We start from the raw sequence: 227,691 nt of genomic DNA, 5'->3' as shown, positions 1-227,691 counted from the left end.
GTGCTGGTGAATAGCCCCCCCACCTGCGCCTCGCCGCCCGCGAAGCTCAACTTGGTCGGTGCCAGCCGCCAGCCCGCTCCGTCGCGCGTGAACACGGCCGGAGTCAGCAATTTGAGCGGGCGGCGGTCGAGTGTCCCCTGCGCCGACACGCTATAGCTGTCCGGGGTCACTTCGGTGACCGACTGGATGTCGAACGCCCGGCCGCGCGAGCCGGCGATCGACGCGGTGATCTTGCCCACGCCGCCCCGCAACGTGGCATTGCCGGCAAACCGCCCGATCGTCAGCCCACCGCGCCTCAGCCCCGCGCCGGTCGCTGTCGCCTCGATCGAGGTGCCGGCCGGATCGAGCAAGGCGACCATATCAAGCTGCCCACGCCGCAGCGTCACCGCGTCGAGCCGCGCATTGGCCAACGCCAGATGCGCCTCGATGCGTTGCACGTCGCCGACCGGGCGGAACAGCAATTCGCCGGTCAGCCCGCCGCCGGCGACGGCCAGCTGCCCGCTAAACCCGCCGTCCACCACATCCAGTGCACCCGTGGCGCTGGTACCGCTGACATCCAGCCGCGCGATATCGATCGTCGCCGCGCCACCGCGCGGCAACAGGATCTGTCCGTTGCCGCTGAACGGCCCGAGCCGCGAGCCGCCCTGCGCGGTAAAGGCGAAGCCGGCGGCGTTGGGATCGAGATGCGCGATCACGTTGCGCAATCCCATGGTCTCATTGGGCCGCGCGAACACCAGATCGAGCGTTGGCCGATCGATCTTGCCGTCCAGCTTCAGCGTCAGCGGCCCATATCTTGCCTGCTGCCCGCTACCCTCGAAGTGGAACGTGCCATCGCGCCGGCGATAGCCGTTGCCGGTGATGCGAATATCGCGCGCGGTCAGCACCAGACCCTTCAGATGCAATATGCCGTCCGGAGTTCGCTCCAGCCCGGTAACGATGCGCGGCAAGCCGCCAGCCAGCGAGCGGAAAAAGGCGTTGTCGAGCCGCACCATCTGCGCGACGCCGGTGCCGACGACGCGGGTGCCCTTGCCGTTCGGCCCTGGCACGACCTGCAACTTGGTCGTGACATCGACGATGCCGAGCCCCGGGATCAGGTACCGCCCCAGCGCGCCGTTGAGCCCGACCTCGTAGCGCCCGGTTTTCAGATCCAGGATCAGGTTGATCCGCCCGGTGAGCTTATCCGAGCGCAACCGCAGATCGTTCCCGATCAGCGTTTGGGCGGTCACCTTGAGCACGCCCTCCACGCTCAGGTTGCGCAGGATACCGCCGGCGACATCGCCGACCCCGGTGACGCGCGCCGCGACGAGCCTGATCGGCACGCTGACGGGCGCCGTGGAAAAACGTCCCTTGCCGCCCGCGCGCACCGCCTCGAACCCGGTATCGTCGAACGCGGCGCGCTGCGCGGTCAGCCGATAATCGAACGCGGCCGTGGCGAACGCCCCGTCGAGGATCGCGCGCAACTCGACCCCTCGCCCGGTCATGTTCGGAAACAGCGCCGCCGGCTTCAGCAAGCGCGCCAGGATGCGCACGTTGCGGAAGGCATTCTGCCCCAGATCGATCACGCCGGTCGTGTCGACGGCCAACGCCGCCGAGCGTAGCTTGAGCACCCCGTCCAGCCGCCGATTGGCAAACGACGCGCTGCCATCGACCAGCACCCGCGGCGACGTCAGCCGCATGACCTTGCCCTTGGTCAACGGCGCCGGCACCAAGGTGCCGTTCAGCGTATAGGCGCCACTCTTATTGCCCAGCTGCAGATCGAGCGCCCGGACACCGCCGATTTCGGCCTGCGCAGCGCCACTCCACGCGCTCCACCGTCCAGTGCCGGTGACGTCCAGCGCAATCGGCCGCCTTAATCCGGAAAGCGCCGCCATCACCCCGTCGGCCGTCCCGCGCGCGCGGACCATCGCCTCGAAACGATCGCGATCCGGCGCGACATCCAGCTTCACGGCCAGCGTGTCGCTGCCCTGCACCACCGCCGCGAGATCGATCATCGCCCGGCCCGAACGGATATCGGCGCGCCCGCGCAGCCGCGCGGTGCGCACCTTGCCCGTCGTCCCGATGGTCAGCCGATCGACGCGCAATTCGCCGATGGCGATGTCGAAATCCGGCAGGATCGGCGTCTTGCGCCCGGTCCTGATCGTCTCGGGCGAGCGCAAGAACGTCGCCTGCGGGATAATCAGCCGCTTGATGTCGAGCTTATTGTGGATCCACGCGAACGGGTTCCAGCCCAGTTCCGCGCGCGGCGCGGCAAACACCAGCCCACGCGGATCGCGCACGCGCACATCGATCAGCACCGCATCCGAATAGACCGATCCGTCGATCCGCCCGACGCTGTAGCGCAAGCCGTTGGACGGGCGCTGCGCGGCGATCTGGTTGGCGATCCAGCGATGCCCGATGCTCGTGTCGAGCACGAACAGCACCGCCGCCAGCGCCGCGACGATGCCCACCAGCCCCAGCACCAGCCAGCGCCACCACGGACGCCGCCGCACGACCGGAGCCGGCTCGTCGCTCAAAACGCCTGCCCCAGCGACACGTACACCGCGATCCGCGCATCGCCGGCCTGCGGGTTGATCGGCGTGCCGACATCGACGCGGATCGGGCCGAAGTTCGAATAATAGCGCACACCAAGCCCGGTGCCGAAGCGGAACTGGCTAAATTTGGGCAGCGGCGAGGTGTAGATATTGCCGCCATCGAGGAACGGCACGATGCCGAAATTGCCGAACGCCTTGATCCGCGCCTCGAACGCGAACTCGGTCAGGCTGCGCCCGCCGATCGGATCGTTATTGGGATCGCGAGGCCCGATCTCCTGATAGCCATAGCCACGCACCGACGCGCCACCGCCGGCGTAGAAGCGCCGCGACGGCGCCACCGCATCGCGCGGCGCGCCGGCGATCGTCCCCAGCCGCACGCGCCCGGCCAGCACCACGTTGTCGCCGATCGACTGATATTTGCTGCCATCGAGCTGGACGCGGGCATAACCGAATGCGCTGCCCTGCAGCGACAGTTCCGGCGACAGCCGTCCGCTCAGCCGGAAGCCGCGCGTCGGGTTGAGCAGATCGTCGGACCCGTCATAACTCAGGCTGGTCGGCAGCGCGCCGATGAAGAAGGTGCGGCGCCGGGGCGCGCCGGTTGAAACGATCACGTCGCGCTCGTCCGACGCGGTCAGCTCCGCCCCCAACGACCAGGTCCAGGTCTTCTGGAAGAAGATGTTGGTCTGCCGCTCTAGCGAGCCCTGCAGCGAGAAGGTCGTCGCTTGATAGGCTTCGCGGTCGAGGTTCGACGCCACGGCCTGCACGGTGAGCACGCGATCGCGCGCATGAAAATTGTTGCGCCGGAACACCAGGCTGGCGAGCTGCTCGCGCGTGCCCAGCACGCCGCGCGCGGTGAGCCCGCCTTCGGGCGGGAACAGGTTGCGATGCGTCCAGCTCAATTCCGCGCGCGCGCCCTCGCCCGTGCCGTAGCCAAGTTCCGCCGCCACCGTGCGCGGCGGCGCGGGCTCGACCGTCACCGCGAGATCCACCGTCCCCGGCGCCTGCCCCTCGACCGGTTTGAGATCCAGCGTGGAGACGAGCCCGGTCTGGATCAATGCACGGCGCAGATCGCTGACCGCCGATTCGGTGTAGACGTCGCCCGGCCGGAAGCGCGCGATATCCTGCATATGCCGCGGGCCGAACACCTTGTTGGGTGGGCTGGTGATCTGGCCGAAGCGCCGCGCGCCGCCGGGATCGACCTTCAGGTCGAGCGTCGCGGTGCGCGTCGCACGGTCCACCACGATCTCGGGCTCGCCAATTTTGGCGAACGGAAAGCCTTCTTCCCCGATCGTGGTGCGCAATTTGGCCTGACCAGCGACGATCGTATCCGCATTCACCGCATCCTCGGGCTTCACCCCGAACGCGCTTTGCAGCCCCGCGCTCTTGTCCCCCGCCGCGGCGAGGCCGTTCAGCGTCACGCCGGCGAATTTGTACAGCACGCCCGGATCCGCCTCGAGCGTGACCAACGGCCGCCCATTTTGCGGCGCGATCCGCGGCGTGACGCGGGCATCGTAATAGCCCTCCGCGCGCAGCAGCCCGGTGAGCAGCTCGGCATCCTCGCGCCCGCGCCGATCGAGCTGCGCGGCATTGGCCGGTTGGCCTTGATTGGTCTTCAGCGTCGACAGTTCGTCGAAGCGCTGGCGCAGCAGCGGCGTGGCCACCGCGTCGATCCCCGCCACGGCGACGGTGTAGCGCGTCTCGCCGCTGACTTCGATCTGCGCGGCCGGATCAACCTGCTCGGCCGGCAGCGCCGACAGATCGGGCCACTCGACGCCGAGATCGGGCAGCGGCGCCAGCGGCGCGTTGGGATCGAGCGCCGTCAGATCGGGCGTGTCCTGCTCAGCATTCTGCTGCGCAAGCGCGATCGGGGCCGTGGCGGCGAGAAGGAGTGCGGCGGTGCAGCACATCGCACCACGCCCGGCAGAAACAAGCATGTCGATCGTCCTAGCCCGGCTGATGCCCCGGCGACAGGCCCGGCGCGGCCTAATCGCCGCCGATGGTCGATAAAACGACCGGGTCGGTCGCAACGCGCCGGTCTGGCGGATGCCACCGCCCGGTCCGGTCGCGGCACGCTGGCGTAGTGCGCCGGTCCATGGCAGGAAGCGGCATGGCTTCCCCACCCCCAACATCCTCGCGCAATTCGATGGCCGGCGGCTTCCTCATCGCGGTCGGGGCAATGCTCGGCGCAGGCCTCGGCTCGTTCCTTGAGCAAGCGACGCTCGGCTTCCTGATCGGCGCCGCCGCCGGCGCCGGCATGGCCATCGCGATCTGGCTGATCGACCGCCGGCGCTAGCCCATTCCGTCATCCTGAACTCGTGTCAGCATAACGGTGAGGGATCGCTCAGCGCAGCGCTCTCGATAACCATACCACCCGGCCCAGCACTTCCACGTCGCCAACCGCCTGCGCGCCGATCGCCGGAAACGCGGGATTGTCGCTGACGACAAGCACCTGATCCCCGACCCGTGAAACGCGCTTGACCATCAATACCCCGTCCAACCGGATGACGTAGACGCCGCCGCGCGGGTCGATCCGCGTATCCGCCTCGTCGACCATGATCTGGTCGTCATGCGCGATCAGCGGTGCCATCGAATCGCCATCCGCCGCCAGCATCGCTAGCCGGGTGGAACGGATGCCGAGCCGTTCGAGCATCCCCCGATCGAACGGCAGCGTGGCCGTCGCGCGCTCCTCCTCGACCAGCCGACCGGGCCCAGCCGACGCAGCCACGTCGAGCAACCGCACGCCGATCACCGGCGCGCGCGGGTCGGCCACCGGGCCACCCAGCACTGCCTCGTCCAGCCCGAGATAGGCGGCGAGCAGTTTGCGGTCGCGCTCGGCCAACACCCGCGGCGTGCCGCGTTTCACGAACTGCTGGAGATAGGCGTCGTTGCGCCGGATCAGCCGTGACAGCGCGGCAAGGCTCTCACCCCGCGCGCCGGCCAATTGCTCGAGCACATTGCGCGGGTCCGACTGTTCCATGCCCGATCATATCCATAGGAAATTTCCTAGACAAGTTGGAAATGAGGGAACAGATCAGGAACAGAAGCCGGGACTCGGAGGGTGATGATGACGATGCTGCACAAGATTGAGCGCTATTTGCGCGTAACCGCGATGCCAGAAACCAAGTTCGGGCGGCTGGCGATCAACGATCCGCGCTTGGTGCGTGATCTGCGCGCCGGGCGCGAAACCGGCCGACGCGTTTCGGCGCGAATCGAGGCGTTCATCGCCGCGAGCCTGGTGCGATGAGCCGCGGCCCCGATGCCGGCACCTTGCTAGTGCGCGCGCTGTACCGTGCTTCGTGCCGTGCCGGCTGCCCGCTCGAAATCGTCGATGCCGATTGGGTGCGCTGGGCAAGCGCGACCTTCACTGGCGCGCGTCATGCGCTGCGCTGGACCGCGTTGCCCGGCCCGGCGCTAGACCGTTGGCTGTCGGATTTGCCGGAAGCCGACCTGCCGATCCGCGGACATTTGCTGGCGGACATCGTCGTAGCAGGGCTGCACCGCACGCCGGCGCTCGTGACGATCGAGATCGAAGCGCTGACCCTGGAGGATTTGGCTCGATAAGGCACGGTTCCCCTGCGCAAGCAGGGGTCCAGAGCCACCAATGCTGCGCTTTAAACCCTGGGCCCCTGCTTGTGCAGGGGAACCGCATCCCTGGGCGCTAGCGGTTGGTCGCCAGCTTGCGCAGCGAGGCCAGCGATTCCTGCAGGCTTTCCTCGCGCGCCACGCGCGGGCTCGGCGCGCGGCTGGTGACACCCTTCTCCAACCGGTCGAGCAAAGCATGAATGCTGGCCGAGGGATCGAATTCGGCCCGCACCGGCGCGACGGGCCGGATCGGTGTCGCGGCAAACGCTGGCTCAGGCGCAGGCTCGGCCTCGCGAACGATCGGCGTCAGCGCGAACGTCTCGAACCGCTCCCGTTCGTCAAACATTTGCGGCCGCCGCAACGGCAGCGGTCCGGGCGCCGCCATGGGGGCAATCGGCGCGCTTGGGGCGATCGGCGTATGGGGGATGGCCGCCGGATCGAAGGCCGACAGCGGCTGGTCGAGATCGGCCGGCAGATCGCGTTCGAGCGTCGCGGGCGTTGCCATATGCTCCACCACGTCTTGCACCGGCGCGCGGACATCGAGAAACGGCGTGCCCAGATCCTGCGTCGCGAACAGCGGCCGGCGCGGCGGCGCGTCGGGATGCGCATCGGCGCGGCGCAGCACGGGCACGGCGTCCGCCGCGTCGCCACGGCCTGACAGCACGATCGAGCGCGTGCCGATCATCAGGAACACGGCAAACCAGGCCACCAGCCCGATGCCACCGCCACCGATCAGGATCAGCGCCGCGCGTGCCGTGGCGCCAAGCGGCGGCTCGGCTGCCGGCACCACTGCGGCAATGCCACTGCCGAGCACGAGACGGCCGAGCAGGTCGGCCGGCAACACAGCGACGACAAGGGCGACGAACGCCGCCAGCACGCCCGCGATCAGCGGAGCGAGTGGGACGGTTAAGCGTTTACGGGGGATCGCGACCATGAGTCTGGCAATACACGAGCGTCGATGAGTTTTTGGTAAACAGGCGCGTAACGCGCGACATTGACCGACCAATTGCGCTCTTTTTCAACAAACGCCCGCCCCTTGGCCCGCCGCGCGTCCCAAAGATGGCGGTCGGCCAGCAATTGCGTGAGCGCGGCCGCCATGGCCGCGGGATCGTCGGGCGGAAACAAGGTGCCGGTTTCGCCGTCCCGAATCAGTTCGCGATGCCCGCCCACGTCGGAAGCCGCGACCAGCCGGCGCTGCGCCATCGCTTCCAGCGGCTTGAGCGGCGTGACCAGATCGGTCAGCCGCATGCGCTTGCGCGGATAAGCCAACACGTCGATCACGCTGTAATAGCGATCGACCTCGGTATGCGGCACGCGGCCGATAAACCTGATGTGCGACGCGACCGGCGACGCGGCGGCCTGCGCGCGCAACGCCGCTTCCATCGGGCCGCCGCCGACCAATACGAGATGCGCCTTAGGTCGCGCCGCGACGAGCAACGGCATCGCCGCGATCAGATCGTCGAGTCCTTCATAATCGTAGAAGCTGCCGATGAACCCGATCACGTCGGCGTCCTGCAAGCCTAGCGATGCGGCGAGCGGCGCGTCATGCTCGAGCGGCGCCCCAAACACGGTCAGGTCGACGCCGTTGGGCGACACGAAGATCTTGTCCGCCGATAGCCCGCGCGCGATCAAATCCTGGCCTAGCCCGTCGCAGATCACCGCCACGGCATCCACCTTGCCCACCGCCCAGGTCTCCAGCGCGCGAGTCGCGCGATAGGTCAGCGAACCCTCCGTGCCGGTCCCGTTGCCGACCGCAGCATCCTCCCAAAAGGCGCGAATCTCGTAGAGCAGCGGCAGGTCGTGCTTCTTAGCCACCCGCAATGCGGCGAGCGCGTCGAGAACGGGCGAATGGGCATGCAGGATATCGGGGCGGAAATTTTCGACGGCGCGGTCGATGCGCCGCGCAAAGCGCGCGATCTCGGCCAGTTCGCCAATCGGGCTAGGCAAGGCGCGACCCGGCGCGGTCCGGTGGAACTCGATCCCATCGACTTCAATAATTTCATCGTCGCTGGCGCCGTGCCGGGGCCCGGTCACCGCGGCGACGTGCCACCCGCGCCGCATCTGCGCCTTCAGGATCGCCCGCGTCCGGAAGGTATAGCCGCTCTGCAGTGGCAGGCCGTGATCGAGGATATGGAGAATGCGCATGGTGCAACCGCTTTGCCATGGCAGTGTTTAACGGCACGTCAACCCGCTGGCAGTAACCAGCAGACGCAACCATTGTCCGGACCCCGCCGCCATGATCGACAACCTCGCGCTCGCCATCAGCCACGGCCTGATGCTGCTTGCTGCCTGGATATTGCTGCGCCGGCCCGATCTCGACGAGGAAAGCACGAGCGGAACGGGGCCCGATACGCCCGATGCCTGAAGCCGCTTCCGCCGACATGCATCGCGGTCCGGAACTGCGTGCGCTGACCTCGGTGCGCGGCATTGCAGCGTGGTTCGTCGTCCTGTTTCACATCCGCTTTGCGATCGCCGGACTACCGGACAGCGCGCGCGGACTGCTCGCCAAGGGCTATCTCGCGGTCGATTTCTTCTTCCTGCTGTCCGGTTTCGTCATCTGGCTCAGCTGGGGCGACCGCCTGCACCGCGAGCGCTGGCGCGCGGTGCCCGGTTTCCTGCGCAAGCGGATCGCGCGGATCTGGCCACTGCATCTCGTCATGCTGGCGCTGACCGTCCTGCTCGCGCTGACGTTGGTCGCCACCGGCCGCGCCGAGCCGGACAATTATCCCTTCGCTCAGTTGCCGCTGCACATCCAGCTGCTGCAGAATTGGGGCTTTACCGAGCGGCTGACCTGGAACGATCCAAGCTGGTCGATCAGCGCGGAGTTCGGCGCCTATCTGCTGTTCCCGCTGCTTGCCCTCGCGGTCGACTGGCGGCGCTGGCCGAGCTGGGCCGTCGTGACATCGATCGCGATGTTGTGCGGGTTGCTTCACCTCATCATGGCAAGCTTCGGGGCGATCACGCTCAACGGTGCCATACCCCGCCTCGGGCTGCTGCGCTGTCTGGTCGAATTCGCTGCCGGCACCGCGATCTGCGCCTTGTGGGTACGATGGAAGGACGCGCCCGCCATCCCCGCCGCCTTCGCCGCTTTGGCCGCCGCCTGCATCGCCATGCTGTGGTTGCTTGGCTTGGCCGAGACGCTCGTCGTGCCCGCCTTGTTTGCCGCCCTGCTGCTGCTGCTCGCGCTCACCGCGGGTATGAAACACAACCCCCTCGACCTGCCGGCGCTGCACTATCTCGGCGAGATTTCCTACGCGACCTATCTTGGTCATTTCATGCTGTGGGTGGTGTTCAAGCTCGTCTTCATCAGCGATCCCCGCAACGTTTCACTGCCACTGATCGTCCTCTTTCTGCTGCTCGTGCTGCTCAGTTCGATTGCCTTGTATCACGGTGTCGAGCGGCCGGCGCAGCGGTGGGTGAATAAAAAGTTCCTCCCCGGCACGGGGAGGTGGCAGCCGAAGGCTGACGGAGGGGGTGGGCCGGCAACGCAACCGTAGCGTTGACGGCCCACCCCCTCCACCATTCGCTGAAGAAGCGAATGGTTCCCCTCCCCGTGCCGGGGAGGAATAAGGAACGAACCCCCGCCCTTGCGCATTTGCCACCCAATGAGCGCCAGGATCATTTATCACGACGACGCCGACCCCGGCATCACCCGCAAGAAGATGAAGCACGGCTGGGGCTATTTCCACGCCGATGGCGCGCGCATCACCGATCGCGACGAGATCGATCGTCTCAACGCCATCGGCCTGCCCCCCGCCTATCGCGACGCGTGGTTCTGCCCCAAGCATAACGGCCATATCCAGGCCGTCGGCTGGGACGAGAAGGGCCGCAAACAATATCGCTATCATCTCGGTTTTCGCGAGAAGCAGGAAAGCGCCAAATACGATAAGTGCGCACCGTTCGGCCGCGCACTGCCTAAACTACGGGCCCGCGTCGATCAGGATCTCAAACGCTCCGGCCTGGGCAAGGCCGAGGCGGTCGCCGCGATCGTCCGGCTGCTCGATCTCGGCCATGTCCGCATCGGCAATGAGGGGTACGTCAAGGAAAATGAGAGCTACGGCGCGACAACCTTGCGCAAACAGCACGCCAAACTCCGCGGCCAGACGATCAAGCTGCAATACAAGGCCAAATCCGGCAAGATGCGCATGCTGACGATCACCGATCGGTCGCTGAGCCGTTTCGTCAAGAAATGCTCCGATCTCGATTGCCAACATCTGTTCAGCTGGGTCGATGCGGCCGGCGGCACGCACCCGGTAACCTCGTCCGACGTCAACGATTATATCCGCGAGGCAACGGGCGGCGAATTCACTGCAAAGCATTTCCGCACGTGGAGCGCGAGCGTCATCGCGTTCGAGACATTGGTGGCCGCCGATCATGATCTGACGCTCAAGCAACTGCTCGAGCCCGTCACCGAAGCGCTCGGCAATACCCCCGCCATCGCGCGCAAATCCTATGTCCATCCCGCCTTGCTCGCTTTGGTCAAACAAGGCCAAAGCAAGTTTCGCACGACGGCCAAGCTGCCGCGACAGACGCAATATTTGTCCCGCGCCGAGCGCGGGTTGATCGCGTTCCTCGATCCGGTGAAGCCGGCGCAGCGCGCCAAGGCCGCCTAAGGTATTTCATGACGACGAATAACATCGCCGCCGCCGCGGCCAAGCCGATCATCCCCAAGGCCGATCTTGATACGCAGGCGCAATCGCTCATCAACGCCAGCTACCTGTGGTTCGAAACCCACTGGCTACAGATCATCATCGCCGGCGCGATCGGCACCGGCATCTTTCTCGCGCTGCACGCCGCGCGCAAGCTGGGCGAGCGGCTGTGCCACAAGGGCCCCGGCCCCGGCGGCTGGGGCAGCGTGTTCGGCAAGGCGATCGCCAAGACAGGCAATTTCTTCATCGTCATGGTCGCGGTGAAACTGGTCGAGGGCTATGCGGGTGCGCCCGCCGAAGTCTCCACGACGATCAACTTCCTGTTCACCGTCGCCACCGTGTTTCAGGCGGCGATCTGGGCGCGCGAGATCATTCTCGGCGCCGTGCGCCACCGCACTGAAGCGGAGAATTATTCCGGCGAGGCGCTGGGCAGCGCGATGGGCATCATCCGCCTGCTCGTCACCTTCGCGCTGTTCGCGATCGCGCTGGTCGTCGTGCTCGACAATCTCGGCGTCAACGTCACCGGCCTGGTTGCCGGGCTTGGCGTCGGCGGCATAGCCATCGGTCTCGCCGCGCAAGGCATTTTCGCCGATCTGTTCGCCGCGCTCGCCATCATCTTCGACCGCCCGTTCCGCCGCGGCGACGTGGTCAGCTACGATACCAGCGGCGGTACGGTGGAAGCGATCGGCCTCAAATCAACGCGGATCCGCGCCGTGACGGGCGAAGAGCGGATCATTTCGAACAAGAATCTGCTCGATAAGGAGATTCTCAACAACACGCGCCGGGAATATCGCCGCATCAAATTCACGCTCGGGCTGGTGCAATGGACGCCGATCGAGAAGATGGAGGCGCTGCCCGGCATGTTGCAGGAGATCGTCGAAAGCTGCGGTCAAAAGTTCATCCGCGCCGGCTTCATGCAGTTCGGCGCCAGCAGCTACGATTTCGATTTGGAATTCGATTCGCTTGACCCCGCGTTCAAGCCGTTCTTCGACGCGCGCCACAAAGTGGGCCTGGCGATCATCAAGCGCTTCAACGAAGAAGGCCTCGAATTTGCCTACCCCACCCAAACCGCCTTCACTGCCGCGCCCGAAGGCGGCATGATCCTGCCCTATGCCGAGGCCGTGCCACGCGGCAAAGCGGCGCGCGACGCGGGCGCGCCACAGCGCGAAGCGATCACCTCGGCCGAGAACGTACCGGGCTTCGAGGGCAGCAGCGAGAATTGAACCTTAACGCTTTCCCCGGCGAAGGCCGGGGCCCAGTCATGGGGTCCCGGGTAACGTAGCGCAGCGGCTGCAATCATCCGTTCCACTACTGGGCCCCGGCCTTCGCCGGGGAAAGTGCTTCGGAAGCTACTGGAGAACTCAAATCACATCCTGATCCTGCTTCTTGCCCATCAGCTTCATGAACCAGCGTCCGATCGCCCCGCCCGCCAGCACCAGCAGCACGATGAACTTCTTGCCGAAGCCCGGGGCCAGCGCGAGGAACCCCAGCTTCTTCGCCGCGGCCACGCCGACGCCCGCCGCGACCAGCCCGGCCAGCCCATATTCGGCCTTCTTGTCGATGTTGGGATCGAAATCGGCATAGGCCTGCCCCGGCACGAAGGCGGCCGCCTTGCCGAATCCCGCCGCCGCGTCGCGCACTTCGGCCAGATGCCCCATGTCGGACACCATGTTGAGGCTCAGCACCCCGTTCCGCCCAAGCAGCCGCACATCGTAATTGAGCGAATCCGCCTTGTCGCCATCGACGCGAAAGTCGCGCGCCCAGATCAGCGCATGGTTGGCCGCATCGTAACGCGGCGGCTGCGCCCAGCCGACCAGGTGCGAAGCCGGATAGCCCGCCTTGGCACGCGCTTCATTGCGCTCCGCCTCGCCGGCGCGCACATCGGCCAGTACCTTGTCGTAATCGGCGGTCTTGGCGTCGTCGTCAGCGACATAGCCGCTCGCCTCGTAAGTGACGACCGCGCCCCAGACATTGTCGATCACCGTCTTGCCGTTGGGCAGGACCAGGCCGAGCACGTCCGTCACCGCATCGGGCGGGTTGCCCCACACATCCGTCAGCACCTTCTTCGCCTCGTCCGCCCCGAGGAAATAGTAATCCTGCCCAAGATGCAGCACGGCGCGCGCACCGGGCACCGCGACGTCGCCGCTTTGCTTGTGCAGCCCCTTTTCGAACTGCACGAGTGCCGGCGGGACGCTGGGTGCCTCCTGTTTGGCGCCGACCGGCGTGCTGGCAAAAACCGCCGCGACGAACGCCAGCGTCCCCGCCTTGCCCAAAATTCGCATGCCTCACCCCCGGTTTAGTCGATTCGCCCGGCGAGGATCAGGCCCCAGCGCACCAACCAGGTCAAGCGCAGGAAAATTTCGAATGTCGGGTCCGCCTCACCGACGCTACGGCAACGCGCGCCTTCAAGCTTGCGGTCGGTAGTGTAAGGGTAGCGGCACTTGCGTGGTGGCTGTGCCAGTGCCATTTGCGCCTCACATTCATAGACGGAGGAACGCTGCGTGGTGACGATCAGCATACAGGAAATGGCCGCTCGGGTCGGTACCGAAACGGTGTCCGATTGGGTCGAGGTGAGCCAGGAGATGATCGACAAGTTCGCCGATGCGACCGGCGATCACCAGTTCATCCACGTCAATCCGGCCATGGCCGCGATGACGCCGTTCGGCGGCACGATCGCGCACGGCTTCCTCACGCTGTCGCTGATGCCGCTTCTGTCCTCGAAGATCATCGATCCGGTGAGCATCGAGGGCGTGAAGATGGGGATCAATTACGGCGGCAACAAAGTCCGCTTCCTGCAGCCGGTGCGCTCGGGCAAGCGCGTCCGCGGCCGTTTCAAGTTGCTCGAGTTGACCGAGAAGCGCCCGGGCCAGTGGCAGCAGACCAATGAGTTCACCGTCGAGATCGAAGGCGAGGACAAGCCCGCCATGATCGCCGAGTGGATCAGCCAGATTTTCGTTTGAGCTTAAGTCCCCCTCCCGCTTGCGGGAGGGGTTAGGGGAGGGCCTGTCACAGCGCCCCCTCCACACGCCCTCCCCCAGCCCCTCCCGCAAGCGGGAGGGGAGCTAGAAAGGCCCAACCATGCGTTCAGCCGTCATCGTTTCCACCGCCCGCACCCCGATCGGCCGCGCCTATCGTGGCGCATTCAATAACACCCCAGCCCCCACCCTTGCGTCGCATTCGATCAAGGCCGCCGTCGAGCGCGCCGGAATCGATGGCGCGCAAGTCGATGACGTGGTGTTCGGCTGCGCGCTGCAGCAGGGCCACCAGGCCGGCAACATCGCCCGCACATCGCTGCTCCGCGCCGGTCTGCCCGTCAGCGTCGCCGGCATGTCGGTGGATCGCCAATGCGCTTCCGGCCTGATGGCCATCGCCACCGCGGCCAAGCAGATCATCACCGACAATATGGACATCACCATCGGTGGCGGTGTCGAGAGCATCAGCCTGGTGCAGACTCCGCAGATGCGCGTCGCGCCCGATCCCGAACTGATCGCGATGCACCGCGACGTCTATATGCCGATGCTGCAGACCGCCGAAGTCGTCGCCAAGCGCTACGGCATCAGCCGCGACGTGATGGACGCTTATGCGCTCCAGTCGCAGCAGCGCACCGCTGCTGCACAGGCCGCCGGCTATTACGACAAGGAGATCGTGCCGGTCACCGCCAATATGTCGATCACCAACAAGGAGACCAAGGAGGTCACCTACAAGGAGATCACCATCTCCAAGGACGAAGGCAATCGCGCCGACACCACGCTGGAGGGTCTCCAGTCGCTCAAGCCCGTGATGGGCCCGGACTTCACGATCACCGCGGGCAACGCCTCGCAGTTGTCGGACGGCTCGTCGGCCAGCGTGCTGATGGAAGAGAAGCTCGCCGAACAGCGTGGCCTTCAACCGCTCGGCCGCTATATCGGCATGGCGGTCGGCGGCACCGAGCCGGACGAGATGGGCATCGGCCCGGTCGTCGCCATCCCCTTGCTGCTCAAGCGTTTCGGCCTGAAGATGGACGATATCGGCCTGTGGGAATTGAACGAAGCGTTCGCCGTGCAGGTGCTGTATTGCCGCGACAAGCTGGGCATCCCGGACGAGCTGCTCAACGTCTCGGGCGGCGCGATCTCGATCGGCCATCCCTACGGCATGACCGGCGCGCGCGCGACCGGCCACGCGCTGATCGAAGGCAAGCGCCGCGGCGCCAAGCATGTCGTCGTCACGATGTGCATCGGCGGCGGCCAGGGCGCGGCTGGCCTGTTCGAAGTACTGTAAGCGATCTTGAATTTTCGCTCAAATACGGTATGTATCGAGACGGCGACGACATAAGCGCCCTTTCTGTGTGAGCCCCGGCCGCTGTCACGGCCGGGGCTCAAGCATTTACGATGCCATCGTTTGGGACCCGGCCTGTCAACCGAGCCCCGCCCGTGCACTCTAATCCTTACGCGCTACTTCGATGACCTTCACGACCAAAGTCGCGAAGGCAAAGAGCATGCCCAGGATCAAGCACAGATCGGCTAACGACATAAGTTATCCTTTCCGTGTTGGCGGCCAAATTGCCGCCAACCAGATGATAACTCGATTTTGTCTGTAAACCACTGCGCCGGATTGCAGTCTCACGGCGCCGGTTATCGCGCCCGCGACTTTCGCTCAACGGCATGCTGTTCGACGCGTTCGAACAGCAGGTCGAGATCTTCGCGGCTGACGTCGAACGTCTCGCCGAGATCCGCCAATGCCAAATCCAAGTCTTCCGGATGCGGTACCATCTCGACCGACGGCAGCGTCTGCCCGCCCGCTGGCGCCGCGCGGTGCGGATAGCTATGCCCGGTGAGACGATGGAGCAGCAGGCCGAGTGCCGCCAATACTGCCGCGTTCAACCCCACCGGCACGACCGCAAACCAATAGCCCATCGACACGATGCTGCTGCCCCCCAGCACCGGCAGCAACGCCGCAGCGCCACCCGGCGGATGCAGCGAGCGCGTTAGCGACATGACCAATATCGCGCCCGCCACCGCCAGCCCCGCGGCCAGCGTCGCGTTCGGCACCGCTCGCGCGATCGCAATCCCGACCAGCGCTGATAGCACATTGCCGCCGATCACCGGCCAGGGCTGCGCCAGCGGGCTCGTCGGCACCGCGAAGATCAGCACGGCCGATGCCCCCATCGGCGCGACAAGCAAGGCGGCGGTACGCGCATCGACGACCAGCGCGCTGAGCCATGCGGTCAATCCGATCCCGATCGAAGCGGCAGCGCAGGCAATGATCCGGTCGCGCAACGTGGCACCGGCTAGGATCGGCAGGAACAGTGATTTCATAACCGTCGCTTCATGCCGCGTCCGGCATCGTCAGGCCACGAGGAAACCCTTTGCCCCCGGAACGTTATCCTACCGAACCTATCAGGAGAGACCGCATGGCCGACACGCATGAGATCAAGCAGACGTTGTGGGACAAGATGGCCGACAGCCCGTTCGTGATGGTCGGCCTGACCGACACGCATCAGCATAGCGAGCCGCTTACCGCGCAGCTCGACAAGGATCTGGTCGACACGTTGTTCTTCTTCGTCGGCAAGGATAACCGGCTGATCGGCGGCGGCGCGGCGATGGCGCAGTTCGTGTCCAAGGGGCATGACTTTTTTGCCTGCCTGTCGGGTACGATCAGCGTCAGCAACGATGCGCTGATGATCGACAAGCTGTGGAACAAGCAAGTCGAGGCCTGGTTTCCCGGCGGCAAGAGCGATCCCAATCTGGCGCTGATCCGCATGGACATCGATAGCGCGGAACTATGGGAAACCGATATCTCGCTGTCGGGGCGGCTGAAGATGCTGGTCGGCGGGACGATCAAGCCGTCGGAGTCGGGCAGTCACGCCGTGGTAGGCACGACGGCGGCGTAACCTGCCCGACCCAAGCCGCGTCACCCCAGCGAAAGCTGGGGTCTCACGCGTCGGGCGTAACGCCCGCCTCATTGAGACCCCAGCGTTCGCTGGGGTGACGCGCTTGGAAGGCGCTCAGGCGTTCGCCGCCATCCATTCTTCCACTACCGGTGCGATCTTGTCGCGCCACTTACTACCGTTGAAGATGCCGTAATGCCCGGCCCCCTCGGCCATATAATAGCGCTTCTTCGCCTCAGGCAGCCCAGTGGCGATGGTCAGCGCCGCCTTGGTCTGACCAAGCCCCGAAATATCATCCTTCTCGCCCTCGATCGCGAGGATGCCGACATCGGTGATCGCCGCCGGATCGATCGTCCGCCCGCGATGCTGCATGATGCCCCTGGGCAAAGCATGATCCTGGAACACCACGTCGATCGTCTGCAGATAGAATTCCGCCGTCATGTCGCAAACCGAGCGATATTCCTCGTAGAAATCCTTTGAGGCATCGGCGCTTTCGCCGTCGCCCTGCACGAGGTGCTTGAACATCTCGTAGTGCGAATTCAGGTGGTTACCAAGGTTCATCGACATGAACCCGGCCAGCTGCAGGAAGCCCGGATACACCTTGCGCCCCGCGCCAGGATAATTGGCCGGGATCGTGGCGATCACATTCTGCTCGAACCAGGCATGCGGCCGCTCGGTTGCCAGCGTGTTGACCGCGGTCGGCGCCTCGCGCGTATCGACCGGCCCACCCATCATGGTCAGCGTCTTGGGCCGGTACGGATGCTGGTCCGCGCTCATCAGGCAGGTCGCGGCGTAACACGGCACCGACGGCTGGCACACCGCCAGCATATGCGCGCGCTCGCCGTCACCCGACGTGCCGATCACCTCAAGGAATTCGCTGATGTAATCGATGTAATCGTCGAGATCGAACGTCCCGTCGCTGAGCGGCACCAGCTTCGCGTCGCGCCAATCGGTGATGTACACATCCGCCACCGGCAGCATCCGCTCGACCGTACCGCGTAACAGAGTCGCATAATGGCCGGACATCGGCGCGACGATCAACAGCTTGGGCTCACCGGCCACGCCCTCACGCTTGAAGCGCTTTAACTGTCCGAAGGCTTTCCGCACCACGATCTCTTCCTCGACCGGCACCTGCTTGCCGCCGATCATGGTGGTCTCCAGCCCGAACGCCGGCTTGCCACGAGGCGCGGCAGCATGCGCGAACACCTCCAATGCCGAGGCCATCACCGTGCCGCCGCCCATATAGGAAAACGGATTGGCCGGGTTATTGAGCCAGCCCGCGCTGAAATCCGCCATCGCGCTGGCGCCGGCCAGCATGGTCTTCTGCATCTCATAGGCATTGTACAGCATGGCATACCCGATATTGGAAAAAGGAAACTGTTCGCAGGTGCGGCATAAACCGATCGCGCAAGGCTGGCAATGATCGTCCATTGCGGCCGTCTGCGCCGTTGAGGGACCGCCGCCACCCTGCTACCCGTGCGCGCCATGTCCGATAGTCAGCCAGATCCCGTGCTCGCAGCCGACCCCGCGCCGAAGCGCCGCCTCGGTGATCTCGCCTTGGTGTGGCACCACGCCAAAAAGTATCCGCGCCAGATCGGCATTGCTTGGTTGGCGCTGCTGACCACCTCGGCGGCAACGATCGGCATACCCTATGGCTTCAAGCGCGTGATCGATCGCGGCTTCGGCCCGGGCGCCGGCGGCTCAGTCGATGCCTCGTTCCATTACCTGTTGATGATCGTCGTCATCCTCGCGCTCGCCACCGCAGTGCGCTTCTACTACGTTTCGTGGCTCGGCGAACGCGTCGTGGCCGACATCCGCACTTCCGTGCAGGCGCATCTACTGACGCTGACGCCGCGCTTCTTCGAACAGAACCGCCCGTCCGAAATCGCCTCGCGCCTGACCTCCGACACCACGCTGATCGAACAGGTCGTCGGCACCACCGTATCGGTCGCGCTGCGCAACGTCTTCACCGGCATTGGCGGGCTGATCTACCTGTTCGCCATCTCGCCCAAGCTCGCCGGTATGCTGATGCTCGGCATTCCGATCATCATCCTGCCGATGGCCCTGCTCGGCCGCCGGGTGCGCAACCAATCACGCCAGTCGCAGGATCGCGTCGCCGATGTCGGCTCGCTCGCCACCGAGACATTGGGCGCGATGAAGATCGTCCAGGCGTTCGGCCAGGAAAGCCGCGAAGCCAAGCGTTTCTCCGATGCCGTCGCCGCCACCTTCGCCGCCGCGCGCCGTCGCATCGCCCTGCGCGCGGTGATGACCGCGATCGTCATCGGGCTGATCTTCGGTTCGATCACGCTGGTGCTGTGGGAAGGTGCGGTTGATGTCGCCGCGGGCAAGATCAGCGGCGGATCGATCGCCGCGTTCGTGCTGACCGGCGGGATCGTCGCCGGCGCGTTCGGCGCGCTGATGGAAGTCTATGGCGATCTGCTGCGCGGTGCTGGCGCCGCCGGCCGGCTTGGCGAATTGCTCCACGAGCAACCCGAAATCGCCCCACCGGCGCACCCGGTCGCCCTGCCCGTCCCCGCGCGCGGCGCGCTGACGTTCGATCATGTCGAATTCCGCTATCCGACGCGGCTCGATACCGCCGCACTGCATGATTTTTCGCTCGACATCGCGCCGGGCGACACCGTCGCGGTGGTCGGCCCGTCGGGCGCGGGCAAGACCACGTTGTTCCAGCTAATCCAGCGCTTCTACGATCCGGCCAGCGGCGACGTCCGGCTCGATGGCGTGTCGCTGCGCGATGCCGATCCGGCCGAGATCCGCCGCCGCATCGCCATGGTGCCGCAGGAAACCGTGATCTTCGGCGCCAGCGCGCGCGACAATCTGCGCTACGGCAAATGGGAAGCGGGCGACGACGAATTGTGGGCTGCCGCGGAGGCCGCCAACGCCGCCGAATTCCTGCGCAAGCTGCCCGACGGGCTCAGCACGTTCCTCGGCGAAGGCGGCGCGCGCCTTTCCGGCGGCCAGCGCCAGCGCGTCGCTATCGCCCGCGCGCTGCTGCGCGACGCGCCGATCCTGCTGCTCGACGAAGCGACCAGCGCGCTCGACGCGGAGAGCGAGCAGCTCGTCCAGCAAGCGCTCGAGCGACTGATGCAGCAGCGCACTACGCTGGTCATCGCCCACCGCCTCGCCACCGTCCGCGCCGCCAAGCGCATCATCGTGATGAACGACGGCCGCATCGTCGAAAGCGGCAGCCACGCCGAATTGATCGGCAAAAACGGCTTGTATGCAAGGCTGGCGAGCTTGCAGTTCAGCGAGGCGGCCTAGCTTTACTCCCCTCCCGCAAGCGGGAGGGGAGAATCATGCAAGACTTCGACATCATCGTCTATGGCGCTACCGGCTTCACCGGCCGCCTCGTCGCCGAATATCTGCTCAGCCAGAACACGCCGCGCTGGGCGATGGCTGGCCGTTCGCTGGCCAAGCTGCAGGAAGTGCGCGACGAGATCGGCGCCCCCGCCGATACGCCGCTGCTCGTCGCCAATAGCGACGATCCCGCCAGCCTCACCGCGCTGTGCGCGCGCACCAAGGTCATGCTCACCACGGTCGGCCCGTACCAGCTCTACGGCAACGATCTCATCGCCGCCTGTGCCGCCACCGGCACCGCTTATGTCGACCTGTGCGGTGAGCCCGCCTGGATGCGCCACATGATCGACGCGCATCACGGGACGGCCAAGCGCAGCGGCGCGCGGATCGTGTTCAGCTGCGGGTTCGATTCGATCCCGTTCGATCTTGGCGTGCTGACGTTGCAGGATGCCGCCCGGGCCAAGTTCGGCCACCCTGTGCGCCACGTCAAAGGCCGCGTGCGAAAAATGCAGGGCGGCGCCTCTGGTGGCACCGTCGCCAGCCTCAAGGCGTCGATGGCTGCCGCGGCGCGCGATCCGAGCATTCTCGGCCTGCTGGTCGATCCGTTCGCGCTGACGCCGGGCTTTGACGGTCCGAGCCAGCCCAAGGGCCTGCTCCCCGAATATGATCAGGCGATCCAGGCCTGGGTCGCGCCGTTCATCATGGCGCCGATCAACACCAAGAACGTCCACCGCACCAATTTCCTGCTCGACCAGGCGTATGGCGCGGACTTCGTCTATGACGAGATGATGGTCGCGCCGGGCCTGGGCGAGATGAGCCGCGTCGCCGCGGAGGCGATAGCCAAGATCAACCCGTTCGCCGGCGACAAGGGCCCCAAGCCCGGCGAAGGCCCGAGCAAGGACGAGCGCGAGAACGGTTTTTACGATCTGCTGTTCATCGGCGAAATGCCGGATGGTTCACGGCTCGATGCGGTGGTCACCGGGAATCGCGATCCCGGCTATGGTTCGACCAGCCGGATGATCGCGGAAGCGGCGCTGTGTCTGGTGCACGACGTGGAGGGTGAAGGCGGTATCTGGACGCCGGGCGCGCTGATGGGCGCACCACTGCGCGAGCGCTTGATCGCGCGCGGCGGGCTGACCTTCACGGCGGGGTGACGCGTTACCGAGGACGTCCAACCATATCCCGTCACCCCGGGCTTGACCCGGGGCCCCGCTGCCTTGCCCCGCATTTGGAAGAAGTAGCTGGGCCCCGGCTCAAGGCCGGGGTGACGCAGGGGAAATCTTCGCCCGGTCGGTACCGAATTAGCGCTTCTTCCCCTGATGCCGGATATTTGCCGGCCGCCCGCGCCGCTTGATCACCCGCGCCGGCGCCGCATCCCGCTCCACCCGCTCGGCCTTCCCATCGACCATCTCGAAGCGCAGCCCGCCCGATACCGGATTAGCCTCCGCCAGCCGCAATTGCAGCCGCATGCCGCTGGCAAAGGTCGTCCCCGAATGCTCGCCGACGAGGGTCCGTGCCGCCTCGTCGAAGCGGAAATATTCCCCGCCGATATCGCGCACCGGCATCAGCCCGTCGCCGCCGATCCCCTCGACCGTCGCGAAAAAGCCGAAATTGGTCACCCCGGTGATCCGCGCGTCCACCACGTCGCCGACCCGCTCGGCCAGGAACGCGGCGACATAACGGTCGATCGTGTCGCGCTCGGCCTCCATGGCGCGGCGCTCGAGCGCGGAAATGCCCTCGCCGATCCGCTCCATGCCCTCGGCCTCGCCCTGCGTCAGCCCGCCCGGCCCAAGCTTGAACGCCGAGACGAGCGAGCGATGCACGATCAGATCGGCATAACGACGAATGGGCGAGGTGAAGTGCCCGTAACTGCCCAAAGCCAGCCCGAAATGCCCGTGGTTCATTGGCCCATAATAAGCCTGGGTCTGCGTGCGCAGCACCTGCTCCATGATCTGCGGCCGGAAATCGGCGTCGCCGACACGGTCGAGGATATGATTGAACGTGCGTGGCTGGATCACCTGCCCCAACGCGAACTCGACCCCGAAAGTCTTGAGATAATCCTTCAGCGCGACGAGCTTCTCGCGGCTCGGCGGCTCGTGCACGCGGTACATGACGGGCGCCTTCTTGCCCTCCAGCGCCTTGGCCGCGGCGACGTTGGCGGCGATCATATAATCCTCGATCAGCCGCATCGAATCGAGCCGCTCGCGCGGCGCGACCGACATGATCCGCCCCTTCTCGTCGAGCACCACGCGCCGCTCGGGCAGATCGAGATCGAGCGGCCCACGCTTCTCGCGGGCTTTGTAGAGCGCGTGCCAGCAATCCCACAGGGGCTGAAGAAGCGGGGGCAATTCCCCCTCCCGCTCGCTGGAGGGGTTAGGGGAGGGCCTGTCCGCAAGGGGCTCCCCTGCCGACAGGCCCTCCCCCAGCCCCTCCCGCAGGGCGGGAGGGGAGGTTGAGTCGATCGCCGCCTGCGCATCCTCATAGGCGATATTCGCCGCCAGCCGCACCACCGCGCGGGTAAAGCGCCAGCTCTTCAGCTCGCCATTCTTCCCCACCCGCAAATGACACGCCAGCGCCGCGCGATCGACGCCCTGCTTCAGCGAACATACCTCCGCCGACAGGATCTCCGGCAACATCGGCACCACGCGATCCGGGAAATAGACCGAATTGCCCCGCTTGCGCGCCTCGCGATCGAGATCGCTGCCAGGGCGCACATAGAAACTCACATCGGCGATCGCGACGATCGCCTTCCACCCGCCCTCATTGGCAGGATCGTCATCGGGCGTGGCCCACACCGCGTCGTCATGGTCGCGCGCATCGGCCGGATCGATCGCCACGATCGGCACGTCGCGCAGGTCCTCGCGATCATCACCCAGCGGCTGCGCCGCCATACGCTCGGCCTCGGCCAGCGTCTCCGGCGAAAACACCGTCGGGATGCCAAGCTTGTGGATGGCAATCAGCGAGAAACTACGCGGCGCAAACGGATCGCCCAGCACTTCGGTAACGCGCACCGTAATCCGCGGCGGCCGGCCGCCTTTCTCCGCCAGCACCAGATCGCCCGCTTCGGCCTCCCCGGCATCGGCGACTAGGTATTCGCTGCGATCGCGCTTTTCCACCCCGGTCAGCCACAGCTTGCCGCCCTCCTGCCGCAGCACGCCGAGCACCAATTCCTCGCCCTTGGCGAGTTGCTTCATCGGATGTGCGATCCAGCCCGCGCCCGCTTCCTCGGTCCGCGCCAGAATCCGGTCGCCGATGCCCAACGCACCACGCCGGCCCTTCTCGCGCACACGCAATTTGGGCGGCGGCGTTTCGGCATGCCAATTCTCCGGCACCGCCCAGACGTTGCCGCCATCGTCGACATCGGCGATGCGCAGCACCGTCACGCGCGGCACCCCGCCCATCTTGTGAAAGGCGCGCGCGCCGGCGCCGTCGATCAGCCCCTCGTCGGCCATGTCCTTGAGCAAGGACTTCAGCCCGATCTTCTCCTGCGCGGTCAGGCCGAACGCCTTGGCGATCTCGCGCTTGCCGGCGGGCGTCGTGGCGGTGGAAATGAAGTCGAGGATCTGCTCACGCGTCGGCAAGCCGGTTGATTTCTTGGGCATGCGCCCGAGCCTAGAACCTCACAGCCCCGCCGTCACCTTTTCGCTACGATGCAGCAGCACGCTCGCCCGCCAGTAATGAAAGATCGCCCATGGCGTCAGCATGCCGACGCAGACCAGCGAATAGCGCAGCGACTCCGCGCCGAACGTCGGGCGGAGCGCGTCGCTGATCCAGCCGACCGCCGCCGGCCCCAAGCCCAGCCCAAGCAGGTTGATCACCAGCAAGGTGATCGCCGCCCACAATGCGCGCAACTGCACCGGTGCCAGCCCCTGCAGCAGCGCGAAGGTCGGCCCGAGATAGGAATTGGCGAACAGCAATGAGGCGAAATAGCCGAACAGTGCGACTGCCAGATTATCCGACAGGAAGAACAGCAGCACGAACGGAAAGGCGATCAGCTTGAGCCAGGCCACCATGCTGCTCTGCGCATGCAATCCGCGCTTGCGTGCGACGCGATCGGCCAGCTTGCCACCCATCACCGCGGAAAACGCCGCCAGCGCGGTGCCCACCGGCGCAACATAGAGCGAGATCTGCAACACGGTCAGGCCCAGCGACCGCTGCAGGTAGCTTGGCCCCCAGCCGCTCAGCGCATAGCCGACCAATGACGTGATCGTCACCGCCATCACCAGATGGCGGGCCGCCGCATTGGCCCAGATCGTGCGGAAGCCAGTGGCCAGGCTCGGCATCGGATGGCTGTGCGCAAGTTGATCCACATCGGAGAGACCGCGCCGCGGTTCGACCACGAAGAAATACACGATCACCGCCAGCGCCACGCCGGGCAAACCAATGGTCAGCATCGCCACGCGCCAGCCCCAGAGATGCGCCACCGTGCCGCCGATGAACGTGCCGACGCCCGCGCCCAGCACCACGCCGAGCGAATAGATCGCCATGGCGCCGGCGCGCCGGTCCGCCGGATACAGATCGGCAATGATCGAATGCGACGGCGGGCTCGACCCCGCCTCCCCCACGCCGACGCCGATCCGCGCCGCCAGCAACTGGCCGAAATTCTGGGCCAGGCCGCAGAGCGCGGTCATCACGCTCCAGATCGCCAGCGCGATGGCGATGATGTTGCGCCGGTTGCCCTTGTCCGCCAGCCGCGCCACGGGAATGCCGAGTACGGCATAGAAGATCGCAAAGGCCAGGCCCGAGAGCACGCCCAATTGACCGTCGCTGAGCTTCAGATCGGCTTTGATCAGCTCGAGCAGAATGGCGAGGATCTGCCGGTCCATATAGCTGAAGAAATACACCGTGGTGAGCAGCGCGAGCGTCATCGTACGCCGCTTGAGCGCCAGCGTGTCGGCGATCTCGGGATGGGTGGCGGCAATCGTCATCGGATCTCGTTTCACAAAAAAAGCCCGCCGCCGGCCCCGGACTGGGGGGCCGGTCGGCGGGCCGGTCGTCGGGTCATCCGATCATGTGCCGGACATGTCCCACGCTACTGTTAGAATTTGCCGCGCAGCGTCACGCCGTACGTGCGCGGTTCGGCCAGGAACTGCGAGAAGAGCTGGCGGCCGCCGGGATATTGCGGATCGGAGAACGTCGCGTTGGACGTGCCCGCCTGGAACGGAGAGTTGAACGCGACCTGGGCGTAATTCTTGTTGAAGACATTCTGCCCCCAGAACTCGATCGCCCACATCTCGTCTTTGCCGCGCAGGCCGATACGGGCATTGACCAAAGCGAAGCTATCCTGCTCCTTTTGCGGGAACAGATCGGACCCGGTATTATAGTCGCTCGACAGGCGCGTATCGACATAGAACAGCCCCGAGAGCCCGCTGCTGCCGATATCGGGCGTCCAGGCCGCGGACCCTGTCACCACCACTTTCGGCGCGTTGGACAGATTGTCGCCAGGCAATTTGCGCAACGCCGCATTGAGCGGTGCACCGGCATTGTTGCCGACCAGGTTGTCGCGATATTTGGTATCGGCATAGGTCAGGCCGGCAGAGACGCGGAAGTCGCGCGCCGGCACCAAGGAAGCCTCGAGCTCGACGCCTTGCGACACCACGCCGTAGCTGACATTGTCCTCGGCGCAGGCCCCGGTGGCCGAGCTCGTATCGCGATCCGCGCCGTTCAGGCTTTCCGAGCAGCCGTTGATGTTCTGCACGATGAACACCGTGCCATCGAAGGTGTTAAGCTGGAAACTACTGAACTGCTGGCGGAAGCCGGCGACCGACAGGCTGAATGGTCCGGTGCCATATTTTGCACCGATTTCGAAGGCATTGACCTTCTCCGGCTCGAACTGCAGCGCGCTAACCAGCGCTTGCGCGCCGCCCAATGCAGCGAAGCTCGTCGTTGGCACACCGGCGCTGTTGACGGCGATCGGCGACTTGAGCGCGGAACGGTCGAAATTGAACCCGCCCGCCTTATAGCCGCGCGAGAAGCTGGCATAGAGCAACAGATCGTCGATCGGTTTCCATGACAGGATCGCGGTGCCGGTGAACTCGTCTTCATGGCGTTTGTCGCTGACGCTCACGCCGTTCAATTCGGCCGTCGAATTGCCCTGACAGCCCAGCCCGATCAGTCCGCCCGCCAGCGCACGCACGGTCGCATTGGCGCTGATCAGATCATCGGTCAGCGTATTCTGTAGCGTGACGCAGCCGGTATTGTTGTTGCCGAAGGTGGCGCCAAAGCGCTTGCGCTCGTCGGTGTAACGCAGGCCGAGCGTCAGATCGACGGTATCGGTGAGGTGGATGATATTGTGCGTGAAGGCGGCGAAGCTGCGGCTGCTCTGGCGGTAGCGATCGACCGTCGATCCGACATTGTTGATCCCGTCGAGCGTCAGGAAGCCGTTGCGGATATCCGCGCCGAACGATCCCAGCGTTGCCAGACCGATGCCCGGTGCGACGCAGCCCGGGCTGGTCGGCGAATATAGGCCAGCCAGGCCACCGCCGGAGATGATCCGGCAGGTTGCGAAGCGGCCATATTGGCTGCCGAACTTAAGATTGCTTTTGCCGCGGAACTGCTCGTTCGAATAGAAGCCGCCGATCAGCCAGTCGAGCTTATCGTCGAATGCGCTGCCCTGCAGGCGCAATTCCTGCGTGAACGTCTTGAAGGCGCGGCGGCTGTTGCCATCGGATTCGGTAAACAGGATATCGACCGAGCTATAGTCCGTGTCCGATCCCTGCTCGTTATAATAGCTGCGATAGGCGGTGATCGATGTCAGGCTGACATCGCCGAACGACCAGTCGAGCTGGCCCGACACGCCCCAATCCTGCGTCTCGCCCTCATAGTCGCGACCGGCGGAAACCGAGATGTTGCGCGAGTAACCCTGACTGAACGCGCCGACATCCTGCCCTAGATCGCGCAGCACGTTGATGATGTTGTTGCCCCCAGCGAGCCCCGTGGTGAGCGGGGTGGCGGGAGTGTTGAGATTGCCGATGTACGGGTTCACGCTCTGCCCGACATAGGTCGCCGCGCAGCATGCTTCCTTGCGCTTGCTATAGTCGCCGATCAGCCGGAAGCTGACATCCGAGGTCGGTTCGAACAACACTTGGCCGCGCAGGAAATAACGGTCGCGATCGTTGACCCGCGTGTCGTTGGTGGTGTCTTTGTAGAAGCCGTCGCGCTTGACATAGACGCCGTCCAGGCGCGCCGCGATCTTCTCGGTGATCGGACCAGTGACACTGCCCGACAAGCGCACAAAATCGAAATTGCCGTAGGTCGCCTCGGCCGTGCCGCCAAATTCGAACGACGGCTTTTTGCTGACGATGCTGATCAGGCCGGCGGAGGAGTTGCGCCCGCCAAGCGTACCCTGCGGCCCGCGCAGCACCTCGATCCGGTCGATCTCGCCCAATTCGTTGAGCCCGATGCCGGACCGCGAACGATAGACGCCGTCGATAAACACGACGACCGAGCTTTCCAGCCCGGGATTGTCGCCGACCGTGCCGATGCCGCGAATACGGGGCGAGCCATTGGCTTCCGAGCCGGTCGAGGACACGAGCAAGGACGGCGCGAGCTGGTTGAGCTGGCGGATGTCGTTGGCGCCGGAATTCTGCAGCGATTCGGATGTCACGGCGGAGATTGCGACGGGCACGTCGGCCAGCGCCTGGGCGCGGCCCTGCGCCGTGACGATGATGTCGGCGCCGCTTTCGTCTTGTGCCTGGGGGGCGGCGGCGGCCTCGGACGGCGCACCAGTGGCGGCTTCGGTCTGCTGCGCCCATGCCGGCGTGGCGAGTCCCATTGCGAGGACTGTAAGGGCGCACGCCGACATATATTGCTTGTTGAGCATCACTCTCTCCCTAAGCGGCCAGAACTTTAGTAGTTCCGTACCTCATCCTCGAAAATAGCCAAGTTGGCCTATGCGTCAAGCAGAACTAGCGTTGCATGACGCTACGGAGTGCGTCTGTTGCCGAAAAGTCATAGTTTGAAAGACCCGGACCGGCCAGAACGTGTATTCGAAATAGCGAAAAAGGCCGGCCCGGGAGGGGCTTGGCGCGATCAGTAGCCGTTGAGCCGGGCGAAGCGTTCGCGATGATACGCGGCGTTGCCCCACATCGTCTCCAGCACGCGCGCGCGCTTGAGGTAGAAACCGGCGTCATGTTCGTCGGTCATGCCGATGCCACCATGGAGTTGGACCATCTCGCGGCTCACCAGATGCAGCGTATCGCTGGCGATCGCCTTGGCCAGGCTGACCGCCTGATCGGTGTCGCTGCGCTTGGCGTCGATCGCCTCCAACGCGCCCTCCACCGCGGAGCGCATCAGCTCGAGCTCGGTGAACATCTTGGCCATGCGATGCTGCAATGCTTGGAAGGTCGACAATTGCTGGCCGAATTGCACGCGCTGCTTGAGATAATCCTTGGTCACGGCAAAGGCTTGCTCCGCCATGCCGAGCATTTCCGCGGCCAGCGCCGCGGTCGCGAGGTCGATGACCTGAGCGGTGAGTTCAGGCCCGCCGAGCTTCTCCGCTTTGGCGCCGCTGAACGTGACCTGCGCATGACTGCGCGAATCCGCCATCTTCCGCGTCGAGCGTGTCACGCCCTCATCGCCGGCGACGAGATACAGACCGTCGCTGGCCGCCACGACGAACAGATGCGCGCTATCGCCTTCCGCGACGAAAGCTTTGGTGCCGGTCAGTGCGCCGTCGGAAACGGCAGTGGCGATCGTCGCCGGATCGTGCACCGGGCCTTCGTCGATCGCCAAGGTCGCGACGACCTCGCCGGAGGCAATCTGCGGCAGCCACGTGCTCTTCGCTGTGTCCGACGTGCCAAGGGCGATCGCCGCCGCCGCCGCCGCGGTCGAAGCGAGCGGCGACGCGGTCAGGTTGCGGCCCAATTGTTCGAGCACCAGCCCGAGCGACAGATAGCCGAACGCCGATCCGCCATATTCTTCCGGCACGACGATCCCGGCCCAGCCCATTTCGCCGATCTGCTGCCAGGCAGCGGTGTCATATCCTTCCGCCGGCGCGGCATTGCGCACCTTGCGAAAGGCCGTCACTGGCGCCTCGTTATCGGCCCATTCGCGCGCCATATCGCGCAGCATCGTCTGTTCTTCGTTCAATACGGCCATGTCGTTAACTCCCTCTCCCCACCGGGGAGAGGGCCGGGGAGAAGGGCAGTGTGTCCCACTGCCCTCTCCACACTGCCCCTCTCCCGGCGTCGCTTCGCTCGCCTGCCCTCTCCCCGGCGGGGAGAGGGAGAATTCTTACTGGTGATCCAGCATCCCCAGGATGCGCTTGGCGATCACGTTGTTCTGGATCTCGGTCGACCCGCCATAGATCGACACCGCCTTGCCCCACAGCCAGGTGCGGGTCTGGCCGATCTCGTCCTCGCTGAACCCCTCGCCTTCCCAGCCCAGCCCGTTCATGCCCATGATCTCGATGCTCAGCTCGGCACGATCCTGCGTGATGCGCGCGCCGACATTCTTCATGATGCTGGTCGCCGCCGACGGCCCCTGGTTGGACTTGGCCTCCAGCGCCGCGCGGCGCAGCGTCAGCGCAAAGGCGCGGCTGTCCATGTCGTGCCGCACGATGCGCATGCGCAGATCGCTGTCGCTGACCCGGCCCTGCTCGTCGGTGCCGCGATATTCCTTGGCCAGCGTGCCGATCGGCTTGCCCGCGAACATCCGCGCCGATCCACCGCCCGACAGGCTGGAGCGCTCGTGCTGCAGCAGCCGCTTGCCGATCGTCCACCCCTCGCCTTCGCGGCCGACGAGATTTTCCTTGGGCACCTTCACATTGGTGAAGAACGTCTCGCAGAATGGCGACGAGCCCGAGATCAGCCGGATCGGCTTCACTTCGACGCCCTCGGCATCCATATCGATCAGCATGAAGCTGATGCCTTCATGCTTTTTCGATTTGTCGGTCCGCACCAGGGCAAAGCATTTGTCGGCCCATTGCCCGCCCGAGGTCCAGGTCTTCTGCCCGTTGACCAGATAGTGATCGCCCTTGTCCTCGGCGAACATCTGCAGGCTCGCCAGATCGGAGCCGGCACCCGGCTCGGAATAGCCCTGGCACCAGCGGATCGTGCCATTGGCGATCGCCGGGATATGCTGGCTCTTCTGCTCTTCGGTGCCATATTCCAGCAGCGTCGGGCCGAACATCATCACGCCCATCCCGCCGACCGGGTTCCACGCGCCAACCCGCCCCATTTCCTCCTGCAGCACGCGCACCTGCGCGCGATCCAACCCGCCGCCGCCATATTGCTTGGGCCAGGCGGGCACGCCCCAGCCTTTCTCGCCGACGGCCTTTTTCCACGCCTCTTCCTCGGGCGATGCTTCGCTCGGCCCATCGACCGCCGACATCGCATTGTCCTTGCCCTTGAGCGAGGCGGGGAAGTTCTCCGCCAGCCAGTCGCGCACTTCCTGGCGGAAGCTGTCGAGCGGATTGACGGGGGCGTCGAGTTCAGCGGCGGAAGCCATGGGTCCTCATCCTTTTTGTCGAATCTGAATATCGGGTATGGCGCCGGGATGGCACAGATTGGCAGCGATGCAAAGACCCGCCGGCGCCGGGCGGTCGCGCCCCCCTGCCCGGCACCGCACGCGAGCTACTAGGCTCGCGCCACCCACGCCCAGTAAAGCGAAGATCGGCCAATACCGATTGACGTAAATCGCCAATACATCTTACTATTAGTGGTTCTCGGGGGAGGAAGACATGGCCGATACCAATGAAGACCCCAAGGTCTTCGTACTGGGGCGTGAACTAAGCGAGGTTCACTTGCTGCTCGACAACCTTGCCGCCAACCCGACGACCAATCTCTCCGCACTGACCAAGGACAAGCCGGAATGGCTGCCGGCCGACTGGATCGAGCAGGTGTGCAGCGTCAACTGGCCTCCCGCGGAGCAGGTGCGCGACCAGGCCAAGCAGGCCGCCTTGCTGATCAAGGCCAAGGATTATCTCAACAGCCTGTCTTACCCGGCCAGCGGCGCGACGATCGCCTTCACGCTGCTCGTGACCCAGGAAGAATCCGCCGATCGCGAGCGTCGCCGCCGGGCCAGCGAGCAGATCGAAGGTGACGACGAACCACGCGTCGCCGCCGCCCCCTCGCGCCGCTCGATGGCGTGCGCCGCCTATCCGGATCTGGCCGGTCGGGCGGCGCGGTTCCGGCGCATGATGCTGTTCATGAACGGCTTCCTGCTGATCTGGCTGACCATCACCTGCGCCATTTCCTGGTATGTCGCATTCGGCAACGCGCAATTGGGCGAACTCGCCACCGCGCAGGCCAATCTCGTCGCCGCGCAAAAGCGCGTCGATATGGCCGAGGCCGGCAAGGCCCCGGCGACGCTCCCGTTAGACCAGGCCGCGGAACAAGAGGGCGACGCTAGGCCGTCGGTCGCGGCGGCCGAGCTGACCACCCCGTCTGTTGCGCAAAGCCCCTATATCACGGGCTATTGCGATCGAATCCGACTCTTGCCGGCGCTTCCTGCGAGCAGCGGCAAGGAGATTGCGCAATATGAAAGCGCCGAACAGCGCCAGGCCTGTACCGGGCTGGTCGCCGCGCAGGAAGACGTGGTGCGCGTGCAACGCTCGCTCGCCAGATGGCTGTTTCAGAACAACGCGGTGAAGAAACCGGGCGAAGTCGTCAACGGCCCCGGGATCGTCGGTTATGCCGCGTCGCTCGCCGGGATCATTGCCTCCGCGATCCTACCAGTGCTGTACGGCTTCTTGGGCGCGGCCGCCGCGGTCGTTCGCTCGCTGTCGCGCAAGACCCGCGCCAGCCTGCTGACGCCGCGCGACTTGCAGTTGTCCGTGCAGCAGCTGGCCCTGGGTGCGGTGGTCGGTGCCTGTATCGGTCTGTTCATCGGCCAGCCGAGCAGCGACGACGCGGGAACCGGCCTGATCGGCCCGGTCGCCTTGTCCAGCTCCGCCCTGTCGTTCGTCGCCGGTTTCGGCGTCGAGGCGGTGTTCGAGACGCTGGAAGCATTGATCGCGCGGATCTTCAACATCGCCACCCCCGCGCCGCAGGAGAAAGCGATGCCGGGCGAAGCAAGCTGACCCTCCTTCGCCACCGACGCACCGTCCCCATGTGACCGTCAGCCCGGGCCCAGGTTCATCGTCCAGCATCCTCGGCCGCCACTACGTTGGCGGGCCGCAATCCGCGGGGCCAAATCCGGGGTGACGCGCGGGGACGAACCGGCCAGTATCCGTGGCGCGCACCGACGCCGATGAGCAAGGATATCCATCATGCATTTCGCCAACCGCGCCGTGCCGATCGTGCTTGCCGCCGTGCTGATCGACACGATCGGCTTCGGCATCGTCATGCCCGTCTTGCCCGCCTTGATCACGCAGCTCGGCCAGGTCGGGATCGATGAGGCGACGCGGATCGCCGGCTATATGCTCGTCGCCTTCGCGCTCGCGCAGTTCGTTGCCGGTCCGATCCTCGGCAATTTGAGCGACCGGTTCGGCCGTCGCCCCGTGCTGATCGCCTCGATGCTGGCGTTCGGGATCGACTATGCCTTGATGGCGGCCGCGCCGACGCTTGCCTGGCTGTTCCTCGGCCGCTTCATCGCCGGCATCGCCGGCGCGATCTATGGCCCGGCGAGCTCGGTGATCGCCGACGTCACCCCACCTGACAAGCGCAGTGCGGCCTTCGGCTATGTCAGCGCGGCGTTCGGCATCGGCTTCATCATCGGCCCGGCATTGGGCGGGCTGATCTCCGGCCTCGGCCCCCGCGCGCCGTTCATCGCTGCGGCCATATTGGCGCTCGGCAATGCCGCGATCATGACGCTGGCAATGCCCGAATCGCTCGCACGCGACCACCGCCGCCCGTTCCGGTTGCGCGATTCGCATATCGTGGGCGCGTTCAAGCCGTTGTTCGACAGCCGCGTCGCCGCGCCATTGCTGCTCGTCGCGTTCATCTGGCAGTTCGCACATCAGGTGTATCCCGCGACCTGGGCGTTCTGGGCGACGATCCGTTTCAACTGGAGCCCGGGCGCGATCGGCCTCAGCCTCGCTTATGTCGGGCTGATCATGGCGCTGGTGCAGGCACTGCTCGTCGCGCCGGTGATCGGGCGCGTCGGCGATCGGCGCGCCTTGCTGATCGGGCTGGCGTTCGGCGCAGCGGGCTTCCTTGCCTTGGCCTTCGTCACCGCGGGGTGGCAGACCTATGCGTTCATGGTGATCGGAGCCTTGTCCGGATTTGTCGGCCCGGCGGTCAACGGGCTGCTGTCGCGCATGGTCGGCCCCGAGCGGCAGGGGGCGTTGCAGGGCGGGCTTGGTAGCCTGGCCAGCGTTGCCGCGATCATCAGCCCGCTGATGATGACGCAGACGCTGGCCGCCGGCGTCGAACATGGTTTCCCGGGCGCGGCGTTCCTGCTCGCAGGATTGCTGGTGCTGATCGCGATCGGCATCGTTGTCGGGAAGGTGCTTGAGCGCACGACCTCCGCGACCGAGGGGGTCGCGGAGGAAGCGAAGACCGGAGTATAAGCGTACTGCCCCCCGGCCGATCGCCTTACTTGGCTGGTGCCACGGGCACCGGAGCAACCGGCGCCACGACCGGTGCCACAACCATCGGCTGGGGGGCGCCTGCCGCGAAAGCGACCGCAACATCCTCATCGATAAACGCGTTGAGCGGCGCGCCGAGCGGAATGTTCGCGCTGGTGCCAGTGGTGAAGAAGCCCGCAACGGGCAGGAACGCCACCGCAGCGACCACGCCACCCGTTCCCGTCGTCCCCTTATCGTCGATCAAGCCGGTCATGCGGATTTGGCGGCCATTGGCCCGGACGAACAGAACGCGTGCGCCAATCCGGCCTGATTTGCCCCACATGCCCTTGTACCGCACGTCAGTCACTTCGCCGGTCACCGGGCTGCCGACCGGGATAACGATTTGTCCGCCGACCGTCACCGGCTCGGCCGTCTCCATCTGGAAGCGATAGCCTACCTTCAGGCCCTTGCCCTTGGTGGTCAGTGCTTCCGACATCTTGAGCGGCACCTGCGTGCCGGCGCGCAGTACGGCTGGTGTGACCGCGCCGACGACAAGCGTCGACCCGGGCACGCCTTGCCCGCTGGCGGGTATTGCGGACGCGACAATAGGTGCGCTCGAGAGCGCGATAAGCAACTTGTTCATGAAATCCCCCTGGATGCCGGTTTTCCCCACCGGCGCGCGCAAGTGATTGAAAAATAGAGACCGTGTCAATCGGTCCTGCGCGCTTGGAAGGAAGAATCTATGTCCTGTCTCCGGCAAGAAGGGTAGGGCCGCAAAGTGAGCACAGCGATTGGTGCGGTACGTACCTGCATGCCGATCCACGCCGGATCGCCCAAGCTGGCCCGCCCTGCCCGGTAACGATCGCCACCACCCCGCAGCCTGATCAGGCCGCTGCGCTCGGCCGCGCCGAAGCGCGCTTCTGCCAGGCGGACAGATGTTCGAGCTCGTCGGGCATGCCCACACCGACAAACGCGGCGAAATCCACCGTCGTCAGCAGCACGATATCGGCGATCGTGTAGCTTTTGCCGTCGAGCCATTCGCGATCCGCCAGGAAGCGATCGAACTCCGCCATCGCCGCCACCACGCGCGGTTTCTGGCTTTCGCCATAGTCGGTATATTGCGGCTTCACGACGCGCGCCGTGAACGGATGGGTGTGCATCCATACCGCGGCGAGCGGCGTCATCAGCCGCAGCTCGATCCGCCGCGTCCACATATCGACTTCGGCCAGGCCCTTCGCTCCGCTGCCGAACATCGGCGGCGTGGGATGGATCGCTTCGAAGAAGCGGCAGATCGACACGCTTTCGGTGATCACGCTGCCATCGTCGAGCTTCAGCGCCGGGATCTGGCCCAGCGGATTGATCGCTCGGAACGCCTCGCTCTTATGCTCGCCCGCCGGTATCGCGACCATCTCGCGCGGCACGCTCAGCCCCTTCTCGGCGAGATAGATGCGCACGCGGCGCGGGTTGGGCGCCGGATTGGCAGCGTCGTAGAACAGCATGACATCCCCCTCGCCGATTCTCTTTTAGAACATCGCGTATGGCATTTCGCTCTTCGCTAGACTAGCGGAGTCGAACCATGGGAACCGATATCGCCACCGCCGCCCAGCTGCTCGACAGCGCCTTCGCCACGCTGCCGGCGCTGATCCGCGCCCACGCCCGCGAACATCCCGACAAGGTCGCTGTGGCCGAGGCCGGCGGTGAGCTCGATTATGCCGGGCTCGACGCGTTGATCGACCGCGTTGCCGCTGCGTTGCAGCGCGATGGGATCGCGCACGGCGCGTCCGTCGCGATCGTCGCCGCCGCCAGTATCGAAAATGCCGCAGTCTTCCTTGGCGCGCTGCGCGCCGGCGGGGTCGCCACCCCGCTCGCGCCTTCCGCCACGCCAGAGTCGATCGCGGCGATGATCGCCGATTGCGGCGCGGCCATCACGTTTGTCGATGCCGACGCCGCCGCCGCGCTCGCCGGCCAGCACATCCCGGGCAAGCTCGTCCACCTCAAGTCGCTCGGCACCTGGCTCTCGCCGGACGGCACCAGGCCCGCGCCGGTCGAGATCAAGCCAACCGACGGCTTCAACATCATCTATTCCTCCGGCACCACCGGCAGCCCCAAGGGCATCGTGCAGAGCCACGCGATGCGCTGGGCGCATATCGCGCGCAACGCCGCCGCCGGGTTCGGCGACGCGGTGACGATGATCGCCACCCCGCTCTATTCCAACACCACTTTGGTCAGCTTCCTGCCCACCTTGGGCTGGGGCGGCACCGTCGTGCTGATGAAGAAGTTCGACGCGCGCGGCTATCTGCAGCTCGCCGAACGCCACCGCGCGACGCACACCATGCTCGTCCCCGTCCAATATCAGCGCATCATGGCGCTGGACGATTTCGATCGCTTCGACCTGACCAGCTTCCGCCTCAAGACCAGCACCAGCGCCCCGTTCTCCGCTGCGCTCAAGGCCGATGTCGTCAAGCGCTGGCCCGGCCTGCTGGTCGAATATTACGGCATGACCGAGGGCGGCGCCTCGACCGGGCTTAACGCCACCGCCCATCCCGACAAATTGCACACCGTCGGCCCGCCGCTCCCCGGCCACGAGATCCGCCTGATCGACGATGACGGCAACGAGGTCGCACCAGGCGAAATGGGCGAAGTGGTCGGCCGCAGCCCGACCATGATGACCGGCTATCACGGCCGCGCCGAGGCCACCGCATCGGCCGAATGGCACGACGCCGAGGGCAACCGCTACATCCGCCACGGCGATGTCGGGCGCTTCGACGAAGACGGCTTCCTGATCCTGCTCGACCGCAAGAAGGATTTGATCATCTCCGGCGGATTCAACATCTATCCCACTGATCTCGAAGCCGTGCTCGGCCAGCACCCTGCGGTGGCCGATTGCAGCGTGATCGGCATGCCCTCCGAGGCATGGGGCGAAACCCCGGTCGGCTTCTATGTGCCGCATACCGGCGTCGCCGCCGGCATCGACGAGATCCGCGACTGGACCAATGCGCAGCTCGGCAAGACGCAGCGCCTGTCGGCCTTGCACGCGATCGACGAGTTGCCAAGAAGCGCGATCGGCAAGGTGCTCAAGCGCGAATTGCGCGATCGTCTACGACAAGGCGCCAATTGATGCTCCCGCGCTCCTACTCAGGCGCCACCCCGGCGAAGGCCGGGGCCCAGTCGCGAAGGTCGATATGACGGAGCGCAACGCCCGACATCTGCCGTCTCCCAACTGGGCCCCGGCGTTCGCCGGGGAAGTGGTATTTTCGGTTTCAGGATAACGACTCATGACCTCGATCACCGATATCCTCGCAGCCGCCTCCGTCACCGACACCGGCTTCACCGCCACGATCACCCCTAACTGGCTGCAAGGCCGCACCGCCTATGGCGGCCTGTCCAGCGCGCTCGCGCTCCACGCCGCGCAGGCGTGCGAACCCGACCTGCCGCCATTACGCTCCGCGCAGGTCGCGTTCATCGGCCCACTCTCCGGCCCCGTGACCGTCACCGCGACCAAGCTGCGCCGCGGCCGCAATGCCGCGTTCATTCAGTCCGACATCGTTTCCGACGCCGGTCTCGGCTATCGCGCCACCTTCGTGTTCATGTCCGATCAGCTATCGCGCATCGATCTCGACGGTCGCCTGCAGAGCGACCACCGCCCGCCCGCGCCCGACGCCGAACTGTACACCGGCCCACCCGAATTCTTCACCGGCAACTTCAACTTCTTCGATTATAAGGACGGGCTGGGCGATGCCGAATGGCTGCGTTGGGGCCGGCTGCGCGAGCGCGACGGGCTCGATCCGATGGTCGAGGTAATGGCGCTGGCCGATGCCTTGCCCCCGGCAGCGTTCAAATTGCTCGGCAAGCAACCCGCCCCGCTCAGTTCGCTGACCTGGATCGTCAATCTGCTGACGCCCACGCCGCGGACGACCGACGGCTGGTGGCTGCTCTCGGCCAAGTCCGATTACGCCAAGAATGGCTGCTCCAGCCAAACGATGATGCTGTGGAATGCCGATGGCACGCCGATCGCGCAGGGCATGCAGAGCGTGGCGATCTTCGCCTAACCTCTGCCAGCCGTCATCTTCGGACTGGTCCGGGGAACATCGCCGCGACACTTTGCGACAATTTTCCCGCGCGCCGACACATGCCAGCGACATGCCCGTTCCATTACCGTCGGCAAGGACGCGGATAGGCCGCGACCCGCCCGGGAACCGCACATGAACAAGAAGCTCCTCATCGCCGCCGCGCTCGCCACTTCGGCGGTCGGGGGCATTGCCGTCACCGCGAGCGCGGTGATGGCGCCACGCGGTCCGATGGCCGCCGATACCGACAAGAACGGCGCCGTCTCGCGCAGCGAATTCTTCACCGCCGCGCAAAGTCGCTTCACCCAGCGCGACGCCAATAGCGATCGCAAGCTCAGCGGCGACGAGATCGAGACCGGCCGCCGCGGCGAAAAGCTGCTGCGCGACGACGCCAACAAGGACGGCGTGATCACGTTCGCCGAAGCCACCGCCGCGGCGTCCGCGCACTTCACGGCGCAGGACGAAGATAAGGACGGCCAGCTTTCCGGCGAGGAAGCGCGCCCGCGCGGTCTGCGCGGCATGCGCGGGCGTGGCGACATGGCGGGCATGATGTTGCGTCATGCCGACACCAACAAGGACGGCAAGGTCAGCCGCGACGAGTCCCGAGCCGAGGCTGACCAACGGTTCGATCGCGTCGACGCCAACCATGACGGTTTCATCGACCGCACCGAGATGGAGGCCATGCGCGGTCCTGGCCGTGGCCCCGGCGGTCCGGGCGGCGACATGCCGCCGCCGCCACCGCCTGCCGAGGGCGAGTAACCCGATGCCGGGCGGCGGATCGTCGCCCGGCACCTTCTCCAACCGGGAAACATCATGCTAAGCGCCGAACCGATGGGAGACATGCCACATCTGCTGCTCGTCGATGACGAACGCTCGATCCGCGAGCCGCTCGCGCAATATCTGACCAAGCAGGGTTTTCGCGTTACCCAGGCCGGCGACGCCGCCACCGCACGCACGCGCCTATCGGCTTATGCCATCGACCTCGTCGTGCTCGACATCATGATGCCTGGCGAGGACGGGCTGAGCCTAACCCGCCATATCCGCGAGACCAGCGAGATCCCCGTCATCCTGCTCACCGCGCGCAGCGAGGAAACCGACCGCATCGTCGGGCTGGAAATGGGCGCCGATGATTATGTCGTGAAGCCCTTTTCCCCGCGCGAACTCTCCGCCCGCATCAAGGTCATCCTGCGCCGCGCCGCGGCCGGCGGCACGCGCCAGCACGCACCGGATAGCGGCGCCTTCGCCTTTGCCGGCTGGGTGCTCAAATCGGGTGAACGCGCGCTGGTCGATCCCGAAGGCGTGTCGGTGCCGCTGTCGACCGGCGAGTATAATTTGCTCCACGCGCTGGTCACCCGCCCGCGCCAGGTGCTGACGCGCGACCAGTTGCTCGACCTCACCCAAGGCCGCGAGGCCGCCGCATTTGATCGTGCGATCGACAATCAGGTCAGCCGGCTGCGCCGCAAGATCGAGGCCGACCCGAAGAATCCGGATCTGATCAAGACCGTGTGGGGTGGTGGCTACACGCTCGCCGCCGAGGTCACCCGCTTGTGAGCAAGCTGCGGCTCTGGCCGCGCAGTCTGGCCGGGCAGATGGCGCTGCTCATCGCACTGGCGCTGTTCGTCGCGCAGTTGATCAATTTCTCCATGTTGCTGCGCGAGCGACGCAATTTTCGCTTCGAACAGGCCACCGGCCCAGCCGTTGCGCGCATCGTCGACGCGGTCGAACGGAGCGCCGAAGCACAGCTTTCGCCCGATCGCGGCCGCGTGCGGCTGTTCGAGCGGTCGCCGATCGACAAAGCGGCTGAGCATCGCCCCGAGGTCGAACAAGGTATTCGCGACGCCCTGCGCGACGCTGGGCTCAGGGTTGGCCGGATCGAGACCGCCGTGGTCGACGACCGGCCCGCCCGGCTGCGGCGCCCGGGCCCGCCGCGCGGCCGCCGCCCTGACGGCCTGGGCAGCGGCGACTTGATCATCGCGGTGGAGCGCATCGGCGGCGGCTGGCTCGTCTCCGCTACCCCTTGGCCGCGCGGCGAAGGCCAGCTGTTCCTCCGCCTCATCGCGCAGACGCTGATCCTCTATGGGATCATTCTGCTGCCGGTCTTGTGGATCGGCCGGCGCATTTCGCGCCCGCTGCAGAGCCTGGCCGTCGCCGCCCGTAACTTCACCCCCGGCGAGGTCGACGTGCCGATCGTCGAGGATGGGCCGCAGGACCTGCGCGACGTGGTCGCCGCGTTCAATGCGCTGCGGCTGCGCGTGACGGCGATGCTCGACGAGAAGGATCGCATGCTCGGCGCGATCGGCCATGATCTGCGCACGCCCCTCGCCGCATTGCGGGTGCGCATCGAATCGGTCGAGGACGAGGCCGACCGGACCAAGATGGCCGACACGATCATGGAAATGGATCGCACGCTCGACGACATTCTGTCGCTGGCGCGCCTCGGCCGCCCGAGCGAACCGCTCACCCAGGTCGATCTCGCCGCGTTGGTCGACGCGGTGGTCGAGGATTTCCGTGATCTCGGTGCCGACGTCACGTTCGACGAGGAAACGCCGCGGCTGCAGATGCGGCTGCGCCCCTCGCTGATGCGCCGCGCGGTGCGCAACCTGATCGAGAATGCGGTGAAATACGGCACGTCGGCTGCGGTCAGCGTCCAGCCCGCACCTGGCCGGGTCGATATCGTCGTGGCCGATCAGGGGCCAGGTATTCCGGAAGATCGCCTCGCCGATGTGTTCGATCCGTTCACCCGGCTGGAAACATCGCGCAATCGCGATACCGGCGGGATCGGCCTTGGCCTCGCTTTGGCCAGCGCCATCGTCGCAGATGCCGGTGGCAGCATTCGGCTTGAAAACCGTAGCGGCGGCGGGCTCGACGCGACGATTAGCCTGCCACGCTAGCCTTTCTCTTTGCGATGATGGCGGCGGCACGCCTTTTAAAGCAACAAATACTGTGTTATACGTATAAATACAGGGCTAGTAACGCACTTGGGGTGCGTGGCGGGCCGGGGGGTAAACGCCATGAACGCCTTAGAGGTCTACACCTTACTGAACGACGCCTGCCGCCTGCTCGATGACGAGGGGGATCACGCCATCGCGGCGTATGTCGGTCTGGCGATGGCTTTGCTCGCCGACAAATATGATATTGAAACCGATGATGCTGGCGCCGCGCAGGGCGTGCATGCCGCGCATATTCCCAAGCCCGCGACCAAAAGCGGCAGCCCCTGGGCCTGAGCGAGGCGGCGCGCGACGTGTGCCGCCCAACATCTATCTCGCCTACCGACAATTCCTGCTGGAAATCGCCAAATCGCTCGCTTATAGAGCCGCCTTCGTCGACGGCCTGCGCGCCGTTCGACATGCGGGCGTGGTGAAATTGGTAGACGCGCGGGACTCAAAATCCCGTTCCTTAATCGGAGTGTCGGTTCGACCCCGACCGCCCGCACCATCGATATATCGCATCGCGATCCTTTGAACGTAGGTTCCGGCAGGCGCGGCCGGGCCAGATACGATATGCCGCATTGGACAGAGCGATCCGAGAGGCAGGACGATGGCGTACACCTACACGATGATGGACTCCGCGGTCGGCGCGCTTACCCTGGTGGCAAGCGAGATCGGGCTGACGGCAATCCTGTGGGAGAATGACGCGCCCGGCCGCGTCCCGCTTGGCGAGATGCTCGACGACCCGGATAACCCGATCCTGCTCGACGCAAAGCGCCAGATCGCGGCCTATTTCGCCGGCACGCTCACCGCCTTTACCGTGCCGCTCGATTTCCGCGGCACCGAATTCCAGAAAAGCGTGTGGGCGGCGCTGCTGACCATCCCGTTTGGCGAAACGCGCAGTTACGGGGAGATTGCGTGCCAGATCGGTCGGCCTGGCGCCTCTCGCGCGGTCGGCGCGGCGAACGGCCGCAACCCCATCTCCATAATTGCGCCGTGCCACCGCGTGATCGGCGCGAATGGCAGCCTGACGGGTTTTGCCGGGGGGCTCGAAGCGAAGAAACTGCTGCTCGATCTGGAGCGGGGGGCCTGCGCTTGAACTTGATGACCATTGTTCCCCTGCGAAAGCAGGGGCCCAGGACCACGAAAGCTGCGCGCGGGGCTCTGGGCCCCTGCTTTCGCAGGGGAACTAGCACGCACCATTGAGCGCGTGGGCGCTAATTCCGCGGCGCCTGCCGCCGATAGCTCAACGCCTCCGCCACGTGGATCCGCCCTATCTCCGCGCTGCCCGCCAGATCGGCGATCGTCCGCGCCACGCGCAGGATGCGCGTATAGCCGCGCGCCGACAGCCGCATCGCCTCGCTCGCCTGGGCAAGCAAGCGCCGCCCCGGTTCGTCGGGCGTCGCCACCTCCGCCAGCAAGTCGCCATCGATCTCGGCGTTGGTGCGCACGTCGTGATCGGCATAACGCGTTGCCTGGACACCGCGTGCCGCAGCCACCCGCGCCCGCACCGCCGCCGAACCCTCGGTCGGCGGCGGCAAGACCAGATCGGCGGCGCTTACCGCCTGCACCTCGACGTGCAAATCGATGCGATCCAATAATGGCCCGCTGACCTTCGCCTGATAATCCGCCGCACACCGCGGCGCGCGCGAACAGGCGAGCGCCGCATCGCCGAGATGCCCGCAGCGGCACGGGTTCATCGCCGCGATCAACTGCACGAAAGTCGTTACCGCCGGAAATCGCAGATGCTCCGAGCACTCCTGTTCAAAATGTCGGTTTCGCCGCGTCCTGGTCATGTGCCACGCTCAGTTCTTTGGCGGCCTCAGTCATTCGATCCCTCAGATCCGGGGCCGCCGTTATGAAGTGCATCGCCTGCCCACATGCACCGCGCGCCCCATCCCAGATGGATATCTTGCCAGCCCTCGTCTCAACCAACCAGGTGTCCTCGGCGAACGCGTGAAACAGGCTCGTCTGTGACGGATGCGTCCACTCGCTGAGCTGCTCATAAATCATCTCAAACATGCTTTCCTTGCGCGAAGATGTCGTCATCTCCCGCTTAAATAGATTTCGCATTGCATTGAGGATATGTTTCGAGACCGCTTCCTCATTTTGCATCCGCGCCACCGCCTCAGGTGTAAAAAAGTAGTCGTCTGCCGAAAACACTCCGTCCTTTAGCCTCTTCTGCTCCTCCACCTTAATCCGAGAGCTGTTAACGTAAGCCAAGACCGTCTCACCCGCTTTCTTCAGGCCGCCATTGTTGAAGCCCTTGACGACTTCGGATAGCGCAAACTCTCCGACTGCGTAGGTTTCAAGTATGCAACGCGCCAATACACATGCAGCAGGTATTCTCTGGTTTTTGAGCAGAAGTTCGCAATCGTCATAGAGCGATACAATCCTGTTGAAGATCATGTTCGCGTAATTTGCAAAATGACGCCCCGGGTCTGCCACTCCCATCGCTCCAAGGAACAGCACATCTGCGACCTGCAAATTGACTCGAGCGGCAGCAGCCTCGGCCAACAGGCGGTTGGCGAACTCGCTCAACAAGTTTGGATTGCTCAAAGATGTGCTCCGATCCGCTTTCACGCCGTTGGACTTCTGCCTTCAGCAAAAATCCCTACGAGCCGGTTGTATCCGACGGCACTCGCACCCTGTCGAGACGCTTTCCGCTACTCAGCTCTCCACATAGATCGCCCCGTAACATCCGCCGAACCCGTGCTCTTTTACTCTACGTCCGGTGCAGCTTGCTGATCGTGGTTACTTCCGAAGCCGCATCCACCGTCCGCAGTTTCGTTCGGCGGCGGCACTTGTAAGTTGGTTACGCAATCGCTAATTAACGGGCTGTCGCCCATGGGACTTCCAACCGCAAGCGGCTTGTAACACCACCTTTATGGTGGGCCATGAGTGCTATCTCCGGACAGGTAACCCCGGATGCACTCGTTGGACAAAGCCAACGGAAGTCCCACTATGCCTCGTAACGCCGCCACCACTACCACGTCTACAAAGACACCGGGCAAGGTGCGTGCTGATTGTGACCTCACGGTCGCCGAACGCTTGATCGAGCACAGCGATATCAAAGTAGATCTCGCAGCGTGCATACGCTGGTTCTGGTTCGGTTTGGCTGCGTTCATAACGGCCCTCACCGGCTTCATCATCGCGCTTTACAGCATCCACAACGCGGAACCGACGAAGGTAAGACGACCTATTGGCGAGCGCGCGTTGAGCGCCGCTAGCGAGGTCACCAAGCAGGCAATCCGCTAAACACACACCCATTTTTCTCATTTTACGTGGATTGCATGCTTGACGAACGTGGTTACCGCCAAAGCGAAGCAGAACGAATTCTGCTGCCGTAACGGGCAAAAAGCGGCATACTGGAGAGATGCCAAGACACAGTAAGAAGATGATAGCCGCCGCGCGAGCCTCACTGGCTCGGTATCACGAGGAACGTCGTCTCACCCATTCCCCACGCAGACTACATGTAGGCAGTCGCGGAATGATCGAGGCTCAATCCGATGGGATGGCATGGGCTGCATTCGTCATCGCGATAGCTGCCGGATTATGGATCAAGCAGCTTGACGTTGTTGTTGCTGCAAGCGGTGTTTTCATTGCGATCGGTGTTTGGCGCTTTGGCATTGCGTATCGCGATCGGGTGGAGAGAGAGCTTCAAACGCTGTCTCCAAAAACTGGCGCGGATTCAGACGATACAGCCGAAGTCGAAGCTGCGATCCAACAACTATATCGCGACGCTGAACGAATGGCGGGCCGAATGATAATCGTAGGAACCCTGATGGGGGCGATAGCGCCGGTTCTCTGGCGCGTCATTCCCCTTTTGATCAGATAACGCGTTTCCGGCTTCTCAGTTTACGTGCGTTGCAGGCTTGACCCGCGCGGGGAACGTGACATGCGCATTGGCGCGCGCCACGCTCACCGTGCCCGTCTCGAGCGGCTGGCGCAGCGAATCGAGCACCGCGCGCTGGAATTCCGGCAGTTCGTCGAGAAACAGCACGCCGAGATGCGCCAAGCTCACCTCGCCCGGCTTCACCTTCAGCCCGCCGCCGACCAACGCCGCCATCGAGGCGGAGTGATGCGGCGCGCGATACGGCCGAGTCCGCGTCAGCCGCCCGCCCTGCAACGTTCCCGCGACGCTCGCCACCATCGACACTTCCAGCGCCTCGGCCGCATCGAGCGGCGGCAGGATGCTCGGCAGGCACGACGCCATCAAGGACTTGCCCGATCCCGGCGGCCCGATCATCAGCAGGTTGTGATTCCCCGCTGCGGCGATTTCCAACGCGCGCTTGGCCGTCTCCTGCCCTTTGACCTGCGCCAGATCGGGTCCGGAGACGCTGTCATCCGCCCCGCCCGGCTGCGGCGCCGATAACAGACTATGGCCCTTAAAGTGGTTGAGCAACGCCAGGATGTCCGGCGCGGCGATCACCTGGATCGACCCGGCCCAGGCCGCTTCCGGCCCCTGCGCCGCCGGGCATACCAGCCCCTTGCCGATCTCCGACGCGTGCAGCGCGGCGAGCAGCACCCCCGGTGACGGCGCGATACGCGCATCCAGCCCCAGTTCGCCGACCACGACATAATCGGCCAGGGTCTCGGCATCGACCACGCCCATCGCCCCGAGCAGCGCCAGCGCGATCGGCAGATCGAAATGCGATCCCTCTTTGGGCAGGTCGGCCGGCGACAGATTGACCACGATGCGCTTGGGCGGCAGCGCCAGCCCCATCGCCGAGATCGCACCGCGCACCCGCTCGCGGCTCTCGGCCACGGCCTTGTCGCCCAGCCCCACCACGTAAAAACCCGGCAATCCCGGGATCAGCTGCACCTGCACGTCGACCGCCCGTGCCTCGAGCCCGAGATACGCGACGGTCGATACGCTCGCCACCATGCAGCCGCCTCCCCCGAAGTCGGTACGAGCATAACCGCTTTTCGGAAGGGGGAAAGGTAGCGCAGCACCTCCCCGAATTGCGCTTCCCCGGCGAAGGCCGGGGCCCAGTCGCGAAGGTGGAGGTAACGACGCGCAGCGCTCGTTACCAACCCGCGCGCAACTGGGCCCCGGCCTGCGCCGGGGAAGCGCAGAAGGACGCGATGACAAGTGGTATACTGTCTTGCCAAAACAATACACCCGCCCCACATCCATTCCGTGACGCAAGCCGCCCGCCCCGCCCCGCACCCATTCAAGCGCTACGGCCAGCTCAGCCTCGGCAGCCTGCTGATCCTCCTCGCTCCACTGGTCACTCCCTTGCCCGGCCCGGCCGGTGCGATCCTGTTCGCCGGCGGCATGATTCTCGTGTTGCGCAATTCGGTCTGGGCGCGGCAGCGTTGGGCACGGCTTAAGCGACGATTCCCGCGCATCGGCGCTTTCGTCGATCGCATGATGCGCCGCGGCAGTGCACTACGCCGTCACGCGCGCGACAAAGCGGCGGCGGCGAATTGACTTTCCCGCCCGCCTTGCCTAATGGCCCGGGCTTCAAGGTCGCCCCTGTGGCGGCCTTCTTACATTCAGATACCCCCCGGGTTAGATTTTAGGGAATGACCGATGAAGCGGACCTTTCAACCGAGCAATCTCGTGCGCGCCCGTCGCCACGGCTTCCGTCTGCGCTCGGCGACTCCGGGCGGCCGCAACATCCTGCGCGCGCGTCGCAACCGCGGCCGCAAGAAGCTGTCGGCTTAACTGACGCCGCTGGCGCCGCCAGCATAGCAACCTTGCAGATTCGCCGCGACTTTCTCGCGGCGAATGCCGGGAAACGCGCACCGATGCCGGGCTTCGTGCTGCTCGTGCGCGACCGGCAGGACGGCTCGCCCGATATGCGTATCGGCTACACCGTCACCAAGAAGATCGGCAACGCCGTCGTGCGCAACCGCATGAAGCGGCGCTTGCGGGCGCTCGCGCGTGAATTGTTGCCCGAACGCGGCATTCGCGGCGCGGATCATGTACTGATCGGTCGCAATGGCGGGATCGAGCGCGATTACGCGCAATTGCGCACCGAACTGACCAAGGCGCTGGCCAAGGTGATGCGGTGACTACACCCTCCACCGTCATGCCGGACTTGGTCCGGCATCCAACTCTCCGCACACGCTGCGTTTCTAACACGAACGATGCGCGTGCGGCACGTTGGACCCCGGACCAAGTCCGGGGTGACGGAAATAAGGGCGCCACATGCTAGCGCGCCTCCTCATCCTCCTCGCTCGCGCCTGGCAACTCGGCCCATCCGTCGTCCTGCCGCCGACCTGCCGCTACGCGCCAAGCTGTTCCGCCTATGCAATCGAGGCACTTCACCGCTATGGCGCGGTGAAAGGCGGATGGCTGGCGGCTCGACGGATCGGCCGCTGCCATCCCTGGGGCGGTTCGGGCTACGACCCGGTTCCCTGATAGACATTCGCGAACGGATTGCTGACCAGTGAAAGACGACCAGAAGAATTTCATCCTGTTCGCGGTGATCGCGGCGCTGATCCTGTTCGGCTGGCCGCTGCTGCAGAACAAGTTCTTCCCCGCCGCCAACCCGCCGGTGACCAAGATCGTCGCGGGCAAGGCGCAGGTCGTTCCCAACCCGAGCGCCGATCCCGCTGCCGACGCGCCGTCTGCAGTGCGCGATCGCGCCTTGGTGCTGCGCGAAACGCCGCGCATCCGCATCGATACGCCGACGGTCAGTGGGTCGATCAACCTTAAGGGCGCGCGGATCGATGATCTGGTGCTCAAATCCTACAAGGAAACGATCGCCAAGGATTCGCAGCCGATCCGCTTGCTCTCGCCCTCGGGCAGCCCGGACGCCTATTTCGCCGGCTTCGGCTGGCGCGACGATGGCCTGAAGCCACCCGCGCCCGACACGATCTGGACCGCGACCGGCGACGTGCTGTCGCCCGGCAAGCCGGTCACGCTCGATGCCGCCAATGCTCAGGGCCAGCGCTTCCGCATCGTGCTGTCGGTCGATGACGGCTATATGTTCACCGTGCGCCAGACCGTCGCCAATGCCGGCGCGGCGCCAGTGCCCGTCGCGACGTATGGCCTGGTCAACCGCAACGGCGTGTTCAAGGATGCCGATACCTGGACGGTGCAGATCGGCCCGATGTCGGCGCATAACGGCCGCGCGGATTATGACGTGAATTTCAGCACGATCGACGAGGGCACGCAGAAATTCTCCACCACCGGCGGCTGGCTCGGCTTTACCGACAAATATTGGCTGACCGCGATCGTCCCCGATCAGGCGGTGCCGTTCGACGGCCAGTTCCGCGCCGGCGCCAACAAGGCGTACCAGGCCGATTATTCGGTCACGCCGCGGCTGCTCGCGCCCGGCAAGACCGTAACCCAGTCGTCGCGTTTCTATGCCGGCGCCAAGGAAGTCCGCCTGCTCGATCGCTATACCGACAAGGAAGGCATCGCTTTCTTCGATCACGGCATCGATTGGGGCTGGTTCCGGATCGTCGAGAAGCCAATCTTCTATTATCTCGACTGGCTATTCCGCATGGTCGGCAATTTCGGCGTGGCGATCATCCTGCTGACCTTCACGATCCGCGGCATCATGTTCCCGATCGCGCAGAAGCAGTTCAAGTCGATGGCGGCGATGAAGACGCTGCAGCCCAAGATGAAGGCGCTGCAAGAACGCTATAAGGACGACAAGCCGCGCCAGCAGCAGGAGATCATGCAGCTGTACAAGACCGAGAAGGTCAATCCGCTCGCGGGCTGCCTGCCGACCTTGCTGCAGATCCCGATCTTCTACGCCTTGTACAAGGTGCTGCTGCTGACGATCGAAATGCGTCACCAGCCGTTCGTCGCCTGGATCAAGGATCTGTCCGCGCCCGATCCGGCGACGATCCTCAACCTGTTCGGCTATCTGCCCTTCACCCCGCCGCACTTCCTGGCGATCGGCATCGTGCCGGTGCTGCTCGGCATCTCGATGTACTTCCAGTTCAAGCTGAACCCGGCGCCGATGGACGACACGCAGAAGCAGATCTTCGCGATCATGCCGTGGGTGCTGATGTTCGTGATGGCGCCGTTCGCGGTTGGGCTGCAGGTCTATTGGATCACCTCGAACTGCCTGACGATCCTGCAGCAGCGCGTGCTCTACGCGCGGCATCCGGGGATGAAGGAAGCGGTGGCGAAGTAGCCGCCGCTGCCACTCTTCACCGTCACCCCGGACTTGTTCCGGGGTCCACCGGGCGGCATGTTATGGACAAGAGGCGCGACAGCAGCGCGCGCGGCGCAGTGGGCCCCGGAACAAGTCCGGGGTGACGAATGGGGGAAGTCCTCACCCCCCGATACGAACGGACCGAACAGATGACCGACACACCGCCCGAAGCGCCCGCGCAAGCCCCCTTCGAAACCGCCACGTTCGACCCCGATCTGGTCGAACGCGCGCGGAAGACGTTCGCCGGCCCGATCGCCTTCCTCAAGTCCGCGCCGAAGCTCGAATTCCTGCCCGACGCCAGCGTGCCCGAAATCGCCTTTGCCGGCCGTTCCAATGTCGGCAAATCGTCGCTGCTCAACGCGCTCACCGGGCGCAAGGCGCTGGCGCGCACCTCGGTCACGCCGGGGCGCACGCAGGAACTCAACTTCTTCGACGTCGGCGAGCCGCTCACCTTACGGCTGGTCGATATGCCCGGCTACGGTTACGCCAAGGCACCGAAAGATATCGTCAAGCAATGGCGTTTCCTGGTCAACGACTTCCTGCGCGGGCGGCAGGAGCTCAAGCGCGCGTTGGTGCTGATCGATTCGCGCCACGGCATCAAGGATGTCGATCGCGAGATCTTCGAGATGCTCGACAAAGCCGCGGTCAGCTATCGCATGGTGCTGACCAAGGCGGACAAAATCAAGCCCAGCGAGCTGGCCGACGTCGCGGCGCGCACCGAAGTGGAAGCGCGCAAGCGCGCCGCCGCGCATCCCGATATCCTGCTCACCTCGAGCGAGACAGGTCTGGGCATTGCCGAATTGCGCGCCGCAGTGATCGAAGCGATCGGTTAGCCGCCGCGCCGATCGGCCAACAATTGGCCGGACTCACGAACCCGCGATCTGCTACGGCGCGTCATTAACGTGTAATCTTTAGGGCTTGCTCATGCCGGCCCGCTACGCCGTATTTCTGAAAGGGCCGCGATTGGGCTTGCTGATAATCATGACCGCGGCGGTGCTCGCCAATACGGCCTCGCCGCAGGACGCCGCGTCGGGCGCTGTCCCGGTGCCGCCAGCGGCCACGCCGATGCCGGCGCCGACGCCGCCGCCGAGCGACCAGCTTCCGCCGCCCCCGCCTGCGTCCATTCCCGCGCCGCTGCCGGCCGCCCCCGGGTCACCCGCGGAGGCGGCTGACCACCCCGATATCGTCGTCACGGCCCGCAGCGCGTCCGACACGCCGGATCCATTTCGCGGCGCCAATGCGCAGGCTTTCGCCATCACCGACGCGGTCGATAGCGCGATCGTCGGCCCGATCGCGATGGTCTATAAGAAGAACGTACCGTCGCCGATTCGCAGCGGCATCCACAATTTCCTGTACAATCTGCGCGAGCCCGTCGTGTTCGTGAACTTCGTGTTCCAGCACAAGATCGGCAAGGCGGCCGAGACGCTGGGCCGTTTCGCGCTCAATTCGACGATCGGCGCGCTCGGCGTGATCGACATGGCCAAGCGCAAACCGTTCAAGCTGCCACGCCGCGGCAATGGCTTTGCCGACACGCTGGGCTTTTACGGCGTGCCCAACGGCCCGTTCATGTTCCTGCCGATCGTCGGGCCGACCACGGTGCGCGATTTGTTTGGCGGCGCGATCGATCGGCTGACCATGCCGTTGGCGTTCGGCAATACCTTCACCCGCCCGACGGTCGCGATCCCGCTTGGCGTGCTCGGCGCGCTCGATCACCGGGCCGATTTCGAAGAAACGCTCAGTGCGTTGCACGACGGCCAGGCCGATCCCTACGCCAATACGCGCGCTTTCTATCTGCAGCGCCGCCAGGCCGAGATCGATCACCTGCGCGGCCGCAGGACCGGCGCGTCGAGCCCGATGTCGGAAAAGCCGGTCGGCCCGATCCGCCTCGATGGGCGCGTGCTGACCCCGACGGCCGATCCCGCCGCCATCCCCACGGTGCCCCTCGCGCCGCTCGACCCCGCGGCAATCCCCAAGAACTGAGCCGTCACAAGACGGTCATCGTGCCGAGTCATACTCCCCCTCGCGCGCACGCTGCGGGCGAGGGGGAGAGTGAGATGCTCGGACGGCTCGGACTATTCCTGTTGGCCCCGCTCGCGCTCGCCTCCTGCAGCAGCGAGTCCTCCGAAATACGCGTCACCGGATCGTCGACGATCTTTCCCTTTAGCAAAGCGGTGGGCGAGGCCTTCGTGCAGGCCAAATCGGGCCATAAGGCACCGGTGTTCGACACGGTCGGCACCGGTGTCGGTATCCTGCGCTTCTGCGAGAAGGATCGGGCGATCGATATCGTCGACGCCTCGCGCCGGATGCGGCGCGCCGAGTTCAACAAATGCCAGGCGGCCGGCATCCGCGACATCACCGAAATCGCCATCGGGCTGGACGGCATCGCGCTGGCCGAATCGAACAACGGGCCGAAGATCGCGTTGACGCGCAAGGACATCTATCTCGCGCTGGCGGCCAACCCCTTGGGCAAGCCGAACACCGCCAAGACGTGGAAGGAGGTCAATCCGGCCCTCCCCGCGATCCCAATCCAGGTGCTGGGGCCACCAGCGACCAGCGGCACGCGCGACGTGTTCGTCGAGTTGATCCTGCAACCCGGCTGCCTGGAGGCGATGCCCGATGCCAAGGCGTTGCAAGCCGCCGGCGATCCTGCACAGTTCGAAAAGGTCTGCCGCCAGATTCGCGCCGACGGCCCCTATGTCACGAAGGGGGAGGACGACAGCGTCATCGTCAGCGGGCTGGAGCAGGACTCCAACGCGCTCGGCGTGTTCGGCTATTCCTATCTCGAACAGAATGCCGGCCGGCTGAACGGCGTGCCGATCGACGGCGTCGAGCCGGAATATGCCACCATCGCCAGCGGCAAATATCCGGGGATGCGCACGTTATACCTGTACGTGAAGACAAGTCGGCTTAAGGGCCGACCGGCGGTACAGGCGTATCTCGATCAATACGCCGCGATGTGGTCGCCGGGCGGCCCGCTCGTCAAGCGCGGCCTGATCGCGCTGCCGGACAAGATCCGCGCGCGATCGTTGCAAGCGATCCAGCGCGCCGAGCCGATCGACCCGGCGACGCTGCACTGACCGCGTCCGCGGTGGCACGTCGCCGCTAAGCGCCTTCCCTGCCGCCGACTTCACCGCTATCTCCCGCGGCCATGAAACTGATCATCGGCAACAAGGCCTATTCCTCCTGGTCGCTGCGCGGCTGGCTCGCGTGCAAGCAATCGGGCCTGTTGTTCGAAGAAGTCGTCGTGCCACTGTACGACGAGGCCTGGGACAAGCGCCGCGAAGGCGACGAATTCGCCCCGTCCTCGGGCAAGGTGCCGATTCTGTGGGATGGCGACGCGGTGGTGTGGGACAGCCTGGCGATCGTCGAATATCTGGCGGAAAAGACCGACCGCGACCTGTTCTGGCCGGCCGATAACGCCGCCCGCGCGATGGCGCGGTCGATGTCGGCGGAAATGCATTCCAGCTTCACCGCGCTCCGCCGCAAGCACAGCATGAACATCCGCCAGGCCTTCCCTCCGGTTCGGCCGGACGACGACGTGCTCGCCGATCTCGCCCGCATCATGGAGCTATGGGCCCAGGCGCGCGCGCGTTTCGGCGGCGACGGCGCATTCCTGTTCGGCCAGTTCGGCGCGGCGGACATCATGTTCGCGCCGGTCGTGACGCGCATCGTCACCTACAGCCTGCCGATCGCGCGCTTCGCCGCCGGCTATATGGACGCGGTGCTGCAACACCCCTTCATGCAGGATTGGATCGCCGCGGCGCAGGAGGAGGAATGGGTGATCGAGAAGTTCGAGGTCCCTTCCCTTACTTGATCCGCTTGGTCGGATACGGCGTGCCATCCTTATGGGTGTAGCTATTCGGCGCGAAATCCATATCGATGTCGGCATAGCAGCCGCCCTCGTCCGCGCCGGCGCCGATGGCCACGAACACGCAGTCCGCCGCGCTGCGATTCTGCAAGTGATGTCCGTTGGCCACACCCTTGGCGAAGGCCGCGCAATCGCCGGCGCGCAATACCGTCTCGCCGGCATCCTCGACCAGCACGGCCTCGCCCGACAGCATCACCACCAGTTCATCCTCGCCATGATGCCAGTGGCGATGCGACGACCAGGCGCCCGGCTTTAGCGTGACGTGGCTCGCCCCCATCTGGGTCAGCCCCGCCATCGGCGCCAGGCGGCGATACCAGCGCCCGGCGACCTCCTCGTCGTACGGCGGCGGATAGCCGGTCGCATTGGTCTGTGGGATTGTATCGAGCTCGAGCTTGGGCAATGTCCCCTCCATGTCTGAGCCAAATCTGCCCGATGTCGTCGATCTCGCCAAGGCGCTGCTCGCCTGCGACAGCGTCACGCCCGCCCGAGGGGGCGTGTTCGATGTGCTGGAGGCAGCCTTGTTGCCGCTCGGCTTCGAGGTCGATCGCTTCATCATCGGCGAGGCGCCCGACGGCCCGGTGGAAAACCTGCTCGCGATCCGCGGCACGAGCGGGCCGCATCTCGCCTTTGCCGGGCATCTCGACGTCGTTCCGCCCGGCCCCGGCTGGACCAGCGATGCGTTCGCCGCCGAGTTGCGGGGCGGCCTGCTCTACGGTCGCGGCGCAGTCGATATGAAAGGCGCGATCGCCGCTTTCGTCGCCGCCATTCCGGCGCAGCTCGAGGGCGGTGGCGACGGCACGATCAGCCTGATCATCACCGGCGACGAAGAAGGCCCCGCCACTTACGGCACGCCCGCCATCATCGATCGGATGGCAGCGCGTGGTATTGCGCCGGATCTGTGCCTGGTCGGCGAACCCACCTCGACCACGCGGCTCGGCGACATGATCAAGATCGGTCGCCGCGGCTCGGTCAACATGTGGATCGATATTCCCGGCAAGCAAGGCCATGTCGCCTACCCCCAGCTGGCGGACAACCCGATCCCCAAGCTCGTTGCCGCGCTCGCCGAGATCGACACCATCGTGCTCGACCGAGGCAATGCCTGGTTCCAACCGTCCAATATCGAGGCGACCGACATCACCGTCGGCAATCCCGCCACCAACGTCATTCCCGCGCATGCCGCGGCCCGCCTCAGCATCCGCTTCAACGACGAACAAACCGGCCCGGCGCTGGCCCAGCGCATCGACGCGATCGTCAAGCGCCACGCGCCTGACGCCACCGTCACCGCGCGCGTCTCGGGCGAGGCGTTCCTGACGCCGCCCGGCGCTTTCTCCGCGCTAATCGGCGACGCGATAGAGGCGCATACCGGCGCTCGCCCCGAACTCTCCACCACCGGCGGCACGTCGGATGCGCGCTTCCTGTCGAAACTATGCCCGGTGGTCGAATTCGGCCTGCTCAACGCGACGATGCACAAATGCGACGAAGCGGTGGCGGTGGCGGATCTGGCAATGTTGCGCGCGATCTATGCCGACATCATCGCCCGCGCGCTGACGTAACGCTCAGCCCGCCAGCGCGCGGCGTTCGTCGGTCCGCGCCCAGGCGACGAACGCCGCCTCGTCCATCGGTTCGGCGATGCCAAAGCCCTGGATCACGTCGCAACCGATCACGCGCAGCACGTCCGCCTGCGCCTGCGTCTCGATCCCCTCGCCCACTGCCTCGCACCCCAGCCCATGGATCAAGCCGATCACGGCATGGGCGATGGTGCGCGCGTCGATACAGTCGGCGACATGCTCGATCAGGCTCCGGTCCAGCTTCACGCGATCGATCGGCAGATGCCGCAACCTTGTCAGGTTGGAATAGCCGGTGCCGAAATCGTCGATCGCAATGGTCGCGCCATCGGCACGGAGCAACGCGATCGCCTCGACCACTTCGCTCGAACAATGCATCGCTAGCGTCTCGGTCAGCTCCAGTTCGAGCAGATGCGCCGGTGCGTTGGCCGCGCGCATCGCCGCGCGCAGCCGATGGAAAAATGCGACATGGTCGAGCTGTCGCGGCGAGATGTTGATCGCCAGGCGCTGTTCGATCCCCATCCGCCCCCAGCGCGCGATCGTCTCCGCCACGGTCGCGATCACCCATTCGCCGATCTCGACGATCAACCCGGTCTCCTCGGCACGTTGGAGGAATGTACCGGGCAGCGTCAGCCCGTCGCGCGGATGGTGCCAGCGCAGCAAGGCCTCCGCCGCGACGATCCGGCCGCCGGGCAGGCTGACCTGCGGCTGATAGACCAAACGGAACTGGTCACGTTCGAGCGCCTCGCGCAGCTCGCCTTCCATCCGCGCGCGCACGGCGATGCGCTGGGCCAGATCTTGCGTGAAATATTCCACCCGGCCACGCCCGCTGGCCTTGGCATGATACATGGCGGCGTCGGCGGCGCGCATCAATTCCGTCAGATTGCCGCCATGGTCGGGGTGCAGCGCAATGCCGATCGACGCCCCGATTTCGACATCGGTACCCAACAGGTCGAACGGCTCGGCCAGTGCGAACAGCAGACCACGCCCGATCCGCGCGGCTTCGGCACCATCGGGCAAATGCGTGACGAACATCGTGAATTCATCGCCGGCGAGTCGCCCGATCAACGGTTGCGGCGTGCCCAGCCCGTCCCGCACCCGGTCGGCCACCGCGCGCAGCCGATTGGCCACCATGCCGAGCAGCATGTCGCCCATCGCATGGCCCATCGTATCGTTGACCTTTTTGAAGCGGTCCAGATCGATGAAGAACAAGGCGCCGATCGTTCCGGGCGGCAATTCCCCCAAGGATCGCTCGCAGGTGCGGCGGAAATTGGTGCGATTGGGCAAGGCCGTGACCGAGTCGAACATGGCCAGCCGGTGTACGCTGTCCAGATTGGCGCTCAATTGCTCGAACAGCCCGTCCATGGCCTGCGCCAGTTCGGGCACGCAAGCGCCGATCTCGGGCGGAATCGCACCGTCCAGATCGCCATGGGCAGCACGCGCCAGTCGCGCGATGGCCGAATCGAGCGCCGCCGCGGTGGTCGCCAAGGCTCGCTCGGCCGAGGCCCAGCACATTATCGCGCAAATGATCGCGGCGATCAGCGCGCGCGCGACACTATCGAGCCCGATCTCGCCATCGGGAGTCGTCGCCACCAGCGCAAGGATGAACGCAACCGCACCGGCACACATCGCGAACACGATCGCGCGGCTTTTCAGCGACACTCCTTCCATGCGCTTGTCGGATCCCCGGGTTGCGGATCATCACCAGATCCAACACCGAAAATACCGGCCAAAGATTAATAAACTCGATTCGGGTCTGTTCTGCGCAGGATGATGTACAGCGCCCCCGCGCCGCCATGCCGTGGATGCGCACCGCGCACCGCGGCGATATGCGAGGCATGCCGCGACCCCGCCAGCCAATCCCCCACCGCGGCCCGAATCGCGCCGCGCGCATGTGGCCGTTCGCTCTCCGCGCGCGGCGGCTTGCCGGTCACCAGCAGCACCACACGGTCGCCCATGCGGATCGATTGCTCGAGCGCGCCATCGAGCGTGGCGTAAGCGGTGGAGAGATTGTGCCCGTGCAGATCGATCGAGCAATCCGGCGAAACGAGACCGCGGGACAGCTTCTTATCCCACGAACCGTCTAGCGTGTTGCTTTTGCTCCCCTCCCTGGAAGTGAGAGGTTGGGGGTGGGTGCGCGCGCCAGCGCGCGCTTTGGTCACGACGCTGCCGACCCCAAGGTCCAACAGCTTTTGGAACATCGCGCTGGCGCCCGACTCGGTCCCCGCCCCCTTGGCGGGGAGAGCCGCCGATGCAGCAGCAGCAGCCTTGCTCGGTTTGTGCGGCGCGACCTTCGTCGCCACCTTCGCCGCGGCGACCTTGGCGGCCGGCTTCGGCGCCACCCGCATTGGTCGCACCGTCTCCAGCACGCGCGCCCAAAGCGCCGCCTCGCCCGACGATAACGGCCGATCCGCCACTTATGGCGCCGGAATGCCTCGCGCGCCCGTCAGCCGCGCGACCGTGCCGATCGGCAGCAGCAGGAAGGCAGTGCCGCGCGCGCTCATCCCGCCGGCCGTGGCACGCGCGTCATCGCCCGCACCCCAGAAGGTATCGAAGCGGTTGCTGCCCTTGATCGCGCCGCCGGTATCCTGCGCCACCCACAAGCCGTTGGCGTCGGTACGATCCATCGACAGGAACACCGGCGCGCCCAGCGGCACGAACTTGACGTCCGCCGCCACGCTCACCGCCGGCGTCACCGGCAGGCCCAAGGCCCCCAGCGGCGAGCCCTGTTGTTCGCGAAAGAACACATAGCTCTTATTCTCGCGCATGATGTCGCGACCCTCGCTGGGGTGGTCGTGCAGCCATTGCACGATGCCCTGCATCGATGTTTGCCCCGGGCCGAGCAGCCCGCGCGTCTTCATCAGCGCGCCGATCCCGGTGTACGAACGGCCGTTCTGCGTATCATAGCCGACACGCATCACCGTGCCGTCGGGCAGCCGCAACTGGCCCGAGCCCTGCACTTGCAGGAAAAACAATTCCACCGGGTCCGCCGCCCAGGCGATAATCGGCGCGCGCCCGTCGAGCGCGCCCTGCTCGATCGCGGTGCGGTCGAAATAGGGGATGAAGGCATTCTTCTCGACCCGCCCGCGGATCTTCTTGCCTTTCAGATCGTCCGAAAACAGCCCGAGATCGCCCTCGACCAGATCGCTCGGCCGGCCGTAGATTGGCACATAGCCGTCGCGCCGCTCGCGCGCGCCATGGATTTGCGGCTCGTAATAGCCCGTGGCAAAGGCCCGGCCATCCCCGACCTGCGCGGTTTCGAACCATTGCGCGAGGAAGGACCGGGCATCGCCGGCCGATTGGGCCGCAGTGCAGGCCGGCTGCCAATCGCTGCCGCGAGTCAGCCCCGACGTATCGGCACGGCGGATCAGCGAATTGCACGAAATGCGAAACGCCGCGAGCGCGCTGCGCGCCTGCGCATCGCTGATCGGCAGTGACGCGAGCGGCGGTCCGGCGACGACGCCTGCGGCGGCGGCAGTGGTCGCCCCCACTACCGGCACGATCGCGATCGGCGGCAGCGGGGTGGACGCGACGGGTTGGCGCACCGGCACGTTGTTTTGCCGCGGCGGCTGATAGTCCTGCCGCCCGGCGGCCCGCACCGGCGCCGGCGCGCGCGAGACACCGTTCGGCGGCACGATCCCGCCGCTGCACGCGCTCAGCATCAGGCCGAGCGCGACGCCGGCAACGCCACGTCCCCCAAACGCGACCATCACGCTTCGTCGGTGTCGGCGAGCTTCCAGTTCGGATCTTTGCTCTTCAGCGTCCGCTCGAACGTCCATACGTCGTGCGTCTCGACCGCATCGCTCATCGATCCAGCAATCACATTGCCATCCGCATCGCGGGTGATCGCAGCGATGTCAGCATCGAAGCGGAGCGTGATGCGTGCGGCACCATCGGTAACGCCGGCATCGGTAATCACTGCGCGCTCGATCGATACCAGGCGGTTGTCGAGCACATGCCCGGTCTCGGCCCGCGCCGCGATCGCTTCGCCAAACGCCGCTTTGACGTCGGGCTCGACCAGCCATTCGAGCGACTCTTCGTCGCCCTTCCAATAGGCTTCCAGGATCATGCGATACGCGCCTTTGGCGCCCTCGACGAATTGGCCGATATCGAAATTGGGCTCGGCCGCGACGATCTGCCGCAAACCGGCTTCGGCCTTGTTGTCGATGTTGCGGCTGGCGGTCTCGCGCGGTTCGGCGCCGCCTTCGATCGGGCGCGGCAGCACGGTGATCGGTGCACGCTCCTCGGCGGCTTTGGGCAGCGCCTGCTCATGGCCGGTGCGCTTGCCCAATACCATATAGAGACGCAACGCCACGAACCCGGCGACCATCGCAAGCAATACAACGTAAAACACTTTGGTCTCCAGCGCGGGGATGCGAACGCGCAATATAGACGTAACACGTGGTGGTTTCAAATGATCCCCCCAAACCGCGCCCCCGTTGAACATGATAGCGCCGCCTGCTAGGCGCGCGCTGTATCGGGCCGGGCGACGGCGCCCTCTTTTATAGGACAGTTTCGATGAGCGATCAGGACCGCGGCATGACCACCGAGCCGTACAGCAATGGCGAAGACACGACGCCCGCCGTCGGGCTGCTGTCGCAATATGTGAAGGATCTGTCGTTCGAGAATCCGAACGCACCGGCGATCTACCAGAACCAGACCGCGCCGCAGATCGACGTCCAGTTCAACATCGGCTCGGGCCAGGTTGGCGAGGACGTCTATGAAGTCGTGCTCAAGATCGAAGTACGCGCCGAGGCCGAGGGCCAGGTCGCGTTCATCGTCGACCTCTCCTTCGCCGGCCTGTTCGGCCTGCGCAACATTCCGGCCGAGCATCTCCAGCCGTTCCTGCTCGGCGAAGCGCCGCGCCTGATCTTCCCGTTCGCCCGCCGCGTGCTGGCCGACGCGGTGCGCGACGGCGGCTTCCCGCCGCTGCTGCTCGAGCCGATCGATTTTGCCGCATTGTATCAGCAGCAGGCCGATGCCGAAGGCCAGCCCGCCGTCACCACCGGCGAAGTCGGCACCGCCTGATCTGCCCCCACGTCATCCCGAACTAGTTTCGGGATCCAGGCGCGGTCGCCCGCCTCACTGACACGATCATTGGGGCAGCCGACAGCGCCTGGATCCTGAAACAAGTTCAGGATGACGAAGCATATAGGACGAAGCGGCCATGAACCTGACACGCGCGCTGGGGTCCGTCGGGGGGCTCACCCTCGCCAGCCGCGTGCTCGGACTGGTACGCGACTCGCTGTTCGCGCGCTTCATCGGCGCAAGCTTCGCCTCCGACGCCTTCCTTGTCGCCTTCCGCCTGCCCAATTTGTTCCGCGCGCTGTTCGCCGAGGGTGCCTTCTCCGCCGCGTTCATCCCGATGTTCAATCGCAAGATGGGCGAGAAGGACGGCGGCTTGCCGAATGCGATCACCTTCGCCGAAGACGCGCTGTCGGTGTTGCTGCCGATCCTGATCGTGATGACCATCGTGATGGAGCTCGCCGCCTGGCCGGTGACCTATCTGCTGTCGGGCGGGTTCAAGAACCCCGGCCCCGGCGAATTCGCCTTCGCCGTCGAACTGTCGCGCATCACCTTCCCCTATCTGCTGCTGATCAGTCTCGTGTCGTTGCTCGGCGGCATCCTCAACTCGTTGCAGAAATTCTGGGTCAACGCCGCCGCCCCGATCCTGCTCAACGCGACGCTGATCGCGGCCTTGCTGCTGTTCCACACCGATCCGCTCGGCACCGCACGTAATCAGGCGATCGCCGTGACCGTATCGGGGGCGCTGCAATTGCTGTGGCTGGTGCTCGCCTGCCGCGCCTCGGGCGTGAAGCTGCGCCTGCGCCTGCCGCGGCTCAACCCAGACGTGAAGAAGCTACTGGCGCTGATCTGGCCCGCCGCGGCCGGCGCCGGTGCCGTCCAGATCAACCTCGTCATCTCCACCGCGCTTGCCGCCAGCCTGCTCCCCGAAGGCTCGGTGTCGTACATCTATTATGCCGATCGCCTGAATCAGCTGCCGCTCGGGCTGATCGGCATCGGGCTCGGCACCGTCCTGCTCCCGACCATCTCGCGCCAGCTCGGCCTGGGCCATGAAGCGGATGCGATGGAAACGCAGAATCGCGGGACCGAACTCGCCTTGTTCTTCACGCTGCCGGCGACCGTCGCGCTGATCGTGTGCGGCGCGCCGATCGTCGCCGCCTTGTTCCAGCACGGCGCGTTTACCGCCGCCGATACCTATGCCACGGCCGGTGCATTGGCCGCCTTCTCGGTCGGCCTGCCCGCCTATATCCTCGTGAAAGTGCTCACGCCGGGCTATTATGCGCGCTCGGACACCAAGACGCCGGTGCGCTACGCCACGATTTCGATCGCGATCAATCTGGCGCTCAACCTGGCCTTCATCGTGCCGCTGCGCCATCTCGGGCCGCCCTTGGCCACTGCATTGGCGAGTTGCGTCAACGTGTTCCTGTTGTACCGAACACTGCGCCAGCGCGGTCATTTCGTGCCGGATCCGCGCCTGCGTCGGCGCGCGCTGCGGCTGCTCGGCGCGGCGTTGCTGATGGGCGTCGCGATGTATCTGCTCAACCATCTGTTCACGCCGTACACGACGGGGCCAAGCCTGACGCGTTGGATGGCGATGTTCGTACTGGTCGGCACCGGCGGGCTGGTCTACGCGGTCGCCTGTTTCCTGCTCCGTGCCTACACCGCCGCCGACCTGCGGATGATGTTCCGGCGCACCCCGGTTTGAGAGTATCTGACATGCGCGTCGTTTCCGGCATCAAGCCCACCGGCAATCTTCATCTCGGCAATTATCTCGGCGCGGTGAAGCAATGGGTGTCGATGCAGGACGATATCCAGGCGCAGGGCGGCGAAACCTTGTATTTCATCGCCGATCTTCACGGCCTCACCGAATGGATCGCGCCGGCCGAACTCGCATCGAACACGATCGAGATGACCGCGACGCTGATCGCCGCCGGGATCGATCCCGACCGCTCGATCCTGTTCAACCAGACGCGCGTGCCGCAGCATAGCGAGCTTGCCTGGCTGCTCAACAATGTCGCGCGCGTCGGCTGGCTCAACCGCATGACGCAGTTCAAGGACAAGGCCGGCAAGAACCGCGAAGGCGCCAGCGTCGGCCTGTACGACTATCCCGTGCTGATGGCGGCAGACGTCCTGCTCTACAACGCCACGCACGTGCCGGTGGGCGAGGACCAGAAGCAGCATCTCGAACTGGCGCGCGATATCGCCGCCAAGTTCAATCTCGATTACCAGACCGAATTGTTCACCCAACCCGAACCGATGGTCAGCAAGGCTGCGCCGCGCATCATGTCGCTGCGTGACGCCGGCACCAAGATGTCCAAATCCAACCCGTCGGAGCAGGCCCGCGTCAACCTCATCGATGATGACGAGACGATCGCCGCCAAGTTCCGCAAAGCCAAAAGCGATGCGGATGCGCTGCCCGACAACGTCGCCGCCCTGGCCGATCGCCCCGAAGCCAAGAACCTCGTAACGATCTATGCCGCGCTCGCTGATCGTACGCCCGATCAAGTGATCAAGGACTATGCCGGCCAAGGCTTCGGCGCCTTCAAGCCCGCGCTCGCCGACCTAGCGGTGGCGACGCTCGGGCCAATCCGTGATCGCATGTTGCAATTGCTCGACGACCGCAGCGAAGTGAGCCGCCTGCTCGACCGCGGCGCGGAAAAGGCCCGCGACCTTGCCGCGCCGACATTGCTGGCAGCACAGCGCGCGATGGGGCTGCAGGTCTAGCTTAGCCGGAACGGGTTACGGATTGTCAGCCGACCGTCGACCACCAACCCGTCATGCATGTCCTCGGACCACAGCGTGTCGCAATCGGCCAGCAGCGCCGCTGCCACGATCGCCGCGTCATAGAATGACAGATTGAAGCGCATCGAAAGCGCAACGGCGCGATTGTGCACGGCGACGTCGACCGGAACCACGTTGAGAAGCAGTTTGAGCCGCTTGAGATAGGCGACGATGATCGGCCATTCCAGGCGAAGCTTGCGACGTGAAACGCTGACGATCTCGTTGAGCACCTGCACGCTGATCGTGCCGCCCTCGGCAATCAGGAAGCGGCCGCGCTCTGCCTTCGACGGATCATCCGCGATGATATAGATCAAAATATTACTGTCGAAGGCGTTACCGGCCATTGGCCTCGTCACGATCGAACTTGAAGTCCGCTGAGATCAGTCCCTCGAACTGCCGCAAATCCTCCAGCGCTTGCTCGCGCGTCAGCGAGCGGGATATCTCGACCGTGCGAGCACCGACCGCATCCATGTCCACTTCGTCACCGATCTTCAGCTTGAGCTTGTCGACAACGTCCTTGGGCAATCGGATCGCCAGACTATTGCCCCATTGAGCCACACGCATGATCGACTCCTACACGATATCCATTTTGTGAAATGTATATCGTGTAGGGCACTCGTACAATATCAGCCTTCCAGCTCCCGCAGCAAGATCCGCACCGCGCCATCGATCTCGCGGTCCGTATCGCGCAGCGCCTCGATCCGCCGCACGGCATGGATCACGGTCGAATGATCGCGCCCGCCGAACTTGCGCCCGATCTCCGGCAGCGAGCGCGTCGTCAGGCGCTTGGCCAGATACATCGCGATTTGCCGCGGCCGCGCCACCACCACCGCCCGCCTGGCCGACACCAGATCCACCGGCTTGAGCTCGAAATGGGCCGATACCGCCTTCTGGATCTCGTCGATCGTCACGCGCCGTTCTGCGCCGCGCAGCACATCACCCAGCGTCGCCACGGCGAAGTCGAGATCCACGCTGTCGCCGGTCAGTTGCGCATAGGCGACGATCCGCCCCAGCGCGCCCTCGAGATCGCGGATGCTCTGCGTGATCCGCCCGGCGAGCAGGTCGAGCACCTCGGCGGGTACGGTGGCCCCCGGCATATCGACCAATTTACGCTGCAGGATCGCCTGGCGCAGCGGCAGGTCCGGCGCCTTGATGTCGGCCACCAGCCCGACCGACAGGCGCGAGGTAATGCGTGCCTCCACCCCATCCAGGCTCTGCGGGCAGCGATCGGCGCACACCACCAGCCGCTGATTGGCCGCCATCACTTCGTTGATCGTGTGGAAGAATTCTTCCTGCGTGGCATCCTTGCCGGCGATGAACTGCAGATCGTCGATCATCAGCAGGTCGGCCGAGCGCAGCCGCATCTTGAACGCATGCGTATCCTTGGCGCGCATCGCCGAGACGAACTCGAACATGAAGCGCTCGGCCGACATCAGGATCACGCGCGCTTCCGGCACGGCGGCGAGATAGGCGTGGCCGACGGCGTGCATCAGATGCGTCTTGCCCTGCCCGGTGCCGCTATGCAGGAACAGCGGGCTGAAGCGTGGCGCGCCGGGCTCGGCCAGCGCCTTGGCGGCGTTGAACGCGACCTTGTTGGAGGCATCGACGACGAAGCGATCGAAGGTGAAGCGCGCGTCGAGCGGCGGCCGTTCGGACGCCACGACCGGTTTCTCCGCCACCGGCGCGGCGGACGTCGCCACGCTCAACACGGTCGGCGCGGGCGCTGCGGCAGGCGCCGTGGCGGTGCGCGTCTCGATCGACACGCCACGGACCTCGGGCAGGATTGCGCGGAATTCCGCCGTCAGGCGGTCCGCATAATGGTTGCGCACCCAATTGGTCATGAACGCCGATGGCAGGGCCAGGCGAATCGTGTCGCCCGCGCCTTCACCACCGTCGTCGATCAGCTCCATGGGCTTCAGCCATTGATCGAACAGGCGAGCGCCGGCGGATTCGCGCAGGTGACCGCGGACGGTCCCCCATGCGCGCGCCGCGTCACCCTGTCGATCGGCCCCAAATCCCACGATACACGCACCCTCTATACCACGGCGCGATCTGCCCCCGCGCTGCTCAATTCACGATCGCAAAACCTCCCCGCAGGCGGAATCACATCCGCCCGGCGACGAAGCCGTTACGATAGAATGCGGGGCAGAAACGCCGCCGCCGAGGTCCAATTAAGAAGATTGCGGCGAGTCTATCAAGACCGGAACCGGTCACAATTTCGAAATAATCGCCTTGACTCGGATTAGGCCAAGGTTTCGCGTCGTATTTCTAACAAGCTTTTGTAATTACAGCGTTTTCCCGCGGCTTGGCGATTGTAGTAGATGCGAATCGCAGGGTTTCTGCGACTGTTCTGCACTCGTTCCATTTCGGTTTGATTTGCATCATAGCAGCCCGATTTTGCAGCATTTTATCGCTGCAGGGCACGACAAAAAGCCCGCCGGGACGAGTCCCGACGGGCAATATTTGCGTAATATTACTGACTTTTAACCGAGCGCGGCGACCGCCTTGGTCAGGCGCGAGAACTTCCGCGATGCGGTGTTCTTGTGATAAACGCCCTTGGCCACGCCACGCATCAGCTCCGGCTGGACCTGGACCAATGCGGCGCTCGCCGCATCCTTGTCGCCCGCGATCAGCGCATTTTCGCACTTCTTGACGAAGGTACGGATGCGGCCGACTCGGTTGCCGTTCACAATGGTGCGTGCCGCGTTACGACGGATACGCTTTTTCGCCTGTGGCGTGTTCGCCATGAAGCCCTCATCTGGTAAATAGAAAGGGGCGCGAACGGTTAAGCCCGCAGCCCCGGAAAGCGCGCTCCTTAACTGCGCTCAGGCCGGCGGTCAACACTCAACGCTGGCATTTCGGGCACCAGAAGGTCGATCGCCCACCTTCGCTATAGCGTTTGACCAGCCCGCCACAGCCGCACGGCTCGCCTTCGCGGCCGTAAACCGCGAATTGCTTGGAGAAATAGCCCAGTTCGCCGTCCGGCTTGGCATAATCGCGCAAGGTCGATCCGCCGGCCTCGATCGCGGCCAGCAACACGTCGCGGATCGCCACCACCAAGCGTTCGAGTCGCGCCGGCGAAACGCGACCTGCCGCCGTCTTGGGCGAGATGCGCGACAGATACAGCGCTTCACACACATAGATGTTGCCCAGGCCCGCGACGATGCGCTGGTCGAGCAGCATCAGCTTGATCGACGCCTTTCGCCCCGCCAGCGCGTCGCGCAGATGGGCGGCGGTCAGATCGGGCCCGAGCGGCTCGGGCCCGATGGCCTTGAACGGCGGATAGTGATCGATCTCCGCGGTCGGCCACAGATCGACCGAGCCGAATCGCCGCGCATCGTTGAGCGCCAGGTGCCGCCCGTTATCGGTGGTGATGAGCAGGTGATCGTGCGGCAGCATGTCCGCCGGATCGACTCGCCAGCGCCCGGTCATGCCGAGGTGGAATATCATCGTGTCGCCCCGATCGGTCTCGATCAGCCCGTATTTGGCGCGCCGCCCGAGCGCGGTGACGGTCGCCCCGGTCATGCGCTGGCGCAGATCCTCCGGAAACGGCCGCCGCAGATCGCCGCGCCGCGTCTCGACCGACGCCAAACGCTGGCCTTCGAGCACGGGCCTGAGCCCCCGCACCGTCGTCTCGACTTCTGGTAATTCCGGCATCCTGCGCTCCGTCATCCCCGCGAAGGCGGGGATCCCGCTTCTTCTTTCCGAACCAGTGTGCGAGGCACGAAGGCAGCGGGATCCCCGCTTTCGCGGGGATGACGAAGGAGAGTCAATCTGCATGGCTTTGCGGCAGCCATTCCCTCGGCTAGAGCCTCTGCATGACCGATCCCGCGCCAACCGTCTCCTTCGGCTATGAAGACATTCCCGCCGAGCAGAAAACCGCCCGTGTCGGCGGCGTCTTCACCAGCGTCGCCGCCAAATACGATCTGATGAACGATGCCATGTCGGGTGGCATGCACCGTTTGTGGAAGGACCGCTTCGTCCGCCGCGTCAAACCGCGCGAGGGCGAGCAGGTGCTCGACATGGCCGGCGGCACCGGCGACATCGCCTTCCGCCTGGCCGCCGCCGGCGCCGCGGTGACCGTCGCGGACATCAACCCGGCGATGCTCGACGTCGGCATGGAGCGCGCCGCCAAGCGCGGCATAGACGGTCTCGTCTGGACCGAGGCGAATGCGGAAGTGCTGCAATTCCCCGATCGCTTCTTCGATGCCTATACGATCGCGTTCGGCATCCGCAACGTCACCGATATTCCTAAGGCGTTGCGCGAAGCGCACCGCGTGCTGCGCCGCGGCGGTCGTTTCTATTGCCTGGAATTCTCGACCACCTTGTGGCCAGGCTTTGGCGACGTGTACGACGCCTATTCGCACAAGGTGGTGCCGAAACTCGGCCAATTGCTCGCCGGCGATCCCGATTCGTACCGCTATCTGATCGAATCGATCCGCCGCTTCCCCGATATGGAAACGTTCAAGGGCATGATCGCCGACGCCGGCTTCGTGCAGACCAACGTCGAGCCGATGCTCGGCGGGTTGGTCGCGATTCACAGCGGCTGGAAGATTTGATGGGCTCGCTTCTTCTTCCCCCCTCCCGCCTGCGGGAGGGGTCGGGGGAGGGCCTGTCCGGGCTGGACCGCCCGTTTGAACTACAGGCCCTCCCCCAGCCCCTCCCGCAAGCGGGAGGGGAGCTACAGTGACCCAAGCCACCACCCACCTTTGGCGCCTGCTCAAATGGGGCCGCATCCTTGCCCGGCACGGTGCGCTCAAGGGCATCGAGCGCGACCCCAATACGCCGGTCCCGGTGCGCCGCCTCGCCCGCATCGCGCGGATCGGCGCGCGCGTCCCCGCCGTCCCGCGCTACGCCGACGCGCTCCAGGCGATCGGCCCGGCTGCGATCAAATTGGGCCAGACGCTCGCCACCCGTCCCGACATCGTCGGCGATACGGCGGCGCTCGATCTCCTTCGCCTGCAGGACGCACTGCCCCCCGTCCCCTATGAGACGATCCACGCCGCGATGACCCGCGCGTTCGGCCGCGATCCCAGCGCGCTGTTCCAGTCGATCGATCCCGTGCCGGTCGGCGCCGCCTCGATCGCGCAGGTCCACCGTGCGGTCACTACCGACGGCCGCACGGTTGCGGTGAAGGTGCTGCGTCCCGGCGTGGAGGAAGATTTCGCTCGCGCCATCGACACCTATCAATGGGCCGCCGCGCAGGTCGAAGCGATGGGCGGCGAGCTCTCCCGCCTGCGCCCACGCCTGGTGATCGAGACGTTCAAGCGCTGGACCGCACGCGAGCTCGATCTGCGCCGCGAGGCCGCCTCCGCGTCCGAACTCGCCGAATCGATGACCGCCGAGCCCGATTTCATCGTGCCGGCGATCGATTGGCAACGCACCAGCGGTAAGGTGCTGACGCTGGAATGGGTCGACGGCATCAAGCTCAGCAACCGCGCCGCATTGGTCGAGGCAGGCTATGACGTCCGCCTGCTCGCCAACACGCTGGTTCACGCCTTCCTGCGCCAGGCCATCGCGGAGGGTTTCTTCCACGCCGACATGCACCAGGGCAATTTGTTCGCTTTGCCCGGCAACAAGATCGCCGCGATCGATTTCGGCATCATGGGGCGGATCGACCGGCGCGCCCGCGTGTGGCTGGCGGAGATCCTCTACGGCCTGATCACCGGCAATTATAAGCGCGTGGCGGAAATCCATTTCGAGGCGGGCTATGTCCCGCCGCACCACAATGTCGCCGAATTCGCCACCGCCCTGCGCGCGGTCGGCGAGCCGATGCGCGGTATGGCGGTGAAGGACATGTCGATCGGCATGATGCTCGACGGCCTGTTCAACATCACGCGCGATTTCGACATGCAGACCCAGCCGCATCTGCTGCTGCTGCAGAAGACCATGGTGATGGTCGAGGGCGTCGCCACCAGCCTCGATCCCGACATCAACCTGTGGGAATCCGCCGCCCCGTTCGTCAGCGAATGGATACGCACCGAGCTCGGCCCCGAGGCGTTCGTCGCGGACAAGATCATCACCGATCTGCGCACGCTCGCGCGCCTGCCCGATCTGATCCGCAACATCGAGGCGCGCTATCCCGCCCCCGGCGGCGCCCCGCCCAGCCCGCCCTTGCGCGAGATCGAGGTCGTGCGCATCGGCGGTGGCTGGCGCTATATCGCGGTTGCCTTGCTCAGCGCGGCAGTTAGCGCCGGCATGGTCTGGTGGCTGGTCGGGTGACCTGCCAGGCAACCACCACGTCACCCCGGACTTGTTCCGGGGTCCACCGCGCGGCAAACCAATCGGCATTTGCCTCGGCGGTACAGTGGACCCCGCAACCGGTCCGGGGCGACGGCGGTAGTAAGGGAGGGGAGAAGAACTGATGCCCCGCGCCCACGCCCCCCTCTGGCTCGCCGCCCCCAGCCGCTTCGCAGGACTGAAGCCGCTTACCGCACGCTGGACGCTGGCCCTCCTCGCCCTGCTCCTGGCCGCCGGCCTCACCGCGCTGGCCGCCCCCGGCCCGCCGCCGGCCAGCCGCGATCCCGCCGCGCGTACCGAAGAGATGGCGGATGTCGTGCTCTATGAATCGATCGTCTCGGGCGTGCGCGCCGGAGGCAATTATTATGCCGTCACCGCCGCGGCGCTGCGCACCGGTAATTACCCGTTGCGCCCGTTCATCACATTCCGTCTGCCGACGCTTGCCATGGTCGAAAGCATGCTCCCGCCCAAGCTGACCGTTGCCTTGCTATACCTGCTCGCCGCCGCGGTCTTGGTCGCCTGGTTCGTGCGTCTGCGCCCTGCTTTCTCGCGCCCGCCCGCGCGCGTCATCGCGGTGATCCTGCTGGCCGGCGGCATGGCCGCCTTCGTGCAGGACGAACTCGCCGGCTTCCACGAAGTCTGGGCCGGCCTGTTCATCGCGCTGTCGCTTGCGCTGCGCAAACCGGATCGCTGGGTGGAGGCCGCTGCGTTCGGCATGATGGCGATGCTGATCCGCGAAACCGCGTGCCTCTACGTGATCGTCATGGCGGCGCTGGCCCTGATCGAGGGCCATCGCCGCGAAGCCTGGGGCTGGGCCGCCACGCTCGCTGCCTTTGCATTGGTCATCATGTTCCACGCTTATGCCGTCTCGCAGGTGGTCCGTCCGCTCGATCCGACCTCGCCCGGCTGGTCGGGCCTGCTCGGCTTCGGCTTCTTCGTGAAGACGATCACGATCTCGACCGCGCTGGCCCTGGCCCCGGCATGGCTCGCTGCGCTGCTGGTCGGCCTGACGCTGTTCGGCTGGGCGGCGTGGAAGGATCCACTGGCCGTGCGCGCGCTCGCCACATTCTGCGCCTATGCCGCCTTGCTTAGCCTGTTCGCCCGCGCCGATACCTTTTACTGGGGCCTGATGATCGCCCCCGCGATCCTGATCGGCCTGGCCTTCGTGCCCGACGGCCTGCGCGACCTGGTCGTCGCCGCGCGCGACACGCGCAGGATCACCATCACGAGGCTGACCCGATGAAAATCCTGCTGATCGTCGGCGGCGGTATCGCGGCGTACAAGGCCTGCGAACTGATCCGCTTGTGCCGCAAGGCCGGTATCGCGGTGAAATGCGTGCTCACCGCCGGGGGCCAGCATTTCGTCACCCCGATGACGCTCGCCGCTTTGTCCGAAAACCAGGTTTACACCACCTTGTGGGACCTCAAGGACGAGGCCGAAATGGGCCATATCCAGCTCAGCCGCGAAGCCGATCTGGTCGTCATCGCCCCCGCCACCGCCGACCTGATGGCCAAGATGGCCGCCGGCATCGCCGACGATCTCGCCACCACATTGCTGCTTGCCACCGACAAGCCGGTGCTCGCCGCGCCGGCGATGAACGTGCGCATGTGGCAGCACCCCGCCACCCGCCGCAACGTCGCCACGCTGCGCGGCGACGGCGTGACCGTGCTCGAGCCGGACGAGGGCGCGATGGCATGCGGGGAATATGGGCCTGGACGGCTGCCTGAGCCAGCGGCGATCCTTGAGGCGATCCGGGAGTTGCTGGCTACACGACCAACATCGCCCTCACTCTTCCCACCGGCGGCGCCGGCGGGCCCCTTCCCTCTCCCATCGGGAGAGGGCGGGAGGAGCGAAGCGACGGAAGGGTGAGGGCGACACATGGCCAGCACCCTCGCTGAAAAGCACATTCTCGTCACCGCCGGCCCGACGCACGAGCCGATCGACCCGGTACGCTATCTCGCCAACCGCTCCTCCGGCCGCCAAGGCTTCGCGATCGCCGCCGCGCTGGCCAAGCTCGGCGCGCGGGTCACGCTGGTCGCCGGCCCGGTCACGCTCGACACGCCGCCCGGCGTCACTCGCGTCGACGTCGAGACGGCGCGTGACATGCAGGCCGCCGTCACCGCCGCCCTCCCCGTCGACGCCGCCGTGATGGTCGCCGCGGTCGCCGACTGGCGCGTCGAGGGCGCCGGGCAAAAGATCAAGAAAAGCGGCGCCCCGCCCGTGCTCCACCTGGTCGAGAACCCCGACATCCTCGCCGGTCTCGCCCGCAGCCTGCAGCGCCCCAAACTGCTGATCGGTTTCGCTGCGGAAACCGAGCGCGTGATCGAGCACGCCACCGCCAAACGCGCGCGCAAGAATGTCGACTGGATCGTCGCCAACGATGTGTCCGGCGACGTGATGGGCGGATTCGCCAACACCGTGCATATCGTCACCGACGGCGGCGTGGAGAGCTGGGAACGCCTGCCCAAAGAGGAGGTCGCCGAGCGGCTGGCGGCGCGGATCGCCGCGGCATTAGCATTAGCCTAACCTAATTCGTCGTCGCCGCGAAAGCGGGGATCCCGCTGCCTTGCCCCGCCCTGACCAGAAGGAGCGGGATCCGCGCATCCGCGAGGATGACGGTGGTGTTCCTCCAACGCACTTACGAACCGAAGCAAAAGGCCCGGCGCTTTCGCCCGGGCCTTCGGCACCCCTCCCTGGGATAACGACCCGCCCGTTTGACCATGGGCTGAGTCGCGCCGCGGCCAAGCCGCGTCGTCGGTCGGGGCCGTTGGCCCCGCCGGCCGGGCGTGCTGCGTCTCGGGGGCAGCTACACTGCCCCTGTGCGCATCACGCCGCGAACTGGTTCATCGTGTTGTGCGCGCCACCGGCCTTCAAGGCGGCTTCGCCCGCAAAATATTCCTTGTGATCGTCGCCGATATCCGAGCCCGACATGTTCTGATGCTTCACGCAGGCAATCCCCTCGCGGATTTCCTTGCGCTGCACGCCCTTCACATAGCCGAGCATGCCCTGCTCGCCGAAATACTCCTTGGCGAGATTGTCGGTCGACAGCGCCGCGGTGTGATAGGTCGGCAGCGTGATCAGGTGATGGAAGATGCCCGCGCGCGCCGCCGATTCGCGCTGGAAGGTGCGGATGCGCTCGTCTGCTTCGTCGGCCAATTCGGTCCCGTCATAATCGACCGACATCAGCCGCGCGCGCTCGAACGCGGACACATCGCGGCCACTTTCCGCCCAGGCATCATATACTTGCTGGCGGAAGTTGAGCGTCCAGTTGAACGACGGCGAGTTGTTGTACACCAGCTTGGCGTTCGGAACGACCTCGCGGATACGATCCACCATGCCGGCGATCTGCTCGATATGCGGCTTCTCGGTCTCGATCCACAACAGGTCGGCGCCGTTCTGCAGGCTGGCGATGCAATCCATCACGCAGCGATCCTCGCCGGTGCCGGCGCGGAACTGGAACAGGTTCGACGGCAGGCGTTTCGGCCGCAACAGCTTGCCATCGCGGTTGAGGATCACGTCGCCATTCTGCGCCGTGGCCGGATCGATCTCCTCGCAATCGAGATAGGAATTATACTGGTCGCCCAGATCGCCCGCGGTCTTGGAGACGGCAATCTGCTTGGTCAGCCCCGCGCCCAATGAATCCGTCCGCGTCACGATGATGCCATCCGCCACGCCGAGCTCGAGAAACGCGTAGCGGCACGCCCGCACCTTGGCGAGGAAGTCCTCGTGCGGCACGGTGACCTTGCCGTCCTGATGCCCGCATTGCTTTTCATCCGACACCTGGTTCTCGATCTGCAGCGCGCACGCCCCCGCTTCGATCATCTTCCGGGCGAGCAGGTAGGTCGCCTCGGCATTGCCGAAGCCGGCATCGATATCGGCGATGATCGGCACGACATGCGTCTGGTAATTCTCCACCGCGTTGAGCAGCCGTTGCTCCTCGATGCTGTTGCCCGCATCGCGCGCCGCATCGATCTCACGGAACATCATGCCCAGTTCGCGCGCATCGGCTTGGCGCAGGAAGGTATAGAGTTCCTCGATCAACGCCGGGACGCTGGTCTTTTCATGCATCGACTGATCGGGCAGCGGGCCGAAATCGCTGCGCAGCGCCGCGATCATCCAGCCGGAGAGGTACAGATAGCGCCGCTCGGTGGTGCCGAAATGCTTTTTGATGCTGATCATCTTCTGCTGGCCGATAAAGCCATGCCAGCAGCCCAGCGACTGCGTGTAGTTCGCCGGATCGGCGTCATAGGCCGCCATGTCCTTGCGCATGATCGCTGCCGTATAGCGCGCGATATCCAGCCCGGTCTGGAACCGGTTCTGCAACCGCATCCGCGCCACCGCCTCGGCATCGATCCCGTCCCAGGTGCCATCGTGGCGCCGGATCAGGTCGGTCGTTTCGGCGATGTGCGTCTGGTAGGTCATGATGTGTCCCGTCAGTTGGATGCCTTGCTGTAGGCATATTTACAACCGACTCCATCCGTCCAAGGGTTGGCAGAGCGTAATCATGTAGAAGCGTCCATGCCGCCACATGTCATTATGTAAATATATGACTCACAGTTGGGAATACGAGGTCCGGGCGCGCAGTCGGCCGATCGACCATGCCAATACGGGATGGTCAGCCGGAAAACCGACCACCGCGGCCACGTTGCAGACGTCGGCGCCCACCAGGCGACACGGCGAGGCCGGCGCGATCAACGCGACGATCCCGAACCGATCGAGACCGCCGGCAAATGGCGCGATCCAGCGTCCGCGTCTCTGCTGACAAGCGGCATTGCCAGACACATCGGCAACGCCGGCTCCCCCGATATCCTGCCCCTATCGTCCCCAAACACCCTTAATAGCCGCCGCAGCCGTCCACAAAACCAGTGAACGCAAATTTCATCATCAATCTAGTTACTTGGGATCAAGAACTAGCCGTTTTCGATCGCTTACCCCTTGCGTCCGCACCGCATTCGACGGCACCTTTCGCATGGGGAGCAACAATGACCAAAATAGTGATGGGACAAGACGAACACCGCACCACGCAGGGCGCGCACTGGCAGCGCCACGGCGGCACTGCAGCGACGCCGCAGGGCATGGCGCACGCGCCTCTTGCCGGCGCACCGATCGAGCTGCTGCATCGGCGCCGCTTCGTTGGCGCATCGCCGCCGCCGGCCACCGATGCCTGGCAGGCGGTGCCGGAATGGGCCACCTGGCTCATGCTCCTATTGGGCTTGTCGATCGTCGCCCTATTGCTCGGCGCGATCGTCTATCTGCTCGGCTAACTTCCCAGGCGCCGCCAAGGTGCTGCCTTAAGACAGCAGCCTTCGCCAGGCTGCTGCTTTAAAACAGCCCGGGCACTTCGCGCTGCGCGGTATTGGGCCGTGTCGATGAAAGCAGTGCGCCCGGCACCTCGCCCACCGCCGCCCGGCTCGCCGCACCGAGCGGCGCAGTAGAAATCGGCGTGCAGGCCCGCCCGGCGAGGAAATCCAGCGCCTGTCGCGTCGATGCCTCGGCCGGATCGCCCATCGGCCGGCTGAGATCGTCGCCCGCTTGGCACGACGCCTCCACCACGCTCGCGACGCCATTATAATAATCACCGCGCCGATCGGCATTCTGCAAAGACAATGCGATCACGCGCAGCCGATCGTCGCACCCGTCATTGTCGCGCGCGATCTGCCCGACCGGCTTGCCATAGGTGTTGGTGCCGATCAGCCCGGCATTGGCGCGCAGATACGGCACCATGCCGGCGATCACCAATTCACTCGCCGACGCGGTGCCGGACATGCCGATAAACGCGATCTTCGTCGGGCTCATCGATTGCGGCTGCGGCGCGAAATAGGCAGTCGTGTTGTTCGACGCTTTCTCGGGGCGGAACGTGACGTAATCGAACACCTCCGCGCTGGAGCGATTGCCGCCCAACAGATTGCCCATCAATTCGGCGATCGAGAGCAAACCGCCGCCATTATAGCGGAAGTCGACGACGATATTGGTGATGCCCTGGGCGCGGAAATTGGCGAACGCGCTGCGCAATTGCGGATCGGCCGTCGAGATGAAGGTGCGCAGATTCACATAGCCGACCTTCTTGCCATTATCGTCGATCACCCGCGCGCCGTTCGGACCGACCGGCTGCAGCTCGAAATCCGCCTTGGCGACCGTCACGGTGCGGTCACCGCCGACGCCGGTCACTTGAAACACACGCGTCGTGCCCGGCGTGTCGGGGCCGAGCGCATTGTTCAGCCCGGCGACGCCCTCGCTGGCCAGAATCGCGCTTACCGTGCGCAGGTTGGCGCTGGTCGTCCCGATCGCCACGATCTGCGTGCCACGGACCACCCCGACCGCCGCCGCCGGCGCATTCTCGAACGATTCGGCGACCAACAGACGGTCGGACGTATCCAGCGATAGGCGCACGCCAAACCCGGCGGTCGCGCCGGACGCATAATAGGCATTCTCTTCGGCGATCGAGGTCAGATAGGTGAAGTAGCGATCCTTGCGTTGCGCCCGCGCATTGGCGGTCAGCGCATCGAGATAATCGTCCACCGACGAATAGCTCGCCGGATTGAGCCCGGTCGGCAGCGTCTCTGGAAACAGATACCATTCCCGCATCTGTGCCGCGACCCAATCCTGCCGCGCGCGCAGCGAACAGCCGCCCGTCGTGGGGGTCGTCGTGGGGGTTGGCGTCGGCGTCGTGGTCGGCGTTGGCGTCGACCCGATGATGCTGGACGACGATCCGCCCCCACTGCCGCCGCCGCCACAAGCCGACAACATCGCTGCCAGGGCTACCAATGCGCCGAATTGCCGTTGCTTCGTCACACCATTACTCCGGCCAATTATCGAATAGTTCGAATAACTTTAGTGACTTGCCACGATCTGCGGCGCAAGTCACCGCGATTCAGTCGCCGCCGAAAGTAAAGGCGCTGATTCCGCGTTCCCGCTCGTTGATGGTGAGCGCCCGGCCGATCGGTGGCGCGGAGCGTTGCGGGCACGCGGTGCGCTGGCAGGCGCGACAGCCCAGGCCGATCGGCGTCGCTTCGCCCTTCAGATCGATGCCGCGCGCCGCCGCCAACGTGCCGGCATGGCTCGCCGCGACTCCGATGCCGACCACGAATTCGGCGCGTATCGCGCCATAGCGCCGCCCCTGTGGCGTCACCGTGCGAGCCAGCGTCAGCCAGCGCGACGCATCTTCGAGCTCCACCAGATGCACGTCCAGTGCCCCCGGCCGGTCGAACGCATGATGCAGACGCCACAAGGGGCACCGCCCTTCGGCCTCGGCCAGCGGCGCATTGCTCGCGCCGGAAAAGCGCTTCGACGCCTGCCCTGCCCGATCGATCCGCACCAGGAAGAAGGGCAGTCCGCGCGCGCCGACGCGCTGCAACGTCGTCAACCGATGCGCCACCTGCTCGAAACCGGCGCCGAAGCGCCGTTGCAGCAGTTCCAGATCGTAGCCCGTCGCCTCGCACGCGCGCAGGAACCGCGCATAAGGCATCATCACTGCCGCCGCGAAATAGCCCGCCAGATGCCGCCGAAACAGCTTCTCGGCCTGGCGGTCGGCAAACCCCGCGCCCTTGGCCAGCGCCTCGATCTCCCCGCGCGCCTCGATCTGCGCCAGCTGGAACGCCGCGGCAAAGGTGCGCGACGCCGGGTCGAGCATCTCGCTCAGTTGCAATTGCCGCGCGTGCAGATCGGTGCGCCGCAACAGATCCGGCATGACCTCGATCGGCAGCATGCGGATGGTCAGCTGATGCTTGACCCGCAGCCGCTCGGCGATCGCGCCGTACAGGTCGCCCGCGCCCAAGCGCAGCTCATCGGCCAGCGCTTCGGCGATCGCATCCAGATCGGCAAAGTGTCCGCGCCAGCGCTCGATCTCGCGGCGCACCTCGGCGATCGGATCGGCCGCGCCGGCGGTGGGGTCTCCGCTCGTTCCCAGCCGATCGAACGCCCGCGCGAACGCCTCCGCCCCGCCGGGCGCGCCGGCCAGCCATTCCTCGATCTCGTTGCGGTCGATCTCCAGGTCGGCGAAGATCGGATCGGCCAGCCGCCGCCGGATCGCCGCCTCGCCGCCGCCCGGCTCCCCAGCGGCCAGCGCGCGCGGATCGAAATCGAACGACTCCGCCAGCTTGACCAGCAATGATGCGGAGAGCGGCCGCTGATTCTTCTCGACCAAATTGAGATAGCTCGGCGATATCGTCAGCGTTTCGGCCATCGCCGCCTGGGTCAGCCCGGCCTGCCGCCGCAACCGCCGCACCGCGTGCCCAGCGAACAATTTCCGATCCGCCATCCGGCCCCACCTGTAAAATCTCTACGCCGTCCTCATGCCTCATTCTGTCACGTCTTTACAAGCGCACAGGCGCAAACCGCGGCTAGCGTACGTGTTCACCACCGCACGCGCCAAGCGGGGCTGGCCGCGCCCGACATTTCCGTGACTTAAGCGTCGGCACACGGCCAGCGGCATCTGTAAAGGCGCCGCCCGCCGACCGCATTTCCTGGGGAGGAAAGGATGCCCGCCGAGCGACCTGCTCGGCGGGCATTTCCTATTTCGGCTGGACGATGTGGCGACGAAACCAGTCTGCGAGCGCCGTTTCATCGAGTTCGCCCGACGCTAACGCCAACATCGTCCTGATCGCATCCGCCTTGTCGAATGCAATCGTCACGTCGTTCAGCCTTAGGAACAGACGCGCCATGACCCATGCCGTGCGCTTGTTGCCGTCGTTGAACGGATGGTTCCGCACGATCCCGAATGCATATGCCGCAGCCAAAGCGCATAAATCGTCTTCGTCATAGCCATGCTTGTTGAGGGGGCGGCCAAGCGCGGACTCGAGCAACCCGGCGTCCTCGATGCCCGCCAACCCGCCATGCTCTGCAAGCTGCCGATCGTGCACGGCATAGGCGATGTCGACACCGATGAAACGAGGATCAGCCATCGCGGATCATTTCGCGAGCACGGCGAGGATGTCGCGGTCCTCGCGCATGATCTCCTCGGCCTTAGTCATCGCATCGACGAAATCGGGATCGACCGGCGATAGGCTGATCCCACCCGCCGTCTCACGTACGTGCAATTCGTCGCCGAGCACGACGTGCATTTGGTCGAGCATATCCTTGGGCAGGATGACGCCCTGAGAATTGCCGATCTTGATGATCTTCAATGGCCGGCGGAGCTTGGTTGCGATGTTCATACTCAAGTTATAACAAACATATGGTGGCAGGACAAGCATGTGGACGTGCCCGGTGCAACGCGCATACAGCGCCTTCCTTCATCACCGGGATCATGAGCATGGCGGCCACGAAAGAAGGCGGTTCCAATATCGTCATCCTGGCCGCGCTGGCGGCCAATCTCGGCATTGCGTTGGCCAAGTTCATCGCTGCCGGCATTTCCGGCTCCTCCTCGATGCTCACCGAGGGGTTCCACTCGGTGGTCGACAGCCTCAACCAGCTGCTGCTGCTGTTCGGCCAGCATCGCGGCAAGCAGGCGCCGGACGAGGCGCACCCGTTCGGCTATGGCCGCGAGCTGTATTTCTGGGCGTTCGTCGTCGCCATCCTCATCTTCGCGGTCGGCGCGGGCGTGTCGGTCTATGAAGGCTATACGCACTATCTCGCCCCCGAGCCGCTGCGCGATCCGACGATCAACTACATCGTCCTGGCCGTCGCCTTCGCGCTGGAGGGTACGTCATGGGTCATCGCGATGCGCGAATTCGCCGCGTCGAAAGGCGCTGCCGGCTGGTGGCAAGCGGTCCACCGCTCGAAGGATCCCGCCGGCTTCATCGTGTTGTTCGAGGATTCGGCCGCGCTCGCCGGCCTGCTCATCGCCGGTATCGGCGTGTGGGCCAGCCATGCCTGGCAGGACGCGCGGCTCGACGGCATCGCCTCGATCGCCATCGGCGTCATCCTCGGTGGCGTGGCCATGCTGCTCGCGCGCGAGGCCAAGGGCCTGCTCATCGGCGAAGGCGCCGATCCGGCCATCGTCGCTACCGTCCGCGCGGTGGTCGAGGCCAGCCCGGCCGTCACCGGCGTCAACCATGTGCGCACGATCCATACCGCGCCGGACGCGATCTTCGTCGCGATCAGTGCCGATTTCCGCGACAGCCTCACGATGGGCGAGGCGGAAACGCTGATCGAGGGGATCGAGGACCAGTTGCGCGCCGCCGTGCCGCAGCTGTCGTCAATCTATATCCGCCCGGAAAAGCGCGAGAATGCGGCGGTATTCCAGCCCGCTCCAGCGGTGGCGGAGGACGCCGTGGTGCTTATTCCGCCGGCAGCATCTCGATAACGTCGAGCAGCGATTCGAAGCGCGGATAGGGCAAGATCACGCGCCAGCGCCGCTGGTCCACGCGCTGGATGATCCCCGCCATGTCGCGGCTGGTGTCGCGACCATAATCGAGCGCGGTCTTCTCGTCGCCCAGCATCATCGTGCCGAGGAAGATCGCGCGGCCGGAGCCGTCGGGAAAGGCGAGCCCGACGGGGCGTTGCGATCCGCTTTCTTTGAAGAAGCTCGACACATCCCCTTCGGCGACGACGCGACACGCGAAATACGGGTATACCGTAAAGTCCTGCGTCGCCGTGCCCCGCGCGCCGAGCTTGAACACGCGGCATTTATAGCGGCCGGGCGGCGGCATCGCGACATCCAGCGCGCGATCCGGCTCGAACAAGGCACCCTGTGCGACGATCGCCTTGGTGTTGCCGGAGGCGCGCGCCTTGGTCAGCGCCTCGACCCAGGCACGCCGCCACACGCGCAAGCGTTCGCGATCGCCATCGGTCGCGACACGACGCCAATCGGCCGTCGCCGACGAGGAGACGGTCGCCGGACGCTCGCTGCCGCCGCACGCCGCCAGCACCGCACAAGCGGCGAGGCCAAAGCCAATTCTGAAATGCATGCGCGACCGATTCTGTTATATGTCAGATATAGAACACGCTGCGCCCCACTTGCCAAGCGGCCCGGTTAAGGCGCCGAGTCAGGCGGCCGTCCAGCCGCCATCAATCGACAAGTTCGCGCCGGTAATCGATTTGGCCGCATCGCCGCACAGGAACAGCGCGAACGCCGCCACCTGCTCCGGCGTGACGAACTCCTTGGTCGGTTGCGCCGCCAGCAACACGTCGTTGATCACTTGCTCCCGCGTCAGGCCGCGCGCCTTCATCGTGTCGGGGATCTGCCCCTCGACCAGCGGCGTCCAGACATAACCGGGCGAAATGCAATTCGCCGTGATGCCGTGGGTCGCCGTCTCCAGCGCGATCGTCTTGGTCAACCCGACCAGGCCATGCTTGGCCATGACATAAGCCGATTTGTTCGGGCTCGCGACGAGCGAGTGGGCCGAGGCGGTGGAGATGATCCGCCCCCAGCCCGCCGCCCTCATGTGCGGCACTGCGGCCCGGATCAGATACCAGGCGGCGGTAAGGTTGATCTTGATGATCGCCTCGAACGTGTCGGTGGGAAAGTCCTCGATCGCGGCGACATGCTGGATCCCGGCATTGTTGACGATGATGTCCGGTCCGCCAATTTCGTCATGGCAGCGCTGCACCAACGCCGCGATCTGCTCCGGCTTGGTCATGTCGGCCGAGTCGTAGAGCGCCGTCGCCCCGCTCGTCGCCGCCAGCGCCGCCCGTTCCCGTTCGATCGCGTCCGCATCGCCGAACCCGTTGATCACCACGCTCGCGCCCTCGGCGGCGAATGCCTTGGCATAGGCCAGGCCGATGCCCGACGTGGACCCGGTAATGATCGCGCTCTTGCCCTTCAGGAACATCAGTTTCTCCCTCAGCTTTCGGAAACAACATCGCGTTGCGGCAACACCTTGCGCCCGAGATCGAACGCGGCGCTCTTGCCCGTCTCGATATTGGCCGCGACCAATTGCGCATTGGCCATCGTCTCGGTGACCGCTTCCACTCCCGCCTGCCAATGCTCGCGCATCGTCCGCGTGGAAAATTCGAAATCGCGGCTCCCGCCTTCCCAGGTGTTGGCGCGGTAGATCAGGTGGACCAGATTGACCGGATCCTCCGCCGACCGCGCCGCCAGCGCGCGCACATCGGGATCGTCCAGCATTTCGGCCGGCAATTTGGCCAGCACTTTTCGTGCCGCCTCGCGGTCCTGCCGGACGCGCATCACCTGATCGGACACCTGGCGGGTGCGGCTGGAGAAACGGATCTCCTTCTCGCGCGCAGCGACATCCATGATCGTCCGCGGCAGATCGGTCGCCGCGGCGAACAGATCGACCTGGAAGGCCAGCAACGAGCCCTGCTGATGATCCAGCACATGCGTCAGCGGGGTATTGGAGACCAGCCCGCCATCCCACCACAGCCGCCCATCGATCTCGATCGGCGGCAACCCCGGCGGCAGCGCGCCCGAGGCCATGATGTGGCGCGCGTCGATCCGCGTTTCCGTCGTGTCGAAATAATGAAAATTGCCGCTCTCAACATCGACCGCGCCGACCGACAGCCGCACCGCGCCGCTATTGAGCAGATCCCAGTCGATCAACGCGTCCAGCGTCTGCTCGAGCGGCGCGGAATCGTAGAAGCTCAGCGCCTCAGGCGTCCCCGGCGCGGCGAACATCGGGGACAGAGCGCGTGGTTTGAAGAAGCCCGGCACGCCGGTCATCATGACATAGCTGGCCGACCATTCGTGGATCATCTCGCGGATCCGGTCGTCGGGAAAGATCGGGAAGCTCGGCAGCGCGCCAGTCATCCGGTCCCAAAAGGCGTGTAGCCGCTCGACCCGCAACGCTTCGGGATTGCCGGCATAGATCGCCGCATTGACCGCGCCGATCGAGATCCCCGCGACCCAGTCGATATCGATGCCGCTGCCGCTCAGGCCTTCGATCACGCCCGCTTGATAACTCCCCAGCGCGCCACCGCCCTGCAACACGAGCGCCACACAATCGGGCAACGGCAACGCTTTAGCGCGGCGACGGGGCTTGGGTTCGATATCGGCCATCGACAATCCCATGCGCCGCTCAAGCAGCCGGAGCAACGCCCTTATCCTCCCCGGCACGGGGAGGGGGACCATTCGCTTTTTCAGCGAATGGTGGAGGGGGACCTCCCCAAGCGCTACGCTGCCGGCGCCCCCCTTCCTGGTCCACCGTCCCACTGTCGCAGGCGAGCACCGCCTATTTCCCGCATCCTTGCAACAACAAGCCCAGCCACGCATTCATGCCGGTACAGCAACGAACGCTATAGCGAATAAGGGGCACTGCAATGCGGCTCGACGATTTCGATCCCAACATCAATGTCGAGGACCAGGGCAACCGGGGCGGCGGATTCAATCTCGGCGGCGGCGGCGGCGGCGGTGGAATTCTGCTCGGCTTCCTGCCGCTGGTGTTCAGCAAGTTCGGCTGCGGCGGCGTGGTCGTCTTGTTGATCGTGTTCGCGGTGTTCGGCGGTGGCCTGGGCAGCCTCACGTCGCTGACCGGACCGACCCAGCAATCGGCGCCCGCCACGCAAAGCGCCGGCACCGGCGCGACCGCAGTCTGCACCTCCGACCCCGCCAAGCGCGCCGCGTGCAATGCGTTCAGCTCGGCCGAAAACACCTGGGAAGCGATCTTCGCCAAATCCGGCCAGCGCTTCCAGGCACCCAAATTGTCCTTCTTCGGGGGCGAAGGCCGGTCCGGCTGTGGTGCCGCGCAGAGCGCAATGGGCCCGTTCTACTGCCCAACCGACCAGGGCATCTATCTCGACACCAGCTTCTTCGACGAACTCGCCAACCGTTTCGGTGCCAAGGGCGATTTCGCGCAGGATTATGTAATCGCGCATGAATTCGGCCATCATATCCAGAATTTGCTCGGCACGTCCGAGCAGGTTCAGCAGGCGCAGGCCCGCGGCAGCCGTAGCGAAGGCAATGCCGCCTCGGTGAAACTCGAGTTGCAGGCCGATTGCTATGCCGGCGTATGGGCGGCGCAGAATCGCGACCGCATGGAGCCGGGCGATCTCGAGGAAGGCATGACCGCCGCCCAGGCGATCGGCGACGACAAGCTGCAGCAGGAATCGCAGGGCCGCGTCGTCCCCGACAGCTTCACGCACGGCACCTCGGCGCAGCGCCAGACCTGGCTCAAGCGCGGCCTCGACAGCGGCGATCCCGCGCAATGCGACACGTTCAACCAGGCGATCTGAACCAGCATGCGCCCCTAAAGCATCACCGCGACGAATGCCGAGTTGGCAGTTCCCAGACCCGTCACCCCGGCCTTGAGCCGGGGCCCAGCTTCTTCATCGCCCCGACAGCTGGGCCCCGGGTCAAGCCCGGGGTGACGAAGTAAAGGGTTCGACGGCATCTCATCTCGCTATTGCACGAACGGCGCTACACTTGTCCGCCAACCGACACAAAAAAGGCCCCCGCCGTCTCCGGCGGGGGCCTTTTTGGTTGGTAAAATCACCTGATCAATAGGTGCCCGGGAAGCTCCGGTTCAACACCCGCGGCCCATTGCCATCGGCATCCTTATGCTGCCCGCGCCCTTCGCCATCCCCGAACATCGCCAGGTTGTTCTCCTCGTCGCGCCAGTGTGCCTTGGCTTCCTCGGCGGTCTTGCGCACGATCACCTTGTCGTCGACGGTATCGATCCAGCGCGACGGGATCGAGTGGTGCCGCCCGCCGGCGTCCGCGTCATTCTTGGTCAGCAGGATACGATCGCCGCGCACCTTGTCGACGGTGCCGATATGCGCGCCATCCGAGCCGACCACGTCCATATGCTCGGTCACCTTGCCGAGCGAGCCGCGCTGCGTCTGCCGCTCGGTGCGCCACGAGCCGAACTCGCTTTCGAACTTGCTGCGATTTTCCTGGCGATATTCGTGATAATCGCGGTCGAGCGCGTCGATCTGGCCCTTGCGCCACTGATGGTAATCGTCGTCGCGGCCATAGCTGCCCTGCGCGTAAGCGCGCTCGTCCTGCTTGCTGTCCCAGTCGCGGCGGCGCTCGGCTTCGTCGTCGCCGAACCACGAGCGCACTTCGTCGCCGGCACGGGCGATGAAGCCGCGATCCTCATAGTCGTAACCTTCCGGCTGACGGCCATAGCCTTGGCGGGGCCGCTCGCCTGGCCCACGATCGGACGAGGAGTCCGGGCGATAATAGTCACGCCCGCTATTGCGCTCCGCCTCGCTGAAGCGACGTCCGTCATGGCCGTAGCTGCCTTGATAGTCTCCACCACGCGGCCGGTCCTGGAAGCCACGCCCGGCATCCGGTTGCTCACGCTGGCCGTGCCGGGTATCGCCCTGCTCGCGGCGGCCATAGTCCCGCGCGCCATATTCGCTGCGATCATGGTCGTTGGCGCCGTACCGGCCGGCGGCGGCATCGGCCCCACTCGAATAGCGCCCGTCGTCGCGACCGCGCGGACGATCTGTATCCTGCGGGTCGCGTGCGCCGAAATAGTCGCCTTGTCCGCCAGCATTGGGATTGTTGCGGTCATAGCCCATGTGAGGTCTCCTGAATGGGATGCTCCTGCGGCGGCGGGCTGGTCTGTGCCGCCCGCTCGTCAAGGCATCAATCCATCGTGGGCACGCTGGTTCCTGCCGCCGACGCCCGCTCCTCACGCGTCATCGCGCGCGCTACGCCATTGGTCGCAGAACGCGTCGAAAACCGGCTGGAAGGGGAATTGCATCGCCCGAAAAGCCCCGGTAAAGGCGGCTTGTCCGGCCTACGGCCGAGCGTGGAGCGGGGCTGTAGCTCAGATGGGAGAGCGCTGCAATCGCACTGCAGAGGTCAGGGGTTCGATTCCCCTCAGCTCCACCAGCGTATAGACTTGCCGGATCGGCCCGCATCTTACCACTATTGACGAATGACCGCCGCGCATCCGCGCGCGCCAGCACTCATCTTACATTTTTAAGTAACGCTGGCCATGCTGTTGATCCATGGTCACTATTCCGTACACAACTACTGCATATGTCGCACTTGAGATCAGACACTAAAACAGATATACAATCATCTCCGATCAAATACGCGAATCGATTACATGGGGTTACTGTGCAGTATCCTGGGGCATGTTCGCGACCGGCGGGGCGTTCGTATGGGCGTCACGGCGTATCTGTCGTGCTGCAAGCGATGCCGTAAGCCGATGGTCCGCGGGATGACAGACACGCAGTGGCGGGTGCACGATCGCCGCGTTGCGCTCCCCGTGCCGCCCTGGGCAGCCCCCCCGCCCGACGCACTGCCGCGTTTTGATCTAAACCAACATGATCCTCAAACCACACCAGCCTCTGCCCGGGTGTAAATCACCGTCGACAGGAGGCGGGTTGTTCGACAAGCGGCGGTCGATCTGTGCGAATAAGCCGGACACCGCCCAACACAGCGCCCGCCCGCAACCTAGCAACACCCCCTGCCCGGCCCTACATTCAACGCAATGACCGTTCACGCCCCCATCCCTGCCGCGACCCTCGTCCTGTTCCGCGACCGCGCCGGCGCGCCGCCCGAACTGTTGATGGTCGAACGCGCCAAGGCGATGGTGTTTGCCGGCGGTGCCTTGGTCTTCCCCGGCGGGCGGATCGACCCAGGCGATTATGCGCTTGCCCTCGAACTCGGCGGCGAACCCGCCGATACTGCCGGCCGCATCGGCGCGATCCGCGAGACGCTGGAGGAAGTCGGCCTGCCGATCGGGCTGGTCCCCACGCCCGACGCGACGACGCTCGCCGCGCTACGGGCGGCGCTGCATGACGGTGTCACGTTCGGCAAAGCGCTGGACGACGCCGGCCTGACGCTCGATCTGTCGGTCCTCACGCCGTTTGCGCGCTGGCTGCCGGCGCATGCGCATATGCGTATCTTCGACACCTTATTCTATCTCGCACGGCTGCCCGACGATGCGCCTGCGCCGCAGGTCGACGCGACCGAGAATGTCCGCCTGTGCTGGGCGACGGCGCAAGCCGTACTCGACGATGCCGATGCCGGCCGGGTGACGATCATCTTCCCCACGCGGCGCAATTTGGAGCGCCTAGCGCGCTTCGACGGCTTCGACGCCGCAGTCGGCGATGCCGGCCGGTACCCGATCCGCCCGGTGACGCCGTGGATCGAGCAGCGCGACGGGCAGGATCATCTCTGCATCCCGGACGATCTCGGCTATCCCGTCACCTCGGAAGTGTTGACCAGCACCGTGCGCGGTTGATGCGGCGTATTCGCCGGGTGATCGGCTGGCTATGCGCGCTTGCAATGCTTGGCCTGGCCGCATTGGTGCTGTTCGCCATTACCCGCGGCCGCCCGCAGGATCTGCCCTGGACTCCGCTCGACATCACGCAGCCCGCCGGCCTGTTTACCGGCCGTAAGATCGCCGCTTTGGGCAACGATCTCGCCGCCTGCCGCGCGCAGCTGGATCGCGCGGGCGTGCGCTACACCGTGTTGCCCGAGGTCACGGCCGGCCAATGCGGCTATGCCAATGGCGTGCGCCTGACCGCGGGCGGCGCGCGGCGCATCGCCTTCGCCCCGCCCGGCGTCGGCCTGTCCTGCCCGGTCGCCGCCGGGCTGTCGGTGTGGGAATGGGACGTCGTCCAGCCGGCGGCGCGGCGCTATTTCGGCCAGCGCGTGGTTAGCATCGATCATTACGGCAGCTATAGCTGCCGCCGCCTCTACGGCCGTAGCCAGGGCGATCTCAGCGAACATGCCAGCGCCAACGCCGTCGATGTCGCTGGCTTCCGGCTCGAGGACGGCACGCGCGTCAGCATCATCGGTGACTGGCAGGACCAAGGCGACAAGGGCACGTTCCTGCGCGCCGTCCGCACCGGCGCATGCGACCTGTTCGCCACCGTGCTGTCGCCGGACTATAACGCCGCCCACCGCGATCACCTGCATCTCGACCAGGCCAACCGCGGCGCCACGGGCTGGCGCGCCTGCCGCTAGCTCAGTGCGGCAGCACCGCGCCTTCGACCTTCTCGACCCATTTGGGGAAGAAGGCCGGTGCCCGGTTCGACCAGCCGGACGCCGTCGCCGCCGCCTCGCTGATCGATTGCAGCAATTTGCGCCGCAGGTCGGGATGCAGATGCGGCAGCGCTGCAGCCGAACAGAATGCCGCCGGCAGCCACGGCCGCACGTCCGCGCCGATCAGCCGCTCGTACAGGAAGCGATAGGCCGAAAACGTCGTCAGCCGCCCCTGCCCCAGATCGAACGCGCTGACCGAAATCAGCGGCGCCAGGAACGGCTCGACCGCGTCGAGCCCGCTATCGTCGGGCACCATCAGCCGCAAATCCGGCAATCGGCCGTACACGCGCGCCTGCGCGCGAATGCTCGCCGCCTCGACCACGTCGCGTGACCACAATTGCATCGCATCGTCGCGATCGAGCCCGATATCCAGCGAGCGCCGCACATAACGCTGCGTAGCGGACGGGAAGCTCGCAAATTCCTTCATCTCGGCCAGCGTCATCGCGCCTGTCGCCGGTTTCATTCTGGAAGCCATCGTCACCCGCCCCTTCACCGTGGAACCGAACTGCGTGCCAGGGCGATCTTGCGCCTCGTTAGTTAACGCAAGCCTTACGAACTTCTGTGCCTGACCCAAGCATGGCATCATAGATTGTTGTGCGTTGCAACATTAACGTCATGCGGATGCGATGAAGCGAATGATCTGCGGCAGTTCCGCCACAGCGCCGCGCGCCACAACGAAAGGCCCGCCACCGGATCGGTGACGGGCCTTTGGTCTTACGCTTACGCTAGTTTAGACGATGCTCAGCTCTTGTCGGCCTGCAGCTTTGCCTCGGCTTCGGCATCGAAGCCGGAAGACTCCGGCGGCGCATTATTATGCACCGGCTGGGTCGCGGCGGGCGGATCCGACGCATCCATCGACTCGTCGAGCCCGGCATCAAGCCGCGCATCGCTATTTTCCGGATCGCGCTCGAGCCGCGCCGCGATCGACTTGTCCTGCCCGGCATCCTGGCGAGGATGCTGAATATGACCGCTATCGTCCTCGTCCGGATTCGGCGGCGCGACCGATAAGCTGTCGAGCGCCCGCTGGTCGATCGTATTGCTATCCATGGCCAATCCTCTTTCGGCTGTTACGCTTGTAGAACGGTCGTCGGGCGCAGGCGTTCCCGCGCCGAAGCCGGGATCGTCGTCCGCCAGCTCTTTTACGAACACGCTTTGCCGGTTCATCGTCGCGGTGCCGAACACCGTCATGAAGGCAATGTCGGTCGCATCGCGCCCCACTGCCACGCGGATCAGGTCGTCGCATTTGGCCATGCCGGTCGCATCGATCAGATGCCAGCCGCCATCCAGCCAAAGCTCGGCCACGGCATGGAAATCCGGCGGCGACACGCCCGGCGCATAGGCCGATACGCAGCGTGCCGGGATGCCGCCCGCCCGCGCCAGCGCGACGACCAGATGGGCATAATCGCGGCACACGCCGCGTCGGTCGGCAAAGGTCATCAGCGCGGTGGTGATCCCGCTGCTGCTCCCCGATTGATAGGTCAGATTGGCGTGCACCCAGGTGCCGATCGCGGCGGCCAGCGCACCGCCACTCAGGCCGTCGAACTCGGCTTGGACGAAGCCCTCGAACCGCTCGGACTCGCAATAGCGGCTCGGCATCAGATACGGCACGGCATCGCCCGGCAGGTCGGACAGATCGGTCGCCGGCAATTGCGAGAAATCGACGCCGGCGCGATCGATCTTCACCACCGCCTGATACTCGACGCAAAAGCTGCCCGACGCCTTGGCCCAGGTGCGCTGCCCGATCGCATCCTCGCCTGGCACCGCGCGTAGCGGCTCCATGCAATAGATGCGCAGATCCTGATGCTCGAGATGCTGATCGACCATTGCCGCCGCCTCGATCTGCAGCAGCACTTCGGCCTGGTCGTCGATCCAGTAATCCAGTGCGACATCGATCGACAGGCGCATCACCATTCCTTCCAGCATTGGCGGTCACCCCGGACTCGTTCCGGGACCCTCTGCGCCATGAACATCATCGTTGCGGTGTGCGGCACGGTCGGCCCCGGAACAAGTCCGGGGTGACGGAAAGCCGCTCATTACGGCACACAAAAAAGCCCGGCGAGTTTCCCCGCCGGGCCTTCCACGTAACCACTTCCCAGCGCTTAGTTCCGGCTGGAACCGAAGATGCGGAGGATGAATAGGAACATGTTGATGAAGTCGAGGTACAGCGACAGCGCCGACATGATCACCGTGCGGCCCTCATCGGCCGTGCCGGCGACCTGCGCATACATGCTCTTGGTGCGCTGCGTGTCATAGGCGGTGAGGCCTGCGAACAGCAGCACGCCGACGATGCTGATCACCAGCGCGAGCACGCCCGACTGGAAGAACAGGTTGAGCAACGATGCGACGATCAGGCCGACCAGCCCCATGATCAGGAACGTGCCGAAGGCCGACAGATCCCGCTTGGTGGTGTAGCCGTACAGCGACAGAGCGCCGAACGACGCCGCCGTGGCGAAGAACGCCTGGGCGATCGAGGTGCTGCTATACTGCAGGAAGATCGTCGACAGCGACAAGCCCATCAGCACCGCGAAGCCCCAGAACATCGCCTGCAGCGTCGGCGTGGACATGCGGTTCTGGCCGAAGCTCATGCCGAACACGATCGCCAGCGGGGCGAACATGATGACATATTTCAGCAGGCCGGGGTTCATGAACACCTGCTCGGCATAACCGGAGCGCGCGAACAGCAACGCCACGATGCCGGTCAGCAAGATGCCCGACGTCATATAGTTGTAGACCGAAAGCATGTACGACCGAAGGCCAGCGTCGTACGCTTCCGTACGCGCACCCGCCGCCGTCGCGAAAGTCGCGCCGTTCGGACGTGGGTCAGACCAGTTAGCCATTTCCAAGAAACTCCTTTGCCCGGCCTCATGCCGGATACTTTCGAATATCGGCTTTCACGACGTGATTTTCAAGCGATTTGGGGCCGCTGGGCGCAAGCAACATTTCGTTACAGAGAAGCGACTTCGCGCACGTCACCCCAGCGAAAGCTGGGGTCTCACGCGGCTTCTGTCCCGCATCAGCCGCACGAGATCCCAGCTTGCGCTGCGATGACGCTTTGCATCGCAACGTACGCAGAGGCCCTTACGCCGGCGCGAACACCCCACAAGCAATCCGCGCGCCGCTATTGCCCGAGGGATCGGTCATCAGATCATCCGCCGCGGCATGCACCACCAGCGCCGATCCGTCCGCATCCAGCAGCCCGGCAAGTGTCGCGCCCGGAATAGTGATACCGAGCGTGCCCCGGCCATCGGTGCCGATGATCAGGTTGGGCAGATCGCCCTCATGCGGCCCCTGCGGGTTCATCGTGCCATGCTTCATCGCGGTTGGGTTCCAATGCCCGCCCGCGGTGGTGAAGTCCGGTGCGTCACAGCGACCGGTCATGTGGACATGGGCACCATGCGTGCCCTGCGGCATGCCGCGCGCATCGATCGTGAAGCGCAGGCCGCCAGCGACTTCGCTCGCGCTTGCCATGCCGACATCGGCGCCATCCGCGGTGCGCAACATCGCCGCCGCCCGCGCGCCGCCGGCCAATGGCGCGCCGACCGTGATCTTGTCCTGATTGCACGCCGACAGGCCGAGCGTCAGCAGGGCCGCCGTACCGATGATCGCGATCCGCATGGTTATTCTCCGATGGTGATATGCTTAGCGAACACCTACGCGACCGTAACGGTTCCAGGAAGCGCGGTAGGGCAGACAGATGGCACCTCCAACATCGTCATCCTGAACTCGTTTCAGGATCCAGGCGCGGTCAGCCACCACAAAGACGGTGTCGGTGAGCCGGACGACCGCGCCTGGATCCTGACATTCGTCAGGATGACGGCCTAGAAGAGGCAGCGCCCCTCAATCCCCCGTCAGAATCCGATCGACCAGTTGCTTCACCGACGGCACGAACCCGTTCGAATAGAACGGGTCCTTCTTGAAGTTATACGCGCCGTGGCCGGCGAACATCAGGTTGTTGTCGGTCGGCCCGCCATGCGCGATATCCTGCAGCGTCTTCTGGATGCAGAATGATCGCGGATCGGCCAGCCGCCCGGTCGAATTGGTTTCGCTATCCGCCCAGGCCGAGAACGAGCATTGCGACAGGCAGCCCATGCAATCCGCCTGATCCTTGCGGATCCAGCCTTTTTCCTCGGGCGTGACGAACACCAAAGTATTGTCCGGCGTCTTCAGCGCATCGGTATAGCCCTCGCCGAACCACTGCCGCGCGCGCAGCAGATCGTTGCGCGTGACCCAGAAATTCTTGCCCTTCACCCCGACGTCGAGCTGGAACACATGATCGCCGGCTTCCTGCGTCGAGAAAGCGATCTGCCGTTCCGAACGCGTCTCCAGGATGCGCAGGAACGGGTTCTTCACCGCGCTCGAATAGAAACCGGTGGGGCTGAACTTGTGCAGCAGCACCTCGCCCGGCTCGATGTTCATCAGCTTGCTCTTCCATTCCTCGGGAATGGGGCTTTCGCGCGTCAGCAAGGGCCGCGTGCCGAACTGGAAGGCGATCGTGCCAAGCTCGGGATTGTCGATCCAATTGCTCCAGTCGCGTAGATACCACACGCCGCCGGCCATGATGATCGGCACCTCGTCCGAGATGCCGCCTTCGCGCATCACGTCGCGCAATTCCTTCACGCGCGGATAAGGATCCTGCGGCTTCAACGGATCCTCGGCATTGGACAGGCCGTTATGCCCGCCCGCCAGCCACGGATCCTCATAGACCACCGCCGAAAGATACTCGGACGCCTTCGAATATGCCCGCTTCCATAGCGCGCGAAACGCGCGGCCCGAGCTGATGATCGGCAGATAGGTCACGTTGTACGACGCGGCGATCTCGCTCAATTTGTACGGCATGCCGGCGCCACAGGTCACGCCCGCGACCAGCCCCTTGGTGCGTTCGAGCACGCCGTGCAGGATGCGCTGTGCCCCGCCCATTTCCCACAATACGTTGATGTTGATCGCGCCACGGCCGCCGGCGATATCGTGCGCCATCTGCACCTGCTGCACCGCGCCCTCGATCGCATAGTCGATCAATTCCTCGTGCCGCTCACGCCGCGTCAGCGATTTATACACTTGCGGGATGATCTTGCCGTCGGGGTCGTAACTGTCGGCATTGACCGCCGAGACGGTACCGATCCCGCCCGCCGCCGCCCAGGCGCCGGCCGAAGCATGATTGGTCGCGGCCACGCCTTTACCACCCTCGACGAGCGGCCAGACCTCGCGGCCGTTATAGACGATGGGCTTAAGACCTTTGAACACCATTCTCTCCGAACTTAACATACGTTTGATACTACCAAAGGATGCGCCTGCGCGAACGAATTGCGACTCAAAGAAGGCGAGCGCGCTGCCCCATCGCAGCTTCGTACAGCCCCGCATAGCGTCCGATCATCATTGCCTCATCATATTCCGCTGCGGCCTTAATGCGATTGGCCGCACCGATGCGCTGGCGCAAGCCGGCATCCTTCGCCAACAGCTCGATCGCGTCGCGGAGCGGCACCTCGCCGGCCTGTTCGACGATGAACGGCGCATTCTCCGCCGCCACCATGCGCGGCACGTCTCCCACGGCGGTCGAGACGATCGGCAGGCCGGCCGCCATCCCCTCGATCACCGCGATGGGGAATTGCTCGCTCTGCGACGACATCGCCATGATGTCGAACAACCCCACGAAGCGGTGCGGCGCGCGCAGGAAGCCGGGCAGCACCAGCGCATCCTCCAGCCCCATATTTTCCGCCGTATCCAGGATCGCCTGCCGCTCGGGCCCTTCGCCGACGATGACCAGCCGGATGCGCGACGAACAGCCCCCTACTGCGCGCACCAACAGCGGCAGATCCTTCACCGCGCGGAGCCCCGCCAGCGTGCCGACGACGATCTCGCCAGGCTTACGCTTGAACCCCGGGATCGCCTTTGCATCGGGCGCGCCGGCATAAGCGGCCACGGCAATGCCGTTGACGATCCGGTGCACGCGCCCGATCGGCTGCTTCCACGTCTCCAGCGCGATGCGGTGCAGTGCCTCGGACGGCACCACCAGGCCGTGCGCCGCGGGAAGCGCGAGACGACGATAATAATTGCGCTCGCGCTTCAGTCCGGTGGCTTCGTCGCTGTTGAAGCCGTCCTCGTGATGCACCAGCGGCGGCGCGCCCTTGCCGAACACGCGCCGGGCCATCACCCCGTCGATCGCGCCCCAATTATAGCTCAGCACCAGATCGAAGCGCCGCATGTAGCGGGCGATCGCCTCGAACCGCGCAACCGAGGGCCGCCCGGTCAGCGGCGGCGGATCCTGCGCGATCTCGTATGTGACGCCGGGCGCGATCGCGTCGCGCGCGCCGAGCTGGTCGGGCAGGCCCGAAACGATGGTATGCCGCGCGCGATCGCCGAACGCGTTCATCAGGCGCACCGACCGCGCTTCCTTGCCCCCTAAGTTGAAGGTCGAATGGAGGTGCAGGATGTTGACGGGCTGGGGCATGAGATGCCGCCCTAGCGAGGAATTGCGCCAGACACAAAACCGCGGCGGATTTCTCCGCCGCGGCTGTTTTGAATGCGTCAGGGTCGCTTAGAGATCGTTGACGGCGCCCTTGACGCTGCCCTTGATGTCCTGGCCGGTGCCTTTGAGCTGCTGCGCCTGGCCCTCGGCCTCCAGCGTCTCGTTGTCGGTCGCGTCGCCGAACAATTCCTTGGCCTTGCCGGCGATCTTGTTGCCGGGCGCATCCAGCTTGTCGGTGAATTCGCCCATCATCAATCTCCATCACGGCCGCCATTGGCCGTTCATGAAGCTCAACTCGGATCAGCCCGGCACGGTTCCGTGATCGCCGGCGAAAACCGCCTTGTCGACATGCGTGATGCGGCAGGCCAGATCAGCCTCGCCGCTCGCCACCACCCAGTGATCGCCGCCATCGGCAATGCCCGTCGTGAACACGACATTGTCGAGATACATCAGCTGCTTGATCGGCTCGGTCAGCGTCGGTGCCGGCTCCAGCACGGCATCGTGGCAGGTGCGCACGACCACGCTCGGATCGTCGCGATCGAGGATCGACCAATAGGTGCGATAGATGCCCACCACGCCGGAGGGCTCCACCCCGTGCCACAAGGTCAGCCAGCCATCGTCGGTCAGCACCGGCGGCGATCCGCCGCCCATCCGCGCGGTGAAGACCGTCGCGGCATGCGGGCGGATGCCGGGCTTGTCATACGGCTTCCAGTGCAGCGCATCGGGCGACGACGACAGGTTGATCGAGGGGCCCGAACGCCATTCGCTGCCCGGCGGATAGGCGAAATACAGGTCGCCGAGCGGCCGCGTCTGCGCGAAGAAGTTGCCGTCGACCTTGCCTTCGAAGATCAGCATGTCCTTATTCTGATGATCGAGCACGATCCCCTCCAGCGTCCAGTCCAGCGCATCGTCCGACGTGTAGAGTGTGGTACAATGCCGTTCCGGGCTGACCGAACAGGTGGTCATCAGGTAGCGATCGCCGACTTTGCTGATCCGCGCATCCTCAACGCCGTAGCATTGGTACTCCGCCCGCGGTGCGATCGCCCGTTCGTAATGTATTTCGACCAATTCGGTGCCGTCGGCCGACAATTCCACCGGCAACAGCCAGGACAGGCTGGTCAGCGCCATCACCTTCCACCCGCCGCCGGGAATCAGGAATTTGCGCGGGTCCTTCGTATCGACCAATTCGAGCGGCCAGGCGTCGAGCACGTACGTGCCCTCGGTCCAGCGGATCGCGTGGATCTTCTGATCATGCACCGCCTGCTTCAGCGCCTCGGCGACCCGCACCATGAGCAACAGATTGCCGTTCGCCAGCCGCGTCATGCCGGGATTGAACGCGCCCAGCACATAGGTCTCGACGCCCAGCTTGCCGGCCAGCGGCGATCGCGCGAGATCGATATCGGCGGGCGTGAAAACGAGTTGGTCGAACGCGAAGGTCATTGAGTTCCCTTACCTATATTTTCGGCCGCTTCCCCGGCGAAGGCCGGGGCCCAGTCGCAAAGGTGGATGTTACGGAGCGCAACGGCCGTTACCGACTGTTCCGCGACTGGGCCCCGGCCTTCGCCGGGGAAGCGGTTTGTCGGCGGTGTGAAATCACTCTTCTCCAACACCCCGCGGCGTGATCGTCAACTGCTGTACCACCGCCCGCCGCGGCTGCGTCAGCAGGTAGTGCACGCCCACCGCAATATCCTCCGCCCGCAGCATCTCGTCCTTGCCGATCCGCGCGCGCTGCTCTTCCGGCGAAATATCCGGCTCCTGCATATCGGAGCCGGTCTTGCCCGGTTCGACATTGGCGACACGGATGCCCTTCGGCCCCAGTTCGCGCCGCAGCGCCTCGCCAAAGCCCTGAATGCCGTATTTGATCCCGGCATAGACGGTCGAGCCCGGCCCGAGGACATGCGCGCTCATCGACCCGATCAGCACGATATCGCCCCCCTGCTCACCATTGGCGTCGACCAACGCGGTCGCCGCCGCATGGGCGGTCAGCAGATAAGCGGTGAAATTGGTCGCGATGGCGTAGCGCAGGTCCTGTTCGGACATCTCGCTCAAGCCCCCGGCGGCGATCGCGGCATTGACCACGGCGATGTCGAGCCCACCCAGATAGCGCGTGCCGGCATCGACGAACGCCTTCACATTGTCGGGCTCCGAGAGGTCGGTCGCGATCCCGTCGCCCTCACCGACCTCGCGAATGCGCGCCAGCGCATCCGCCAGATGCTGCGGATCGCGCCCGCAGATGAACACCTTCACGCCCTCGGCCGCGAGCAATACTGCGATTGCGCGCCCGATGCCGGTCGTGCCGCCGGTGATGATGGCGCGTTTGCCGCTGAGGCTGATCTGCTGGGTATGCGCGTCGGCGATAGTGGTCATGCGGCGTCTCCTCGGTCGCTAGGCAGACGCGTCGAACCCTGAGTTGTTCCCCGGCCAAGGCCGGGGTCCAGTCGGGGAGCAGAAGTGTCGATCGTAGCGCGTCGTAACCTCTGCCATCGCGACTGGGCCCGGCCTCCGCCGGGGAACTGCCCGCCCGGGCGCGAAGCGTTACATCGCCACCCTATCCAACAACCGCTCGATCCCCGCCACCACCGCGGGCTCGCACAAGGTCGGCGTATGCCCTACCCCCTCGACCGTCACCAATTCCGCCGTCCCTGCCCCCGATGCGGCCAGCGCCTCGGCCATCCGCGCCGCGGTCCTTGGCCCCAGCACGTCCGATCGCTCGCCGCGCACGATCAGCGTCGGCACGCCCTGCAACTGCTCGAGCGCGCGCCACATGTCCGGCCCCGCTTCGTTGCCCGGCACGCGGAACGGCTCGGCGATCTTCATGTCGTAATCCAGCACGATGCGGCCTGCGCTGTTGAGCCGGTACAGCCGCTTGGCCATGCCCAGCCAATCGTGGATCGTGTAATGCGGATAGACCTCGCTATTCCCATCCATCACCGCGCGCGCGGCATGCATCCAGGTCGGCCAGGTGTTCGATTTGCCGACATAGGTGCGGATCCTGCTGAGCCCGGCCGTCTCGATCTCTGGCCCGACATCGTTGAGCAATGCGCCGACGATCTTCTCGCGCGCCGTGCCCGCCAACAGCATCGTCACGATCCCGCCGAGCGAGGTGCCGAACGCCACGTAGCGCTCCACTGCCAGTTCACCGAGCAACGCCTCGATGTCCTGCACATAAGTCAGCGGCACGTAGCTCATCGGATCCTTGGCATAACCACTCTCGCCGCGCCCGCGCAGGTCGATCGCGATCACCCGCCACTCCCCCGCCAGCCGTTCGGCAAGCGCGGCATAATCACGCGCATTGCGGGTCAGTCCCGGGATGCACAGGATCGGCGGCTTGTCCGCGGGGCCCGGATAATCGCGGTAATGCAGCCGCACCCCGTCGTTCGACCACCAATATTTGTTTTCGTAAGCGGCCATGGTTGCGTCCCGGGGTTGCAGACCTCCATATTGCTGGATGACCCTCTCCCCGCAAGCATATCGGCCCGAAGCGGCAATCCTCGATCTGGGAGACGCGTTCTACGATCCCGTCGCCGCGGCCGATTTCCCCGCCACGATCCTGCGCTTCCGCAATGATCGCGCGGCGCGCCAGGTCGGGCTCGACACGCTGTCGAACGACGATTGGCTGGCGCATTTCGGCCGCTTCCAACCGCTCCCCGCCAGCCTCGAACGGCCGCTGGCACTGCGCTATCACGGCCACCAGTTCCGCAACTACAATCCCGACATTGGCGACGGTCGCGGCTTTCTGTTCGCGCAAGTGCGTGATGAACGTGACCGCCTGATGGATCTCGCCACCAAGGGCAGCGGCCAGACGCCGTGGAGCCGCTTCGGCGACGGCCGCCTGACGCTGAAAGGCGGGATGCGCGAAATCCTCGCCACCGAAATGCTCGAGGCCTTGGGCGTCGAAACGTCGCGCACCTTCTCGCTGATCGAAACCGGCGAGGCGCTGACCCGCGGCGACGAACCCTCCCCCACCCGCTCGGCGGTGATGGTCCGGCTCAGCCATGGCCATATCCGCATCGGCACGTTCCAGCGCCTCGCCCATCTGCGCGACGCGGAGAACATGCAGCGTCTGGTCGGCTACGTGCTACGCAATTTCTACGGCGAGGAGCCGGGTGACGATGCCCCCGCCCGCTTGCTCACGCTCGTGGTCCAGCGCACCGCCAAACTCGCCGCCAGCTATATGGCCGCCGGCTTCGTTCACGGCGTGCTCAACACCGACAATATCAACGTCACCGGTGAAAGCTTCGACTACGGCCCGTGGCGCTTCAACCCCAGTTGGGATCCCGCCTTCACTGCCGCCTATTTCGACCAGCAAGGCCTCTACGCGTTCGGCCGCCAGCCCGAGGCGATCCACTGGAACGCGATGCAACTCGCGGTCGCCTTGCGCGCGCTGAGCGAGGCGCCGCCACTGATCGACGCGCTCGATACGTTCGGCGATCTCTATCAGTCGGCGGTGAGCAGTGCGCTGCTCTGGCGCCTCGGCTTCAATCCGCTCGATCCCGAGCAGGATCGCGCGCTGATCCAGGCGATCGAACCCGCGCTACGCGACGGCGCCATCCCGCTCGACCGCTTCTTCTTCGACAGCTTCGCGCACGGCATTCCCGCAAGCTATGGCGACGCCTTCGCTCCGGCCCGCGCACTTCTTGCCGCCTACACCCCGCGCAAGGATCGCGCGCACGCTTACTGGCAGGGCGAACCGTGCAGCATGCTGATCGACGAGGTCGAGACGCTCTGGTCCGCAATCAATGAACGCGACGATTGGGGGCCACTGAACGCCAAGATCGCCGCAATCCGCCAAATGGGTGAAGCCCTGGGCTGATCCAGCTCCCCTCGCTGGAAGGGAGGGGCTGGGGGTGGGTCGGTATGAGGCAGTCGCTGCATTCCCTCGATAGCGAGCCACCCCCGCCCCCTCCCTTCCAGGGAGGGGAGTTGAGAAGGTAGACCCTCCCCAAATTCTAAGGCAAAGACCTCCTCCATGTCCGCCGAACTCATCAGCCACGAACCCGCCACCGGCGCCCTGCTGTGGCGCGCACCGATCGGCGATGTAGACCAGGAAGTCGCCACCGCGCGTGCCAGTTGGGCCGCCTGGGCCGCGCAACCGCTTACCGTCCGCATCGAAACGTTGCGCCGCTTCGGCAACGTCGTGCGCCAACGCGCCGACGCGTTCACCGATCTGATCGCGCGCGAAACCGGCAAGCCCTTGTGGGAAGCGCGCACCGAGGTCGACTCCGTCATCGCCAAGGTCGACATCTCCGTGAAGGCCAATTCCGAGCGCACCGCGCAGCGTCGGCTGGATGCGCCAATGGGCAGCCGCATGGCGCTGCGGCACAAGCCGCACGGCGTGCTCGCGGTGCTCGGCCCGTACAATTTCCCCGCCCATCTGCCCAACGGCCACATCGTCCCCGCTCTGCTGGCGGGCAATGCCGTGGTGTTCAAACCGTCGGAAAAGACGCCCGCCACTGGCGCGTTCCTGGTCGATTGTTTCCACGCCGCCGGTGTGCCGCAAGGCTGTATCCGTGTGCTGATCGGCGGCCCCGACGAGGGCAAGGCGCTCGCCGCGCATGACGGTATCGACGGTCTCCTCTTCACCGGCTCGGCGCGCACCGGCATCGCGCTCAACCGCGCCTTCGCCACCAAGCCGGAAAAGATCCTCGCGCTGGAAATGGGCGGCAACAACCCGATCATCGTGTGGGAATCGCCCGATCTGCATTCGACCGCCGCGCTGATCGTGCAGTCGGCCTTCACCACCGCCGGCCAGCGCTGCACCGCCGCGCGCCGGCTGATCATCGACACCCGCAGCTACGACCAGGTGATCGAACAGGTGTTGAAAGTGACGGCGAAGATCATCGTCGACGAACCGCACGCCAGCCCTGCGCCGTTCATGGGCTGCGTGATCGACAATGAATCCGCCGATCTGCTGACCGAGAGTTTCGTCGAGTTGATGATGCGCGGCGGCCGCCCGCTGCGCCACCCCGAGCGCCCGATCGCCGGCCGTCCGTTCCTCACTCCCGGCCTGATCGACACGACCGAGCTTGCCGAGCGTCCCGACATCGAATTGTTCGGGCCGATCCTGCAGGTGATCCGTGCGGAAACGTTCGACGATGCCATCGCCGAAGCGAACAATACGCGCTACGGGCTCAGCGCCTCGCTGATCAGCCAGAACCCGGCCTTGTACGACCGCTTCTGGGCCAATGCCCGCGCCGGCATCGTCAATTGGAACAAGCCGACCAACGGCGCTAGTTCCAGCGCCCCGTTCGGCGGCATCGGCTGGTCCGGCAATCATCGCCCCAGCGCCTATTATGCAGCAGATTATTGCGCCTATCCAGTGGTCAGCAACGAAGCAGATCAGGCGCGGGCGAGCATCGGCATCGGCCTGCGGGACGGTTAGAACGCATGAGATGGTGCGAAGCCATATCGTCATCGTCACCCCGGGCTTGACCCGGGGCCCAGCTGCCTTGAAGCAGGCGTGGAAGAAGAAGAAGAAGCTGGGCCCCGGCTCAAGGCCGGGGTGACGGATCGGGGATGGTCGTTGATCTGCTGACGTTCGGCAGCCTTGCGCCCCCCGCCCCCACCCCTTAGCTCCTCCTCATGCGCATCCTCACTCTCCTCGCCTTTACCCTTGCCACCCCCAGCCTCGCCGCCCCGCCGCGCAAGCCCGCCGGTATTGTCCGCGTCCAGCTCACCACCGCCGCCGGCCCCATAACGCTCGCGCTCGACACCCGCCGCGCCCCCGAAACCACGAAGAATTTTCTCGCTTATGTCGATGACGGCCGCTTCGACGGCGCGATCATCTACCGCGCCGCGCGCAGCAAGAATGCGCCGCAATACGGCTTCATCCAGGGCGGCATCCGCACCGACGCGCGCCGCATCCTGCCGCCGTTCAAGCACGAACGCACCGACCAGACCGGCATTACCCATACCGACGGCACGATCAGCATGGCGCGTCGCACCGAACCCAATTCGGCCGGAGGCAACTTCTTCATCACCGTCGGCGCGCTGCCCAGCTTCGACGCCAAGGGGTCGTTTCCCGGCTATGCCGCATTCGGCCACGTCACTGCCGGCATGCCGACGGTCAAGCGCATCCTGGCGGGCCAGACCGGCGGGGCGATGCGCGGCCAGATGCTCCTTAAGGGGATCCGCGTGATCAGCGCCAAGCGGCTCGACGGCCCGGCCAAGCCCACCGGCCAGGTCAAGCCATGGCTGGTGAAGAAGTAGCGGCGCGCGCAATGTTGCACCCCGGCAACAGTTGGTAACAACCGTAATATAACCGCTGCGGACCGATTGTCAGACGACGGTGGCTCGGTCACCTTCCGCCCAAGCAACTTGGGGGAAAGTCGATGACATCGAAGGCCTTGTTACGCTGCAGCGCCGCCATACTTGCGGCAACACTCCACACCGGCGTCGCCCACGCCCAGTCCGTCGAAACCCCCGCCACGATCGCCGATGACGCGCCGGGCGAAGACATCGTCGTCACCGGCTCGCGCATCCGCCGCGATCCGCTCGACAATGACAGCCCCGTCGTGCTGATCGACCAAACCTCGCTCGCGCGCACCGGCCTATCCTCGGTCGCCGATGTTCTCCAGCGCCTGCCCAGCGCCAGCGGCGGGCTGAACTCGAAGGTCAACAATTCCGGCAATCTCGGTAACCCACCCGACGGCGGCGGCGTCGGCGCCGGCTCGGCCGAGATCGACCTGCGTTATCTCAGCTCCAAGCGCACGCTCGTGCTGGTCGATGGCATCCGCTACGTCCCCGGCACCAGCGGCAGCGGCATCCCCGCCACGGTCGATCTCAACACCATTCCCGGCAACATGATCGAACGCGTCGAGGTGCTGCAATCGGGCGCCTCGTCACTCTACGGCTCGGACGCGATTGCCGGCGTGGTCAATGTCATCACCGTCGCCCAGCAGGAGGGCCTGCGCGCGTCGGCGCAGTTCGGTACGTTCCGCCAGGGTGATGGCCATACCCAGGATTACAATCTCAGCTACGGCGTGAAGGGGCCGCGCACCAACGTCGTGTTCGGCGGCTCCTATGTGAAGCAGGAAGCGGTGCGCTCCAGCGATCGCTCGATCTCGCTCTTCCCCAATCCCGGCCAAACGGCGTGCACCGATCCGATCGGCGGGTGCAGTTCGGCCGCGGTCAATGGCCGCTTCCTCGGTTCGTTCGGCAACCTGACCATCTCGAATCCGCCAAACGGCAATCCCACGCTTGCCGACCTGCGCCCGTTCGTCGCATCCGACCGCTTCAACTTCGCGCCGTTCAATTACATCCTGACGCCGTCCGAGCGCTACGGTGCCTGGCTGAGCTTCAAGCAGGAACTCAGCGACACGCTGAATCTGCGCATCAAGGCGGCGTACAATCACCGCAAGTCGCAGAACCAGGCCGCCTTCCTTCCCCTGTTCATCGGCCCCGACGCAGGCAACGGCGCGGGCAGCCTGTTCGATACCTTGTCGATCGACGCGACCAACCCATACAATCCGTTCGGTTACACGCTCTCTGCCGGCAAGCCCGGCGAAGCACCGGCCAATTACTCGTTCATCGCCCGCCGCCTGGTCGAGGCCGGGCAACGCACCTTCGACCAACGCGTCGACACGATGACCGGCACGGCCACGCTCGATGGCTCCTTCGCGGTCGGTGACAAACGCTGGTATTGGGACGCCAACGCCTCGTTCGGCCTCAACAACGCGCACCAGAGCTTTACCGGCAACGTCAACGCGGCGCGCGTCGCGCAGGCGATTGGCCCGCTCGCGCTCTGCACCGGCGCGTGCGTGCCGCTCAACCTGTTCGGCGGTGCCGGCTCGGTCACTCCCGACCAGCTCGCTTTCATCGCCTTCACCGAACGCGACAAGAGCGAACAGCAGCTCTACGATTATACCGCCAACCTCAATGGCGATCTGTTCGATCTGCCCGCCGGCCCGGTCGGCTTCGCCATCGGCTACGAACATCGCATCCAGATCGCCAGCTTCGATCCCGATCCGATCGTCGCCGCCGGGCTCGGCGCGGACATCCCGTCCAAGCCGTCGGCCGGGCGCTACAATTCGGACGAATTCTACGGCGAGTTGCGCGTGCCCTTGCTCAAGGACACGCCGTTCTTCAGCTCGCTCGAACTCAACGGCTCGGTCCGCCACGCCGATTATTCGATCAGCGGCGGTAGCACGACCTATACCGGCGCGGCCTTGTGGAAACCGGTCCCCGATCTGCTGCTCCGCGGCTCCTACGCCACCGGTTTCCGCGCGCCGAGCCTGGGCGAATTGTTCGGCGACCGCTCGCGTTTCGATCTGCCCGCCAACGATCCCTGCACCAGCGCTGCCGGCGGCCTGTTCCAGAGCAATGCCACGGTGCGCGCCAATTGCATCGCCGATGGCGTGCCGGCCGACGGCAGCTATGCCGAGGATCAGGGCGGCCAGCTCCCCGTGCTGACCCGCGGCAATCGCAACCTACGCCCCGAAAAGTCGCGCAGCCTGTTGTTCGGCGGGGTCTACTCCCCCGCCTGGGCGCGCAATTCGGGCGCCAGCTTCAGCCTCGAGGCGAATTATTACGACATCCGCGTCACCGACGCGATCGCCGCGGTCGACGCCAACGTCAAGCTCAACAATTGCGCGCTGCTTGGTGACGCCGCAAGCTGCGCGCAAATCGTCCGCACCGCCAACGGCTTCATCAACGAGATCGACGCCACGCTCGACAATCTCGATGCGATCCGCACGCGCGGGCTGGACGCTACGCTCAACTATCGCTCGCCACAAAGCTCGGTCGGCACGTTCGGCCTGTCGGTCAATGCGACCCGCCTGCTCAAATACACCCTGTCCGCCTCCAACGGCCTGGTGGTCATCGACCGCAAGGGCACGGAGCGCGGCAGTCCGGACCAGGCCTTCCCGGAATGGAAGGGCAATGCCACGATCGATTGGGCCTATGGTCCGATCGCCGCATCGTTCACCGGGCGCTACATCGACGGAGTCACCGAGCGCGACGCCAATGGCGATCCGAACGAGATGAAGAGCCGCATCTATGGTGACGCCCAGATCATCCTCTCCCCCGCAATGTTCGATAATCGCTTTGCCTTCACGATCGGCGTCAACAACGTCTTCAACACCGATCCGCCGGCCTGCTTCAGCTGCAGCCTGAACAATTTCGATCCGACGACCTACGACGTGCCGGGCCAGTTCGGCTATCTCAGGATCTCGTACAAGATGTGACCGCGCTTGCCCTAGACGTCGATCGTGCTGGGCACGGTCGACGTCTAGGGTTTCTCATCACGATCGATCCGCTGCGCCATCAGCGCGGCCTTCCGGTCGCCCGAAAAGCCTGACTGACCGGAATACAGCCCCCCCAGATACGCCAGATCGAAACCGGTCATCTCGGGCTGGGCAGCCTGCCCCGCCCCCACATCGTCGAACATCGTGAGGATAGACGACCGCCCGAGTTGCGCCGGCCGGTCGGTCCGGATCGCCGCCAATCCCACCATCGCCGCATAATCGGCAATCTGCCCGAGCGTCAGGCCGACGGATTTGCGCCGGTCGATCACCACAAAGGCTAGATCGACCTCCTGCCGTACGGGCACGGACAGGCGGGACATTTCGGCGTTAAGCACAGTGTACGCGGATCTCGATCCGGGCATATCGGCGCCCGCGACCGGGCCACCGTCACGCCGCTTGGGTGCCGTAGATTGCCATGTCCAGCTCGGGCCGGCGGATGCCAGAAGCCTCATCCGATCATGCAGCGGCATCGTGTCGAACAGCGTTGGGCGCTTGCGCCGCAGGGCATTGACGAACGCGGTGCCGTTCTCGGCCATGACGATCGTCAGATTGGGTTTGCAGCCCGCTTTGTCGACGCGCAGCTTCAACCGCCCCGCCACCTGCCGCACCCGCGTCTCTATGATCACGCCATGCGGTCGCGGCATACCGATCGCCACAGGGCAGATGGGCGTTTCAAATCGCGGCAATTGCCCTTCCTGCATATCCGAAATGGCGCGGATCTCGTTGGTCGTCTCGTTGGCGCCGCGGCGTTTGCCGGTCACGACGATATCGCGACCATCATCCGGGCGCTTGGCCTCGTCCTGCGGCGGCGTCTGCGCCTGTGCCGCTGGCACGGCGGCGGTCAAAAACGCCGATACAAGTACCGCGGATCGGTCCAATGCCATCGGGACGTCCCTTCGAAGCTGGGCAAGCTATTCTGCGCCCACAAAATTATTCTCGTCAAAGGTTTCCGTCAATCGTCTAGGGGCCTGCTACTTCGCTCACCCGCAAAAGTTTCCCTACCCCCGCGACAAGCAACCTTCGGTTGCGCTCACCGTCCCACACAGCCATCTGACAGCGATGGCCAGTCTCCTCGATCCCACCGCCCGCGGGCGTGTTATTCTCGTCGGCGCCGGGCCGGGCGATCCCGGCCTGCTCACCGTCCGCGCGGTCGAAGCGCTGCGTCAGGCCGATATCGTCGTGCATGACGGGCTGATCGATCCGCGCGTGCTCGATATCGCGCCGCCCACGGCGCAGCGCATCTCGGTCGCCAAGCAGCGCGCCCGCCACACGCTGCCGCAGGAGGCGATCAACGCGCTGATCGTCGCGCATGTGAAGACCGGCGCGATCGTCATCCGCCTCAAGGGCGGCGATCCGTTCATCTTCGGCCGCGGCGGCGAGGAAGTCGAGGCGGTGCGCGCCGCAGGTCTGCCGGTCGAAGTCATCCCCGGCGTGTCGGCCGCGCTCGGCTGTGCGGCGGAAGCGATGCTGCCGCTCACGCACCGCGATCATTCGAGCGCGGTCAGCTTCGTCGCCGGCCAATGCAAGGGCCTCGCCGATCAGGACTGGTCGGGCCTCGCTGGCCAGGGCCGTACGTTGGTCATCTATATGGGCGTCGCCACCGCCAGCGACATTGCCGACAAGCTCATGGCCGACGGCGTCGCGCCCGATATGCCTGTCGCGGTATTGGAAAAGGGCACGCTCGCCGGCCACCGCGCGATCAAGACATTGCTTGCCGATCTCGGGCAGATGGTAGACCGCGAAAGGGTCGCCAGCCCCGCCATCATCGTCGTCGGCGAAGTGGTGGAGTTGAGCGACGCCGAGGACAAATTGGCGCGCTGGGCGCGCATCGCAGAAAGTGCAGCATGAAGCTTCTTACCGGTAACGATCTGCCGAGCGGCGATGTGGTGTGGTGGGCCGGCCAGGGCTGGTCGCGCCATATCGAAGACGCGACCGATGTCGGCGACCAGGGCGAAGCGATCCTGCGCGCCGAAGAAGGCGCCCGCCGCGTCAACGTGCCCTATGTCATCGACGCCACGCTGACGGCCGAGGGCCCCCGCCCCGCCCATATCAAGGACCGTATCCGCGCTTTAGGCCCCACCGTGCGCCCGGACCTGACGCTGAAGCCGGCGGATCCGGCGGCGGGGAGCTGGGTGATATGATGGTTCATGCGGAGACGCGGAGACGCGGAGCAGAAGGTTTGTTCGCGCAGAGGCGCAGAGAACGCAGAGATGTAGCTCTTGCCGCGAAGCGGCTCTCCAATCCAAGCCGCAAAGTAGGATCTTCCGCTAACGCGGAAGCGTGCCTCGACCGCCTCTTCTCCGCGTCCTCCGCGCCTCTGCGCGAACTAGCCTTCTGTTCTTCCTCCGCGTCTCCGCGCCTCCGCGCGAACCACTCCTCCTTCGCGCCATCGCGCCACCGCGAGCAAAAACATGTATAAATACGATAGCTACGACCAGCAGATCGTCGACGATCGCGTCGAGGAATTCCGCGACCAGGTGGAGCGCCGCCTAGCCGGCCAGATCACCGAGGATCAGTTCAAGCCGCTGCGGCTGATGAACGGCCTCTATCTCCAGCTCCACGCCTATATGCTGCGCGTCGCCATACCGTACGGCACGCTCGACAGTCGCCAGATGCGCATGCTCGCGCATATCGCGCGCAAGTACGACCGTGATTACGGCCATTTCACCACGCGCCAGAACCTGCAGTTCAACTGGATCAAGCTCGAGGATGCGCCTGACATCCTGGCCGAACTGGCGACGGTCGAAATGCACGCCATCCAGACGTCGGGTAACTGCATCCGCAACATCAGCGCCGACCAATATGCCGGCGCCGCGGCGGACGAAGTCGCCGATCCGCGCATCTGGGCCGAATTGCTGCGCCAGTGGAGCACCTTCCACCCCGAATTCACCTATCTGCCGCGCAAGTTCAAGATCTGCGTGATTGGCGCGGAGGAGGATCGCGCGGCGATGCGCCTGCATGATATCGGCATCCAGATGGTGAAACGAGATGGCGTGCTCGGCGGCCGCATCTATGTCGGCGGCGGCATGGGCCGCACGCCGATGATCGCCCCCGAGATCCGCGATTTCGTCCCCGCCGACGATCTGCTGAGCTATCTCGAGGCGTGCCTGCGCGTCTTCAATCGCTACGGCCGGCGCGACAATATCTACAAGGCGCGGATCAAGATCCTGGTCCACGAGATCGGCGCCGACGAATATCGTGCCCAAGTCGAGGAAGAGTTCATCGCCGTGAAGGCGCTCGGCCTCGATCCGCCCCAGGCCGAATTCGAGCGCATCACCCAGATGTTCGCCGATCCTGCGTTCGTGGCGGATGACGGCGCCGTCGTCGATCGCAGCGATCCCGACTTCGCCGTCTGGCTCGATCAGAACGTCAAAGCTCACAAGCAGCCCGGCTATGCGATCGTCAATATCAGCCTGAAACCGCAAGGCGGCATCCCGGGCGATGCAAGTTCGGCGCAGATCGAGGTCATGGCCGATCTGGCAGAACGCTTCAGTTTCAATGAGTTACGTGTAACTCATGCTCAGAACATCGTTCTTCCCCATGTCCATAAGCGTGACCTTGCGGAAATTTGGGCCACGCTCGACGCCGCCGGCCTCGCGCCCGCCAATCTCGATCTGATCAGCGACATCATCGCCTGCCCCGGCCTAGATTACTGCAGCCTGGCCAATTCCCGCTCGATCCCGCTGGCGCAGAAGATCACCGATCGTTTCGCCGATCCCGTGCGCCAGCGCGACATCGGCGAGTTGAAGGTCAAGATCAGCGGCTGCATCAACGCCTGCGGCCATCACCATGCCGGACACATCGGCATCCTCGGCGTCGACAAGAAAGGCGTGGAGAATTTCCAGCTGTCGCTCGGCGGCTCGGGCGCGGAGGATGTCAGCCTCGGCAAGATCACCGGCCCCGGCTTCGACGAGGACGGCGTGGTCGATGCGGTCGAGCGCGTCACGGATACGTATCTTGGCCTCCGCGAAGAGGGCGAACGCTTCCTCGACACCTATCGCCGCGTCGGCATGGCCCCATTCAAGGAGGCGATCTATGGATAAGCGCGATGTCGTCTTCCCGGCGGGCCGTCAGGCGCTGTACGAGAGGAACCGTTATTCCCCAGCGATCCGTGCCAACGGTTTCCTGTTCGTATCCGGCCAAGTCGGCAGTCGCGAAGACGGATCGGTCGAACCCGATTTCAAAGCGCAGGTGCGCTTGGCGTTCGACAATCTCAACGCGATCCTCGCGGCTGCGGGATGCACGTTCGACGACGTCATGGACGTCACCGTCTTTATCGTCGATCCGGAAGCCAATTTCCCGGCCGTGATGGAAGTGCTGCCCGACTATTGGGGCGAGGCGCCGTACCCGACACTGACCGGCATCGGGGTGACGTGGCTGTATGGTTTCCAGTTCGAGATCAAGGTGATCGCTCGGCTGCCTGAGGAAAAAGCGGCATGACCGACACTCTCTTGCGCTATCGCACCGACGCCCCGCACGAAGAACCCGCCGTCACGCTCGACGCGTTCCTGGGGCAAACCAACGCCACCGCGGTCCGCATCGAGGCCGGCGACGATGCGCGCGCGCTGCTCCCGCATCTCGGCCAGATTGCTTTGGTAGAAATCAGCTTCCCCAGCTTCCGCGACGGCCGCGGCTACAGCGCGGCGCGCATCCTGCGCGAAGCCGGTTATGACGGCGAACTGCGCGCGCAGGGCAACGTGCTGGTCGATCAGCTACTGCCGATGCGCCGCTGCGGCTTCGACAGCTTCGCGCCCGAATCCGAGATCGACGCCGCCACCGCCGAGGCCAGCCTGGCGCGCTACGAAAACTATTATCAGACGGCCGCCGACGGCATCGTGCCGGTGTGGAAGAAGCGGCATGGCTGAGGCCGCGCGCGTTCTCGACTATGTCGACGTGACCCCGTTCACCAAGGTGGACGCGGCCGAAATGAACGCGCGTTTCGCTGGCGTCCCCACGCGAGACATGCTCGCTGAGTTGCTCGCCGGCGAACTCAAGGGCCGCATCGCCGCCGTCTCCTCCTTCGGGGCCGAAAGCGCTGTGCTGTTGCACATGGTGGCAGAGATCGACCGCGACGTGCCGGTGATCTTCGTCAACACGCAGAAGATCTTCGGCGAGACGCTGCAGTACCGCGACGAACTCGCCGAGCGTCTGGCGCTCACCGATTTGCGCGTGTTCCGCCCCGATCCCCGCCTGCTCGCCAAGAAAGACGCCACCGGCCTGCGCTGGAATTACGATCCCGACGGCTGCTGCGACCTGCGTAAGGTCGAACCGTTGCGCCGTGCGCTCGCCCCCTTCGACGCGTGGATCTCCGGCCGCAAGGGCTTCCAGGCCGGCACGCGCATCGCCATGCCACGCTTCGAGGAAGACGAAGGGCGGTTGAAGCTCAACCCGCTCGCCGACTGGGACAAGCCCCGGCTCGAGGCGTATTTTGCCGAGCATCAATTGCTGCGTCATCCGATGGAAGCGCAGGGCTATCCCTCGATCGGCTGCGCGCCGTGCACGAGCAAGGTACAACCGGGCGAGGATCCCCGCGCGGGGCGGTGGCGCGGCTGGGACAAGGTCGAATGCGGGATTCACGTGGCGGAAAAGCCCGGCGAAGAACCGGTTTTCTAGGGCGCCCGCCCTACCAAAAAAAATTCCGTCATGCTGAACCCGTTTCAGCATCCATCGTGCCGCGAACTCGTCCCGCCGTGAGCCGAACCGGCCACGCCCACACCCACCTCACAACGCGGGACTACCGGCCCGATGGATCCTGAAACAAGTTCAGGATGACGCCGGTTTGGGTGCGCCTTAATATCCACTCCCGACAAAATCCGAGAAGCGCGTAATACTCGGCTCGAACTTCAGCACCACCTTCCCGGTCGAACCGTGCCGCTGCTTCGCCACGATGAACTCCGCGAGCCCGAACACCCGCTCCATGTCCGTCGCCCAGGCCGCATGATCCTCGAAGATTTTCGCATTATCCCCCTCGGTCGGCCGCTTGGGCTCCTTCGCCGCGACGTAATAATCCTCGCGGAACACGAACATCACGATATCCGCATCCTGCTCGATCGATCCCGATTCACGCAGATCGGACAGCTGCGGGCGCTTGTCCTCGCGCTGCTCGACCTGGCGGCTGAGCTGCGACAGCGCCAGCACCGGCAGGTTCATGTCCTTGGCGAGCGTCTTCAGCCCGCGCGAAATCTCCGAAATCTCCTGCACGCGCCCGTCGCCCGAGGCCTTTGCCGATCCCGTCAGCAGTTGCAGGTAATCGACCACCACCAGCCCGATCTCATTATTATGCCGCCGCTGCAGCCGCCGCATGCGCGTGTGCAAAGCACCGATCGTCAGGCCCGCCGTATCGTCGATGAACAACGGCAGGTTCTCGAGATCGGCCGCCGCCGCCGCCAGCTGATTGAATTCCGCACGGCTGATCTTGCCCATGCGCAGCGCCTCGCCGCTGATCCGCGCCTGCTCGGCCAGGATACGCGTGGCGAGCTGGTCGGCGGACATTTCCAGGCTGAAGAACGCCACCTTCGCGCCCATCGAGGCCGAATGCTCCATGCCGTCCTGCCGGTCGCGCATGTAGCGCTGCGCGGCGTTGAACGCGATGTTGGTGGCGAGCGCCGTCTTGCCCATGCCGGGGCGCCCGGCGAGGATCATCAGATCGGAATGGTGCATGCCGCCGATCTTGGCGTTGATGCTGTCGAGCCCGGTGGTGATGCCTGACAGATGCCCGCCCGAATTGAGCGCCTTCTGCGCCATTTTCACTGCCAGCGTGGTGGCCTGGGCAAACGTCTTGATCGCGCTCTCAGTGCCGCCATCGGCCGCGACCTTGAACAATTCCTCCTCGGCTAGCTCGATCTGCCCGCGCGGATTGACCTCCTCGGACGTGTCCATTGCCCGCTCGACCAGCCCCCGCCCGACCGTCACCAGCGTGCGCAACATTGCCAGGTCATAGATCTGCTTGGCGAACTGCCGCGCCCCGATCAGCCCCGCGCCGCTGCCGGTCAGCTGCGCCAGGTAAGCCGGCCCGCCCAGCTCCTTCATCCCGGCATCGCCCTCGAACATCGGGCGCAGGGTGACCGGCGAGGCAAGCATGTCGTTGGCGCGCGCGGTCTTGATCGCCGCGAAGATCCGCCCGTGCAGCGGCTCGAAAAAATGCTCCGGCTCGAGCTTGTCGACCAGATCGTCGGCCAGACGGTTGTCGATCATCATCGCGCCCAGCATCGCCGCTTCCGCCTCGACATTCTGCGGCAGCTCGGTGGTTTCGGGGACGGGTTGAATCGGGATGATGGATGCCATCCCCGCGTCATAGCCGCCCGCGCCGCGGGCTCAAGCTGCTTGCGCCGAACCGCCTGTGGATAACGAGGATCATTGCCCTGCCGCCCTGCCCGGCGGTCGCGTCGGTTGCGCCGCGGCGAGCGATGTCGTCATATGACGCGACTTGGAGGAAGCGAAGATGTCCACACTGCAAGATGCCGGCGTCGATGCAACGCACTCCCTGCTCACCCGCCGTGCGGTGCTGCTCGGCCTGGCCGCGCTACCGCTAAGCGACCTCGCCGCGGCCCCCGCCGCGCGCTCGGCCAAGGCGCTGATTGCTGCCGCCCGCCGCCAGGTCGGCGTAACGCTCAGCTACGACCCGGCTTACACTCGCTTGCCCTTCCCCGGCGGCGACGTGTCCCGCGCGAAAGGCGTGTGCACCGACGTGCTGATCCGCGCCTATCGCGACGCCTTAGCGCTTGATCTGCAGCCGCTGGTCAACGCCGACATGCGCGCTAATTTCGCTGCCTATCCGCGCCGCTGGGCGCTCAAGACGACCGACCGCAGCATCGACCACCGCCGCGTCCCCAACCTCGCCACCTTCTTCGCCCGCCAGCACGCGAAATTACCGATCCCGCGCGATGCCGATGGCTGGCAGCCCGGCGACATCTTCACCAGCCTGATCGACGGTCGCCTGCCGCATATCGGCATCGTCTCGAATCGCGGCCGTGGCGTCGTCATCCACAATATCGGCGGCGGCGCGCGCGAGGAACCGGCGCTGTTCAACCATACGCTGACTGGTCGATACCGCTGGGCGCTAAGCGGCTGAGCGATTGAATTTCGTCGCCATCGATGCGACCATACGAATACGGCACTATAGACTGGGGGCAGCACTCCATGACCGGATTTCCACGAATAACCATCTTTGCGGCATCTTGCGGCGCGATCGCGGTTAGTTGCACGTCACCCGCCGCCCCACTGAAACAACTTGGCGACACGACCGTCGCAACAGCGCAGCTGGAGGTCGCAAGACAGATCCGGCGAGAAGCGGCGCTCATCGTGGCTGTGGCACCGCAATCGGTCATCGCGGAAGAGCCGCACGCGCCAGCCTTTCGCAAACAGAATTACACGGTCACTGGCAGGGTCGTGCGATGCTTCAAAGGCCGCCAGCGCCAGACGGACATCTCGTACATCATAACATCCGAAGGCCGGCCCGCGGCGCTGGAAAAGCCGCATATCGCTTTCCTTCGCAGGATGGGGGGGCAATGGGCGGCCATGGACGGGCCCATGTTCCGCGATTCTGCGCAGATGCGGGCGGGGCTGACCAAGATGACGCCGGGGTGCGGGCGATGATCGCGCTCCCCAGCTTCGCGGCAATGGTTCGGGCCTACCCCAACCACGCCAATCCCGCCGATGTCTTTGCGCTGATCGGCGGCAGGGTCTTGTCGAACAACTATCCCAATAGTTGAGTCATTCGCGTCAGCCGTGCGCTGAACTATTTGGGGCAGCCGATCCGACGCACGGCGGCAATGCTGACCAGTTCGGGATCGGACGGAAAATGGTATGCGCCGCGCGTCGCCGAGTTCGATGGCTATATGCGCCGCACCTATAGCGCCCCCGCGGTCGACGCCGACGGCCCCGCGCGCGGCCCCACCGAGCGTAGCGCCTTTAGCGGCAAGCGCGGCATCATCGAGTTCAAGGTGACCGGCTGGACCGACGCGACCGGTCATTTCGATCTGTGAGACGGCCTTCGCTGTATCCACCAGGACTATTTTGAAAAGGCCAGCCGTGTCAGCCTTTGGCTCGCGCCGCCATGATAGCGCGCCAGGCTATGGGACCGAGAAATACAAGGATGTAGACGGACCCGCATCACTAGCTCGGCGGCGCACCGCGACCCACGCATTGTCCCCCGCCCGCATCCCTTATAGGGCTGGCCCATGGCCGACCCGCGGATCATCAATGTCGAGCTGGACGAGCGCACCATCCTGTGGCGCTCGGCGGATATCGAGCAGGAACGGCGCATCGCCATCTTCGATCTGATCGAGGGCAATCATTTCGCGCCGCAGCGGGTCCATCCCGATGGCTATGCCGGCCCGTACAAGATCGCGCTGAGCGTAGAGGACGGCCGGCTCGGCATCGCCATCAACCGCGAAGACGATAGCCATCTTGAGACCTATGTCCTCGGGCTCGGCCGCTTCCGCCGCCCGATCAAAGACTATTTCGCGATCTGCGACAGCTATTATGCCGCCATCCGCAACGCCACCCCGGCGCAGATCGAGACGGTCGATATGGCTAGGCGGGGCATCCACAACGAAGCGGCAGAATTGCTGAAGGAACGGCTGGAGGGCAAGATCGAGATCGATTTCGACACCGCCCGCCGCCTCTTCACGCTGATCTGCGTGCTGCACATCAAAGGCTGATTCCGTGGCAGTGCGACTGGCAGGCGTGCGCATCGGCCGCGCCGGGGCGATGGCCATCGTGCTCGCGGTGATCGCCATCACGCTGTGGGTGGTGGCGCGCGGCTGGCATCCATCCGATCGCACCTATGCCTTCCAGGGCATCGATATCGGCGCCGAACAGGGCCCGGTCCATTGGCCGACGGTCGCCGCAGGGGGCGTGGACTTCGCCTATCTGCGCGCGACCATCGGCGCGACCGGCCGCGATCCGCAATTCGCCACCAGCTGGGCCGATGCCGACACGGCCGGCATGCGCCGCGGCGCGGTGCACGTCTGGTCGTTCTGCAGCCCCGCCGCGGATCAGGCGAACAATTTCAACACCAATGTGCCCCGCGCCGACGATGCCTTGCCCGCCGCGTTGCTGATCGACTTCGCCGAGGATTGCGCCACTCGGCCCGAGCGCGACGTCGTCGTCGAGGGCGTCACGCGCTTCGTTACGATGGTCGAGGCGCATACCGGCAAGCCGATGCTGCTCAAGATCTCCGGCCCGGTCGAACAGGCTTACCAGCTCTCCGCCGCGATCGAACGCCCGCTTTGGACCATACAGAACTTCCTGCCGCCCACTTATGCCGCGCGCCCGTGGCGCATGTGGCAGGCGAGCGACATGCGCCGTATAGACGGCCTGAACGGCCCCATTCACTGGAACGTAGTCGCCCCATGACGCTCGATGACCAAATCCGCGACCGCTTGATCGCCGCCGCTCGCGACGCCGCCACCCGCGCGCATGCGCCGTATTCCAGCTTCGGCGTCGGCGCGGCCGTCCTGCTCACCGACGGCAGCGTGGTGACCGGCGCCAATTTTGAAAATGCCAGCTACGGCCTGTCGTTGTGCGCCGAGACGGTCGCGCTCGCCACGGCGAGCAGCGCCGGTCGCCTCGCCGACGTCGTCGCTTTGGCGGTCATCGGCGGCGCGATCGTCGGCGGCAAGGTTACCGGCGACACCCCGGTCAGCCCTTGCGGCCGCTGCCGCCAGGTGATCAACGAAGCCGCCCAGATCGGCCACCGCGAGATCATCGTGTGGTGCGGCAGCGCCGAGGGGGACGTGGTCGAGCGTCACCTTCTGTCCGACCTCCTGCCCTATGCTTTCGGCCCCGCCGATCTGGGCATCGGCTGAAGCGACTGGTGCCATTGGCGACGGTCAGGGTTCCAGCAGCGCCTTGTCCAGCGCCGGGCGCAGCCCCGGTTCCAGCGCCCGACTGCCATCGACCGTCAAATGGTGCGTGTCTTCGAACAGGATCACGCCGCCGCGTTCGGCATGGCAAAAACGAGCATCGCAAAGCGCCTGGGAGGGATCGAAGGCACGTATCGATGGCGCCGCAGCAACCAGCGCATCGATCGCGCGGTTGGATCGCGTGCGGAGGGGGTTCGCTTGCCCCAATGGCACTCGGCATCCCTCCCTGGAACGGCGGCTGAGACATTGCGGCACGTTGAAGGGGAAGGTCGGCGTATCGCGCGTCAGGATCAGACGTAAGCCGCTCGTTCGGCCAAGCGCAATGAGCGTCGCCAGCTTCGAATGAGCGTCCAGCGACGCGATCGGATCGGCCGAAGGGGCAGCAAACGGCGCCCCGCCGCTCGGCCATCGCACGCCGATCATGACCCCGATCAAGCGTCCCGATTTCGCCAGATCCCGGATCGCGCCCAGCACGGCATCGTTAATGCTCCGGCATTTTCGCAACGACCGTGCATCCATCGTTTTCAGGGTCACCGATATCTCTTCCCCGAACACGCTACACCCGCCAACGACGCGCGGCAGCACAGCGACATTGCGTTCCTGCCCCTAGCGATCGAGCATGGGTTGCAGATGGCGCCCATGCGAATCTCCCATCAACAGCAAAATCCGCCGCGCATCCCGACGCCCGAGCAGGCAATCCTGCGCGGGCGCGAGTTGCTGGAAATCGCTCTGGTAATTTTCGCAGGAAACGGGCGTGTTGGGCCGCTTGTCACTGGATTTCATGGCGCTGGCGATCTGCCGCAAGCGGGGCGACTCGCGCAGTGTGGTGTTGGCGTAATTTAACGTCACCGTTGCCGCCGCCGCGCCGATCGACAGCATGGCCAGGCCGGCGATCAGGCTGGTCGGCGTGGGACGAAAAATGCGCCACGATTGGCGTCGGATCGGCGCCTCGACCACATGGTAGCTGATCGCGCTCAACCCCAGCGATAGCAAAACCGCCAGCACGATCGTCGCATCATGCGCCTGGCCCAGCCCTTCGGTGCGGACCAGCGCCAGCACTGGCCAATGCCACAGATACCATCCGTAAGAGAGCCGCCCGATATAGACGATCGGCGGCAGCGACATCATCCTGGCGACCGCATTGCCCGGCTGCAGCGCGCCCGCGCCCAGCAGCAAGGCTGCGCCGATTGTCGGCACGAGCGCGGTCCAGCCGGGAAACGGCGTATCCTGATCGAATGCCCAGAGCGCGATCGCGATCGCCGCCAGGCCCAGGATCGCGAGCGGCGCGCCGGCCGGATAGCGCGTCGGCCGGACACCGGCGACGGCGAGCGACAAGATGGCGCCGAGCGCAAACTCCCAGGTGCGGAACGGCGTGAGGTAGAAAGCAAATTTGGGCCGCCACGCGGTCGCCATGCCGCACAGGATGAGCGATATGACGAAGACGGCGACGAACAGCGTCCACAGCGCGCGCCGTCGGGGCTGGTGCACCCTATCCGCCAACCGAGCGCTTAACGGGATCAACAACGGCCACACGATATAGAATTGCTCTTCGACGGCGAGCGTCCAGGTATGCAGCAGCAGGAACATCTCCGGGGCGGCGGCGAAATACCCCGATGGCTGCAGCGCGAAGAACACGTTCGACGCGAAAAACAACGCCGCCAACGTGGACCGGGCCAACAGCTGCAGTTCCCCGATTGCTGGCAGGCGCCACAGCCCCACGGCCAACGTCGTAAGCAGCATGGCGAGCAATGCCGGCAACAGGCGGCGGACGCGCCGGGCATAGAAATTGGCCAAATCGATGCGGCCGGACCGCTCCTGTTCGCGCACCAAGATACCCGTGATCAGGAACCCCGAGATGACGAAGAAGATATCGACGCCGATAAAGCCGCCAGGAATCAGTGTCGGAAAATCATGGTAGCCGACCACGGTAACAACCGCGATTGCTCGGATACCATCTATGTCTTCGCGATAGGTGAGCATTTCGTGGCTCAACGAAGCTCTTCCGGATCGCGCGCGGACATCGTTCGCATGAGTTGTTCGCTTTACTCCCCGCTACGATCGTAACGTCCGCGTTGCGATCCGCAAGACGCTATCCGATCATCCGCTATGACGGTGCCACACTGTCGCCTTCACCCTGCCCCGGATCGCCCACCGCCGCGCTTTCCCGCGCGCCCCCCTTGTCTATCGCCCGCATTCCCGCGACAGGATGACCACGCAATAAGAGGGAATGCACAATGTCCGTCATGTCCGATCGCTGGATCCGCGAACAGGCGCTGGACACCGGCATGATCGAGCCGTTCGTCGACGGCCAGAAGCGCGACGGTTGCATCAGCTACGGCCTGTCCTCCTACGGCTATGACGCGCGCGTGTCGGACGAATTCAAGATCTTTACCAATATCGATAGCGTGATCGTCGATCCCAAGGATTTTGCCGCCAACAGCTTCGTCGATCGCAAGACCGATGTGTGCATCATCCCGCCCAACAGCTTCGCGCTGGCCCGCACCGTGGAATATTTCCGCGTGCCACGCGACGTGCTGGTCATCTGCCTCGGCAAATCGACCTATGCGCGCTGCGGCATAATCGTCAATGTGACGCCACTGGAGCCCGGCTGGGAGGGCCATGTGACGCTGGAATTCTCCAACACCACGCCGCTGCCGGCCAAGATCTACGCCAATGAAGGCGCCTGCCAGTTCCTGTTCCTGCAGGGCAACGAGCCGTGCGAAGTGAGCTATGCCGACCGCGCCGGCAAATATATGCGCCAGACCGGGGTGACGCTGCCGAAGATTTGACGGCACGGAGCGGCGTTTCTTCGCCGTCGCCAACCTAGACCGCCATCCCGAACTCGATTCAGGATCTATCGGGCGGCTAAGTTCCGCGCCCCAAGTGTGGGCGTTGCCCTACCGGCGGGATGGATCCTGAATCGCGTTCAGGATACAGAGCGTGTAGGCACCGCCGACCCCCAAATCGAAAGCGGCGCAGGCTCTCGCCCACGCCACCTTCGCCTGTCCTGACCGAAGCGTTCAGCGCGACGACATCTGCACGCCCGGCAGCCGCCGCAGCCCGTTGCGCGCGATCGCGTGCGATCCCGCGACGCGGTCCGCCGACACGTCCATCATCACTTCGGGCCGGCCAAGCACCATATCGTAGAGCGCGCGCGCCTGCTCGGCACGGCCGGTTTGCTGATACACGGCGGCGAGGTTGAGCATCAGTTCGGGGCGCTGCGGAAAGATCCGGCGCTCGGCGATCAGCGTCCGTTCGGCGCGTTGAAAATCGCCCGTGGCAATGTGCTGATACGCGGTGCGGTCTTGCGCATTGGCGGCAAACGGCGTGGCCAGCGCCACGACGGACATGGTGAAAAGCGACAGACGCATGATCGATCTCCTGGCTGCCCTTCCGCTCGCTGGCGAAAGGTTTCATATTTATGACAGGAGAATGTCATTTTTGTGAAACATTGGCAAGACCGTTCTGCACGGTCGCCAACACAGTTCAACGGCCGCTGCAGGACACAAAAAAGGCGGCCCCGAAGGACCGCCCAATCTGTCTCGACACTGATCGCTAAGGATCAGAAATCGCTGCGATATTGCTCGTTGCCGATGAACCCGAGCTTGGTCACGCCGGAGCGTTTCACCACGGCCAGGACTTCGTCGACCTTGGCATAACGCGCCTGCGGGTCGGGCTGGAAGTGCAGTTCCGGCTCGGGGCTGATCTGCGTGGTCTGCTCCAGATACTGTTGCAGCGTCACGGTATCCACGGGCGAGCCGTTCCACGACACGGTGCCGGCCGGATCGATCGACACCTTGTTCTTCTGCGGGTCGATCGGCGGCGACACGCTGTTCGGATCATTGACCGGCAGGTCGACCTTCACGGCATGCGTCTGGATCGGGATGGTGATGATGAACATGATGATGAGCACGAGCAGGACGTCGATCAACGGCGTCATGTTCATTTCCATCATCGGTTCACCGTCGTCGGAACCTCCGCTCATTGCCATATCAAATACTCCTTCTGGCTCAGAGCCGGCTGGTCGGGGCGCCGGCCGGGGGCTCGGAAATGAACCCTACCCGGGCGAACCCTGCCATCTGCATGGTATAGACCGTGCCGCCGATGCAGCGATACGGCGTGTTCACGTCGCCGCGGATATGCGCTTCCGGCAATTCGAGGTCCGGATTGCCCACGCCGCCCTGACGCTCGATCTCGACCTTGAGCTTGTCCACTGCGCGCTTGAGCAACTCGTCGCTGCGCACCTTGGTGGTGTTCCAATAGACGCCGCAGGTGCCGTCCTTTTCGGTCGTCACCGAGAGATTGACGTTCTCCGGCTTGGTCGTGGTCGGATCGTACTTGACCTTCGGCAGCTCGAGCTTGACCGCCTGGATGGCGACCGGAACCGCGATCAGGAAGATGATCAAGAGCACGAGCATCACGTCCACCAGCGGCGTGGCGTTGATGTCCGACATTGGTTTATCGGGGTCGCCCCCACTACTCATTGCCATTGCGGCTTATCCCTATCTATTCAATCGCGCTGGCGGACCGTTCCGGCAACGATGATCGGGGCACCCGCCTGAGCGGGCGCCCCGATCCATCAGCTCAGACGCGCGGTACGGCGTTGGCGCCGGTCTGACCGGTCGTGGTCGTCGCAGCAACCGGCTTGGCAGCCGTCGTGGTGCCGGCGCGGGCCGCCGTCGGGCGAACGCTGCCGTTCGAGGCGAGGAAGCCGAGCACGTCGTTCGAGAAGGATGCGAGATCCTCGGCGATCGACTTGTTGCGGCGCTGCAGCCAGTTGTAGGCAAGCACGGCCGGAACCGCGACGGCCAGGCCGAGTGCGGTCATGATCAGTGCTTCGCCGACCGGGCCGGCAACGGCGTCGATCGATGCCTGACCGGCAGCGCCGATCTTGATCAGGGCGCGGTAGATGCCGATAACCGTACCGAACAGGCCGATGAACGGCGACACCGAACCAACCGTTGCGAGGAAGGCGAGACCGCCACCCAGCTTCGAGTTGATTGCCGCTTCCGAACGCGCCAGCGAACCGTGCAGCCAGTCATGCGCTTCGACCGGATCGGTCAGGCGGCCATGCTGTTCCTGGGCTTCCAGGCCGTCGTCGACGATCTGGCGATAGGCCGAGTTCTTCTCGAGCTTGGCAGCGCCTTCACGCAGCGACGCCGAGTTCCAGAAATTCTGGCGAACGCGCTTGGCCTGGTTCATCACCTTCTGCTGTTCGAACAGCTTGGTGAACAGGATGTAGAACGACACGATCGACATGAACGCGAGAATGGCGAACACGGACCAGGCGATGACGCCGCCCTGCTGCAGTGCTTCCCAGAAGCCGTACGGGTTGGCGCCTGCGGCAGGTGCCGCGCCGGCGGCGAGAATGGTGGTCAACATGTGCGAATAGTCCCTCTTGAATAGCGTGATCTGATGGTTGGGGGATCGCCGATCGATCCCCCACGCGCGTTAATCCTGCGGCAATTTCCAGACGACCGTCCGGCTCGATCGCGACCGGATCGGATTACCCGACTGATCGAGCGCCGGCGAATAGCGCCCACGACGGGTCAGCGCTCGGCAAGCTGCCTGGTCAAGATCGCCATTGCCGCTGGACGATGTCACGCGACAATTCTCGACCCTGCCCTGGGCATTGATCTCCCAGGCTACGCTCGTGCGACCTTCAGCCTCGGCACGGATCGCCGCGGGCGGATAATCGTCGTTCGTGACCCAGTCGGCTGGATTACCCTTGGCACCAGCTGCCTTGTTAACCACCGGCGGCGCAGGCGGCGCTGGAGGAGCAGGCGGCGCCGGCGGGGCAGCAACCGGGGTGTACTGGATCGCTGGCGGTGGCGTCTGCACGGTCTGAATCTGGACCGGCGGACGGGGCACGTTAACGATCGGCGGCGGCGACACCACGGGTGGTGGCGTCAGCGGCGTGTCGGGTGGTGGCGGTGGTGGTTCGTCCGGCGGCGGGGGAGGTGGCTCCTCCACGTCGAACACGTCCATCTTCTCCGTTGCCTTCTTCACGTACTTGTACGCGAGTCCGGTAACGAAGGCATATCCGATCACGGCGTGGATGAGCGCGACGATAACGATCGCGACCACCTTCCCACCGCTCATTTTTTGGTCAGCATAGGCCATTCAGAAACGACACTCCTCTATCACGGCCAATTCGGTTCCGGCCCTTTCGGCCATAACTCCGCCTGCCATGGGCTAGTGTATCCTCAGACAGAGCCGAACCTCTATCGTGAGGTAAACAACGACGCAAACGCTTTGTCGGACGCAACAAACGTACAATCGCGAAGCTGCAGAATTATTTCTGTTTAAAGCGTCGGCCAGCGCCTACCTTGTCGCACATGATTTCTGCCTCGAAACCGCTATGGGCAATCGCCCTTGCCGCCACCGCCGTCTGCCCCGCCGCGGCGCAGCAACAACCTGTTAACCCCGCCTTTACCGCGCCCTCCCCACCCTATCCGGTCTATGCCGATCTGGTGCTTGCCGCGCCGGTGATCGTCGAAGCGGCGATCCGCAGCACGACGCGAATAAAAGGGCCGGAAGCCGCCGCCGTGCCGCCTGGCCGGGTGCGACTTTACGTCGAGGCGGACGTGCTGGCACTGATTCGCGGGCCCCAGGCGCTGCCGCCGCGAATCGGTTACCTGCTCGATGTGCTGCCCGATTCGCGCGGGAAACTGCCCAATCTGAAACGGCTTCGCGTCTTGCTGTTCGCCCGTGCCGTCGCCGGCAGCGCCAGCCAGCTGCAATTGGTCCGCCCCGACGCGCAGCGCACCTGGACGCCCGGCGCCGGCGAGCTCGCCCGCCGCATCACCACGGAGGCGGTCGCCGCCAGTGCCCCGCCGGAAGTCACCGGCATCGGCAATGCCTTTCATGTCGCCGGCACATTGCCCGGTGAAGGCGAGACGCAGATTTTCCTCACCACTGCGGATGGTCGCCCGGTCTCGCTCGGCATCGCGCGCATGCCCGATGCCCCGCGGCGGTGGGGCGTATCGTTGGCCGACGTGGTCGATCAGCGCGGCGCCCCGCCGCCACGCGACACCTTATTATGGTACCGCCTGGCCTGCGCCCTCCCCGCCACGCTGCCCGACAGCGCGCTGGCCAGCACCGAACCGGCCGATGCCGAGATTGCGCGCGACGATTACCGCTTCGTGATGGAAGAATTGGGCGCGTGCGAACGGGAATAGGGCGTGCTCGCTTTCTTCTGTTCTCCCGCGAAAGCGGGAGCCCAGTGCTTCAGACGATATCGCGTGTGACCCTGGCCCCCCGCTTTCGCGGGGGAACAACGTTCGCTCTGCAGCGGTGTCGCTAGTCAGATTAGACGTCGGCTAGTGCCCAATCGCCAGCACCTGGCCCGTCGTCGATGCCGCCCCGGCCAAAAACTGCGCCGCCGCGACGACGTCCGCAACGGTCGCGCCCGCTGCGATATCCAGCGCACACACCCGCAGCGGCGCCCGCGCCACCGCCAGCGGTCCGATCGCGGCCAGCAGCATAGCGCGGTCGACGGCGGATAGATCCGCGCCGGCCAGCAACAGGATCATGTCCGCCATCGCCGCCTCGATCGCGGCCAGGGTGTCCGCCAGCGGCGCCAGCGCCGGCAGCACCAGCGCCTGCCCGTCCAGCGCCGCGACGACCTCGGCCAGCATCGGCGTCAGCGCCGATGCCGGATCAGCGTCATGCCGATCGATTCGCCCGCTTCCGAAATCGCCAGCTTGACGATCTTCACCTGCACGCGGCGCACCCGGGCATCCTGTAGAAACAACGTCTCGGCGATATGGTCCGCGACGCCCTCGATCAGCGTGAAATGCACGCCGGCCGGCAGCGCGGTGGTCGCTGCGTGTTTCAGATCGAGATAATTCTTCGAAGCGTTGAGCGGCGTATCCGGCGCATAATGTGCCGGGCAGTCGATCTCGACATCGATCGAGATGCGCAACGGCTGCGGCAGATGCGTCTCTTCGGAATAGATACCGGTCAGCACCTGCACCTCGAGATCATGTACTTCGAGCGTGAGACGGTCGTCCAAGGTCAGCCTTTCAGCGCGCGGCGCGCGCGCCGCCGCGCCATAGCAGATGGCCGCGGAAGCGGAAGCCGCGCGATGGCAAGGTGTCACCATCCTTCCATCCTCGGCTCAAGTCCCCCGGCAAAGGCCGGGGCCCAGTCGCGGAACGGCGGCAATCGACGGGTTGCCCTTCATTACATCGGCTGCCGCGACTGGGCCCCGGCCTTCGCCGGGGAAAGCGCTATGGTAACGGTGGTAACACAGCAGGATCTTCCCATTCCGCTTGCGTTCACCCACTCGCGGTTTAAAGCGCGCGGCCCGCAGGCTATCCGGGCCGAGGAGATTCCCGTGGTGCAGATCGTGCCCCTTGCCGATATTCCCGCCGCCGCGGTCGAGCAGCTGCTCGATGCCGCGTTTGGACCCGATCGGCACGGCCGCACCGCCTATCGCATCCGCGACGCCATGCCCGCGCTTGCCGATCTGAGCTTCGCCGCCGCCGAAGAGGGTGTCTTGGTCGGCACGATCCAATGCTGGCCGATCGCGCTGGACGGCGATGATGGCACGACCGTGCCGCTGGTGATGGTCGGCCCCGTCGCCGTCTCCCCCCACCGCCAGGATATCGGCATCGGCCGCCTGCTCATCCACCACGCGCTCGAAGCCGCCGATGCGACCGGGCAAGGCGGCGCGCTCATGCTGATCGGCGATCCCGATTATTATGGCCGCCTCTTCGGCTTCAGCGCGGCGCAGACCGGCGGCTGGCGCGTGCCCGGCCCGGTCGAGCGCCACCGCTTGCTCGCCCGTGGCCCAGGCGTGCCGGGCGGCGCCGGGATGCTGGGACCGCGGATCGCGGTCGACGCCTGACTTGCCCGGCGCGGGCGAGCGGCCTACCCAGCGGCATGCCCATGCCTCCCTTGCCCGATCTCTCCGCGCTATCGCTCGCCGACATTGCCCGCCTGGCCGAGGAGAATAAACTCCCGCCGGTGGATAAATGGAACCCGACGCATTGCGGCGACAGCGAGATGCGCATCGCCCGTGACGGCACCTGGTTTCACCAGGGGTCGCCGATCGGCCGTGTGGCGATGGTGCGCCTGTTCTCGACCATCCTGCGGCGCGAGGCGGATGGCGGCTATGTCCTGGTCACGCCGGTCGAGAAGCTCGATATCGTCGTCGACGATGCGCCATTCCAGGCGGTCGAACTCAAGGTCGAGGGCGCGGGGCCGGCGACCAAGCTGGCCTTCCGCCTCAACACCGGTGATCTGGTCAGCGCGGGCGCGGATCATCCGCTGCGCTTCGCCGATGGCGAGGACGGCCCCCGCCCCTATCTCCACGTGCGCGGCGGGCTCGAGGCGCTGGTTGCGCGCCCGGTCTATTACGAACTGGCCACGCTGGCGCTGGCCGGCGACGAACGGCCGTCGGGCGTGTGGAGCAATGGCGCCTTCTTCGCGCTCGAATCCGCGTGACGCTGGACGATCGCCTGGCCCGCGCGCTGAGCGCCGGTCACGACCTCGATACCGCCCTACTCACCGGCGATCATCATGATGGCGAGCCGGACCTGTCGGCGCCGGCGCAGGCCGCCGTGCTGATCGCGATTACCGATCGCGCCGAGCCTGGCGTGCTGCTCACCCGACGGACCGAGACGATGCGCAAACATGCCGGCCAGGTCGCCTTTCCCGGCGGCCGCATCGATCCCGACGACGTCGATGCTACCGCCGCGGCGCTGCGCGAAGCGGAGGAGGAAATCGCCTTGCCCCGCGCCGCGGTGCGGGTCATCGGCACTGCCGACCGCTACCGCACGATCACCGGGTTCGATGTCACCCCGGTGATCGGCGTCGTGCCGCCCGATCTCGTGCTGGTGCCCAGCGCCGCCGAGGTCGCCGAAGTGTTCGAAGTGCCGCTCGGCTTCATGCTCGACACGGCCAACCATCTCGAAGCGACGGTCGGATGGCAGGGTCGCAACCGGCATTATTACGAGATTTTGTGGGACGGCCACCGCATCTGGGGGGCCACCGCGGCGATGATCGTCAACCTGTCGCGGCGGCTGCGATGGACCGCATGATCGCGCCCGATGCGGCGTTTCGCGCCCGCGCGGGTCTCGCCGAACTCACCGAGGCGCTCGGCGCGGCGCACGGCCAGGTGCGCTTTGTCGGCGGCATCGTGCGCGATACCTTGCTTGGCATCGACGCGGCCGACATCGATCTCGCCACCAGCCATCAGCCTGAAGACGTGATCCACGCCGTAAAGCGCGCCGGGATCAAGGTCGTCCCCACCGGCCTCGCCCACGGCACCGTCACCGCCGTCCTGGCCTCGGGCCCGGTCGAGGTCACCACGCTGCGCCGCGACGTCTCGACCGACGGCCGCCACGCCGTGGTCGCCTTCACCGACGACTGGCGCGAAGATGCGGCACGGCGCGATTTCACGATCAACGCGCTCTATGCCGATCCGCTGACCGGCGCGGTGATCGACTATTTTGGTGGGCTCGACGATCTCGCCGCCGCCCGCGTACGCTTTATCGGCGATCCGCTGCAGCGCATTGCCGAGGATCATTTGCGCATCCTGCGCTTCTTCCGCTTCCACGCGCGCTTCGGGGACGCCCCCGACGCCGCCGGTCTCGCCGCCTGTATCGACCGCGCCAACGATCTGATGGCGCTGTCGCGCGAACGCATCGCCGCCGAACTGCTCAAGCTGCTCGTCGCGCGTCATGCGGTCCGCGTCGTCGGGCTGATGGTGGAAAATGCCGTGCTCGCGCCGGTCTTGCCGGAGATCGACGCCGCCGGCGTCGCTCGCTTTGCGCGGCTTGCCGAGCGTGAAGCGGCGGGCAGTATCGCGCCCGATCCGCTGCGCCGTCTCGCCGCCCTGCTCCCTGCAGACGAGACGCTGGCCGAAAATGTCGGCGCGCGGCTGCGTTTATCGAAGCTCGATCGTCGCCGGCTGATCAGCGGAGCGGCGCATGTCGGCGGTGAATCACCGCAAGCGATCGGCTATCGCCTCGGCCTCGCGCTCGCCACCGACCGCCTGTTGCTGTCGGATCGCCCGCTCGACCAGCTTGCCCAGCTCGGCAACTGGACGCCGCCGGTACTGCCGCTGACCGGCGGTCAGCTCGTCGCGCGCGGGCTCGACAAGGGCCCTGACGTTGCGCGGATGCTTCGTCAGATCGAAGAATCGTGGATTGCGGAGGATTTCCCCGACGCCGCGCGCGTCGCATCGCTCGCCGACGAAGCCGCCGCTCAGTGGCGCGCGGACAGAAAAGCGTAGGCCGCTTCGGCTTCTAGCGGCCGGGCATAGACATAGCCCTGGCCGTAAGTGCAGCCGAGCGCCGCCAGCGTCTGCGAGAGTTCGCGCGTTTCGATCCCCTCCGCCGTGGTCATCATGCCCAGCGCCTGCGCTAGGCTCAGGATGGCACGCACGATGGCGATCTTGTCGCGATCGGCGAGCATGCCGGTGATGAAGCTGCGATCGATCTTGAGCACGTCGATCGGCAGTTTCTGCAGGTAAGCGAGGTTCGAATAACCAGTGCCGAAATCGTCCATCGCAATGGTCGTGCCGAGCGCCTTCAACGCATGCATGATCCCCGCGACACGATCGGGATCGGTGACCAGCGCGCTTTCGGTCAGTTCCAGGGACAGTCGGTGCCCGGCCAGCCCGTAGGTCGATAGCGCGCGCTCGACCAGCAACGGGATCGCATCGCGCTGCAACTGGATCGCCGACAGGTTGACCGCGACCTTCGCCCCGCAATCGCCGTCCGCCCGTACGTCCCATTCTGCGAGCGTACGCGCCGCCTCATCAATCGCCCAGCGCCCGAGCGGCACGATCAGCCCCGATTCTTCTGCCACCGGGATGAACGTCTCGGGGGAATGCGCGCGCCCCTCCGCGTCGGTCCAGCGCGCCAGCGATTCGAACGCGACGACCTTGCCGGTCGAAAGGTCGCAGATCGGCTGATAGGTCAGTCGCATCTCGCCATTTTCGATCGCGCGGCGCAGCGCCGTCTCCATGCCGAACTGCTCGCGTGCGATATCGAACGCCTGGATCTGGTACGATTCGGCTTTGCCGCTGACCTTCGAGCGCTTGACCGTGAACTGCGCGTGGCGGATCAATTCCTCGGCATCGTCGACGTCGGAGGAACCGTAGGCGATGCCGATCGAGCACGACACCATGATCTCGAACCCGGTCAGCCGGAACGGCGTCGCCAGCGCGCCTTCGATCCGCTTGGCGACTTGCTCGGCGTCGCTCGGCCCTTCCTCAAGCGTCAGCAGGATGCCGAATTCATCTCCCCCGGTTCGCGCGAGAATATCGTGCCCGCGAATCGCGCCTTTCAGGCGGCGCGCGACGGTGATCAGCAACTCATCCCCCGCCATCGAGCCGAGGCACGAATTGACCCGGCTGAAGCGATCGAGATCGAGCACCATGATGGCATAGCCGCCGCGCTCCTGCGGATTGGCCAGCATCGTTTCCAGCCGGTCGGAAAAGCCCGCGCGGTTGGGCAATCCGGTCAGGCTGTCGGTCAGCATCTCGCGCCGCAAATTATGCTCGGTGCGCAGCTCGGCAGTATGATCGACCAGCGTGACCAGGCAGCGCCGCACGTCGCCGCGCACGATCCGCGCCAGCGTCACGCGGTAATGCCGGCAATCCACTGCATCCCCAAACTGCCAGGAAAACTCCCGCTGCAGCGAGTCACTGTCGAGAAAGGCGATAATTTCTGCCGCCGCCTTCACCACGAACGGTGATTCCTGGCCGGCCTGGCCTAGGCCAGCGTGCTGGAACGGCACATTGCAGGTCAGCAACATTGGCGCGTGGCCTGGCTGAACCACCAATGCCGCCGGGATCGGCAGCAGGTTGATCGCCGCAGTCGCCAGCCCGAGATCGGGCATGCGACACTGCGCCCCCTCGGCGGATACCGGTGGCTCGGACTTGATCAGGGTAAGAGGCTTTGTCGGCGCCATGTTGCTTGGCGCTACGGCAAGTTTGTTAAAGGACGCTGAAAGAGCGTATTATTTCGCCAATGAAACGGAATTTATCGCCTATTTAATCGTATAAACTGATGTACATTAGTTTTCCGTCTACGGTCGCTCCGAAGCGATCACCCTAAAACTTGTTGTCACGCGGAAAACCCGATGGCGGCATGCGCCCAGCAGCGCCACGCGCCGCGCGCCACTGCGACAAATCCGCTTCGGTCCGCGTGCGCCCGGTATCCCCGCCCATGGTCCAACTCAGCCCATTGGCGAACACGAAAGTGACGGCATCCGACAATCCACCATCCCCATAACGCTGCAACTGCACCCCCTGCCCCTTGGACAGTTCGGCCAGTTCGGTGATCGGAAACACCAGCAGCCGGCGATTATCGCCGATCGCCGCAACATAATCCGCCGCCGGATCGACCGGCTTGACCAGTTTCAGCTTCGCCCCGAGGCGCGGCGTCACCACCGTCTTACCCTTGCGCGTCTCAGCGATCGTATCCGTCGTTTGCACGATGAAGCCGCGTCCGTCGGTCGCTGCGACCAGCAGCTTCTTCGCGCGGCTCGCCGGCAACAAGGCGACGATGCCGACGTCGCCGTCGAGATCGATCATCAGCCGCACCGGCTCGCCAAAGCCGCGCCCGCCGGGCAATTTGTCCGCGCCAAGTGTGAAGAAGCGCCCATTCTCGGCGGCGAGCAGCAATTTGTCGGTGGTCTGCGCGTTGAAGGCGAACATCGGTCCGTCGCCTTCCTTGAACTTGAGCCCCGCCAGCGCCGCCTCGTCGGCATGCCCCTTCATCGCGCGGATCCAGCCACGTTCGGACAGGATCACGGTGATCGGCTCGCGCTCGATCATCAGCTCCATCGGAATTTCGCGGGAAGGCGCCGCCTCGGCGATCGTCGTGCGTCTTTTGCCGAGCGGCGTCTCCGGCCCATAGCGCTCGCGCAGCTTGCCCATGTCGCGCTTCAGCCGGGTGCGCTGCCGTGCTTCGCTGCCCAGCAACAGCTCCAGCCCGCTTTTCTCCGTCTCCAGCCCGTCGCGTTCCTTGCGGATCTGCATCTCTTCCAGCTTGCGCAACCGGCGCAGCCGCATGTCGAGGATCGCCTCAGCCTGACGATCGGTCAGCCCGAATTCGGCGATCATGATCGGCTTGGGCTCGTCCTCGGTGCGGATGATCTCGATCACCCGGTCGAGATTGAGATACGCGATCAGATAGCCGTCGAGCAGCTCGACCCGATCGGCGATCTTGTCGAGCCGATGCTGCGAGCGCCGCTGCAGCACGACGAACTGATGCTCGACCCAGCCGTGCAATGCCTCGCGCAAGGACATCACGCGCGGCGTGCGCGTCTTGTCGAGCACGTTGAGGTTCAGGCTGACGCGATTTTCCAGGTCGGAAAGCCGGAACAGGCTCTCCATCAGCATGTCGGGATCGACCGTGCGGCTGCGCGGCTCGATCACGATGCGGATCACCGCATCGGATTCGTCGCGCACATCGGCCAGGATCGGCAATTTCTTGTCGTTGATGATGCCGGCAATCTGCTCGATCAGCTTGCCCTTCTGAATGCCGTACGGGATCTCCGTAACGATCGCATTCCAGCCGCCGCCTTTCTCCTTCTCTATCGTCCAGCGCGCGCGCACGCGGAAGCCGCCGCGTCCGGTGGCATAGGCCTCGGCGATCGCGGCGGGCGAATCGACGACCAGCCCGCCGGTCGGGAAGTCCGGCCCCTGGACATGCTCCAGCACCTGCGCGTCGCTGGCATCGGGTTGGTCGATCAGCAGGATCGCCGCGTCGAACAGTTCGGCGGCATTGTGCGGCGGAATGCTCGTCGCCATGCCCACGGCAATCCCGGCCGCGCCGTTGGCGAGCAGATTGGGGAACAGGCCCGGCAGCAATTCGGGCTCTTCGTCTTCGTTATTGTAGGTCGGGCGGTAATCGACGGCATTCTCGTCGAGCCCCTCCATCATGTCGATCGCGACCTGCGTCAGCCGCGCCTCGGTATAGCGATAGGCGGCGGCGTTATCGCCGTCGATATTGCCGAAGTTGCCCTGCCCGTCGACCAGCGGGTAACGCATCGCAAAATCCTGCGCCAAGCGCACCATCGCGTCATAGACCGACTGATCGCCATGCGGATGATATTTGCCGATCACGTCGCCGACAACGCGGGCGCATTTCTTGTAGCCCTGGGACGGATCGAGCTTGAGCAGCCGCATCGCCCATAGCAATCGGCGATGCACCGGCTTCAGCCCGTCGCGCACATCGGGCAGCGACCGCGCGGTGATCGTCGACAGCGCATAGACGAGATAGCGATCGCTCAGCGCGCTATCGAACGGGGCGTCGATGATGGCGTTGAAGGGGTCTTCCGGGTCTTTCACGTCTGCTGGCATGGCTATCGGTTAGCAGTGCGATTCCGTCCGCGCCATGGTCTCGGCGAAATCGCGTGCGATCTCGATCGTCAGCCAATCGCGGAACTGGCGGATCTTGGGCACTAGCCGGCGATGCTCGGGATAGACCAGCCAATAGGCAAAACCTTGCGTCGCGACGTGATCGAACGGCCGCACCAGCCGGCCATCGGCGAGATCATTGCGCCAGAAAAATGGCGTCAGCAGCGCGATGCCCTGCCCGGCGATCGCCGCATTGCCCTCCAACGCCTGCGAATCGAGCCGCACCCCGCGCCGCGGCGGCCCCTGTGGCGGCGTGCTGCCCGCACTCGCCAGCCACACCGGCCACCACGGGTCCTCCGGCCCGATCAGCGGCAGTTGATGGAGGTCGTCGATCGCGATTGCGCCGCCATGGCGCGTGAGAAAGGCCGGGCTGCACATCGGGGTAAATTCGATCGGCACCAGCTTCTCGCTCACTAACCCCGGCCACTCGCCCACCCCCGATCGCACCGCGCAGTCGATATCGTCGGCCGCGAAATCGACCATCGCATCGCTGGTGTGCAGGCGCACCGCCATGTCGGGATGCGCCATCTGAAAACTGCCCAGCCGCCACGCGAACCAAGTATTGGCGAAGGTGGTCGAGGTGGACACCGTCAACAAAGCGGAATCCTCTGCGCGGATCCCGGCAAACGCCGCATCGAGCCCATCGAACGCGCGCGACACTTGCGGCCCGGCGCGCCGCCCCGCCTCGGTCAGCACCACGCGCTTCTTCTCGCGGCGGAACAACGGCACGCCGAGCCGCTCCTCGAGCAGCTTGATCTGATAGCTCACCGCCGCCTGCGTCATGCCCAGTTCGCCGGCCGCAACGGTGAAATTCTCGTGCCGCGCGGCGGCCTCGAACACGCGAACGGCGGAGAGGGGTGGCAGGCGGCGCATGGGCTCAGTTGATAAGGCTGGCTTGTCATCCTTGTCCAACGCTTTGTTGGCGTGCGCAACTATAGCCGGACATAGTCCAAGTCGTCAGCAGCACATGGCAGACGAAGGAAGAAGACAATGCGTGACGATTTCCTGGGCCGCGATTGGGCGGACAATCACCATAGCCTGAGCGACGGCATCCATAAGCTGTTCAAGACGATGGCCATCGGCCTCCAGCGCCTCAACGCCTATCAGTTCGACGCGCCATGGAAGCACGCGCCGCGCCGCGACAAGACGGCGCGTTGAGTGCGGCAGCAGGGCAGGTCGGCCTGTGTAACCATTGCGCTTTCCCCGGCGAACAAACGCTTCCCCGGCGCAGGCCGGGGCCCAGTAGCGAGATAGTAATTATCGGGCGCTGCGCGACGTAGCTTCTGCCATCGCGACTGGGCCCCGGCCTGCGCCGGGGAAAGTTAGGTATATTTGGCGACAGCCTCGCCTCCCCCGCCCCCGGCCGCTAAGCCTGCCAGATGTTCCGTCTTGCTATCCTCGCGCTGATCGCGCTCACTTCCGCAGTGACCGCCGCCCAGCCCCCCAAACTGCTCACCTGGGACGATCTCACCAGCCGCCCCAAGCCCGCGCCCGATGCGACCATCGCCTACGGCCCCGATCACCTGCAGAAGGTCGATCTCTGGCTCCCTGCCGCCCCCCGCGCCAAGGGCAAGCGATACCCCACCGTGCTCATGGTGCATGGCGGTTGCTGGACCACCAGCATCGCCGATCGCAGCCTGATGAACTGGGTGGCCGATGATCTGCGCAAATCCGGCTATGCGGTGTGGAACATCGACTATCGCGGCGTCGACCGCACCGGCGGCGGCTATCCCGGCACTTTCCAGGACACCGGCGAGGCCGCGGATGCGTTGCGCGATCACGCGAGGGAATACGGCCTAGACACCAAGCATATCGTCGCCATCGGCCATAGCGCGGGCGGTCACCTCGCCCTCTGGCTCGCCGCGCGCGCTAAGTTGCCCCAGGATAGCCCGCTGCACACCGCCCACCCGCTCAAGATCGCCCATGTCATCAGCTTGGGCGGCCTCCCCGATCTCGAAGCCACCGCCGCCAGCCCCGACAATGGCTGCGGCACCGAGGTGGTCAGCAAATTGCTCGGCAAAGCCACCGAAAGCCGGCCCGATATCTACCGCGACACTTCGGTCCCGCGTTTGCTTCCGCTGCGCGTGGCGCAGGATCTCGTCAACGGCCGCGAAGACCGCATCATCCCGATGCGCCTAGCGACCGGCTACGAGGCGCAGGCGCGAAAGGCTGGCGACAAGATCGCGCTGCACATCGTGCCCAACACCGGTCACGTCGAACTCGTCACTCCGGACACCGCCGCGTGGGCCAAGACCAAGGAGTTGCTCGCCGCTGCGCTGCGCCACTGAGCCTCGTCCGTCATCCCCGCGACGGCAGGGGTGACGGGAGAGCAAGCGGGGTTTCGGAAAATGCCCGACCAAACTCAATTGACCGCACACACGGAACGCTTCATCATCCCCTCCAATGAGATAGTATATAGGAGCCGGACAATGCGTATCGCACTGATTTCTGCCGCCACGATCGCTTTGGTCTCCATCAGCGCCTGCAGCCGTGCTCCCGAATCCCCCCAGTCCGAATCCGCCCAGAGCGAATCGCTCCAAACCAGCGACATCGCCGCGCCCGGCATCAACATCACCGCCGCCCCCGGCGTCGCCTTCGCCTATCGCTATGCCTTCCGCCTTCCGCCCAAGAACATCGCCAGCGCGCAGGAAAACCACGCCAGCGCGTGCGAGAAACTGGGCGTCGCGCGCTGCCGCATCACCGGCATGCGCTATCAATTGATTGGCGAGAACGACATCCGCGCAATGCTCGCCTTCAAGCTCGATCCCACGCTCGCCCGCGCCTTCGGCAAGGAAGGCATCGCCGCGATCGAGAAAGCCGACGGCAAGCTGATCGATGCCGAGATCACCGGCACCGATGCCGGCGCCGAAATCGCCCAGCTCAGCACCGGCAAGGCGCGCGTAGCCGACGAACTCGCGCGGATCGACAAGCAGCTCGCGCGTGGCGACCTGCCCGCCAGCGAACGCGCCGAACTGCAGCGCCAGCGCGGCGAACTCGTCGCCACGATTGCCGCCGCGTCGGCCAACCTCGCCGATCAGCGCGCCAGCCTCGCCACCACGCCGATGACGTTCGATTACGAATCCGGCGCCGGCATCCGGGGCTTCGATGCCAGCGCGCCACTGACCAGCGCGCTCGACACGTTCCTGTCCTCGGCACAGACGACGCTGGCCTTCGTGCTCGGCTTCATCGCGATCTTCGGCCCACCGATGCTCGCCGCGCTCCTGTTGTGGCTGCTCTGGCGCCAGCTGCGCCCGTTTCTTCCCACGCGCCTGCGCCGTACCGATGGCACGCCGGTGGCACCGCGCCCCGCCGCCACGATGGCGCCGCCGCCGGGAGATCGCAGCGACGCGTAATTGCACCTGCGCCGCCCTTTCTATATAGGCGCGCTCATTCCCGCCCCGGCCCGCGACTCCCGTGGGTGCGGGGCGCTCTTGTCGAAGGGTAATGCCATATGGCCCGCCGCCGCCAAATCTACGAAGGCAAGGCCAAGATCCTGTACGAGGGTCCCGAACCCGGCACGCTGATTCAGTATTTCAAGGACGATGCCACCGCGTTCAATGCCCAGAAGAAGGGCACGATCAGCGGCAAGGGCGTGCTCAACAACCGTATCAGCGAGCATGTCTTTACGTTGCTCGGCCTGATCGGCGTGCCGACGCACTTCATCCGCCGCCTCAACATGCGCGAGCAGCTCATCCGCCAAGTCGAGATCATTCCGATCGAGGTGGTGATTCGCAACGTCGCCGCCGGCTCGCTGACCAAGCGGCTCGGGATCGAGGAAGGCACGCAGCTACCGCGCACGATCATCGAATATTATTACAAGGATGACGCGCTCGGCGATCCGATGATCACCGACGAGCATATCGCTGCGTTCGGCTGGGCCAGCCAGGAAGAGATGCACGACATCGCCGATCTGGCGATTCGCGTGAACGATTTCCTGAGCGGTATGTTCGCCGCGGTCGGCATCCGCCTGGTCGATTTCAAGCTCGAATTCGGGCGGCTGTGGGATAATGATTACGCCCGCGTCATCCTGGCCGACGAAATCAGCCCAGACGGCTGTCGCTTGTGGGACATGGAGAGCAACGAAAAGCTCGACAAGGATCGCTTCCGTCAGGATCTCGGCGGCGAAGTAGAGGCCTATCAGGAAGTCGCCCGTCGCCTCGGGCTGCTTCCAGAGGGTGCGGACAGCGCGGTGCTAGATCTCGAAAAGCATCGTAAGAACAAGGCCAAGTAAGCCGCTCGGCTTGAAGGAAGATTCATGAAACTCCGCATCATCGTGACGCTGAAGTCGGGCGTGCTCGACCCGCAGGGCAAGGCGATTCACAAGGCGCTCGACGGCCTCGGTTTCGCCGGCGTCCAGGATGTCCGCCAAGGCAAGCTGATCGAACTGGATGTCGCCGACGACACGGACGATGCGACGATCGACGAGATGTGCCGCAAGCTTTTGGCCAACACCGTGATCGAAAATTATCGGGTCGAACGCGCATGAAGGCCGCGGTCATCGTGTTCCCCGGCTCCAATTGCGACCGCGACCTGGCCGTGGCGATCCGCGAGATCGGCGGCACCGCGCCGACCATGGTGTGGCACGGCGATAGCGAACTGCCGGGTGATCTTGGCCTGATCGCCGTCCCCGGCGGCTTCTCCTACGGCGATTATCTGCGCTCGGGCGCGATGGCCGCGCGCTCGCCGATCATGCGCGCGGTGAGCGATGCCGCGGCGCGCGGCGTGCCGGTGCTCGGCGTGTGCAATGGTTTCCAAGTGCTCACCGAGGCCGGCCTGCTGCCCGGCGCCTTGATGCGCAATGCGGGGATCGATTTCGTGTGCCGCGACGTGACGCTGACCGTCGACAATGCGCAGAGCCTGTTCACCAGCGGCTACGACGCCGGCGAGACACTCTCCGTCCCGGTGGCGCACCATGACGGCAATTACTTCGCCGACGATGCCACGCTCGACCGGCTCGAAGGCGAAGGCCGCGTCGCGTTCCGCTACGGCGAAAGCGTCAACGGCTCGTCGCGCAACATCGCCGGACTGCTCAACGCGCAGGGCAATGTGCTCGGCATGATGCCGCACCCCGAACGCCGCATCGAAGCCGCGCACGGCGGCAGCGACGGCCGGCGCCTGTTTGAAGGGCTGCTGGAGCAGGTGTTGGTTTAACGCCCGAACAGCGTGGTCCGCCTCGCCAGCAGCAGGATCACGCTCGGCCAGAACATCGTATTCCAGACGTCATGCCAGTTCGCGCTGAACTGCTGCGGCACATGGCCGACATAGCGATCGCGTATGTCCCAGATCTCACCGATCACCGCGACCGCGCCGACCACCAGCCACGGCCGCCACGACGATAGGCGCCAGCCGAAGAGCAGCGCCGAACCGAACAACAGCAGCAACGCGGCATAGACGTGCAGCGCATCCTTCGCGAGATGCACGTTGTTGACCAGCCACCACTTAGTCGCCTGCAATGCGCTCAACGCCTAAACCCGCGCCCGGAACGGCGTGAAATTGGTGTCCTCGTCGAACACGTCGAGCCCTTCCTGACGCTTCAGGAAGCCGACCACCAGATAGGTTACCGGCGTCAGCAGCACTTCCCAGCCGACCTTCAGCGCCCATTGCGTGACCAATACGGTCAGCACCAGATCGTTGGTCCAGCCGACCGCCCCCCAGAAGGCCAAAGGATAGAAGATCAGGCTGTCGACGCCCTGCCCGCCGATGGTCGAGCCGATCGTGCGCATCCACAGATGCCGCCCGCCGCTCCACAGCTTCATCCGCGCCAGGACGTAGGAATTGACGAACTCCCCCGCCCAGAAGGCGATCATCGAGGCCAGCACGATCCGCGGCACTTGCCCGAACACGGTTTCATACGCCGCCTGGTTGGTCCAGCTCGGCGCCGGCGGCAGCGCGACGACCACCCAGGACATGAACGCCATGAACGCGACCGCGACGAACCCGGCCCAGATCACCCGGCGCGCCCGGGCATAGCCATATACCTCGGTCAGCACGTCGCCGATCACATAGGACAGCGGAAAGAACAGGATCCCCGCGCCGAACGGCCAGTCGCCGATCCACGGCAGATGGATCACCGCGACCTTGCCCGCGCCGATCACGTTGGACAGCAGGATGATCGCGACGAACGCCGCCATCACGAAATCGAAATAGCGTAACTGCCGCGCGGCGATGGCGCTGGCGGCGACTTGCGCCGGCTGGTGCTGCATATCCCCCTGGCTCATTGCGACGAGTATGAAGCCGGTTTCCCAGCTGCGCAATCCGCGCTATTCGGATGCGGTGCGCGCCCGTAGCTCAGTTGGATAGAGCAAGGAGCTTCTACCTCCTCGGTCGGGGGTTCGACTCCCTCCGGGCGCGCCAAGGATTGTTGGGGGTCGCTTGATGAAATTGCCGCTGTTTCTCGCTGCGACCGCATTATTCGCCGCCCCGCTGCAGGCGAAGCTGACCCCGCCAGAGGCACGGATGACGGCAACCGTAGATGCCGAATATGAGCGCTCGGTCGCGCTGCTGCAGAAACTGGTCGATCAGAACTCGGGCTCGATGAACCTTGCCGGGGTCGAAACCGTCGGCAAGATGGTGCGTGCCGAACTGGAGCCATTGGGCTTCACCGTGCTGTGGAAGCCGATGACCGCGACCAAGCGCGCCGGGCATCTGATCGCCACGCGCACCGGCACAGCGGGGGCCAAGCGGCTGCTGCTGATCGGGCATCTCGATACGGTGTTCGAACAGGATTCGCCGTTCCAGAAATTCGTGCGGACCGGCGAGAAGGCCGAGGGCCCCGGCGCCGGCGACGACAAGGGCGGCATGGTGGTGATGATCGCGGCGCTCCGCGCGATGAAAGCCGCCGGCACGCTGGATGCGGCAAGCATCGAGATCGTGCTCACTGGCGACGAAGAAGATTCGGGCGATCCAATCGCGCTCGCCCGCGCCGATTTGATCGCCGCCGGCAAGCGCGCCGATGTCGCGCTCGATTTCGAGGGCCTGTTCGTGGAGAACGGGCAGGACATGGGGTCGATCGCGCGGCGCTCGTCGAACAGCTGGACCCTCAAGACCACAGGCAAGACCGGCCATTCGTCGCTGATCTTCAACGACACCTATGGCGACGGCGCGATCAACGAACTGGCGCGCATCCTCGCGGCCTTCCGCGCCGAGCTGCCCGAACCCAATTTGACCTTCAACACCGGAATAGTCGCCGGCGGCGCCACCGCCACGCTGGATAGCGATGGCGTGCGCGTCAGCGCCACCGGCAAGACCAATATCATCCCCTCCACCGCCATCGCGCGCGGCGATTTCCGCACGCTGTCGGAAGACCAGACCGCACGGGTGAAAGCCAAGATGAGCGCGATCGTTGCGCGCCACGCCCCCGGCACCGGCGCCGAGATCGTGTTCGAGCCCGGCGGCTATCCGGCAATGGCGCCGACGCCGGGCAATCGCGCGCTGCTCGACCGGCTGAACGGCGTGAACAAGGATCTGGGCTTGGCAGCGATGCCACCGCTCGATCCGCTGCGCCGCGGGGCGGGCGACATTTCCTTCGTCGCCAATGACGTCGACGGGCTGATCGGCCTGGGGCCGGCGAGCACGGGCGATCACGCGCCGGGCGAGACGGTCGATCTGGCAAGCATGCGCCGCCAGGCCAAGCGTGCGGCGATCCTGATGACGCGGCTCGGCAGCGGCAGCTAGCCTCAGCGTTTGCCGCTCGCGCGGCGCGTCGCTACATCGGCCTCATGGCCCAATCGCATCCGTTTCATTCGATCCACAGCCACGGGCTGATCCGCGTCGGCGCGTGCACCCCGGCGGCCAGCGTCGGCGATGCCGCCGCCAATGCCGCATCGACCATCGCGTTGGCGCAGCAGGGGCATGCGCGCGGCGCCGATCTGCTGGTCTTCCCGGAGCTCAACCTCACCTCGTACGCGATCGACGACCTGCATCTGCAGACCGCGCAGCAGCAGGCAACCGAAGCGGCGATCGCCGCGGTGGTGGCGGCTAGCGCCACGCTGCGCCCGGTGCTGCTGGTCGGCGCCGCCCTGCCCCGCAACGGCCGGCTGTACAATTGCTGCGTCGTGATCGCGCGCGGCCGCATTCTCGGCGTCGTGCCCAAGACCTTCCTGCCCAATTACCGCGAATATTACGAGAAGCGCTGGTTTGCCAGTGGTGCCGGCATCACGGCTGGGCACATCACGATCGCTGGCCAGGCCGCCCCGTTCGGCACCGATCTGATCTTCGCCGCGGACGACCTTGAGCATTTCGTGTTTCACGCCGAGATCTGCGAGGATTATTGGGCCCCCACCCCGCCCTCGACCAACGGCGCGCTGGCCGGCGCGCTGATCTGCTGCAACCTCTCCGCCTCCAACGTCACGATCGGCAAGTCGCGCGAGCGCATGATGCTGTCAGCGGCGCAAAGCGCGCGCGCCATCTGCGCCTATGTCTATTCCGCCGCGGGGACGGGGGAGAGCACCACCGATCTCGCCTGGGACGGCCAGGGCACGATCCACGAACTGGGCGAACTGATCGCCGAATCGGCGCGCTTCGATCCTGAACCGGAGATTTTGCTGGCCGATATCGACGCCGAGCGGATCGCGCAGGAGCGCATGCGCAACGGCACGTTCAACGATGCGGCACGGCTCGCCGGCGATCCGGAGAGGACGTTCCGCCGGATAAGCTTCACGCACGAGCCCGACCTGGGCGATACCGGCCTGCTGCGCGCGATTCGCCGCTATCCGTTCGTCCCCAACACGCCGGAAAAGCTCGACGCCGATTGCTACGAGGCGTTCAACATCCAGGTCGAGGGGCTGCTCAAGCGCTTCGTCGCGGCGCGCGCCGAGCGACTGGTGATCGGCGTGTCCGGGGGGCTCGATTCGACCCACGCGCTGATCGTTGCCGCGAAAGTGATGGATCGCCTCGGCCGACCGCGCACGGATATCCTCGGCTTCACCATGCCCGGCTTTGCCACCGGCGACGATACCAAGGCCAACGCCTGGACGCTGATGCGCGCGCTTGGCGTGTCGGCGGATGAAATCGACATTCGCCCCGCCGCGCGCCAGATGCTGTCCGACATGGGCCACCCCTTTGGTCAGGGTTTGGAGGGGGGTGGCAAGCCGGTCTACGACGTGACGTTCGAGAACGTACAGGCCGGCCTGCGTACCGATTACCTGTTCCGCCTGGCCAACCAGCGCGGCGGGCTGGTGGTCGGCACCGGCGACCTATCCGAGCTCGGGCTCGGCTGGTGTACCTATGGCGTCGGCGACCAGATGAGCCATTATGCGGTCAATGCCGGCGTGCCCAAGACGCTGATCCAGTTCCTCATTCGCTGGTGCATCAAGACCGATCAGTTCGACCGCGACACCGATGCCGTGCTGGAAGCGATTCTCGGTACGGAAATCTCGCCGGAACTGGTGCCGGCCGGCGCGGATGGCGCGCTGCAGAGTACCGAGGCGCGGATCGGGCCCTATGCGCTCAACGACTTTTTCCTGCATTACACGATCCGCCACGGGCTGGCCCCGTCCAAGATCGCGTTTCTCGCCTGGCACGCGTGGCAGGATGCGGAGGCTGGGCGCTGGCCGGACCATTTCCCGCCCGAAGCGCGCGCGGCCTATGATCTGGCGACGATCAAATTCTGGCTGGAGAAATTTCTGGTGCGCTTCTTCGTCACCAGCCAGTTCAAGCGCTCGGCGCTGCCCAATGGACCCAAGGTTTCGGCCGGTGGCGCGCTGTCACCGCGGGGCGACTGGCGGGCGCCATCGGATGGCACGGCGTCGGTGTTTCTGGAGGAGTTGGCGCGGAACGTGCCGTAAGGCGCCGCTGCCATGCCTCGCGCTTCTCCAGCGCAGGCCGGGGCCCAGTCGCGACGGTAGAAGTTGGCTGGCGCTGCGCGTCGTCACGAGGGCGTCGCGACTGGCCCCCGGCCTTCGCCGGGGAAGCGCCAGCGGGTTAGCTTAGCGCTTGGCCTTGCGCGCCGCATAGCGCGCGTCACGCGCCGCCTTGGCGGCAATATCCGCATCAATCAGGCGCTGCTTCTCGGCTTCGATCTCGGCCAGTTCGGCCTCGGCCTTGGCGATCTTGTCGAGCCTGGCCTGTTCGATCGCCTGCGCCTTCTCGGCACGGCGCTGCAGTTCCTTTTCTTCGCGCGCCTGGCGCGCAGCGGCGCGGGCGGCGGCGACCTCGGGGTCGATCTGCGGCTTGGCCTTCAGCTTCTCCAGCGCCTTTTGCTTGGCCTGGGCAGCGAGCGCTGCGCGATCCTGGAAGGTCGGTTCCTTGTAAGAAGCCATTGGGTATCGGGGCCTTTCGGGCGCGTGTAGTCAAAATTTGGCGGAGAGGGTGGGATTCGAACCCACGGTACCCGCGAGGGCACGCCGCATTTCGAGTGCGGTACATTCGACCACTCTGCCACCTCTCCGCGAGGTCTTTGATGCCGCCTGAGGGGCGATACCGGTCGATGAAGGCGGGCGTCTAATCGACTAATCGGGGTGTGGCAACCCTTCAGCTTGTGCACTGCGAAAAGGACATTAGATTAGGCCCATGTCCCGTTCCCACATTCCCATGACCCCTGCCAATTCCGACGTGGCCATGCCCCCGATCGCGCATGCGCGCTTCGGCATCGGCGAGATCGTGCGCCACCGCATGTTCGATTTCCGCGGCGTGATTTTCGACATCGATCCGATCTTCGCCAATAGCGAGGAATGGTATGATGCAATCCCCGAGGACATTCGGCCGAAGAAGGACCAGCCCTTCTATCACCTGCTCGCCGAGAATATGGAATCGAGCTACATCGCCTATGTCAGCCAACAGAATCTGATCCCCGACGACAGCGACGAACCGGTCGATCATCCTGCGATCCGCGGTCTGTTCACCGACTATGCCGACGGGCGCTACACGCTGCGGCCACAGCACCGGCACTGAGCGAGCGGCACTACGACTATCGAAGAGCCGGTCGATCGCCCGATCGGCTGGCTCTTCTGATTCATGCGACTTGAATGCCGGGGGCGCACCGCGCCCCCGGCACCGCATCAATATTTTATCCGCAACCGCGTGTAGTAAAAGCCGCCGTTGAAGCCGAACGGACCACCGTTGCGGGGATAGACCTGCCCGTCCGAGGTGCCCCCGGTGAGCGGGTACAATTGGATGGTGGACGTGGCGGCCAGCCGATCGGGATGCTCGTCGGTAAAGTCCTGCGCGCCGACCGAGAGCGTGAAATGGTCGGCAAAGGTGTAGCTCAGTTCGACGTCGGTGGTGAATTTGCCGCCGAACACCTGATTGGGCGTTGCCCCGGTGACGACGCCGTTGGTGACGATGTTGGTGACGCCGTAATCCTGCGCGCTGGTAAACGAGCTGTAATAATTCTCGCGCACGTTGAAACTCAAATTATCGAGCGACCAGTTTGCGTTAAAGACGGCGCGATGCTTCGGCGCCAGATTCTCGGCATCGATAAGAATCGGGAAGCTGATGACGCGGGCGTTATACTCCACAACCTTGGTCTTGTTATAGTTATACGCCAACGACAGGTTGATCAGCGCGTCGCTGACGGTAGCGCGATATGTCGCCACCACGTCCACACCGCGCGTACGCGTGCGGAAACCGTTGGTGAAATATTGCACTTGTCCGCCGACGCCGACGGGCAACAAGGCTGGCTGGGCCGCAAGGTCATCCGCACTGACGATGAACGGCGAGGTCAGGCCGATGCGGTCGCGCAGATTGATCTGATAGCCATCGACCGTAATCGTCATGCCGCGGGCCGGCTCGAGGATGAAGCCCAAGCCGTAATTGGTCGACTTCTCCGGCTTCAGCGGGGTCGCCGCGTAATATTGTGCGACCGGGCTATTGACCGGATAGGTGCCGGCCTGGAACGCGACGCCGCCGTTGAACGACGTGGTGACGATCGATACGTTCGACTGGCCAGGCGACGGCGCATGGAAACCGGTGCCGAAACTGCCGCGGATCGAGAATGGCTCCGCCACCTTGTACAGCGCGTTGATCTTGCCGACCCAAGCGCTGCCGAAGGTGTTGTAATGTTCGTAGCGGCCCGCCGCGCCGACCGACAGTGCCTCGGTAAGATCGGTTTCCAACCCGATATAGGCGCCGTAGTTTTTCTGGCTGAACTTGCCGGCAGTGTCCGGACTAGTGCCGGCATAGCCACTGGCGCCGACGCCCTGCGCTGCCGTCGTGCCGGAGGCGACGTACACGCCTGGCGAAACCAACGTGTAGAGCTGTTGGGCTACGGCGTACGGGCCCGCGCCATAGGATTGCTCGTCACCCGCGGTCTGTTCGTAGGTTTCCTTGCGGTATTCGCCGCCGGCCGAGATCGTCAGCGGTGCGGCCAAGCCCAGCTCTGCAGCATAGGTAAAGTCGGCGTTGAAGTTCATTTCCTTCTGGATCAGGTCGCCAAACTCGAAGCTCGTCTGCGTTGCCGGGCCGTAGGAGAAGTTGGCCGAATTATACATCGACAGCGACAGCTTGTTGCGGGCTAGCGTGCCGGACACGTCGTAACTGAAGGCCCCCGACGTGCCCTTATAGCCAAGCACGCCATAGACTTCCTCGGTCTCGCCGACGAAGCGCGGCGTGAAACCGGCAGGGTAAAGCTGGCCAAACCGAAAGGTATTGCCGTCCCGCACGAAGCCGCCGGGCAGGCAGGTCGCATTGCCGACCGGGCATGGGGTCAGGAAGAAGGTGTTGTTGAAGGCCCCGTTGGCACCCTGGTTGCGCACCACGCCGTTCGAATCGACCGCCGTGCTGGATACCGACGCACGATAATTGAAGCTCTGATTGCCTTTGCTCTTTGCATAATTGGCGAAGAAGTAGATCTTGCTGTCCGGCGTGACGTTGATCGCCGAGTTGATCACCGCCTTGTAGCCATGCGACGGCGAACTGCCCCAGATCTGCGCCGGCAACGGATAGTTGGGCAGTTGCGACGCGAGATCCGGGTAATTGATGGCGAAGTTCGCCGCCGACGGGCGGGTCACGCCGCGGCTCGTCTGCCCCTCGTCGACATATTCGCCGGTCACGTTGATGAACCCGAAATCGCTCTTGAGGCCGGCATTGCCCGCGATCTGATAGCTTTCGCCGTCACCTTCATAATATTGGCCGGCCCGGCCGACCAATTCGATCCCTTGATCCTCGCGCAGGCCGTAGTTCAGCACACCGGCGATCGCGTCCGAGCCATATTGCGCCGTCGCGCCTTCACGCAGCACCTGCAGATTGCCGATCGCCAGCGACGGGATCGCCGAAATGTCCGGCCCTTGCGCGCCGCGCCCGAGCCCCGTGTCACTGCCGCCATAGACCTGCACCAGCGCCGAGCGATTGTACCTCTTGCCGTTCAGCATCACCAGCACCTGGTCGCCCGAAAGACCGCGCAGCGAAGGCGAGCGGACGAACGTGGATGCGTCGGAGATCGAGTTTTGCCCGACATAGAATGACGGCACGATATTCTTGAGCGCATCCATCATGTTGGCGGCGGGCTGTTGATTGAGCTCGGCCGCGCTGATGACATCGACCGGAGAGGGAGAATTGGCCAGCGTGCGATCGGTGCGGCGCGTACCAAGCACCAGGATCTCGGATGCCTCGTCGTCTTGCTCCGGCAGGGCAGCCGATGCGTCCTGTGCCGTTACGGTTACGGCCGGCTCGTCTGCTGTCGGGTCGGCCAATGCTGGCGTGGCGCTGGCCACAGCCAGTGCGAATAGCGAAATCGATGACATATGCATGGAATGAGCACCCCCAAAGTGAGAAAAGCTACGAGTCCGCTCCTAACGGTCCGGTCATGCCGCGCGCCGATCCGCCCTTAGACGGCCGTCGTGCGGCAGCTTTGCTCCACCTGCATGTGCACCGGGCCAATGTTCTTTGGCCGACAACAAGCATCGCGCACGATCATTCGTGTCACGCCTGCCCGTTTGATCATCGGAGTCAGAATATTGTCCGCATTTGTCCTGTGCGCTTTTGCCCATCAGGACCGATCTGACTTTGCTCCTTTTGCTCCACCCAGGCCGACACCACCGCTGCTCTCTTCGGAGCCATCGGCGATCTTGCCCCGTTCTGGGATCTTGATGACGCCATAATAAATGCTGCTTTGCAACAGCGTGTTACTGCTTCGGATCGAAAAGCGTCCGGCGCGGCCATTTTGCCGCCTCACTATTGCAGATTGGCAACGTTTTCCTGCCCCTGGGCGCGTGCGAACCGGTTGACACGCGGACCGCGCTGACTTAGCTGGCGCTTCTTTCCCGCGTCGGGCTTACTCGACGTGGGGCTCGTTATTTTGAAAGTGATGTAGGCCATGTTCGCAGTCGTGCGCACAGGCGGCAAGCAATACCGCGTCGCCGCCGGAGACAAGATCGTCGTCGAGAAGCTCGATGGCGAAGCAGGTTCGTCGATCTCGTTGAGCGACGTGCTGCTCGCCGGCGAAGGCGCCGAGCTCAAGTCGGTTGAGGGGCTGCTCGTCTCCGCCGAGATCATCGCTCAGGCGAAGGCCGACAAGATCGTCGTCTTCAAAAAGCGTCGCCGGCAGAACTATCGCCGCAAGAACGGCCATCGCCAGCAGCACACGATCCTGCGCATCACCGCAATCGGTGATCACAAGGCAGAAAAGAAGGCTGACCAGCCGACCACCGATGCGACGGGCGCTGAAGCCCCGGCCGCTCAGGCGTAAGGAGTAGTTCGAGATGGCACATAAGAAAGCAGGCGGCTCGTCGCGCAATGGTCGCGATTCGGCCGGTCGTCGCCTTGGCGTGAAGAAGTTCGGCGGCGAATCGGTCGTCCCGGGCAACATCCTCGTGCGTCAGCGCGGTACCAAATTCTATCCGGGCACCAATGTCGGCATCGGCAAGGACCATACCCTGTTCGCGCTGACCGAAGGTCGTGTGTCGTTCAAGGAAGGCAAGCTTGGCCGTAAATTCTGCTCGGTCGACATGCCGGTCGCGATTGCCGCCGAATAACATCGGGTAACCAGCCGGGTTGCCCACCAGGGTGACCCGGGTCCGCGCAAGCGGTCCGAACAAGGGAGACGGGTCACCCCGGCTCCCTTTTTTATTGCTCCCTCCCCTGCCCTGTCGCCGCCACGTCATTCGGACGTGCTTGGCGAACTGCACCCGAGGAGAGTAAGATGTTTGCTCGTACCAAGAGACTGACGCTCAGGCCCGGCTGGCCCGAGGATGCGCCCGCGCTGGCCGCCGCGATCGGCCATGAGCAGGTCGTCGCCAAGCTCGCGCGTGCACCCTGGCCTTATGCGCTGGAGGATGCGGAATCGTTTCTGGCTATCCCCCGCGCCGCCACGGTGCCGAACTTCCTGATCTTCGAATCGCCTGCGCATGCGCCGCGCCTAATCGGCGGGATTGCCATCGATCTGGCCACCGCGGGCGAAGCGGAATTCGGCTATTGGCTGACGCCCGATGCCTGGGGTCGCGGTTACGCCACTGAGGCCGGGCGGCAGGTGATCGACATGGCGCGCCATGCGCTCGACTTGCGCCGGCTGCACGCCGGGCATTTCATCGACAACCCCGCTTCGGGTCGCGTGCTGACCAAGCTCGGCTTCCGCGCCACCGGCCGCATCGAACCGCGCCACTCGCGGGCGCGGGGCACGGACGTGCCCTGCGCGGTGTTCGAGCTTGATCTGACGGAAGGCCGACGATGCGAGGAACGGCTGGCGGCGTAGCTAAGGAGCCGTCACTCCTGCGAAGGCAGGAGCCTATCGCTGTTTCGTCAAATGCCGCCGCTTGAGGAGATAGCGATGGGCCCCTGCCTTCGCAGGGGTGGCGTAGAGCGTTAAGCGATCACCTCCCACAAATCCGCCCAATCGCTATTTGCGCGACCGATCAGGTTCAGCTTCCACGAGCGCTTCCACTTTTTAAGCGCCTTCTCACGAGCGATCGCGTCAGTGATCGTCGGATAAGTCTCTACCAGTACCAGCCGCGTGAACCCATGCTCGCGGCAGAACGCCGAACCAATTCCCTCCCGATGCTGCCAGACGCGCCGAACGATATCGCTGGTGACGCCAATATACAGCGTACCGCTGGGGCCGTTGGTCATGATGTAGACATAGCCCATGCCCACCACCCGCCATCACCCCTGCGAAGGCAGGGGCCTATCGTTCCATCAACATAAGCTAGCACAGGGAACAGGCAGCGATAGGCCCCCGCCTGCGCGGGGGTGAGGGCTGATTATGCGGCCACTGCCGCCCGCTTCGGCTCGCGCGGCAGCACCGCCGCAGCATAGTCGCTCTCGGCCAGCGCGATCAGCTGGCGGTCGTCGTGATTCCACGGGTGGAAGCCGGGCAGGAAGAAGGCGATCCACGCACCCAGGATTTTTCGCGCCATGCCGGGATTGCCGAACGCATACCAGGCCATCCGCGCCCACACTTTCGGCCCCGTAAGCCCATCCTGGCGCAACAGTTCGAGCATGCCGCGGCGACGACCCTGGAAGAATTTGATCGTCGTTGCGACCATTACGATCGACTTGATCTTCCAGCGTTGCCAGCGGCTCCAATCCTTGGTCGCGTGCATCCAGGTGTCATAGGCGACGCCTTTATGCTCGATCTCCTCGGCGGCGTGCCAGCGCCACAAGGCAGCGGCCTGTTGGTCGCCGCCGGCCAGATGCTTGGGGTTGGCGATCAGCTGATGCGCCAGCATCGCGGTGAAATGTTCAAGCGCCATCGTTGCCGCCAGGCTGGCGATCGGCGGGCGGCCCTTGGTCAGCGCGAGCGCGGCATCGACATCGCGTTCCAGCGGCGCCGTATCGTAGCCCTGATCGGTGACGTGGCGGTTGAACGCGACATGTTCGCGCGTGTGGATCACTTCCTGCTTGATGAACGCCTGGATCTCGCTCCGCAGCTGCGGCGACGTGCCCTCGCGGAAAGCTCGCACGCTATCGACGAAAAAGCCTTCGCCCTTGGGGAAGGTAACCGACAAGGCGTTGTAGAACGCCGTCGCATACGGATCGTCGTTCAGCCACCAACGGCGCATCGACGTGCCGCGGCCGAAGCGCAGATCACGCGGGGTAATCGTGAGATCGGCCGGAGTGGTTGCTTTCGCCATCAAAACCTCGGAACAGAAAGAGACAATAGTATTGTTGCACATAAATTAGGCTTTACTTACACTCATGTCAATAGTGCGTCGCCGGCTCTCGCCTGAACAATCGCGTGAAGCGGCGATCGAGGCAGCGCGCGCGCTGCTCGTCGAGGATGGGCCGCAAGCGGTGACGCTGAAGGCGGTGGCGGCGCGGATTGGGCGAACGCATGCCAATCTGCTGCACCATTTCGGCTCGGCTGCGGACCTGCAAAAGGCGCTGATCGCGCATCTTGCCGGCACGATCACCGCGCAGATCGGCGCCGCGGCGAAGCGCGCCCGCGCTGGCGATCAGGATCCGCGCGAAGTGGTCGACATGACGTTCGACGCATTCGCACGCGGCGCCGGGGCGATGGCGAGCTGGATGATCCTGACCGGCAACGAGGATGCGCTCGATCCGATCCTGGAGGCGATCCACAAGCTGGTCGATGATTTGTCCGAAGGGCATCAACCCGGGCGCCCCTCGATCCATGAGGAAACCTTGCAGCTGGTGCTGACCGCGTTGGGCGATGCGTTGCTTGGCGGGCCGATGGCTAAAGCGCTGGGCTTACCACGCACGACCGCACGGGAATTGGCGGTGAAGACGTTGATTGCGTCGCACGTGAGCGTGGCGACCACCTGACCAGCGCGCCGCTGGCAAAATTTCGCACTTCCGCTATGGGAGCGCGATGCACTTTCTAGACCAAGCAAAGATTTTCGTTCGTTCCGGCAATGGCGGCCCGGGGGCCGTCAGCTTTCGCCGTGAGAAGTTCATCGAATATGGCGGCCCCAATGGTGGCAATGGCGGCAAGGGCGGCGACATCGTGTTCGAAGCGGTCGCCGGGCTCAACACGCTGATCGACTTCCGCTACACGCAGCATTTCCGCGCGCCGCGCGGCAAAGGCGGCGCGGGCAGCAACATGACCGGCGCGGGCGGCGAAGACCTGATCATCAAGGTGCCGGTCGGCACGCAGGTGCTGAGCGAGGACAAGGAAGAAGTGCTCGCCGACTTCACCGAGGTCGGCGAGCGCGTCGTGTTCCTGCGCGGCGGCGATGGCGGGCGCGGCAATGCCAGCTACAAGACCTCGACCAACCGCACGCCGCGCCAGCATGGCAGCGGTTGGCCGTATGAGGAAATGTGGGTGTGGCTGCGGCTCAAGCTGCTCGCCGATGCCGGGCTGGTCGGCCTGCCCAATGCCGGCAAATCGACCTTCATCAACGCAGTGACCAACGCGCAGGCCAAGGTCGGCGCCTATGCCTTTACGACGACCCGCCCGCAGCTCGGCGTGGTGCGCCACAAGCACAAGGAATTCGTCGTCGCGGATATTCCGGGGCTGATCGAGGGCGCCGCGGACGGCGCCGGGATCGGCGACCGCTTCCTCGGCCATATCGAGCGCTGCAGCGTGCTGCTCCACTTGGTCGATGCCAACGACAAGGATGTCGCGGAAAGCTACCGCATCGTGCGCGACGAGCTCGAGATTTACGGTGCCGGGCTGATCGACAAGCCGGTGATCGTGGCGCTCAACAAGATCGACACGCTCGACGACGAACTGATTGCCGCGCTGTCGGCCGAGTTGGAGGAAGCGAGCGGGGCGGAAGTGATCCCGATTTCGGGGGCCGCCGGCACCGGGCTGGACTGGATCCTCGACAAGATGCTCGAGGCGATCGGCCCATCGGGCGGCGTGGTCGGCGCGGACGATGAAGGCGAAGACGAGATTGCCTGGTCGCCGGTTTGAGGGCTGCATAGGCTATGGTATGTACGGCACATGGCTACGCAACCTGATTATCCGCTGCTGACAGCCGAGGAGTTTCTTCGGTTCGATTTCGGCGATCTGAAGGCCGAACTTGATAACGGTGTAATCCGAATGATGGCGGGCGGATCGCGGCGACACGCGCGCGTGCAGAGCAACATCATCATTGCACTAGGCCCTAAATTGCGCGGTAGCGGCTGTGCCCCCTATGGCCCCTATATGGCTGCACGAACGCGCGAACGATCGATCCGCTATCCCGACGTTTCCGTCTATTGCGGCCACGAAGAGCGAGAAGACGATGGGCAGCTTTCGGCGGACGATCCACGCGTCGTTTTCGAGGTGCTGTCGGCGGGCACGGCGCGTACCGACCTCCGTGTGAAACTGGAAGAGTATAAGGAACTCGACAGTATCGACACGGTCGTCTTCGTCGATATCGCAAACGAGCAGTTGCGGGTGGTGCAACGCATAGCGCCCAAAGGCTGGAGCGACGTAACCTACCAAGAGGCAACCTGCCTTAAGTTGCCGTCGCTCGGCATCGACCTCGATCACGACGAGATTTTCGCGCGCGATTGACGCTTCCGTCATCCCGACTTGTTCGACGGGACACCTCTAGCGTAATTGCCCCGTTGTTTTCCTGCGTTTGCAGGAGAACAGGGTTGGCTGACTGAATGTATCAGCGCCATACGTGCCGGCAGGCACCGCGGCTGCGTGATAGCTTAACTCGGGCGTAAAGCGTGCTAACGCAGCGCGCATGTCGCTCTTTCCGCCCTCCGCCTGCCCGCGCCTAATCGTTAAGATCGGATCGGCGCTGCTGGTCGATCCTGATGGCGGCGTGCGGCGGACCTGGCTGCAGGGCATCGCGGCCGATATCGCCGAGCGGCGCCGCGCCGGGCAACAGGTGGGGGTGGTGTCGTCGGGCGCGATCGCGCTGGGGGCGCGGCGGTTGGGGCTGGCCAAGGGCGGGCGCGCGAGCCTCGAAGATGCGCAGGCCGCCGCTGCGGTCGGGCAGATCGCGCTGAGCCAGGTATGGGCGGAAACGCTCGGTGCCGAGGGGCTGACCGCGGCGCAGATGCTCGTCACGCTCGACGATCTCGAGGATCGCCGGCGCTATCTCAACGCGGCGGCGACGCTAGACCGGCTGCTGGGCCTGGGCGTAGTGCCGGTGCTTAACGAGAATGACAGCGTGGCGACCGAGGAAATCCGCTTCGGCGATAACGACCGGCTCGCCGCGCGCGTGGCGCAGGCGGCGGGCGCGCAGGGCGTGGTGCTGCTTTCCGATATCGACGGGCTGTACGATCGCAATCCGGCACTTGCAGGCGCGGAGCATATTGCGCGGGTCGAGCGGATCGATGGCGCGATCGAGGCGATGGCGGATCGCGGCTCGGCCTCGGGCATGGGATCGGGCGGGATGGTCTCCAAGATCGCCGCGGCGCGGATCGCCAATGCCGCGGGGGCGCATCTGGCGATCGCCAGCGGACGGATCGCGCACCCGCTATCGACGGCGGCACGGCATACGGTGTTCGTGGCCGAGAAAGCGGCGCCGGCGCGCAAGGCGTGGCTGGCGGGCGGGCTGACCGCGAAGGGCACGATCCATGTCGATGCCGGGGCAGCGGGGGCTCTGGCCAAGGGCAATAGCCTGCTGGCGGCGGGGGCGACGCGGGTCGAGGGCATTTTCGCGCGAGGCGATTTGGTCACGGTGGTCGGGCCGGACGGGGCGATCCTCGCGCGCGGGTTGGCCGAATATGATGCGGCAGAGGCGGCCCGGATCGTCGGCATGCGAACCAGCGCGCTCGAGGCGGTGCTGGGCTATGCGCCGCGCGGGGCGCTGGTGCATCGTAATCATATGGCGGTGTTATGAGGGTGGTTCACTTGCCCCTCGGCCGCTTCCCCGGCGACGGCCGGGGCCCAGTTGCGGGTCGGTCATTGGCGGGCGCTGCGCTCCCTAACGACTACCGTCACGACTGGGCCCGGGCCTTCGCCGGGGAAGCGGCTAAAAGTGTTGCTACAGTAGAGGCGGCGGCATGAGCGTCCTAGCGATTACCGGCGGCACCGGCTTCGTCGGCAAGCGCTTGATCGATTTGGCGTTACAGCGCGGCCATAGCGTGCGCGCCCTCGCACGGCGGTCGCAACCGCCTCGCAATGGCGTCACCTGGATTGCCGGCGCGCTTGAATCGGCCGACGCCCTACCCCGCCTCCTCGACGGCGCGGATGCTACGATCCACGTCGCTGGCATCGTCAACGCACCCACCCGCGCCGGCTTCGCCGCTGCCAATATCGATGGCACGCAGAGGATGGTCGAAACGGCTGTGGTCACCGGACCGAAGCGCTTCATCCACGTCTCCTCGCTCTCCGCGCGCGAACCCGAGCTTTCCCATTACGGATGGTCCAAGCGTGGCGGCGAGAATGCTGTTGCAGCGAGCGCGCTGGATTGGACCGTCGTCCGCCCGCCCGCGGTCTACGGCCCCGGCGACTTGGAAATGCGCGACGTGTTCCGCCTGGCGCGTTTGGGACTTGCCCTAATGCCACCACCCGGGCGGATGTCGCTGATCCATGTCGACGATCTTGCCCGGCTGTTGCTGGCGCTGGTCGAGACCGATCCGGGGCGGGTGATCCTCGAACCGGATGATGGCCGGGCCTGGACGCATGACGAGTTCGCCCGTGCGGTGGGGACAGCGGTAGGTCAGCGCGTGCTGAGTTTGCCGTTGCCCAAGGGGTTGCTGTCGCTCGCGGCATCAGCCGACAAGATGTTCCGCGGCGACCAGGCCAAGCTGACGCAGGACCGCGTAAATTATCTGGCGCACCCCGATTGGGCAGCCGATCCGGCGCGGCGACCAGGGACGGATTTGTGGCGGGCCGAGATCGCCACGCCGGCGGGGCTGGCGGCAACAGCGGCGTGGTATCGCGCGAATGGGCTGCTGCGTTAACGTCGCCCCGGCGGAGACCGGGACCGCTGGCTTAGTTTGCGGGACGGCCGTTGGGCGATCGCCTGGCGCCCCCAGCCTGCGCCGGGGTGACGATAGCGCGGCCCTCCCCACGCCCCCTTCCCGCCGCATTCACTTGGCAAGTTGGCCGGCAATTGCATATGGACAGGCCCATGACAGACCGCACCGAGATCTTCGCCACGATCGCCGCCCAAATTGCCCCCTTCAACAAGAAGGGCGTGACCGTCACCGATGCGACCACGTTTCAGGGCGACCTGGAGTGGGACAGCCTGACAGTGATGGATTTCGTTGCGGCGATCGAGGACGAATTCGACATCCTCATCACCATGAACATGCAGGCCGAGATCGAAACTGTCGGCCAGCTCACCGATGCCGTCGTCAAGCTGAAGGGCTGAGACGATGACCGATGCCGGCCTCGCCACCGAAAAGCTTTCCGACAATCCCGCCGACGTCGCGCCGGAACGCGACCTGATGTCGAAGTTCGACGCGCTGATCGCCGAGCGCCAGGCGCTGATCGATACCGGCGTGACCGATCCGTTTGCCATCGTCATGGAAAAAGTCACCTCGCCGACCGAGGCGGTGATTGCGGGCCGCGATACGATCCTGCTCGGCACCTATAATTATATGGGCATGACATTCGATGCGGACGTGATCGCCGCCGGCCATGCCGCGCTCGATCAGTTCGGCTCGGGCACCAATGGCAGCCGCATGCTCAACGGCACGTTCCGCGATCACATCGAGGTCGAGGATGCGCTGCGTGATTTCTACGGCATGACCGGCGCGATCGTCTTTTCGACCGGCTATATGGCCAATCTCGGGATGATCTCCACGCTTGCTGGCAAGGGCGAGTATGTCATTCTCGACGCCGACAGCCATGCCTCGATCTATGACGGCTGCAAGCAGGGCAATGCCGAGATCGTGCGCTTCCGCCACAATGACGTGGCCGATCTCGATAAGCGCCTTGGCCGGCTACCCAAAGACGCCGGCAAGCTTGTCATCCTCGAAGGCGTCTATTCGATGCTCGGCGATATCGCGCCGCTGGCCGAGATGGTCGCCGTGGCCAAGAAGCATGGCGCCATGGTGCTCAGCGACGAGGCCCATTCGATGGGCTTTTTCGGGCCGAACGGGCGCGGCGTGTACGAGGCGCAAGGCTGCGACGTCGATTTCGTCATCGGCACCTTCTCCAAATCCGTCGGCACGGTCGGCGGCTTCTGCGTGTCGAACCATCCCAAGTTCGAGGCGATCCGCCTCGCCTGCCGACCCTATATCTTCACCGCCTCGCTGCCGCCCTCGGTCGTCGCCACTGCTGCGGCGTCGATCCGCAAGCTGATGACCGCGACCAAGAAGCGCGCACAATTGTGGGACAACGCCCGTAAACTTCACGGCGGGCTCAAGGCACTCGGTTTCAAGCTCGGCACCGAGAACCCCGACAGTGCCATTATTGCGATCATTCTCGATGATCAGGAGCAAGCGGTCGTCATGTGGCAGGCGCTGCTCGATGGCGGCCTCTACGTTAATATGGCGCGCCCACCCGCGACGCCGGCTGGCACGTTCCTGCTGCGTTGCTCGCTATGCGCCGAACATACGCCAGCACAGATCGATACCGTGCTCGCGATGTTCGAGGCATCTGGCCGCGCGGTCGGCGTGATCGGCTGAGCCCCGCACTTTCAACCGCGAGTCGACGCGTGTATATCGTGCGGCCATGAGCGGGATCGACGGCGAGATCGCGGCTCCAGGGGAGCCACCATCCGCCTGGCGCACCATCATGCTGGTCGTGATGGCGGTGCTGGGCGCGGCCGTATTGGTCGCGCTGATCGTGACGCTGGGCGGCGCCAACCGCCAGCGCGATCGCGCGCTGAACCTGCAATCGCACAGCTACGAAGTGATGATCCTGGCGCGCACGCTGTCCAGCACGATCGCGCGCGCCGAAGCCTCGCTCGGCCGCTACGTGATCAGCGGCGACAAGCAACTGGGCCGGCTGTACGTCGACGATTGGAAGCTGGCCGGGCAGCAGATCCGCCGGCTCGATCAAGTCACCGACGATAATTACGCTCAAAACCGCCACATTGCGGCACTGCGCGGCGCCTATGACGAGCGCGGCAAAGAGCTGGCCTTGGTCGCGCTCAGCACCAATTACGGCAAGAACAACCAGGCGCTGTCGCGTTATTATGCCGCGCGACAATCGGCCGCCTTATACCGCATCGACCGACTGCTCGACGGCGTGATCGGGCAGGAACGCGTGTTGCTGGCCAAGCGCACCGCGGTGGTGATGCGCTCGCTCGAGCGCGCCAACCGGCTTGCCGCGGTGCTGGCAGTGTTCGGCGTCAGCATCGTGCTCGGCGCGATCCTGCTCGGCTGGCTCACGCTGCGCGCGCTCGGCGATAAGGCGGTGGCGCGCGCCGAGGCGGAGACGGCGCGGGAGCGCGCGCACGAATTGCAGGTCGCGGTGGAGCATGCGACGACCGAATTGCGCCGGCAGGAAAGCAAGCTGCGCCAGGTCCAGAAGATGGAGGCTGTCGGCCAGCTGACCGGTGGCATCGCGCACGATTTCAATAACATGCTGGCAGTCGTGGTCGGCGGTTTAGAGCTGGCGCGGCGTACTCTTAGCAAGGACGTCGCGTCAGCCGGGCGGCATATCGACAATGCCATGGAAGGCGCCAACCGCGCCGCGGCGCTGACCCGCCGCCTGCTTGCTTTCTCGCGCGAGGAAGCGCTCAGGGTCGAGCCATTGGCCGCGGGCGACCTTGTCGCCGGCATGTCCGACCTGCTCGATCGCACGCTGGGCGACGCGATCACCGTCGTTGCGCGCGACATGGGCCCGGCCGAGCGGGACAGCAATTGGCTGACCTGCGCCGATCGCCATCAGTTGGAAAACGTCATCCTCAATCTTGCGGTGAACGCCCGCGATGCGATGCACGGGCGCGGCAAACTGACCATCGTCACAGCCGGCACGCAACTCGCCGAACACGCGATCGGGCGCTGCGCGGCCGGCCAATATGTGACGATTGCCGTAACCGATACCGGGCACGGCATGACGCCCGACGTGATGGAGCGCGTGTTCGAGCCATTCTTCACCACCAAGCCGATCGGCCAGGGCACGGGCCTTGGCCTCAGCCAGATTTTCGCCTTTGTCAGCCAGGCCAAGGGCGAGATCGGCCTTGCCTCGACCCCGGGCAAGGGCACGACCGTGACGTTATACCTGCCGCGCCATATCCCCGAAGCGACGCCGATCGTCGAACAAGCATCCGAACTGGTCCCCGCCGAGGCCGGTGGTTCGCTGCATATCCTGGTGGTGGAAGATGACCCACGCGTGCTTTCCGCCACGATGGGAGCGCTGGAGGATCTCGGTCATCGCCCGATCGCCTGCGCCGATCCGCTCGCCGCGCCGGCCATGCTGGAACAGGCGCCGCAGATCGAATTGATTGTCTCCGACGTGCTGATGCCAGGCCAGACCGGCCCGGAAATGATCGCCGCGCTGAGCCCGGCCTATCCCCACCTTGCGGTGCTGTTCGTTACCGGTTTTGCCGGCGAGACTAGCGAGGCACAGTTTGGCGGGCATCATGTGCTGCGCAAGCCGTTCACGATCGTGCAGCTGGAACGCGCGCTGGAGGCGGCAATGGCGGTGGAGCGGCCGGCGCCGCAGAGCATCGCGGCGGAGTGATCGTAATCGGCGGTTTCACGTCGCCCCAGCCAAGACTCGCCATGACATTTAGCGGCTGACGGACGCGCCCGGCGCCGGTATAGCATCCCCTCCCCGCGCTCCCGCGCCCGTTCGCGAAAGATCCTCCCCCGCACCATGAAGTCGATCGATCGCTACATGGTCCGGCTGATCCTGCTGCCGCTAGTGTCCACGCTCGTCATTTCGGCGATGCTGCTGGTGCTCGATCGCATGCTTCGGCTGTTCGATTTCGTCGCCACCGAAGGCGGGCCGATTGCCGTAGTGTGGAAAATGCTCGCCAATCTACTGCCGGAATATTTGGGGCTCGGCATTCCGATCGGTCTGCTGCTCGGCGTGCTGCTCGCGTTCCGCAAGCTCGCCACCAGTTCCGAACTCGACGTGATGCGCGGCGTGGGCATGAGCTATTGGCGGCTGTTGCGCGTGCCGTTCATGTTCGCCTTCGTGCTGGCTGCCGCCAACCTGGCGATCGTCGGCTTCGTCCAGCCCAAGGCGCGCTATGCCTATGAAGGCCTGCGCTTCGAGCTGCGCACTGGCGCACTTGGCGCGTCGATCAAGGTCGGCGAATTCACCCATTTCGGTGAGCAGATGACGATCCGCATCGAGCAAAGCCGCGAGCAGGGGCGCAAGCTTTCCGGCATCTTCGTCAAAGCCGTGACCAAGAATGGCGCCTCCTATGCGGTGACAGCGGAAACCGGCAAATTCCTCGCCACCGACAATCCGGAAGAGATCGTTTTCCAGCTCACCAACGGCGTGCTGGTCAACGATGCGCCTAATCTCCCCTCACCCCGCGTGCTGACGTTCAGCACGCACAATCTGCCCATCCCGCTGCCCAAGATCGGTAACTTCCGGGAGCGCGGCGACAGCAGCGTCGATCAAGCGTTGCGCAACGTCGAACTGACCCTGCCCGAACTGGCCAAGATGGGCCACGATCCCAAGGCCGACGCGCATTTGCGCGATAAGAGCCGCGCGGAATTCCACTTCCGGGTGGTCGAAGTGGCGACGATGTTCTTGCTGCCATTGCTCGCGCTGGCGCTGGGGATCCCGCCGAAGCGCTCGAGCTCGGCGCTCGGCGTGTTCCTGGCGATCGTGATGGTTGTCACCTATCACAAGGTGAACCAATATGCCGCGTCGATCGGCAGCTTGGGCAAGATCGACCCGCTGATCGCCTTGTGGACCCCGTTCGTGATCTTCGCGGCGCTGGTCGGCTGGATGTTCTACACCATCGCCTATGTGCCCGATGGCCAGCCGATAGGCGGGCTGGAGCGCGCCGCCGGCAAGGCGGGCAAATGGATTTTGCGCCGGATGCCCGGCCGCCGTCGGGAAGCATTGGCATGAAGAACTTCCTGCAATTCTTCCCGTCGCGTGTTGTCGCGATCTACATGGCGCGGCTGTTCGTGGTGCGCACCTTCGCGATCATGGCGGCCTTGGTATTGGTACTGCAGGCGCTTGACCTGCTCGGCCAGACCGGCAGCATCCTGGCCCAGCCGGGCAATGGCGACGCCGAAGTGTGGCGCTATGTCGGCCTCCGCGCGCCGCAGATCATCGCCTTCATCCTGCCCTTCTCGGTGCTGCTCGGCACGATCCTGACGCTATCCACGATGAATCAGAATAGCGAAATCATCGCGCTGAAGGCGTCCGGCCTTTCGGCGCACCAGGTGCTCGCGCCGCTGATCGCGGCCAGCCTGGTGGTGGCGATGATCTCGTTCGCGTTCAACGATCGCATCGTCGCGCGCGCCTCGGCGACGCTCGCACAATGGCAGAAGGTCGATTACGGCAAGCTGCCGATCGACCGCGGCGACCGCTCCAACGTGTGGGTCCGCGATGGCGACGATCTGATCGAGGTCGGCCAGATCAAGGGGCGCCGGGCCGGCGCACGGCTGGGCAACATCACGCTGTACGACCGCGCCAAGGGTAATTTGGTGTCGATCGTCCAGGCGCCGCGCGGCAGCTATACCGGTTCGGCCTGGCGAATCGAAGATGCCACGCGCTTCGACGTGGCGAGCGGCCGCGCGACCAAGCTCGGCACGGTGGTCGTCGCGCAAGGCGTGCGGCCCGATCAGTTTACCCTGGCGACGGTCGATGCCGAAGGTCTGTCGTTCGGCGCGTTGCGCGAGGCCATTGGCGATCTGTCCGATGCCGGGCGGCCGACCAAGGCGCTGGAAGGCGCGGCGTGGCATAAATTGTCCGCACCGTTGTCGGCAATACTGATGCCGCTGCTCGGCGCTGTCGCCGCATTCGGCGTGGCGCGATCGGGCAAATTGTTCCTGCGCGCGGCGATCGGCATGGGACTCGGCTTCGCCTATTTCGTGGCGGATAATTTCGCGCTCGCGATGGGCAATTTGGGGGCGTACCCGCCATTCCTGGCGGCTTGGGCGCCGTTCCTGCTGTTCTTTTTGATCGGTGAGGCAGTGCTGGTGCGAACCGAGGAATAGGCTCACCTGCTGCCGTTACCCGGACTTGTTCGCCAATGATCGCGTGCTAACACGCAGCCTCTTGGTCCCCGCGAAAGCGGGGGCCCAGGGACGCAAGCGATGACGTTTGGTCCCCTAGGCTCCCGCTTTCGCGGGAGAACAGGAAAGGACCTGTTCGCAAAGGCATAATTGCCAACCTGTTCGGGCCCACTGCGCTTTGCAGGCAAAGCGCGGGTGGAGGAGTGGACCCCGGAACCAGTCGGAGTGACGAATGGAGGCTAGCGCGCCACCATCGTCGAGCGGGCGATCTTCGCGACCAGGCCGGGCAGGCCCGGATAGCTCGCCTTGTGATACGGCGACGCCGCATCCAACGCTGCCGAGATGCGCCGGTGCGCCTCGCCCAGCGCGTGATACGGCACGCCCGGCAGCAGGTGGTGCAGCGCATGGTAACGCAGGCCGACCGGCGCCCACAGCATCGGCAGCAAGGCCGGCGGCGGCACATTGACCGTATCAAGATATTGCGCGGTGACGGTCATCGCCTCGCCTTCGTTTTCCCACAGATGCGCGACCAATGTGCGGATCTGGTTCAGCACCATCGATGTCGAGAGAATGGCGAGCCCGATCGCGAAGGCGCGCGACGGAATGACGCCGGTGGCAACCATAGTCAGCAAAGCGATCGCCCAGACACTGGCCGCCGCTTCCTGCCACAACCATTCGCTACGCGCCTGACCCTCGGGCAGACGGCGGCGGAACTGCGGGTTGATCGACAGTGACGAATAGCGCTCGACGGTCAGCTTGCGCACCGCTGGGATCAGCAGCGACAGAGGCGACAAGATGGCATAACGGATCAACAGCGCGATCGGCGCGAGGATCGAGACCACGATGAACAAGGGCAGCGTCCACGGCTTCATCAGCGCCAGCGGCAGATATTCGGGATCTTCCGCCGTGCCATACCGCGTGCGCGCGTGGTGCAGATTGTGCACGCCTTCGTACATAAAGGACGGCACCAGCAAAGGAATGCCTGCGATCAGGTTCCAGCCGAGATGGAAGCCGGGCACGGCCGACGGCTTGAAATGCGTCAGTTCGTGAATGAAGCTGCCGGCGCGATACAGTGCGAGCACAGAAATTACCCCGGCCAGGATCGCCAGCCCGGTGGACGGCAACATGATCGCCGCGACCAGGCCGCCATAGCCGACCACCGCGGAGGCGATCAGATCGGCCCAATACACCACCGGCTTGTGCGGCAGCAGGTCGCGGGTCAATTCGGCGGCGGTGCGCAGCATCGCGCGATCGTCGGCGATGCGTTCGCGCGCCACCCGCGTGGCTGGCGTAACGGCGTCGGCGGGCTGCCGGGCGAAGGTGAGCGAGCTATCCATGGTGCGTTGCATTACAGGTAGATAGTGGCGCTACGGTGGCAATCAACGCCTGCTTGACAGGAACCCGCGGACGCTCGACGGGGCACCCAGTCCATAAGAGGCACCGATCTTGGCCACGCAACAGCTCTCCATCCGCCCCGTCGATACCAAAGCCGATCGCAAGGCCTTTGTCGAACTGCCCTATCGCCTGAATGCCGACGACCCGAACTGGGTGCCGCCACTCAGACAGGAGGAGTGGGACAAGCTCGATCCGAAGAAGAACGGCTGGTACAGCCATGCCGAGGGCGCGCTGTTCATCGCCGCACGCGGCGGCGGCGACGGCGGCAGCGACCGGGTCGTCGGGCGCATCGCCGCGCATATCGACACGCTCGCGCTGACGCTGCCGCCCGAACAGGGTTTCGGCCCCGGGGTAGGCAGTTGGGGGATGCTGGATTGCGAGGATCGCAACATCGCGCACGCGCTGATCGCCGCTGCGGAAGGCTGGCTCAGGGGACGCGGCATGACCAAGGCGCTGGGCCCGATCAGCCAGTCGGTATGGGACGAACCCGGCTTGCTTGTGCAGGGCCACGATCATCCTCCCACGGTGATGATGGGGCATCACGCGCCCCACTATCAGGAATGGATCGAAAGCGCCGGGTATCGGCCCGCCAAGACCTTGCTGACCTATGAGTTGGACATCACGAAGACCTTCCCGCCGATCTGCGGGCGGATCATCGCCGCGGGCGAGAAGAATGCGCGCATCCGCATCCGCAAGGTCGTCAAGGCGAACTTCGATGCCGAAGCGGCGATCATCCTCGATATCCTCAACGATGCGTGGTCGGACAATTGGGGCTTCGTGCCCTTCACGCCGGAAGAGATCATCGACGTTGGCAAGAAATTGAAGCCGATCGTGTTCGAGGATCTGATTCGCATCGCCGAAGTGGATGGCGAGCCGGTGGCGTTCATGATTACCCTGCCCGATCTCAACGAGGCGATCGCGCCCTTGAAGGGCAACCTACTGCCGTTCGGCTGGGCGAAGCTGCTGTGGTGGCTGCGCGCGCCGCAAGTGAAGACGATGCGCGTGCCGCTGATGGGCGTGGTCAAGCGGCTGCAATCGTCGCGCATGGCGAGCCAGTTGGCGCTGATGATGATCGAATATATCCGCCGGGCGGCCGTGGCCAATTACGGCGCGTCGCGCGGCGAGATCGGCTGGATCCTCGACGACAATCAGGGCATGCGCTCGATCGCCGACATTCTCGAATGCGATGTCAACAAGACCTACGAGATCTACGCCAAGGAACTGTGACGGACTGGCCCGCGGCGGCGTCGTCGCCGCGGGCGCATCCGACGCTCATTTGGCGAGCGGATCGAAGCCCTGATCGAGCCATTGTTCGCGCGTCTGGCAGGTCTTCTGCGGTAGGCGCGATCCGGTCACTGTATCGATGACGCAATAGCGTTTGGCGGTCACCGGCTTGGCGCTTGTTGTCTGAGCCGGCGCGGTATTGCTGGTCACATTGGCGGTAGGTTCAGCGGAAGCGCGGCCGGTGTCGGCGAATGCGGGCGACGTGGCAGCAATGAGCGCGCCCGAGACTGCGAAGATGACGGTCTTGATCATGATATCCTCCATCCGACCGGCATTCTGACCGGTCGTGACTGTGTTAGTGCATTATGCATGCCAAACACTTGGATTGCCGAATATCAATGACTTAGCGGTTTTTCGAGCGCCTTTCGGGCCGGAAAGTCGCGAGGATTTGGTATATTGCGCCAATCATCGGCAGATCAGAAACGGCGTGAAATGCCCAAATACATTTCCGTGTCCGGCGATTGGCGGTTGAGCCCAGCGTTGATGCCGCAATCGAGCTGCAGATCGTCGCCCACCATATAGCCCAGCGACACGCCGGCGAGCGCCTGACTGGTTTTTTCTGCGGGATCGCGGTCGCGCAGCAACTGCACCTCGAGGGTCGTGGTCAGCTGTTCGCTAAGCTTGATGCCGAGCCCGGCGACGCCGCTATAGGCGAGATGGCGGCCATTGCCGTCCTCGTCGACCGCGGCGTCGAGCTCCGGGGTAAATTGCAGATTGAGCGTGTCGTTAAGGTCGTAGCTGATCGGCGCCAATAGCCCCGCGCCCCAATCCCCTGCCCCGGTCGGCATGCGGCCGACCGGCAGCGTTGCGAACGAAGAAACGGCCGCGGAGAAGCCGCTGCCGTCGGGACTGACAAGGTTAGCCTTGAAGCCGAGATAGGCATCGCCGACGCGATTTGCGCTGTCCACGCCGCCGGCAACCTTGTCGCGCGTGCGGACATGGCCGAACGGGGTCCAGCCGGCCTGCAGCTCGACCGTGTCGGTAACGCCGAAGCGGATTTGCGTATCGCCGACGAGGATCGTGTCTTCGCGTGCGTCGCTATTGTCGTCGCGCGTCCAGTCGACAAGCGCGGTCTCGACCGAAATCTTGCCAGGCGAGATCGTGCACGGCGTGGTGCCGAGACCGGGACGCGACGGACAATAATCACGCTCCTCGGCCAACGCCGGCGCGGCAATTGCCGCCGACAGAAACAGGCCGGCGATCATGGGGCGCAACGTCATTTTGAATTCCTAGCGGAGACGGATCCAGGTCGGGGCATGGTCGCTGGCCTTTTCGCGCCCGCGATACTCCTTGTCGACGCCGGCGTCAGTGAGGCGATCCGCGGCCACTGGCGAGAGCAGCAGGTGATCGATGCGGAAGCCCGCATCGCGTTGCCATGCGCCGGCCTGATAGTCCCAGAAGGTCCATACGCCACCCTTGGGGAAGCGCGTGCGCAGCGCATCGGTCCAGCCCTGCGCGACGAGCCGGCGAAAGCCCTCGCGACTTTCCGGCTGCATCAGCGCATCGCTGGCCATCGCACGGACCGAGAAGGTGTCGTCGTCATTGGCGATGACGTTATAATCACCCGCCAGCACGACCGGCTTTTCTTCTGTCAGGAGTGCAAGGGCACGCGCTGACAGCCGCTCGATCCAGCGCAATTTGTACTCGAATTTTGGGCCGGGCTGCGGATTGCCGTTGGGGAGATAGAGTGAGGCGACGACCACGCCGTTCACCTCAGCCTCGAGATAGCGGCTATGCTCGTCCTCGGGCTCGCCTTCCAGCCCGCGCTGGCGCTCGATCGGGTCCTGGCCCTTGGCAAGGATGGCGACGCCGTTCCAAGCCTTCTGGCCATGCCACAGCGCGCCATAGCCGGCGGCGCGGATCTCCTCGATCGGGAAAGTCTCGTCGCTGGTCTTGAGCTCCTGCAGGCAGACGATATCCGGCTGCTGCTCGGTGAGATATTCGATCAGGCGCGGCAGGCGCGCTTTGATGCCGTTGATATTGAACGTGACGATCTTCATGCGCGCAGATCAGACCGAAAAGCTGGAGCCGCAGCCGCAACCCGAGGCGGCATTGGGGTTCTCGACCTTGAAAGCGGCGCCACCCAGCGATTCGACATAGTCGACCGCGCAACCGCGGACCAAATCGAGGCTGATCGAATCGACCACCAAACGGGCGGCATCCGTCTCCGCCACAACGTCGTCGTCGGCGATACTGTCGGCGAGTTCGAATTTGTACTGGAAGCCGGAACAGCCGCCGCCATCGACCGCGAGGCGCAAGATGGCGGGCTTGCCTTGCCTGGCCGCGATCGCCGCGACGCGCGCGGCAGCAGACGGGGTCAGGGTGACTTCAGCGGGTGCGAGTGTGGCCATGGAGCTGAGATAGGCGGTCGTGGGGGGCACGGCAACGGCTAGTACCATTTCCAAGCACAGACCGTCACCCCGGACTTGTTCCGGGGTCCGCTCATCGGCTTCCGCTAAGCGCAATAACCGTGCGCCAGGCTGGCGGCACGGTGGACCCCGGAACAAGTCCGGAGTGACGAGTAGGATCAATCCGTCGCGGGTGCCGGGCCGCCGACGGCGACCGGGATCGTGTGCGCGGAGCGGCTCTGCAGGCCAGCCAGATAATCGGCGGTCTGCAGGAACGGCACCGGGCTGACGGCGTGGCCGTCGATACGGACTTCATAGTGCAGGTGCGGACCGGTCGAACGACCGGTCGAGCCCATCAGGGCGATCAACTGGCCACGCTTCACGCGGGCGAGCGGCGCGACCAGGATCTTGGAGAGGTGGCCGTAGCGCGTCTGGATGCCCTTGCCATGGTTGATCTCTACCAGATTGCCATAGCCGCCAGCGCGTTCGGCGCGGCCGATAACGCCGTCCGCCGTGGCGTAGATCGGCGTGCCGACCGGGCCGGGAATGTCGACGCCGGCATGCATCGCCGCGGTGCCGCGGAACGGATCCGAGCGCACGCCGAAATTGCTGGTAAAGGTCATGTGATCGACCGGCTGGACCGAAGGAATGGCGATCGCGCCCTGTTCGACCGTGTCGAGCTTCTTCCAGGTCATGAACAAAGAACGGAATTGCAGGTCAGTCTGCGCCTCGGCGTTGGTCGTGCTGGCATCGGCCGCTTCGAACAGACCACCCTGGGCGGCGACACGGGCCGGCGTGGTCGCCGCATCGGCTGGCTCGGCTGCCTGGGCGATGCCGCAGGCCGAAAAACAGATCGCCATCGCAGCAACATTCCGGCTGATCATCCCGGTGCGGACCCGAGCAATCTTTTCCGCGACAATAGCGACTGAAATATTGGTCATTAGTCCCCGGCGATCTTGCTGTGGACATCGGCACTTGCCGACGCCCGCCCTTGAACTCGTCACGATCGCAGCCCCTCCGCGTTCCGACCCATTCCTTCTGACCGACGGCATCCGCCCAGAGCAAGGTTAATCGGGCGTTCGCGCGGTCAAATGCCGGAGTTGCACGGCGAGCCGTTAAATCGGCGATCAATCGCAGCGCATTTTTCCGGGAACCGAATGGAAGAATCAGCGTTGCGCGCGAATTGCTTGAGACAATTGAGCTTTTTTCAAAGCGCGCGAACGGCATCCAGCACTTGGCCGACGTGACCGGGCACGCGGACCTTGCGCCAACTGCGCACGAGCGTTCCGGCGGCATCGAACAGGAAGGTCGAACGGTCGATCCCCATATAGGTTTTGCCGTAGAGCTGCTTTTCGATCCAGGTGCCGAACGCGGCAAGCACGGAACCGTCTTCGTCCGAGGCGAGCGGCACGGCGAGGTCGTATTTGGCGATGAATTTCTGGTGCTTGGCCGGCTTGTCCTGCGAGATGCCGAGCAGCGTGCAGTGCAGCGCCTGGAAGTCGGCAAGCGCTGCACTGAATTCCTGTGCTTCACGCGTGCATCCCGGCGTATCGTCCTTGGGATAAAAATAAACGACGAGCGGACGGCCAACGAAATCGCGCAACTGGAAAGGCGTGCCGTCGGGCGCGGTCAGTGCAACCTCGGGCAGCGTGCCCCCTTGTTCAATCGCCATTGTCACCCCCGATATCGCGCCAGAATTGCATCACCTCCTGCCGCGTACGCGTGAACGCGGCAAGCGTCTCGGGCCAATCGAGCAAGCCGACCGCGCGGGCGATCAGCGCCTGCGTGGTCGGCTCTGGAATCTGCGCATCGGGCGCTACGAGCCGCAGCGTGACGATCAGCCGGGTGAGCAGATCGTGCGCCGCGCGCAGCGTCGGCGGCGCAAGGCCGGCGGCGATCAGCGCATCGATCGCGCGACCGAGATTGGGATCGAAGCCGGTGCGGTGGACGAGTTGCGCGACGTGCACAGCGAATTCGAGATCAACCAGCCCGCCGGGCGACATTTTGGCGTCGAGCGGTCCTGCGGGCGGCTTATGCGCCGCCATCTCCGCGCGCATCTTGATCGCATCGGCGACGATGTCGCGCGCCGGGCGGCCGCCGGCCAGCACCGCATCGATCACCGCGACGGTCGCGGCACGCGCGCCAAACACCACGCGGGCGCGGGTCAGCGCCATATGCTCCCAGGTCCAGGCGCTTTCGCGTTGATAGCGTTCGAAGCCGTCGAGCGAGACGCTTAAGGGCCCTTGCGTACCGGAGGGACGCAACCGCGTATCGACTTCGTATAGCGGCCCCGCGGCGGTGGCCACGGAGAGCGCAGCGGTCAGCCGTTGCGCCAGGCGGTTGTAGTACAGCACCGCGCCGAGCGGCTTGCCGCCGTCCGATTCCGCGGCGAAATCACCGGTGAACAGATAGATCAGATCGAGATCCGAAGCGTGGGTCAGCGCCGCACCGCCCATCCGGCCAAGCGCCAGCACGATCAGTTCGCTATCCGGGACGCGGCCGTGCTTGGCGGCGAAGTCCCGCACGGTGGCGTCGGCGAGCACCTGGATCGCCGCTTCGGCGACGCGGGCATAGCCGGCGGACACATCGAGCGGATCCGCGGCGCCAGCGACGATCTGCGCGCCCAAGGCGAAGCGCTTCTCGCCGACGATCTTGCGGACATGATCGAGCTGCGCCTGATAATCGCGCGTATCGGCCATTTCCGCCGCCAGTTCGTCAACCGAACCGACCGCGTCCAAGGCCGTGGCGTCGATCAGCCCATCGAGCAGCGCGGCGCGTTGCCCGAGCGCGTCGGCGAGCGGCGCGGCGTGGCTGAGGATCGCGCCGAGCAGCCGCGCCAGCGCCGGGCGTGCTTCGAGCAGGCGCAGAAAATTGATTGCGCTTGGCAAGCGCGATAGCATCGCATCGAGCCGGAGGATCGCGGCATGGGGATCGGGGGCCGTCCCAAGCGCATCGATCAGGCCGGGCAGCACCGCCTCCAGTGCGGCGAGCGCCGCGGGACTGCGCAACGCGGCATAGCTACCGGCGCGCCATTGCTCGACGCGCTGCACGGCGCCGGCCGTGTCGGCAAACCCGGCGGCAGCAAGCTGTTCGGCCAGCCGCGTGCGATCGTGCGACAATGCGTCGCCTTCATCCGGCTCGATCGCGTCGTAGATCCGCGCCGTGCTGGCGACGTGCGGGCGGAGCAGATCGAGCAGATCGGCCCCCTGCCCCAGGCCATGCAGCCGCGCGACATGGTCGAGCGCATCGCCGGTCGGCAGGTGATGCGTCTGGCGGTCGTCGATCATCTGCACGCGGTGCTCTATCGTGCGTAGCAGGGCGTAGCTGTCGGATAACGCCTGCGCCTCTTGGGGGGCGACCCACCCGCCTGCCGCCAAGGCGGCCAGCGCATCGCGCGTCGCCGGGGCGCGCAGCACAGGCTCGCGGCCACCATGGATCAGCTGATGGATTTGCGCGAAAAACTCGACCTCGCGAATGCCGCCGCGGCCGCGCTTGAGATCGAACCCCGGGCCGAACGCCTGGCCCTGCGCATGATGATCGCGAATGCGGCGCGAAATCCCGCGGATCTCGCCGATCGCGCCGAAATCGAGCGCGCGACGCCACACGAACGGCCGGATCGTCTCGAGGAACCGCTCGCCGAGCGCGACATCGCCGGCGGCGGCGCGCGCACGGATGAACGCGGCGCGCTCCCAAGGCAGCGCCTGCGATTCGTAATAACCGATCGCCGCTTCCACTGGCAGCGCCGCCGGCGTCGCCTCGGGCGACGGCCTCAGGCGGAGATCGACGCGCACCACATAACCGTCGCCATCGCGCGCCTGCAGCAGTTCGACAACGCGCTTGGCGATGCGCACCGCCGCTTGTTGCGGTTCTTCCTTGCCGCGGCACGGCAAGGTCGCCGGATCGAACAACAGGATGGGATCGATGTCGGACGAGTAATTGAGTTCGTGGCTGCCCTGCTTACCCAGCGCAATAGCGACAAAACCGCGCGGCTCGGCGTCGGGCGTGCGCTCGAGCATCGCGGCGCGGATCGCGCTGTCGAGCGCGCGATCGGCAAAGGCGCTAAGCGCGCCGGTGACTGCGGTCAGATCCAGCACGCCGCTGAGGTCGCCGATCGCCACGAGCAGCGCCAACCGCCGCCGCTCCAGCCGGAGCCGCCGCGCGACGGGCATGGCGGGATCGTCGATCGCCACGGCATCAAGCGAGGGCAAGATGCCGCTGTCCAGCATGCCAGCAAGCTCGGGCTCGCGCGCCAAGATCATCTGCAGGAACGGCGCATGAGCTCGCGCCCGAGCGACGGCAGAAAGGATGCGAGCGTCAGCCATGGTGTCCGTCATGCAACAGCACTCGACCATTTGACCTTGTCAAGCATCGGCAAGAAACAAAAGCGATTGATGATCGTTAGGCCGATATGTCCAAAGTATTCGATACCCACCGTCGCAAAGCAAGCTGTGGTGGCACGTTCGTCGCTGCGCCGCGCCCGTGCGACCGATTGAGCGGCGCGTTGCATCGTGCTTATGACAATGGACGCGGCATGCCGGACGACTTTCTGCGCCTCCTGGCACAGCTCGACGAAATCTAATCTCCGCTGCGATCGCGACTGAGACTTTCCACTTCGCCCATGATCGTATCAAGCGCGGTCATGCCCGGCTCATTGCTGTGCGTGCGCCGTGACGGCAGCGAGCCGTCGCCGAGGATCGTTTCCAGCGCGACGCGTCCGCGCGCGACACGGCTCTTGATCGTGCCGACTGCAACACCGCAAATCTCCGCTGCTTCTTCATAGGCAAAACCGCCGGCGCCGACGAGGATCAACGCCTCGCGCTGTGGCTGCGGCAGGTGCAGCAGTGCACGCTGCATATCACCAAGCTCGACATGGCGATCCTGGCTGGCCGGTGCAGCCAAGATCTTGTCGGCGACGAGATCGTCCCACTCGCCCTTGAAGCGCGCGCGGCGCATCTGGCTGAGATACAGGTTGCGCAGGATGATGAAGGTCCAAGCGCGCATGTTGGTGCCGGCCTGGAAGCGCAAACGCGCGGCCCAGGCCTTCATCAGCGTTTCCTGCACTAGGTCATCGGCCAGGTCGCGATTACCAGACAGGGAGCGACCAAAAGCGCGCAGATGCGGAATGACCTGCGCGAGCTCTTTCTTGAACTCCGGATCGGACAGCGCAACGTGTTCCACGACCACATCCTGGCCGGTCTCGTCATCACTCGTGTCGGAATCGATCATTGCCACCCGCTTTTGCCTCGCTGGACTTCAACATAGGTATACGGCCAGCCGGATGCCAGCGCGTCCCCGCTCAATCGCTCGCGCGTCAGCCCGCGTAGAATAAGAAGGCAAAGATCACGATGACGAGCACCAGTGAGATGCCCAGGATGTAACGCGTCATGTGCGGCGTAGCGCCAGCGCGTGCTTCATCCCCGGACACACGGATTTTTTCGTTCGGATCAGTCATGGCTTACCAAACCCGCGAAAAACGTTTTGGGTCCGTATCGTTGGGAACTTTTGTCGATACGGACCCGCTTTTTTAGAGCTCCGGCACCGTCGCGGAGTCGAAGAACAGCGCCTGGCTGATCGCCGCCTTAACGGTCGAGCGCTGGAACGGCTTGGTAATCAGGAACGTTGGCTCAGGCCGCTCGCCAGTCAACAGTCGCTCCGGGAATGCGGTGATGAAGATCACCGGCACGTTGAACTCCGCCAGGATATCCTTGACCGCGTCGATGCCCGACGAATCGTCGGCGAGCTGGATGTCGGCGAGCACCAGTCCGGGGCGATCCTCCATCGCCAGCGCAACCGCTTCGTCACGCGTCACGGCGACGCCGGTGACATCATGACCGAGATCGCGAACGATCGTTTCGATATCCATGGCGATGATCGGTTCGTCTTCGATGATCAGCACGCGGGCGCGGGTCTGCTTCTCGATTTCGGCAAGCGCTTCGGCCACCAGGCTGTCGACTTCGGCTGCATCGACGTCGATCAGATACGCCGTATCCTCAGGCGTGAAGCCTTCCATCGCGGTCAGCAGCAACGCCTGGCGCGACAGCGGCGTCATCCGGGCCAGCCGGGCGCGCGCGATCGATTCCTGATCGTCATCGTCACCGGCGCCGGCATTTTCCGGCGTCTCGTCATAATTGGTCGAGGTCCAGATTGCCTGGAACATGCGATACAAACCGAGCCGGGGATCGACGTCGCGCGGAAATTCGTCCGGTGCGGCAACGATCGCCTCCAGCGTGGCACGGACGTAACGGTCGCCATGCGTCTGGCTGCCGGTTAGGGCCCGGCCGTAGCGGCGCAGGAAAGGAAGATGAGGGGCAAGCTGCTGTCCAAGCGACATGGCTGTCGGGGTCTCCTGACATGAAAATAGCGCCGCCCTTGTGAAAGCCGGCCGACGTCAATGCAATGCGTTTCGAAACGCCCGGTAGATGCCGGACTTTTTCGCATCGCAGGTGGAACAATCGGGTCGCAATTTGGTTTCATTCACTCGCCACGCAATTTGTGCGAGGCATATCGGCGTGGTTGCGTTTCCGGTCGTTACGCTTATGCGCCTGCATGTGTTGGCGTTGATTGTTTAAAGGCCCGGCGTGCGCCGGATGCTTCAAGGGACACGGCATTGCATTCGGGCGATAATTCGGCAGGCGCTGCGACGACCAAGACCCAGGGCGGCAAAAGCCAGATTGCCAAGCCGGCGACGGCAAAGGTCCAGAACAAGGATCGTGACATGGGCGCCGCCTTGCGCACCGTGTACCAGAAGACGGTCGAAGAACATATTCCGGCGGAGATGCTGGACCTTTTGGGTAAGCTCGACTGAAGATGAAGTGACCGCTACATCGTGACCAATCCCGACGACGACGGCCACACCGTCCCGCTCCGGTCCGCCAACCGCCCCCTGGCGATGCTCAAACAAATACCGACCGGCGCCAAAATATTCCTGATCCTCAGCGCCGCATTGCTGCCGCTGGCCGTGATCGGATTCTTCGCCACGTTGAAAAGCACGCAGAGCGCCGACGAGGATGCCCGCGCCAGGCTCAGCGTCGCGACTGCCGAAAGCGGGCGCCGGCTGGCGATCGAGTTGGTCGGCGATATGACCGCGCTGCGCGTTGCCCTCAATGCACTGGAAGCCGATCCCGGCGACGCACCAAGTTGCGCACGCGCCCAGGGCGTGTTCGCGCAGCAGGCTGCCAACGGCACGCGCTTCGCCATCGTCGATCGTCAGCGTCGCGTATTGTGTGGCGCCGCATTGCCGGCCGCGATCATGCCAACCCGCGCGGCCATGGCTGCGCCGATTGCTGTACGCTTGCTGCCGGGCAAGGGGCTGGTCCTGGCGATCCGTGGTGATAGCGACCGGGTTAGCGCCAGCGCATTTTTCCCGGATAGGTTTCTGGCCACGATCGGCCAGCCCAGCGGCTTCGGCCCGCAGTTCGAAGCTGCGCTCGATTCGGCCGAAGATGCGCTGACCCTGGTGGCGCTGCCGCCGCGCGCGGCGCTGGAACGGCGTGAGACCCAGCGCGTCGCATTGGGCATCGGCGATCTGACGCTGCGCATGACGGTGCGCAGCCTGCCAATCTCCTCCCCATTGCTGATCGCCATGCTGCTGCCGATCTTGATGTGGGCCGCAGCCGCCGGGATTAGCTGGTTCATTGTCGATCGCCTGCTGATCCGCCCCTTGCGCCAGCTGCGCAGTGCCGTCGCCGCCTATGTGCCGGGCGAAGTGATCGATCCCGCCGAGGTCCGCGCGCTGCCGGCGCAGGAGATCCGCGAACTCGGCGACACCTTCCGCACGATTACCCGCACTGTGGCAGATCATGAAGCCGGCCTGGCCGAAGGATTGGTGCGTCAGACCAAGCTGACGCGCGAAGTGCACCACCGGGTGAAGAACAATCTGCAGGTCATTTCCAGCCTGATCAATTTCCATGCGCGCGGCGCGAAATCGGTCGAAGCCACGGCGGCTTATGCCGGCATCCAACGCCGCGTGGACGCCCTCGCCGTCGTTCATCGCCATCATTTCGCGGAAATGGAGGAGCATCGCGGCTTGTCCATTCGCTCGGTAATCGGCGAACTCGCGTCCAATATTCGGGCCACCGCGCCCGAAGGATCGGGCAGCCTGGGCATCACGCTCGATGTCGAACCGTTCCTGGTCAACCAGGATATCGCTGTCGCGGTCGCCTTTCTGCTGACCGAGATCGTCGAGCTGGCGATGACCTGTAATGCGGCGGCCCAGATCCGCATCTCGGTGAAGGCCAGCGATACCACCGACCGTGCGGTGGTGCGGATCAGCTCGCCGGCGTTGATCGAAAGCGACGAACTGCGCCAAGTGGTCACGACACGCTACGGGCGCGTGATGGAAGGTCTGTCGCGCCAGTTGCGCTCCAAATTGCATCACGATCCGCTGATCGGCGCCTACGAAATCTCGGTTGCGGTGACCGGTCGCGACTGATTTTCCGCAGTGCAGTCAGATAAAGATCAATAAAATGGATTTGGCAGTTTTTCCTGGGAACCGATCTCGCCAATGTCCGTTTTACTCTTCGGATAGCGACTTTATGCCCCCCCGCTCTCGCTATCCACACCATGGGCCCGGAAGCGCCACCCTCCCCCCCGGAGGCGCTTCCGGGCCCAATTACCTTAAACTGATATTGGTCGCGTCGCAGCCGGAACGATAGTTCGGGTTCGCGCATTTGCCTGTCAGGCAGATACGCCTTTCATCTGGGAGATTTAGAATGCGCAAGATCATGGGAATGGCCGTCGTTGCCGCAGCACTGTTGGTCAGCGCTTGCAACACCATCGAAGGCGCCGGCAAAGACGTCTCCTCGGCTGGTGACACGGTCGCCAAGACGGCTGACGGTTCCAAGTAAGTTGTCTCCGGCACGCCGGATACGCCAGAGGCCCTTTCCACGCTGGAGGGGGCCTTTTTCGTGTCCGGGCCTCTATGATCGAACGGGCGAGTTGAGTGCCATCTCGATGGAGCGCGAGATTGCGCCACCGCGCGCGGGCGCTGTTGATCGTCGCAAGATGAAGTGGCGGTGCTGTCAGTCTAACGCAAACCGCTCTCCACACGATGCATGTCGGTCTTTGAGTGCGATCGTCTAGCTCGCGACCATACTCCACTCAGCCAGGGCGGCTGAGCGGCGTTCCTTGTAGGTCTGCGGTCGACGAGATGGCGTTCAAGATTGAAGTGGTTGTGGACGTTGGCATGGACGCTGGCGAATTTCTGCAGCGTCTTCATTCGTCTGGATCTTAGCATTGCTCGCTCACGCCGTCGGAACGGAAGGTGGCTGTTCTCCACCCGGTTGTTAGCCCAGCGTCCGACCTCCTGCTTCTCGGTATTGCCGAGCTCTTTCATCGCTGCACGGTAGGTACGCAGACCGTCGGTTGTGATCGCCTCAGGGCTACCATGCCGCTTCAGCGCCTTCTTCATGAAGCGCAGCGCTGCCTCCTTGTCACGGGTCGGGGTGATATAGCTCTCCAAGATCTCGCCCTCGTGATCAACCGCCCGCCAGAGGTAGACCATCTCGCCATTCAACTTCACGTACATCTCGTCCAGGTGCCAGCGCCAGTGACGGAAGCCGCGCATTCGCGAGATACGCTGCCGGCGGATGTCGCCTGCGAACATCGGACCGAACCTGTTCCACCACATCCGTACCGTCTCGTGGCAGATGTCGATGCCGCGCTCGAACAGCAGGTCCTCCACGTTGCGCAGCGACAGAGGGAAGCGCACGTACATCATCACCACGAGGCGGATCACCTCGGGTGATGAGTTGAAGTAGCGAAAGGGCTGGCGGGTTTGCGTGGTCGGGGCATGCCGGTGGCCGTACTCGGCCTCGCCTAATGAACGGTGCATTTGCTCTGACAGAGCCCCGCTGAGCCCTCCACACGAGGGGATCGACATGATCCAGAGCCGGACATTAGAGCAGCGCTACCAGCTTCCCAACTTCGGCCATTCGTTCTTATTTTTTGTGGATGGCGTTCGCCGACCTAGGGTAATTGGAAGCTTCTCGGCGGGCCGGGAAGGAAAGCGCCGCGATGACCTCGACCCGTCAATGAACGTTTTGAGCCGCCGTTCCCGCTTTCCAGAACCGGTTATCGGTTCAGCTTCAGAATTCGGTTTTGACATAACCGCCGGCTAGGACGGCCGGCGATTGGCCATGATCTAAAATGCGAACGGGCAAACCGGCGTGATGGGGAGTGCGTTGAAGGCTAGGTCTTCACCCTTCGATCAAGATCCAGATTCGTGTCGCCAGTACGTCCATGCCAAACGGCTTGGTAAGCACGTGCATGCCAGGGTCGAGGTTCCCGTGACTGAGGGCGGCGTTCTCGCGTAGCCAGTAATGAACAGCACGTTTAGGCCCGGACGGACGCTACGCGCAGCATCGGCCACCTGCCTTCCGTTAAGCCCGCCGGGCAGTCGCCGCGGCGCTCGCGATAGTGGTGAAGGCCGAAGCTTTACTAACGCAAGCTAAAGTATCGCGCAGCCGGAAGCGGACGGTTGCCTAACACCACATTTCAGACATTCGCATCTTCGTTCAATGTTTACTGGACTGACTTGGCCTCGACGGATCAATTAGATTGCGGCTTGCGGTTCGATCGGTATGATTCGGCAACGGACGGCGGGAGAGTCGCGTGGCCTTTACGCTTATCGACATTCCACGCGCGATGCGGCGGGAGGGCTGGCAGATTGGAGCGCGGGTGATGGAGCGCTGGTTCGCCGGCGCCGCGCGGATCATGTCGGATGATGAGAAGACCGGGTTGACGCTGCCGCGCGACATTGAAAGCCGCATCGTCACCACCGCATGGTGCCGCAAGTTCGCCCGCTTCGTTGATGCTGAGAACCAGCTGATCGCTACGTGGGCCTTGCCTGCCAGGATGGGGCGGGCCCGGCGCAATCTGACCGACAAGGTTCGTGCGTGGCGCCGCCGCGCCAACGCCGGTACAGCACCGTTTCGCTTCGGTGACCTGTCTGTCGCCGCGGCAACGATTGATCAGACCTGCCAGTTGAACCTGCAGGTCATCGAGTCCTCGCTCCTAGGCGACGCAGACGATTTCTACGCGGCGGTCGGGCGCGGAACGGTCAAGATCGCGGTGGCGGGAAACGCCGTTCCGATTTCTAGGGGGAGGGTGCGGCTGACCATCGATGAGATCGGGACCTATCTGCGCGACACCTACGAGTTCAACGGTGACCAGATGCTGGGAAGCTGGGGACCGGACGGCCTGCGCCGCGCCGCAATCCTAGCACTGTCGATACAGTGGGTGCGAGAATCCGCGAAGGAAGACCAGGCGCAGGCATATTGGTCCGTCAGCAACGGCTCTTTCCAAGGATGGCGAAGGCATTACGGCCGCGGCGGCGACTATGTTATCTTCAGTGACGTCCGGCGGCGGCGGCTTTTGCGGCCGTTCGCCGTGGAGCTTGATGCATGACGCACCGTGTACGCCCAGTCTTGCCGATCGCTATCATTGCTATCCTTTTCGGCGCAATTCCCTATCTCTCCGGCGGCTCGACCGTCTATGCGCGACATGCGGCACCCGATGGACAAGGCGTCGTTGAACTGCTTACCACGGCACGGTGGCGCGCTTGGCAGGTGCGTGATTACGAGATCCCCGTCGTTGCGCGCTTTGTTGAGCCCGACGGCACCGTCGTCGGCCCCACAGCACCGTTCGAACTGGTCGGCAACGCCCAGTTGCGGTGGGACCACGACGGAGTGAGCATCGGGACGGCCGCAACCTACGAGAGGCACAGCCGCCGTTGGTCGGTCGAAGAGTGAGCCGCCGGCAGCTGGGTCCTGTCAGTCCTGAACGGTTAATGCTGTAGCGTGGGCAAGGACCCGCCTTTGGCAGTTAGCGGCCCAATTGCAGACGTTCCCGGGTGGCGTCAGTGTGTCGCGATGGCTAGCGCAACTTCGACGCCCGCTGCGGCGTTTACACCACCATCCATTCGCTCATCTTTGGGTCTTGCGTCATATCAGCCGGCATCGTGCTGCATATATCTGCTGGCGTCGCGCCGTGGATTACCCTGCAGTGTTGACTATGGCCGCCGCTCGTATCGCCCCTACCTGGCCTGTCCGGGAGCAGCGCGCCGCCGGCGATGTGCAAGCGCAGCGTTTCGAATGGCCAGAACGCCAGTTGTCCCGTGTTTATGCCGATGTGAATGATCCCGATTCGAGCGGGCGCAAAGCTGACCGTTGTGCCGCCTGCCGCTGTCTTGGCGTGCAACGTCGCACCGAGCGCCTTAGCCGGCACGTCGCCGGAAACGAGGGCGAAGCCATTCCTGTCGGTAACCAGCTGTTTCTCCGTGCCATCAGCAAACTGCATCGCCACGGTGATGCCGCGCGCCGGCCTCTCATCATCCGGGTCGAAGATCTGGATACCAAGTCCGGCAGTCCGCGAGGCGGGACTGTTCCCGATGGTTTCGTCTGGCGGGACGGTGCACACCGCGGGCAGTGTCGGATCGGCAAGCGCAGGTTATTTGAAGAAGTTTGGCGCCGGGCGGCAGATGTTCGTTTAGCAACTGCTGCACAGAGGCTACGTCGTTCCAGGAATTAAGCCCGCCGTCGCCAACAGAACCACCCAGCCGCACTTCGGTCGCATGTCTCATGCATCACTTCCCATCTGTGGTGCTGCATCATGGCACAGCCGCTCGGCGCGAGCGCCCTCACCTGTGCCGACTGGCACTGTCGGAGTTGCCTCATCTGCGGTAAGCGCGGTTGCGGCGGCAGTGCCAAGCGCGCATACCATCAACGATGGCAGCCGGCGCCCGGTCAATCGATCGGTTTCATCGTGTGGCAGACCATTGACGCCGTCACGCCCTTAGCCGCGGCGATGAAACGGCATTGCGCCCATTGCGGCTTGAGCGGGATCAATAACATTGCTTCGCCTGATAGCGGCAACACGCTCTTGCCATAACGGCACACCAGCGACACCGCCTCGAGGCTCGGCGCGTAGCTGAAGCTGGCCGTGGAAACATTCGGATCACCGTCGATCTCGTCGGCCTCTGACTCATTAAGATTGCCAATCGCGGGATCATAATCTTCCGGGACAATCGTGGCGATCGACGCATCGGTAAGCGGCAACTCGGTCGCGGCAATATTCCCCAACCGCCGCACACCGGCCGGCTTGGCGCTATCTGATCCAACGGTTGGCGGACATTGCCCCACTACGCCCCCACTAGCAGCCCTCATCGATGTGGACGATATCGGCGTGTTCGCGGCGGCCGGACCGGGGCTGGCAAGCGCCAGATTAGCCGATGTCATGTCGGCATCGGTCGCGTGCACCCCCGGCTGAGTATTACCACAAGCAGAGAGCATCACGATGCCGAGCAGAGCCGTGATCGACGAGATCGTGCTCATTTGGTCATCACCACGAAATACTCCTCACCGTCTTTGGTCCAGGACAATCGGTTCTTCACCATTGTGCCGTTAATGTTCCACGCTTTCCTGGATGCGCCACCATAGGCATCAGCCTCGACTGCATAGGCCTTTGTGCTGTCTTGCACGACCTGGCCGTTCCACTGGTTACTCATGCGCACGCCGGCTGTCTTGCTGCGGCTGGCTATGAACGCGCCGTAATCGTCATGCCCGAGATAGATGCCGACATGGGAGCGGCCGGAATAGTCGCTATGGTAGACGTTATCGCGAAGCGTGGCGATCACTGTGCCGACCGGCAGTTCGCCGGGCTTGAAATGGCAGACCTGCGGCCCCCGCCGCCAAGTGCCCGTATAAGGCACACCGAAATATTTCACGAGATGAACGCACTCGCTGATCCCGAAACGGGGTGCGCCGACCGGATTGACTGCAAACGTCCCATTGCGGAATTCGCGGATCTGCTTGCCTTTGAGATCAGTGAAATTCTTGATCACCCAGGCGCGCCCGTCATAGCCGTCAAAGCCGATACGCTGGAAACGCCCGCCGTCCGTGCCCGTCACCACCGTCGGCGCAGCACTGCCCCCCGTTGCGGGACGTGGGGCGCGCGGCGCAGCGAGGCGGGGACGGGGCGCAGGCAACGACGAGCCATTGCCGCCAAACGGATTATGCTCCTCGATCCACGCGCCGGTATCTCGCAACATCTGCTCGAACGACCAATCGCGATAAATCGGCCGCTCCGGCGCTTGGCGCGGTGGCCGCGCCACGCCGTGCAAGGCATTCCAGGTTCGTGGCCCGACGACGCCGTCCGGCGGCAGATGCGCACCAGTCTGAAAGTTGCGCACCGCTTTCTCAGTTTCCGGGCCGAACAGACTGTCAGGTTTCAAGTGCGCGCCACGCCGGCGAAGGTTTTGCTGCAGTTCGCGGACAACTGGCCCGCTTTTCCCACGCGAGATGGTTTGTGGCATAACAAGGTTTCCCAGTGCTTAACGTATCGACGAGCTACGACAGCAATAGTCGTCATGACCAGAGTACCAACCTGCTTCAATAGTGGCTACGAACGAGACGCGCTGTTGATCCCCGTTTTACCCGCGGTGCCGAATTGTTTCGATGCTCGTCACCGATCCTCGATCTCATCGACCGACTTGAACCACACCATATCGGCCTGCCACCCGCGCTCGGCGGCAAGCGAGACGAGCTTGTCGCGCCACGCCGCGTCGCGCGCGCCGAGTGGCGGGGCGACGACGGCGGCGTCGAACGGCCCGGCGCCGCTCAGCAGCAACAGCCCCGACCAGCCTTCATGATCGAGGTCGATCTGCAGACGATAGCGATCGCCGCCGAGATCGGTGATCGGCAGGCCATTGCGCGATTGCTTGACCTGCGCGGCGAACGCGGCGCGGCTGGGAATGAGCATGTCGATTTTGCCCGATGGCTCCAACCCAACCAAGGTGAAATCGCGCGTCGGATCGGCGACGGCGATTCCGATCACCGCGTTGGCGGCTATCGTGCCAGGATAGGCCGAGCCCGGCTGTTGGCGACGCATCTCGAAGCGGCGCTGCGCGACGTTGAGGCGATTGCCGTCGCGCGCGCTGATCTGGCGATAGGCGTCGAGCGCGGCACAGCCGGCCTGGGTGATCGGTGACACTTCGGAGAAGTCCAGATCCGCCTCGGCAATGCCTTGCGAGGCGAGCGCGTGGCTGATCTCGCCCTGCGCCATCGACGGATTGCCCGCGACGCCGGTCAGCGCAATCTTTGGCCGCTTGGCACCGGGCTCGATCCCAGCGATGCGCAGCCAGGTGCAGTTGACCGAGGGCAAAGCTGAGTTGATCGCGTTGCGCGCCACCTCGACCGGGTCGCGCGTCGCCACATTTGCCGTCGGTGCGGCCACGCGCGGCTCCTTGCCCCGCCCCAGCAGGAACACCGCCAGCGCGGCGACGAACGCCAGCACGACGCCACCACCGATCACGATCGGCAACCATCGCGGTGCCGCCTTTACCGGCATAACCGGCGGCGGCGCGTCGATCGCCGCCAGCTCGGCCAATACTGCATCCATCGACGCCAGACGTTGCTCCGGATCGGCGCGCGTCATCTTCTCCAGCAGCGGCCGCAGCGTGTCCGGCGCGGCGGACAGGTCCGGCCCGGCGCGGCGCTTGTCGACCGCATCGACCAGCGACCCGCCCAGCCCGACATCGCGCCCCTTGGCCACGGCCAGGATCACCAGCGCCAGGCTGTAGACATCGGTCCACGGCCCAAGCCGCCGGTTGAAATCGCCCAATTGCTCGGGCGCGACATAGCCGAGCTTGCCGGCGAAGCCGTCGCCGACGATCGTCGCGGTGCCGGGGTCAAGATCCTTGGCAATGCCGAAATCGATGATTTTCGCGCGCGCCAGCTCGCCACCGCCGAGCAGGACGTTGTCGGGCGAAATGTCGCGGTGGATCGCGCCCAGCGCGTGCGCCGCGCGCAGCCCGGAGGCCAGGCGTTGCAGCAATGCGGCAAGCTCGGCCGGCGTGGGCGACAAGGTGCCGAGCACGTCGGACAGGTTGGTGCCGTCGATATATTCGGTGACGATGTAGAGCACACCGAGCTGCGGCTCCTGCGCGAGCACGCGATACTGCACGACCGCCTCATGGTGCAGCCGCGTCAGTGTCTTGGCCTCGCGCCGGAACAACGAAATGACGTTGGGGTCTGCGGCCAGCGACGGCAGCATCACCTTGATCGCGACGCGTTCCTCGGTGATCGCATTGGCGCCCTCGAACACCTCGCCCATGCCGCCGCGCGCGATGAAGCGCTTCACCTCGAAGATGTGGTTGAGGATATCGCCGACCTTGATCCCCTTCGCCGCCGACACGGGCAGCGGCTGGACTGGTGCCGCGGGTTCGAACACGGTGCGATCGGGATTGGCCGCCGGCACGAACACAGTGCGACCATCGTCCTCCCCGCCGATAGCGTCGTCGCCGGTCACGAAAACGCGCCCGGCATGGCAAAGGACAGCAGGGTCGCTTCTTGCACGCCGACCACTAGAGCGGTGACATTGTCCGGCGCACCGCGATCAAGCGTCAGCGCGATCAACTGGTCGAGTGTCGCCTGCCGGTCGCCATTCGACAGCAGTTCCGCGAGCTCGGTATCGGGCACCTGGCCGGTCAGCCCGTCGCTGCATAGCAGGAAAACGTCACCCGGCTCGACCGCATCGACGACGACATCGACCTCGAGCACGCCCTGCACGCCGACCGCGCGCGCGAGCACATGGCCGCGCGGGTGCGATGCCGCCTCGTGCGGTTGGAGCAGCCCGCGATCGACCATCTCCTGCACTTGCGTATGGTCGCGCGTCAGCTGGTGGAGCCGGCCGTCGCGGAACAGATAGATCCGGCTGTCCCCGACCCACAACGCCCCGAAGCGCCGATCGCGGATTAACAATGCGGCGACGGTCGAGCCCATCTGCTGCCCGCGTGCCTGCGCCTCCTGCCAGATCCGCGCATTGCCGGCATGGATCGCGCCGGCGATCGCGTGGCATGCCTCGTCGAACCCGGCGGGCAGTTCGGCCCCGGCCAGCGCATCGGCCAGCGTGCGCGACGCCCAATCGCCGTGCGCGTGCCCGCCCATGCCGTCGGCCACCGCCCACAGCCCGTCGGTGGCGCGGGTGCAATAACTGTCCTCATTGGCCTTGCGCACCATGCCCACATGCGTCGCGACGACGGCTTCGATGCGCAAAGGTGCGTTCATGACACGGTCTCCGCGCGGTACAGCATCGTGGCGATCAGATTGTCGGGGCGGTCGCCCGCGAGCGTTGTGGCAGCAAAGCCTTCGCCGCCCAAAGTCCACCAGCGTGGTGTGCCCTGCCCGTCCGTAGCGTCAGCAAGCGTGGCGACATGATCGAGCAATATATCCGCGGTCCAGCCGCTGCCGATCGCCTCGTACAACAACGCTTCGCACGCGTCCGCCGCCGCCTCGCCGCCACCGCGCAACGCGAGTAATAGCGGAAAACGCCGCCCGGCGCCGTCCTGCGACGGCGTCAGCGACCCAGCCATCGTCGCCGTCACGAAGCGCCACGGCGGCGCGCGATCGTACCAATCGTCGAACGCCAAGCCCGCCGCTTCCCGCGCCGTGGCGAGCGATGCCGACAGCCAGGCATCCAGTGCATCGCGTTCGTCCGGCGCCAAGCCGCGCGACACGAAATCGCCGTGCGCCGGCAGTTTGCCGAACAGCAAGGCGCCGCTCACAACGCGCTCGGGCAACGGAACGACCATAGCCCCCCGCGGCTGAACGGGTTGCGCTCGCTTGGCAGCCCGATCAGCAAAGTTGCGCCACCGCTGCCGGTGCCGAAGCTCGCCTTCATCGCCTGCGGTCCGGCATTCTGCTTCACTGCCTTGTCCATCAGCCGAAACAACGCCCAGGGCCCTTCCGCATCGAAACGCGCAATCTCCGCGCCGGGCGCCGGCTCGCCGCCGGCCGCTGCCGCCGGACCGGGCCGATACAATACCACTGAGGCTTCCGGCAGCCCGCCGCTCGCGGACCACAGCAACGGCTTTGCGCCATTGGTGGCGGGCGTGAAGCGATAGCGCGTGCCGCCGCTCGCCACCTCGACCATGCCGACATCGTTACCGAACGTCGCGACCGAGACCTTGATCGGCAAGCCACCGGCAAGCAGGTCGCGCAGTTCGCCGGCCTTGGCGAACGCCTCGGGGCTCGACGGGTTGAGCGCTGCGGCGATCGGATCGTCGCTGCGCCAGCGCCACACCGGCCCGGTCGTCTCCAGCAGCGGCTTCAACCGCGTCTGCGCAAAGCTATCGATCACGCCGCCCATCCCAAAGACGCGCAGCACGTCAACCATCGCTGCGTCCGCCGGGGCGGCACCGAAGAAAGGGTAGTGCTCCTGGGCAACCTCCCGACATATCGGGAGGACGCTCTGCGCATAGGCATCGGAGACCGCACCAGTCGCCGCGCCGACCTGCGCCGAGGCGCCGCCGCCGGTGGTCGCCGCGACGAAATCGTGCAGTTGCGGCGGCGCGCCCGCCGCCGCTGCCCGCACCGAGGCCATGGCGGTAGCCATCTGCGCCTGCGTCGCGTCCGCCCCGCCGCCGCCGCCAACCGACTGCGCCGCCATCACAGCCTGGCCGGCGGATTTGAGCGCCGCGACGAATTCGTCGACCGGCGCCGAGCCGCGGCCATCGCCGGCATATTCCTGCAGCGGCTGGAAATAGGCGCTGATTTCCTCGCCCGCGTCGAGCCCGGCGGCACGATCGCGCCCCGCCTCCTGCGCGAAGCGGCCGATGCGCGAGCGGTTGAGCCCGTAGCGCGTCGCCCGCGCCACGCCGGCCTTGGCGCCGCCCTCGAACAAGGTGTTCTTGCGCAGTTCGAGCAGCACGCGCTTGAGCGGCGACGGGCTCTTGGTGAAGGCGCCGAACGCCACGGGATCGCGGAAATAGGGGCCGGGCTGGAGCGACTTCAACACGCCTTCCCACGCTGCAATATAATCCTTGGCATAAAGCCCGGCCACGCCTGGGCGGACATTGCTCATCTCGTCGCGCACGCCGCCGGTATCGGCATCGCCGCCCAGTACCCACAGATCACGCTTGAGATCCTGCTGCACCGTCGCCAACCCGACCATATAGGCGCGCTCATAGCCGTCGCGGGTGAAGAAATACGGTATCCGCGTGGACAACACTTGTTTGGGGTTGGCGAAAGCCAGAGCATCGCCCTGCGACAGGATATTGGCGACTTCCCATGGCGCGCCCGCGCTCGCCGCCTTCTGGCGCAGCACAGCATAAGCGCGATCGGCCAGCGACAGCGTCTGCACCGCGGCGCGCGCCTGCACCACCAACTGGCCGTCGAGCGGCGGTTTGCGGCCCGGCCAGACGCTTGCCATGTCGGTATCGCCGAGCAGCGCATCGAGATGTTGCGCGAGCTGTCTGCGCTCGGCCTGGCTGTCCGCGCCAGGGAAGACCTCGGTGGCCCAATCGTTGGTCACCCAGGCGCGCACCGTCTTGGCATCGAGCGGGCCTTGCTGGCCGAGCATGAGATAGACTTTGAGCGGCTCGTACAGGCGCATCGGGTCACCGCCATTGGCCTTCATCGCCGTCTCCAGCCGCAACAGCAATCGCGGCAGCAGCACACGGCGGAGCGCATCACGGTATGTTTCCTCCGCCTCGCGGCTGAGGCCCGACTGGTACAGGCCGAAGGTCATCGCGAGCGGCGGCCCGCCCGAGGTGCGCGCGGCGTACCCGCGTGGGAGCGCGCGCAACGCGTTTAGCCCGGGCAAAGCGGCGCGCAAGTCGGCATCGCCTTCACGCACCTGTCGTAGATCGACCCCGGCATCGCGGAACTGCTGCTCCGCCGCCGTCGTCTGTTTGGCAAGATCGTCCTGGAAACTGCGGTTGCGCGCATAGCTCACGCCCCAGGCGGTCAGCAGCAACGCCCCGACAATGCCGATCGCGCTGACCGCAGCGATCAGCCGCCCGCGCAGACGCGCCTTGGCGCCGGGATCGGTGGTGACCAGCCCGGCCTCGGGGAACATCACTTCGCCGAGCAGGCGATTTAGGAAATAGGCGCGGCCGCTGGAGCCACTGCCGGCGACATGCTGCGTCGGCTGGTCGTACACCTCGGCCATGCCGGCCATGATGCGGTCGAGCGGCGTGCCTTCCTGTACGCCGCTGGTGAGATAGAAGCCGCGCAGCACGCCGCCCGGCTCGTCCCCCGCGACGAACGCGCCATCGAGGAAGCGCATCAGCCGCGCGCGCAGCGAACGAAGCTGCGCCGGCAAGCCGAGCATCAGCGCGCGACGGCGCGGATCGACCTCGTCGAACAGGCGCTTGGCCTGGCGGTCGGCGATCGCCTGGGCCATTTCATCGAACGCGCGCGCCAGCGTTTCGGCATTGGCCTTGCCATCGGCGAAGGTCAGCGTGCTGCCCAGCACCGCGCGGCGCCCCTCGACATCGAGATCGTCGAAATATTCGCTCATGCCGGCGAGCAGATCGGCCTTGGTGAGCACGACATAGACCGGCGCCGCGACTTCCAGCGTGCGGCGCAGCTCGACCAGCCGGCGGCGCACCGCGCGGGCATGCGCATCAATCTTGGCGCAATCGCTGCGGATCAGTTCATCGACGCCGATCGCGACCATGATACCATTGATCGGCTGCAACGGCCGGTGCCGCTTGAGCAGGCCAAGGAACGCGTTCCAGCCGGCGGCATCGATCGTGTGATCCGAATCCTGCGTCGTGTAGCGGCCGGCGGTATCGACCAGCACGGCTTCGTCGGCAAACCAGAAATCCAGGCTGCGCGTGCCGCCAACGCCGCTCACTGCCTGCTCGACGAACGGGAAGCGCAGGCCCGAATTGAGCAAGGCCGTGGTCTTGCCCGCTCCCGGCGGGCCGATGATCATGTACCATGGCCGGGTATACAGATAATCGCGCTTCTTGCCCGCCGCGCCCTTCAGCTTGGCCAGCGCCTCGCCCATCCGCTGCCCCAGCGCGCGGCTCTCGGCATCGGCCGCGTTCGGCCCGGCCAGCTCGGCAGCGATCGCGTCCGCCGCACGTCGCCGCTTACGCAGCCGCAGATAGACCGCGAGCAACCACAGCGCAAAGACGCCAAGCGCGAATGCGACGCGCACCCATACCGGCCGCATCCAGCCGACGAACAACGGCAGCCCGAGCGCCAGCAGCGCCGCGAGCAGGATCGTGCAGGTGATCGTGACCACCCACCAATTGCCGAACAGGACCCGGAAAACCCTGCCGAAAAAGCGCTGTATCGCCCATCTCATGTCAATACCGCCGTGGCACGATGATTTCGACGCGTCGGTTCTGCGATTTGCCCGCTGCGTTGTCGTTTGAGGCGATCGGCACGGTTTCACCCAGCCCCTTGGTCGTGACGCGCGCGGGATCGCTGAGATCGGTGCGCACCAATTTGCCGACCGTCTCCGCACGGGCCTGCGACAACGCCATATTGTCGGGGAATTGCAGCGATCCGACGCGGTCGCTATCGGCATGGCCCTCGATCGTCACGCTGCCCTGTTCCTCCTCGATCGCGCGGCCGATGCGGTGGAACAGCGGCTCGCGCCCGGCCTCCAGCACGTCCGAGCCGGAGCGAAACAATTGCCCCACGGTGGTGCGCACGCGCACGGTCTGCGCATCCTCCTCGACCGTCACCAGCCCTTCGCGGATTTCCGGTTCCAGGAAGCGCTTCAGCTTGCTCGCCTGCGCGCTATCCGCCTGCGCGATCCCGCCGCCGGGGCGTGACAGCGTCAGCCGCTCGGATGGCCGGATCGCGGCCAGCCGTTCGGACGGCGTATCGGCGTTCGACATCAGCAGCAGCTTGAACACGATGAAGGCGAGCAGCAGGATGCCGGCGGCGATCGCCGCGACCAACGCGATGATGCCCCAGAAGCTCAAGCGCCCGAGCGGCGCGTTCTCGCCCTTCCAGCGCGGCGACAGCTTGGTCGCCGAGAGCGAGCGGACGTGCGGCAACGCGCCCTGCAGCCGCGCCATGATCTCGTGCAGCCGCCGCCGCCCGTCGGGCATGATGCGGAATCGCCCCTCGAACCCGGCGGCCAGACTGGCGTGGAACAGCTCGATCAGATCGGCATTGTCGTTCGGCGTGCGCAGCATATCATCGACCAGCTGCCAGAAGCGGTCGCCGCCGATATTCTCCTGGAAGAATTGCACCACCATCGAGCGCCGCGCCCATTCCGCGCCGTCGGTGCCGATGCCGGGCAGGTTCTGCGCCACGTCGTCGGTCGTCGCGCAGACGGCATATTTAGCGCGCTGGCGCTTTTCCTCGGAATAATGCGGCGCGATCGCCTGTTCGAAGCGCGCGATCGCCTGGCTCGCCTGGCGGTGGAATTCGGGCATGGCCAGCCGCACCCGCCCGCTGCGCACCCCGGCGACCAGCGCCAGCACCGGCTCGGCCTCGGCGAGCATGACATTGCGCACGGTGCGCGGCGTGGCCGGCAGCGGCACGTCGTCCTCGGCCAGCCGCGACGGGGCGAGGCCGCTGCCCTGCGGCCCGAGCCCCCCGCGCGACAATGGCGGCGGAGCGCCATAGCCGGGATCCGCGGCATAGCCCGCGGCGGGCGCGAACGGCGAGGTCGACGGGGGGGCCACGCCGCCATTCTGCCGCAAGCCCTGCAACGGCGACGGGCGGAACACGGTCTTGCCGGGGCCGTCACCGTTGCCCTGGCCGTCGCCGCCGCTCATCGCCCGGCCTTCTTCACGCACCACAGCTCCATCTTAAGCTGGGGCCAGTCACCGGCAACATGCAGCCCGAGCGCCGGCGCACTGGCAAAGTCGCGCCAATCGGGCACACCGCGATCGAGCTCGAAATAGACGTAGCCGGGCAGCACGCGGAGCTGTGGTGGCGGGGTCGGGGTGTGCCGCAGCGGCACGCCGGGCAGCGCCGAATCGACGATCTGCCGCATCTTCTGCACCGTCCCGATCTTGGCCACCGAGGGGAACAGCCCGCGGATTTCCTCGATCGGCGAGGCCGCGGCAACCGCGAGGTAGAAATAGCCGGTGACGAACAAATTGGGGTCGGTGATCTTGGAGACGTACGCGCCTGGTCCTGCCTGTTCGAGCGGCAGTTGCACTGCTGAGCGATCGAACATCGCCGACAGCATCGATTGCAGCAGATCGATCACCGGCTCGAAGCAGGTTTGCGGGTTTTCGTGATCGTACCGTGGCAATGGCGGCGGGCGGCGATCGGGGCGAATCAGGGTGGCGAGTTCACCAGCCATTGCAATGAAGTTTTCGTAGAGCCGCTCGGGGTGCACCATCGGCAGATGCTGCAGATGCTGCAGCACCGCCAGCCAGCGGTTGAGCGCCTGGAGCAGCAGGAAGCTGACGAACGTGTCCGAGCCGCCGTCGGTCGCCTCGACCGCGCGCAGCGCCAGTTCCTCGGCGCGCTGTTCGGCACGGCCCGATATGTCGGCCAGCGCGCCGCGCAGCCGCACCGCCGCGGCGACATCCAGCGTCGGCGGGATATAGCGATCGTCGAACATCAGCCGCCGGTTCTGCATCTCGCGCACCCGCGCCAGCCCGAGCGTTACCCGGCCATAAACCTGGTCGCGGGTCACGCCGAAGCGCAGATTGGGCAGGCCGAACTCGATCGGTTCCGAGGTGCGATCGTCAGAGAAGGCGTCGGCGACCTCGAATTCGGAAACCAAATAGCGCGCCTCCAGCGCCCCGCCCTCGGCCTCGCGAAACTGCACCGCGCCGGCCTGCTGCGCCGGCAACGTCAGCGAGACCACCGCATCACGCGCATCGCCGGGCACGTCGAGCGGCGGTGGCGGCGGCAGATCGCCAGGGATCGCAAACGGCGTGCCATCGGGCATCACGCCGGCGGCCCGGACGATGCCGAATTTGCCGAGCGTCGCCAGATCCTCGTCGATCACCAACTCGGTCAGCCCCCACGGCCAGGGCCGCACGGCATCGACCCGGGCGCGAATCTGCTCTTCGAGGAATCGGTCCTGCGCCTGGAAATGCTGCGGGCGGAGAAACATGCCTTCGTGCCAGCCGACACGATTCTTGCCAGCCACTGTCTTGCCCCTGTCACCGTGCGGTCGAGGGCAATCGGTGCCCCGTCATGCTTGGCGCCGGTTATTGCCGCGGGCCGCGAAACAGGCAATAGCTTTCTCCCGGAAATAGCAGGCAATTCGGCGATCAGGGGGCAGTGTTGGATCAGCGCGACGGCCCCTCCTTCGACCCCCGCCATTGGAACGCGCCTCCGTCCGGTGCGGCATCGCCAACCGACTCGGCGTCGTTCGACCCGCACAGCTGGATCGCGCCACCCGCACCGCCTCCGCCCCCACCGGCGCCGCCCGCGCCCAAGCCGCCGCGCGACCGCCGCCCCCTGCTGGCCGCCGCATCGTCGCTCGCCATTCTCGTGACAGGGGGTATCGCCGCGTTCGTGTCGCGGCCGACGACGCCCCCCGTCGCCACTGCCGCTGCCGCCCCCGCCGCCATGCCTTCTGGTGCCACCGATGCCTCGACCAGCCAGCGCACGCTGATCCTGTCCGGCGCAGCGGATATCGCCCCCAGCCTGGGCGCCTCCGGCATCGCCGCCGACGAGGCGATTCGCGCGGGGCGCCAGGCGGCGGCTGCGCTCGGCGCGGGAACCGGCGATATCCGCCTGATCTTCGACATGGTCGGCAAGCCCGGGGCAGCGACACTCGCCCGGCTGGAAGCGACGCACGACGATGGCAGCGGCCTCACGCTCATTCGCGCCGCCGATGGCCGCTTCACCGAGCAGCGCCAGGCGGCGCATTTGGTGACCAAGCTAGAAGTTGTCCGCGGCGAGCTCGACGCGGAAAGCTTCTACAGTTCGGCGGTCGCGGCGGGGATCAATGACAATCTGGTCGGCGATTTCGCCAATGCCTTCGTGTTCGATTTCGACATGCAGCGCGAGGTCGCGCCGGGCGACATTTTCGAGGCCGGCTTCCAGCAGCGCTATAACGCGGCGGGTGATCCGGTCGGCCTGCCCGTGCTGGTCTATGCCGCGCTCAACACTGCGACGAAATCGCGCGCTTTGTACCGCTTCAGCCAGGCCGGCGACAAGAAGCCGGGCTGGTACGACAGCAACGGCCGCAGCACGGTGCGCACGCTGATGCGCACCCCGATCGACGGCGCGCGCATCTCTTCCCAATTCGGCTTCCGCGAGCATCCGGTGCTCGGCTTCGTCAAGATGCACAAAGGCACCGATTTCGCCGCGCCGACCGGCACGCCGATCTTCGCGTCAGGGGACGCAATAGTCGATTTCGCCGGCCCCAAGGGCGCCAACGGCAATTTCGTGCGGCTGCGCCACGATAATGGCTGGCAGACGTTGTACTTGCACATGAATCGCATCTGGCCCGGCATCGCGCCGGGCGTACGCGTCACGCAGGGCGAGCAGATTGGCGAAGTGGGCACGACAGGCCGCTCGACCGGCCCGCATCTGCATTACGAAGTTCATATCGACGGCCAGCCGGTCAACCCGCTGAGCATCGAGACCGGCAGCGGCGGCCGGACGCTGACCGGCACCGCGCTGGAGGATTTCCGTCGCCTGCGTGACAAGATAGATGCGCGGCGGGCGGATAGTTATTAACTCCCCCTCGCCCGGCGAAGGCCGGGGCCGCTGGGTTTAGGCGACCGGCTTGCCCCGAACCCGGCGGCCCCGGCCTTCGCCAGGGTGACGGATAGTTAGACCGGCCGCCGCGCGTAGATCAGCAGCGGCGCGAGGATCGCGAGCAGCGCGACCGTCATCCCAATGCTGGCGTTCATTCCCTCGGCCGACCCGCCCCACCAGGGCGATCCGACCAGATCGAGATCGAGCATCGCGCCAAACCCGCCGACCCCGGGATTGGGATCCAGCCCGAGCAACAATTGCTCCGTGCCGTTCCACGCCAGATGCATGCCGATTGCGGGCGCAATGCCGCCGGCGCGCGCGGCAAGCAGGCCGAACGCCAGTCCCCCCAGGAACAGATTGGCAAGTGCCACGAGATTGGCTGCCCCGCCCAGCACGTGCAAGCCGGCGAACGCCGCCGCGACCAACGGCACGGCCACGCGCACGCCCCAGACCCGCGCCAGTAACGGCTGCAGCCCGCCACGAAAATAGCTCTCCTCGGCAACCACCTGCAGCACGATCGCGACCAGCCCGAGCAGCAGCGCCGCGCCTGGTGTCCCTGCGGCACCGATCGCTAGGCCGCGCGCGATCCACGACAACGCCGTGCCCGCCAGTATTCCGGCCAGCCCCAACGCAGCCCCCAGCGCCAGCATCGTCCCTGGCCGCGCACCGAGCGCGAACGGCCGTACCCCGGTCAGCGCCCCGCCGATCAGCGCCGCAAGCAGCATCGCGCCGAAGATCGCCGCCGTGAACACGCTTTCGTCCCACAGCGCGCCATGCGTGCCGCCGATCAGCCCGGTGGCCGCGACCAGCATGGGGCCAAACGCAATCAGCAGCGCGGCGACCGCGACACCGGCGATCGCGCCGATCACGGCCAGCGGTGCGTCGGGAGGCGCTCCCGGCTTGGCTACCGTCGCCACGAGGGGCTCAGCGCAGCGCGGCGACGACCGGGGCGGCGGCGCGCGGCGTCAGCATCGATTTGCTGCTGTCCCCGACGAGGAAATACGGCGCCCAATAGAAGGGATGCGAATATTCCGGCTGCGCGATCAGGTCACGCTGCGCATCCTGCAATGCTTCGCCGATCGTCTTGGTCCGCCCCGATCCGTAGAACACGCGCATGAACTCCTCGCTCTCGCGCTCGGCCGAGACCTGCCAATAGGTCGCCAGCACGGCGCGCGCATTGGCGGTGAGGAACGCGCGCACCAGCCCCTCAAGCGTTGAGCCCGCTTCCTCCTGGCCCGACTGCCGCGCCAGCGCCTCGTCGCGCACGCCACTTGCCGTATCGCAGGCGGACAACACCACGAGATTGGCGTCGAGCTTCATCGCAGCGATCTCGGAAAAGCTCAGCAACCCGTCGGACGCGGCATCGCCGAACGACGTGACCAAGGCGGGCGGTGACATCGCGCAGCCCCATTGGCCCTCTTCCAGGCCATGCGTCGCGAAATGCAGCACTTCGTAATCGGCAAGATCGCTGCGCGCATCGAGCGCGGTATCGTTGAACGCGGCGCCGATGATCACCGGTGACCCGGTCACGCCCAACGCCGTAGCGGCGATGTTCAGCTCACGCTCGCTAATCGGCTTGAACGCCTGCGACAGGTTGCTCAGCCGCCCGAAATCGACCGAGCAGGAATAGCCGACCTTGACCATCCGCCCGGTCGTGTCGCTAACCGCGACCGGCGGCACATGCTGGCCGAAGCCCATGAACGGGCGCGTCGCCAGCGAGCGCGGCCGCGCGCGGGCCGCCAAGAACGAGCGTGGCGAGAGGGCGGTGGAAATCGTCGCCTGGCCGGCCAGGAACGCGGTCTTCGAGAAATCGAACGGCGACGGCCGCACCGCCTCCCGATCATAGCGCGTCACCAGCACGCCGATCGGCAGATGCTCGAGCGGTCCGGAAGGGTCGACGACCAGCCCCGGAGCGGCGCTGAGCAGCGGCTCGGCCGGTCCGGCGATCAGCCGGAACAGTGCATAAGCCGCGGCATCGTCGAACGGCACCAACTTGCCGTCGCCGAGCCGCCCGTCGATCGAGCGGCGCACGTTTTCGGCCAGCGCCCCGACCGCCGCCTTGGAGGCGGCATTCGGCGCGATGGCATAGGCAAACATGCGGTCGCTGCTCACCACCATGCCGTAGAGGCGGCGGTTGAGCGTGGCGATCTTCAGGAACACTTCCCCCGGCTTCAGCGCCGCGCGCACTTCGTCGAGCGTTGCCGGGCGATCATCGACCGTCTGGAAGCGCGGATTCTGCGCCAGCTGCGCCTCGACCACGAACAGACGTTGCTCGGCCGCGGTGCGCGCGCGCTGCAATTCGTCGTCGGGCACTTTGACCACATCCGCATCGGATCCCGCAGCGATGGCATAGCGCAAGCGCGTGACTTCGCGTTCGAGGTCGGATCGTTCGCGTACCAGCGCGCCGAGTGCGGGATCCTCAGTTACCACCGATTGCAACTGGTTGACCTGGCGCGCGACGGACGGCTCACCTGTTGCCTGCACGGCGCGGAAGAAGCGCGCGAACGTATCGGCGCGCGGCGTGCTGGCGGCTTCCTCGGCGAGCAGGTCGAGATACGCTTCCATGCCGTTGGAACTGGCTAGCGCATCGCCGCCCGAATCGATCATCGCATCGATCGCGCGAGCATATTCATCGCGAATCGCGGCGTGCGACGCGCCACTGCCGGCGAAGATCGCTGCCCGCTCCAGCTGCGCCTGCGCGATCGACGGCTCGGCGCCGGTGCCCGCCGTCGCCACGGCGCCGCGGCGCATGTCGCCCAGCGCGCCGTCGAACGCCGTCAGCGCCTGCCCGGTCTGCCCGGCACGCGCGAGCAACCGCGCACGCTGGCGGTCGATCTTGGCACCCAACCACAGAATCTGCGACCGATCGATCCGCTCGTTTTGCAACGGGCGATAGCGCTGCGCGGCGAGCTCGATCGCCGCGCGCGCGCCGGGTTCGTCGCCCAGCGACAATAAGGCGATGCTGCGCGCCCAATTGGCCTGTGCATCGAGCACGAGTTGCGCAAGCTCGCCGGTATCCGGCACGGCGATCGCGCTGACCGCATCGCCAGCGCGGGTGCGGGGCTGATTGAGTTGGCGCAGCGCGGCGGGGTCCATCAGCGGGCGATCCGCCGCGACGTCAGCGCGTCCCTGCCGATTAAGCAGGACGATCGCTTCGCGAAACTGATGCCGGTTGATCAGATCGAGCGCGCGATAGGCATCGCGCTTGCGCGTCAGGAACGGCGTTTGCGCGGTTGGCGACGCGGTGAACACCGCATCGGCCTGCGCAAAATGCTCCTGCGCCGCATCGGGGAAGCGAATGTTTGAATCGGCCAGTCCGGCCTCGATCAGCAGCTCGGCACGAATCGCCGGATTGGCGCCGGCCGGCAGCCGGCTCAGCGCATCGTTCAGCACGCGCGACGCATCGACGTTCAGCCCCTTGTGGTTGAGGTTGATGCCCTCGGCCAACGCCGCCGCCGGGCTGAACCCGACGACCTCTTGCGCCGGCGTGGCGGCGACGGCTTCTGGCCCGGTCGTGCCGAGATCAATTGTGCCGATCACCGTGCGCATAACGTCCGCGCTCGGCCGCTTGATGCCGCTGAGGATCGCCAGCGCCTCTTCCAGCTGGGCGACCGTCGCCGGCGTCGCATCGCCGATCAGGATCGTGTCGCCGACACGCAGGTCGACACGTACTGTAGCGGTGGATAAAAAACGATCGAAGCAGCGCCGCACCTGCACCGCGCCGGCGCCGATCGTTGCGGCCCGTGCCGTGCCACAATCGAGCAGCGCATCGATTGGCTTGATCGCTACCGCGGTCGCCGGCACGATGCGGATGCTACCGATCGGGCGGCTCGCGCTGACGCCGCGACAGGTGATAGTATAGGCACGCGCGAACGGATCGGGCACCGCCGGATCACGCCATTCGCGCGCCGCAACGCATGGCTCGCCGCCGGCGGTACGTCCGAGGCTGATCGTATCGGGCCGATCCGGCAGACGCGCCAGCGCCGCTTCGGGCAGCGCGAGCGCGGCGATCCCGGCGAGCAGGATGCCTCTGGCGGGGTTACCAACGATCACTTGGGCGTCTCCTCGGCATTGGCGCACTCAGTGTCGCCTTCCTCACACGACGCGCGTGGGCCCATCGTCGCGAGCCCGGTGAGCAATTCCTCATTGCTGCCGCTGACCACGGGGTCGAACGGCACGTCGAGCGATTCGACCGACCCGAACACGTCCTGCTGCGTCGTCTCGAACACCTGCAGGGTCGGCTGGATGACGATCGCCGCGAGGCAGCCGGCACCCGATCCAACCAGGCAACCGTTGATCCGCGTCGTACCGAGATTGGCTTGACCCAATGACACCACGCCGCTGCCCAACAGCGCCGCCGCCGTGCCGCCGATACCGTTGATCGTGCCGAACGCGGCAAAGGCATTGGTCGCCGCCGAGGGTGGCAGCAAGGTCAGCGCCGGGTTTGCCGGCGACCCTACCGAACCGAGCACAATACCGCTGCTCTGCCCGCCGCCTCCGGTATTCTGGAACAGTGCATAGTCGCCGTAGCGGACCGTCAGGCTGTTGGCCGAGACAGTCGTCTGAGCCGCGACATCATAGAAGCCGCCGCCGATATTGGCGTTGTAGAGCGACGAATTGGCATTGCCGACAAAACCGGAAACGACCTGTTCGAACGATGCGCCGGTCAGCGCATCGATGAAGCCGGGTGCCACGCCGACCGCGATGCGATTGCCGCGCAGTTCCAGATCCGCGCCGTCGAACAGCAGCCGCCCGCCGGCGTCGCTGGTCGCCACGACGTTGATCTCGCTGGCCATGCCGCCATCCGTCGTGTCGCCGCCGAGCCGGAAGCGCCGGCCGGCGCCAGCGCCGCTGACCACGCCACGCACCGCGATCGCGCCGGTGCCCATGATATCGACGCTGCGGCGCCCGGCATCGGCATCGAACGCCACTGTGCCGATCTCGACCGCGCCATTGCCCTGGCGGAACGTGAGGTTATCGGCCTCGACGAACTTGATCTCGGCATCGGACAGGCGGAACCCATCATTAGCGGTGCCATCGCCAAGCCGGAGCGCGGTCGTGTCGGCGGTGCGGTTGTCGAACGTCACGCTGGCCGCGCGTTGCACGCCGGTCAATGCCGCATCGCTCGCCCGGATGGTCAGCGTCGGTCCGGCAACCACCTGACCGAGCGTTGCCAGCCCGACTGCGTCGACCGAGGCCGCGCCGGTCGCGCGCCCGCTGCCCAACGTCACGTTGTTGCCCTTGATGGTCAGCGCGCCGCCACTATCGATGCTCGCCACGGTGGCGTTACCGACAGCGGTGACCAGCGCGTCGCCGCTCGCGCGCAGCGCCTGCGCCGATAGCGCGCCACCGGCGTCCAGCGTCAGCGTGCCGCCGGCGCTCGCATCGCCGATGGTGAGCGCGGCGCGCGCCTTGATCAGCGCCGCGCGCGCGGCACTCAGCGTGCCGGCAATGTCGATATCGGTGCCGCTGATCGATGCCGCGCCCGCCACCCCGACATCGCCCAGCCGAACCAGCGCGCCGCCATCGACCATCAGGTCGCCGCCGGTCGTCGTCAGCAGCGTCCGCGCCGTACCGCGCCCGGTGATGTCGCCAGTCGCGCTGATGGTCAGCGTCGCGCCGGTCACGCTATCGATCGCCAGGCTGCCCCGGCTCGCGATCGAGCCGGCAGCGCCGGCCGCGAGCCGGTCGAGCGCCACACTGGCGCCGGAGATCTGCGCTGTGCCACTGGCATTGTACGCCCCGCCGGCCAGCGCCGCACCAGCCGCGACGTCGATCGTCGCCGCGCGCACATCGCCGGTGGCGATCGCATCGCGCGTCGCCAGACGGGTCACGCCGCTGGCGGTGATGTCACCTGTGCTCAGCGTGCCGGCCGACAGGACGATGGCGATATCGCGCGCCGTGATGTCGCCCGCGGTGAACGCTGCATCATGCTGGAACGTGTCGGTCGCGCTCGTGCTGCCATCGGCCGCGGTGGCGATCCCGCCAATCGCGCCTGCCGTGATCGCGCCGACCGTGACGCTGGCGCCATTCCCGGCGCGCAGGCCCAGCGCACCGCTGCCATTGTCGATCGTCGTGCCAGCCAAAGCGATTGCCCCGGCGGAGTCGATCAGCATCGCGCTCGTCGCGCCGGCGGCGTTGCCGACCAAGCTCAGCCCGCTGCCGCCGCTGATCCCGCCCGCGGTCGAGGTAAACGCGATCTGGCCGCCGGCGCGTTGCACGATCCCGGCCCCGCCCAGCAGGATGCTGCTCCCGCGCACCGTATAGGAGCCGCCGGTGGAGACCGCGTCGAGCAGCGTCGCGCTGCCCTTGGCCCGAACCGCAAGATTGCCCGACACGACCGCCGCGCCCAGTTCCGTGTCGCCGCCGCTCGATACGATGCTCGCCGATCCCGCCGCCACGCCAAGCGACACGATCGACACGTCGCCCGTGGCCAGCGCGTCGATCCCGCCATTGGCGATCAAGGACCCGATGCCGAGCGACCCGCCGGTCGCCTTGAACGTGGCCAACCCGCCCGCCGTGACGCCGCGCAGATCGACCTGCGCGCCCGATACGCTCAGCGCGCCGTTGGCCTGGATCGCGCCGCCGATACGGGTCAGGCCGGTCGATGCCAAGGTCACCACGCCGCCGCGGACGCCGCCATCGATCGTCAGATCGCCGCGATCGGCGAACAGATCGACCAGGCTGTTGCCGACATCGATCGATTCGATCTCGATTGAATCCGCACGCAGTGAAATGGCGCCGCCCGTCAAAGCACCGAGCCGCACCGCCTGCCCGACGTCCAGCGTCAGGCCGGCGCCAGCGGTCAGCGCGATCGTGCTGCCCGGCGCATAGCCGGTCAGGCTGCCATTGGGGGCGAGGATGATCAATGCGCCGTTGGTGCTGGTCACGAATGGCGCAAGCACGTCGCGCGTCGAGGTCAGCCGTACGGTACCAGCAGCGGTGAGCCCGCCGCTGATCACGATATCCGCTGGGTTGGTCGACGTGGTGATCGTCGCCGAGCCGCTCGCATCGACACCGCCGAGCCGGATCGTGCCGACCGAATTGATCGCCACTGCGCCGGTTGCGCCGGTCGTCGTGATGACGCCGGTGGTGATCCCGCCGCCGCCCTCGACGGCGTTGAGCGTTACCGGGCCCGATGCCGTGATGTCGCCGCCCCTGATACCGGTGGCACCAGCGCCGATCGACTGCACGTTCACCGATGCGCCGGTAAGGTCGCCAAAATCGACGCGCCGGCCCGACAGAGTCAGCGCGCCGCGCGCGACGATGGCGCCGGCAATGCTGGTCGTGCCGCTCGATTTAAGCGTCACCGTTCCACCGCGCACGCCGCCGTTGATCTCAAGATCGCCGCTATCGGCGAACAAATCGACAAGATTGCTGCCGACATCGATCGAGTCGATCTCGATCGTATCCGCGCGCAGCGAGATCGCCCCCCCGGTGAGCGCGCCGAGCCGCACCGCCTGCCCGACATCCAGCGTCAGCCCCGATCCGGTGCTCAGCGCGATCGTACTGCCCGGTGCATAGCCGGTCAGGCTGCCGTTCGGGGCGAGCAGGACCAGGCTGCCATTGGTGCTGGTGACGAACGGCGCGCGGATATCGCGCGTCGAGGTCAGCCGCACGGTGCTGGCGGCGGTCAGCCCGTTGGCGATCAGGATATCGCCCGGATTGGTCAGTGTGGTGATCGTCGCCGTCCCGCCGGCGGTGACGCGATCCAGTTGCACCGTATCGCTGGACGTGATCGTTACTGCGCCGGCCGTGCCGGTGGTGGTAATCGTTCCTGCGGTGACGCCCCCGGCGCCGGCCACCGCGGTGAGCGCCACCGGTCCGCTCGCCGTGATGTCATCGCCGGTAATGCCAGTCGCCGCTGCGCCGATCGATTGCAGCGTTACCGCCGTGCCCGTGATATCGGAAAAAGCGATGCTCGCGCCAGACAGGCTGACCGTACCGCCGACGTCGATCGTGCTGGTTTTGACCACACCGTCGATCGCATCGATCGATAGACTGCCCGCGCCGATCGTAATCGTGCCGGTGTGGATTCCGCCGCTGCCGCCAAGCAGGGTGAGCCCCCGCGCCAGCGACAGGTTGCCGGTGGTGAGCGGGCCGGCAAGACGCGCGCCGTCGTTGATCGTCAGCGAACGCGCATCGACCGAGCCCAAGGTCAACCCGCCACCCGAACGCAGCACGACGTTGGACTGCTGTGCCGGGCCGCCGTTGAGCACGCTGTTGCCCGCCAGCACGAGATCGCCGCCGACCGTCTCCAGCGTCATCGCCTCGCTGCCGGCGCCGTCGCCATTGGCGGTCAGCACCAGGCCGGATTGGCCGGTCAGCCCGCCGGCGGTTGCGATGATTGCGACCGCGCCATTGGCCGTCTGCGTGCCGCCCAGGATCACCGATTGCCCGGTGACGCGGTAATCGCCCCGCGCGGACACGCCGCCGGTGAGCCGCGCGGAGCCGCCGGTGGCGGTGATCACGACGTTGCCATTGCCACCGTCGACCAGCCCGCCGATCGCCAGATTGCCCGCTGCCGTCGCGCGCACGCCACCGCCGCCGCGCACCGACGTCGCGGTCAGGGCGCCGGCACTGGTCAGCGTCGTCGCGCCGCCGCCGTCGATCGCGCCCGCGCTTAGCACGCCGCTATTTGCGGTCAGCGTCACCGCACCGGCAGTCGATCGCACCGCGCCCAGTTCCAGCGTCGGCCCGGTCAGCACCACCCCGCCGGTGCCGCCGTCGATCGTCCCCGCGATCGTGACCGCACCGGTTGCAGTTCCACGCACGCCGGCACCGCCGCGCACCGATGTTGCGCCCAACGTCCCCGCGCTGGTCAATGTCGTCAGCCCCGCGCCGTCGATCACGCCGGCGCTAAGCCCGCCGATCATGCTGGTCAGCGAGATCGCGCCGCCGGTGGAACGGACATCGCGCGTCGATAGCGAGTCGCCGGACAGGGTCACCGCGCCGCCGGCGGTGATCGCGCCGCGCCAGAGCTGCGCGCCGATCGTCGTCGCGGTGAACGCGCCGCCGCTCGATGCGGCCCCGATATCCAGCGACGCCGGCGCCACCGAGGTGCCGATCGCCACCGCACCGCCGGCCTGCAGACTGCCGATCCGCAAGGCGCCGTCGCGATTGATCAGGACGTTGCGACCCGTACCACGCGTCTGCAGCAGCCCGCTGATCGTCGTCGCACCGCTGCCGCCCAGCGTCGCATTGCCCCCGGCATCGATTGACCGCGCCACGAGCGCGCCGTTCGATATCAGCGTGACCGCGCCATCGGAGACCAGATTTCCGCCGGTCACGCCGGCGCCGTTCAACACCAAGGCGCGAGTCACATCGACATTGCCGACGCGCAGCGCGGTATTGCGCACCAGTCCATCGCTGAACGCCGCCGTGCCAACCGCGCCAAGCAAGCCACGCGCCTCGACATTGCCCAGCAGCACGCTGCCATCGGCACTGCCAGAACGGATCAGCACGTCGGATTGCCGCGCGGTACCGCCGAGCAGCGTGGAATTGCCCGAAAAGGCGATTGCGCCGCTCGGCGCCGTATCGACGATCGCCAGCGTCAGCGACTCGCTGCCGGCGCCGTCCTTGTTCGATTGCAGCGTCAGCGTGCCCAGTCCGGTAATGCCACCAACGCCGGCATTGATCGCCACCAACCCACTGGCCGCCTGCGTCACCGTGCCGCTATTGCCCAGGGTAACCGTCCCGCCGGTCACGCGGTATGCGCCACCCGCGCTCACCGCGCCGCTGACCGCGACGATCGATTGCCCGCCATTGACGAGCACGTCGCCGCCCGCGGTCAGCGTCGCGGCAGTGATTCCGGTGCCGGTCAGGTTTACCGTGCCGCGTTCGGACACCGCCTGGGCGATGGTCAGAGCGCCACCACCGGTGGCAGTCAACGAGTTGAACGCGCCTAGCCGGACGCCGCCCGACGAGGTGCCGATAATGGCCCCTGCCCCCGCTTGTGCGTTCAGCGCGCCGCCGGTGCTGACGACGTCGGTCAGCCGCATGCCCTCGGCGCGCAGCGCGATATCGCCGGCAGCGCGCGTTTGTCCGCTGATGATCAAGGTCGTGCCGGCGGCAACGTCAAGCGCCCCGCGCGCGCTGATGTCCCCACGCAGCGTCTGGGCGCCGCTCGCGATGAGTGAGATATTGCGGGCCGAGACAGTGCCCTCGATGGCAATCGACGTGGCGGGGGTGGCGCCCGTGCCGATGGTCAGGTCACGGCCGGCACTGACATTGCCGCCGATCGAGACCGCGCCAGCGCGCTGAATCAGGATATTGTCGCCATTGCCGCGCGCGGTCACCGCACGGCGGATGACAGTCGCGCCAGTGCCAGTCAGCGACACACCGCCGTCAGCGTCGATCGAGTCGACCCGCATCGTGCCATTGGCGACCAAGGTGATCGCATCGTCCGATCGCAGCGCCCCGGTGGTCATCGTGGCGGAGCGCAACGTGATAGCCGAATTGACGTCCACGTCACCAAGCGTCAGTACGCCGGAGATCGACAGGCCGTTGGTATAGGCCGCGCTGCCGATCGAGCCGAGCAAGGCGGAGCCGGTCACGTCGCCAAGCGCAATCGAGTTCGCCGCAGTGCGCACCCGCACACGTACATCCGATTCGCCGTCCTCACCGCCGCGCAACTGGGTGGCGGACCCGAACGCGATATTACCGCCGCTGGTGCCCGTCGTGGCCAGCGTGAGTGCGCCGTTGCCGTTATTGTTGGAATCGCCGATCAACGTCAGTGCGCCGAGCCCAGTCAGCGTACCGTTATTGGAAGTAGCGGTGACGTTGCGCAGCGCCTGCTGCGTTACCGTCTCGGCCGCGCTGCCCAGCGATACGCCGGTTCCGGTGACAAGATAATCCTGCCCCGCCGTCACCGCCCCAGAGACGGTGGCCAACCCGCCAGCCGTGACACGCACATCGCGCCCGGCGTTGAGCGCGCGCGCCAGCGTAACGGCACCACTGCCGGCGGCAATGATGTCAGCCTCATTCCCGGCGGCCGTCAGCGTGCCAGACGCGGCCAAGCTTACGACACCACCCGTTTGCGCCGTCGTCCCGCCGACAGTGATACCGTCGATGGTGCCCGATGGCCGGCCGGCGAGCAGCACGATGCCGCGCTCCGAGCTGGTCGCGGTGGTCACCGACGCGCCGATGCTGAGCAAGGCGTCGGTCACCGAAGCGCGCGAGGCCAAAGCGAACGTAACGTTGCTTCCGCTCACTGTGCCGCGCACGATCTGGCTTGAGCCGCCGACCGATGTGCCCTTGTTCAAGGTGACCGACAGCGGGCTGCCGGTACTGTAATTGAGCGTGACATCGGTGGCCGTGACGAAGGCGACGTCCTGGTTGCCGGCGGTGAAGGTGCCGTTCGCATTGATCTGCGGCGCGACAAGAATGAGGCCGCGATTGCCGCCCTCCACCGAAATGCGCGCGCCGGTCTGCACGGTGATACCGGCGGTCAGATCGTCCGCACCGGACAGGCGATAGCCGTTGCCCGACAGGAAGTTGGTCGGCTCCAATGTAGTCAGCACCAGCGATCCCGTATTGATCGACGCGCCGCCACCGATCAGGATGCCGTGCGAATTGTAGATCCACACCGCGACGTTCTTCTCGGACGAGAGATTACCGCTGATGGTAGAGCTGGTGCCGGATACATCGCGGTTAAGCACGGCGATGTTCCCGATTCCCTGCACGACGGGGCGGCTGTCGTTGAATTGCACCGTCGATCCGCCGGGAATGTTGAACCCGTCCCAGTCGATCACGGTGCCTGTCGCGCGCAGATTGACCGTCAGCGTACTGCCCGATTTGCTGATCTGGGGATTGATCCCGCCCGTGACCGCCACGGGGTTCGCATCGCTCGTCGCCGGCAGCGATTGCGCGCCCGCTGCTGTGACGATCAGGCAGCTGGTCGCCAATGCGGTGGTGATCGCCAGCGAGCGGCGGATCTGGCGGCGATGCTTGGACTTGAGCATGGACGAACTCCCGATAATCTACCGTATCACGCGATTAGCGCGAACGATCGAAAATTTGTGCGGTCAACGAAACCAACAGGCGATTGGGTGGTCGGCGATCGTCGAGGCGAGATGCCTTGTCGCGCGGGCGGGCATAGGTCACGTCGAGCACCGCCAGCCCTGGCAGCGAAACACGCAAGCCGCCGCCGAAGCTGCGGAATGTGCGCGACCGCTCGATCGCGCTGCTGTCGAGATTGCGCAGATAGACATAGTCGTAAAAGCCAAACAGCTGCGTGCCGATCCGCGTCGAGACCGGGACGTCAACGCGCAGTTCGCCGCGCCCGGCGGCGGCCTGATCGCCAGTGCTGACGCCCGGATCGTAACCGCGCCCGATCGTCAGATTGCCGACCGAATATTGCTCGTAATTGAGCAGCGGATCATTCGCCCACTGCCCCTGCGCCTGCCCGGCAATGCTGAAGATCGGCCCGAGCGCGATCATCCCGTCCAATGCGCCCCGCACCACCAGCGCGCTGGCATTGCCGTTGATCCGCGAGGTCAGCGTACCACCGCGATAGCCCTGCTTGCTCGCATCGAGGATGTCGAAGCCCTTGCGCACCTGCAGCGATCCACCGAGCGACAGTGCGGTCTTGCCGTCCAGTCGCAGCGTGCGATGATCGGCATCGAGCCCGAGAAAGGCGATGCGCAACTTGTCCTGCGTCAACGGTATCGACAGATCGCCCGATTTGATCACCGAGCGCTGATCGACATAATCGACCCCGCCGCTCGCGCGGAGATTGGTGCGCAGCGACCGGATCAGCGGCCGCGCGATATCGAACCCGGCGATCAGCGTGTTGGTGCGGAAATCCAGTGCGCCAAGATCGGGGCGCGACCAGGCATAGGTGAAGCGCGCGCCGACCGTCGTGCCACTGTTGTCGATGCCCATGATATGGCCGACCTGCGCGACGATCTGTTCCTGGAAATCCACCGTGGAGGACAAGCCGACATAGGTTACGTCGGCTTGCCCGGTCAGCCCATAGAACTCGCCTCGGAGATAGGCAGTTTCGCGACCGGTAAGTCGTGAATTTTGATTTTGCACGTTGCCAAGGATCGCATAGCGACGAGACGCGACGGTAAGTTCGCCGATCACCTCTCCTTGCTCGGTGCCGGCCGGGCGCAGCGATAATTGAACTTCCAGGCCGGGAATATCGCCTGCCAACAGCAACAGCCGTTCGGCCTCGTGCTCGTTCAGCGGATCGAGCGCCTGGATCTGTGCGATACGGCGGTGCAGGATGCCTTCATAGGCGCCGGCGGAGCCGCGCACGCGGATCTCGACGATTTTTGCCGTCACGACCTGTAGTTCCAAGGTCCCGCCAGCAATCTCCTGTGGTGGGATCTTGACCGAGGCAACCCAGCCGGCGCTGCGCAGCGCGGCATTGGCGCGATCGCGGATGGCGCACACTTCGCTGAGCGGGCGTTCGCCGACCGGCGGCGTGACCCGCGCTAGCGTGGCGGCGATCTTGGGCTCTACGGCGCTCCCGTCCGGGCGGGTAAAATTGAGCTTGCTGATCGTCAGCTTGAGCGGCGATCCGTCAAACGGGCACGGCGCCAAATCCACCGCCTTGCTGGCGTCGACGCTGACCGCGCCTGACTGGCGCGTATCGGGCGTGGGTGGCGTCACTTCCTGCCGTGACGGCAGCGCGCCCTGCGGCACCATCGGCTGCGGCGGCGGCACCGGCTGCTGCTGCGCCAATACTGCTGCCGGCGATATGGCGAACAGCGTCACGCTGGATCCGCGCAGCATTTTCTTTAACGCCGTTTTCGCCACCAATCGCTCCCCAAACCTATTGTCGTGCCAAGTTGCGGAGTATTCTCCGTGTTCGACCCGTTCGTCGCCTCAGCCCGCCCGTCGCCGCACCGTGACCGCAATGCTGCACGTAACGCCGCACGTGCCAAGATCGATCTTGCAAGACGTCGAGTGGGCCATGCGAACTCCCCTTGTCCAGCCGGCAAACCCCGCCCGATCGGTTCAGCGTCAATAACGATGTTCGTGCGTGTTGAACAGCTTGGACGGTTAATCTCTACGATACTATTTTATTTCAGCGGCATGCTGCGAAATGGGCTTCCACCACGATGAGCTGTCACAATATCCCCGTATCAATGCTTGCCGCACGCGCCGGCACCCGGCATCCTTGCCCGGTCTTAACGGAGGTGGATCATGCAGATGCTACGGGTCGGCAGCAGGGGTGACGAGGTTCGGACGCTGCAGAACTTATTGCGCCGTTACGACCCGCAACTGGCCAGCGACGGCGTGTTCGGTCCGCAGACCGAACGCGCCGTGCGCCTCAGCCAGCGCCGCAACGGGCTTTACCCGCCGGATGGCATTGCCGGCCCGATGACAATGGGGGCGCTCAACGGCGCCGGGATCGGTGCCCCCACCCGCAGCGTGCCGATCCCCACGGCGCGGTCGGCGGCGGTGCGCTCGGCCAACGCCGCGGCAACCGCCACCGCCCGCCCGGTCGCGCCAGGGCGGGGCGACGCCGGCCCGCTCAAGGCCGCGGTCGATCCGGCGCGCGAACGCGCCCGCACCGCACCGATGCCGGCCGGCGTCGTCGCGCCGGTCGCCGGCATGCACATGTCGCGGCTCGGACGGCGCTTCATCTACGATCACGAAGCGCAGCATGGTGTCAGCAATCGGCTGCATCATCCTTCGAGCGGGAGTGGCGTCACGATCGGCCCCGGCTATGACATGAAGGACCGCAGCGCCGCCTCGGTTCAGGCCGATCTCCAGGCGGTCCAGGTGCCCCCCGCCGCCGCCGCACAAGCGGCCAAGGGCGCCGGCCTGTCCGGCACCGCCGCGCACAATTTCGTGCGCGACAACAAGACGGTGCTCAACCTGACCCGCGAACAGCAGGAGGCGCTGCTGGTGCATATCCTGCCCAGCTACGAAGCCCGGGTGAAACGCGCCATCACCATCCAGCTGCACCAGAACGAATTCGATGCGCTGGTGTCCTACGCCTACAATCCCGGCGGCGGCTGGAAGAAGACGACCAAGCTGGTCAATGAATCCAAGCCGCACGATGCGATGGTCGAGATCAAGCGCCACGTTTATTCGAAGGGCGAGCGGATCAACAGCCTGGTCGTCAGGCGCGCGGCCGAGAGCAAGATGTTCCTGTACGGAGAGTATAAATGACCGTTGCCCGCCCCCTGCTTGGCCTAGCCGGCATCCTGATGATCGTCGCCTGCGGCCCGAAGACCGCCGATGCGGCCGGCAACGGCCAGGTGGCATTGGACCAAAACACCATCGGCGCGGCCGACAGCGCGCCTGCCCCGATTCCGACCGCGCTTGCGGCGGCACCGGCGGCGCCCGCCGCCATGGGGCAGGACGAACCGACGATCGATCGCAGCAACCAGACCGGCGCCGCCGTGTTGCGCACGATCTTCCTCAAGGCCGGGCAGATCGACGGCCAGCGCATCACCGACTTCCAGCTGATCGGTCGCTGCCAGACGGCCTTCACGGCCGCGGGCAAAAAGACCACGATCGATTGGTCGAAGGTCGGCAACTTCGCCGGGCGTGACGAGGCCGGGCGGACCGTCCTCGATATCGACGATGGTGCCGGATCGCATGCCATCTCGGTTCCCAGCGGGGATCAGCCCGAACCGCTCGGCAACGCCGCCGCGCGCGTCGATGGCGGCTTATCCGTGATCGCCGACTCCTGCGCCAAGTAACCGTTGCGGCTCGCTGAAAGGTCGATCGACACATGAATACGCGCGGAAGGGCGTGGATTGCCGTATCGTCCGTTATGCTCGGGACGGCGATATTGCTGTCAGCGTCCGAAATTGGCCTGGCGCAGGCCGAGACCAACAGTCTGGACGTCGGGGCGGTTGAGCAAGCCAAGGCGCAGGACAGCAGCGATGCCAGCCACGCCACGATCGTAGGCGCGTTGCGGCGCGCCCTGGTCGGCACCGCCACGCTGGACGGCACGCCGATTACCGACGTTCAACTGCGCTCGCAGTGCACGACCGCCTTCGTGACCGCCAAGGGCGCAACGGTCATCGACTGGAGCAAGGTCGGCAATTTCGCGGGGCGGATCGACGGGAAGCAGGCCATCCTGCCGATCAGCGACGGCAACGCGAACCACGTGTTCGCCATGCCGGAAGGCGATGGCTTCCGCGGCGTCGATGGCAGCATGGGCCTATTGGCGAACGAATGCGGCGGCCCGATGTGAGCGACCTTAGGCGGTATCAAGCGCCATAGCGACCCTGGCGGTCGGCAATCCGATCGCCCCAAGCGCAAGCGTATTGCAATCGGACCCGTCGAGACTGCACCACTGCAATAGGACAACCCGATGCCGCACCAATTTATCATATCCCTAGGCGCGATCATTCTGGTTGGCTGCGGATCTCAAGCTGGCAGTACGAACGCGGCCGAACCAGCGCCGACGCCGATCCCGACCGCGCTCTCCATGGCGTCCGCGCGCGCGGACCAAGCGGCATCAACGATCGATCGCACCAACGCGAGCGGCACCAGCGCCATTGCCCCGGTGCTGATCGCCCATGGCACACTGGATGGCGATAGCATCACCGACTTCAAGCTGCGCTCGCGCTGCGAAACCGATCTCGTCACCGCCAAGGGCACGACGACGATCGACTGGAGCAAGGTCGGCAATTTGGCCGAGCATGACGAAGGCAATCAGGTCGTCACGCCGATCGACGACGGCAGCGGCCCGCACCAGCTCGCCATGCCCAAGGCCAAGCAGACACCGACGGTCGGCGACGTTGCCTCCGTCGTCAATATGGGCCTGTCGGGGATCGTGGATATTTGCGCCAAATAACCCCGTCGCCTCGGCAGAGGTTGGATCCTCTGGGTTTGGGGCAAGTGTCGCGACGCAGTAATCCCGTCGCCCCGGCCTTCGCCGGGGCGACGATGCCTTACGAAAACGTGTAGGCCAGCCCCGCCTCTTCCGCCCGCACGGCAACCGCGGTGACTTCCTCCCCCGCCACCTGCCGCTCGAGCAGCGCCACCGACATGTCCGGCAGCATCGTGTTGGTCAGGATCGCGTCGATCATCCGCCCGCCCGACGCGACCTCGGTGCAGCGTGCGACGATATGGTCGACCACGTTCTCGTCATAGGACAGCACGATGCCGTGATTGTCGCGCACGCGCCGCACGATGCGGCCCAGTTGCAGCCGCACGATCCCACCAAGCATCGCCGGGCTGAGCGGATAATAAGGCAGCACCAGCAACCGCCCAAGCAGGGCCGGCGGAAACACCTTCAGCAATTCCGGGCGCAGCGCGGTGGCCAACCCGTCTGAGTCGGGCGCCATTTCCTCGTCCTCCGTCAGGCTCATAACCAGATCGGTGCCGACATTGGAGGTGAGCAGGATCACCGTGTTGCGGAAATCGATATGCCGCCCCTCGCTGTCGTTCATGAAGCCTTTGTCGAACACCTGGAAGAACATCTCGTGCACGTCCGGATGCGCTTTCTCGATCTCGTCGAGCAACACCACCGAATAGGGCCGGCGCCGCACTGCCTCGGTCAGCACGCCGCCCTGGCCGTAGCCGACATAGCCGGCCGGCGCGCCTTTCAGCGTCGAGACGGTATGCGCTTCCTGGAACTCGCTCATGTTGATGACTATCATCGATTCGTCGCCGGAGAAGAGCAGTTCGGACAGCGCATGCGCGGTCTCGGTCTTGCCCACGCCCGATGGCCCGCACAGCATGAACACGCCGACCGGTTTGGAGGGATTGTCGAGCTTGGCGCGGCTGGTCTGGATGCGCTTGGCGATCGCGTCCATGGCATGATCCTGCCCGATCACGCGCGCTTTCAGCTTGTCTGCGATGGTCAGCACGGCACGGATCTCGTCCTTGACCATCCGCCCGACCGGGATGCCGGTCCAGTCGCCGACGACCGAGGCGATGGCATCCTCGTCGACCACGCCGAACACCATCGGCGTATCGGCCTGCACCTCGCGAAGCGCGGCCAGCGCAACGTCGAGACCGTCGGGTGCGCTATTCTCGGCCAGCGCATCGCGCGCCGCGCGCACCGCCTCGAGTGCCTCGGCTTCCGCCGCCCATTTCGCTTCGATCGCCTCGACCTCGGCACGGGCGGTGGCGATCTCTTCCTCCAGCTTGGGCAGACGATCGTCGGCGCGGTAGCGCCCGGCCGCCTCGCGCTCGACCACTTCACGCTCGACCTCAAGCAGCTCGAGCCGGCGCCGGCGATCCTCGACCGGTGCCGGCGTGGCATGCTGCGACACCGCGACCCGCGCGCAGGCGGTATCCAACAGGCTCACGGCCTTGTCGGGCAATTGCCGCGCCGGCACGTAGCGCTGCGACAGCGTCACCGCCGCCGCCGCCGCCGCGTCGAGCACGACGACCTGGTGATGCGCCTCCATCATCGGCACGACCGAGCGCAGCATGGCAATCGCGTTTGCCGTCTCCGGCTCGCCGACATCGACCGTTTGGAACCGGCGGGTGAGCGCCGGATCCTTCTCGAAATATTGCCGATATTCGGCATAAGTGGTCGCCGCGATGGTGCGCAGCCGACCGCGCGCCAATGCCGGTTTCAGCAGATTGGCGGCATCGCCCGTTCCGGCCTGCCCGCCGGCGCCGACCAGGGTATGTGCCTCGTCGATGAACAGGATCACCGGCGTCTCCGCATTCTCGACCTCGTCGATCACCGCGCGCAGCCGTTTCTCGAATTCGCCCTTCACGCTTGCGCCAGCCTGCATCAACGCGATGTCGAGCGCGCGCAACGTCACGTTGCGCAGCGCCGGAGGCACGTCGCCATCGGCGATGCGCCGCGCAAAGCCCTCGACCACCGCGGTCTTGCCCACGCCTGCCTCGCCGACCAGGATCGGATTGTTCTGCCGCCGCCGCAGGAGCACGTCGATCACCTGGCGGATCTCCGCATCGCGCCCGACGATCGCATCGATCTCGCCGGCGCGGGCGCGCGCGGTGAGGTCGATCGAATAGGCCGCCAGCGCGCCGCCCCCCGCTGCAGCCGGCGCGCTGCCAGGCGCGCTGAGCGGCAAATCGACCGCTTCGGTCGTCTCGGCCGAGCCGCCAACCAAAGCGTCGAATTCGTCACCCAGCCGATCGACCGCGATCTTGCGCCATTCGCCACTGATCTCAAACAGCGCGTTGCGCACCGTCGGCGTACGCAACATGCCGTACAACAGATGCCCGCTGCGCACGCGGCCGGCACCGAACTGCAGCGAGGCGTACAGCCAGCCCTTCTCGATCGCTTCCTCGATCTGCGGGGCGAAATCGGAGATTGCGGTGGCGCCGCGCGGCAGGGCATCGAGCGCCGCGACCACATCGCCGGCCAGCCGCGCATCGTCGACCGCGAAGGCGCTGCGGATCACCGCCCAGTCGCCGCGCGGATCCTGGATCAACACGTGCACCCAGTGCACCAGTTCGACATAGGGATTGCCGCGCATCTTGCAGAAATTGGTCGCGGTCTCGATCGCCTTGCGCGGCGCCGTGTCCAGGCGGCCGAACAACGCGGTACGGCTGATCTCGGTCATGTCTTGTCCCCCGATATGCTGCGCGATTTGGCGCGTTTGGTAAGATGCGCGTCCGCCCGGATGCGGTCGCTCTGCGGCGGCGCGAGCCAGCCGGTCCAGCCGAGCCGGGCACGCCCGTCGAGCTTGGCCGGGCGCGCGTGCCGCTCCGCCATCTCGATCGTGATGTCCCATTCGAGATGGCTCGGGGCGAACGAATCGAGCGCTTCCGAGGCGATCTTGAACCGCGCCCCACCCGGCAACAGCGCCTCGAACGCGCGCATCGACTCGGCACGCACCACGACGCGGAACGCATCCGACGCCACGCGCACGCGCCTGCCCGCCATCATGTCGGTTCCGAGACCGCAAAAGCTGCGCCCGAGCCGGGTCTGATCCTCAGCATCGATGTCGCGCCAGCGCGGCTGATATTCCAGCACCTTGGCCGATTGTCCGAGCAGATGGCTCAGCGCATCCTCGATCCCGCCCGCGCTGCGCCGCGAGGCATACAAAGCGGCATAATGCAGCCGCGCCAGCGCCGGGAACGCCGCATCCTTGGCCACGCCCTCGGTCGCGCCGGTCAGCCGCCCGACATAGGTCGCGAAGCGGTCGTCATCGGGCCGATCGGCCTGCGCCGCCGGCTGCGAATCGCCCCAAGCGCGGTAGAAGAATTGCAGCATGCGATTGGCGAGCAGATCGAGCCAGCGTCCGAACGGCCGTGTCTTGGCGTAGCGCCGTTCAAAATCGGCGAATTCGGTAAGGTGCGAGGGCAGTGGCCCCATCGGCCCGGTCAGCCCGAGCCAGAAACCTGTCACGCGCGCCCGATCCCCGACGACTTCGACCGTATCCAACGTCGAATCAGGGAATGCCAATGTCGGCACTTGGGCGAGATCGGCAATGCTCTGCGCCGGTCGCCGCGCGCGGCCTACCCTTGGCAGATGCGGCGCGCGCGCCTCCGCCCCGCGTACGATCGGAAACAGCCCGAAGCGTCGCGCATCACCTGCCGCTTCCCGAAGGAAGCTCAGATGGTGTGCTGGCGGCCTATCCTCGGCGGCCATTGGGCAAATTCTCCTTCGGAAGGGCTCTCGAAATAGGTCTCGGTGAACGAATTGATGCTCGCGAATTCGGCGAGGAAACGCTCCAGCACCGCCCCGAACAGAAACATGCGGCCGCGTTCGAAGGCGGCATCGTCGAGCTTGACGCGGATGCGATGCCCGCGCGCGATCGCCATGCGGTCGAGCCCCGGCACGCGACGGGCGACCTTGGTCGAGCTGATCGCCAGCACGCCGTCAATCTGCCGGCGCAGCGCTGCGTCGTCCTGCCAGCCATATAGCGCGAGGTGATCGCGCAGCACCTGCGGGTCGCTGCCGTCTTCCGGCGCCAGCGTCGCATAATTGGGCGTGAGGTGCCCGATCACGCGCCATGCCGCATCGCCCAGCCCGAGCGGCGGGCGCGGCCGGGTCGGCGCACGCAGCACGGTCACCGCGCGCGCCGGCACGCCCGAGACGACGAAATGCGCATCGCCGCGAAAGGTGAGCAATTCGGGCAGTTCGCGATTGGTGACCAAGGCGCGCACGCCGAGCTCGTGCACATCGTCGAGCCGCGCGGCATCGCCCGGCGCAGTCAGGCTGATCCAGCTTTCCGTGCCGACATATTCCTGCCGCCGCCGCAGTCGCTGCTCGCGCGTCGACAGCCGCCGCGCGCGCAGCTGCGTGGTATAGAATAACGCTTCCTGCCAGTCGTACAGCAGCGCACCGAACGCATAGAGCGGCGCCACCGCCCGCGCCTCGACCGACCCCCGCGCGTACGCCTTCACGTCGAGGATGCGGTACACCTCGAAATCCAGCGGCCGGGTGCGGTCCGGAATGACGTGATGTTCGTGCTCGAAGCGCGACACTTGCACGCGACCGAGCTGTTTCTCGAACAGATTGATCGCCGGCGTGGCGAAGAGCCGGAAGTTGCTCGGCTCCAGCGCATTGTGCAGCGCCGGTGCGGAACGCCCGAACAACAAGACGACATCGCAGGCGCGTGGCGATTGCTTGAAGGCGCGCGCGAGGTCCTTGAGGTCGATAAACAGGAAGCGCTCGGGGCAGGCGAAATATTCCGCCAACAGTCGATAGCCGCGGAACGAGCGCTGCTCGGTTGGCAGCAGCGCCTGATCGTCCTCGAACCCCACCTGCCCTGGCTGCGGCAGCCGCATCCAGCCCTCCGGCCCCGCCGCGGCATCGGCCGAACGCGCGATCACCGCCAGCGTCTCGCCGGCGATCTGGCGATACATTTCGCCCGGCACCGCTTCCGATCCGGCGAGATAGATCGGCAACGACGCCGGTAGCACCTTGGGCAGATCGACGCCTGCGGTTGCTTCGAAGCGCAGCCTGAGCCCCGCCTCGGCACGCACATTGGCCGAAGTGGCGAACGGCGCCACCGCCGCGCGGCTAGAGAGATATTCGACCTGCGTGATCTTGAGCGGCCACAAGGTCACGTCATGCCCGGTGCGGAACTGCACCGGCGTGCCGCCCTGCTCGCTCGCCGTCGCGGTCAGTTCGGTGCCCTTCGGCACCTGATGACCCTTGATCAGGATCGGGTCGCCTTCCTTGGGCTCGAACCCGGCGATGCAGATCGACGGCATCGGGGCCAGATAGTGCGGCTGGATCGCGTGCAGCAGATGCTGGGTGAATTCGGGATATTGGTCGGCGAGCTTGAGCTGCACGCGCGCGCCAAGGAACGCGACGCCCTCCAGCAGCCGTTCGACATAGGGATCCGGGTCGGTCGGCGTCTTCAGCCCGAGCCGCCCGGCGACCGTCTCATGCTCCTCGCCGAACGCACGCGCTTCCTCGCGCAGATAGGCGAGTTCGTCATTGTAGAAGCGGAGCAGCCGCGGATCCATGCCCGTGCTCACGCCAGCCACGTCCCCGGCCTATTCACGGACGTTCACCGCGGTCGTCTCGGCTTCCACCTCGGTACGAAACTTCACCGGCATGGTCTGCGCCGCCGACGTGATATCGCCCTGGATCAGGAAGGTCAGCGTATGGGGCTGGTTCTCGTCCTCGACCGGATCGACCGTCAGGCTGTCGCCGCGCATCCTGGGTTCGAACAGCCGGATCGCCTTGCGGATCTCGCGCGCCCGCGCCAGCACCGCACGGCGATTGAGCGTGCGCCCGGCAAGATCGGTCAACCCGTAATTGAGCACCGACCCCTGCACCTGTGGAAAGGGTTCGAGATCAATCAGCGACTCGAGATTGGTGGTGTTGAGCAGCCAGGCCAGATCGCGCCGGATCGTCGCGCGGAGCGCCGCCTCGTTGAACCGTTCCAGCTTAGGCACCGAATAATGGCGGAATTTCTCCTGCGCCACGTCCGGTGTCTCGTTCGCCGAATCGCGCAGGCCGGAAATTTCCAGATCGGCGACCAATTTGTCGAACAAGGTCGGGGTCAGCCGCTGGGTAACTGCCATGGCTTAGGCGAATTTCAACAGGCGCAACGACAGCAACCCTCGCTCCTCGCCGGTCGATAGTGACCACAGATGCTGACCCGATCCAGCGCTGCCCCATGGCGCATCGCGCCACCCGGTGGCGCGCGTCAGCCGCTCGGCCGGATCGGCATCGGCATCGAGCCCGGGATAGCGCGCCGGCAGCAATGCGGCGACCGATTGCCCGCTCTTGAAGGCGATCTGCACCGGATACCAGACTAGGTCGCGCAGGTCCTGCGGCCCCTCGCTCTTGAGATGATCGATCGCGTCGAAGCCGAGCAGGCCATAACGGCCGCCAATGATCGCCTCAAGGCACGGCCCGAAGCGGCCATCGCCGTCGGCGATCCAGTCGAACGCGACATCGTCGAGCAAGCCCGGCGTATCCGGCGCGGCATCGAACGCGGCGTCGCGTGCGGCTTCGCCCTCGGCGACACGATCGTTGGAAAAATGGTGGATGGCGTCGGCGACGCCCGGCAGCCAGTCCGAGCCACCATGGATCCTGGCCACGGTGCGCCCCGCAAACACTTCGGCCCGCTCGCGCTCAGCCTCGATTGCCTGGCCATAGACGACCGACAGCATCTGCGATTCCGGCGACAATTGCGCCAGCGTGTTCATCTGCAGCTTGGCCTTGTCCCATTCCCCGGCCAGCGCCAGCAACTGGAACAGAAACATCCGGGCAGTGGCATCGCCCGGTTTTGACCGAACCACCTCGACGAGCGCTTTGCGCGCACCGTCGAGGTCGCCCGATTTCAACAGTTCATCCGCGTCGTGCATCGTTGCTCCTCGCGGACGAAACCGATCAGCCCGCTTCGTTCTGACGGATATCGTAATATGCCGTCACGACGCCGCCGTCCTTGCCGCCAGCCGCATTCTGCGCCTGATAGTCGAAGGTCACCTTGGCGCAGTTGAACGTCACCGATTCCATGATCGAATCGCCCCCCGACGAACCCGAATTGTGGATGTCGGAGATGATGATGTCTTCCAGCTTGATCTTATAATAGGTCAGCGGGTTGGCGCCATCGCCGGCCTTTTGCGAATAGATCACCGCTTCCTTGATGTGCTTGCCCGAGGCGCATGCCTTGAACAGCAGCGGCGACGCTTTATCGACTTCCTTCTGGATGCGGATGTCGGAAATTTCCGCCTTGCCAGCACCACCGCCGGCGCCGCCGGTGTGGAACGAGCCGTGCTGCACCGCACCAAAGTCGAACGAAATGATATCGATTTCGTCCTGATGATTCTTCTTACGTGACTCACCGTTCACGCCATCAATTTTCAAGAACAGATCAACAGCCATGACTATCTCCTCTATCTTACTGCGGCGTGTTATTGTTACGCCTATGTTACGTAATGTTACCCGCTTGATTTGGGTAGTCTAGAAACCATGCTGAGGGCGATGTCCATACCTTCCAGCTGATAATGCGGCACAAACATAAACTTACCAAGATAGAAACCAGGATTGGACTCGTCTGCGACGACCTCAATCGCGGCGTTCTTCAGCGGCAGTCGTGCCTTGGTTTCTTCGCTCGACGTCGATGGGGAGCCATCGACATATTGCAGGACCCAATTGTTCAGGTCGCGCTGCAACTGGTCCGCCTCGCGCGTGCCGCCGACCCAGTCGCGCACCATGCACTTGAGGTAATGCGCGAATCGGCAACTGGCGAAGATGTACGGCAAACGCGCCGACAGATTGGCGTTGGCCGTGGCATCCGCCCGGTCATAGGTCTTGGGCCGGTGCAGCGTTTGCGCACCGATGAACGTCGCTTGGTCGGTATTCTTGCGATGGATCAGCGCCATCAGCCCAGCGCTGGACAGCTCTGCCTCACGGCGATCCGAGATGGCGATTTCGGTCGGGCACTTAAGATCGATTCCGCCATCGTCGGTCGGGAACATCGCGGTCGGCAGGTCTTCGACCGTACCGCCGGATTCGACGCCGCGGATACGCGTGCACCAGCCATAGGTGTTGAATGCCTCGGTGATGCGCGTGCCCATGGCATAGGCGGCGTTGACCCATAGGTGGTGGTCATGATCGCCGTCGGTCTCTTCTTCGAAATCGAACCCTTCGACCGGCTCCGTCTTCGCACCATATAGCGGGCGACCCAGGAAACGCGGCATGGCCAGCGCCATGTAGCGGCTGTCTTCCGAGGCGCGGAACGAGCGCCAGGCGAGATAATCGGTGGCGTCGAACAATTTGCTGATGTCGCGCGGGTTGGACAATTCGGTCCAGCTTTCCATACCGAGCAAGGACGGCGCCGCGGCGGCGATGAACGGCGCGTGGCTTGCTGCGCCGATTCGCGCCAGGCCCTTCATCACTTCAAGGTCGGGCCCGGAATGATCGAACGTGTAGTCGCACACGAACGCGCCATATGGCTGGCCGCCGAGCTGGCCGAATTCGGATTCGTACACCTTTTTGAACAGCGGGCTCTGGTCCCATGCCGCATCGCGATACTGGCGGAACATCCGCCGGCATTCCTCCTTCGACATGTTCATGACCCGGATCTTCAGGTCCTTACCGGTCGAAGTGTTCATCACGAGATAGTGCAGGCCGCGCCAGCCCGATTCCAGCTTCTGAAATTCCTCGTGATGGATGATCTTGTTGACCTGCTCGCTGAGCTTGCGATCGAGCGCGGCGCGCATCGCATCTACCGTGGCGAACACGTCGCCGCCGATCATTGCCGCGTTGGACAAGGCCTGCTCGGCCAGGGTCTGCACCGCCTGTTCGATACGCGACTTGCGCACATCGTCGGCCGGCTTGAATTCCTTCTGCAACAGCGCCGAGAAATCGTCGAGGACGACGTCCTGCTCCTGGGCCTGGGATCCTGTCGGGGAGAGCGCTTCTTGCGCCATAGCGTCGTTCCAATCCGGTGCTGAAAGTTGATTCGCTTAGGTCGTGGGCTGTTCGGCTCCGTCGCCCGCCGCGCTATCGGTTTTCGCCGCCGACAGCGCCGCGAGCAGCGCCGGATCCTTCAACACCTTGTCGAGCAACTCCTGCGCGCCGTTCTTACCATCCATATATGACAGTAGATCTTCGAGCTGCGTGCGCGCTTCGAGTAATTTCGCCAGCGGCTCGACGTTGCGGGCGATCGCGCCGGGCGTGAAATCTTCCATCGTGTTGAACGTCAGGTCGACCGCCAGCTTGCCGTCGCCCGATAGGGTATTGTCGACGTTGAAGGCGGCGCGCGGCGCGATCGCCTCCATGCGCTGGTCGAAATTGTCCATGTCGAAGTCAACAAACTCGCGCGCCTCGGCGGCTTTGCGCTCGACATGGCTCTTGCCCGATAGATCCGACATCACGCCCATCACGAACGGCAATTCGATCTTCTGGCGCGCGCCATAGGTTTCGACTTCATACGCGATATGCACGCGCGGCGCCCTATTTTCCCGGATGAACCGCTGTCCGCTCTTGATCGCCATCTATCGTCCCCTTCGATTTTTAAAGATCGGCACAGTTCTAAATACGCGAAACCGAATTTAGCTCCAACCGAAACGATTTTCGTCAGTCACATATCCGAATACCCTGAGTCGTCAACGCGCGCGAGCAATACCGCGCCTACGTCACTGACACTGTTGGGCGCGATGTCCTTGAGGATCGCCATGAAATCCATCGCAATCCATCCGCGGACGCGGCGCAACGCTATCGGGATCGGACTCGACGGCTCGCGCCGCTGGTAATAGTCGCCGATCGCATCCAGCGCGCGCATGACATCTTCGCGGCTGTCGATGCGACCTGCTGTACGCACGGCGCCGCTTGCTGAGTCACTGTCGCCAGCGTCGGTCGCATCGACCTGATCGATCTCCGCCGACGCGCTGGCGCCCATATATGGCAGGATCGCACGGCGGATCGCCGCCAGCGCGTCGAACGTCGGGGCGAAGTTGGTGCCGAGTTCGCCGGCGGCGACCGCGTGCGCGCCCAAAATGCCGTCGGCGCGGCGCAACGCTTGCTCGATCGCCTCAAGCCGCGAGACGACTTGTTGCAGCGATTCCAGCGACGTATCGGCCATCGCCGCGCGAAACATGCCAAAGCCGTCCGCGCTTTCGCCGTCACGGGCGAAACGCGCGAAATCGTCGCCTGAATAGCTGCCCAGCCGGGGATGCTCGATCAGCACGGTCTGCTGCAACGGGCGCAGGAACTCGGCGATGCGGGTCAGCGATTCACACGCGCCCTTGCGGCCCTGTAGGCCATATTCCTCCAGCGTCGGGTGCACGCTGTCCCAATAGTGCTCGAACAAACCGGCGAGCAGCGCGCAGCCGGTCTCGATCGTCTCGAGCGACCCAATCCGCGTGCCGGCGCGCGCCATATAGACCGCCAGCCACACATCCTTGGTGCGCAGGCTCTGCGCCTCGATCAGCTTGAGCGTTTCGCGCCAATCGACATCCTCGTCCACTTCGGACGAATAGCCTTGTGTTTCGAACGCCTGCTCAATCGCCTGGCGTTCGGCATCATAGGACAAATCCGGCCCCGCCGGCGTGTCGTCCGATACCGGCGCCAGCAAGCTGTCGAGGGTCATGTTCGTTGCCGTCCGACCAGCGTCATCGCGGTCACGTCAGGGCAGCAACGCGGCTTCGACCCGGCGATTGCGCGGGTCGGTCGCAGCATGACCGGCCAGCGGCACGTCTGGACCCACGCCGCGCGTCACCAGCCGAGACCGATCGACGCCGCGGGCGGCGAGGAAATCGGCGACGGCCTGCGCGCGTCGTGCCGATAGCGCCAGGTTGATCTGCCGCCCACCGCGCAGATCGGTATGACCTTCGATGACGAACTTCTTGCCCGACAGTTCCGGCCGCAGCAGCGACTGCGCGAACACGCTGGCCGAGGCCCTGCCCTCACCGCTGATCGTCGCCGAATTGAGATCGAAGCCGATCATCAGATCGGCGCGCCGCGCGGCGCCGCTTTGGCCGTTGCCGTACTGGCGCGCCTGCGCCGCGCTATAGGCCGGGACCGGCGGCGTCGGCGCCAGCCACGCCGCTTCGCGCCCGGCCTTGCGCCGCCCCGCCGCAGCGCGGTTGTCGCGCCGACCTGGGCGGGTCGAGGTGGCGACGGCATTGGCGCGCGGGCTGCTGACCGTGGTCGCGGACTTATCCGCCGTTGGCCGGGCCAGGCGGAAGCCTTTGGTTTCGGGCGCGTCGCGGGTCACCGTCGGATCGCTCGCCTGCGGCCCGCACTTGCCGGCAAAGGTGCACAGATAGCCCTCGACGCTGGGTCGGGGTTGCGGCTTGGGCTGATCGGCCAAGGCCGGCATGGCCAGCGCGACCGATCCGGCCAGCGCCCAGCGTAACGAAAGGAAGCCCATGTCGTAATCTCCGACTAACAGCACCGCGATCTGCTCCGCTAACCTAAGCTCAACCAACCGAACTCGCAAGTTGGCATCGTTAAGCATCCGGCAAGTACAATGATTTAGTCATAACACTGTAATGATCGTTCGCGGTTGTGCGGCCCCGGCGCGCTCTGTATTGACGATCGTTGTGCAGTGTCCGCGACGGCCACTAACGGTTGCGAAGGAGCCCGATCGTGTCAGGCGCGACATCCCGTTTGACCCAGATGTCGATCGATGTCGGCGAACAGGTCGTGCTGGAGCGAATCGAAAGCACCGAGGCGCTCAGCCGTCCGTTCGTGATCACGGCGGAGATCATCTCGCCGCTGGAGATCGATCTACAGCCGCATCTGGGCAAACCGACCGCGCTGACCGTGCTCGAAGACGATCAGATCCAGCGCCACTTCCACGGCCTGATCATCGCTGCCGACTATGGCAAGGAAAGCACTAGCGGCCATCATTATCGCCTGACGCTACAGCCATGGACCTATTTTCTGTCGCAGAATCGCGACATGGCGATCTTCCAGGATCTGACGGTCGTGCAGATCATCAAGCAGGTGTTCGAAACCGCCGGCGTCTCCGACGTGGACTATTCCCGCCTGACCAAGTCACGCGTGCCGCGCGCCTATACGGTACAGTATCGCGAGAGCGATTTCGCCTTCACCTCCCGCCTGATGGAGGAAGAAGGGATCTATTATTACTTCCGCCACGATGCCGATCGCCATGTCATGATATTGTGCGAAGGGCCGCAGGGGCATGTCCCGGGCACGCCCGCCAAGCTCGAATACAATCCCAATTCGGTCTCGGTATTCGCCGCGGAATCGACATCCCGCTTCGCCAAGCCGGCGTCACAACTGCAGAGTTGGACCGAACGCGTCTCGACCAGCGCGGAAAGCAAGATCACCTATCGCGATTTCGATTTCGAATCGCCGGACAAGCCGCTCAGCGCGGTCCACGCTGCCGAAGGCAGCCATCCGCGCGACGATCGCGAGATATTCCTCTATCCCGGCCGCTACACGCGCGAGAAGACCGGGCGGGAGGACCAGGAAAAGACCGGTCAAGAGCGCGGCCGCACGATCCTCGATGGCCTGCGCGCCAACCGCCGGGTGTTCGCCGGCACGTCACAGGCCAGCGGCCTTTCCTGCGGGTCGACCGTCGCGGTCAGCGGCCATCCCGCCGAGCGTATGAATGCGTCCTATCTGATCACCTCGACCTACCACAGCATCGCCGCGGAGACCTACCGCTCCGGGCAGCAGGAGGACGAAGACGAGTATAACACCCGCTTCGAAGCGATCCCGGCGGATACTGTGTTCCAGGCGCCGCACACCACACCGCGCCCGGTGGTCCAGGGCCTAGAATCCGCGATCGTCACCGGCCCCGCCGGCGAGACGATCTACACCGACGAATATGGCCGGGTGAAAGTGCGCTTTCACTGGGATCGCGGGCCCACGCCGGGCGAAAAATCGACCTGCTGGGTCCGCGTGTCGCAGACCGGTGGCCTCGGCAATCTCATCCTGCCGCGCGTCGGGCATGAGGTGCTGGTCGATTTCCTCCACGGCGATCCTGATCGCCCGCTGGTCGTGGGCCGCGTGTTCAACAAATCGCACATGCCGATCTACGATCTGCCCGCCAACAAGACGCGCGCGCTGTGGCGCACCCAGCGTTACGGCGACACCGGCCAATATCCGCAGGCCCGCGCGCTCGACACCGGCGCGCCCGGCGCCAACGAGATCCGTTTCGAGGACAAAGGCGGCGTCGAGGAGATGTTCGTCCACGCCGAACGCGATCAGAACGTGCGCGTCCGCTTCGATCAGACGCATCATGTCGGCCACAATCAGGACGAGGTCGTCGGCTTCGACCGGACGTTCGAGATCGGCAACGACGAAACCGGCAAGGTGGTCAATAACCGCGAGACCAAGGTCGGTGTCAACGACACGCTGCTGGTCGGCCAGACGTTGGTGGTCAAGGCCGGCACGAGCATCCTGCTCAAGGTCGGCCAGTCGAAAATCTTCATGACGACCGACGCGATCAGCATCAGCGCCAACAACGTCTACATCACCGGCCGGGTGGAAATGCTCGTCCGGGGCATGTCGACGATGGTCAAAGCGGGCGCGGATCTGGTGCTGAAGGGCGTCAAGACGTTGATCAATCCATGACCCCCTGGCCCACGATCAAGCTCACCCAGGCCCGGCAAGTGGCCTTGCTGATCGACGCCGATGTCGACGAATATGATCTGCCCGACGCGGCGCTCGACATCCAGGCCGGCTATGTCGCCATCAAGCGTGACGGCGACACTGCCGACGCACTCGATTATATCGGCCATGCGCTGCCCCGGCTCGAGGCGGTGGCCTGGGCGGCTCGGGTGCTCGACGCGGAGTCGCGCATTCGGGAATTGCCGGTACGCGACCGGCTCGCGCTCGATCATGCGCTGCGCTGGCTCGACGAGCCGACCGATGTCAATCGCCGCGCCACCCAGGCCGCCGCGGTGGCCGCCAGCCCCCGTAGCGCCGAAAACCGGCTCGGGCTCGCCGTCTATTATTCGGGCAGTTCGATCGCCGATCCCGGCATGCCCCCGCTGCTGGCGCCGCCCGAGGCCTGCCTGCGTTATGCCGTCGCTGCGGTGAAATCCGCCGCCTATCGTACCGATGCGCCCGACAGGGTGCTCGAGCGCGCCTTGCTGCTGGCCGAACGGATAGCGGAAGGCGGCTTGCCAGCGCTGACCGCGGCATGACGCTAACGCTCTCGATCCGCAACGTCGCCGGGCTAGACAACGGCATGCCGCTCGAATTCGTCATGCATCGCCGCGGCGCGGTGATCGGCCGCGCGCCGACCTGCGACTGGAGCCTGCCCGATCCACGCAGCCATATCTCGTCGCGGCACTGTGAAGTGACGTTCGACGGGCAGCATTATGTCCTCACCGATCTCAGCACCAACGGCACGTTCCTCAACGGCGCCGGCGCGCGGTTGCCCGCGCCGCATCGGATCGACGACGGCGATGTCCTGCAGATCGGCCAGTATGAAATCGGCGCCCGGCTCAGCGGTCAGGCCGGCCTACGTGACGACGAGACCCCGCCCGCCGTGCAGCCCTGGCGCGGCTGGGACGAGGGCGCCGCCGTTGCCGAGCGCCCCGCTGCGCCCGCCTCGGGCTGGGCATCCGCGACGCCGCCCGCCGCGAGCACCAGCGCGGGGTGGCAGCCGCAGCTCGGCCCGTCGCTGGCCCGCACGGATCAGCCGCGCGCGTTTGCGCCAGCGCCAACCTCGGGTGGCTGGGCCGCCCCGATTGCCGCGCCCGAAGCCCCCGTTTCCTCGGCCTGGGCGGCGGCCACCCCCACCCCCGAGCCCGCCTCGGGCTGGTCGAGCGCCGCCCCCGATCGCCCGGCGGCGCCCTCGCCCGATGACGTGTGGGGCCGGATCGCCGAGGGCAATGTGGTCGATTGGGCGCGCGGTGGCTTCGGCCAGCCGGTCGAGCCGCCACGCGACCCGCTCGGCCTCGCCCCCGCCGCGCCGCGCGCGGCGCTGCCGGTCGAAACACCGCAGATGGCGCGGTTCGGGGCCAGCGACGATGGCTGGGGAACACCCGCCCCGCCGCCGGCAGCGCCCGCCCCCATGGCCGCGCCCCCGGCCGCCCAGACGACGACGCCGGCAGCGCCCGGCGGGCCAGAGCAGTTCATCGCGGCCACCGGGCTGAGCACGGCGCTGGTCGCCGATCGTTCGGCCGACGTGCTTGGTCGCGGCGGTCGCCTGCTGCACCGCCTGGTGGCCGGGCTCGTGGTGATGGTCGAGGCGCGCGCCCGCGCCAAGGCGCAGCTTGGCGCCGAGACCACCGCGTTCAACCCCGAAGGCAACAACCCGATCAAGTTCGCGCGCACGCCGGACGAGGCGCTGGCGATGCTGCTCAATCCGCCGCAACGCGGTTTCATGGATGCGGAACGCGCGATCGAGGATGCGTTCGTCGATCTGCAATCGCACCAGATGGCCACGCTCCGCGCGATGCAGGGCGCGCTCAAAGCTACGCTTGATCGCTTTTCGCCGACCGCGATCCGCGGCCGCGCCGAATCCGGCGGACTGCTCGAACGGATTTTGCCCGCGGCACGCGACGCCGCGCTGTGGCAAGCGTATGAGAAGGAATTCGGCGGGGTCGCGCAAGGATCGGACGAAGCGTTCATGGATGTCTTCGCCAAGGAATTTCGTCGCGCCTATAACGATCAGGCACGACGCGACGGCTGAACGTGATCGCTTGAAGCAGGATGGGAATGATTGTGGCCACGACACCCGATATCGCCGTTAGCGGCACACGCCCGGAAGGGTGGGTCGACAAGACCATGGTGATCTATTCGGCGCCGCCGCAGCCTGGCCAGGCGATTGCCGCCAACATGCTGATCGCACGCGATGCGCTGGGCGCGGAAGAAACGTTCCGCGAATATTGCACGCGCCAGATCGACGGCTTCCGCACCACGCTGCCGCAATTCCATCGCGAGAGCGAGGGGCCGGGCCGGGTCGAGGAGCGCGATGCGTTCCAGATCCTGTTCACCTGGATGTCCGGCGCGGGCACGCTGCGCCAGCGCGTATTCTTCATTTCCGCCGGGTCGGGCGTGGTGGTGACGTTCACTGCCACCGCCGCGCTCGACGATTATGCCGCCCACGAAGCAGCGTTCGACCAGGGCCTGGCCGATCTGGTCATCGCGCCGGCGCGCGACCGGCAGCACTGATCGGCCGATGACGCACGGAGCGCTTCGATGACGATGATGCCCGCGGCACGCGTCGGCGACGATATCGCGCACAGCAATGCCGGCACCGGCATGCTGCTCGGTATCCTCGCCGGCGCCGCCGTGGGCGCGGTGCTGGTCGCGGCGACGGTGGCGACGGGCGGGCTGGCGCTGGTCGCGGCGGCCGGCGCGGCGGCAAGCCTGGTCTCCGCCGGTGGCCTGAGCGGCATGTATATCGGCGAGGCGTCGATGGGCCCGCCGTGCGGCAAGTTCGTCACCGGATCGCCCAACGTGTTCGTCAACGGTCGCCCGGCGACCTTCACCGCCGGCTCGTTCGCCGCCTGCAGCAAGGAAAGCGGCGCCCCGCTGCCGCTCGCCACCGGCTCGTCCACCGTGTTCATCAATTTCGGCATGGCCGGCCGCCAGACCGAGAAAATCGGCTGCAGCGCGCAATCCGTACCGCAGGTCTCCCCCAACGTGTTCATCGGCGGCGAGAGCGCGCAGGATCCGCGCGTGTCGATCCAGCCCGAAGTGCCGGCCTGGGCAGTGACCACGCTGCAGGTGCTGGGCATCGCCGGCGCGATCGCCGCCTTGCCGTTCGCCATCGCCACGGTCGGCGTGGCGGCGACGATCGGCGGCGCGGTATTAGGCTATGTCGGCGCGATCGGCGGCGCGGCAGGCGGCCGCGCGCTCGGCGAAGCGCTCGGCATGTCCGAAGCTGGGATCCGCTCACTGGAGGTGGCCGGCGGCTTCCTCGGCGGCATGGTCGGCGGCGCGGCGGGCACCAAGGGCACGCAGGCGTTCAACCGAAACTACCAGATCAAGGTCGATCCCAACAAACTCGGCATGAACGGCGGCAATGTCAGCATCGTGCGGCGGCCGCCGGCTTCCTCCCAGTCACCCTTTCAGACGCGCTACGATCCAGCCAATCCCGGTCGGCCCGATCCCAATTGGAGTGTCGATACGCGCAGCTTCAATCCGAACGCGCCGGGCGCCGGCAGGACCGCAACAGGCGAGATCCGGGATCAACGACAATTCTGGAGCCAATGGAAGGAAAATCACCCGGAAACCCTCAGCCCCGGCAATCGTTATCGTATTGACGAACTCGGAATGTCTCCCAAGGTCGACAAGACCTGGACAGACAGCTTTCCCGAGCATAGCGGCTATAAAAATCAGACGATCGAGCATCATCACTATAACCAAGGTAACATCGCGATACCGCTGCCCCAAGATGTTCACCGCGGCGCTGGAAACTACAACATATGGCACGGCCCATGATCGAAACGCTTCAAAAGCTGCCCACCCTTTCTGCAAGCTGGCTTGCGCCGCTCAAGGCAGCTGATCCGGAACTGTATGCCGAGCTCGCCGAATCGATCGTAATAGAATTGTCTGATGAACGCCTTTCGGAGCCGCTGCCCGCCGGCGCAGCAGCGGTGCTGTCGACCGTCGATCTGCGAGGGAAGGAGATTGGCGCGTTCCGTTTTGCGCCTGCCGCTGGCGCTACCTCGGCAGAACAGATTGCGCATTACGATCGCGGCATCCGCCAGCAGTTCGAAGCAAGTGGCGATCTGCTCTTCATCGGCGACTATGGTGCAGGAAGCATCTTCGTATCGCCGCAGGGCGTCGGCCTGCTCGACCTGACCGACGAACCCCCGAGCATTCGCGCCATGGCCGCCACCTTCCAGTCATTCATTCTGGCGCAGGCGAACGCATACGATGCGTATAAGAGGTTCATCGTCAAGAACGATGATATCGAGGCTTATCGGTCATCTGCCGCTGCCTGCTCTCAATTGCCGTCGTTAGGGGATGCCGATGTCGGCCTGATTTTTGAAGCCCAGCTCAAGGCCTGATAGCGCGATGTTCAGGTCCGGCAGGAAAGCAACACCGCCAGTGACCTGGCAGACCAGCATCGAGAATCACTGTCGGTATGTCTGGCACAGCACACCGGAGCAGTGCGAATTCACCGCCGGGCCGACACGTGATTTGCCGGAAGGGTTCGTGGTGCTGCGCTTTCCGCCGCATGGCGAGCGGACGATGTGGACCTATGCCACGCGGTGCATGTCCTCACATACGGATGCCAACCCCATTGAATTGCACCTGTTCAGTCCATGGCAGGCAGATGAACTGGTCGAGCTGCTTGTCGTCACCGCACATTTCCATCGCACTGCTGCAAAGCTCGATGTAGAGCATTCGGTCAATTTCGGGCGGGCGTGGATCGGGGAATCCAAATGCAGCTACGGACTGATCTCTCTGCCCTATCTCGATGGCCCGACGCTGGAGACGCTGACTGTCGAGCAGCGGGACATAAAATTCTACTGGCTTATTCCTGTCACGTTCTCCGAAGTGGAATACAAAAAGGCGGATGGCTTGGAAGCTTTGGAAGAAGCATTTGAGCAGGCCGCCTTCGACTATCTTGATCCGCAGCGGGGCAGCGTTGTTTGACCACGCCGGTAGGTCTGCATCGGTCTCAACGGCTCGCCAATCGCTTGAATAGGGGCCTCAGAACACGACCAATGCTGCTCCACGCATCCTTTCGCATCTTCCAATACGGCCCACCCGCCCGGGCGGAAGATGTGCAGCGCGCGATCGATAGCTACCCGGAGCTGCCCGCCGGATATCGATCCCTGGTCGAGGAAGCGACTGCGGTGACCTTGCTGTGGAACGATCGCGGCGAGTTGCGGCTGTGGGGCCCAGAGGAAGTTCTGGCGATGGACGCGGCGTACGGCGTTTCGGCGATGATCCCCGGCGCCATGCCGTTAGGCGACAATGGCGGCGGTGAAATCCTCGTCTATGGTGACGGCCTGCAGGGACCGGGCCTATATCTGCTGGAGACGGGATCCTTGTTTCTCGACGAGGATGCCGAGTGGTTGGCGGGTGATGTCGATACATTGCTAACATCTGCCGAAGGCGCCGAGAAAATCTTCAAATCGGATTCAATCATTCAGGAGGAACTTGGCCCCCCGACATACCGCGAGGGCGAGTTCCGCTGATCGGAACCAGCGGCTGCGGTTCGTTGCATGGCCATGGCCACAAGACGGCGCATAGTCGTGGAGGACCTTGATGGATTATCTCAGCCTACTCGATACGCGCGCCGCCCCCATTTCGGAGGCGGACGTCGCGAAACTCGAAGCGCTGATCGATGCGCCGCTGCCCGAAAGCTATCTCGACTATCTTCGTCAGAGCAATGGCGGGACGTTCCGGAACAGTACGGTCGATCTGCCGCAACTGGACGACGAGACGGTGCTCAACTACATGTTCACGACGATCGACCCGGGATACGATATCGTCGCGGAGTATCGCATGCTGCGCGGTATGGACCGTATCCCGGTCCAATCGCTGCCGATCGCGGACGATCCGGGCGGCAACAAGTTCCTGATCAGCCTCGAGCCCGCCACATATGGACACGTATTTTTCTGGGATCATGAGAATGAGCCCGAAGATGGCGGTGCGCGCCTTGCCGATTTCCCCCACATGATCGATCTGGCCGATGACTTCGCCACCTTCATCGCCAATTTGAAGGCGGACGAGGACGGATCGTGACGCTGCTCGGCCGGTTGAACACGATCCGCACCGGGATGAGCGCGGCGGCGTATCGTGCGGCGCTGGGCGACGCCCCGTTGCCGCCGATGCAATACGATGCAGCGGTGGCGGACGATCCGATTCCGTTCCAGGAATTCGCCGATCTGGGCATCGCCATCGTGTTCAACAGCGACGGCAGCACCGTGGATAGCGTGGAATACGGCCCCGGCTTCAAGGGCGAGATCAACGGTATCGCGATCGGGATGACGGGTGATGCGGTATAGCGCGTGCTCGGGCCGTGCGACCGGACCTGGTCGATGCCGCATCCGAACTATATCCTGATCTACGACCGCCCCGAATTCTTCCGCATCTATCTGTCGCGCGAAAACGAGCGCGCGATCGTCATGTATCAATGGGTCGGGCAAGGGTCGAGGCTGAAATGACACCGTTGGAATTGAACGAGGTGACACACGAGGAAACCCAGCACTATTGCGCCGAAGGATATCTGTTGCTGGAGCGCAACGATATTAAGGCGTCGATCGCGGCGTATAACAAGGCATGGGGATTGGTCCCCGAACCAAGAACGAGTGGGAAGCCTCGACATGGATATTGGCGGCAATAGCCGATGCTTCGTTCAAAGGCGGTTATCTGACATCGGCACGCGAGGCGCTCGACTATGCGATGACCTGCCCTGGGGCGATCGGCAATCCCTTCTTGCACCTGCGCCGCGGTGAGGTATTGTTGGACCAAGGTGAAGACGACGCCGCTGCCGACGAATTGATGCGCGCCTATATGGCCGAGGGCGACGATATTTTCGCCGACGAGGACCCAAAATACCTGCGCTTCCTACGCACGCGGGCAGATCTTTAGCGGCTCAGCCACCGATGGGCACATGGTGAATAGCGCTTAAGGGCCGCGGTTCGATGTCCGGCGATGGCCACAAGACGGCGAGAAGCGGTATTTAGTCACGGAGGCCAACGATGAATTATCTCCCCCTGCTGGAGGCGCGCGCCGAGCCAGCGCCGGACGAAGATCGCACCAGGCTTGAGGCAATGGTTCAAGCCATCGTACCGGGAAGCTATTGGGCGTTCCTTAGCCAAAGTAATGGCGGTCATTTTCGCGACCATATCGTGACCATTCCAGGTGACGATACGGTGCTCAATTACGTGTATTCGACGCGTGCCCCGAGCTACAATATCTTCGATGATTACGCCATGCTGCGCAGCATGGACCGTATCCCTATGCAATCGTTGCCGTTCGCCGACGATCCGGCGGGCAATATATTCATCGTCAGCGTCGAACCCGGAACGCATGGCCAGATATTCTTCTGGGGCCACGAACGCGAGCCCGAAGACGGCGGCACATGCATCGCCGATTTTCCCAATATGACGTTCGTCGCCGACGATTTCGCCGCCTTCATCGCCAACCTGAAACCAGACGAGGCCGGATCATGACGCTGTTGGTTGAACACGATCCGCACCGGGATGAGCGCCGCGGCCTATCGTGCGGCGCTGCGATACGCAGTTGCCACCCATACAATATGATCTCGCGGTGGCGGACAATCACAAGCGACTGAGATCGCTGAACCTATTTCGCGCGGGGCTTTCACGGAAATCCCTGAACTGTTAAATCGTCACCATCGGATAGGACGCTTTTTCCAATATTGCGCACTGCATCTTTCCGCAATAGCAAGATCTGGCGGTGCGGAGAGTTACGTGCGTTGCGCGGGTCCGTAAGTCTGACTAGGCTTATAATTTACTGTACGTAGGACTGTGATCGCCGAGTCTGCAAGAACGGCGTGGCAAAGGAGATAGGACGATGATCCCTGATCCACTAGAAGCCTTCCGCCGCACCGCGGCCTCCACGCTTGCCCGGATGGAACAAGCCTTTGTTGAGCGCGCGCTGACCCTCCCCGGTTTGCTCGTCGGCGAGGCCGTTAGTGGCGCACGCCGCGTGGTAACGAACAGTGCTCAGTTGGCGGTCGATGCTGTGCAGATGCTGGTTCGTCTGCCACATCATTTGGCGGACATGCTGGCTGACAGTTGGCGTGGTCCCGATGCTCGTGTGCTGACCGCGCGGGAACGCCTCGCGATCGCCGATGCGTACGGCTACCGTGCGCGACCTGACCTGTTGCGTGTCGTTAATGGACCCGGCCTATCGTCGATCCCGCGCGCGGCATTTGAAAACGGTAATCCTGCGATTACGATAGGCAATACAATATATCTCAGGCCCGCGTCCAATTGGCCGAAGAAGGATCTAATGAGCAAACCCGAGGGGGCAGCGCTGTTGATGCATGAGGTCATGCACACAATCCAATATCGTGAGATGGGTTATGCCCAGTTCGCCGTACGATATGGCGCCGACATGACGGCGGTGCGCGGCAAAGCGGGTGAGATGTATAAATATGGCAAGCGTCGCCGCCAGTTTAATGTCGAAATGATTGAGGGTCAGGCCGAAATGGTAAGCGACTACTACACCCTACTTCATTCAACTAATCCAAAGTTGGCGCTCCAACGAGCGGCGCTGCAGCGCCGATTGAAAGGCACCGGCATCTATGGACTTTAGGCCTATGCTTTTACTTTTAGCGCTCGCTCTTGCAGCGTGCAATATCGGTGTCGACCGCGTTGATGTCAGCGGTTCAGCGCAAGATCTGCGCTTTGCGGCAGTCTCTGGAGAGGGCGAAGAGCCGGCCTGCATCAAAACGGCCAGCGTTTCGCAAGTCGAGCCCGAGGAGGCTCAACCAGTGTGGCGGGTCACGGCCTTACACAGCGACAAATGCGTCTCGATAATCAGTTACGGTCGCGAGACTGCCGAACTCGCGCAAGAAGCTCCCGCTCTTAACCTGCGGCCGGACGTTTCCTACAGGGTCCGGATGTCTGGTGGTGGCTTCAGCTTGACGCGTGATTTTAGTATCTCACCGACAGGCGACCTGACTGTCCTCGACTGATCCATGCCTGGTTACGGAAACGAGCTTCCCCCGTGACGGGTACATGGCCCTGCGCTTTGCAGCCGGAAAGATGGCAAGTCTATACGACTAAAATGCAGAATAGCCCTAAGTGCAGGCATTCGCCTGCCGACCTGGCTTTCCCGATCGCGGCCGATGATCCGCCCGCATAGCACCAACCATAAAAGGGAACGGCTATCTGCCTTTTCCGCTCAACTCCGCAACGTCGACGCGAAACTGTGGAGATAAGCGATTGGACACTTGTCGTTAGATCCAGCCTTCGAAGAACTCCGCCCTTGGAACGAGGGCCGAATGCTAGGCGCGAAGTGCGCGCTGAAACCGCATCAAGTTTGGGCTATTCGCTTCTGGCTTGACCAGCACCAGCGCTTGCGGGATCGAGCGCTCTTCAACTTCGCGATCGACAGCAAACTGCGCGGTTACGATGTGGTCACGTGCACGAGCGCACTTCCGAATATCGCGAGGGTCAGACGAAGGGCAGCTCCCCCTATCCTCTGCTCTCACTCTGGGCGTCGACCTTCGGCGAGGGGCTAGGCGCCCGCTTCCTTTCCGAGTTCGCCAAGGAGGAACTGAGCCGATGCAACATGCGCTCTTGCTGGCGGGCGTCGACAGCGAGGACCTCCTATACTCGGGCGAGCGGTCGCACGGGGCATCGTTCGGCGCAGTGCCGATCACAGCGGACGGCGAGCGCGCGATGCGCATGCTGGAGGCTAGTGCGTATCGCCGACGGGGTTTGAAATCTGTCCGCTATCTCGCTAGGCCACTGGCCGGTACTCGCGATGGCGTGCAGGCATGCCGGGCTACCGCCTCCGCCAGATATCTGGCTAGGCCTGCTGCGAGAGGCGCGGTCGGCAAAGGCTGCTGACGGCGAAGATTGACGTGGCAGCCGTGCGGTTCGTTAGCCTCCGCCGTTTATTTTCCGGCCGTGCTTCTTCCGACGGGTGCCCGGCACTACGTCTAATTCGCCTTTTGGCGAGTCCGCTTGAGCAGAATGGCTGGAGTTCGGGCGCGTAGCCGCGGCCCAGGGTGCGCGCCAACGAGTGTCCGGCTATGTAGAGAGAATTTTCTGAAGCCGCCACTCCGCTTTCCACCGAGGCTGTGTGAGAACGGTGGTCGAGCAGCGCTGATAGCGGCGCGTGCTAGCGCGGGGCGCTCAGGCCTGCATCGCAGCGATTAGCCCCGGCACGCCGACCAGA

Annotated in this window: 215 protein-coding genes, 4 tRNA genes and 7 pseudogenes (1 of these 226 only partly in view); 120 read left to right on the top strand and 106 right to left on the bottom strand. The window is 65.2% G+C overall.

Annotated features, from left to right (window positions below; translation table 11 throughout):
- Both U1739_RS15510 and U1739_RS15505 read right to left on the bottom strand, forming a co-directional pair.
- On the bottom strand, positions 1-2,513 hold the 5' portion of the coding sequence (locus tag U1739_RS15510; protein ID WP_332709475.1) for a translocation/assembly module TamB domain-containing protein. Its footprint begins 1,624 nt before the window's first position; 2,513 of the gene's 4,137 nt are visible here — the first part of the coding sequence; it begins with the start codon at positions 2,511-2,513; its stop codon lies off the left edge, out of view.
- Entirely contained in the window at positions 2,510-4,465 is a 1,956-nt protein-coding gene (locus tag U1739_RS15505; protein ID WP_332709474.1) for an autotransporter assembly complex protein TamA, read from the bottom strand. Before U1739_RS15505 ends, U1739_RS15510 begins: the two co-directional genes overlap by 4 nt.
- A gap of 173 nt (positions 4,466-4,638) precedes the next feature.
- Here U1739_RS15505 and U1739_RS15500 point away from each other — a divergent pair, with 173 nt between their 5' ends.
- A complete protein-coding gene (locus U1739_RS15500; RefSeq protein ID WP_332709473.1) occupies positions 4,639-4,824 on the top strand; it encodes a hypothetical protein in 186 nt (61 codons plus the stop codon).
- A gap of 48 nt (positions 4,825-4,872) precedes the next feature.
- On the opposite strand, the gene U1739_RS15495 is transcribed toward U1739_RS15500, so the two are convergent.
- Positions 4,873-5,508, bottom strand: coding sequence for a S24 family peptidase (locus U1739_RS15495; protein WP_332709472.1), 636 nt, complete (start codon positions 5,506-5,508; stop codon positions 4,873-4,875).
- Between the two features lie 87 nt (positions 5,509-5,595).
- Between U1739_RS15495 and U1739_RS15490 the strand changes: the two genes are divergently transcribed.
- Both U1739_RS15490 and U1739_RS15485 read left to right on the top strand, forming a co-directional pair.
- Complete coding sequence (locus U1739_RS15490) at positions 5,596-5,775, top strand: hypothetical protein (RefSeq protein WP_332709471.1); 180 nt, start codon at positions 5,596-5,598, stop codon at positions 5,773-5,775.
- Positions 5,772-6,092 carry a hypothetical protein gene (locus tag U1739_RS15485; RefSeq protein ID WP_332709470.1) on the top strand — a complete coding sequence of 107 codons (321 nt, stop codon included), beginning with the start codon at positions 5,772-5,774 and terminating at the stop codon, positions 6,090-6,092. Before U1739_RS15490 ends, U1739_RS15485 begins: the two co-directional genes overlap by 4 nt.
- Before the next feature lie 97 nt (positions 6,093-6,189).
- Here the strand turns inward: U1739_RS15485 and U1739_RS15480 are convergent, their stop codons facing one another.
- Positions 6,190-7,047 carry a hypothetical protein gene (locus tag U1739_RS15480; protein WP_332709469.1) on the bottom strand — a complete coding sequence of 286 codons (858 nt, stop codon included), beginning with the start codon at positions 7,045-7,047 and terminating at the stop codon, positions 6,190-6,192.
- A complete protein-coding gene (locus U1739_RS15475) occupies positions 7,020-8,258 on the bottom strand; it encodes a TIGR04063 family PEP-CTERM/XrtA system glycosyltransferase (RefSeq protein WP_332709468.1) in 1,239 nt (412 codons plus the stop codon). Before U1739_RS15475 ends, U1739_RS15480 begins: the two co-directional genes overlap by 28 nt.
- 91 nt (positions 8,259-8,349) lie before the next feature.
- Here U1739_RS15475 and U1739_RS15470 point away from each other — a divergent pair, with 91 nt between their 5' ends.
- The 4 genes from U1739_RS15470 (at position 8,350) to U1739_RS15455 (ending at position 11,985) form a co-directional block, all read left to right on the top strand.
- Positions 8,350-8,478, top strand: a complete 129-nt coding sequence (locus tag U1739_RS15470; RefSeq protein ID WP_332709467.1) for a hypothetical protein — start codon at positions 8,350-8,352, stop codon at positions 8,476-8,478.
- Complete coding sequence (locus U1739_RS15465) at positions 8,471-9,610, top strand: acyltransferase family protein (protein WP_332709466.1); 1,140 nt, start codon at positions 8,471-8,473, stop codon at positions 9,608-9,610. The genes U1739_RS15470 and U1739_RS15465 overlap by 8 nt, the downstream gene beginning before the upstream one ends.
- A gap of 108 nt (positions 9,611-9,718) precedes the next feature.
- The gene (locus U1739_RS15460) at positions 9,719-10,726 is read left to right on the top strand and encodes a DNA topoisomerase IB (RefSeq protein ID WP_332709465.1); all 1,008 of its coding nucleotides are present in this window, start codon (positions 9,719-9,721) and stop codon (positions 10,724-10,726) included.
- 8 nt (positions 10,727-10,734) lie between these two features.
- Complete coding sequence (locus U1739_RS15455; RefSeq protein ID WP_332709464.1) at positions 10,735-11,985, top strand: mechanosensitive ion channel family protein; 1,251 nt, start codon at positions 10,735-10,737, stop codon at positions 11,983-11,985.
- A gap of 138 nt (positions 11,986-12,123) precedes the next feature.
- On the opposite strand, the gene U1739_RS15450 is transcribed toward U1739_RS15455, so the two are convergent.
- Together U1739_RS15450 and U1739_RS15445 are read right to left on the bottom strand one after the other, a co-directional pair.
- A complete protein-coding gene (locus U1739_RS15450; protein ID WP_332709463.1) occupies positions 12,124-13,044 on the bottom strand; it encodes a DUF2167 domain-containing protein in 921 nt (306 codons plus the stop codon).
- Positions 13,045-13,058: 14 nt separating this feature from the next.
- Positions 13,059-13,280, bottom strand: a complete 222-nt coding sequence (locus U1739_RS15445) for a hypothetical protein (protein WP_332709462.1) — start codon at positions 13,278-13,280, stop codon at positions 13,059-13,061.
- A 7-nt stretch (positions 13,281-13,287) separates the two neighbouring features.
- On the opposite strand from U1739_RS15445, the gene U1739_RS15440 reads away from it, so the two are divergent.
- Both U1739_RS15440 and U1739_RS15435 read left to right on the top strand, forming a co-directional pair.
- Complete coding sequence (locus U1739_RS15440) at positions 13,288-13,722, top strand: MaoC family dehydratase (RefSeq protein ID WP_332709526.1); 435 nt, start codon at positions 13,288-13,290, stop codon at positions 13,720-13,722.
- Positions 13,723-13,840: 118 nt separating this feature from the next.
- Entirely contained in the window at positions 13,841-15,019 is a 1,179-nt protein-coding gene (locus U1739_RS15435; RefSeq protein ID WP_332709461.1) for an acetyl-CoA C-acyltransferase, read from the top strand.
- A 353-nt stretch (positions 15,020-15,372) separates the two neighbouring features.
- Here U1739_RS15435 and U1739_RS15430 read toward each other — a convergent pair whose 3' ends face one another.
- Positions 15,373-16,056, bottom strand: coding sequence for an HPP family protein (locus U1739_RS15430; RefSeq protein ID WP_332709460.1), 684 nt, complete (start codon positions 16,054-16,056; stop codon positions 15,373-15,375).
- A gap of 95 nt (positions 16,057-16,151) precedes the next feature.
- On the opposite strand from U1739_RS15430, the gene U1739_RS15425 reads away from it, so the two are divergent.
- Positions 16,152-16,631, top strand: coding sequence for a pyridoxamine 5'-phosphate oxidase family protein (locus U1739_RS15425; protein WP_332709459.1), 480 nt, complete (start codon positions 16,152-16,154; stop codon positions 16,629-16,631).
- A 114-nt stretch (positions 16,632-16,745) separates the two neighbouring features.
- Here U1739_RS15425 and U1739_RS15420 read toward each other — a convergent pair whose 3' ends face one another.
- On the bottom strand, positions 16,746-17,978 hold the full coding sequence (locus U1739_RS15420; RefSeq protein ID WP_332709458.1) for a polyhydroxyalkanoate depolymerase: 1,233 nt from the start codon (positions 17,976-17,978) through the stop codon (positions 16,746-16,748).
- A gap of 135 nt (positions 17,979-18,113) precedes the next feature.
- Between U1739_RS15420 and U1739_RS15415 the strand changes: the two genes are divergently transcribed.
- Both U1739_RS15415 and U1739_RS15410 read left to right on the top strand, forming a co-directional pair.
- Positions 18,114-19,907: an ABC transporter transmembrane domain-containing protein gene (locus tag U1739_RS15415; RefSeq protein ID WP_332709457.1), complete on the top strand. Its 1,794-nt coding sequence runs from the start codon at positions 18,114-18,116 to the stop codon at positions 19,905-19,907.
- Between the two features lie 35 nt (positions 19,908-19,942).
- A complete protein-coding gene (locus U1739_RS15410; protein ID WP_332709456.1) occupies positions 19,943-21,097 on the top strand; it encodes a saccharopine dehydrogenase family protein in 1,155 nt (384 codons plus the stop codon).
- 147 nt (positions 21,098-21,244) lie between these two features.
- On the opposite strand, the gene U1739_RS15405 is transcribed toward U1739_RS15410, so the two are convergent.
- The 5 genes from U1739_RS15405 to U1739_RS15385 all read right to left on the bottom strand — a co-directional run bounded on the left by U1739_RS15405 (position 21,245) and on the right by U1739_RS15385 (position 30,392).
- On the bottom strand, positions 21,245-23,545 hold the full coding sequence (locus U1739_RS15405; protein ID WP_332709455.1) for a ribonuclease R family protein: 2,301 nt from the start codon (positions 23,543-23,545) through the stop codon (positions 21,245-21,247).
- Between the two features lie 18 nt (positions 23,546-23,563).
- A complete protein-coding gene (locus U1739_RS15400) occupies positions 23,564-24,871 on the bottom strand; it encodes a spinster family MFS transporter (protein ID WP_332709454.1) in 1,308 nt (435 codons plus the stop codon).
- A 110-nt stretch (positions 24,872-24,981) separates the two neighbouring features.
- On the bottom strand, positions 24,982-27,765 hold the full coding sequence (locus U1739_RS15395; RefSeq protein WP_332709453.1) for a TonB-dependent receptor: 2,784 nt from the start codon (positions 27,763-27,765) through the stop codon (positions 24,982-24,984).
- A gap of 209 nt (positions 27,766-27,974) precedes the next feature.
- The gene (locus U1739_RS15390) at positions 27,975-29,042 is read right to left on the bottom strand and encodes an acyl-CoA dehydrogenase family protein (RefSeq protein WP_332709452.1); all 1,068 of its coding nucleotides are present in this window, start codon (positions 29,040-29,042) and stop codon (positions 27,975-27,977) included.
- 135 nt (positions 29,043-29,177) lie between these two features.
- Positions 29,178-30,392 carry an acyl-CoA dehydrogenase family protein gene (locus tag U1739_RS15385; RefSeq protein ID WP_332709451.1) on the bottom strand — a complete coding sequence of 405 codons (1,215 nt, stop codon included), beginning with the start codon at positions 30,390-30,392 and terminating at the stop codon, positions 29,178-29,180.
- Positions 30,393-30,624: 232 nt separating this feature from the next.
- On the opposite strand from U1739_RS15385, the gene U1739_RS15380 reads away from it, so the two are divergent.
- Together U1739_RS15380 and U1739_RS15375 are read left to right on the top strand one after the other, a co-directional pair.
- Entirely contained in the window at positions 30,625-31,965 is a 1,341-nt protein-coding gene (locus tag U1739_RS15380) for a hypothetical protein (protein WP_332709450.1), read from the top strand.
- A 189-nt stretch (positions 31,966-32,154) separates the two neighbouring features.
- Positions 32,155-33,396 carry a TCR/Tet family MFS transporter gene (locus U1739_RS15375; RefSeq protein WP_332709449.1) on the top strand — a complete coding sequence of 414 codons (1,242 nt, stop codon included), beginning with the start codon at positions 32,155-32,157 and terminating at the stop codon, positions 33,394-33,396.
- 25 nt (positions 33,397-33,421) lie between these two features.
- Here the strand turns inward: U1739_RS15375 and U1739_RS15370 are convergent, their stop codons facing one another.
- Complete coding sequence (locus U1739_RS15370) at positions 33,422-34,036, bottom strand: hypothetical protein (protein WP_332709448.1); 615 nt, start codon at positions 34,034-34,036, stop codon at positions 33,422-33,424.
- A gap of 241 nt (positions 34,037-34,277) precedes the next feature.
- On the bottom strand, positions 34,278-34,892 hold the full coding sequence (locus U1739_RS15365) for a glutathione S-transferase family protein (protein ID WP_332709447.1): 615 nt from the start codon (positions 34,890-34,892) through the stop codon (positions 34,278-34,280).
- Between the two features lie 77 nt (positions 34,893-34,969).
- Here U1739_RS15365 and U1739_RS15360 point away from each other — a divergent pair, with 77 nt between their 5' ends.
- The 8 genes from U1739_RS15360 (at position 34,970) to U1739_RS15325 (ending at position 41,486) form a co-directional block, all read left to right on the top strand.
- Positions 34,970-36,511, top strand: coding sequence for a class I adenylate-forming enzyme family protein (locus U1739_RS15360; protein WP_332709446.1), 1,542 nt, complete (start codon positions 34,970-34,972; stop codon positions 36,509-36,511).
- Positions 36,512-36,668: 157 nt separating this feature from the next.
- Positions 36,669-37,442 (top strand): thioesterase family protein, encoded by a 774-nt coding sequence (locus U1739_RS15355; protein ID WP_332709445.1) that lies wholly within the window; start codon positions 36,669-36,671, stop codon positions 37,440-37,442.
- A 153-nt stretch (positions 37,443-37,595) separates the two neighbouring features.
- Positions 37,596-38,219 (top strand): EF-hand domain-containing protein, encoded by a 624-nt coding sequence (locus tag U1739_RS15350; protein WP_332709444.1) that lies wholly within the window; start codon positions 37,596-37,598, stop codon positions 38,217-38,219.
- A 72-nt stretch (positions 38,220-38,291) separates the two neighbouring features.
- A complete protein-coding gene (locus tag U1739_RS15345) occupies positions 38,292-39,011 on the top strand; it encodes a response regulator (protein WP_332709525.1) in 720 nt (239 codons plus the stop codon).
- Positions 39,012-39,049: 38 nt separating this feature from the next.
- A complete protein-coding gene (locus U1739_RS15340; protein WP_332709524.1) occupies positions 39,050-40,351 on the top strand; it encodes a sensor histidine kinase in 1,302 nt (433 codons plus the stop codon).
- Between the two features lie 120 nt (positions 40,352-40,471).
- Positions 40,472-40,684 carry a hypothetical protein gene (locus U1739_RS15335; protein WP_332709443.1) on the top strand — a complete coding sequence of 71 codons (213 nt, stop codon included), beginning with the start codon at positions 40,472-40,474 and terminating at the stop codon, positions 40,682-40,684.
- Positions 40,685-40,808: 124 nt separating this feature from the next.
- A tRNA-Leu gene (locus U1739_RS15330) sits at positions 40,809-40,895 on the top strand.
- A gap of 102 nt (positions 40,896-40,997) precedes the next feature.
- The gene (locus U1739_RS15325) at positions 40,998-41,486 is read left to right on the top strand and encodes a methylated-DNA--[protein]-cysteine S-methyltransferase (RefSeq protein ID WP_332709442.1); all 489 of its coding nucleotides are present in this window, start codon (positions 40,998-41,000) and stop codon (positions 41,484-41,486) included.
- A gap of 118 nt (positions 41,487-41,604) precedes the next feature.
- Here the strand turns inward: U1739_RS15325 and U1739_RS15320 are convergent.
- Positions 41,605-42,135: pseudogene (locus U1739_RS15320) on the bottom strand (magnesium chelatase subunit ChlI family protein); the annotation flags it as partial.
- 16 nt (positions 42,136-42,151) lie between these two features.
- On the bottom strand, positions 42,152-42,946 hold the full coding sequence (locus U1739_RS15315) for a DUF5677 domain-containing protein (RefSeq protein ID WP_332709441.1): 795 nt from the start codon (positions 42,944-42,946) through the stop codon (positions 42,152-42,154).
- A 378-nt stretch (positions 42,947-43,324) separates the two neighbouring features.
- Here U1739_RS15315 and U1739_RS15310 point away from each other — a divergent pair, with 378 nt between their 5' ends.
- Positions 43,325-43,645, top strand: coding sequence for a hypothetical protein (locus U1739_RS15310; protein ID WP_332709440.1), 321 nt, complete (start codon positions 43,325-43,327; stop codon positions 43,643-43,645).
- A 232-nt stretch (positions 43,646-43,877) separates the two neighbouring features.
- On the top strand, positions 43,878-44,225 hold the full coding sequence (locus U1739_RS15305) for a hypothetical protein (protein WP_332709439.1): 348 nt from the start codon (positions 43,878-43,880) through the stop codon (positions 44,223-44,225).
- 18 nt (positions 44,226-44,243) lie between these two features.
- Here U1739_RS15305 and U1739_RS15300 read toward each other — a convergent pair.
- Positions 44,244-45,275, bottom strand: a pseudogene (locus U1739_RS15300) (YifB family Mg chelatase-like AAA ATPase); the annotation flags it as partial.
- Between the two features lie 255 nt (positions 45,276-45,530).
- On the opposite strand from U1739_RS15300, the gene U1739_RS15295 reads away from it, so the two are divergent.
- The 9 genes from U1739_RS15295 to U1739_RS15255 all read left to right on the top strand — a co-directional run bounded on the left by U1739_RS15295 (position 45,531) and on the right by U1739_RS15255 (position 52,327).
- Positions 45,531-45,824 carry a hypothetical protein gene (locus U1739_RS15295; RefSeq protein ID WP_332709438.1) on the top strand — a complete coding sequence of 98 codons (294 nt, stop codon included), beginning with the start codon at positions 45,531-45,533 and terminating at the stop codon, positions 45,822-45,824.
- Positions 45,825-45,926: 102 nt separating this feature from the next.
- A complete protein-coding gene (gene rpmH / locus U1739_RS15290; RefSeq protein WP_261292588.1) occupies positions 45,927-46,061 on the top strand; it encodes a 50S ribosomal protein L34 in 135 nt (44 codons plus the stop codon).
- 32 nt (positions 46,062-46,093) lie between these two features.
- Positions 46,094-46,411: a ribonuclease P protein component gene (rnpA, locus tag U1739_RS15285; RefSeq protein WP_332709437.1), complete on the top strand. Its 318-nt coding sequence runs from the start codon at positions 46,094-46,096 to the stop codon at positions 46,409-46,411.
- A 136-nt stretch (positions 46,412-46,547) separates the two neighbouring features.
- Entirely contained in the window at positions 46,548-46,760 is a 213-nt protein-coding gene (gene yidD / locus U1739_RS15280; protein WP_332709435.1) for a membrane protein insertion efficiency factor YidD, read from the top strand.
- A gap of 28 nt (positions 46,761-46,788) precedes the next feature.
- A complete protein-coding gene (gene yidC / locus U1739_RS15275; protein ID WP_332709433.1) occupies positions 46,789-48,492 on the top strand; it encodes a membrane protein insertase YidC in 1,704 nt (567 codons plus the stop codon).
- Between the two features lie 170 nt (positions 48,493-48,662).
- On the top strand, positions 48,663-49,346 hold the full coding sequence (gene yihA / locus U1739_RS15270; protein WP_332709431.1) for a ribosome biogenesis GTP-binding protein YihA/YsxC: 684 nt from the start codon (positions 48,663-48,665) through the stop codon (positions 49,344-49,346).
- A gap of 130 nt (positions 49,347-49,476) precedes the next feature.
- Complete coding sequence (locus U1739_RS15265; RefSeq protein ID WP_332709429.1) at positions 49,477-50,493, top strand: MlaA family lipoprotein; 1,017 nt, start codon at positions 49,477-49,479, stop codon at positions 50,491-50,493.
- Between the two features lie 74 nt (positions 50,494-50,567).
- Positions 50,568-51,590 carry a substrate-binding domain-containing protein gene (locus U1739_RS15260; protein ID WP_332709428.1) on the top strand — a complete coding sequence of 341 codons (1,023 nt, stop codon included), beginning with the start codon at positions 50,568-50,570 and terminating at the stop codon, positions 51,588-51,590.
- A 71-nt stretch (positions 51,591-51,661) separates the two neighbouring features.
- Positions 51,662-52,327 (top strand): glutathione S-transferase family protein, encoded by a 666-nt coding sequence (locus U1739_RS15255; protein WP_332709427.1) that lies wholly within the window; start codon positions 51,662-51,664, stop codon positions 52,325-52,327.
- Here the strand turns inward: U1739_RS15255 and U1739_RS15250 are convergent.
- Entirely contained in the window at positions 52,320-52,781 is a 462-nt protein-coding gene (locus tag U1739_RS15250) for a cupin domain-containing protein (protein ID WP_332709425.1), read from the bottom strand. The two genes, U1739_RS15255 and U1739_RS15250, sit on opposite strands and share 8 nt — an antisense overlap.
- Before the next feature lie 10 nt (positions 52,782-52,791).
- Here U1739_RS15250 and dapE point away from each other — a divergent pair, with 10 nt between their 5' ends.
- Positions 52,792-53,934 carry a succinyl-diaminopimelate desuccinylase gene (gene dapE / locus U1739_RS15245; RefSeq protein ID WP_332709424.1) on the top strand — a complete coding sequence of 381 codons (1,143 nt, stop codon included), beginning with the start codon at positions 52,792-52,794 and terminating at the stop codon, positions 53,932-53,934.
- 3 nt (positions 53,935-53,937) lie between these two features.
- On the opposite strand, the gene U1739_RS15240 is transcribed toward dapE, so the two are convergent.
- The 4 genes from U1739_RS15240 to U1739_RS15225 all read right to left on the bottom strand — a co-directional run bounded on the left by U1739_RS15240 (position 53,938) and on the right by U1739_RS15225 (position 58,300).
- Positions 53,938-55,617, bottom strand: coding sequence for a putative bifunctional diguanylate cyclase/phosphodiesterase (locus tag U1739_RS15240; RefSeq protein WP_332709423.1), 1,680 nt, complete (start codon positions 55,615-55,617; stop codon positions 53,938-53,940).
- Positions 55,618-55,682: 65 nt separating this feature from the next.
- On the bottom strand, positions 55,683-56,363 hold the full coding sequence (locus U1739_RS15235) for a Smr/MutS family protein (protein WP_332709421.1): 681 nt from the start codon (positions 56,361-56,363) through the stop codon (positions 55,683-55,685).
- Entirely contained in the window at positions 56,364-57,656 is a 1,293-nt protein-coding gene (gene mltA, locus U1739_RS15230; protein ID WP_332709420.1) for a murein transglycosylase A, read from the bottom strand.
- Complete coding sequence (locus U1739_RS15225; protein ID WP_332709418.1) at positions 57,656-58,300, bottom strand: Tim44/TimA family putative adaptor protein; 645 nt, start codon at positions 58,298-58,300, stop codon at positions 57,656-57,658. Before U1739_RS15225 ends, mltA begins: the two co-directional genes overlap by 1 nt.
- A 164-nt stretch (positions 58,301-58,464) precedes the next feature.
- Here U1739_RS15225 and secB point away from each other — a divergent pair, with 164 nt between their 5' ends.
- The 3 genes from secB to trpS all read left to right on the top strand — a co-directional run bounded on the left by secB (position 58,465) and on the right by trpS (position 61,695).
- Entirely contained in the window at positions 58,465-58,974 is a 510-nt protein-coding gene (secB, locus tag U1739_RS15220) for a protein-export chaperone SecB (RefSeq protein WP_332709416.1), read from the top strand.
- Positions 58,975-59,113: 139 nt separating this feature from the next.
- A complete protein-coding gene (gene murJ / locus U1739_RS15215) occupies positions 59,114-60,676 on the top strand; it encodes a murein biosynthesis integral membrane protein MurJ (RefSeq protein ID WP_332709415.1) in 1,563 nt (520 codons plus the stop codon).
- 11 nt (positions 60,677-60,687) lie between these two features.
- Positions 60,688-61,695, top strand: coding sequence for a tryptophan--tRNA ligase (gene trpS, locus U1739_RS15210; protein WP_332709414.1), 1,008 nt, complete (start codon positions 60,688-60,690; stop codon positions 61,693-61,695).
- On the opposite strand, the gene U1739_RS15205 is transcribed toward trpS, so the two are convergent.
- From U1739_RS15205 to mutM, 5 genes are all read right to left on the bottom strand, one after another.
- The gene (locus tag U1739_RS15205) at positions 61,692-62,096 is read right to left on the bottom strand and encodes a PIN domain-containing protein (protein ID WP_332709413.1); all 405 of its coding nucleotides are present in this window, start codon (positions 62,094-62,096) and stop codon (positions 61,692-61,694) included. The two genes, trpS and U1739_RS15205, sit on opposite strands and share 4 nt — an antisense overlap.
- Positions 62,086-62,316, bottom strand: coding sequence for an AbrB/MazE/SpoVT family DNA-binding domain-containing protein (locus U1739_RS15200; protein WP_332709412.1), 231 nt, complete (start codon positions 62,314-62,316; stop codon positions 62,086-62,088). Before U1739_RS15200 ends, U1739_RS15205 begins: the two co-directional genes overlap by 11 nt.
- Positions 62,317-62,378: 62 nt before the next feature.
- A complete protein-coding gene (gene dnaA, locus U1739_RS15195; RefSeq protein WP_332709523.1) occupies positions 62,379-63,791 on the bottom strand; it encodes a chromosomal replication initiator protein DnaA in 1,413 nt (470 codons plus the stop codon).
- Between the two features lie 444 nt (positions 63,792-64,235).
- Positions 64,236-64,499: a 30S ribosomal protein S20 gene (gene rpsT, locus U1739_RS15190; RefSeq protein ID WP_332709411.1), complete on the bottom strand. Its 264-nt coding sequence runs from the start codon at positions 64,497-64,499 to the stop codon at positions 64,236-64,238.
- Positions 64,500-64,596: 97 nt separating this feature from the next.
- On the bottom strand, positions 64,597-65,409 hold the full coding sequence (mutM, locus tag U1739_RS15185) for a bifunctional DNA-formamidopyrimidine glycosylase/DNA-(apurinic or apyrimidinic site) lyase (protein ID WP_332709410.1): 813 nt from the start codon (positions 65,407-65,409) through the stop codon (positions 64,597-64,599).
- A 161-nt stretch (positions 65,410-65,570) separates the two neighbouring features.
- Here mutM and U1739_RS15180 point away from each other — a divergent pair, with 161 nt between their 5' ends.
- The 4 genes and pseudogenes from U1739_RS15180 (at position 65,571) to U1739_RS15165 (ending at position 70,518) form a co-directional block, all read left to right on the top strand.
- On the top strand, positions 65,571-66,311 hold the full coding sequence (locus U1739_RS15180) for a class I SAM-dependent methyltransferase (RefSeq protein ID WP_332709409.1): 741 nt from the start codon (positions 65,571-65,573) through the stop codon (positions 66,309-66,311).
- Between the two features lie 127 nt (positions 66,312-66,438).
- Positions 66,439-67,974, top strand: coding sequence for a 2-polyprenylphenol 6-hydroxylase (gene ubiB / locus U1739_RS15175; RefSeq protein WP_332709408.1), 1,536 nt, complete (start codon positions 66,439-66,441; stop codon positions 67,972-67,974).
- Between the two features lie 142 nt (positions 67,975-68,116).
- Positions 68,117-69,235 carry a hypothetical protein gene (locus U1739_RS15170; RefSeq protein ID WP_332709407.1) on the top strand — a complete coding sequence of 373 codons (1,119 nt, stop codon included), beginning with the start codon at positions 68,117-68,119 and terminating at the stop codon, positions 69,233-69,235.
- A pseudogene (locus tag U1739_RS15165) lies at positions 69,232-70,518 on the top strand (bifunctional phosphopantothenoylcysteine decarboxylase/phosphopantothenate synthase). Before U1739_RS15170 ends, U1739_RS15165 begins: the two are co-directional and overlap by 4 nt.
- A gap of 300 nt (positions 70,519-70,818) precedes the next feature.
- On the opposite strand, the gene U1739_RS15160 reads toward U1739_RS15165, so the two are convergent.
- Positions 70,819-72,414 (bottom strand): isocitrate lyase, encoded by a 1,596-nt coding sequence (locus U1739_RS15160; RefSeq protein ID WP_332709406.1) that lies wholly within the window; start codon positions 72,412-72,414, stop codon positions 70,819-70,821.
- A 560-nt stretch (positions 72,415-72,974) separates the two neighbouring features.
- On the opposite strand from U1739_RS15160, the gene U1739_RS15155 reads away from it, so the two are divergent.
- The gene (locus tag U1739_RS15155) at positions 72,975-73,256 is read left to right on the top strand and encodes a hypothetical protein (protein WP_332709405.1); all 282 of its coding nucleotides are present in this window, start codon (positions 72,975-72,977) and stop codon (positions 73,254-73,256) included.
- Positions 73,257-73,314: 58 nt separating this feature from the next.
- On the opposite strand, the gene U1739_RS15150 is transcribed toward U1739_RS15155, so the two are convergent.
- The 4 genes from U1739_RS15150 to U1739_RS15135 form a co-directional block, all read right to left on the bottom strand.
- Positions 73,315-74,739: a S41 family peptidase gene (locus tag U1739_RS15150; RefSeq protein WP_332709522.1), complete on the bottom strand. Its 1,425-nt coding sequence runs from the start codon at positions 74,737-74,739 to the stop codon at positions 73,315-73,317.
- Positions 74,740-74,863: 124 nt separating this feature from the next.
- The gene (locus U1739_RS15145; RefSeq protein WP_332709404.1) at positions 74,864-76,249 is read right to left on the bottom strand and encodes a helix-turn-helix domain-containing protein; all 1,386 of its coding nucleotides are present in this window, start codon (positions 76,247-76,249) and stop codon (positions 74,864-74,866) included.
- 253 nt (positions 76,250-76,502) lie between these two features.
- Positions 76,503-76,892, bottom strand: coding sequence for a type II toxin-antitoxin system death-on-curing family toxin (locus U1739_RS15140; RefSeq protein WP_332709402.1), 390 nt, complete (start codon positions 76,890-76,892; stop codon positions 76,503-76,505).
- A gap of 6 nt (positions 76,893-76,898) precedes the next feature.
- Entirely contained in the window at positions 76,899-77,144 is a 246-nt protein-coding gene (locus U1739_RS15135; protein ID WP_332709401.1) for an AbrB/MazE/SpoVT family DNA-binding domain-containing protein, read from the bottom strand.
- Positions 77,145-77,242: 98 nt separating this feature from the next.
- Between U1739_RS15135 and U1739_RS15130 the strand changes: the two genes are divergently transcribed.
- Positions 77,243-78,235 carry a cation diffusion facilitator family transporter gene (locus tag U1739_RS15130; RefSeq protein ID WP_332709400.1) on the top strand — a complete coding sequence of 331 codons (993 nt, stop codon included), beginning with the start codon at positions 77,243-77,245 and terminating at the stop codon, positions 78,233-78,235.
- Here U1739_RS15130 and U1739_RS15125 read toward each other — a convergent pair.
- The 3 genes from U1739_RS15125 to U1739_RS15115 form a co-directional block, all read right to left on the bottom strand.
- Positions 78,210-78,839, bottom strand: a complete 630-nt coding sequence (locus U1739_RS15125; protein ID WP_332709399.1) for a DUF4893 domain-containing protein — start codon at positions 78,837-78,839, stop codon at positions 78,210-78,212. The genes U1739_RS15130 and U1739_RS15125 overlap by 26 nt on opposite strands.
- A gap of 78 nt (positions 78,840-78,917) precedes the next feature.
- Positions 78,918-79,703 carry a 3-hydroxybutyrate dehydrogenase gene (locus U1739_RS15120; RefSeq protein ID WP_332709398.1) on the bottom strand — a complete coding sequence of 262 codons (786 nt, stop codon included), beginning with the start codon at positions 79,701-79,703 and terminating at the stop codon, positions 78,918-78,920.
- A gap of 11 nt (positions 79,704-79,714) precedes the next feature.
- Positions 79,715-80,887, bottom strand: a complete 1,173-nt coding sequence (locus U1739_RS15115) for a patatin-like phospholipase family protein (RefSeq protein ID WP_332709521.1) — start codon at positions 80,885-80,887, stop codon at positions 79,715-79,717.
- Positions 80,888-81,147: 260 nt separating this feature from the next.
- Here U1739_RS15115 and ypfJ point away from each other — a divergent pair, with 260 nt between their 5' ends.
- Complete coding sequence (ypfJ, locus tag U1739_RS15110) at positions 81,148-82,059, top strand: KPN_02809 family neutral zinc metallopeptidase (RefSeq protein ID WP_332709397.1); 912 nt, start codon at positions 81,148-81,150, stop codon at positions 82,057-82,059.
- Positions 82,060-82,323: 264 nt separating this feature from the next.
- Here ypfJ and U1739_RS15105 read toward each other — a convergent pair whose 3' ends face one another.
- Positions 82,324-83,352, bottom strand: coding sequence for a DUF2171 domain-containing protein (locus tag U1739_RS15105; protein ID WP_332709396.1), 1,029 nt, complete (start codon positions 83,350-83,352; stop codon positions 82,324-82,326).
- A 240-nt stretch (positions 83,353-83,592) separates the two neighbouring features.
- Here U1739_RS15105 and U1739_RS15100 point away from each other — a divergent pair.
- The 3 genes from U1739_RS15100 to U1739_RS15090 all read left to right on the top strand — a co-directional run bounded on the left by U1739_RS15100 (position 83,593) and on the right by U1739_RS15090 (position 85,759).
- Positions 83,593-83,668, top strand: a tRNA-Ala gene (locus U1739_RS15100).
- Between the two features lie 607 nt (positions 83,669-84,275).
- The gene (locus U1739_RS15095; RefSeq protein ID WP_332709394.1) at positions 84,276-85,031 is read left to right on the top strand and encodes an NUDIX hydrolase; all 756 of its coding nucleotides are present in this window, start codon (positions 84,276-84,278) and stop codon (positions 85,029-85,031) included.
- A complete protein-coding gene (locus U1739_RS15090) occupies positions 85,031-85,759 on the top strand; it encodes an extensin-like domain-containing protein (RefSeq protein WP_332709393.1) in 729 nt (242 codons plus the stop codon). The genes U1739_RS15095 and U1739_RS15090 overlap by 1 nt, the downstream gene beginning before the upstream one ends.
- 1 nt (position 85,760) lies before the next feature.
- On the opposite strand, the gene U1739_RS15085 is transcribed toward U1739_RS15090, so the two are convergent.
- The 10 genes from U1739_RS15085 to U1739_RS15040 all read right to left on the bottom strand — a co-directional run bounded on the left by U1739_RS15085 (position 85,761) and on the right by U1739_RS15040 (position 95,711).
- Positions 85,761-86,312, bottom strand: a complete 552-nt coding sequence (locus U1739_RS15085; protein ID WP_332709392.1) for a hypothetical protein — start codon at positions 86,310-86,312, stop codon at positions 85,761-85,763.
- A 266-nt stretch (positions 86,313-86,578) separates the two neighbouring features.
- Complete coding sequence (locus U1739_RS21245) at positions 86,579-87,760, bottom strand: transglutaminase-like domain-containing protein (RefSeq protein ID WP_443025575.1); 1,182 nt, start codon at positions 87,758-87,760, stop codon at positions 86,579-86,581.
- A gap of 176 nt (positions 87,761-87,936) precedes the next feature.
- Positions 87,937-88,674: a Bax inhibitor-1/YccA family protein gene (locus tag U1739_RS15075; protein WP_332709391.1), complete on the bottom strand. Its 738-nt coding sequence runs from the start codon at positions 88,672-88,674 to the stop codon at positions 87,937-87,939.
- Between the two features lie 241 nt (positions 88,675-88,915).
- On the bottom strand, positions 88,916-89,452 hold the full coding sequence (locus U1739_RS15070; RefSeq protein WP_332709390.1) for a superoxide dismutase family protein: 537 nt from the start codon (positions 89,450-89,452) through the stop codon (positions 88,916-88,918).
- A 222-nt stretch (positions 89,453-89,674) separates the two neighbouring features.
- On the bottom strand, positions 89,675-91,078 hold the full coding sequence (locus tag U1739_RS15065; RefSeq protein WP_332709388.1) for an NAD(P)H-dependent flavin oxidoreductase: 1,404 nt from the start codon (positions 91,076-91,078) through the stop codon (positions 89,675-89,677).
- 67 nt (positions 91,079-91,145) lie between these two features.
- A complete protein-coding gene (locus U1739_RS15060) occupies positions 91,146-92,282 on the bottom strand; it encodes a glycosyltransferase family 4 protein (protein ID WP_332709387.1) in 1,137 nt (378 codons plus the stop codon).
- A gap of 87 nt (positions 92,283-92,369) precedes the next feature.
- Positions 92,370-92,549: a CsbD family protein gene (locus tag U1739_RS15055; RefSeq protein WP_332709386.1), complete on the bottom strand. Its 180-nt coding sequence runs from the start codon at positions 92,547-92,549 to the stop codon at positions 92,370-92,372.
- A 51-nt stretch (positions 92,550-92,600) separates the two neighbouring features.
- Complete coding sequence (locus tag U1739_RS15050; protein WP_332709384.1) at positions 92,601-93,740, bottom strand: glycoside hydrolase family 130 protein; 1,140 nt, start codon at positions 93,738-93,740, stop codon at positions 92,601-92,603.
- Positions 93,741-93,893: 153 nt separating this feature from the next.
- Positions 93,894-94,667 (bottom strand): SDR family oxidoreductase, encoded by a 774-nt coding sequence (locus U1739_RS15045; RefSeq protein WP_332709383.1) that lies wholly within the window; start codon positions 94,665-94,667, stop codon positions 93,894-93,896.
- A 168-nt stretch (positions 94,668-94,835) separates the two neighbouring features.
- Complete coding sequence (locus U1739_RS15040) at positions 94,836-95,711, bottom strand: alpha/beta fold hydrolase (RefSeq protein WP_332709382.1); 876 nt, start codon at positions 95,709-95,711, stop codon at positions 94,836-94,838.
- 37 nt (positions 95,712-95,748) lie between these two features.
- On the opposite strand from U1739_RS15040, the gene U1739_RS15035 reads away from it, so the two are divergent.
- From U1739_RS15035 to U1739_RS15020, 4 genes are all read left to right on the top strand, one after another.
- Positions 95,749-97,113 carry a protein adenylyltransferase SelO gene (locus U1739_RS15035; protein ID WP_332709381.1) on the top strand — a complete coding sequence of 455 codons (1,365 nt, stop codon included), beginning with the start codon at positions 95,749-95,751 and terminating at the stop codon, positions 97,111-97,113.
- Between the two features lie 156 nt (positions 97,114-97,269).
- A complete protein-coding gene (gene astD, locus U1739_RS15030) occupies positions 97,270-98,682 on the top strand; it encodes a succinylglutamate-semialdehyde dehydrogenase (RefSeq protein WP_332709380.1) in 1,413 nt (470 codons plus the stop codon).
- A gap of 200 nt (positions 98,683-98,882) precedes the next feature.
- Complete coding sequence (locus tag U1739_RS15025) at positions 98,883-99,509, top strand: peptidylprolyl isomerase (protein WP_332709379.1); 627 nt, start codon at positions 98,883-98,885, stop codon at positions 99,507-99,509.
- Positions 99,510-99,631: 122 nt separating this feature from the next.
- Entirely contained in the window at positions 99,632-102,484 is a 2,853-nt protein-coding gene (locus U1739_RS15020) for a TonB-dependent receptor domain-containing protein (RefSeq protein ID WP_332709378.1), read from the top strand.
- Between the two features lie 44 nt (positions 102,485-102,528).
- On the opposite strand, the gene U1739_RS15015 is transcribed toward U1739_RS15020, so the two are convergent.
- The gene (locus U1739_RS15015; protein WP_332709376.1) at positions 102,529-103,428 is read right to left on the bottom strand and encodes a hypothetical protein; all 900 of its coding nucleotides are present in this window, start codon (positions 103,426-103,428) and stop codon (positions 102,529-102,531) included.
- A gap of 175 nt (positions 103,429-103,603) precedes the next feature.
- On the opposite strand from U1739_RS15015, the gene cobA reads away from it, so the two are divergent.
- The 6 genes from cobA to U1739_RS14985 all read left to right on the top strand — a co-directional run bounded on the left by cobA (position 103,604) and on the right by U1739_RS14985 (position 108,157).
- Positions 103,604-104,392, top strand: coding sequence for a uroporphyrinogen-III C-methyltransferase (cobA, locus tag U1739_RS15010; RefSeq protein WP_332709375.1), 789 nt, complete (start codon positions 103,604-103,606; stop codon positions 104,390-104,392).
- Entirely contained in the window at positions 104,389-104,685 is a 297-nt protein-coding gene (locus U1739_RS15005) for a DUF2849 domain-containing protein (RefSeq protein ID WP_332709374.1), read from the top strand. Before cobA ends, U1739_RS15005 begins: the two co-directional genes overlap by 4 nt.
- A 270-nt stretch (positions 104,686-104,955) precedes the next feature.
- Positions 104,956-106,587 (top strand): nitrite/sulfite reductase, encoded by a 1,632-nt coding sequence (locus U1739_RS15000; RefSeq protein ID WP_332709373.1) that lies wholly within the window; start codon positions 104,956-104,958, stop codon positions 106,585-106,587.
- A complete protein-coding gene (locus U1739_RS14995) occupies positions 106,580-106,984 on the top strand; it encodes a RidA family protein (RefSeq protein WP_332709372.1) in 405 nt (134 codons plus the stop codon). Before U1739_RS15000 ends, U1739_RS14995 begins: the two co-directional genes overlap by 8 nt.
- Positions 106,981-107,409, top strand: coding sequence for a DUF934 domain-containing protein (locus U1739_RS14990; protein WP_332709371.1), 429 nt, complete (start codon positions 106,981-106,983; stop codon positions 107,407-107,409). Before U1739_RS14995 ends, U1739_RS14990 begins: the two co-directional genes overlap by 4 nt.
- Complete coding sequence (locus U1739_RS14985; RefSeq protein WP_332709370.1) at positions 107,402-108,157, top strand: phosphoadenylyl-sulfate reductase; 756 nt, start codon at positions 107,402-107,404, stop codon at positions 108,155-108,157. The genes U1739_RS14990 and U1739_RS14985 overlap by 8 nt, the downstream gene beginning before the upstream one ends.
- Positions 108,158-108,334: 177 nt before the next feature.
- Here U1739_RS14985 and U1739_RS14980 read toward each other — a convergent pair whose 3' ends face one another.
- Complete coding sequence (locus tag U1739_RS14980; RefSeq protein ID WP_443025574.1) at positions 108,335-109,828, bottom strand: replicative DNA helicase; 1,494 nt, start codon at positions 109,826-109,828, stop codon at positions 108,335-108,337.
- Positions 109,829-109,985: 157 nt separating this feature from the next.
- Between U1739_RS14980 and U1739_RS14975 the strand changes: the two genes are divergently transcribed.
- The 6 genes from U1739_RS14975 (at position 109,986) to U1739_RS14950 (ending at position 113,355) form a co-directional block, all read left to right on the top strand.
- Entirely contained in the window at positions 109,986-110,615 is a 630-nt protein-coding gene (locus U1739_RS14975; RefSeq protein ID WP_332709369.1) for a DUF1287 domain-containing protein, read from the top strand.
- 68 nt (positions 110,616-110,683) lie between these two features.
- A complete protein-coding gene (locus U1739_RS14970) occupies positions 110,684-111,139 on the top strand; it encodes a hypothetical protein (RefSeq protein WP_332709368.1) in 456 nt (151 codons plus the stop codon).
- Positions 111,140-111,258: 119 nt separating this feature from the next.
- A complete protein-coding gene (locus tag U1739_RS14965; RefSeq protein ID WP_332709519.1) occupies positions 111,259-111,528 on the top strand; it encodes a T6SS effector amidase Tae4 family protein in 270 nt (89 codons plus the stop codon).
- A 195-nt stretch (positions 111,529-111,723) separates the two neighbouring features.
- Positions 111,724-112,206 carry a UPF0262 family protein gene (locus U1739_RS14960; protein WP_332709367.1) on the top strand — a complete coding sequence of 161 codons (483 nt, stop codon included), beginning with the start codon at positions 111,724-111,726 and terminating at the stop codon, positions 112,204-112,206.
- 4 nt (positions 112,207-112,210) lie between these two features.
- Positions 112,211-112,903 (top strand): GH25 family lysozyme, encoded by a 693-nt coding sequence (locus tag U1739_RS14955; RefSeq protein WP_332709366.1) that lies wholly within the window; start codon positions 112,211-112,213, stop codon positions 112,901-112,903.
- Positions 112,900-113,355 (top strand): cytidine deaminase, encoded by a 456-nt coding sequence (locus tag U1739_RS14950; protein ID WP_332709365.1) that lies wholly within the window; start codon positions 112,900-112,902, stop codon positions 113,353-113,355. The genes U1739_RS14955 and U1739_RS14950 overlap by 4 nt, the downstream gene beginning before the upstream one ends.
- Positions 113,356-113,379: 24 nt before the next feature.
- On the opposite strand, the pseudogene U1739_RS14945 reads toward U1739_RS14950, so the two are convergent.
- Both U1739_RS14945 and U1739_RS14940 read right to left on the bottom strand, forming a co-directional pair.
- Positions 113,380-114,000: pseudogene (locus U1739_RS14945) on the bottom strand (SGNH hydrolase domain-containing protein); the annotation flags it as partial.
- 18 nt (positions 114,001-114,018) lie between these two features.
- Positions 114,019-115,404, bottom strand: coding sequence for an acyltransferase family protein (locus U1739_RS14940; RefSeq protein ID WP_332709364.1), 1,386 nt, complete (start codon positions 115,402-115,404; stop codon positions 114,019-114,021).
- A 242-nt stretch (positions 115,405-115,646) separates the two neighbouring features.
- Here U1739_RS14940 and dcd point away from each other — a divergent pair, with 242 nt between their 5' ends.
- A complete protein-coding gene (dcd, locus tag U1739_RS14935; RefSeq protein ID WP_332709363.1) occupies positions 115,647-116,201 on the top strand; it encodes a dCTP deaminase in 555 nt (184 codons plus the stop codon).
- A gap of 231 nt (positions 116,202-116,432) precedes the next feature.
- Here dcd and U1739_RS14930 read toward each other — a convergent pair whose 3' ends face one another.
- The 5 genes from U1739_RS14930 to U1739_RS14910 form a co-directional block, all read right to left on the bottom strand.
- On the bottom strand, positions 116,433-116,783 hold the full coding sequence (locus U1739_RS14930; protein WP_332709362.1) for a tetratricopeptide repeat protein: 351 nt from the start codon (positions 116,781-116,783) through the stop codon (positions 116,433-116,435).
- Positions 116,784-116,974: 191 nt separating this feature from the next.
- Positions 116,975-117,403: an ExbD/TolR family protein gene (locus tag U1739_RS14925; RefSeq protein WP_332709361.1), complete on the bottom strand. Its 429-nt coding sequence runs from the start codon at positions 117,401-117,403 to the stop codon at positions 116,975-116,977.
- A 19-nt stretch (positions 117,404-117,422) separates the two neighbouring features.
- Positions 117,423-117,902: an ExbD/TolR family protein gene (locus tag U1739_RS14920; RefSeq protein ID WP_332709360.1), complete on the bottom strand. Its 480-nt coding sequence runs from the start codon at positions 117,900-117,902 to the stop codon at positions 117,423-117,425.
- A gap of 94 nt (positions 117,903-117,996) precedes the next feature.
- A complete protein-coding gene (locus tag U1739_RS14915) occupies positions 117,997-118,794 on the bottom strand; it encodes a MotA/TolQ/ExbB proton channel family protein (protein ID WP_332709359.1) in 798 nt (265 codons plus the stop codon).
- A gap of 69 nt (positions 118,795-118,863) precedes the next feature.
- Positions 118,864-119,535 carry an energy transducer TonB gene (locus U1739_RS14910; protein WP_332709358.1) on the bottom strand — a complete coding sequence of 224 codons (672 nt, stop codon included), beginning with the start codon at positions 119,533-119,535 and terminating at the stop codon, positions 118,864-118,866.
- A 215-nt stretch (positions 119,536-119,750) separates the two neighbouring features.
- On the opposite strand from U1739_RS14910, the gene U1739_RS14905 reads away from it, so the two are divergent.
- Positions 119,751-120,593 carry a hypothetical protein gene (locus U1739_RS14905; RefSeq protein WP_332709357.1) on the top strand — a complete coding sequence of 281 codons (843 nt, stop codon included), beginning with the start codon at positions 119,751-119,753 and terminating at the stop codon, positions 120,591-120,593.
- Between the two features lie 141 nt (positions 120,594-120,734).
- Here the strand turns inward: U1739_RS14905 and U1739_RS14900 are convergent, their stop codons facing one another.
- Both U1739_RS14900 and U1739_RS14895 read right to left on the bottom strand, forming a co-directional pair.
- Positions 120,735-121,052, bottom strand: coding sequence for a Rossmann fold domain-containing protein (locus tag U1739_RS14900; protein ID WP_332709356.1), 318 nt, complete (start codon positions 121,050-121,052; stop codon positions 120,735-120,737).
- A 5-nt stretch (positions 121,053-121,057) separates the two neighbouring features.
- Positions 121,058-121,429 carry a dihydroneopterin aldolase gene (locus U1739_RS14895; protein WP_332709518.1) on the bottom strand — a complete coding sequence of 124 codons (372 nt, stop codon included), beginning with the start codon at positions 121,427-121,429 and terminating at the stop codon, positions 121,058-121,060.
- 324 nt (positions 121,430-121,753) lie between these two features.
- Here U1739_RS14895 and U1739_RS14890 point away from each other — a divergent pair, with 324 nt between their 5' ends.
- From U1739_RS14890 to U1739_RS14875, 4 genes are read left to right on the top strand one after another with little or no spacing between them, the layout of a single operon-like run.
- Entirely contained in the window at positions 121,754-122,266 is a 513-nt protein-coding gene (locus U1739_RS14890; RefSeq protein ID WP_332709355.1) for a GNAT family N-acetyltransferase, read from the top strand.
- A gap of 35 nt (positions 122,267-122,301) precedes the next feature.
- A complete protein-coding gene (locus tag U1739_RS14885) occupies positions 122,302-122,865 on the top strand; it encodes a DUF1285 domain-containing protein (protein WP_332709354.1) in 564 nt (187 codons plus the stop codon).
- Positions 122,862-123,461 carry a CoA pyrophosphatase gene (locus tag U1739_RS14880; RefSeq protein WP_332709353.1) on the top strand — a complete coding sequence of 200 codons (600 nt, stop codon included), beginning with the start codon at positions 122,862-122,864 and terminating at the stop codon, positions 123,459-123,461. The genes U1739_RS14885 and U1739_RS14880 overlap by 4 nt, the downstream gene beginning before the upstream one ends.
- Entirely contained in the window at positions 123,449-124,657 is a 1,209-nt protein-coding gene (locus tag U1739_RS14875; RefSeq protein WP_332709352.1) for a CCA tRNA nucleotidyltransferase, read from the top strand. The genes U1739_RS14880 and U1739_RS14875 overlap by 13 nt, the downstream gene beginning before the upstream one ends.
- On the opposite strand, the gene U1739_RS14870 is transcribed toward U1739_RS14875, so the two are convergent.
- The 3 genes from U1739_RS14870 to gcvA all read right to left on the bottom strand — a co-directional run bounded on the left by U1739_RS14870 (position 124,630) and on the right by gcvA (position 129,670).
- Positions 124,630-126,270: a putative bifunctional diguanylate cyclase/phosphodiesterase gene (locus U1739_RS14870; RefSeq protein ID WP_332709351.1), complete on the bottom strand. Its 1,641-nt coding sequence runs from the start codon at positions 126,268-126,270 to the stop codon at positions 124,630-124,632. The two genes, U1739_RS14875 and U1739_RS14870, sit on opposite strands and share 28 nt — an antisense overlap.
- 214 nt (positions 126,271-126,484) lie before the next feature.
- Entirely contained in the window at positions 126,485-128,740 is a 2,256-nt protein-coding gene (parC, locus tag U1739_RS14865) for a DNA topoisomerase IV subunit A (protein ID WP_332709350.1), read from the bottom strand.
- Positions 128,741-128,749: 9 nt separating this feature from the next.
- A complete protein-coding gene (gene gcvA, locus U1739_RS14860; protein ID WP_332709349.1) occupies positions 128,750-129,670 on the bottom strand; it encodes a transcriptional regulator GcvA in 921 nt (306 codons plus the stop codon).
- A gap of 117 nt (positions 129,671-129,787) precedes the next feature.
- Between gcvA and U1739_RS14855 the strand changes: the two genes are divergently transcribed.
- From U1739_RS14855 to purQ, 6 genes are all read left to right on the top strand, one after another.
- Entirely contained in the window at positions 129,788-129,955 is a 168-nt protein-coding gene (locus U1739_RS14855; protein ID WP_332709348.1) for a hypothetical protein, read from the top strand.
- Positions 129,956-130,176: 221 nt separating this feature from the next.
- A complete protein-coding gene (locus tag U1739_RS14850; RefSeq protein ID WP_332709347.1) occupies positions 130,177-131,085 on the top strand; it encodes an alpha/beta fold hydrolase in 909 nt (302 codons plus the stop codon).
- 141 nt (positions 131,086-131,226) lie between these two features.
- On the top strand, positions 131,227-132,150 hold the full coding sequence (locus tag U1739_RS14845) for a hypothetical protein (protein WP_332709346.1): 924 nt from the start codon (positions 131,227-131,229) through the stop codon (positions 132,148-132,150).
- Positions 132,151-132,248: 98 nt separating this feature from the next.
- Entirely contained in the window at positions 132,249-133,028 is a 780-nt protein-coding gene (gene purC / locus U1739_RS14840; RefSeq protein ID WP_332709345.1) for a phosphoribosylaminoimidazolesuccinocarboxamide synthase, read from the top strand.
- Positions 133,029-133,052: 24 nt separating this feature from the next.
- The gene (gene purS / locus U1739_RS14835) at positions 133,053-133,283 is read left to right on the top strand and encodes a phosphoribosylformylglycinamidine synthase subunit PurS (RefSeq protein WP_332709344.1); all 231 of its coding nucleotides are present in this window, start codon (positions 133,053-133,055) and stop codon (positions 133,281-133,283) included.
- On the top strand, positions 133,280-133,948 hold the full coding sequence (gene purQ / locus U1739_RS14830) for a phosphoribosylformylglycinamidine synthase subunit PurQ (protein ID WP_332709343.1): 669 nt from the start codon (positions 133,280-133,282) through the stop codon (positions 133,946-133,948). The genes purS and purQ overlap by 4 nt, the downstream gene beginning before the upstream one ends.
- Here the strand turns inward: purQ and U1739_RS14825 are convergent.
- Together U1739_RS14825 and U1739_RS14820 are read right to left on the bottom strand one after the other, a co-directional pair.
- Positions 133,945-134,259, bottom strand: a complete 315-nt coding sequence (locus U1739_RS14825) for a hypothetical protein (RefSeq protein ID WP_332709342.1) — start codon at positions 134,257-134,259, stop codon at positions 133,945-133,947. The genes purQ and U1739_RS14825 overlap by 4 nt on opposite strands.
- A 3-nt stretch (positions 134,260-134,262) precedes the next feature.
- A complete protein-coding gene (locus U1739_RS14820; protein ID WP_332709341.1) occupies positions 134,263-135,000 on the bottom strand; it encodes a queuosine precursor transporter in 738 nt (245 codons plus the stop codon).
- Positions 135,001-135,074: 74 nt separating this feature from the next.
- On the opposite strand from U1739_RS14820, the gene U1739_RS14815 reads away from it, so the two are divergent.
- From U1739_RS14815 to U1739_RS14805, 3 genes are all read left to right on the top strand, one after another.
- Positions 135,075-135,151 (top strand) — tRNA-Arg (locus U1739_RS14815).
- Positions 135,152-135,172: 21 nt separating this feature from the next.
- Positions 135,173-136,471, top strand: coding sequence for a M20/M25/M40 family metallo-hydrolase (locus U1739_RS14810; RefSeq protein ID WP_332709340.1), 1,299 nt, complete (start codon positions 135,173-135,175; stop codon positions 136,469-136,471).
- Between the two features lie 44 nt (positions 136,472-136,515).
- On the top strand, positions 136,516-138,582 hold the full coding sequence (locus tag U1739_RS14805; protein ID WP_332709339.1) for an NAD(+) synthase: 2,067 nt from the start codon (positions 136,516-136,518) through the stop codon (positions 138,580-138,582).
- 141 nt (positions 138,583-138,723) lie between these two features.
- Here U1739_RS14805 and U1739_RS14800 read toward each other — a convergent pair whose 3' ends face one another.
- Together U1739_RS14800 and U1739_RS14795 are read right to left on the bottom strand one after the other, a co-directional pair.
- The gene (locus U1739_RS14800) at positions 138,724-139,056 is read right to left on the bottom strand and encodes a DUF6481 family protein (protein ID WP_332709338.1); all 333 of its coding nucleotides are present in this window, start codon (positions 139,054-139,056) and stop codon (positions 138,724-138,726) included.
- 38 nt (positions 139,057-139,094) lie between these two features.
- A tRNA-Ser gene (locus tag U1739_RS14795) sits at positions 139,095-139,184 on the bottom strand.
- 122 nt (positions 139,185-139,306) lie between these two features.
- Between U1739_RS14795 and hspQ the strand changes: the two genes are divergently transcribed.
- On the top strand, positions 139,307-139,687 hold the full coding sequence (gene hspQ / locus U1739_RS14790; RefSeq protein ID WP_332709337.1) for a heat shock protein HspQ: 381 nt from the start codon (positions 139,307-139,309) through the stop codon (positions 139,685-139,687).
- 107 nt (positions 139,688-139,794) lie between these two features.
- Here the strand turns inward: hspQ and U1739_RS14785 are convergent, their stop codons facing one another.
- A complete protein-coding gene (locus tag U1739_RS14785; protein WP_332709336.1) occupies positions 139,795-142,482 on the bottom strand; it encodes a TonB-dependent receptor plug domain-containing protein in 2,688 nt (895 codons plus the stop codon).
- Between the two features lie 566 nt (positions 142,483-143,048).
- Here U1739_RS14785 and rplU point away from each other — a divergent pair.
- The 3 genes from rplU (at position 143,049) to U1739_RS14770 (ending at position 144,422) form a co-directional block, all read left to right on the top strand.
- The gene (rplU, locus tag U1739_RS14780; protein WP_332709335.1) at positions 143,049-143,420 is read left to right on the top strand and encodes a 50S ribosomal protein L21; all 372 of its coding nucleotides are present in this window, start codon (positions 143,049-143,051) and stop codon (positions 143,418-143,420) included.
- A 13-nt stretch (positions 143,421-143,433) separates the two neighbouring features.
- On the top strand, positions 143,434-143,706 hold the full coding sequence (gene rpmA, locus U1739_RS14775; RefSeq protein WP_332709334.1) for a 50S ribosomal protein L27: 273 nt from the start codon (positions 143,434-143,436) through the stop codon (positions 143,704-143,706).
- 167 nt (positions 143,707-143,873) lie between these two features.
- A complete protein-coding gene (locus U1739_RS14770) occupies positions 143,874-144,422 on the top strand; it encodes a GNAT family N-acetyltransferase (protein ID WP_332709333.1) in 549 nt (182 codons plus the stop codon).
- 110 nt (positions 144,423-144,532) lie between these two features.
- On the opposite strand, the gene U1739_RS14765 is transcribed toward U1739_RS14770, so the two are convergent.
- Together U1739_RS14765 and U1739_RS14760 are read right to left on the bottom strand one after the other, a co-directional pair.
- Positions 144,533-144,814, bottom strand: a complete 282-nt coding sequence (locus U1739_RS14765) for a GIY-YIG nuclease family protein (RefSeq protein WP_332709332.1) — start codon at positions 144,812-144,814, stop codon at positions 144,533-144,535.
- Positions 144,815-144,927: 113 nt separating this feature from the next.
- Positions 144,928-145,800 (bottom strand): metal-dependent hydrolase, encoded by an 873-nt coding sequence (locus U1739_RS14760; protein ID WP_332709331.1) that lies wholly within the window; start codon positions 145,798-145,800, stop codon positions 144,928-144,930.
- Positions 145,801-145,864: 64 nt separating this feature from the next.
- Between U1739_RS14760 and U1739_RS14755 the strand changes: the two genes are divergently transcribed.
- From U1739_RS14755 to lptG, 10 genes are all read left to right on the top strand, one after another.
- Entirely contained in the window at positions 145,865-146,452 is a 588-nt protein-coding gene (locus tag U1739_RS14755) for a TetR/AcrR family transcriptional regulator (RefSeq protein WP_332709330.1), read from the top strand.
- 46 nt (positions 146,453-146,498) lie between these two features.
- Entirely contained in the window at positions 146,499-147,545 is a 1,047-nt protein-coding gene (gene obgE / locus U1739_RS14750; RefSeq protein ID WP_332709329.1) for a GTPase ObgE, read from the top strand.
- Positions 147,546-147,575: 30 nt separating this feature from the next.
- Positions 147,576-148,133, top strand: coding sequence for a Uma2 family endonuclease (locus U1739_RS14745; protein ID WP_332709328.1), 558 nt, complete (start codon positions 147,576-147,578; stop codon positions 148,131-148,133).
- Positions 148,134-148,311: 178 nt separating this feature from the next.
- A complete protein-coding gene (gene proB / locus U1739_RS14740) occupies positions 148,312-149,418 on the top strand; it encodes a glutamate 5-kinase (RefSeq protein WP_332709327.1) in 1,107 nt (368 codons plus the stop codon).
- Between the two features lie 163 nt (positions 149,419-149,581).
- Positions 149,582-150,484 (top strand): NAD-dependent epimerase/dehydratase family protein, encoded by a 903-nt coding sequence (locus tag U1739_RS14735; RefSeq protein WP_332709326.1) that lies wholly within the window; start codon positions 149,582-149,584, stop codon positions 150,482-150,484.
- Between the two features lie 170 nt (positions 150,485-150,654).
- Positions 150,655-150,897, top strand: a complete 243-nt coding sequence (locus U1739_RS14730; RefSeq protein ID WP_332709325.1) for an acyl carrier protein — start codon at positions 150,655-150,657, stop codon at positions 150,895-150,897.
- A gap of 4 nt (positions 150,898-150,901) precedes the next feature.
- Entirely contained in the window at positions 150,902-152,158 is a 1,257-nt protein-coding gene (gene spt, locus U1739_RS14725; RefSeq protein ID WP_332709324.1) for a serine palmitoyltransferase, read from the top strand.
- 46 nt (positions 152,159-152,204) lie between these two features.
- Positions 152,205-154,163 (top strand): ATP-binding protein, encoded by a 1,959-nt coding sequence (locus tag U1739_RS14720; protein WP_332709323.1) that lies wholly within the window; start codon positions 152,205-152,207, stop codon positions 154,161-154,163.
- A 135-nt stretch (positions 154,164-154,298) separates the two neighbouring features.
- Complete coding sequence (lptF, locus tag U1739_RS14715; RefSeq protein WP_332709322.1) at positions 154,299-155,516, top strand: LPS export ABC transporter permease LptF; 1,218 nt, start codon at positions 154,299-154,301, stop codon at positions 155,514-155,516.
- Complete coding sequence (lptG, locus tag U1739_RS14710) at positions 155,513-156,613, top strand: LPS export ABC transporter permease LptG (RefSeq protein ID WP_332709321.1); 1,101 nt, start codon at positions 155,513-155,515, stop codon at positions 156,611-156,613. The genes lptF and lptG overlap by 4 nt, the downstream gene beginning before the upstream one ends.
- A gap of 257 nt (positions 156,614-156,870) precedes the next feature.
- On the opposite strand, the gene U1739_RS14705 is transcribed toward lptG, so the two are convergent.
- Positions 156,871-157,968, bottom strand: a complete 1,098-nt coding sequence (locus U1739_RS14705) for a fatty acid desaturase family protein (RefSeq protein ID WP_332709320.1) — start codon at positions 157,966-157,968, stop codon at positions 156,871-156,873.
- A gap of 109 nt (positions 157,969-158,077) precedes the next feature.
- Here U1739_RS14705 and U1739_RS14700 point away from each other — a divergent pair, with 109 nt between their 5' ends.
- Positions 158,078-159,253 (top strand): N-acetyltransferase, encoded by a 1,176-nt coding sequence (locus U1739_RS14700; RefSeq protein ID WP_332709319.1) that lies wholly within the window; start codon positions 158,078-158,080, stop codon positions 159,251-159,253.
- 45 nt (positions 159,254-159,298) lie between these two features.
- Here the strand turns inward: U1739_RS14700 and U1739_RS14695 are convergent, their stop codons facing one another.
- The 11 genes from U1739_RS14695 to U1739_RS14645 form a co-directional block, all read right to left on the bottom strand.
- Positions 159,299-159,562: a hypothetical protein gene (locus U1739_RS14695; RefSeq protein ID WP_332709318.1), complete on the bottom strand. Its 264-nt coding sequence runs from the start codon at positions 159,560-159,562 to the stop codon at positions 159,299-159,301.
- Positions 159,563-159,726: 164 nt separating this feature from the next.
- Positions 159,727-160,530, bottom strand: a complete 804-nt coding sequence (locus tag U1739_RS14690) for a transporter (RefSeq protein ID WP_332709317.1) — start codon at positions 160,528-160,530, stop codon at positions 159,727-159,729.
- A 9-nt stretch (positions 160,531-160,539) separates the two neighbouring features.
- Positions 160,540-161,310: an exodeoxyribonuclease III gene (gene xth / locus U1739_RS14685; protein ID WP_332709316.1), complete on the bottom strand. Its 771-nt coding sequence runs from the start codon at positions 161,308-161,310 to the stop codon at positions 160,540-160,542.
- A 9-nt stretch (positions 161,311-161,319) separates the two neighbouring features.
- The gene (gene erpA, locus U1739_RS14680) at positions 161,320-161,661 is read right to left on the bottom strand and encodes an iron-sulfur cluster insertion protein ErpA (RefSeq protein ID WP_332709517.1); all 342 of its coding nucleotides are present in this window, start codon (positions 161,659-161,661) and stop codon (positions 161,320-161,322) included.
- Positions 161,662-161,837: 176 nt separating this feature from the next.
- Positions 161,838-162,599: a M23 family metallopeptidase gene (locus tag U1739_RS14675; protein WP_332709315.1), complete on the bottom strand. Its 762-nt coding sequence runs from the start codon at positions 162,597-162,599 to the stop codon at positions 161,838-161,840.
- A 266-nt stretch (positions 162,600-162,865) separates the two neighbouring features.
- Positions 162,866-163,330, bottom strand: coding sequence for a peroxiredoxin (locus tag U1739_RS14670; protein WP_332709314.1), 465 nt, complete (start codon positions 163,328-163,330; stop codon positions 162,866-162,868).
- Positions 163,320-165,980, bottom strand: a complete 2,661-nt coding sequence (gene glnE, locus U1739_RS14665) for a bifunctional [glutamate--ammonia ligase]-adenylyl-L-tyrosine phosphorylase/[glutamate--ammonia-ligase] adenylyltransferase (protein WP_332709313.1) — start codon at positions 165,978-165,980, stop codon at positions 163,320-163,322. The genes U1739_RS14670 and glnE overlap by 11 nt, the downstream gene beginning before the upstream one ends.
- 8 nt (positions 165,981-165,988) lie before the next feature.
- Positions 165,989-166,165, bottom strand: coding sequence for a hypothetical protein (locus U1739_RS14660; protein WP_332709312.1), 177 nt, complete (start codon positions 166,163-166,165; stop codon positions 165,989-165,991).
- A 68-nt stretch (positions 166,166-166,233) separates the two neighbouring features.
- Positions 166,234-166,884: a sigma-70 family RNA polymerase sigma factor gene (locus U1739_RS14655; RefSeq protein WP_332709311.1), complete on the bottom strand. Its 651-nt coding sequence runs from the start codon at positions 166,882-166,884 to the stop codon at positions 166,234-166,236.
- 85 nt (positions 166,885-166,969) lie between these two features.
- Entirely contained in the window at positions 166,970-167,110 is a 141-nt protein-coding gene (locus U1739_RS14650) for a hypothetical protein (protein ID WP_332709310.1), read from the bottom strand.
- A 72-nt stretch (positions 167,111-167,182) separates the two neighbouring features.
- Positions 167,183-167,989 (bottom strand): response regulator, encoded by an 807-nt coding sequence (locus U1739_RS14645; RefSeq protein WP_332709309.1) that lies wholly within the window; start codon positions 167,987-167,989, stop codon positions 167,183-167,185.
- 276 nt (positions 167,990-168,265) lie between these two features.
- Between U1739_RS14645 and U1739_RS14640 the strand changes: the two genes are divergently transcribed.
- The 3 genes from U1739_RS14640 (at position 168,266) to U1739_RS14630 (ending at position 170,504) form a co-directional block, all read left to right on the top strand.
- Positions 168,266-168,463: a NepR family anti-sigma factor gene (locus tag U1739_RS14640; protein WP_332709308.1), complete on the top strand. Its 198-nt coding sequence runs from the start codon at positions 168,266-168,268 to the stop codon at positions 168,461-168,463.
- 84 nt (positions 168,464-168,547) lie between these two features.
- The gene (locus U1739_RS14635; RefSeq protein WP_332709516.1) at positions 168,548-170,089 is read left to right on the top strand and encodes a sensor histidine kinase; all 1,542 of its coding nucleotides are present in this window, start codon (positions 168,548-168,550) and stop codon (positions 170,087-170,089) included.
- Between the two features lie 280 nt (positions 170,090-170,369).
- A complete protein-coding gene (locus tag U1739_RS14630) occupies positions 170,370-170,504 on the top strand; it encodes an entericidin A/B family lipoprotein (RefSeq protein WP_332709307.1) in 135 nt (44 codons plus the stop codon).
- 231 nt (positions 170,505-170,735) lie between these two features.
- On the opposite strand, the pseudogene U1739_RS14625 reads toward U1739_RS14630, so the two are convergent.
- Positions 170,736-171,376 (bottom strand): annotated as a pseudogene (locus tag U1739_RS14625) (IS6 family transposase).
- 160 nt (positions 171,377-171,536) lie between these two features.
- On the opposite strand from U1739_RS14625, the gene U1739_RS14620 reads away from it, so the two are divergent.
- The gene (locus U1739_RS14620; RefSeq protein WP_332709305.1) at positions 171,537-171,776 is read left to right on the top strand and encodes a hypothetical protein; all 240 of its coding nucleotides are present in this window, start codon (positions 171,537-171,539) and stop codon (positions 171,774-171,776) included.
- Between the two features lie 78 nt (positions 171,777-171,854).
- Here U1739_RS14620 and U1739_RS14615 read toward each other — a convergent pair.
- Positions 171,855-172,054 (bottom strand): annotated as a pseudogene (locus tag U1739_RS14615) (response regulator); the annotation flags it as partial.
- Positions 172,055-172,269: 215 nt separating this feature from the next.
- Between U1739_RS14615 and U1739_RS14610 the strand changes: the two are divergent.
- Entirely contained in the window at positions 172,270-173,064 is a 795-nt protein-coding gene (locus U1739_RS14610) for a DUF6402 family protein (RefSeq protein WP_332709304.1), read from the top strand.
- Entirely contained in the window at positions 173,061-173,408 is a 348-nt protein-coding gene (locus U1739_RS14605) for a hypothetical protein (protein ID WP_332709303.1), read from the top strand. Before U1739_RS14610 ends, U1739_RS14605 begins: the two co-directional genes overlap by 4 nt.
- A 154-nt stretch (positions 173,409-173,562) precedes the next feature.
- On the opposite strand, the gene U1739_RS14600 is transcribed toward U1739_RS14605, so the two are convergent.
- The 9 genes from U1739_RS14600 to tssK all read right to left on the bottom strand — a co-directional run bounded on the left by U1739_RS14600 (position 173,563) and on the right by tssK (position 185,523).
- Positions 173,563-174,075: a hypothetical protein gene (locus tag U1739_RS14600; RefSeq protein WP_332709302.1), complete on the bottom strand. Its 513-nt coding sequence runs from the start codon at positions 174,073-174,075 to the stop codon at positions 173,563-173,565.
- A gap of 326 nt (positions 174,076-174,401) precedes the next feature.
- Positions 174,402-174,989, bottom strand: a complete 588-nt coding sequence (locus U1739_RS14595; protein WP_332709301.1) for a hypothetical protein — start codon at positions 174,987-174,989, stop codon at positions 174,402-174,404.
- Entirely contained in the window at positions 174,986-175,969 is a 984-nt protein-coding gene (locus tag U1739_RS14590; RefSeq protein WP_332709300.1) for a BPSL0067 family protein, read from the bottom strand. Before U1739_RS14590 ends, U1739_RS14595 begins: the two co-directional genes overlap by 4 nt.
- A 149-nt stretch (positions 175,970-176,118) precedes the next feature.
- Entirely contained in the window at positions 176,119-177,963 is a 1,845-nt protein-coding gene (locus tag U1739_RS14585) for a serine/threonine-protein kinase (RefSeq protein WP_332709299.1), read from the bottom strand.
- A complete protein-coding gene (locus tag U1739_RS14580; protein ID WP_332709298.1) occupies positions 177,960-178,721 on the bottom strand; it encodes a PP2C family protein-serine/threonine phosphatase in 762 nt (253 codons plus the stop codon). Before U1739_RS14580 ends, U1739_RS14585 begins: the two co-directional genes overlap by 4 nt.
- Positions 178,718-179,233, bottom strand: coding sequence for a type VI secretion system-associated protein TagF (gene tagF, locus U1739_RS14575; RefSeq protein ID WP_332709297.1), 516 nt, complete (start codon positions 179,231-179,233; stop codon positions 178,718-178,720). Before tagF ends, U1739_RS14580 begins: the two co-directional genes overlap by 4 nt.
- Positions 179,215-182,754, bottom strand: coding sequence for a type VI secretion system membrane subunit TssM (gene tssM, locus U1739_RS14570; RefSeq protein ID WP_332709296.1), 3,540 nt, complete (start codon positions 182,752-182,754; stop codon positions 179,215-179,217). The genes tagF and tssM overlap by 19 nt, the downstream gene beginning before the upstream one ends.
- Position 182,755: 1 nt before the next feature.
- A complete protein-coding gene (gene icmH, locus U1739_RS14565) occupies positions 182,756-184,207 on the bottom strand; it encodes a type IVB secretion system protein IcmH/DotU (RefSeq protein WP_332709295.1) in 1,452 nt (483 codons plus the stop codon).
- Positions 184,183-185,523 (bottom strand): type VI secretion system baseplate subunit TssK, encoded by a 1,341-nt coding sequence (gene tssK / locus U1739_RS14560; RefSeq protein WP_332709294.1) that lies wholly within the window; start codon positions 185,521-185,523, stop codon positions 184,183-184,185. Before tssK ends, icmH begins: the two co-directional genes overlap by 25 nt.
- A 137-nt stretch (positions 185,524-185,660) precedes the next feature.
- Here tssK and U1739_RS14555 point away from each other — a divergent pair, with 137 nt between their 5' ends.
- On the top strand, positions 185,661-187,067 hold the full coding sequence (locus U1739_RS14555) for a M23 family metallopeptidase (protein WP_332709293.1): 1,407 nt from the start codon (positions 185,661-185,663) through the stop codon (positions 187,065-187,067).
- A 95-nt stretch (positions 187,068-187,162) separates the two neighbouring features.
- Here the strand turns inward: U1739_RS14555 and U1739_RS14550 are convergent, their stop codons facing one another.
- The 4 genes from U1739_RS14550 to U1739_RS14535 are packed head-to-tail and all read right to left on the bottom strand — an operon-like array spanning position 187,163 to position 200,855.
- Positions 187,163-188,005, bottom strand: a complete 843-nt coding sequence (locus U1739_RS14550) for a CPBP family intramembrane glutamic endopeptidase (protein ID WP_332709292.1) — start codon at positions 188,003-188,005, stop codon at positions 187,163-187,165.
- Positions 188,006-188,012: 7 nt separating this feature from the next.
- On the bottom strand, positions 188,013-191,141 hold the full coding sequence (locus U1739_RS14545) for a CHAT domain-containing protein (protein WP_332709291.1): 3,129 nt from the start codon (positions 191,139-191,141) through the stop codon (positions 188,013-188,015).
- Positions 191,138-199,051 carry a two-partner secretion domain-containing protein gene (locus U1739_RS14540; protein ID WP_332709290.1) on the bottom strand — a complete coding sequence of 2,638 codons (7,914 nt, stop codon included), beginning with the start codon at positions 199,049-199,051 and terminating at the stop codon, positions 191,138-191,140. The genes U1739_RS14545 and U1739_RS14540 overlap by 4 nt, the downstream gene beginning before the upstream one ends.
- 34 nt (positions 199,052-199,085) lie before the next feature.
- A complete protein-coding gene (locus U1739_RS14535) occupies positions 199,086-200,855 on the bottom strand; it encodes a ShlB/FhaC/HecB family hemolysin secretion/activation protein (RefSeq protein WP_332709289.1) in 1,770 nt (589 codons plus the stop codon).
- A gap of 390 nt (positions 200,856-201,245) precedes the next feature.
- Here U1739_RS14535 and U1739_RS14530 point away from each other — a divergent pair, with 390 nt between their 5' ends.
- From U1739_RS14530 to U1739_RS14515, 4 genes are all read left to right on the top strand, one after another.
- Positions 201,246-202,220: a DUF8812 domain-containing protein gene (locus U1739_RS14530; RefSeq protein ID WP_332709288.1), complete on the top strand. Its 975-nt coding sequence runs from the start codon at positions 201,246-201,248 to the stop codon at positions 202,218-202,220.
- The gene (locus U1739_RS14525) at positions 202,217-202,756 is read left to right on the top strand and encodes a hypothetical protein (RefSeq protein ID WP_332709287.1); all 540 of its coding nucleotides are present in this window, start codon (positions 202,217-202,219) and stop codon (positions 202,754-202,756) included. The genes U1739_RS14530 and U1739_RS14525 overlap by 4 nt, the downstream gene beginning before the upstream one ends.
- A 32-nt stretch (positions 202,757-202,788) precedes the next feature.
- Positions 202,789-203,256: a hypothetical protein gene (locus U1739_RS14520; RefSeq protein WP_332709286.1), complete on the top strand. Its 468-nt coding sequence runs from the start codon at positions 202,789-202,791 to the stop codon at positions 203,254-203,256.
- Between the two features lie 120 nt (positions 203,257-203,376).
- A complete protein-coding gene (locus tag U1739_RS14515) occupies positions 203,377-203,862 on the top strand; it encodes a hypothetical protein (protein WP_332709285.1) in 486 nt (161 codons plus the stop codon).
- A gap of 97 nt (positions 203,863-203,959) precedes the next feature.
- Here the strand turns inward: U1739_RS14515 and tssH are convergent, their stop codons facing one another.
- From tssH to U1739_RS14465, 10 genes are all read right to left on the bottom strand, one after another.
- On the bottom strand, positions 203,960-206,560 hold the full coding sequence (tssH, locus tag U1739_RS14510; RefSeq protein ID WP_332709284.1) for a type VI secretion system ATPase TssH: 2,601 nt from the start codon (positions 206,558-206,560) through the stop codon (positions 203,960-203,962).
- Entirely contained in the window at positions 206,557-207,591 is a 1,035-nt protein-coding gene (tssG, locus tag U1739_RS14505) for a type VI secretion system baseplate subunit TssG (RefSeq protein ID WP_332709283.1), read from the bottom strand. Before tssG ends, tssH begins: the two co-directional genes overlap by 4 nt.
- Positions 207,555-209,432 carry a type VI secretion system baseplate subunit TssF gene (gene tssF, locus U1739_RS14500; protein ID WP_332709282.1) on the bottom strand — a complete coding sequence of 626 codons (1,878 nt, stop codon included), beginning with the start codon at positions 209,430-209,432 and terminating at the stop codon, positions 207,555-207,557. The genes tssG and tssF overlap by 37 nt, the downstream gene beginning before the upstream one ends.
- A gap of 18 nt (positions 209,433-209,450) precedes the next feature.
- Positions 209,451-209,984: a type VI secretion system baseplate subunit TssE gene (gene tssE, locus U1739_RS14495; protein ID WP_332709281.1), complete on the bottom strand. Its 534-nt coding sequence runs from the start codon at positions 209,982-209,984 to the stop codon at positions 209,451-209,453.
- A 3-nt stretch (positions 209,985-209,987) separates the two neighbouring features.
- Entirely contained in the window at positions 209,988-210,773 is a 786-nt protein-coding gene (locus U1739_RS14490) for a type VI secretion system accessory protein TagJ (RefSeq protein WP_332709280.1), read from the bottom strand.
- Between the two features lie 25 nt (positions 210,774-210,798).
- A complete protein-coding gene (locus U1739_RS14485) occupies positions 210,799-211,293 on the bottom strand; it encodes an Hcp family type VI secretion system effector (RefSeq protein WP_332709279.1) in 495 nt (164 codons plus the stop codon).
- Between the two features lie 56 nt (positions 211,294-211,349).
- Positions 211,350-212,843, bottom strand: a complete 1,494-nt coding sequence (gene tssC, locus U1739_RS14480) for a type VI secretion system contractile sheath large subunit (RefSeq protein WP_332709278.1) — start codon at positions 212,841-212,843, stop codon at positions 211,350-211,352.
- A gap of 36 nt (positions 212,844-212,879) precedes the next feature.
- Positions 212,880-213,410: a type VI secretion system contractile sheath small subunit gene (tssB, locus tag U1739_RS14475; RefSeq protein WP_332709277.1), complete on the bottom strand. Its 531-nt coding sequence runs from the start codon at positions 213,408-213,410 to the stop codon at positions 212,880-212,882.
- A gap of 86 nt (positions 213,411-213,496) precedes the next feature.
- Positions 213,497-214,504: a type VI secretion system protein TssA gene (gene tssA / locus U1739_RS14470; RefSeq protein ID WP_332709276.1), complete on the bottom strand. Its 1,008-nt coding sequence runs from the start codon at positions 214,502-214,504 to the stop codon at positions 213,497-213,499.
- 36 nt (positions 214,505-214,540) lie between these two features.
- Positions 214,541-215,311 (bottom strand): OmpA family protein, encoded by a 771-nt coding sequence (locus tag U1739_RS14465; protein ID WP_332709275.1) that lies wholly within the window; start codon positions 215,309-215,311, stop codon positions 214,541-214,543.
- Between the two features lie 194 nt (positions 215,312-215,505).
- Here U1739_RS14465 and U1739_RS14460 point away from each other — a divergent pair, with 194 nt between their 5' ends.
- From U1739_RS14460 to U1739_RS14385, 16 genes and pseudogenes are all read left to right on the top strand, one after another.
- A complete protein-coding gene (locus U1739_RS14460) occupies positions 215,506-217,464 on the top strand; it encodes a type VI secretion system Vgr family protein (protein ID WP_332709274.1) in 1,959 nt (652 codons plus the stop codon).
- A complete protein-coding gene (locus tag U1739_RS14455; RefSeq protein ID WP_332709273.1) occupies positions 217,461-218,039 on the top strand; it encodes a DUF6931 family protein in 579 nt (192 codons plus the stop codon). Before U1739_RS14460 ends, U1739_RS14455 begins: the two co-directional genes overlap by 4 nt.
- Positions 218,036-219,535 (top strand): type VI secretion system-associated FHA domain protein TagH, encoded by a 1,500-nt coding sequence (gene tagH / locus U1739_RS14450; protein WP_332709272.1) that lies wholly within the window; start codon positions 218,036-218,038, stop codon positions 219,533-219,535. Before U1739_RS14455 ends, tagH begins: the two co-directional genes overlap by 4 nt.
- 32 nt (positions 219,536-219,567) lie before the next feature.
- Positions 219,568-220,017 carry a DcrB-related protein gene (locus tag U1739_RS14445; RefSeq protein ID WP_332709271.1) on the top strand — a complete coding sequence of 150 codons (450 nt, stop codon included), beginning with the start codon at positions 219,568-219,570 and terminating at the stop codon, positions 220,015-220,017.
- Positions 220,018-220,044: 27 nt separating this feature from the next.
- A complete protein-coding gene (locus tag U1739_RS14440) occupies positions 220,045-221,292 on the top strand; it encodes a PAAR domain-containing protein (RefSeq protein ID WP_332709270.1) in 1,248 nt (415 codons plus the stop codon).
- Entirely contained in the window at positions 221,289-221,864 is a 576-nt protein-coding gene (locus tag U1739_RS14435) for a hypothetical protein (protein WP_332709269.1), read from the top strand. The genes U1739_RS14440 and U1739_RS14435 overlap by 4 nt, the downstream gene beginning before the upstream one ends.
- A gap of 40 nt (positions 221,865-221,904) precedes the next feature.
- Complete coding sequence (locus tag U1739_RS14430; RefSeq protein WP_332709268.1) at positions 221,905-222,456, top strand: suppressor of fused domain protein; 552 nt, start codon at positions 221,905-221,907, stop codon at positions 222,454-222,456.
- A 131-nt stretch (positions 222,457-222,587) separates the two neighbouring features.
- Complete coding sequence (locus tag U1739_RS14425; RefSeq protein ID WP_332709267.1) at positions 222,588-223,004, top strand: hypothetical protein; 417 nt, start codon at positions 222,588-222,590, stop codon at positions 223,002-223,004.
- Between the two features lie 70 nt (positions 223,005-223,074).
- On the top strand, positions 223,075-223,554 hold the full coding sequence (locus U1739_RS14420) for an SMI1/KNR4 family protein (protein WP_332709266.1): 480 nt from the start codon (positions 223,075-223,077) through the stop codon (positions 223,552-223,554).
- Positions 223,551-223,817, top strand: a complete 267-nt coding sequence (locus U1739_RS14415; RefSeq protein ID WP_332709265.1) for a hypothetical protein — start codon at positions 223,551-223,553, stop codon at positions 223,815-223,817. Before U1739_RS14420 ends, U1739_RS14415 begins: the two co-directional genes overlap by 4 nt.
- 33 nt (positions 223,818-223,850) lie before the next feature.
- On the top strand, positions 223,851-223,976 hold the full coding sequence (locus U1739_RS14410; protein WP_332709264.1) for a hypothetical protein: 126 nt from the start codon (positions 223,851-223,853) through the stop codon (positions 223,974-223,976).
- A 115-nt stretch (positions 223,977-224,091) separates the two neighbouring features.
- Complete coding sequence (locus U1739_RS14405; protein WP_332709263.1) at positions 224,092-224,403, top strand: hypothetical protein; 312 nt, start codon at positions 224,092-224,094, stop codon at positions 224,401-224,403.
- Between the two features lie 110 nt (positions 224,404-224,513).
- The gene (locus tag U1739_RS14400) at positions 224,514-224,987 is read left to right on the top strand and encodes an SMI1/KNR4 family protein (protein ID WP_332709262.1); all 474 of its coding nucleotides are present in this window, start codon (positions 224,514-224,516) and stop codon (positions 224,985-224,987) included.
- A gap of 364 nt (positions 224,988-225,351) precedes the next feature.
- Entirely contained in the window at positions 225,352-226,098 is a 747-nt protein-coding gene (locus tag U1739_RS14395) for an eCIS core domain-containing protein (RefSeq protein WP_332709261.1), read from the top strand.
- 4 nt (positions 226,099-226,102) lie between these two features.
- A complete protein-coding gene (locus U1739_RS14390) occupies positions 226,103-226,480 on the top strand; it encodes a hypothetical protein (RefSeq protein ID WP_332709260.1) in 378 nt (125 codons plus the stop codon).
- A 309-nt stretch (positions 226,481-226,789) separates the two neighbouring features.
- Positions 226,790-226,927: pseudogene (locus U1739_RS14385) on the top strand (tyrosine-type recombinase/integrase); the annotation flags it as partial.
- Between the last annotated feature and the right edge of the window lie 764 nt (positions 226,928-227,691).

It is taken from the genome of Parasphingomonas puruogangriensis (genome assembly GCF_036663635.1).
Taxonomy (GTDB): Bacteria; Pseudomonadota; Alphaproteobacteria; order Sphingomonadales; family Sphingomonadaceae; genus Sphingomonas.
The sequence above is the reverse complement of the archived record's forward strand: the minus strand, read 5'-3'. Positions and strand labels throughout refer to the sequence as shown.

Bases quoted from the DNA above. Each gene is read 5' to 3' on its own strand.
- U1739_RS15505 (WP_332709474.1), bottom strand. From the start codon at position 4,465: ATGCTTGTTTCTGCCGGGCGTGGTGCGATGTGCTGCACCGCCGCACTC.
- U1739_RS15500 (WP_332709473.1), top strand. From the start codon at position 4,639: ATGGCTTCCCCACCCCCAACATCCTCGCGCAATTCGATGGCCGGCGGC.
- U1739_RS15495 (WP_332709472.1), bottom strand. From the start codon at position 5,508: ATGGAACAGTCGGACCCGCGCAATGTGCTCGAGCAATTGGCCGGCGCG.
- U1739_RS15490 (WP_332709471.1), top strand. From the start codon at position 5,596: ATGACGATGCTGCACAAGATTGAGCGCTATTTGCGCGTAACCGCGATG.
- U1739_RS15485 (WP_332709470.1), top strand. From the start codon at position 5,772: ATGAGCCGCGGCCCCGATGCCGGCACCTTGCTAGTGCGCGCGCTGTAC.
- U1739_RS15480 (WP_332709469.1), bottom strand. From the start codon at position 7,047: ATGGTCGCGATCCCCCGTAAACGCTTAACCGTCCCACTCGCTCCGCTG.
- U1739_RS15475 (WP_332709468.1), bottom strand. From the start codon at position 8,258: ATGCGCATTCTCCATATCCTCGATCACGGCCTGCCACTGCAGAGCGGC.
- U1739_RS15470 (WP_332709467.1), top strand. From the start codon at position 8,350: ATGATCGACAACCTCGCGCTCGCCATCAGCCACGGCCTGATGCTGCTT.
- U1739_RS15465 (WP_332709466.1), top strand. From the start codon at position 8,471: ATGCCTGAAGCCGCTTCCGCCGACATGCATCGCGGTCCGGAACTGCGT.
- U1739_RS15460 (WP_332709465.1), top strand. From the start codon at position 9,719: ATGAGCGCCAGGATCATTTATCACGACGACGCCGACCCCGGCATCACC.
- U1739_RS15455 (WP_332709464.1), top strand. From the start codon at position 10,735: ATGACGACGAATAACATCGCCGCCGCCGCGGCCAAGCCGATCATCCCC.
- U1739_RS15450 (WP_332709463.1), bottom strand. From the start codon at position 13,044: ATGCGAATTTTGGGCAAGGCGGGGACGCTGGCGTTCGTCGCGGCGGTT.
- U1739_RS15445 (WP_332709462.1), bottom strand. From the start codon at position 13,280: ATGCTGATCGTCACCACGCAGCGTTCCTCCGTCTATGAATGTGAGGCG.
- U1739_RS15440 (WP_332709526.1), top strand. From the start codon at position 13,288: ATGGCCGCTCGGGTCGGTACCGAAACGGTGTCCGATTGGGTCGAGGTG.
- U1739_RS15435 (WP_332709461.1), top strand. From the start codon at position 13,841: ATGCGTTCAGCCGTCATCGTTTCCACCGCCCGCACCCCGATCGGCCGC.
- U1739_RS15430 (WP_332709460.1), bottom strand. From the start codon at position 16,056: ATGAAATCACTGTTCCTGCCGATCCTAGCCGGTGCCACGTTGCGCGAC.
- U1739_RS15425 (WP_332709459.1), top strand. From the start codon at position 16,152: ATGGCCGACACGCATGAGATCAAGCAGACGTTGTGGGACAAGATGGCC.
- U1739_RS15420 (WP_332709458.1), bottom strand. From the start codon at position 17,978: ATGCTGTACAATGCCTATGAGATGCAGAAGACCATGCTGGCCGGCGCC.
- U1739_RS15415 (WP_332709457.1), top strand. From the start codon at position 18,114: ATGTCCGATAGTCAGCCAGATCCCGTGCTCGCAGCCGACCCCGCGCCG.
- U1739_RS15410 (WP_332709456.1), top strand. From the start codon at position 19,943: ATGCAAGACTTCGACATCATCGTCTATGGCGCTACCGGCTTCACCGGC.
- U1739_RS15405 (WP_332709455.1), bottom strand. From the start codon at position 23,545: ATGCCCAAGAAATCAACCGGCTTGCCGACGCGTGAGCAGATCCTCGAC.
- U1739_RS15400 (WP_332709454.1), bottom strand. From the start codon at position 24,871: ATGACGATTGCCGCCACCCATCCCGAGATCGCCGACACGCTGGCGCTC.
- U1739_RS15395 (WP_332709453.1), bottom strand. From the start codon at position 27,765: ATGCTCAACAAGCAATATATGTCGGCGTGCGCCCTTACAGTCCTCGCA.
- U1739_RS15390 (WP_332709452.1), bottom strand. From the start codon at position 29,042: ATGGCCGTATTGAACGAAGAACAGACGATGCTGCGCGATATGGCGCGC.
- U1739_RS15385 (WP_332709451.1), bottom strand. From the start codon at position 30,392: ATGGCTTCCGCCGCTGAACTCGACGCCCCCGTCAATCCGCTCGACAGC.
- U1739_RS15380 (WP_332709450.1), top strand. From the start codon at position 30,625: ATGGCCGATACCAATGAAGACCCCAAGGTCTTCGTACTGGGGCGTGAA.
- U1739_RS15375 (WP_332709449.1), top strand. From the start codon at position 32,155: ATGCATTTCGCCAACCGCGCCGTGCCGATCGTGCTTGCCGCCGTGCTG.
- U1739_RS15370 (WP_332709448.1), bottom strand. From the start codon at position 34,036: ATGAACAAGTTGCTTATCGCGCTCTCGAGCGCACCTATTGTCGCGTCC.
- U1739_RS15365 (WP_332709447.1), bottom strand. From the start codon at position 34,892: ATGCTGTTCTACGACGCTGCCAATCCGGCGCCCAACCCGCGCCGCGTG.
- U1739_RS15360 (WP_332709446.1), top strand. From the start codon at position 34,970: ATGGGAACCGATATCGCCACCGCCGCCCAGCTGCTCGACAGCGCCTTC.
- U1739_RS15355 (WP_332709445.1), top strand. From the start codon at position 36,669: ATGACCTCGATCACCGATATCCTCGCAGCCGCCTCCGTCACCGACACC.
- U1739_RS15350 (WP_332709444.1), top strand. From the start codon at position 37,596: ATGAACAAGAAGCTCCTCATCGCCGCCGCGCTCGCCACTTCGGCGGTC.
- U1739_RS15345 (WP_332709525.1), top strand. From the start codon at position 38,292: ATGGGAGACATGCCACATCTGCTGCTCGTCGATGACGAACGCTCGATC.
- U1739_RS15340 (WP_332709524.1), top strand. From the start codon at position 39,050: ATGGCGCTGCTCATCGCACTGGCGCTGTTCGTCGCGCAGTTGATCAAT.
- U1739_RS15335 (WP_332709443.1), top strand. From the start codon at position 40,472: ATGAACGCCTTAGAGGTCTACACCTTACTGAACGACGCCTGCCGCCTG.
- U1739_RS15325 (WP_332709442.1), top strand. From the start codon at position 40,998: ATGGCGTACACCTACACGATGATGGACTCCGCGGTCGGCGCGCTTACC.
- U1739_RS15305 (WP_332709439.1), top strand. From the start codon at position 43,878: ATGATCGAGGCTCAATCCGATGGGATGGCATGGGCTGCATTCGTCATC.
- rpmH (WP_261292588.1), top strand. From the start codon at position 45,927: ATGAAGCGGACCTTTCAACCGAGCAATCTCGTGCGCGCCCGTCGCCAC.
- yidD (WP_332709435.1), top strand. From the start codon at position 46,548: ATGCTAGCGCGCCTCCTCATCCTCCTCGCTCGCGCCTGGCAACTCGGC.
- yihA (WP_332709431.1), top strand. From the start codon at position 48,663: ATGACCGACACACCGCCCGAAGCGCCCGCGCAAGCCCCCTTCGAAACC.
- U1739_RS15260 (WP_332709428.1), top strand. From the start codon at position 50,568: ATGCTCGGACGGCTCGGACTATTCCTGTTGGCCCCGCTCGCGCTCGCC.
- U1739_RS15255 (WP_332709427.1), top strand. From the start codon at position 51,662: ATGAAACTGATCATCGGCAACAAGGCCTATTCCTCCTGGTCGCTGCGC.
- dapE (WP_332709424.1), top strand. From the start codon at position 52,792: ATGTCTGAGCCAAATCTGCCCGATGTCGTCGATCTCGCCAAGGCGCTG.
- U1739_RS15240 (WP_332709423.1), bottom strand. From the start codon at position 55,617: ATGGAAGGAGTGTCGCTGAAAAGCCGCGCGATCGTGTTCGCGATGTGT.
- mltA (WP_332709420.1), bottom strand. From the start codon at position 57,656: ATGGTCGCGTTTGGGGGACGTGGCGTTGCCGGCGTCGCGCTCGGCCTG.
- secB (WP_332709416.1), top strand. From the start codon at position 58,465: ATGAGCGATCAGGACCGCGGCATGACCACCGAGCCGTACAGCAATGGC.
- murJ (WP_332709415.1), top strand. From the start codon at position 59,114: ATGAACCTGACACGCGCGCTGGGGTCCGTCGGGGGGCTCACCCTCGCC.
- trpS (WP_332709414.1), top strand. From the start codon at position 60,688: ATGCGCGTCGTTTCCGGCATCAAGCCCACCGGCAATCTTCATCTCGGC.
- U1739_RS15205 (WP_332709413.1), bottom strand. From the start codon at position 62,096: ATGGCCGGTAACGCCTTCGACAGTAATATTTTGATCTATATCATCGCG.
- U1739_RS15200 (WP_332709412.1), bottom strand. From the start codon at position 62,316: ATGCGTGTGGCTCAATGGGGCAATAGTCTGGCGATCCGATTGCCCAAG.
- rpsT (WP_332709411.1), bottom strand. From the start codon at position 64,499: ATGGCGAACACGCCACAGGCGAAAAAGCGTATCCGTCGTAACGCGGCA.
- mutM (WP_332709410.1), bottom strand. From the start codon at position 65,409: ATGCCGGAATTACCAGAAGTCGAGACGACGGTGCGGGGGCTCAGGCCC.
- U1739_RS15180 (WP_332709409.1), top strand. From the start codon at position 65,571: ATGACCGATCCCGCGCCAACCGTCTCCTTCGGCTATGAAGACATTCCC.
- U1739_RS15170 (WP_332709407.1), top strand. From the start codon at position 68,117: ATGCCCCGCGCCCACGCCCCCCTCTGGCTCGCCGCCCCCAGCCGCTTC.
- U1739_RS15160 (WP_332709406.1), bottom strand. From the start codon at position 72,414: ATGACCTACCAGACGCACATCGCCGAAACGACCGACCTGATCCGGCGC.
- U1739_RS15155 (WP_332709405.1), top strand. From the start codon at position 72,975: ATGACCAAAATAGTGATGGGACAAGACGAACACCGCACCACGCAGGGC.
- U1739_RS15150 (WP_332709522.1), bottom strand. From the start codon at position 74,739: ATGTTGTCGGCTTGTGGCGGCGGCGGCAGTGGGGGCGGATCGTCGTCC.
- U1739_RS15145 (WP_332709404.1), bottom strand. From the start codon at position 76,249: ATGGCGGATCGGAAATTGTTCGCTGGGCACGCGGTGCGGCGGTTGCGG.
- U1739_RS15140 (WP_332709402.1), bottom strand. From the start codon at position 76,892: ATGGCTGATCCTCGTTTCATCGGTGTCGACATCGCCTATGCCGTGCAC.
- U1739_RS15135 (WP_332709401.1), bottom strand. From the start codon at position 77,144: ATGAACATCGCAACCAAGCTCCGCCGGCCATTGAAGATCATCAAGATC.
- U1739_RS15130 (WP_332709400.1), top strand. From the start codon at position 77,243: ATGGCGGCCACGAAAGAAGGCGGTTCCAATATCGTCATCCTGGCCGCG.
- U1739_RS15125 (WP_332709399.1), bottom strand. From the start codon at position 78,839: ATGCATTTCAGAATTGGCTTTGGCCTCGCCGCTTGTGCGGTGCTGGCG.
- U1739_RS15120 (WP_332709398.1), bottom strand. From the start codon at position 79,703: ATGTTCCTGAAGGGCAAGAGCGCGATCATTACCGGGTCCACGTCGGGC.
- U1739_RS15115 (WP_332709521.1), bottom strand. From the start codon at position 80,887: ATGGCCGATATCGAACCCAAGCCCCGTCGCCGCGCTAAAGCGTTGCCG.
- ypfJ (WP_332709397.1), top strand. From the start codon at position 81,148: ATGCGGCTCGACGATTTCGATCCCAACATCAATGTCGAGGACCAGGGC.
- U1739_RS15105 (WP_332709396.1), bottom strand. From the start codon at position 83,352: ATGGGCTATGACCGCAACAATCCCAATGCTGGCGGACAAGGCGACTAT.
- U1739_RS15095 (WP_332709394.1), top strand. From the start codon at position 84,276: ATGACCGTTCACGCCCCCATCCCTGCCGCGACCCTCGTCCTGTTCCGC.
- U1739_RS15090 (WP_332709393.1), top strand. From the start codon at position 85,031: ATGCGGCGTATTCGCCGGGTGATCGGCTGGCTATGCGCGCTTGCAATG.
- U1739_RS15085 (WP_332709392.1), bottom strand. From the start codon at position 86,312: ATGGCTTCCAGAATGAAACCGGCGACAGGCGCGATGACGCTGGCCGAG.
- U1739_RS21245 (WP_443025575.1), bottom strand. From the start codon at position 87,760: ATGCTGGAAGGAATGGTGATGCGCCTGTCGATCGATGTCGCACTGGAT.
- U1739_RS15075 (WP_332709391.1), bottom strand. From the start codon at position 88,674: ATGGCTAACTGGTCTGACCCACGTCCGAACGGCGCGACTTTCGCGACG.
- U1739_RS15070 (WP_332709390.1), bottom strand. From the start codon at position 89,452: ATGCGGATCGCGATCATCGGTACGGCGGCCCTGCTGACGCTCGGCCTG.
- U1739_RS15060 (WP_332709387.1), bottom strand. From the start codon at position 92,282: ATGCCCCAGCCCGTCAACATCCTGCACCTCCATTCGACCTTCAACTTA.
- U1739_RS15055 (WP_332709386.1), bottom strand. From the start codon at position 92,549: ATGGGCGAATTCACCGACAAGCTGGATGCGCCCGGCAACAAGATCGCC.
- U1739_RS15050 (WP_332709384.1), bottom strand. From the start codon at position 93,740: ATGACCTTCGCGTTCGACCAACTCGTTTTCACGCCCGCCGATATCGAT.
- U1739_RS15045 (WP_332709383.1), bottom strand. From the start codon at position 94,667: ATGACCACTATCGCCGACGCGCATACCCAGCAGATCAGCCTCAGCGGC.
- U1739_RS15040 (WP_332709382.1), bottom strand. From the start codon at position 95,711: ATGGCCGCTTACGAAAACAAATATTGGTGGTCGAACGACGGGGTGCGG.
- U1739_RS15035 (WP_332709381.1), top strand. From the start codon at position 95,749: ATGACCCTCTCCCCGCAAGCATATCGGCCCGAAGCGGCAATCCTCGAT.
- astD (WP_332709380.1), top strand. From the start codon at position 97,270: ATGTCCGCCGAACTCATCAGCCACGAACCCGCCACCGGCGCCCTGCTG.
- U1739_RS15025 (WP_332709379.1), top strand. From the start codon at position 98,883: ATGCGCATCCTCACTCTCCTCGCCTTTACCCTTGCCACCCCCAGCCTC.
- U1739_RS15020 (WP_332709378.1), top strand. From the start codon at position 99,632: ATGACATCGAAGGCCTTGTTACGCTGCAGCGCCGCCATACTTGCGGCA.
- U1739_RS15015 (WP_332709376.1), bottom strand. From the start codon at position 103,428: ATGGCATTGGACCGATCCGCGGTACTTGTATCGGCGTTTTTGACCGCC.
- cobA (WP_332709375.1), top strand. From the start codon at position 103,604: ATGGCCAGTCTCCTCGATCCCACCGCCCGCGGGCGTGTTATTCTCGTC.
- U1739_RS15005 (WP_332709374.1), top strand. From the start codon at position 104,389: ATGAAGCTTCTTACCGGTAACGATCTGCCGAGCGGCGATGTGGTGTGG.
- U1739_RS15000 (WP_332709373.1), top strand. From the start codon at position 104,956: ATGTATAAATACGATAGCTACGACCAGCAGATCGTCGACGATCGCGTC.
- U1739_RS14995 (WP_332709372.1), top strand. From the start codon at position 106,580: ATGGATAAGCGCGATGTCGTCTTCCCGGCGGGCCGTCAGGCGCTGTAC.
- U1739_RS14990 (WP_332709371.1), top strand. From the start codon at position 106,981: ATGACCGACACTCTCTTGCGCTATCGCACCGACGCCCCGCACGAAGAA.
- U1739_RS14985 (WP_332709370.1), top strand. From the start codon at position 107,402: ATGGCTGAGGCCGCGCGCGTTCTCGACTATGTCGACGTGACCCCGTTC.
- U1739_RS14980 (WP_443025574.1), bottom strand. From the start codon at position 109,828: ATGGCATCCATCATCCCGATTCAACCCGTCCCCGAAACCACCGAGCTG.
- U1739_RS14975 (WP_332709369.1), top strand. From the start codon at position 109,986: ATGTCCACACTGCAAGATGCCGGCGTCGATGCAACGCACTCCCTGCTC.
- U1739_RS14970 (WP_332709368.1), top strand. From the start codon at position 110,684: ATGACCGGATTTCCACGAATAACCATCTTTGCGGCATCTTGCGGCGCG.
- U1739_RS14960 (WP_332709367.1), top strand. From the start codon at position 111,724: ATGGCCGACCCGCGGATCATCAATGTCGAGCTGGACGAGCGCACCATC.
- U1739_RS14950 (WP_332709365.1), top strand. From the start codon at position 112,900: ATGACGCTCGATGACCAAATCCGCGACCGCTTGATCGCCGCCGCTCGC.
- dcd (WP_332709363.1), top strand. From the start codon at position 115,647: ATGTCCGTCATGTCCGATCGCTGGATCCGCGAACAGGCGCTGGACACC.
- U1739_RS14930 (WP_332709362.1), bottom strand. From the start codon at position 116,783: ATGCGTCTGTCGCTTTTCACCATGTCCGTCGTGGCGCTGGCCACGCCG.
- U1739_RS14925 (WP_332709361.1), bottom strand. From the start codon at position 117,403: ATGGCAATGAGCGGAGGTTCCGACGACGGTGAACCGATGATGGAAATG.
- U1739_RS14920 (WP_332709360.1), bottom strand. From the start codon at position 117,902: ATGGCAATGAGTAGTGGGGGCGACCCCGATAAACCAATGTCGGACATC.
- U1739_RS14915 (WP_332709359.1), bottom strand. From the start codon at position 118,794: ATGTTGACCACCATTCTCGCCGCCGGCGCGGCACCTGCCGCAGGCGCC.
- U1739_RS14910 (WP_332709358.1), bottom strand. From the start codon at position 119,535: ATGGCCTATGCTGACCAAAAAATGAGCGGTGGGAAGGTGGTCGCGATC.
- U1739_RS14905 (WP_332709357.1), top strand. From the start codon at position 119,751: ATGATTTCTGCCTCGAAACCGCTATGGGCAATCGCCCTTGCCGCCACC.
- U1739_RS14900 (WP_332709356.1), bottom strand. From the start codon at position 121,052: ATGCTGGCCGAGGTCGTCGCGGCGCTGGACGGGCAGGCGCTGGTGCTG.
- U1739_RS14885 (WP_332709354.1), top strand. From the start codon at position 122,302: ATGCCCATGCCTCCCTTGCCCGATCTCTCCGCGCTATCGCTCGCCGAC.
- U1739_RS14875 (WP_332709352.1), top strand. From the start codon at position 123,449: ATGGACCGCATGATCGCGCCCGATGCGGCGTTTCGCGCCCGCGCGGGT.
- U1739_RS14870 (WP_332709351.1), bottom strand. From the start codon at position 126,270: ATGCCCGATCTCGGGCTGGCGACTGCGGCGATCAACCTGCTGCCGATC.
- parC (WP_332709350.1), bottom strand. From the start codon at position 128,740: ATGCCAGCAGACGTGAAAGACCCGGAAGACCCCTTCAACGCCATCATC.
- gcvA (WP_332709349.1), bottom strand. From the start codon at position 129,670: ATGCGCCGCCTGCCACCCCTCTCCGCCGTTCGCGTGTTCGAGGCCGCC.
- U1739_RS14855 (WP_332709348.1), top strand. From the start codon at position 129,788: ATGCGTGACGATTTCCTGGGCCGCGATTGGGCGGACAATCACCATAGC.
- U1739_RS14850 (WP_332709347.1), top strand. From the start codon at position 130,177: ATGTTCCGTCTTGCTATCCTCGCGCTGATCGCGCTCACTTCCGCAGTG.
- U1739_RS14845 (WP_332709346.1), top strand. From the start codon at position 131,227: ATGCGTATCGCACTGATTTCTGCCGCCACGATCGCTTTGGTCTCCATC.
- purC (WP_332709345.1), top strand. From the start codon at position 132,249: ATGGCCCGCCGCCGCCAAATCTACGAAGGCAAGGCCAAGATCCTGTAC.
- purS (WP_332709344.1), top strand. From the start codon at position 133,053: ATGAAACTCCGCATCATCGTGACGCTGAAGTCGGGCGTGCTCGACCCG.
- purQ (WP_332709343.1), top strand. From the start codon at position 133,280: ATGAAGGCCGCGGTCATCGTGTTCCCCGGCTCCAATTGCGACCGCGAC.
- U1739_RS14820 (WP_332709341.1), bottom strand. From the start codon at position 135,000: ATGCAGCACCAGCCGGCGCAAGTCGCCGCCAGCGCCATCGCCGCGCGG.
- U1739_RS14810 (WP_332709340.1), top strand. From the start codon at position 135,173: ATGAAATTGCCGCTGTTTCTCGCTGCGACCGCATTATTCGCCGCCCCG.
- U1739_RS14805 (WP_332709339.1), top strand. From the start codon at position 136,516: ATGGCCCAATCGCATCCGTTTCATTCGATCCACAGCCACGGGCTGATC.
- U1739_RS14800 (WP_332709338.1), bottom strand. From the start codon at position 139,056: ATGGCTTCTTACAAGGAACCGACCTTCCAGGATCGCGCAGCGCTCGCT.
- hspQ (WP_332709337.1), top strand. From the start codon at position 139,307: ATGTCCCGTTCCCACATTCCCATGACCCCTGCCAATTCCGACGTGGCC.
- U1739_RS14785 (WP_332709336.1), bottom strand. From the start codon at position 142,482: ATGCATATGTCATCGATTTCGCTATTCGCACTGGCTGTGGCCAGCGCC.
- rplU (WP_332709335.1), top strand. From the start codon at position 143,049: ATGTTCGCAGTCGTGCGCACAGGCGGCAAGCAATACCGCGTCGCCGCC.
- rpmA (WP_332709334.1), top strand. From the start codon at position 143,434: ATGGCACATAAGAAAGCAGGCGGCTCGTCGCGCAATGGTCGCGATTCG.
- U1739_RS14770 (WP_332709333.1), top strand. From the start codon at position 143,874: ATGTTTGCTCGTACCAAGAGACTGACGCTCAGGCCCGGCTGGCCCGAG.
- U1739_RS14765 (WP_332709332.1), bottom strand. From the start codon at position 144,814: ATGGGCTATGTCTACATCATGACCAACGGCCCCAGCGGTACGCTGTAT.
- U1739_RS14760 (WP_332709331.1), bottom strand. From the start codon at position 145,800: ATGGCGAAAGCAACCACTCCGGCCGATCTCACGATTACCCCGCGTGAT.
- U1739_RS14755 (WP_332709330.1), top strand. From the start codon at position 145,865: ATGTCAATAGTGCGTCGCCGGCTCTCGCCTGAACAATCGCGTGAAGCG.
- obgE (WP_332709329.1), top strand. From the start codon at position 146,499: ATGCACTTTCTAGACCAAGCAAAGATTTTCGTTCGTTCCGGCAATGGC.
- U1739_RS14745 (WP_332709328.1), top strand. From the start codon at position 147,576: ATGGCTACGCAACCTGATTATCCGCTGCTGACAGCCGAGGAGTTTCTT.
- proB (WP_332709327.1), top strand. From the start codon at position 148,312: ATGTCGCTCTTTCCGCCCTCCGCCTGCCCGCGCCTAATCGTTAAGATC.
- U1739_RS14735 (WP_332709326.1), top strand. From the start codon at position 149,582: ATGAGCGTCCTAGCGATTACCGGCGGCACCGGCTTCGTCGGCAAGCGC.
- U1739_RS14730 (WP_332709325.1), top strand. From the start codon at position 150,655: ATGACAGACCGCACCGAGATCTTCGCCACGATCGCCGCCCAAATTGCC.
- spt (WP_332709324.1), top strand. From the start codon at position 150,902: ATGACCGATGCCGGCCTCGCCACCGAAAAGCTTTCCGACAATCCCGCC.
- U1739_RS14720 (WP_332709323.1), top strand. From the start codon at position 152,205: ATGAGCGGGATCGACGGCGAGATCGCGGCTCCAGGGGAGCCACCATCC.
- lptF (WP_332709322.1), top strand. From the start codon at position 154,299: ATGAAGTCGATCGATCGCTACATGGTCCGGCTGATCCTGCTGCCGCTA.
- lptG (WP_332709321.1), top strand. From the start codon at position 155,513: ATGAAGAACTTCCTGCAATTCTTCCCGTCGCGTGTTGTCGCGATCTAC.
- U1739_RS14705 (WP_332709320.1), bottom strand. From the start codon at position 157,968: ATGGATAGCTCGCTCACCTTCGCCCGGCAGCCCGCCGACGCCGTTACG.
- U1739_RS14695 (WP_332709318.1), bottom strand. From the start codon at position 159,562: ATGATCAAGACCGTCATCTTCGCAGTCTCGGGCGCGCTCATTGCTGCC.
- U1739_RS14690 (WP_332709317.1), bottom strand. From the start codon at position 160,530: ATGACGTTGCGCCCCATGATCGCCGGCCTGTTTCTGTCGGCGGCAATT.
- xth (WP_332709316.1), bottom strand. From the start codon at position 161,310: ATGAAGATCGTCACGTTCAATATCAACGGCATCAAAGCGCGCCTGCCG.
- erpA (WP_332709517.1), bottom strand. From the start codon at position 161,661: ATGGCCACACTCGCACCCGCTGAAGTCACCCTGACCCCGTCTGCTGCC.
- U1739_RS14675 (WP_332709315.1), bottom strand. From the start codon at position 162,599: ATGACCAATATTTCAGTCGCTATTGTCGCGGAAAAGATTGCTCGGGTC.
- U1739_RS14670 (WP_332709314.1), bottom strand. From the start codon at position 163,330: ATGGCGATTGAACAAGGGGGCACGCTGCCCGAGGTTGCACTGACCGCG.
- glnE (WP_332709313.1), bottom strand. From the start codon at position 165,980: ATGGCTGACGCTCGCATCCTTTCTGCCGTCGCTCGGGCGCGAGCTCAT.
- U1739_RS14660 (WP_332709312.1), bottom strand. From the start codon at position 166,165: ATGCAACGCGCCGCTCAATCGGTCGCACGGGCGCGGCGCAGCGACGAA.
- U1739_RS14655 (WP_332709311.1), bottom strand. From the start codon at position 166,884: ATGATCGATTCCGACACGAGTGATGACGAGACCGGCCAGGATGTGGTC.
- U1739_RS14650 (WP_332709310.1), bottom strand. From the start codon at position 167,110: ATGACTGATCCGAACGAAAAAATCCGTGTGTCCGGGGATGAAGCACGC.
- U1739_RS14645 (WP_332709309.1), bottom strand. From the start codon at position 167,989: ATGTCGCTTGGACAGCAGCTTGCCCCTCATCTTCCTTTCCTGCGCCGC.
- U1739_RS14635 (WP_332709516.1), top strand. From the start codon at position 168,548: ATGCTCAAACAAATACCGACCGGCGCCAAAATATTCCTGATCCTCAGC.
- U1739_RS14630 (WP_332709307.1), top strand. From the start codon at position 170,370: ATGCGCAAGATCATGGGAATGGCCGTCGTTGCCGCAGCACTGTTGGTC.
- U1739_RS14620 (WP_332709305.1), top strand. From the start codon at position 171,537: ATGATCCAGAGCCGGACATTAGAGCAGCGCTACCAGCTTCCCAACTTC.
- U1739_RS14605 (WP_332709303.1), top strand. From the start codon at position 173,061: ATGACGCACCGTGTACGCCCAGTCTTGCCGATCGCTATCATTGCTATC.
- U1739_RS14595 (WP_332709301.1), bottom strand. From the start codon at position 174,989: ATGAGCACGATCTCGTCGATCACGGCTCTGCTCGGCATCGTGATGCTC.
- U1739_RS14590 (WP_332709300.1), bottom strand. From the start codon at position 175,969: ATGCCACAAACCATCTCGCGTGGGAAAAGCGGGCCAGTTGTCCGCGAA.
- U1739_RS14580 (WP_332709298.1), bottom strand. From the start codon at position 178,721: ATGAACGCACCTTTGCGCATCGAAGCCGTCGTCGCGACGCATGTGGGC.
- tssM (WP_332709296.1), bottom strand. From the start codon at position 182,754: ATGAGATGGGCGATACAGCGCTTTTTCGGCAGGGTTTTCCGGGTCCTG.
- U1739_RS14540 (WP_332709290.1), bottom strand. From the start codon at position 199,051: ATGCTCAAGTCCAAGCATCGCCGCCAGATCCGCCGCTCGCTGGCGATC.
- U1739_RS14530 (WP_332709288.1), top strand. From the start codon at position 201,246: ATGCAGATGCTACGGGTCGGCAGCAGGGGTGACGAGGTTCGGACGCTG.
- U1739_RS14525 (WP_332709287.1), top strand. From the start codon at position 202,217: ATGACCGTTGCCCGCCCCCTGCTTGGCCTAGCCGGCATCCTGATGATC.
- U1739_RS14520 (WP_332709286.1), top strand. From the start codon at position 202,789: ATGAATACGCGCGGAAGGGCGTGGATTGCCGTATCGTCCGTTATGCTC.
- U1739_RS14515 (WP_332709285.1), top strand. From the start codon at position 203,377: ATGCCGCACCAATTTATCATATCCCTAGGCGCGATCATTCTGGTTGGC.
- tssH (WP_332709284.1), bottom strand. From the start codon at position 206,560: ATGACCGAGATCAGCCGTACCGCGTTGTTCGGCCGCCTGGACACGGCG.
- tssG (WP_332709283.1), bottom strand. From the start codon at position 207,591: ATGGCCGCCGAGGATAGGCCGCCAGCACACCATCTGAGCTTCCTTCGG.
- tssE (WP_332709281.1), bottom strand. From the start codon at position 209,984: ATGGCAGTTACCCAGCGGCTGACCCCGACCTTGTTCGACAAATTGGTC.
- U1739_RS14490 (WP_332709280.1), bottom strand. From the start codon at position 210,773: ATGCACGACGCGGATGAACTGTTGAAATCGGGCGACCTCGACGGTGCG.
- U1739_RS14485 (WP_332709279.1), bottom strand. From the start codon at position 211,293: ATGGCTGTTGATCTGTTCTTGAAAATTGATGGCGTGAACGGTGAGTCA.
- tssC (WP_332709278.1), bottom strand. From the start codon at position 212,843: ATGGCGCAAGAAGCGCTCTCCCCGACAGGATCCCAGGCCCAGGAGCAG.
- tssB (WP_332709277.1), bottom strand. From the start codon at position 213,410: ATGGCGATCAAGAGCGGACAGCGGTTCATCCGGGAAAATAGGGCGCCG.
- tssA (WP_332709276.1), bottom strand. From the start codon at position 214,504: ATGACCCTCGACAGCTTGCTGGCGCCGGTATCGGACGACACGCCGGCG.
- U1739_RS14455 (WP_332709273.1), top strand. From the start codon at position 217,461: ATGACCCCCTGGCCCACGATCAAGCTCACCCAGGCCCGGCAAGTGGCC.
- tagH (WP_332709272.1), top strand. From the start codon at position 218,036: ATGACGCTAACGCTCTCGATCCGCAACGTCGCCGGGCTAGACAACGGC.
- U1739_RS14440 (WP_332709270.1), top strand. From the start codon at position 220,045: ATGACGATGATGCCCGCGGCACGCGTCGGCGACGATATCGCGCACAGC.
- U1739_RS14435 (WP_332709269.1), top strand. From the start codon at position 221,289: ATGATCGAAACGCTTCAAAAGCTGCCCACCCTTTCTGCAAGCTGGCTT.
- U1739_RS14420 (WP_332709266.1), top strand. From the start codon at position 223,075: ATGGATTATCTCAGCCTACTCGATACGCGCGCCGCCCCCATTTCGGAG.
- U1739_RS14410 (WP_332709264.1), top strand. From the start codon at position 223,851: ATGCCGCATCCGAACTATATCCTGATCTACGACCGCCCCGAATTCTTC.
- U1739_RS14405 (WP_332709263.1), top strand. From the start codon at position 224,092: ATGGGGATTGGTCCCCGAACCAAGAACGAGTGGGAAGCCTCGACATGG.
- U1739_RS14400 (WP_332709262.1), top strand. From the start codon at position 224,514: ATGAATTATCTCCCCCTGCTGGAGGCGCGCGCCGAGCCAGCGCCGGAC.
- U1739_RS14395 (WP_332709261.1), top strand. From the start codon at position 225,352: ATGATCCCTGATCCACTAGAAGCCTTCCGCCGCACCGCGGCCTCCACG.
- U1739_RS14390 (WP_332709260.1), top strand. From the start codon at position 226,103: ATGCTTTTACTTTTAGCGCTCGCTCTTGCAGCGTGCAATATCGGTGTC.